The sequence below is a fragment of the Arthrobacter sp. B1I2 genome (genome assembly GCF_030816485.1).
In the GTDB taxonomy this organism is placed as follows: Bacteria; Actinomycetota; Actinomycetes; order Actinomycetales; family Micrococcaceae; genus Arthrobacter.
Genome location: NZ_JAUSYC010000001.1, coordinates 3,120,201 through 3,346,046 on the forward strand (window position 1 = coordinate 3,120,201; position 225,846 = coordinate 3,346,046).

A 225,846-nucleotide genomic window follows, 5' to 3' on the forward strand; every position below is an offset into this window, starting at 1 on the left:
CGGCAGCAGTTCGAGGTGCCCATCCAGGCAGCCATCGGTTCCAGGATCATCGCCCGCGAAAGCATCCGGGCCATCCGCAAGGATGTGCTGGCCAAATGCTACGGCGGTGACATCTCGCGTAAGCGCAAGCTGCTGGAGAAGCAAAAAGAAGGCAAGAAGCGCATGAAGATGGTGGGCACTGTGGAGGTGCCGCAGGAGGCGTTTATCGCCGCCCTCACCACCGACGAATCGAAGGACAAGGCCAAGAAGAAGTGACCACCGCGCAGCGGGGGACCCGCTGATGCCCAGCGTACTTCCCCTCGGTGACCCGGCGCCGTCGGACGGTTTGCTGCCTGCCCAGGCAGTGGACGGTGCGGCGGACCGGGCGTTCGGTTTGTACGTCCATATTCCGTTTTGCGCCGTGCGCTGCGGCTACTGCGACTTCAACACCTACACCGCCACGGAACTGGGCGGCGGAGCGTCGCAGGACGCGTACGCGCAGACCGCGGTATCGGAAGTGTCCCTGGCGGCCACGGTGCTGGAACGTTCCGGTCTGCCGGCGCGTAAGCTCAGCACGGTCTTCTTTGGCGGCGGCACGCCAACTCTGCTGCCCGCGGATGACCTCGCCATGATCCTCCGCGCTGCCATCGGGCAGTGGGGCATTGAGGACGGCGCTGAGGTCACCACCGAAGCCAACCCGGATTCAGTCACCCCCGAGTCCCTGGCCGTCCTCAAAGAGGCCGGCTTCACCAGGGTCTCATTCGGCATGCAGTCCGCGGTTCCGCACGTCCTCAAGGTCCTGGACCGCACCCACACCCCCAGCCGGGTGCCGCAGGTGGTGCAGTGGGCGCGGGAAGCGGGACTGGCTGTCAGCCTGGACCTGATTTACGGGACGCCGGGGGAGTCCCTGGCGGACTGGCGCTTCTCCCTGGAAACCGCGCTCTCCTACGAGCCGGACCACATCAGTGCGTACGCGCTGATCGTTGAGGACGGCACCAAGCTGGCAGCGCAGATGCGCCGTGGCGAGGTCCCGGGAATTGACGACGACGACCACGCCGACAAGTACGAGCTCGCAGACCAGCTGATCACCGAAGCCGGACTTGGCTGGTACGAGGTCAGCAACTGGGCGCGGACTGCCGAACAGGCCTGCCGCCACAACCTCGCCTACTGGCGGGGCGACGACTGGTGGGGGATAGGACCCGGCGCCCACTCGCACATGGGCGGGGTGCGCTGGTGGAACGTCAAGCACCCGTCCGCCTACGCGAACCGGTTGATGCAGGGGCTTTCACCGGCCGCCGGCAGGGAAACCCTGGACGCGGAAACCAGGAACATGGAGCGGGTCATGCTCGAAGCGCGCCTGGAGTCGGGTCTTGAGGTGTCAACGCTTAGTGCCGGGGGACGGCACCAGGTGGCCGGGCTCATTGCGGACGGCCTGGTGGATCCTGCTGCCGCCTTCCGGGGCCGCCTGGTCCTGACCCTCAAAGGCAGGCTCCTGGCAGACGCAGTGGTCCGCCGCATCCTGCCGGACTAGCGCCGGTGGGGCGCTACTTAATCCAGCGCAGGTTGTACTGGTAGCGGTGCGGCTGGCCGCGGTTGACGTGGATCCCTGCTGCCACGGAGAAGCACGTGAGCGCCACCCAGATCAGTGTGGCAATGACCGCGAAGATGTTTCCCACGTAGGGGATGAACACCAGGATGTTGGCCAGAACGGCGGCGATGGTGGGCGGCAGGCTGAAGTTCAGCGCTTCCTTGGATTCCTGGGCGGTGAACGGCCCGCGGTCACGGAAGATCAGATAGATCAGCAGCGAGGGGATGCATCCCAGGATCCCGCCGAAGTGCGCGAGCGTCGCCCACTGGCGGTCTTCGCTGGCAGTCAGCGGCAGGGCGTTGGCGGGGACGCCATGGTACTCGGAACGGCCCTGGCCGTCCCTGTGATCACGTGCGTTTTCTGCCACAGTCTGTTCCTTCGGAGGTGCAAGTGTTGCTGACTTTGAATACCGGCGCGGTGCGCAGTGCCTGCGCTGGACAACTTCCCTGCACAGTGCACTGCAGTACCAAGAATACTGGGTTTTAGGCTGGTGCCCGCCCTCAGGGCACGGTGAGGAAATCGATGACTTCCTCAACCCTGCCCAGCAGCGACGCTTCGAGGTCCGCGTAGGTGCGCACGGCGCCCAGCAGTTTCTGCCACCCCAGCCCGATGTCCTCCTTGGTCGCGTGGGGCCAGCCGAAGGCTTTCAGGATCCCGGTCTTCCAGTCCTGCCCGCGGGGTACGGCAGGCCATCTGTCGATGCCCAGGACGGCCGGCCGGATCGCCTGCCAGACGTCCACATAGGGGTGTCCAACGATCAGGACGTTCCCGGCGGCACCCGGGGAAGCCATGACGGCGTCTGCGATGCGGGACTCCTTGGAATCAGGAACCAAGTGGTCCACCAGTACACCAAGCCGCCTGCCGGGCCCGGGCCTGAACTCCGCAACGGCCGCGGCGAGGTCGTCAATCCCGTGCAGGGGTTCAACGACGATGCCTTCCACCCGCAGGTCGTCTCCCCAGACTTTTTCCACCAGTTCGGCGTCGTGCTTGCCTTCCACCCAGATCCGGCTGGCCTTGGCCACCCGGGCGCGCTGGCCGGCCACCCGCACCGAGCCGGAAGCCGTCCTGCCGGCCGCCGCACCGGCAGCAGACCGTGGCGCGGGGGGCATCAGCCGGATGGGCCGGCCGTCAAGGAGGAAGCCGAACCCAAGCCGGAAGGAACGGGACTTTCCCCGTCGGTCCTCAAGGGCCACCACATGCATGCCGCCGGATTTCTCTACCCGGGTGACGGCACCCACCCAGCCGGACTGCACTTCCTCGAGCACCATGCCGCGCTCCACAGGGACCTCCGGCAGTTCCGTCCGCGCGGGAGCGGATATGCCGCGTGGGCCCCAGTTCTGGTAATCCATGGAATCGATCCGCCTAGCGCTAGCTCCTCAGCCCCGGAATTTCGCCCGGAGCGGTACCAATGCTAACAACGGGCCAAGGCATAATAGACTGTTAGCACTTAGGCATGTCGAGTGCTAACCCTGGGTTGCATCGGGCGGGGCATGCGCCCCGAACCATGGATGGAGGTGGAGAGTGAGCGAGCCACGCAAGCTGGAAGTACTGCGGGCCATCGTTGAGGACTACGTCCACTCCCGCGAGCCGGTCGGGTCGAAGGCCCTGGTGGAGCGGCATCACCTTGGGGTTTCCAGCGCCACCATCCGCAACGACATGGCCGCCCTGGAGGATGAGGGACTGATCACCGCCCCGCATACCAGTGCCGGCCGGATTCCCACGGACAAGGGCTACCGGCTTTTTGTCGACCAGATCTCGGCCGTCAAGCCCCTGTCGGCGGCCGAGCGCCGCGCCATCCAGTCCCTGCTCGAAGGCGCGGACGACCTCGACGACGTGCTGGAGCGCACCGTCCGGCTGCTCTCGCAGCTGACCAACCAGGTGGCCGTGGTCCAGTACCCGCATTTGAGCAGGGCGCTTGTCCGCCACATCGAATTCGTCCTGTTGGCCCCCCGCAAGGTCCTCGTGGTCCTGATCGCGAACAGCGGCAAGGTGGAGCAGCGGGTGTTCGACGTCGGGCAGGACCTAGGCGACGACGCCCTGGCTGAACTGCGCACCCGGTTCCTGGGTTCACTGGGGGGAACGCCGCTGAGCCAGTTGGCCCAGGCGCTTCCCGCCGTCGTGGCCGCAACGCCCCACCCGCAGCGGCAAGCGGCGCACGCGCTGGCGGTCGGACTGGAGGGCTTGGCGCAGAACAGCCGGGAAGACAGGATGGTCATGGCCGGGACCGCAAACCTCGCCAGGTCCAACGTGGACTTTCCGCTCAGTATCGGCCCGGTGCTGGAGGCGCTTGAGGAGCAGGTGGTGATGCTGCGGCTGCTAAGCGAAATGGCCCAGGACCCCCGCGGCGTCGCTGTCAGCATCGGAAGGGAGAACCCGTACGACGGCCTTGCCGAGGCCTCCGTGGTGGCCACCGGTTACGGTCCGGGCAGCGCCGCGAAAGTAGGGATTCTCGGGCCCACCCGGATGGACTATCCCACCACCATGGCCGCCGTCAGGGCCGTGGCCCGTTACCTTTCCAGGATTTTGGGGCCCTGACTCTTCGCCGCCGGAGTTTGTTCCGGCCGGGAAACAAGAGCTGGGCCGCCCAACTGAACGCAGTACAACAAGGAAGAGACACGAACTTTGAGCAGCCACTATGACGTCCTTGGAGTCTCACCCGAAGCTACGGGCGAAGAGATCAAAAAGGCCTACCGCAAACTGGCCCGCACCCTGCACCCGGACGTAAATCCCGGTGCGGACGCCTCAGAACGCTTCAAGGCAGTAACTCACGCCTACGAGGTACTTTCCGATCCCCAAAAACGCCGGATCTATGACACCACCGGCAATGAGAACGGCACCGACAACGGCTTCGGCGGAGCAGGCTACGCGGGCCAGGGGTTTGCGTTCCAGGACATCTTCGACACTTTCTTCGGAGCCGGCGGCACGTCCGGTCCCGCTTCCCGCGTACGCCGCGGCCAGGATGCACTCATCAGCGTCCGGATCGACCTCCGGGATGCCGTGTTCGGCGTGAACAAGAAACTCGAAGTGGACACCGCGGTCGTCTGCCCCACCTGTGACGGATCCTGCTGCCGCCCCGGCACCCACCCCGAACGCTGCGACATCTGCGGCGGCAGCGGCCAGGTCCAGCGCGCTGTGCGCTCCATCCTCGGCCAGGTCATGACGGCAGCCCCCTGCGGCACCTGCGAAGGTTTCGGCACGGTCATCAAGGATCCCTGCAACGAATGCAGCGGCCAGGGCCGCATCCGCAGCCGCCGTTCGCTGACCATCAAGGTTCCCGCCGGTGTTGCCACCGGAACCCGGATCCAGCTCTCCGGACAGGGCGAAGCCGGCCCCGCGGGCGGTCCGGCCGGTGACCTGTACGTGGAAATCCGCGTCAACAACGACGCCACCTACGTGCGGGAAGGCGATGACCTGCACGCCACCCTGCACATCCCCATGACGGCGGCTGCCCTGGGCACGGATGTCAGCCTGGAAACCTTCGACGGCACCCAGGAGATCGACGTCAAGCCCGGAACCCAGTCCGGGGAAATTATCACCTTGCGCGGACTCGGTGTCACCCACCTCAGGGGATACGGCCGCGGTGACCTGAAGGTCCATCTCCAGGTGGATACTCCGGCCAGGCTGGACCCGGCCCAGGAGGACCTCCTGCGCGAACTCGCCAAGCTCCGCGGTGAACAAATCACCGAGGGCAGGCTCGCTGCCAGCGGCGGCATGTTCGCCAAGCTCCGGGACCGGCTCGGTAACCTGTAGCGGTGAGCAACCCCGTCTTCTTCACATCCCCCGGTTCGCTGGGTGGCGTGGCTGCCGGCCAGCTCTTTGTCCTCGAAGGGGCGGAGGCGAGGCATGCGGTCACCGTCAAGCGGCTTTCTCCCGGTGAGGCGGTGGACATTGTCGACGGCGCCGGCACCCGCATGACAGGAAAGGTGGTCTCCGCTGCCCCTTCCGGTCTCGAGGTGGAGTGCGGGAGCCTGACGGTGGAAGACAGGCCGGACGTGCGGCTGGTGCTGGTGCAGGCCCTGGCCAAGGGCGACCGCGACGAGCTGGCCATTGAAACAGCCACCGAACTGGGCATCGATGCTGTCATACCCTGGCAGTCCGAACGGTCCATCGTCCGCTGGAAGGGCGACCGGGCCGCCCGGGCACACGCCAAGTGGGAATCTTCCGTCGCCGCAGCCGCCAAACAGGCGCGGCGGGCCTGGATTCCCGAGGTGCGTCCTGCTGTCGAGACGGCGGGGCTGTCCGCTGCTGTCGAGGCGGCGGACCTTGCTGTCGTCCTGCATGAAGACGCCGTGCGTCCGCTGCGCACTGTCCTTGAAGGATGGCAGGGGAACGCCGGCACCGGGCCCCGTGAGATCCTGCTGATCGTCGGCCCGGAGGGCGGCATCAGTCCGCGCGAGGTAACCAAACTCTGTGATAAAGGCGCCGTGACCGCGCTGTTGGGCCGCCATGTCCTGCGGTCCTCCACGGCCGGGCCGGCCGCCGTCGTGCTTTCCAGCGACGTCCTTGGCCGCTGGGAGCCTAGCGGACCTTAAAAGACCTGGTGTCCTCGTTCCGGTCCGGCTCCCCTCCGGAACCGGCCTGCGCCACCCGCAGCTCGTAGTCGCCCGGCGGCAGGTTAAGGGCCAGGGTGAAGACGCCGGCCTGCCCCTGCTCAGTGCCTGCCGTGGCTTCACCGGACAGGAAGGGAGCTTTGCTGCCGCTGCTTGGAGCCTGCAGGATCTGCCAGCGAAGTTTTGCCCCCGGGGACGTGCTGCGGCCGGTGATCTTCACGCTGCCGCCGGGCACCTCGGCGTTCTCCTGCGGATCAATGATCCAGACCGGCGCCACCAGGCCGGCAGCACGGGTCATCAGCACGCCCAGCTGGACCTTCCCAAACGCGACATAGTCCGTGTGGCCGTCCACGAGGAGCCGGACCCGGATCTGCTGGCCGGTGTCGATCAGGCCCGAGCTGGCGGCAGCAGCGGTTGCCGTATAGATCAGCTGCTGGATGGCACGGGCGGCCATGTCGGCGTCCAGGTTGCTGTTGAAAGCGTCAGCTGAGACGTCCACGGTGATGACATCCTTGCCCGAAATGGAGGTGGCAAGCTTGTCCGGGTTCTGCCAGGGCGTGAAGAAGTCCGGGTCCAGCGGCTTCTCCGACATCATGGCGCGCAGGGCACGGGTGACCGGGTTCTCCTGCTCCGGGACGTCGCGGAATTCCCGGTAAAGGAAAATGTTCCCGCCGCTGCGGCCGATCCAGTAAACCGGCGCCTTGTTGGAGGACTGCGTGGTTTCCAGCGGGGCGCTGGTGGAGGGCGCGTCAGGCATGGTGCCGCCCGTGGCCGGGACGGAGGCGATAGTGCCGGAGGGCGATGGACCGCCCTCGGCCGTACAGCCCGCCAGGACCGGAACCAGCACCAGGATCCCCGCCAGGACGGCGGGGCGCAAGGGCCCCATCGATCGTCCTGCCCTTTTGGGCACAGAGGTTTCCGGCACTGTCCTGCCCTGGTCCTTTCCTGGCGTGGCGGGCCGATCCCCCTGGCGGCCTGGCGTTCCAGCAGATGCTGGATTTCCAGCATTGCACAGGGGCGCAGCGCACCCGGCCTCTCTTTGCCTCCTCCGGGGCAACTGCAACGGGAACGATATGAGGCTGATATGAAGTTGATACCTAAGGGCACGCCAACACCCCCACGGCGGCGACTTGCCACGGCGGCCCGGTATCCGGCCGGGCCCCGTGCTGGCGTAAGATAAAGGGATCGCTGGGGCAAGGAGCACCGTCCAACGGGCGCCGGCATCAGCCAAAGCAAACAAGTGATGTCGATCTTCGAGGGGACCACAGGCCTGCGGGCCAGCACCATGACTGAATCAGCAAATGGTAAGCGCCGGCTCAACACGGGCGAAGGCAGCCCGGGGGAATTCCCGCACTCCCTGCCCGGCACCCGGACCGAAGTAGTCCTCTTTGAGAACACCGACCAGATGGTTCAGTCACTCGGCAGCCATGATGAGGCGCTGCGGTTCATCGAAGAGCAGTTCCCGGACGTCAACTTCCACGCCCGCGGCAATGAACTCTCCATCATCGGCCCCTCCGGTGACGTCCCCCGGATCATGCGGCTCCTCCAGGAGGTCCGCGGCCTGGTGGCCCGCGGCACCGTCATCACGCCTGCTGTGCTGCAGCAGCTGGTGTCCCTCCTGCGCACCCAGTCATTGCAGAACCCAGTGGATGTGCTCACCCACGACATCCTCTCCAGCCGCGGCAGGACCATCCGGCCCAAAACGCTGAACCAGAAGAACTATGTCGACGCGATTGACGCCAACACGGTGATCTTCGGCATCGGCCCCGCCGGCACCGGCAAAACGTATTTGGCCATGGCAAAAGCCGTGCAGGCGCTGCAGCAAAAAGAGGTCAGCCGGATCATCCTGACCCGTCCCGCCGTGGAGGCGGGGGAGCGGCTTGGGTTCCTGCCCGGCACGCTCAGCGACAAGATCGACCCCTACCTTCGGCCGCTGTACGACGCCCTGCACGACATGATGGACCCCGAGTCCATCCCGCGGCTCATGGCGGCCGGCACCATCGAAGTGGCACCCCTGGCCTACATGCGCGGCCGGACCCTCAACGACGCCTTCATCATCCTCGACGAGGCGCAGAACACCACGCCGGAGCAGATGAAAATGTTCCTCACCCGGCTTGGTTTCGGATCGAAGATGGTGGTTACCGGAGACGTCACCCAGGTGGACCTGCCCTTTGGGACGCGCTCCGGGCTGCGGATCGTGGAGGAAATCCTTCAGGGAATCGAAGGCGTGAACTTCTCTGTCCTGGACGCCGCCGACGTGGTGCGGCACCGGCTGGTGGGGGACATCGTCAACGCATACAGCATCTGGGATGAAGTCCAGCGGAACCGGGTCAAGCACTCAGCAAACCGGGAAAAACGGGGGGAACACGCGTGAGCATCGAGGTGAACAACGAGTCCGGAATCCAGGTGGAGGAGTCCGGGCTTGTTGCCCTGTCGCGGTACATCTTTGAGCAGCTTTACATTCATCCGCAGGCCGAACTGTCCATCCTCCTGGTGGATGAGCCGGCCATGGAGAAGCTGCACATCGAACTGATGGATGAACCGGGTGCCACGGATGTGCTCTCGGTCCCCATGGACGAACTGACTCCCGGAACCCCGGACCGGCCTACCCCCCAGGGCATGCTCGGCGATATCGCCATCTGCCCCCAGGTGGCAAAGGTCCAGGCCAGGAACGCCGGCCACTCGCTCCAGGACGAGATGCTGCTGCTGACCACGCACGGCATCCTGCACCTGCTGGGCTACGACCATGCCGAACCCGAGGAGAAGGCGGAGATGTTCGGGCTCCAGCGCGAACTCCTGTCCGGCTTCACCGGCAAAGAAGCACCTGCCGAGACAACCCAGTGACGCAACTGCTCCTGGTCGCGGTGGCATTGGTTTTCCTTGCCGTCGCGGCTCTGCTGACAGCGGCCGAGGCCGCCTTCAGTTTCCTTCCCCGGCACGACGCCGAAGAGGCGCTGCAGAAGAGCCGCGGCACCGCCATGCGCCGCATCCTTGCCGAACCCGTGGCCCACACCCGGGCGCTGCGCTTCTGGCGTGTCTGGTTCGAGATGGCTTCCGCAGTGGCGGTCGCCGTCCTGGTCGCAAGCCTGCTGGACAACGTCTGGCTCGCCGGGCTGGTAGCCACGGGAATCATGGCCCTTCTGGGGTTTGTGATTGTGGGTGTCTCGCCCCGCCAGCTCGGCCGGCTGCATTCCACTGCCGTGGTCCGCTTCACCGCACCGATGGTCCGGTTCCTCACCAGTGTGCTGGGACCGGTTCCCGGCTGGCTGGTGGCGCTGGGAAGTTCGGCGGCTCCCGGAGCGCCCAGCGGTGATGACGCATTCTTCAGTGAACAGGAGTTCCGGGAACTCCTGGACCGGGCCAGCGAGTCCGACATGATCGAGGACACCGAAGCGGAGATGATCCAGTCGGTATTCGACTTCGGTGACACCCTGGTGCGGGCCGTCATGGTGCCCAGGACAGACATCGTCAGCATTGACGCCGGCTCGAGCCTGCACCAGGCCATGTCCCTGTTCCTGCGCTCGGGATACTCCCGGATCCCGGTCATCAATGAGAACACCGACCACATCCTTGGCATCGTCTACCTCAAGGACATTGCCGCGGTAATCCACCAACTGCGTGCGGACCAGGAGCCGCCGCTGGTGGAGTCGCTGGCCCGCGAGGTGCGCTACGTGCCGGAGTCCAAACCCGTCAGCGACCTCCTGCGCGAACTTCAAAAGGAATCCACGCACGTGGCCATCGTGATTGACGAGTACGGCGGCACGGCTGGGCTGGTCACCCTCGAAGACCTGATCGAGGAGATCGTGGGCGAGATCGTCGACGAATACGACACCGAGAGTGCGGAAGCGGTGGCGCTGGGTGACGGTTCGTACCGCGTCAGCGCCCGGATGGGCATCGACGATCTCGGCGAGCTCTTCGACCTTGAGATCGACGACGACGAGGTGGACACCGTGGGTGGCCTCCTGGCCAAGGCACTTGGCCGCGTCCCCATCGTGGGCAGCAGCGTGGAAGTGCAGGGCGTGTTGCTGCGGGCGGAGCGGCTGGAAGGCCGGCGGAACCGCGTCAGCCACATCATTGCGGCGCCCGTACCAAGAGTAGAGACTGACCTTGAGAGCCTCCTGGAAGAGGCCGAAGCAACCCAGCAGGGAGTTCCACGTGAGCAAGAAAAGTAAGGCTGCGGCTACGGACGACTTCGGCGGCTTCCGCGCCGGGTTCTCGGTCCTGGTGGGCAGGCCCAACGCAGGCAAGTCAACCCTGACCAATGCGTTGGTGGGCAAGAAAGTGGCCATCACCTCCGCCAAGCCGCAGACCACGCGGCACACCATCCGGGGCATCGTGCACCGCGAGGACGCCCAGTTGATCCTGGTGGATACGCCCGGCCTGCACCGTCCCCGCACCCTCCTCGGCAAACGCCTGAACGACCTCGTGGCCGACACCCTCGCCGAGGTGGACGCCATCGGTTTCTGCCTGCCGGCCAATGAGAAGATCGGTCCGGGCGACAAGTTCATCGCCGCCCAGCTTGCCGCCGTCGGCCGCATACCGGTGATCGCCATCGTTACCAAGGCGGACCTCGTGGACAGGCAGGCGCTGACCGAACAGCTCCTCGCCGTGGCCGCCCTGGGCCGCGAGGTGCTGGGGGAGGACGGCTGGAAGGATATCGTCCCGGTATCGGCCGCTGACGGTTTCCAGGTGGAAACAGTCGCTGACGTGCTGATCAGCCACATGCCGCCGTCGCCTCCCCTGTACCCGGACGGAGAACTGACGGATGAGCCCGAAGCTGTCATGGTGGCTGAACTGATCCGTGAGGCAGCCCTTGAAGGGGTCCGGGACGAGCTTCCGCATTCCCTTGCCGTAGTGGTCGAGGAAATCGTTCCCCGGGAGGACCGGCCGGAAGACAATCCCCTGCTGGACGTACGCGTCAACCTCTACGTCGAGCGGCCGTCCCAGAAAGCCATCATCATCGGCAAGGGAGGCAGCCGCCTGCGTGAAGTGGGGACCAATGCCCGCAAAGGCATCGAGGCCCTCCTCGGCACGCGTGTCTACCTGGACCTTCACGTCAAGGTGGCCAAGGACTGGCAGCGCGACCCGAAGCAGCTGGTCAAACTGGGTTTCTGATCCACGGAAAGGACGTTCGCAGGAGCCTGGCAGGCAGGTTTTCCAGACTGGACCACTAAGATGGACCGGATTTCGTATTTAGAGGAAGGTTCACCACGTGGGTCGAGGCGGCGACGAACGCGAGAATGGGTCTGACGTGTCAGCCGGCACGGGCCCGGTGTCCCGCCACGGGAACGGCGGTGCCGTGGGTGCTGCCCGGCACCTTGGCCCGCTGCGCGGAATGCCGTTGTGGCTCAAGGCCGTCACCGGCGTGGTGGCACTTGTCCTCGTGGCCGGGATCGCCTTTGCCGGATTCTGGTTTTTCCGGCTCCAAAGCAACATCTCCAAGGCGCCGCTGAATGCCGGCGGTGAAAGCACTGAAACCCCGGGGAACGATGCCACGGGCCGGCTGCAAATCCTGATTCTGGGTTCGGACACGCGCGACGGCAGAAACTCGGATTACGGAAGCGCTGACGATTCCACTGGCTACGGCAAGTCGGACGTGATGATGCTGATGGACATCTCAGAGGACAACAAGCGCGTCAACGTCATCAGTTTTCCCCGCGACCTGCTGGTGGACATTCCCGATTGCAAGGACAGGAAGACCAACAAGGACTATCCGGCCCGCACCGGCGTCATGATCAATGAGGCCATGAGCGAGGCGGGCATCGGCTGCGCTGTGGACACGGTCAACAAGCTCACCGGCATGCAGGTGGACCACTTCATGATGGCCGACTTCAACGCCGTAAAGGAACTTTCCAATGCCGTGGGCGGAGTGGACGTCTGCATCAGCGACGCCGTTTACGATCCCGACTCCCGGTTGCGGCTCCCTGCAGGAACATCTTCCGTGCAGGGAGAAATGGCGCTTGCCTTCCTTCGTACCCGGCACGCCTTTGCCGACGGCGGCGACCTGGGCCGCATCAGGGCCCAGCAGGGTTTCCTCTCGTCGCTGACGCGCAAGATCAAGGACGAGGGAACCTTGTCCGATCCGGCGAAGATGTTGAAGATCGCCGATGTCGTGACCCAGAACCTGACGGTTGATGACGGGCTGGCTTCGGTTCCCTCCTTGCTGACCATCGGCAACCGGCTCAAGGACATCGACATCAGCAAGGTTGCGTTTGTGGCGGTGCCCACCACGCCGGCGCCCCTCGATCCCAACCGGCTGGTCATCGCTGAACCTGCGGGCGCCCAGCTCTTTTCGGCGTTGCGGAAGGACGTGGACCTGACCGACCCCACCGCGCCCACCACGCCGTCACCCGGTGAGACGGCATCGCCGTCTGCGGCCCCCACTGAAACGGCCCCCTCGGTGCCGCCCTACAACAAAGCCGTCCAGCCCGTGACCGTGGCCAACGGGAGCGGGGTCACCGGCCGGGCCCAGGAGATTGTCCAGGCGTTGGTTGCGGGCGGGTTCACCCAGACCGGCCAGTTCCTCGCACAGCCCATCGCCAAGACGGCGGTCTACTACGGCAACGGCTTCGAAGATGTGGCAGCCGATGTCGCCGCGCTGCTGGGGATTCCTGCCACCCTGATGATTCCGGCTCCCGCTGTATCCGGCGTTCAGGTCTATATCGGCAGCGACTTCACCACCGGCACTGTCTACGGTGCAGGGGGCGGGGCTGCTCCGGCTTTGCCCCAGGACATTGTCAACCAGACCGCAGGGGACAAGGTCTGCCAGCAGGCCAATCCCGAACTGATCGTCCGCAAGTAGCATCGTCCGTTGGCAGCGGGTTTCCGTGTTGTGTCGGTTATGACTGCCCACCAAAGGGAATGGGCCCCGCCGGCAACGGCGGGACCCATTCACTATCCGGCTACCAGATGCTCACTCGCTCGGTGGCGGGCATCCACATGCCGTCCTCCTCGCTGACGCCGAACGCGTCATGGAACGAGTCCAGGTTCTTCGCGATGGCGTTGGTCCGGAACTCGTTGGGGGAGTGGGGATCGGTGGCCAGCCGCCGGATGGCCTCTTCCTGCCGGATGACCTGGCGCCAGCCCGCAGCCCAGGAAGCAAAGAAGCGCTGCTGCCCGGTCAGCCCGTCCAGGACCTCCGGTTCCTTGCCGTCCAGGCTGATCTGGTAGGCCTTGTAAGCGATGGTCAGGCCCGCCAGGTCCCCGATGTTTTCGCCCAGCGTGAGGCGGCCGTTGACGTGGTGTCCGGGCGCGGCGTCAGGCGAGAGCGCATCGAACTGGGCCACGAGCCGCGCCGTCAGCGCCTCGAAGGCCTGCCGGTCCTGGTCCGTCCACCAGTTCCGGAGGGTTCCGCCGCCGTCGAACTGTGAACCCTGGTCATCGAAGCCGTGGCCAATCTCGTGGCCGATGACGGCACCGATGCCGCCGTAGTTGACGGCGTCATCTGCATCGGCGGTAAAGAACGGCGGCTGCAGGATGGCCGCGGGAAACACGATCTCGTTCATCATCGGGTGGTAGTAGGCGTTGACCGTCTGCGGCGTCATCAGCCACTTGTTCCGGTCCACCGGCTTGCCCACCTCGTCGAGGTGCCTGTCGACGTCGGCGTTGTGTGCGCGCTCAACGTTGCCCAGGAGATCGTCGGGGTCGATCTCCACGGCTGAGTAGTCAATCCACTCGTCCGGGTAGCCGATTTTGGCCCGGAAGGCCTCAAGCTTCCGGAGCGCCTCCGCTTTGGTGTCCCCTCCCATCCACCCCACGTCATTGATGCTGCGGCGGTAGGCCTCGATCAGGTTGGCCACCAGAGTCTGCATCCGCGCTTTGTGGGATTCGGGGAAGTGGCGTGCCACGTAGATCTGTCCCACAGCTTCGCCGAGGCCGGCCTCCACCACCGCCACGCCGCGCTTCCACCGGTCCTTGTTACGCGGCGTGCCGCTGATGGTGGTGCCGTAGAAGGCAAAGTTGGCGTCCACAAACTCTGAAGACAGGTAAGGCGCGGCCGCGCTGATGACGCGCATGGCCAGCCACTCCTGCCAGGTGGCCACCGGGACCTCGTCCAGGAGCCCGGCCGCGCCGGAAAAGAAGTCAGGGGTGCTTACCACGATTTCCGCACGCTTGTCGGCGTCGATCCCCGCAGCTTCGAACCAGGTGGCCAGGAGGGGGAAGAGCGCGGTGGCCTCATCCGCCGTCTTTAGGTTGTACGTCTTTTGAGGATCCCGGAGGGTGACATTGTCCCAGTGGTGTGACGCGAGCTTTGTCTCCAACTGGACAACCCGCGCGGCGGCATCATGGGGATCGGGTATCCCTGCCAGTTCAAACATCTTTTCCACGTGCGCCGTATAGGCCGCAACAATGGGCGCAAACTTCCCATCCCGGTAGTAGGACTCGTCCGGCAGGCCCAGGCCGCCCTGCCCGGTGTAGAGAAGGACCCGGTCAGGATTCCCCGCATCGGGGGCAGGGTAGATGTAAAAGAGCCCGCCAACGTCCGCACGGAACAACCGCCCCGCCAGTGCAATGAGCTCCGACGCCGAGCCGGTGGCGAAAACTTCGGCGAGCCGCCCGCGGACAGGCTCCAGGCCCTTGCCTTCAACGGCTGCTTCGTCCATGAAGCTGTTGTACAGGCCGCCGATTTTCCGTTCGATCCCGCTGGCGTCCGCGCCTTTGGCCGCAGCCTCCTCGATGATGTCCCGGACAGCGATCTCGGACCCATCGCGAAGAGCGGTGAAGGTTCCCTCCAGTGGCCGGTCGTCGGGAATCTCGGTGGCTTTCAGCCAGGCGCCGTTGACGTGCTGGTAAAGGTCATCCTGCGGCCGGACTGTGTGATCAATGGTGGACAGATCGATCCCCGAAATGGGCACTGCAACTCCTTTTGCCTGGACGCCTGTACCCCGTTAAACACCGGGGGCGTCTGCATGCTGGACTTTACGGACGGTAGTGCCCTTTCATCTTACGCACCCGTGTTAGGCTCAAAGTGTGCGTGCAGAGCTCCTTCTCCTTAGCTGCCGCGGCGAGGCCACAGACGCTATCTAGCGCACGGCCCACCCTCGCTGCGGAGTTTGTGTTGCCCGGCCACCCTTTCACTGAAGATCGATAGAAAAGGCCACGAACGTCATGCGTAACGCACAAAAGCCCTCAGGAATGCCTGCCCACCGGTATACGCCCTTCCAGGACCAGATCAAGGTGGAGCTGCCGGACCGCACCTGGCCGGACAAGGTCATCACCAAGGCCCCGCGGTGGTGCGCGGTTGACCTGCGCGACGGCAACCAGGCCCTGATCGACCCCATGAGCCCGGCCCGCAAGATGAAGATGTTCGACCTGCTGGTCCGGATGGGCTACAAGGAAATCGAGGTTGGGTTTCCGTCCGCCTCCCAAACAGACTTCGACTTCGTCCGCCAGCTCATCGAGGGCAACCACATCCCGGACGACGTCACCATCCAGGTACTGACCCAGGCACGGGAACACCTGATTGAACGGACTTATGAGTCCCTGGTCGGTGCCAAGCAGGCCATCGTCCACCTCTACAACTCCACGTCCGTACTGCAGCGGCGCGTGGTCTTCAACCAGGACGAAGACGGCATCCTGGACATCGCACTGCAGGGCGCCCGCCTGTGCAAAAAGTACGAGGAAACGCTCGCGGACACACATGTGACCTACGAATACTCGCCCGAATCCTTCACGGGTACGGAGCTCGAGTACGCCGTCCGGGTGTGCAACGCCGTTGCCGATGTATTCGAGGCCTCCGCGGACCGCCAGGTGATTATCAACCTCCCCGCCACGGTGGAAATGGCCACACCGAACGTCTACGCCGACTCCATTGAGTGGATGAGCCGGCACCTGCACCCGCGCGAGGGCATCATCCTGTCCCTGCACCCGCACAATGACCGTGGAACCGGCGTGGCCGCCGCCGAGCTGGGCTACATGGCCGGCGCCGACCGCATCGAGGGCTGCCTCTTTGGCAACGGCGAACGTACCGGAAACGTGGACCTGGTCACCCTGGGCCTGAACCTGTTCGTCCAGGGCATCGATCCCATGATCGACTTCTCCAACATCGACGACGTCCGCCGGACCGTCGAGTACTGCAACCAGCTGCCGGTCCCGGAGCGTTCGCCCTACGGCGGCGACCTGGTGTTCACCGCTTTCTCCGGCTCCCACCAGGACGCCATCAAGAAGGGCTTCGAAGCGCTGGAGCGGGATGCTGCCGCGGCCGGGAAGCCGGTGGACGACTTCACCTGGCAGGTGCCGTACCTGCCCGTTGACCCCAAGGACCTGGGCCGCAGCTACGAGGCCGTGATCCGGGTGAACTCCCAGTCCGGCAAGGGCGGCGTGGCCTACCTGTTGAAGAACGAGCACAGCCTGGATCTGCCGCGCCGTGCGCAGATCGAGTTCTCGGGCGTCATCCAGCGCCGCACCGACACCGTGGGCGGGGAGGTCAGCGGGGTGCAGCTCTGGCAGGCCTTCAAGGACGAGTACCTGCCGTCCGGCCAGGCCGATGGGCAGTGGGGGCGCTACTCGCTGGGCGCCGTCAAGACTGAAACAGATGCCGACGGCGGCATGACGCTTCACGCCTCGCTCACCGTCGACGGCGCCCAGGTCAGCCGCACCGGCACCGGCAACGGTCCCATTGCGGCCCTGCTGAACATCCTCCACGAGGACGGCGTGGACGTCCGCGTGCTGGACTACAGCGAGCACGCGCTGTCCGAAGGCGGGAACGCCATGGCTGCAGCCTACGTTGAGTGCGCCGTGGGGGAGCGGGTGCTGTGGGGGGTCGGCATTGATGCCAACACCAGCATGTCGTCCCTCAAAGCCGTAATTTCAGCGGTCAACCGCGCCATCAGGGACGCGCAGGCCTGATACCCGCAGGTGGTGCCTCCGGTTCGATCCGGAGGCACCACCGTGGCCCGGCGGCGTGCTGGCGGCCAGGATGGGAAGATAGAACGTGGTCCAACAGTCTTTCGCCTCCCGGGCGTACCGGGACGACGCCGTGGTGCTCCGTACCCACAAGCTGGGCGAGGCGGACAGGATCATCACCCTCCTGACAAAACACCACGGGCAGGTCCGCGCCGTCGCCAAGGGGGTGCGCCGCACGAGCAGCCGTTTCGGTGCCCGGCTTGAACCCTTCATGGTGGCGGACCTGCAGTTGGTGTCCGGCCGGACGCTGGACATCGTCACGCAGGCCGTCGCGAAGGGTGCATATGGCGGAAGCATCGCCGCCGATTATGGCAGGTACACAGTTGCTGCCGCCATGACCGAGACGGCGGAGAAACTCACGGATGTCGACGGCGAGGCCGGCACTGCGCAGTACAACCTGCTGGTGGGTGCCCTCGCTGCGCTGAGCCGCGACGAACATGCCGCCGGCCTCATTCTGGACTCCTATCTTCTGCGCGCCCTTGCCACCGGCGGGTGGGCTCCCAGTTTCACCGACTGCTCCCGCTGCGGCATGCCGGGACCGCACACGGCGTTCTCCGCACCCCTGGGCGGCATGGTTTGTGCACAGTGCCGGCCGCCCGGGTCCCCTGCCCCGGCGCCGGAAACCGTTACGCTGCTGGCAGCGCTGCTGACCGGGGACTGGACGACGGCGGACGCTTCCTTGGCGCAGCACCGCAAGGAAGCAGCGGGCCTGGTGGCCGCGTACCTGCAGTGGCACCTGGAACGAGTACTGAAATCCCTCAAACATGTGGAGCGTAGCTGACAGTGGCCCTGGGAAAAAAGAACAACGCAACGCGCAGGCGCACCCATCCCGTGGTGGCACCCTACCCGCATCCGTCCGGCGCGGTGGCACCATCCATCCCGGCTGAATTCATTCCCCGGCACGTGGCTATCGTCATGGACGGCAACGGCCGCTGGGCCAACCAGCGTGGCCTCCCGCGGATCGAGGGGCACAAGGCGGGGGAGCCGGCGCTGCTCGATGTCATGGCAGGTGCCATTGAACTGGGAATCGAGTACGTCAGCGTCTACGCGTTCTCCACCGAGAACTGGCGCAGGTCGCCCGAGGAAGTCCGCTTCCTCATGGGATTTAACAAGGATGTGCTGCGAAGGCAGCGGAACCAGCTGGATGATTGGGGAGTGCGGGTCCGCTGGGCTGGGCGCCGCCCCCGGCTGTGGGGATCGGTCATCCGTGAGCTGGAGGAGGCCGAGGAGTTCACGGCGGGCAACAGCACCTGTAATTTGACCATGTGTGTTAATTACGGCGGCCGGGCTGAGATCACGGACGCCGTCTCCGCGATCGCCGCCGATGTTGCGGCAGGCAGGCTCAAGCCCGGCGCCATTACCGAGCGGACCATCCAGAAGTACCTCGATGAGCCCGACCTGCCAGACGTGGACCTCTTCCTGCGCAGCTCAGGCGAGCAGAGGCTGTCCAACTTCCTGCTCTGGCAGTCCGCCTACGCGGAGTTCGTTTTCATGGATACGCTCTGGCCGGACGTGGACCGGCGTACCCTCTGGGCCGCCGTCGAGGAATATGCCCGGCGGGACCGCCGTTACGGCGGCGCCGTGGATGCCGCCGGGGCCGGCTCTCCGGTAGCACCCCAGGCGGACTAGCCTCATCCATACGCCCGCAGCCACCGGGCCAGCCGGACATAGGCGTCGGCCCGGACTGGTTCGGGTGAGAGGAAAACGTCGTGCAGGGCGCCGTCGATCCGCTCCACGGTCACCGTGCGGCCCAGCGTGAGCGCCCGGGCGCTGATGGTATTGACGTCCAGGACCGCATCGGTGCGGCGCATTTCCTCGGACCAGAGAAGCCCGTTCGCGCTGCCCTTGGAGACCAGGACCAAAACGGGCGCCTCGATCTCCAAGCCCCGGGCCACCCTCGCCTGCCCGGCCAGCACGGCCCTCAGCCAGCCTGCCCGCACCGGGAAGGCCAGGCGGGGCCGGTAGCGCTCATCAAGCGGCCACTCGCCGTCGGCAGCACTGCTGATGGTCCGCCAGTAGTGGCCACGCTCCGGCAGCCGGAGCACGGCCTGGGGCCGGATACGGGCCACGGGGCGCACCATGCCGGACGCGGCGCGCCGGACCAGCGAGCTCCCGTGCATTTCCAGCCACGGGCTGTTGAGGATCAGCAGTGAAACAGCCTCGGGATGGCGGCTGGTCCACAGGGCCGCAACCAGGCCGCCGGTGGAGTGGCCCATCAGGGCCAAGGGCCCGGGCGCGCCTTCATCCCGGATGATGCGGCATGCTTCTTCGATTTCGGCGTCGTAGGCGGCGAGGTCGGCCACATATCCACCCGGGGATTCCGGACGCAGGCTCCGGCCGTGGTTGTGCATGTCCAAGGCGTAGAAGTCGTAACCGGCCGAAGCCCAGAACTGCGCCAGGTCCATGTTGAAGAAGTAATCACTCCAGCCGTGCAGGAAGAGCGCGGCCCGGCGGCGGCCGCCTGCAGCATCCGGGTCCGCGGACGGGCGGAGCCGCACCAGGGTTGCGGTCCGTTCGACCCCGTCTGGTCCGGCGGCCGCGAAGGAGTGGGACTCGAAGTCCCCGCCCAGGATGTCCTGCTGCCACTGCATGCCCTCATGCTAAACCGGCAGGCCGGGGCTGCGCCCGTCCGTCGGCTGCGTCCCGGTTTTGGTGTAGCGCCCCGGGAGACGGGAAACTGGAGGCATGCGCGTTTATCCCACTTTCTTCAGGCTGGCCTTTTCATGGATGGACGCCGAGCGCGCCCACAAGATCGGATTCAAGGGGATCCGGCTCGCGCATGCTTCCGGTGCCGGGAGAGTCCTGCGGAAACTGACGGCTCCGGCGCCGTCACTCCAGACCACCGCCTTTGGCGTCACCTTTCCGTCCCCATTCGGCCTGGCTGCCGGCTTCGACAAGGAAGGGCACGGCATCGAGGCCCTCACCGAGCTTGGGTTTGGGCACATCGAAGTAGGCACCATCACCGGCCAGGCGCAGCCCGGCAATGAAAAGCCGCGGCTGTTCCGCCTGGTCCAGGACCGGGCGGTGATCAACCGGATGGGATTCAACAACGACGGCGCGTCCGCCGTCGCGCCCCGGCTGAAGGCAGCGCGCGCCGCACTTCAGCGCCGCTACCCGGCAGTTCGTCCGGTCATCGGCGTCAACATCGGCAAAACCAAGGTGGTGGAGCTGGCCGACGCCGTGGACGACTACCTGGTCAGCGCCCGCAGCCTGGCACCTGCCGCCGACTATTTGGTGGTGAATGTCAGTTCCCCCAACACCCCAGGGCTGCGGCTGCTCCAGGATGTGGAAACCCTGCGCCCGCTCCTGACCGCCGTGGGTCAGGAAGCCGACCGCGCCGCCGGACGGCATGTGCCCCTGCTCGTAAAGATCGCACCGGACCTCAGCGACGAGGACATCGACGACGTCGCACGCCTCGCCCTGGACCTGGAACTCGACGGCATCATTGCCACCAACACCACCATCGCCCGGTCAGGACTGTCCTCCCCGGCAGAAGAGGTGGCCAAATGCGGCGCGGGCGGCCTGTCCGGCGCTCCGCTGAAACAGCGTTCACTCGAGGTGTTGAAGCGGCTCAAGAGCGCAACGGGTGACGCCCTGACCCTGGTGGCAGTTGGCGGCGTGGAATCGGCCCGGGACGTACAGGAAAGGCTCGACGCCGGCGCGACCCTTGTGCAGGGCTACACCGCTTTCCTGTACGAGGGACCGTTCTGGGCGGCACGGATCAACAAGCAGTTGGCAAAAAACCGCCGCTCCTGAGCAGCCGGGCGGGCTTGGAGCCTCCACGACGAGCGGACCTGTTAAACACGGAAACCCCGGCGGTACATCGCCGGGGTTTCCGTGTTTCGGTCAATGCCTGGTCAGGCAGGATACTGTCCGCGCTGGACCTGGGGCTTGGGAAGCCGCAGTTTCCGGAACTGTAGGGACCGCATGGAGCCGTACCAAACAGTGCCGCGCTCCACCTCGCCGAACTTTTCCGCCAGGCGCTTGCGGAGCTTGCGGGAGAGAATGAAGACGTCCACGAAGACTGCCAGGAACATGACCCAGAAGGCTCCCAGGACGTAGATCATCATGTCGCTGGACGCCGGAACCACCAGGGACACCAGCACGAAGACCAGCGCACCGAACATCAGGTACTCGCCAACGTTGAAACGCGCGTCCACGAAGTCGCGGGCAAACCGTTTCTGCGGACCCTTGTCACGCAGCGGCAGGAACTTCTCGTCACCCGTGTCCAGGGCCCGGCGCATCTTCAGCCGCTGGTCCTGGATGGCCTGGCGTTCCGCAGCCTTGGACGCCTTGCGGTCCTCGGGCACCAGCGGGCGCTTGCGGGCAGCTTCCTGGGCCTTCCGGCTGGGGGTCGGCGCGCCCTTGCCCACCGCGCTGTTCTGCCGCGCGGCCGCTTCTGCTGCCTGCTGGTCTATTGTTTGCTGCGCCGAGGGCGCTTCTTTTCTACGTCCGAACACCTGAACAGAATACCTTGCAGCAGGCAGCCCGTTGCCTGCTGCGGCGTCCGGCATGGCCGGGAGCAGAATGTGACGGGGGTAATGTTTTGGCCATGACTTCATCACCGGCGGCCACCCCGCACAGCATCACCAACGCATCAGGACCAGGCCCTGAGGTTACCGGCAGGACGGAAGATCTTCGTTCGGCGGTAGACCGCTCCTTCGACCAGACCCTGGCGCGGCTCAAGGAGCTCGTTGCCATCCCGGGCATCGCGTGGCCCAGCTTTGAGCGCAAGCCGCTTGATCGCAGTGCGGAGGCCGTCGCCGAGCTCCTGCGGGGAGCGGGGCTTAATGAAGTGCAGGTGCTTTCAGTCAACAAGGGTGACGGCACGCCGGGCGGCCCGGCCGTCGTCGCCCGCCGTCCTGCAGCAGAAGGCCAACCAACCGTCCTGCTGTACGCGCACCATGACGTCCAGCCGGTAGGCGACGAGTCCCTGTGGGAAACACAGCCCTTCACCGCCGTCGAAAAAGATGGCCGCCTGTATGGGCGGGGCGCCGCTGATGACAAAGCCGGCATCATGGCGCACGTTGCTGCCTACGCAGCTGTCTCAGAAGTCCTTGCCGGCTCCCTGGGGCTTGGCGTGACCTTCTTCATCGAGGGGGAGGAAGAGGCCGGCTCGCCCACGTTCCGGGCGTTCCTGGAGGCGAACCGCGAATTGCTGCGGGCCGACGTCATAGTTGTCGCCGACTCCAGCAACTGGAAAGTGGGAGTACCTGCCCTGACCACCAGCCTGCGCGGGCTGGTGGACGGCACTATTGAGGTGCAGGTCCTTGACCATGCAGTGCATTCCGGAATGTACGGCGGCCCGGTCCTGGACGCGCCCACCCTTCTGTCGCGCCTGATTGCCACCCTTCACGACGAGGACGGCAACGTGGCCATCCAGGGCCTCGTATCCAGCGATGCGGCCGCGGTGGACATGCCGGAGGCGGATTACCGGGCCGATGCATCCGTGCTTGAGGGCGTCCGCCTGGCCGGTACGGGAAGCATCGCCTCGCGGCTGTGGACCAAACCGGCATTATCGATCATCGGCTTCGATGCCCCCGCCGTGGACGTGGCATCGAACACCCTCCTTCCGCGCGCGCGGGCCAAGTTCAGCTTGCGGCTGGCGCCGGGGCAGGTGCCGGCCGAAGCCATGGAAGCGGTTCGCCGGCACGTCGAGGCCAACGCGCCATTTGGTGCGAAGGTTGTCTTCACCCCGGGGGAGGCAGGCAACCCTTTCCGTACCGACACCTCCTCCGCGGCAGCAACGGTGGCCATGTGGGCCCTGGGGGAGGCCTGGGGAGTTCCTGCCGTGGAAACCGGAATCGGCGGTTCCATCCCTTTCATTGCCGACCTGACGGAGCTGTATCCCCAAGCGCAGATCCTGGTGACGGGCGTGGAGGACCCCGATTCGCGGGCGCACAGCGCCAACGAGTCCCTGCACATCGGTGACTTCCGCAACGCCATCCTGGCCGAGGCCCTCATGCTGGCGAGGCTGAACAGTGAGGGCCTTTCCGCCAAGGAGTGAGGGCCTTCCACCTCGCAGCCCGCACGCCCGGCTTCCAGGGAACAACCGGCGTGCTTTGACGGTTACGCCAGGAGTTAGAGCTACAGGACTGCCGCGCGTAGCATGTAGCTATAGCCCATACCGTATTTGTAGGGGCAGGCGCCGTTACGGCGACGCCGCCAGACCGTCCTAAGAAGGTAGGCCAATGAGCACTGCAACCAACGAAAACAGCACCGCCGCCACCAGCGTGGCAAGCGACGAACTGCCCGTTCACGAGGTCAACCTGACCGATGTCGCTGCAGGCAAGGTACGCAGCCTCCTCGAGCAGGAAGGCCGGACGGACCTGCGCCTGCGCGTAGCCGTGCAGCCAGGTGGATGCTCAGGGCTGATCTACCAGCTCTACTTCGACGAACGGCTCCTTGATGGTGATGCCGTCCGCGACTATGACGGCGTCGAGGTCGTAGTCGACAAGATGAGCGTCCCGTACCTGAGCGGTGCCAGCATCGACTTCGAAGACACTATCTCGAAGCAGGGCTTCACCATCGACAATCCGAACGCCGGCGGCTCCTGCGCCTGCGGCGATTCATTCCACTAAGCCGGTTATTTCGCCTGATGTCCGCGCCGGGCTTCCTGCCGTCCAAAACGGTACGGGGGCTCGGCGCCGACATGTGGGCGAAACGCCCGGCGGAGCGGTAAGCTCTACACCGAGTAGTAAAACTTTTTTGTGCCCGAGCGCCAATGGCTGCCCGGACAACAGCAACAAGTAGGAAGGGCCGTCTGTGAGTTCGCAGAACCGAACCGGCAGCCGACGCAAAACGATCACCACGATCTCAAGCTTGGCTATTGCCGGCGCGTTGGTTTTGACCGGATGTTCGCCAGAGGTAGAGAAAGGGTGGATGCCCACTGAACGTGGCACCACCAGCAACACCGACCGCATCATGGACCTCTGGGTCAACTCATGGATTGCTGCGCTCGTGGTGGGCACCATTACCTGGGGCCTGATCATCTGGTGCCTGGTCGCCTACCGCCGCCGCAAGGGCACCGTCGGCTTCCCGCGGCAGACCAGCTTCAACCTTCCCCTGGAAGTCTTCTACCTCACCATCCCGATCTTCATGGTGCTGGTGTTCTTCTACTTCACCGACCGCGACCAGCAGGCGATCGATGACCGTTCGCAGCCGGCCGACGTCGTAGTGGACGTCCGCGGCAAGCAGTGGGCCTGGGACTTCAACTACAAGTCCGGCGACGTCATCCAGGAAGATGTCCACGAAGCCGGCGTCCAGGCCCACCTCACCGGCAACACCATCGACAAGGAACAGCTTCCCACCCTGTATTTGCCGGTGAACAAGTCTGTTGACCTTGAGCTCAACGCCCGCGATGTCATCCACTCCTTCTGGGTTCCCGCCTTCCTGCAGAAGCGCGACATGATTCCCGGCAAGACCAACTACATCCGGTTCACGCCCACTAAAGAGGGCACCTACGACGGCAAGTGTGCCGAACTCTGCGGCGAGTACCATTCCGAAATGCTGTTCCGCGTCAAGGTGGTGTCGGAATCCGAATTCCAGGCCCACATGGACCAGCTCAAGGCTGAAGGCAACACCGGCCTGCTCGGCGTGGAGTACGACCGCAACCCGAACCTGAACGAAACCAAGTAAGGGGAGACGTGGCTACGTACACCCAATCCGCACCCACGGGAGTCCTGACGGCTCCCGTGGTACCAAAATCCAAGGGGCGCATCGTCGTCAACTGGATCACCTCCACCGACCACAAGACCATCGGGTACATGTACCTGATCGCGTCCTTCGTGTTCTTTTGCCTCGGTGGCGTCATGGCGCTGTTGATCCGCGCCGAGCTGTTCGAGCCCGGCATGCAGATCCTGCAGACGAAAGAGCAGTACAACCAGCTGTTCACCATGCACGGCACCGTCATGCTGCTGATGTTCGCCACCCCGCTGTTCGCCGGGTTCGCCAACGTGATCATGCCGCTGCAGATCGGCGCGCCCGATGTGGCGTTCCCGCGGCTGAACGCGCTGGCGTTCTGGTTCTTCCTGTTCGGCTCCACCATCGCGGTGTCCGGGTTCATCACCCCGCAGGGTGCTGCCTCGTTCGGCTGGTTCGCTTACGCGCCGCTGTCCAACACCACCTTCACCCCGGGCATCGGCGGTGACCTGTGGGTCTTCGGCCTGGCGCTGTCCGGCTTCGGCACCATTCTCGGTGCGGTCAACTTCATCACCACCATCATCTGCATGCGCGCCCCGGGCATGACCATGTGGCGGATGCCCATTTTCACCTGGAACACGCTGATCACCGCCATCCTGGTGCTCATGGCGTTCCCCCCGCTGGCGGCCGCCCTGTTCGCCCTGGGCGCGGACCGGAAGTTCGGTGCGCACATCTTTGATCCGGAGAACGGCGGCGCCGTCCTCTGGCAGCACCTGTTCTGGTTCTTCGGCCACCCCGAGGTGTACATCATCGCGCTGCCGTTCTTCGGCATCGTCTCGGAGATCTTCCCGGTCTTCAGTCGCAAGCCGATCTTCGGCTACAAGGGCCTGGTCTACGCCACCATCGCCATTGCAGCCCTGTCGGTGACGGTGTGGGCGCACCACATGTACGTCACGGGCGCCGTCCTGCTGCCGTTCTTCTCGTTTATGACCATGCTCATCGCGGTGCCCACCGGCGTTAAGTTCTTCAACTGGATCGGCACCATGTGGCGCGGCTCGCTGACCTTCGAGACGCCCATGCTGTGGAGCATCGGCTTCCTGATCACGTTCCTCTTCGGCGGCCTCACCGGCATCATTCTGGCTTCGCCGCCGCTGGACTTCCACGTTTCGGACTCCTACTTCGTGGTGGCTCACTTCCACTACGTGGTATTCGGCACCGTGGTGTTCGCCATGTTCGCGGGCTTCTACTTCTGGTGGCCCAAGTGGACCGGCAAGATGCTCAACGAACGCCTGGGCAAGATCCACTTCTGGCTTCTGTTCCTGGGCTTCCACGGCACCTTCCTGATCCAGCACTGGCTCGGCGTCGAGGGCATGCCCCGCCGCTACGCCGACTACCTGGTGGAGGACAACTTCACCTGGATGAACCAGTTCTCCACCGTGGCCTCGTTCGTGCTCGGTGCCTCCCTGATCCCGTTCTTCTGGAACGTCTACATCACCTGGCGCAATGGTGAAAATGTCCAGGTTGATGATCCGTGGGGCTTTGGTGCTTCGCTGGAGTGGGCCACGTCCTGCCCGCCGCCGCGCCACAACTTCACCTCGTTGCCCCGGATCCGTTCGGAGCGCCCCGCCCTGGACCTGCACCACCCGGAACTCCGCCAGGTCCACACCGCTGAGTCGCCGGCTCCCGCAGCAGGGCTCCTCGGCAACGCCGACCAGAAGGACACCGCACAGTGAAAATCGAATCCTGGATCTTTGGCTCTGGAGTCTTCTTCTTCGTCCCCGTCGCTCTGGTCTACGGTTTCCTGACCAACTGGGGTGAGTGGGTCGGAATCCTGGGCATCCTGCTCGTCGGCGGCCTCGCCGGCATGATCGGCGCCTACCTCGGTTTCACCGGCAAGCGGGTCGGCCTTCGTCCCGAGGACCGCAGCGACGCCGAAATCCACGAAGGTGCCGGCGAACAGGGGCACTTTAGCCCCTGGAGCTGGTGGCCCCTGGTTCTGGGCATCGCCTGCGCCACGGGCTTCCTGGGCCTGGCCGTTGGCATGTGGATCACTTTCATCGCAGGTGGCATCGCTGTCGTAGCCCTTGTGGGTTGGGTGTACGAGTACAGCCGCGGTGATCACGCGCACTAAGCAAGCAAAAGCATAACGACGTCGGGCCCCACCAATCTGGTGGGGCCCGACGTCGTTATGTGCTTTCCTGGGCCCGCCTAGGCGGGTCCCTGCGACTCCAAAAGGTCCCGGAGCTGCCGGAGGGCGTCCTCCGCTTTCTCGCGACCCAAGACGCCTTCCACGGCGTTTTCACTGATGGACAGTTCCACTTCGCAGCCCTGGGGGAAGTCAGCGGTCATTACCTGGAGCAGGGAACGCGCGTCCACCCTGCCGTCGTCGGCCTTGTTGATGCTGACCGGCAGCCCCGTGTCCGTGACGGCCCGGACGAATACCGCGGCAGATCGTGCGTGCAGGCCCGCCGGCGCTGCCACCACGGCCTTCATTGTTGGCAAAAGGGACTCCCTTTTTCGAACGACGGCCCCCTCCGTCAGCTGGCAGATTTCCTGACCAAATATAGCCGCCTGCGGGGGTGCGGCGCGAAAGAGTGCCGCGGTCGGGGAACTGGTCTAGACCGTCCTAAACTTGTCTGGTCACCCAACGGCAGGAGAACGATCATGGCAGCTGGCGCCGCCGCAATCACGGGGGAAATAGACCGCACCAGCGGAACGGCCATCTACGTCCAGTTACGCGAGATCCTCCGCGCGTATATCGCGCAGTCCTGCCCTCCGGGTTCGGCACTGCCGTCGGAACGCGACCTCGCCGAGCGCTTTGGGCTGGCAAGGATGACAGTGCGGCAGGCCATCGACGCCCTGGTGGGGGAGGAGGTCATCGAGCGGGTGGTGGGCCTGGGGACCTTCGTCCGGCGGCCGAAACTCGACCTGCAGGTAAAGCTCACGTCCTACAGCGAGGAGATGCAGCGGCGTGGCATGGTGCCCGCCGCCAAGGTGCTCAGTTTTGAACAGATTGGTGCCAGCGCTTTCCTGGCCCGTGAGTTGCAGCTGGATGAAGGCACCCCGCTGGTCCGCTTCCGCCGGTTGCTCCTGGCGGACGGGGAGCCCATGAGCGTGGACGAGAACTTCATCCCGGCGCACCGGGTCCCGGGCCTGCTCGACGGCGAGCCGCCTACTTCGCTGTACAACGTCCTCAGCGAGCAGTTCGGTCTGGTCATGGAGTGGGGAGAGGACATGATCGAGGCTACGGCGGCCTCTCCTTCCACCGCGCGCCTGCTCAACGTGGAGGTGGGGGCCCCTTTGCTGAAGATCCAGCGGCACGCGTTTGTGGCGCGGGCAATGGTCGACTACTCGGTGTCCTACTACCGCGCCGACCGGTACAAGCTGTGGGTGCCGCTGCAGAGGCCGGGGGCCAGAAGGGCCCGGAACCACTAGGCGCTTCGCTTCCGCGAGTACCGCAGGGACGTAGGAAAGGCCTAGCGCAACAAAACAGGAAAGGCCCGATCCGTAGTGGATCGGGCCTTTCCCGTTCGAAAGTAAAGCCTAGTGCGTCAGGCTCTTGCTTCCCTCTGCCGCTTCAACGGCCTCGTGGCCGTGGCCGTGTGCCGACTCAAGCTCAGCAGGCGTGGCGGGAGCGACGCGGTCCTCGAAGAACCAGCGGGAAAGGAACGCGCGGCGCTTTTCCTTGCGGGTCACGACGCCGTGCTCGTTGGGTACGGCCGGAAGGACCTGGGGCGACTCGAAGCCAACCAGCTTGTAGCGCTTGTACTCATCCAGCGGCGCGTGAACCTCGATGAATTCACCGTGGGGGAGCCGGACGATGCGGCCCGTTTCCCGGCCATGCAGGGCAATCTCGCGGTCCTTGCGCTGCAGTGCAAGGGCGACGCGCTTGGTGACCACGAAGGCGATAACCGGGCCGATGAAGAACAGTGCGCGCAGCCAGTAGGTGACGTCATTCAGGGAGACACCGAAGTGGGTTGCGATGAGGTCGGAACCGGCAGCGGCCCACATGACGCAGTACCAGACGAACCCTGCCATGCCGATGGCGGTCCGGGTGGGGGCGTTCCTCGGGCGGTCCAGGACGTGGTGCTCACGGTCGTCCTTGGTCACCCAACGCTCGATCCACGGGTAGGCAAACATCACGGTGAACAGGATTCCCGCCGGCACCAGGGCCGGCAGCAGGACGTTGAACGTGAAGACGTATCCGAAGAAGACCTGCTCCACGTGCCAGTTGCCGAGCGTGCCCGGCATCAATCGCAGCGCGCCGTCAACAAAGCCGATGTACCAGTCAGGCTGCGTGCCTGCCGACACAGGGGAGGGGTCGTAGGGACCGTAGTTCCAGATCGGGTTGATGGTGAAGAACGCGGCCATCAACGCGATTACGCCGAACACAATGAAGAAGAATCCACCGGCCTTGGCTGCGTAGACAGGACCGAGGGGGTAGCCGACAACGTTGTTGTCGTTGCGTCCCGGGCCGGGGTACTGCGTGTGCTTGTGGACGACGACCATGAACAGGTGCGCCACGATCATCAGCAGGATCAATGCCGGTACCAGCAGGATGTGCAGCATGTACAGGCGGCTGATGATGGCAGTACCGGGGAATTCCCCACCGAACAGGAAGAAGGAGATGTAGGTTCCGACAACCGGGATCGACTTGATGACGCCGTCGATGATGCGCAGGCCGTTACCGGACAGCAGGTCATCGGGTAGCGAGTAGCCGGTGAAGCCGGCAGCCATGGCCAGGATCAGCAGGACGCAGCCCACAACCCAGTTCATTTCACGCGGGCGCCGGAACGCACCGGTGAAGAAGACCCTCAACATGTGGACCGCGATGGAAGCCACGAACAGCAGGGCTGCCCAGTGGTGCACCTGGCGCATGAAGAGTCCGCCGCGGATGTCGAAGGAGATGTTCAGCGAGGAGCTGTACGCCACCGACATCTCCACGCCCTTCAGGGGAACGTAGCCGCCGTCGTAGTGGGTCTCCGCCATGGAGGGATCGAAGAAGAACGTCAGGAAGGTGCCCGAGAGCAGCAGGATGACGAAGGAGTACAGCGCCACTTCACCGAACATGAACGACCAGTGGTCCGGGAAGACCTTGCGGCCGAACTCACGGAGGATCCCCGACCCGCCAACACGTGAGTCGACGAAGTCGGTGATCCTGCCTGTCTTGGTTTTGGCGACGAAAGCCGGCTCAGCTGTTGACGCTGCGCTCATGCGAATCACGCTCCCAGTAACTTGGTCCTACGGGTTCATGGAAGTCGCTGGTAGCGACCAGGTAGCCCTCGTCATCAACTGCGATGGGCAGCTGGGGGAGAGGACGGCTGGCGGGGCCGAAGATCACCTTGCACTCTTGCGTGAGGTCAAAGGTGGACTGATGGCACGGGCACAGCAGGTGGTGCGTCTGCTGCTCGTACAGAGCAACGGGGCAGCCAACGTGGGTGCAGATCTTCGAGTAGGCAACGATGCCGTTGTAGCCCCACTCTTCGCGGCCCTCGGACGGGTTCAGCGACGCAGGATCAAGACGCATGAGCAGCACAACGGCTTTTGCCTTCTCGTTGAGCTTGCCCTCCTCGAGTTCGTTCAGCCCTTCCGGGATGACGTGGAAGGCCGAACCGATGGTGACGTCCGAAGCCTTGATGGGGGTTCCGTCAGGGTCACGGGTCAGGCGCTTGCGCTTGCCGTCCTGCGGGGCCCACATGGTGTGTGCGAGCTTGTCGTCCGGGCGGGGTCCGAGGTCACCGAAGATGGCGACGGCGGGAAGCGGCGCAAGCGCAACGGCACCGAGCAGGGTGTTGCGGATCAGTGGACGGCGCTTGATGCCGGTCTCTTCCACGATGTCGTCGACGATGCGGACAGCAGCCTGCCGGTCCTCTTCGTAACGGATCGCGTGGCGTTCTTCGGAGACTTCGTGATCGGGCATCAAGGCCTTGGCCCAGTGGACGATGCCGGTACCGATACCCAGCATGGCGAAGGCAGTGCCCACGCCGAGCAGGGCGTTCTGGAGCCGGATGGTGGCAATGCTGGAATCATCACCCAGATCAATGGCGAAGTACGCCACCAGGAAAATCAGGGTCCCAACAACAGAAATGCCAAATAGTAAGGCGACCTGCCGTTCTGCCCGCTTTGCGGCCTTCGGGTCCGTGTCAGCCAGGCGCAAACGATGCGGGGGAATTCCAGGATCCTGGAACTTCTCCACCTCATTCTGACCAGCCGTAGCTACGGTGCCCGAGTGGTTCGGACTGCCGTCACTATGGTTGCCCATAATTCGCCTCATCCTTCTCTCGTCCCGGCAGTCGCCGGGTTAGTTTCTAATTTCAAGCTGCTGACTGGGCAGCAGAAGTTGTGCTTCCCGCGTGAACTCAGGACGTCCTGGAGGTCAGCCAGATGGTAAAGGCGATGATGACGCCAAGACCGGCAATCCAAACGAACAGACCTTCAGCGACGGGGCCAAGCGATCCCAGGTCGGCGCCGCCCGGCGAACCGGTGGTCTCGATCTGCTTCAGGAAGGTGATGACGTCCTTCTTGCCTTCGGGAGTGATGTTGGCGTCATTGAATACCGGCATGTTCTGCGGGCCCGTGGCCATGGCTTCGTAGATGTGCTTGCCGGATACGTCGGCCAGGGCGGGTGCGAACTTGCCCCGGGTCAGTGCACCACCGGCAGCGGCAGCGTTGTGGCACATCGCGCAGTTGGTGCGGAAGAGCTCGCCGCCGGCTGCGGCGTCGCCGCCACCGTTTGTCAGGTCTTCTGCAGGAATTGCCGGGCCGGCTCCCAGGGAAGCCACATAGGCTGCAAGCTGGTGGGTCTGTTCGTCATTAAACTGGACGGGCTTTTTGAGGGCCTGGGGGCCGTTCATCTGCATCGGCATGCGCCCGGTGCCCACCTGGAAGTCAACAGCCGCGGCACCGACACCCACCAGCGAGGGGCCGTCCTTGGAACCACTGGCACCCATACCGTGGCAGGTGGCGCAGTTGGCGGCGAAGAGCTTTCCGCCCTCTTCCGCGTCATTCGCACTGAAGGTGGTGGTGGAAGCTTTGGCCTCGTTGACGGTGGTTGCCACGGCGTACAACCCACCCGTGATGAGGAGCCCCATCAGAAGCAGCGCTATTGCTGCGAGTGGGTGACGCCGCTTTTGTGAGAGTGCCTTCACGTGGTGGTTCCTTTATTCGATCCTGCGCCGGCTCCGGGAGCCGCTACCTGAAATTCTGCCTCTTGTAGAAAAAGAATCAAAGCTGGCTACTTGAGTACGTAGATGACCAGGAAGAGGCCGATCCACACAACATCAACGAAGTGCCAGTAGTAAGAGGTGACGATCGCCGACGTTGCTTCAAAGTGTCCGAACTTCTTCGCGGCGAAGGACCGGCCCATGATGAGCAGGAAGGCAATCAGGCCGCCGATGACGTGGAGGCCGTGGAAGCCCGTGGTCATGTAGAAGGCAGAGCCGTAGGCGTTGGAGGAGAGCGAGACATGCTCGGAAACCAGCATCGCGTATTCGGTGGTCTGGCCGGCAACGAAGAACGCACCCATGATGAACGTCAGGGTGAACCATTCGTTCATTCCCCAGCGGGCGAACTGAAGGGCACCGCCGGCTCGCCGGGGCTGCAGCCGCTCTGCAGCGAAGACGCCCATCTGGCAAGTGAAGGAACTGGCCACGAGGACGATCGTGTTGACGAGCGCAAAGGGGAAGTTGAGCTTCGCTGTCTCTTCCGCCCACATCTGGCCACTCGTGGAGCGCAGCGTGAAGTACATGGCAAAGAGACCGGCGAAGAACATCAACTCGCTGGACAGCCACACAACGGTTCCGACAGAAACCATGTTGGGGCGGTTCAGCGTGGGGTGCGCCGGGGTACTGGGGGCATGGGTCGCAGATGTCACATAGACATTATGTCTGTAAAAGTCCGTGCTGCCCAACGCAAACCGCCTTTTCGGAGGACTTTTTCTACAAAGACGCGAAATCGCCCGGAAAAGTTTCCACCACCGTTCACATTGGTCAGTGCCCGCCATCGCTCGATAGCATCAGCAGGTGACTTCACAGGCATCTGCAGCGTCCGGCAACACCTGGCCCCGGCTGATCTCGGCCCTGATCAAGGGCAACGACCTTACGGCGGAGAACACGTCCTGGGCCATGGACGCCATCATGTCCGGCGAAGCCACGCCGGCCCAGATCGCCGGTTTCCTGGTGGCCCTCAGCGCCAAGGGCGAAACCGTGGACGAGCTGTCCGGCCTGGTCGAGGCGATGCTTGCCCACGCCAACCCGGTGTCGATTTCCGGGGAAAAACTCGACATTGTCGGCACCGGTGGTGACCAACTCAACACCGTCAACATCTCCACAATGGCCGCGCTTGTCGCTGCCGGCGCCGGAGCGAAGGTGGTCAAGCACGGCAACCGGGCTGCGTCGTCGTCGTCCGGGTCCGCTGACGTGCTCGAAGCGCTTGGTGTCCGCCTCGACCTGTCCATCGGGCAGGTGGCCCGGAACGCCGAAGAGGCGGGTATCACGTTCTGTTTTGCGCAGGTCTTCCACCCGTCATTCCGACATACGGCCGTGCCCCGCCGCGAACTGGCGATACCCACGGCATTCAACTTCCTGGGACCGCTCACCAACCCGGCCAATGTGCAGGCTTCGGCCGTAGGTGTCGCAAACGCGCGGATGGCGCCGCTCGTTGCGGGCGTCCTGGCCCGGCGGGGGAGCAGGGGGCTGGTGTTCCGGGGCAATGACGGCCTGGACGAGCTCACCACCACCGGCCCTTCCACCGTGTGGGAGATCCGCGACGGCGCCGTCAATGAACTGCTTTTCTCCCCGCAGGACCTGGGCATCAGCCTGGCCACAGTGGAACAGCTTCGCGGCGGCGATGCAGCGGCGAACGCAGGAGTGGTCCGTGACGTGCTTGCCGGCAAGGCGGGCCCTGCCCGGGACGCGGTCCTGGTGAATGCCGCGGCCGGGCTGGTGGCCTTCGACCGTGAAGCAGAGGGCCCGTTCCTGGCCAGGATGCAGCGGGCTTTCGCGCGTGCGGCGCAATCGATCGACTCCGGCGCCGCCGCCGCCGTCCTGGACCGTTGGGTGTCCCTGTCCCGCGCCTAAAAGCCGGCTGGGGCGTTACTGTTCGAAACCCAGGGAAAAGGCAGCGTCCAGATCGTGCTGCGAGTAGGCCCGGAATGCGATGTGGGTGGTCGTATGGACCACCGCGGGAACCTTGGAGAGCCGGTCGGCGATGACGTCCGCCAGGTCCTCGTGCCGGCGCACCCTCGCTACCGCAATCAGATCCCATTCCCCTGTGACGGAGTAGACCTCACTGATGCCTTCGATGGCGGAGATTTCCTCCGCCGTCTCGGGAATGCGCGCGGCGTCAGTCTTGATCAGAACAAATGCGGTGACCACGTTTGTACCCCTTCAATCAGTTCCGCCGCAGCACGGCACGGCAGGTTTTTCTGTCCTGCCAGCCTATTACACGGGGTTCCTTTTCCCGGCCGCCACCCCCACGGCCAGTTCGCTTGTCCCTACCGGCGTCGAAGTCGCACCGCCCCGGCGAGCATCAGCCGGTAGCCCACCAAAAAGAGGGCCAGCGCAAGGGTGGCCACGATGACAAAAGGCAGGACAACCGTCTGCCCGGTCAGCGTCCGCAGGAGCATTCCTCCGACCAGGCTGCCGAGCCAGACCGGGATGCCCGCCCGGCGCACGGACAAGGGGCCGCGCCACACACGGGCGAGGATCCAGCCTGCAGCTGCGCCGGCGAGGAAGGGCCAGGCGGTCAGCAGCACGCCCAGAATGGGCTCCTCGCGGTGGTGCGCATCGCGGCCTATCGCGGCGAACGCGAGAATCAGGACGACGTCGGCCGCTGCGGCCGCCAGGACCGTCCTTCCAGAAGCTGTTGTTGCCACCTTCGGTTTCAAGGAACTCATGGTTTCGAGCTTAGCCGCCGCTACCGTACCCGGTGTCTTTGGGCCGCGCGAGGGGGGCGTCGGCTTGTTACCTAAGGCAATGTCCGTCCGGCCCCGAGGGTGAATGCCTCGATAGGTACCCCGCCTGCCTGACCCACTTTCGGACGCTTGGGGGATAGGGGTGCGGTAATGTCTCAGCAGGAATCGAGGTCAGCCTCTTGCAGTGGAGACGTAGTGAATAAAGCGCTGTGGATATGCAGTCTTGTTGGTGCCGGGCTGGGGATCAGCCTGGGCCTGGCCTTTTTCCAGACGCCGTTTTGGGGTTGTGCATTGGGACTCGGACTCGGCGCCTTGGTCGGTGCATCGATACAACGGCGTCACTAGCTGCCAGCTGCCCAGGAGACGTCCTGATTCTGCATGCACTTTGAGGCATTGCGTGTGGCCTGCAGGAGCACCGGGTGCAGTCAAGTTTCAGCCGGCGGCGGAGGAGGGCCCGGTTTGCATCAAAGGCAGCGAGTTCTCCGTTACTTGACATAATGTAGATTATCGGCGCTTTTGGAGGGTCCTGGATCGGGGTTTCCCCAGGCATGATCCTGGCCCTACGCCATCGCGCAAAAGCGCTGGTCAACGCGGCGCAGCCATTGTCTTTATTCTGGCGCCCGTCAAGAATGAACCAATGACGGTCTACGTGCGCTCACTTGAAACTGCAGTTCCGAAGACAAAGCTGATCCAGTCCGAAGCCCGTGATGTTTTTGCGGCCCAGCCGGGTTTGTCCCGTTTGGGTTCGCGGCTGGTCAACACCTGTTTTGATGGCGCAGCCATCGAGACGCGCTTTACCGCCGTCCAGGAACTCACCAACGCGTCCCGCTCAGAAAACCCGCAGTTCTACGACCAGCAAACCGGACTGTTGCTCAACCCCAGCACCAAGGTCCGCAACGACATCTTCGCCCGCGAGGCCACCAAGTTGTTCGTGGAGGCTTCCCGCGCTGCCCTGCAGGCCGCCCCGGAACTCGACTTACTTGACATAACTCATCTGGTGACAGTGTCCTGCACGGGCTTCTTCAATCCCGGCCCTGACTACAAGGTGGTCCGCGAACTTGGCCTCAACCCAGCGGTCCAGCGCTACCACCTGGGCTTTATGGGCTGCTACGCGGCCTTTCCCGCGCTCCGCGCCGCGAAGCTGTTCTGCGAGGCAGACCCGAACGCCGTCGTCCTGGTTGTCTGTGCCGAACTGTGCTCCCTCCATGTGCGCACGTCCAACGACCCGGACACCATCATGGGGTCGGCGCTGTTCGCCGATGGTGCCGCCGCCGCCGTCGTGACGGCCCGTCCAGGCGCGGAGGAAACCGCTCTGCTGAGGCTGGACCACTTTGAGACGGTCCTGACGCCGGTCGGTGAGGATTCGATGGCATGGAACATCGGCGATCACGGCTTCGAAATGGTTCTGGGCAACTACGTGCCCCATATCATCAATGACCACATCGTCGGGGCCCTGCAGCCCCTTCTCGCCAGGGAACCGGAACTGTCGGCACTCCCCTACACGGCAATCCCCCACTGGGCCATCCATCCTGGCGGCCGCAGCATCCTGGACAAGGTCCAGTCCCGGCTGGGCCTCAGCGACCGGCAACTGGTCCCTGCACGGGACATCCTGCGAAATTACGGCAACATGAGCAGCGCTACCGTGCTCTTTGTCCTCAAGCACATTCTTGAACAACCCCTCGAGGACGGGCACGCCGGGGACGAGCGCATCTGTTCCATGGCGTTTGGCCCCGGCCTGACCGTGGAAACCGGCCTGTTCACCAAGCTGCGGCAGGCCGCGGCAGGCACCCAACGCCGCCAAGGGGACAGCGCGGCGGAGGATGACGTTATGGTGCACCAAATCCAGGCAGCGGCTGAAGCGCCAGTGGCCTGACAGGAGTCACGGGAATGGGGATCCTGCTGCGCCGGCGCGCCACCGCCGAAATCGAACAGATGGACCGGCCGGACTGCGACGCACGGCTTCTGGACAACACCTACCGGCAGTTTGGCGTTATCAACCGGGTCCTGTCCGGCTGGCGCAGGTTGTATGCCAGGGAGCTGCGGACCATTGACCCTCCGGAGGCACGCCCGGTAACCGTGCTGGACATCGGATCCGGCGGCGGTGACCTCGCCGTCATGCTGGCCGGCTGGGCCGCGGGGGACGGCAAAGCCATGCACATCACGGGCATCGATCCTGACCCCCGCGCTGCACGGTTCGCCCAGCAACGCCCGTCCACGCCCGGCGTCGAATTCCGCGAGGCGCACAGTGGCGACCTTGTCCGGGAAGGTGCACGGTTCGACGTCGTCATCTCCAACCACGTGCTGCACCACCTTGCACCGGAGGAGTTCCGGCAACTGCTGGCGGACTCGGAAAACCTGGCAACCGGAAAGGCACTGCACAATGACCTCATCCGCAGCCCCGCCGCCTTTGCCCTCTTCAGCGTCGCCGCCCTGCCGTTCCGGGAGTCCTTCATCCGCGCGGACGGCCTCACCTCCATCCGGCGGAGCTACCGCCCGGCCGAGTTGGCGGCCGCCGCTCCCCCGGGCTGGTCCGTGGAGCGTTCGCCGGTCTTCCATCAGGTCCTCACCTACCGCCGGGGCTGACATGGATGCCGACGTCTTGATCGCCGGCGGCGGTCCCGTGGGCCTGTACCTGGCTGCCGCGCTCCTGCAGGAAGGCGTCACGGTAAAGGTTCTTGAGCAACGCCAGGCACGGAACCTGCATACCCGGGCCATCGGCATCCACCCTCCGGCCGTGGAGGCACTCGCCGGGATCCAGGTTGCTTCCGCCATGGTGCAGGAGGGCATCCGCATCAGGGCCGGCATGGCGGTCAGCGGCGGGAAAACAGTGGCAACCATGGCGTTCAATGCCGTATCGGCGGACTATCCGTTCGTGCTGGCGCTCCCACAGTTCAGGACAGAGGAAATCCTGGAAGACCGGGTCCGCACCCTGGATCCCGGGGCGCTGGTCAGGGGTGCGAAGGTCACCGGGGTAACCGACGACGGCGGCAGGGTCACCGTGGCGTTCCAGTCCGGCCCAGGTGCCTGGATCCACAGCGGCAGCGCCACCGCCTCCCTGCTTGTTGCGGCAGACGGCGCCCGGTCGCAGCTTCGTGACGTGCTGGGGGTGCCGGTGGTCCGGAAGTCATATCCGGACCACTACCTCATGGGCGATTTCGACGACGACAGCGGCTACGGGGACAAAGCGGTCCTGTTCCTCGAACCGGAAGGAATCGTGGAGTCTTTTCCACTGCCGGGCCGGGTGCGCCGCTGGGTGGTGCGGCTGGAACGGCCGGCTGGACCGGAAGCAGGGCCCCACGAACTGGCGGAACTGGTGCGCCGGCGGACCGGGTTGATCCCTGATGCAGCCACGAACTCCATGCTGAGCGCGTTCAGCGTGCGGTCCACGATCGCCCGGCGTGTTGTGACCGGACGGTCCGTACTGCTGGGAGACGCGGCCCACGAGATCAGTCCGATCGGCGGACAGGGCATGAACCTCGGTTGGCTGGATGCCAGGGCCTTGGTTCCCGTGATCTGTGCCGCACTGGCGGGTACCCCTACGGGCAGGCAGCTCAGGGAGTTCGAGAAAAGCCGGCGCCGGGCTGCAGCACTGTCCCGCCGGCAGGCTGAAATCAACATGATGCTGGGCAGGCCCCTGCCCCGGCCGCTCCTTCGCGTCCGCACTGCCGCTATTGGCGCGGCCGCCGCGGTTCCCGCTGTGAACCAGTGGGCTGCCAGGCGCTTCACCATGCACTGGGAGCCGGACCAGCGGTTGCAGGGCTACCGGAAATAGCAGTCGTAGCTGTCCTGGCTCACGATGACACCGTTGCTCACCTCGAATACCGACGACGTCCTGGCGCGGATCGTTTCGCCCCGGTCCCAGTAGCGCAGATCCATCAGCACCGTGGCCGACCAGTCTGCCTCAACCACCACCCGGCCGCCCTCACAGGTGGTCCTCCGGACAATAAACTGCTGGTCCTTCACCACCTCGCGGCTTTGATCCGCGCCGGCAAGTACCCCCGCCAGCGTCCGGGTGGAACCTTCCGGAGCCAAAAGGTGCGGAGCCTCCGTCAACACGAAGGACTCCGAAAGGAACGGCCGGATCTCCCCGGCGCCACCGCCCGCCTCAAGGACCCGGATAAATTCAAGGACGTGCTCCACCGGGGATGTCGGCGGGAAGGATTCATCAGCCATGCAGTAGACCATAGCTGACGGCTCCTGCGCATCATCCGCCAGTAGGCTGTCCCCATGACCCAGAGTGTTCCCCCGACAACCGCCGGCGCCGACGAAATCCGTCAAACTGTCGAGCGCGTCCTGTCCGCCGGGTCCCTCCCGCCCATCGTCCAGGCCGGCCACCCCGCGCTGCGCCAGCGTGCCGCCGTATTCGACGGCCAGCTCTCCGCGGACCAGCTGGCCAGCCTGATCGGGGTCATGCGCCAAGTCATGCATGAGGCTCCGGGGGTGGGCCTTGCCGCCCCGCAGCTGGGCATCCCCCTGCAGCTCGCCGTCCTGGAGGACCAGTTCGACGTCGACCCCGACGCCGCGGCCCTGCGGAACCGGAGCCCGCTGGAGTTCCTGGCCATCCTCAACCCCCGATACACGCCGGTGGGCTCCGGAGTTGCGTCGTTTTATGAGGGGTGCCTTTCTCTCAACGGGCTGCAGGCGGTGGTGGCGCGTCCGGACGCCGTGCTGCTGGAGTATCTGACGCCTGACGGCGCGGCGGCGCGGCGGAAGTTTTCCGGTTGGCAGGCCCGCATCGTCCAGCACGAGACGGACCACCTCAACGGCATCCTTTACATTGACCGCGCCCAGCTTCGGTCCCTGAGCACCAATGCGGAATATGCGGCGCACTGGGCTGAACCCGGCATCAACAAGGCCCGGGAAGGATTGGGTTTCGACGACGGGCCCGCCGGGATATCCCTCGGCTGACCTTGGCCCTCCCCCGATGGCCGGAGGACGGACAGGGATGGGGACAGGAGCCGCCCTAAAATGGTGCCCATGCCTTCCGCGGATCTTCCCCTCCTGTGCCCTGTCTGCTCACATCCGCTGGAACACCTGGAGGCGGAGGGCACGCGCCAACCCCGCCTGGTTTGCCCGAACGGACACAGCTTCGACGCCGCCCGGCAGGGCTACTTCAACCTGCTGGTGGGCAAGGGCACGCCCTTCGAACCGGACAGTGCGGCGATGGTGGCGGCACGCTTTAGTTTCCTGGGGAACGGCCATTACCGGCCGCTGGCCCAGGCTGTGGCCTCCGCCGTCGTGCCCAACCTGCCGGCCGACGGGGGGATGGTTCTGGACTCGGGAACGGGGACCGGGCATTACCTTCGGGAGATCCTCGACGTTGCGGCTGCCAGTGGACGGGAAGCGTCCGCCATTGGCCTGGACATCTCCAAATTCGCCCTTCGGCGTGCTGCCCGGCTCAATCCCGAGGCCGTGAACCTGGTCTGGGACATCTGGCAGCCGCTGCCGGTGGCACCGAACTCGGTGGACGCGGTCACGGTGGTCTTTGCTCCGCGGAACCCGGATGAATTTGCCCGGGTCCTTCGCCCTGCGGGTGTGCTTGTTGTGGTGACACCGCGAAGCGGACACCTTGGGGATATCGCCGCCGTTACCGGGATGCTCGGTATCGAAGAGGGCAAGGACGAGCGCCTGGCTGAGGCGATGGCCCGGCATTTCGAGCCGGACACTTCCCTCGACGTCGACATACCACTGGAGCTGACCCGCGACGCCGCCGCGGACCTGGCGTTCATGGGCCCGGCAGGCCACCACATGGACCGGGGCCAGATCGCCGCGCGGCTCGCGGACTCCCGGGAACCAATGACAGCCGAGGCAAGATTCAGGCTCTTCGTGTTCAGGCCCAGGATCCGCAGGACCCCGTAACGACTTGGCCACTATCCCCCTGCAGCCGGTATGAACCAGCCCACACGGCAAGTCCGCAGACTACGATGAAAAGACAGTTACTGGCGGGCCCGCAGATGCGGCTCCCCCGTGGCGAAGGGGGAACAGGGATGTTCGAGTGGCTTGGGGAAAACTGGTGGGCGTTGTGGCTCACGGCTTTCCTGGCGTTTGCAGTGGTCGAGATGATCACCCTTGACCTGTTTTTCATCATGCTGGGCGGCGGATCACTCGCCGCACTGGTGGCCGACTTCGCCGGCGCGGAACCCTGGCTCCAGGTGGTGATCTTCTGCGTGGTGTCCCTGCTCATGGTTGCTTTTGTCCGGCCCGTGGCCCTTTCGCACCTGAAGAAGGGCCCGGCCGAACAACGGACCAATGTGGACCGGCTGATTGGTGAACCGGCCGTGGTGATGGAGGCCGTGACCTCCGACGGCGGCCTGGTGAAAATCGGCGGCGATATTTGGAGCGCACGCTCCGCGGCGGGAGTCCTTCCCGCAGGCCAGAAGGTGGTCGTGGCGGCCATCGATGGCGCAACAGCAGTGGTATCGGTACCGCCGACGGCGGCCGCCGGTCCAGATACAGCCTGACATTTGGGGAACAAGGAGTTGTATGGAAAACGCAGGCGGAACCGCACTGGCCATTGTGCTGGTGGTTCTGATCGTCTTTGTCATCATAGTTTTGGTCCGGTCCGTCCGGATCATTCCGCAGGCCCGTGCCGGCGTCGTTGAACGGCTCGGCAAGTACCAGCGGACGCTCAACCCCGGGCTGACGATCCTGATCCCGTTCGTTGACCGGCTGCTGCCGCTCCTGGACCTGCGTGAACAGGTGGTGTCCTTTCCGCCGCAGCCAGTCATCACCGAAGACAACCTGGTGGTCTCCATCGACACGGTGGTCTACTTCCAGGTGACGGACCCGCGGGCAGCCACCTATGAGATCGCCAACTACATCCAGGCCGTGGAGCAACTCACCACCACCACCCTGCGCAACGTGGTGGGCGGACTGAACCTTGAGGAAGCCCTCACATCCCGCGACCAGATCAACGGACAGCTTCGCGGTGTCCTCGATGAAGCCACGGGCCGGTGGGGCATCCGCGTCTCGCGGGTGGAACTGAAGGCCATCGATCCGCCCCACTCCATCCAGGATTCCATGGAGAAGCAGATGCGTGCCGAACGAGACCGGCGCGCGGCCATCCTCACGGCTGAGGGAACCAAGCAATCAGCCATCCTCACCGCTGAGGGCCAGCGGCAGGCGTCCATCCTCGCTGCGGAAGGCGAGGCCAAGGCTGCCATCCTCCGTGCGGACGGCGAGTCGCAAGCCATCCAGAAGGTCTTCGACGCCATCCACAAGGGCAACCCGGACCAGAAACTGCTGGCGTACCAGTACCTCCAGACCCTGCCCAAGCTGGCCGAGGGCTCGGCCAACAAGCTCTGGATCATCCCGAGTGAAGTCGGGGAAGCCTTAAAGGGAATCGGCAACGCCCTCGGCGGCACCAGCCAGGAGCCCGCCGCGGGCGGCTTTTTCGAAGATGTGCCCACCGAGCGTACCCAGCCCTGAGCAACCGGAGGACGCAGGAGGGTTCCGCGGGTTGCCGCGGAACCCTCCATTTTTTGGTGGAGACGGGATAACGCGCGTATAATTGGGTATTTGTCCGGCAGGAGAATACCAGCTGGAACAACCAAGCTTCGCAATGCGTTGAATCCTATGATGCAGCACAGTGCACACAGTAGTCCGGCGGTGCCACGTTGCCGCCGGCCAACGCGGAGATTTCATCCGCGTACCGACCAGAGGGAGAAATCATGAGCGATCGCAGCCTGCGGGGCATGCGCCTTGGTGCGCAGAGCATGGAGACCGAGTCCGGAGTTGAGCCGGCTCCCCGCCAGCGGGTCGAATACCGTTGCGCGGATGGCGAGCAGGTCTTCGTCACGTTCTCCTCCGAGGCGGAAATTCCTCCGGTGTGGGTCTCCAAGACCGGCAAGGAAGCGCTCCTCGTTGACGGCGAGAAGCCGGACACCAGCAATGACAAGGCAGTCCGCACCCACTGGGACATGCTGCTGGAACGCCGGTCCCTGCCTGAACTGGAACAGATCCTTGAGGACCGCCTGACCATCCTGCGCGAACGCCGCGGAGAGCGCCGCTCGGCATAGGCCCAGCTGCAAAGGGGGCGGCCCCGCACTTCTGGTGCGGGGCCGCCCCCTTTTCCTATGTCCCCTGGAGGCCGCGGGTGACGGCCAAAGGACGGACTACGCCTGCTTGTTCTTCAGCTTGCCGGTCAACGTGTTCCAGCGGGCCGCCAGTCCCCATCTGGTGACGTTGACCATGGCCTCGATCACGATGTTGCCACTCATTTTTGAGGCACCCAGTTCGCGTTCAACGAACGTGATGGGGCGTTCCTCGATGCGGAGCCCCAGTTTGGCCACCCGCCATGCCAGGTCCACCTGGAAGCCGTAACCCACCGAATCGACCTGGTCCAGGTTGAGCTTCTCAAGGGTGGTCCTGCGGAACGCGCGGTAGCCACCGGTGACGTCCCTGATCTTCAGGCCCAGCATCAGCCGGGCATACGTGCTGCCCACCCGCGAAATTGCCTGGCGGTAGAGCGGCCAGTTGACTACGCTGCCGCCCGGAACCCAGCGCGAGCCCATGGCCAGGTCTGCGCCCTGTTCCAGGGCTTCAAGCAGTTGGGGAAGCTGTTCGGGCTGGTGGGAACCGTCGGCATCCATTTCCACAAGGACGTCGTACCCGGCCTCCAGGCCCCACTTGAAACCGGCAATGTAGGCGGCGCCCAGGCCTTCCTTGCCCTTGCGGTGCAGGACATGGACCTGGGAATCCTCGGCTGCGAAGCCGTCGGCAAGTTGGCCGGTACCGTCCGGACTGTTGTCATCGACCACCAGCACATCCGACGCCGGAACGGCCTTCCGAAGGCGCTGGAGCGTCCTGGGCAGCGATTCCAGTTCGTTGTAGGTGGGAATGATCGTAAGGACGCGCACAAAGGGCCTTTCCTGGTGAAAGTGGTCGGAGCACCTGATGCCGGGCTTGCCGGCGGCGGGCGCAACTCCCCATTATAGGGCGGAGAGTTGCCGGGTCAGGAACGCAGGGCCGGGCTGGCAAACAGTTCGGCACCGTCTTTCACGGTTTGCAGGCATGCCGGGTCGGAGCCCGTGTCCAATGCCGGCAGCAGCGGGGTCCTGGCCCGCGGATCGGTGCTCCACGACTGCACCCTGCCGTCAGCCACCTGGACCATCAGTTCCTCCACCTCCCACACAGCGAAACTGGCCGGCGCCCCGGGCACCAGCTGCCCGGCCATGGGGTTTGCATGCCGGGCGGCCCGCCAGCCGGCGCGCGTGTGGCCCAGGAATGCCGCCCGTGCGGAAATGCGCTGCTCCGGGTTGTGGTGCTCGACGCATGCGCGCACGCTGGACCACGGCTGCAGGGGTGTGACCGGGCTGTCGCTGCCGAAGCAGACGGGAACTCCGGCAGAGTAGAAAGCGGCGAACGGATTCATGGACCGGCTCCGCTCCCCCAGCCTCTGCTCGTAAAGGCCCCCCGGTCCTCCCCAGGTTGCGTCGAAGGACGGTTGGGCGCTGACGGTCACGGAGTAGTGCGCCAGCTTGGCCACAGCCGCGGCGTCAGCCATCTCCACGTGCTCGAAGCGGTGGCCTGCGGCCCGCACCCGCTGCTCCCCCACTTCCTTGGCAGCCAGGTCGAGCGCTTCCAGCGCACTGTCCAGCCCGGCGTCGCCAATCACGTGGAACCCGCCTTGGATCCCGGCGAGGGAACAGGCGGCAAGGTGGGCTGCTGCCTGTTCCACGCTGAGGTAAAGGCTGCCGCGTTCCTGGCCGGCATCGCTGTAACCGGCGCGCAGGGCGGCAGTCCTGGAACCCAGCGATCCGTCGATGTTCAGGTCCCCTGCCAGCCCGCGGAGGCCGGCACCGAACTGCCCAACGAGGGCACGGCCTTGCTCCTCGGACGATACCAGCTCGCCCCAGTACGGGAGGACCTCAGGGAAGCGCTGCGAATCCGGCCCGGAGGCGTTCCAGCCGGCGGCCAGCCTCAAATCGTCGGCGCCCCCAATGTGGGGCGCTCCCATCTCGGCAACGGCGACGTAACCGTTGGCCGCGGCCTTTGCCAGGGCCCGGGCCTGGTGCCGCTGCAGCGAATCCTGCGGCATCTGCCGCGTCGCCAGCCGGGCTGCTTCATGGGCCGCATGCGTGACCCCGGCGCCGCCGTCGTACCCGTCCTTGCCTTGAAGATCGGCGGACTGTGCCAGCGACGTCGAAACCAGCGCCGAGTGCACGTCCACCCGCGAGAGGTAGACCGGCCGGCCCCCGGACGCGCGGTCCAGTTCTTCGGCACTGGGCAGGGCGGAATCCGTCCATCCGGTTTCATCCCAGCCGTGCCCGAGGACGGGTCCTTCCCCACCTGCCCCGGCGACGGCGTCCAGCAGCGCGCGCGCTGACGTGGCCGTCCCCAGCTGCAGCGATTCCAGGGCAATTCCGGTTTCGGTCAGGTGCATGTGCGAGTCGACGAATCCCGGCGCAACCAGGGCGCCGCGGAGATCGATGATTTCCATCGAACTGTCTGCAATGGATGATGCCGCCTGCTCCGATCCAACCCATGCAACGGTGTCACCGTCCACCAGCATGGCCGTTGCGAATGGGTCCGCAGCGGTGTAAACGGATCCGTTGCGGTACAGCACCGGGGAAGGACGGGGTGTTGCAGCGGGGCGGGACGCAGCATCAGGGCGGGGCATGGCGGGCAGGACTCCTGGGGTGTGGGCACGCCGGCGGGGGCCGGCGGTTTCGGTGGAACTAGAGAACGGACGAATAGGCCACGACGCCGCGGCGGATGAGGTTGATCGCTTCGGCACACAGCCGTGCCAGCCGTGGGTCGAGGCCGGGGATCTTGGCAAGCTGATCCAGGAGGTCCACCACCTGCTTGACCCAGCGGACAAAATCGCCGGCGGCAAGATCGGTGCCGCTGAGAACGTCCTGCAAATGGCGCCCGCGGGCCCATTTGTACAGCGGCCAGACAAGTCCCAGCTCCGGCTCGCCCGTCAGGGGAAGCTTGTTTTCCTCTTCCACGTCCTCAAGGGCGGACCACTCCCTGACCACGATGTCCACGGAGGTCTCCAGGGAGACGCTGGGCATGCGCGGGCGCAGGCCCCGGTCTTCGCGTTTGGCCTGGTAGACCAGCACGCTCGCCAGTGCGGCCACTTCGGCGGCGTCGAGGTCATCGAATGCGCCCAGCCGCAGGGACTGGGAGATCAACAGGTCCTTCTCGCCGTAAATCCTGCGGAGCCGCTGGCCATCCGCGCTGATGTTCAGCCGGCCGTCTCCCGCGACTTCAAGGTAGCCGTAGGTAGACAGGACGTCGCAGACCCGGTCGAAGGTCTTGGCGATGGTGTTGGTGCGGCCCTGGATCTGGCGGACCAGGCCGTCCGTTTCACGGCGCAGTTTCCACCAGCGCTCAGACCACCGTGCGTGGTCCTCGCGTTCGCTGCACCCGTGGCAGGGGTGGGCCTTCAGAGCCCGGCGCAGTTCGGCGATCCGCTTTTCCTGGTTGGGCAGTGCCGCGGCGCGGCCGAAATCGTGGTTACGGTTCTGGCCCGGGGCGGGCGGGCGGTTCTCACGGAGCGCGTTCCGCACCGACGATGCAAGGTCCCTGCGCGATTTGGGTACCTTGGCGTTGAAGGACTTGGGGATGCGGATCCTGGTAACGGGCGCGATGGGACCTTCAAGGTCGTCGGTGCCGATCCTTCGCAGCTGGTTGTCCAGCGTCAGCACGGCCGGCCGTGGTTCCCGGCTGGTGTGGTCCGAGCTGAGGACGACGGCGGGCCCCGGGGCGCGCCCGCCGGGCACGTTGACCACATCGCCGGGCAGGAGCCGCGCCAGGGAGTCATCGTTCAGGGATTTCCGGACGCGGGACTTGGTGCGGGAAGTGGCGTTCTCTGCGTCGGACAGCTCCCGGCGCAGCCGGGCGTACTCCGTGAAGTCACCCAGATGGCAGGTCATGGACTTTGCATACCCGGCAAGGGATTCCTCGCGGCTCCGCACCTGCCTGGCCAGGCCCACCACGGAACGGTCCGCCTGGAACTGGGCAAAGGAGGACTCGAGGATCTCGCGCGCCCTGACCCGGCCAAACTGCGCCAGCAGGTTGATGCTCATGTTGTAGGTGGGCCGGAAACTGGAGTTCAGCGGGTAGGTGCGCCGCGATGCCAGCCCGGCCACCGCCGTCGGGTCCGTACCCGGCTGCCAAAGCACGACGGCGTGGCCTTCAACGTCGATCCCGCGCCGCCCTGCGCGGCCGGTCAGCTGGGTGTACTCGCCCGCAGTGATGTCCACATGGGCTTCGCCGTTGAACTTGTCCAGCTTTTCCAGCACTACCGAACGGGCAGGCATGTTCACGCCCAGGGCGAGGGTCTCCGTGGCGAAGACCGCCTTGACCAGGCCATCGGCGAACAGTTTCTCGACGACTTCCTTGAATGTCGGCAGCATGCCGGCGTGGTGGGCGGCAAAGCCTCGAAGCAGTCCGTCACGCCAGGTCCAAAAACCCAGGACATCCAGATCGTCCGGCGGGATGTCGTGCCCCGCCTCGTCAACGCGCTGGGCAATGATCCGCTGCTCTTTCTCGGTGGTGAGCCAGAGGCCGGATGCAACGCACTGGGCGACGGCTGCCTCACAGCCGGCGCGGGAGAAAATGAACGTGATGGCAGGCAGCAGGTCCATCCGGTCGAGGCTGGCGATTACCTGGGGACGGCTGGCGCGCCGCACCCCGGTCGGCTCCACGCCACGGGCGGGGCGGTCGTTTCCGCGGCGGCCACGCTGGCCCCGGCCCCCGGGTCCGGGCCTGCTTCGGAAGCTTTGCCGGATTTCGCTCTGGGCCACTGCCAGCAGGTCCGGGTTGACGTCGAAGCCGCGCCCCTTGGCGCTGTCGCGGGACTTGCCGGACGGGGACGGTTGCTGGCTGTCTTCCTCAACGGGCGGGGCGATTTCATCGAAGGTGGTTTCCCCGGCGAACAGGTCCATGATTTGGCGGCCCACCATGACGTGCTGCCACAGTGGCACCGGCCTGTGCTCGGAAACGATGATGTCGGTGTCGCCGCGGACGGTGTCCAGCCAGGCCCCGAATTCCTCGGCGTTGGAAACGGTTGCACTCAGGGAAGCAACCTGGACCTCGCTGGGGAGGTGGATAATGACTTCTTCCCAGACTGCACCACGGAACCGGTCCGCGAGGTAATGGACCTCGTCCATCACCACGTAGCCGAGGTCGCCCAGCGTGGCCGAATCCGCGTACAGCATGTTCCGCAGGACTTCGGTGGTCATAACCACCACCTGAGCGTCACCGTTGATGCTGGTGTCCCCGGTCAGGAGCCCCACGCTGTCCGCGCCGTACTTTTCGGTGAGTTCGCTGAACTTCTGGTTGCTGAGCGCCTTGATGGGCGTGGTGTAGAAGGCTTTCAAGCCCCGCTGCAGCGCGAGGTAGATAGCGAACTCCCCCACAATGGTCTTGCCGGCACCGGTGGGGGCAGCGACCAGGACTCCCCTGCCTTCCTGCAGGGAACGGCATGCCTGCCGTTGAAAATCATCGAGCTCGAATTCCAGGGTCCGGGTAAACGCCCCGAGATACGTGGCGGCCTCGGCCCGGCGCTCGGCGCTGGCACGGTATCTCTCGGCCGGCGACATTTCTTCAGGATCGATGGGGCCGGCGGAGAAGGGTCCGGTGGTGGAGGACATACCCCAAGCCTAATGGCAGGCTAGAGCTTCTTGAGTTCACTGTTCGGGGTTGCGACGTCCGCGGTGGCCTCGGTTTCCGCGACCTGCCGGGCCTGGCGGCGGTCGCGGCGCTTGTCGTTCATGAGGCAGATGCCGATCGCCGCGAAGAAAAGCACCAGCAGTGGCCCGGCCAGCATGAACATCGAAATCGCGTCCGCACCCGGCGCGGCAATGGCAGCCAGGACGAAGACCAGGAAGACTGTGATGCGCCAGGCCTTGAGGATTGTGCGGCCGGAGATGATCCCGGCCATATTGATGCCTACCAGCACCACGGGGACCAGGAAGGCCAGACCCAGCATGAGCACCATGCGTGTGACGAACTCGATGTACGTCCGGGCGTCGATGACGCTGGAGGAGCCGGCCGGGGTGAACTGGGTCAGCGCGTGGACCACCTGCGGCACCACAAGCCAGCCCACCCAGATTCCTGCGAGGAACAGCGGGACGGCAGCCGCCATGTAGCCCAGCGTGTAGCGCCGTTCCTTGGACGTCAGCCCCGGGGTGATGAAGGCCCAGAGCTGGTAAATCCAGATGGGGCTGGAAATGACCGCCCCGATGAGGAGCGACATCTGGAGCTTGAAGTCGAAGGGTGAGGCGATGGTCCCGAAGTTGATGGCCGCAAGGCCGCCGGTCTCATTGGAAATACGGTTGACCGGTTCGGCCAGGGCCTTCAGCAGCGGATCGTAAAGTATCCAGCCCCCAATGCCGCCAATGACGACGCCGATCGCCGACTTGATCAGCCGGTTCTTCAGCTCCTTGAGGTGCTCCCAAAGCGACATCCGCCCCTCGGGATTGGCTTTACGGGCCCGCGACAGTGCCACGGGAGGTCAGGCGCGCGTCGACGGCGGAACGTCAGTGCCGTCTGTCGGCTCACCGGGCTTCGCCTTGGGGTGGTTCACGATGGTGCCTTCCACCGGACCGGTTGCGTCGGTGGAGTCAGCCTTGCCGTCGTTCTTCATTTCCTTGACCTCGGACTTGATGATCCGCATGGACTGGCCCAGGCTGCGGGCCATGGCCGGAAGCTTGGGGGCGGCGAAGAGAAGCAAAGCAACAACGATGATGATTACGATCGGCCAGGGGCCATCAAAGAGTCTTCCCACGGGAATTCCTTTCCTCTAAGTACATCCTACTTCTATGTGAAGTCGAGATCTCCGAGCGCCTGCGGCTGGTCCCGGTCCTTTTTGCGCTGCACTCGCCGGCGGCGGCGTTCTTCGCGCCGGGCCGATTTGGATGCCTCGTAATCATGTCGCATGACGGCGGGTGAGGCAAAAACGGCTGCGCCTGGCAGGGCCCGTGAAGGATCCGCGGTTTCCTCCGGCATTTCGACGGGGTTCAAGTGCCCCAGCTTCGCCCCGGCGGCGCTGAGGTCCTTCACCGTTGCCATGAACTGGCGGAAGAGACGGATGCCCAGCAGGACATAGAACAGCAGGGCCACTGCGACAAGCGCCACCCATATGAGAATCCAGGACCACCAAGGCATGTTGAGAAGTCTATCGGTCGTAATTGTCCAGCGAGGCCGCAAGCCAGTCCCGCGCGGCGTCAGCCAGCTCCACGGGGACGAGGATCCTGGCTGAACCGCCGTGCTGGGCCACGAACATCGGCAGCCACGCCGTGTTGCCGAACCGGATCTCGGCCACCAGGCCGCCGTCGGGCAACTCCGCGGTGCGCTCCGCGTAATAGTCCTCCGCCAGTCCCCTCCCCTGCCGGGTGAGCTGGACCGTGACGGTCGTGTCGTCGTCGTTCGCGGTGAAAAGCTTGGCCGGGACCCCGCCCTCCGGTGCCACGTGGGGGCCGGCGGGAGCGCCGTTCGGGTGCACGTCCTGTATCCGGTCCAGGCGGAAGTTCCGCAGCCCGTCCACCAGGTGGCACCAGGCTTCGAAGTACCAGGTGTTGTCCAGGGAATACAGCCGCAGCGGGTCCACGTCGCGTTCGGTGACGGCGTCGCGCTGGGGCGACAGGTAGGTCAGGTGGAGCTGCGAGCGGGACTCGATGGCCTGGCGCACCGTGGCATGGGTTGCGGCATCGGCAGGGGCGACCTGCGGCCCGGCGATGGAGGCAGCACGGAGTCCTTCCTCGCCGGCGGCCGCCAGGAGCTTCAAGGTCACCGATTCCAGCGCACCGCCGCCCGGGAGGTCCGGCAGGCCGTTGAGCGTTTCAAGACCGGTCAGAAGTGCACATGCCTCCGCCACGGTAAAGCGGACCGGCTTCTTCAGGTCAAGGTCCTGGGTTATGAAGACGTGGTCGTCCTCCCACTGGATGTCGAGCAGGTCGTCCGGATAACCCTCGGGCAGGCCGGAGCAAATGAGGATCCGCAGGTCGGCCTCAAGCTCTTCCCGGGTGACGCCGAAGTGGTGCGCCACGTCCCGGATGTGCAGGCCCTGGTTGTGGACCAGGAAGGGAACCAGCTGCAGCATGCGTTTGAGCTGGTCCTCGGAGGTCCCCTTCCGGGCCGACCGGGGACGGGCAGCCACGGCGAAAGTGTAGGCGGGGACAGGAGCGTCGCTGAACCCGGCTGCGGCCTGCAGGCGGCGGCGCACGGCCACGGCGAGTTCGGCTGGTTCCACTGCCAGGGCATTGGGCCCATAGGACGCAAGCTCTTCGGCGAGCACCTCCGGGTCCCGGTACTCCAGGATGAGCCGGTCCCAGCCCTCGCCTGGCGCGCCCCGGGCCTGCTCCCCGGTGTCTTGGACGGCACGACGGCGCAGGTCCAGCAGGTGCCCCTTCCTTACGTCCACGACGGCGGTGCGCAGCGGCAGTTCCGGCAGCCTGTCGAGTTCAGCGCGGATGCTGAAGTCCGTGGGCGGCGTGTACTGCTCCCTCGCCAGGGTGGTCACGGCACTGGTGATGCGGGACAGCCGGAAATGCCGGGCTGCCTTCCGCGCCCGGTCGTAGCCCATGAGGTACCACTGGCCGAACCGGCTGCCCAGGCCCCAGGGCTCTACAGTACGTTCTTCCTCTTTGCCGGTACTGCCGGCGAGATACGTGAAGGTGACCGGATGCCGGGCGTGCATGGCGGCCACGATGTCGTCGAAGGCCTGTCCCGCAGGTTTGATCCGTGGCTGGACCCCGGCCGGCAGCTGCACCTCCGTCATCCTTCCGGACGCCTGGAGCTTGCGGAGTGCGCTTTGGGCGGCGGTCCCCAGTGCCGCGCGCTCCCAGAGCTGGGAGGCCAGCAGGAGGACAGTCCATTCCTCGGGTCCCAGCTGGACGTCCGGGAGCCTGTTGGACTCCTTGCCGATGCGGTATCTGGTAGTGGCCGGGTCGTCCTCGCTCCAGCCCATATCCGTCAGCGTCTCAACGTCGAAGCCCATTTCCCGCAGGTCATTCTTGTCCCGCTCGAACATCCGTCCGAAAGCGACGTCGTTGCCGGAGGTGTCGTGGTAGACCTTGTCGCGCAGCTCGCTGCGGTGCAGCCCGTAGCGGGTGTTGAGAAGCGCAATCAGCAGGTTGAGGAGGCGTTCAGTGCGGGATGCGGACACCATGGTTACGTTACTAAACTCCTCCGGTGAAAGCAGAAAGCGCGGCAGTACGGGAGGAATATCCTCCCGTACTGCCGCGCTCCGGGTGCCTTTGGCTGGTCAGCGGACGGCTACGAGGTCCACGACGAAGATCAGTGCCTCGTTGGGGGCAATCGCTCCGCCGGCACCGCGCGAGCCATAGGCCAGCTCGGAGGGGATCTCCAGGCGGCGGCGGCCGCCCACCTTCATGCCCAGCAGGCCCTGGTCCCAGCCCTGGATGACCTGGCCGACGCCGACCCGGAAGTCCAGCGGGGCGCCGCGGCCCCAGGAGGCGTCGAATTCCTCGCCCGTGGACCAGGCGACGCCGACGTAGTGGGTGGAGACGGTGTCCCCTGCCTGGGCTTCCCGGCCGTCACCCTCGATGAGATCGGTGATGACGAGTTCCGTGGGGACGTCGCCTTCCGGAAAATCGATCTCGGGCTTCTGGCGGTCGAATTCCCGCTGTCCAAACGACATGCTTGCTCCTATGCGTGAGTGCTGATGGGTGCCGCGGAGGGCGCGGCGTCCCTGTAAGTCTTGCTACTTGACCCCGAGGATGTCCACTACGAAGACCAGGTCGCCCTTTGCCTCGCCCTGGCCGGCGTCGCCGTAGGCCAGGTCCTTGGGGATGACCAGGAGGACACGCGAGCCGACGGTCTTACCGGTGAGGCCCTGGGTCCAGCCTTTGATGACACCGGAGAGCGGGAAGGTGGCCGGCTGGCCGCGGTCGAAGCTGGAATCGAACTTGGTGCCGCCGTCGAGGTTGACGCCCACGTAGTTGACGGTCAGGGTGTCGGACGCCTTGACAGTGGCGCCGGTACCCTTGATCAGGTCCTGGGACACGAGGGAAGTGGGGGCTGCTGCACCCGCAACGTTGATTTCCGGTACGCCGTCCTTTTCCGTCACGGTGGGCAACCCGGCCGGAGGCGTCACGGTTTCACCCTGGGGCTTGTCCAGCACCGGGGTGGGATCGGAAGCGGAGAGTACCTTGATGATCAGCAGCTCGGCTGGCTGGGACGCCGCTGCACTTGCACTCGGGCTGGCGCTTTCGGAGGGGCTGGTACTTGGGACAGCCGGCTGCCCGGGTATGACCAGTGCGAGAGTGGAGCCTACTTTTGCGCCTACCAAGGCGTTGTAGACAAGCGGATTGCTGGTCTTGAGTGTGTCATCGAGTGAAAAGGACTGGGGTTCCGCAGCAAAGGTGTCCTGGAGGACGGACCCATCGGCGCCGTTGAGATCCAGGAACGCCAGATTGGTCACTTGGTTTGGCTTAAGGACGTCCCCGGAACCCTCATTGATCATCTTGATTGTGGGTTCTGCTACTTCGAGCGGCTTATCGAATTCAACGCCGGGAGCTTTCTTGTCACCGTTGTCGGTGAGCTTGAGGGAGTCGAGCTTCGCAACGTCCCCGGCGGACTGGCTGCTGGGCTCCGGCTGGGAGGTTGTACCTCCGCAGGCGGTCAGGAGCAGCAGGCCGGGAAGGAGGATTGCTAGTAGTCGGCGCACGTAGAAAAACTTTCGTCGGGGCAGGGTGGATACGACATTCCGCATAGCAGCAGAAAGTGCCGTGCAAAGGTCCCGTTAAAAGGACCTTATCCAGAATAGACCCTGAAGCTGGACGTCAGCCCATAGAGTCGAGAAGCGCATCGACGCGCTCATCGACGCTGCGGAAGGGATCCTTGCACAGGATGGTCTGGTGGGCGCGGTCGTTCAGTTTCAGGTGCACCCAGTCCACCGTGTAATCACGCCCCAGTTCCTGTGCGCGGCGGACAAAGTCGCCCCGCAGCTTGGCGCGGGTGGTTTGCGGCGGCGCATCCACTGCTCCCTTGATGACAGTGTCGTCAACGATCCGTCGCACCGCGCTGCGGGACTGCAGCAGGTAGAAAAGCCCCCGGCTGCGGGAAATGTCGTGGTACGTGAGGTCCAGCTGGGCAATGCGCGGCGCGTCCAGGCCCAGGCCGTGGCGTTCGCGGTAGTTGTCCATCAGCTTCTTCTTGATGGCCCAGTCGATTTCAGTGTCAATTCCCCTGAAGTCACCGGATTCGATTGCATGGAGCGTCCGCTCCCACAGATCGAGGATCAGCGGCACGTGCGGGTTGTGGGCTCCGTGCTCCTTGACGAAGGCGGTGACCTTGGTCAGGTATTCCTGCTGGATTTCCAGGGCAGTGAGTTGACGCCCATTGGCCAGGCGGACCAGCGCCCGGCCACTGAGGTCATGGGAGATCTCCCGGATACTGCGGATGGGGTTTTCCATCCGCATGTCGCGCATGATTACGCCCGCCTCGATCATCCGAAGGACCAGGTCCACGGTGCCGATTTTCATCAAAGCGGTCGCTTCGGACATGTTCGAGTCCCCCACGATGACGTGCAACCGGCGGTAGAACTCCGCGTCCGCGTGCGGCTCGTCGCGGGTGTTGATGATGGGCCGTGACCGCGTGGTGGCGGACGAGACGCCCTCCCAGATGTGGTCGGCGCGCTGGGAGAACGCATAGGTGGCCCCATGCGGCGTCTTCAGGATCTTCCCGGCTCCGGCGATGAGCTGGCGGGTGACCAGGAACGGGATCAGGATTTCCGCCAGCCGGGAAAACTCCCCGCGCCGGGGAATGAGGTAGTTCTCGTGGCTGCCGTACGAATTACCCGCGGAGTCGGTGTTGTTCTTGAACAGATACACGGTGCCGTTGAAGCCTTCAGCCGCCAGCCTGGCCTGGGCCTCGTCCACCAGGTCATCAAGGATGAGCTCACCCGCACGGTCATGGGCGATCAGCTGGGCGAGGTCGTCGCATTCGGCGGTGGCGTATTCGGGGTGCGACCCGACGTCGAGGTACAGCCGCGAACCGTTGGTGAGGAACACGTTGGACGAACGACCCCAGCTGACCACCTTCCGGAAGAGGTACCGCGCCACCTCTTCCGGAGCAAGCGGCCTCGAATCGGGGCTTGAGTAAGAGATCCCGAACTCGGTTTCGATGCCGAAGATTCTCTTGTCCATGTGGTCCTCCTAGGCCAGCAGTGCTGTGATGTCCGCGTCGTTCAGCCTGCGGAAGGCACGCCGTGAGCCGCGGGAGCTTTCGGAACGTCTGTCCAGAACTGCAACTTCGAGTGCACCCGGCGGCGACGGTGCTGCAGGCTGGTCCCCCTCCTGGGCGGGCGTAAGTCCCTTCAGTGCCAGCCGGACAGCGTCGGCGAAGCCCAGCGACGCCTGCCATCCCGCCTCGATGGCTGACGAGACTTTGTCTGCCTGGCCGCCCATGACCACAAAACTGTGCTCGTCGGCGATCGAGCCGTCGAAGGTCAGCCGGTACAGGTGGTCTTCTGCCTGGTCGGGGCCCACTTCGGCTACTGCCAGTTCCACCTCGAACGGCTTCTGCTCCGCCGTGAAGACGGCGCCCAGGCTTTGCGCGTAGACACTCGCCAGGCCGCGGGCGGTCACATCCTCACGGTCATAGGAGTATCCCCGGACGTCGGCGTAGCGGACGCCGGCCTGGCGCAGGCTTTCGAATTCGTTGTACTTGCCTACAGCGGCGAACGCGATTTTGTCGTAGATCTCGCCGATTTTATGCAGGGACGGCGAGGGATTCTCGGCCACGAGTGCGATGCCGTCGGCGCAACTGATGACCACCACTGACCTGCCGCGGGCGATGCCTTTCCGTGCGAAATCCGCGCGGTCCTTCATCAGCTGTTCGGGCGAGACATAGAACTGCTGGGTCATGTCAGGCCTCCCGTCCGGCGATGGTGCGCGCTTCGATCACGGCGCGGGAAGCTGCCGCCAGTTCAGCGTCCGGGACCCGGCGGGCTCCCGTTCTGTCCACGGTATAAACCACAGGCCACAGCTGCCGGACGGTATCAGGACCGCCCGTTGCGGAATCGTCGTCAGCGGCGTCGTAAAGGGATTCCACGGCGACGGACAGCGCATCGGCTGCGCTGAGGTTGGGCCGCCACAGTTTTTTCAGCGCTCCGCGTGCGAAGACGGAGCCGGAGCCCACGGTGTGGTGTTCGTGTTCCTCGTACCTGCCCCCGGTGACGTCATAGGAGAACAGCCGGCCCACACCGGCACTGGTGTCGAAGCCTGCGAAGAGGGGCACCACCGCAAGGCCCTGCAGGGCCATCGGAAGGTTGCCCCGGATCATGGCCCCCAGCCGGTTGGCTTTGCCCTCGAGGCTGAGCTGGGTTCCTTCAATTTTTTCGTAGTGCTCGAGTTCAACCTGGAAGAGCCGGGTCAGGTCAATCGCTATGCCGGCTGTTCCTGCAATGCCAAGGACGGAGAAGTGGTCTGCCGGAAAAACCTTTTCAATGTGCCTGCTGGCAATGATGTTTCCCATGGTGGCCCGCCGGTCCCCCGCCATCAGGACACCGCCGCCGTAACTCATGGCAACAATGGTGGTGGCGTGTGGAACCTGCAGCGGGGCAGCCCCGGACGCACCACCCTGGAGGGACCGGCTGAAGGGCAGTAGTTCGGGCCGGTCCCGTTGCAGGTGCTCGGTAAAGGACGAGGTGGCGTTGGCGGCTACCTGGTTGGCGGTTGATTCCTGCACTCATCACTCCTTGAACGTGGTACTTCAACGTCGGTACAGATTCCGGCCGTCCGCGGCTTCCGCCACCCTCCGGGTCCGGGTTACTGGCCGCCCTTTTGGACGAACGCCCGGACGAACTCTTCGGCGTTGGATTCCAGGACACCGTCGATTTCGTCCAGCAGGTCGTCCACGCCTTCGGTCGAAGCCGAAGCCTGGGCCTCGGGCGGTGCCGGGGGTGCCTCGGGAATGTCGTCCTCGACCTGGGTGTCTCGTGACTGCGGCTGCTGCTGCTCCTGGCCTGCCATTGTTATCCCTCCCTGTTACTTCCAGGGGATCCGGCGGATCCCCTGATATGCCCATCCTGCCACGGGACGGGCGTTCCGGCGCGGTTTACGCCGCAGGCGGAGTGCTGTTATGCCCCAGCAGTTCCCCGAGGAATGGTCCCGCTTCCCGGTAGCGCTCGAACAACGCTCCGGTCAGGGCTTTGGTTCCCCTCAGGGGTTCCCTGGTGGGGACCCGCTGAAGCCGTCCGTAGCCCGGCACGTCGAAGATGACGGAATCCCAGCTTGCCCCCACCACATCCTTGCCAAAGCTGCTGATGCACTTTCCACGGAAGAAGGCCCGGGTGTCGGCCGGGGGCTCCGCTACGGCAGCGGCGATGGCGGCATCCTCCACCACCCGCTGCATCCGGTTCCTGGACAGCAGACGGTAGTAGAGACCCTTCTCCGGCCTGATATCGGCCCACTGGAGATCCACCAGGGCCAGCCGGGCATCGCTCCATTCCAGTCCGTCGCGCTGGCGGTAGCCATCAAGCAGGGTGAGTTTCGCCAGCCATTCCACGGAGGTGGCCGCGGCGGCCCTGTCACTGTCCAGTTGGGTGAGAACGGAGGCCCACCGTTCCAGCACTTCATGGGTATGTCCGTCGCCGTCCACGGCATCACCCACGCCGGTGTCCTGGGCGAGTTTGGCGGCGGCCTCGTGGTACATCCACTGAAGGTCCAGGGCCGTGACCCGCCTTCCATCCAGCAGACGCAACTGTGCAGTGAGCGAGGTATCGTGGCTGACCGTCTTGAGCGCCGCGACGGGCTCGTAAACCTCGATTTTGGGGGCCAGGCCAGCCTCGATGAGGCTCAGGACCATCGCCGTGGTACCGAACTTGAGGTAGTTGGACACCTGGCTGAGATTGGCATCACCGATGATCACGTGGAGGCGCCGGTACTTGTCGGCGGTGGAGTGGGGCTCGTCCCGGGTGTTAATTATGGGCCTGCGGATGGTGGTTTCCAGGCCCACTTCGGCTTCGAAGAAGTCGGCCCGCTGGCTGATCTGGAAGCCGGGGGTGGAACTGTCCTGCCCTATGCCCAGCCTGCCGGCTCCGCACACTACCTGGCGGCTGACGAAGAACGGCGTTAGCCCACGCACGATATCCCCAAAAGGGACCGAACGGGGCATGAGGTAGTTCTCGTGCGAACCATACGAAACGGACTTGTTGTCCGTGTTGTTCTTGTAGAGGTTGACTGGCGGGAGGGCCGGGTCTGCGGCCAGCCGGCGCATGGCGGCCAGCCCCACCAGGTCGCCGGCAGCGTCCCAGGCCACCGCGTCCCGCGGGTTGGTGACCTCGGGGCTTGAGTACTCCGGGTGCGCGTGGTCAACGTACAGCCGGGCACCGTTGCCAAGGACCATGTTCATCAGCAGGGTTCCCGACTCGTCCTGGCCGTCCAGTTCGAGTTCCTCGCGGCCGTAGGCCAGCGCCACCGCCTCTGCGTCGAGCACCGGTGGCTGGTCGGTCAGCTGGGTGGGGTGTGCAGCGCCGCGGTCCACGGTCCAGCCCCGGGCATCGTGCAGCGGCTCTTCATCTGTATAGTCCCAGCGGGTCTCGGCCCCGCCGGCTGCCCGCTGCCTGGTGACCTGGGCGTAGGCCTGAACCACCCTGGCGCTCATCATTGTGGCATTGGCCGAGGGGGCGGATGGGGCGTGGATGCCGTATTCGGTTTCCGCGCCCATGACCCGCATCGCTCCGCCGACGGGGAGTGCTTCCCCGGCGGCGGGTCCCTTTGCACCCGTCACAGATACTGTCCCGTGGTGGGCATCGTCTCGATGGACTTGCCCGGTTCCTGGCCGGCCTTGCCCTGGACGATGGTGCGGATATAGGTAATCCGTTCGCCCTTCTTTCCGGAAATGCGTGCCCAGTCGTCAGGGTTGGTGGTGTTCGGCATATCCTCGTGTTCACGGAATTCGTCCACCACGGCGCGGAGCAGGTGCTCGATCCGGAGCCCCTTTTGGTGCGTGGTCAGCAGGTCCTTGATGGCGTACTTCTTGGCCCGGTCCACCACGTTCTGCACCACGGCGCCGGAATTGAAATCTTTGAAGTACAGCATTTCGGTGTCGCCGTTGGCGTAGGTGACCTCAAGGAACTCGTTGGACTTGTCCGTGGAGTACATGGCTTCCACGGTGCGCTGGACCATGGCGTCAACGGTGGCCTGGACGTCACCGTTGTGTTCGGCGAGGTCCGATTCGTGGAACGGCAGGTCCGTCGTGATGTATTTGTTGAAGATGTCTGCGGCGGCTTCCGCGTCGGGCCGCTGGATCTTGACCTTCACGTCCAGCCGGCCGGGCCGGAGGATGGCGGGATCGATCATGTCCTCGCGGTTGGATGCACCGATGACGATGACATTGTCCAGGCGTTCCACGCCGTCGATCTCACTGAGGAGCTGGGGCACGATGGTGGTTTCGACGTCGGACGAGATACCGGTGCCGCGGGTGCGGAACAGCGAATCCATTTCGTCGAAGAACACCACCACCGGGCTGCCGTCAGAGGCCTTTTCGCGGGCGCGGGAGAAAATCAGGCGGATGTGCCGCTCGGTTTCGCCCACGTACTTGTCAAGGAGTTCGGGCCCCTTGATGTTCAGGAAATAGCTCTTCAGGTCCACGTTCCCGGACCGTTCCGCGGCGCGGGCAGCCAGGGAGTTGGCAACGGCCTTGGCGATCAGGGTCTTGCCGCAGCCCGGAGGACCGTACAGCAGGATGCCCTTGGGGGCCTTCAGGCCATGCTCGCGGTACAGGTCAGGGTGCAGGAACGGCAGTTCGACGGCGTCACGGATCTGCTCGATCTGGGGGCCAAGGCCGCCGATGTCCTCGTACGTGATGTCCGGAACTTCTTCGAGGACCAGGTTCTCCACCTCGGAGCGCGGTACTTTCTCCAGCGCGTACCCGGTTCGGGAATCCACGGAGAGCGCGTCGCCAACCCGCAGCTTCTCGGCCTGGAGTGCGCCGGAAAGCCGGACCACGCGTTCCTCGTCGGCCCGGCCAACCACCAGGGCCCGGTCCCGCCCCAGCATCTCCTTCAGGGTGGCAAGCTCGCCTGCGCGCTCATAGCCGAGTCCCGCAACGATCAGGAGGGCCTCATTGAGCAGTACCTCTTGCCCTACCGCGAGTTGGTTGATGTTCACGAGCGGGCTGATGCCCACGCGCATCTTCCGCCCCGCGTTGAAGATGTCCACGGATTCCTCCGTGGCGGCCTGGCCGCTGTTTCCGGGGGAAGGCTGCCGTTTTGGATTGATCTGCAGGATGGTCCCGAAGCTGTACGGTGGCTGCCCCTCCTGGTCCAGGGCGTTTTTCAGCCGGAGGATCTCAGCCTTGGCAGCCTCCAGCATGCTGACCAACTTGGAGTTGTTTTGCGTTGCCGCTGCCAACTGGCGGTCGATATGCCTGAGCTTGTCCCGAAGTATGTTGACCTGGCGGTCAGCAACCGAGAGGTCGTTGGCGGCAGACTGCTCTGCCGGTGTACGTCCGGAGTCCTGGTTTGGTGTCTCCATGATGTATCAGCCCCTTCCTGCGCTTCTCTTAAGACATTAGCCCCAAGACGCCGGGTAGGGATGGAGACTCCCGAAATATGGACTAGTTCGTAACCTCCGGATTGTCCACCACGTTCGTTCCCGCGATGGCGTCCCTGGCCGCGCGCCGCAGCTTCTTGTCTGACACCGCCCGCTCCCCCACAGCGCCAGGGGTCCAGGCATTCACATCCTCTTCGTTGAATTCGGTCTTGGACGGCCGGCGCTTGACTGAGATGCCGGTGACGCCGTCGGCGAGCCGTCGGGTGACCAGCAGGAAACCGGTGTGGGCCACCATGCGGTGGTCCGGCCGGACGGCGAGTCCCTCCAGGTGCCAGCCGCGGACCAGTGATTCCCAGGCATCAGGTTCGGTGAAGCGGCCATCTGCGCGGATCGCCTCCGCCGTCCGGGAGAGCTGGGTGACCGTGGCAACGTAGTTGATCCAGACGCCGCCAGGGGCAAGTACAGTGGCGACGGCATCGAGGCATTCCCAGGGGGCCAGCATGTCCAGGACCACGCGGTCCACGGAGCCGGGCTCCTCAGCCTTGACCACTTCCTCCTGGAAGTCGCCGAGGGAAATCTGCCAGGCGGGATGCGGGCCGCCGAAGATGGTCTCCACATTGCCGCGGGCAATGTCCGCAAACTCTTCGCGCCGCTCAAAGGAGTGCAGGTAGCCGTTGTCCCCCACGGCCCGGAGCAGGGAGATGGACAGGGCACCGGAGCCGACGCCGGCCTCCACCACGCGTGCCCCGGGGAAGATGTCCGCCATGGTGACGATCTGGCCGGCGTCCTTGGGATAGACCACGGCGGCACCGCGGGGCATGGAAAGCACGAAGTCGGAGAGCAGCGGGCGCAGTGTCTGGTACTGCTGGCCGACGTTGTTCACCACAACGGAGCCGTCCACCTTGCCGATGATCTCGTCGTGGTTCAAGAAGCCGCGGTGGGTGTGGAAGGCGCCACCGCGTTCAAGCGTGATGGTGTTCATGCGGCCGCGTTCATCGGTGAGCTGGACACGCTCGCCCTCCCGGAAGGGCCCGCGGCGACGGGCAGCTCCCACCGGCTGCGAGCCGCTGGCGGCAGCACCGGCCTGCGCTGTTCCCCTGGCGTCGTTGACGGCAGTTTCGCTGCTCATGATTTTCCTCGCTCCTGTAAACCTTTTGTGCCGCGGCCAAAGTCCCCAGGGACATTGTGGCTTTTATGGCGGCAATGCACGACCGGCAGGTAACTCTACCGGTTCTGGCCCTGCGGGTACTTATCGTTGCGCTGGCGCTTCCCGGTGATGGCCGCCAGGACAGCGTCCTGGGTCAGCAGTCCGGTGACTGAGCCGTTGTGGTCAACCACGGCGTAGTGGCGTCCCTCAAGCTGGGACAGAAACTGGATCAGCTCCTGCCCTTTGGACCACTCAGGAACGTATGCACCTGCAGCCAGGGGGAACGAAATGGCGGTGACGGGGGTCGTCTCGGCCGCGGCACCGGGTACCGAGGCCAGGGCGTCGGGGTCCACCACGCCCTGGGGCCGGCCGTCAGGTCCGCACACCACCACGGTTCTTGTTCCGGCAGCTGCAAGGCGCAGGGCGTCGCGGACAGTGCCGCTGGCAGGCAACCCCACGGCCGGCGTCGATAATCCCGCTGCGCTGACGAGCGGCAGCCGTCCCCGCAGTGTGCCCTGCTGGATGGAAGCTGAAGCGCCCATCCAAAGGAATCCGCCCACCAGGACGGTGATCATGAGGAGGCTGAAGTCAGGCTGGTCGCCGGCGAGGTACGGCCGAAGGAGGAACCAGTAGGCGATGGCCAGGACGATGATCCGGCCGCCCCAGCCGGCAGCCACGGTTCCTTTCGCCTGGCTGCCCGTGGCTTTCCACACGATGGACTCGACCAACCGGCCCCCATCCAGCGGCAGGCCCGGCAATACGTTGAAGACTCCGATGAGGAAGTTCGCCCACATGAAGATGTTCGTCAGGATCTCGGCGACACTTCCAAGACTGTTGGTGCCAAGCACCAGCCAGGCGCCGCCGGCGAGGACGAAATTGGCGGCAGGCCCGGCCAGCGCCACCAGGACGGATCGGCCGGGGGAAGCTGTGAAGCTCTCGAACTGGGTGTGCCCGCCCCAAAGGTTGAGGACGATCTTTTGGGTGGGCCACCCGTAGATTTTCGCGGTCAGGGCGTGGGCGAGTTCGTGGACAAGCACCGAGATGAGCAACAGGACGGCGTAGGCGAAGGCCACGATATAGGCGCTCATGCCCAGCGCGGGGTTGTTTCGCGCCAACACCGGCCCGTAGGCGATGACGGTGAAGGCGGCGATCACAAACCACGAGTAGGCAAGAACGATGGGAACGCCGGCGATGCGTCCCAGCGGGATGCCTTCCCGGCGGACCCGGGCGCCGGTTTCGGTGCCGCGTTGACTGCCCGGTTCAGCCACGGGAGTCACCAGCGGAAGTGGTGGCCGGCTCCGTTGCATCCGTCCGCAGGAGCAGGGCTTCAAGCTCCGCCATGCTGCGGCCGGACAGTGAGTCCCAGAGCGCGTAGCTGCCGTCGTCCGGCAGAGGAACGATGTGCGGGACAGCCACGGTGGCAACGCCGGAGGCTACGGCCGCAGCTACTCCCGGTACGGAGTCCTCAAGGGCTACGCAGTGGTGGATTCCCAGGTCAGGATCGCTTTCCTGCAGCAGCTCGACGGCGGTCAGGTACGCCTCCGGGTGTGGCTTGCCCCGGGTCACGGTGTCGCCGGTGACCAGGACTTCGAAGTACGGCCGGGGAAGGCTGGAGACGACCTCGCGGGCCAACGGCCCCTCGGACATAGTGACCAGGGCGCACCGCACGCCTGCCAGGTGCAGTTCCTCGAGGAGTTCACGGGCGCCGGGGCGCCAAGGCACCTGCTGCTGGACGCTGCTGATGACCCGGGCCGTCAGGGAATCGATGATCTCGCGGATTTCGAGCTGGACGCCGGCCTGCTGGAGCAGGCCCGCGGAGAACGTCAGTGATTGGCCCACCAGCTGCATTGCCTGGTCGTGGCTCCAGGTGCCGCCATGGGCCTCCACCAAGGCATGTTCGGCGGCAATCCAGTATGGCTCGGTGTCCACGATGGTCCCGTCCATGTCCCAAAGGACGGCTTTGAGCGGGGAACCGGCGGCAGGAGATCGCATGAGGCCAGTCTACGGGGCACGGCTGGGCGGAGGCTGTGGGCTACGCCCTTGGCGAATATGACGCAGGCCGGTGCCCTTTGTGCCGGTTACCGGGGATTTGCGGCGCTTCATTCCATGCACGAGTGCGCACCTTGGACGTAGGGTGAAGAAATGAATAGCTTCGAGGGAGACACCGCCGAACAGGGTGCCGGACCCGAGCGGGAACGCTTCCTGCAGCCGGTGGCTGACGGACAACGCGTAACCGTAATGCTTGCCGCCTTTGAAGGGTGGAACGACGCCGGAGAAGCGGCCAGCGATTCGCTGCGGTACCTGAACAAGTTGTGGGGCGGCAAGAAAGTGGCATCCATCGATGCTGACGAGTATTACGACTTCCAGTTCACGCGCCCCACGGTCCGCAGGAACTCTGCCGGTGAACGCAAGATCAAATGGCCTTCCACGCGGATTTACAAAGCCAGCGCACCGAATTCCAACGTGGATGTCATCTTTGTGCAGGGCACGGAACCGTCCTATAAATGGCGTGCCTACACTGCGGAGCTGCTGGTCCACGCCGAGGCGCTGAACGTGGACTACGTGGTGCTGGTAGGTGCGCTGCTGGCAGACGTTCCACACAGCCGGCCGATTCCGGTGAGCACTTCGTCCGATGACGCTCCACTGCGGGAACGCATGAACCTGGAAGCCTCGCAGTACGAAGGCCCCGTTGGCATCGTGGGCGTCCTGTCAGAGGTGGCACTGCTGGCAGGGATCCCCACCGTGTCCCTGTGGGCCGCCGTGCCGCATTACGTGGCCCAGGCTCCCTCCCCCAAAGCCCAGCTTGCCCTTTTGCACCGCATCGAAGAGCTGCTGCAGGTGCCCCTGGACACCCATGAACTGGCGGAGGAAGCGGACGCCTGGGAACGGGGCGTGGACGAGCTGGCCACCGAGGACCCGGAAATTGCCGCCTACGTCCGGCAGCTGGAGGAAGCAAAGGACACCGCGGACCTGCCTGAAGCCAGCGGCGAGTCGATTGCCCGCGAATTTGAGCGGTACCTGAAGCGGCGGGGGCAGGACCGGCCCTGACATGTACCGGGCGACGCTAGCGGGAAGGGGCCTGGCCTGGAGGAATCCGGGCCAGGCCCCTTTGGTTTGCCTCGTGGAGGCGAAGCGAAAGCCCTGGAGCCGAATGCCTTAGAGCCGAATGCCCAGGAGGGCGTCCACCGCGTCCTTGACCAGGGTGCGGTCACCGGGGCTGGCGGCAGCACCGCCGTCGTTCGCGGACCGTGCCCAGCGCGATACAGCGGCAACGGCCGCCGGCGCATTGAGGTCGGCTGCCAGCGCCTCCCGCATTTCGGCCAGCAGCGCCTGGCCTGAACCTTCGGGCGCGTGGTCGAGGGCCTTCCGCCATGCCGCGAGGTCTGCCTTGGCAGCCGTGAAGCCTTCGTCCGTCCAGGACCAATCCGAACGGTAGTGGTGGGCCAGGATGGCCATGCGGATCGCTGCCGGGTCCTCCCCGGCGGCGCGAAGCTTGGAGACCAGCACCAGGTTGCCCTTGGACTTGCTCATCTTTTCCCCGTCGAGCCCCACCATGCCAGCGTGTGCGTAGTGCCGGGCAAGCGGCACCCCGGCCAAGGAGTACGCGTGGCCGGCACCCATCTCGTGGTGCGGGAAGACCAGGTCCGACCCGCCGCCCTGCACGGTGAAGGGCGACGGCAGGTACTTCTGGGCAATGACGGTGCATTCGATGTGCCAGCCGGGCCTGCCCGCCCCCAGGCTCCCACCAGGCCAGCTGGGTTCGCCCTGCCGTTCCACCCGCCACAGCAACGGGTCAAGAGCCTGCCGCTTCCCGGCGCGGCCGGGGTCCCCGCCACGCTCCGCGAAAAGCTCCAGCATGGCGCTTTCGCCCAGGTGGGAAATGCTTCCCAGGGCCCAGGCGCCGGGTGCCGTCGACTGCTTGCCGGCAGCTTCGACGTCGTAATAGACGTCGCCGTCAGGTTCACCGTTGGTGCCGGCCACCTGGTACGCCAGGCCCATGCTGACCAGCCGCTCCACCTCGGGCACGATCAGGCCGATCGACTCGACAGCGCCAACATAGTGGTCCGGCGCAAGGACGTTCAGCGCTTCCATATCTGTTTGGAAGAGTTCCACCTGCTCCGCGGCGAGGTCGCGCCAGTCGACGCCGGTGGCGGTGGCGCGCTCCAGCAGGGGGTCATCCACGTCCGTAACGTTTTGCACGTAGGACACCTCGCTGCCGGCGTCCCGCCACGCCCGGTTCAGCAGGTCAAAGGCCACATAGCTGGCCGCGTGGCCCATGTGGGTGGCGTCGTACGGGGTGATGCCGCAGACGTACATGGACGGCCGGGCTTCCCGTTCCAGCGCCACTTCGCGGCCTGCCGCGGTATCGAACAGCCGGATGGCGGGAATGTTTCCGGGTAGGGCAGGAACGGGGCGGGAAGTCCAGGATTTCACAAGCCAAGCCTAGTCCTAGGCGCTGATGACGCCGAAACCGAGCAGGAGGTACAGGGCCAGCCCCAGGAAGATCCGGTACCAGACAAAGAGCCGGTAGCTGCGAGTGGATACGAACTTCAGGAACCAGCCGATGATGACGTAGCCCACCACCAGTGCGATCACGGTGGCAAGGGCGGTTTCCGGCAGGCCGAACGGTCCGGAGATGCCGTCCTTGGTGACCACCTTGTAGAGCTGGTACAGCCCGCTGCCGAAGACCGCGGGGATGGCCAGCAGGAACGAGTACCGCGCGGCGGCTTCACGGGTGTAGCCCATTAGCAGGCCTGCCGTAATGGTGCCGCCGGAGCGGGAGACGCCGGGAATCAAGGCCAGGGCCTGTGCCAGGCCGTAGAAGATGCCGTGCTTGTAGGTCAGGTGGGCCAGGTCCCGCTTTTGGGCTCCCACGGCGTCCGCGACAGCGAGGATGAGGCCGAAAACGATCAGCATGGTGGCGACGATCCACATGCTGCGGAGCACTGATTCGATCTGGTCCTGGAAGAGCAGGCCCAAAACGATGATGGGAAGGCTGCCCAGAATCACCAGCCAGCCCATCCGGACGTCAGGATCCTGCCGCGGCACCTTGCCGGTAAGGGAGCCTGCCCAGGCTTTGACGATGCGGACAATGTCGCGCCAGAAAAAGATCAGCACCGCGGTTTCCGTGCCGAGCTGGGTGATGGCGGTAAAGGCCGCCCCCGGGTCCTCCGCGTTGGGGAGGAATTCGCCCACGATCCGCAGGTGTGCACTCGATGAAATAGGTAGAAATTCGGTCAGTCCCTGCACTAGGCCCAGCAGGGCCGCCTCAAACCAGTTCACGCTAAGACCCTACGGCATGGCAGCAGGGCATCTGCCCGTAAGCTTGCTGCTATGCAGCAGCGTTACGTCGGCAACAGTGGATTGCGAGTTTCAGCCCTTTCCCTGGGCACCCGGTCCTGGGGCGGGGAAACTGATGAGCAGGACGCGTCCGAGTTGCTGCGTACCTTCCTTGATGCGGGCGGCCGGCACGTGGATACATCGGCTTCATACGCGGGCGGCGGTTCGGAGGCGATCCTTGGCTCGCTCCTGGGTGATGTGGTGTCCCGCCCCGAGATTTCCATCTCCACTAAAGCGGGGATGACGACGCCGGACGGGCGCCGTGCGGTGGACACGTCACGCAGCGCGATGCTCACCGGACTTGACGCGAGCCTGGCACGGCTGGGCACGGACTATGTGGACCTCTGGTTCGCCGAGGCGTGGGACGGCAACGTTCCCCTCGAGGAAACGCTGGCCGCGCTGGAATTCGCTGTCCGCACCGGGCGGGCGCGGTACGCCGGGATTTCGAACTTCAAGGGCTGGCAGGCGGCGAAGGCCGCGGCCATCAGCAGCGTGCCGCTGGTGGCTGTCCAAGCCGAATATTCATTCCTTAACAGGACAGCGGAGGCGGAACTCCTCCCGGCCATTGAGGATGCAGGGCTTGGCCTGATGGCCTGGGCTCCGCTGGGCCGCGGGGTCCTCACCGGGAAATACCGGGGCAGCATCCCCGCCGGGTCGCGGGGGGCGTCGGCCGGCGAAGCCACTTACGTGGAGCCTTATCTGGAGGAGAAGCCGTCGCGCATCGTGGATGCGGTGTGCATGGCGGCCAACGGGCTGGGCCGGACACCGCAGGACGTCGCACTTTCATGGCTGCTGTCACAGCAGGGAGTTGCCTCGGCCATCGTTGGGGCCCGCACTCCGGTGCAATTGAAGGAAATCCTGGATGGCCAGCAGGCTCCCCTCCCGCCGCAGATTGCACGGGCCCTGGAGGATGTATCCGCAGCCTAAGGCTGCCGGTCGTTGCCGGCTTCCACGGCCGCCGCTATTCCTCGACGATTTCCAGGTCCTCGTCCTCGTCCACGTCGGCTACCTCGTCCTCTTCGTCCTCGTCGTCAAAGACCTGCAGCGGTGTTACTTCGTTGTAGGACTCGTAGAGCGCGTCCTCGTAAACCTCGAAGGCATCGGCTACTGCGAAAAACGCTGCTTCGACGGAAGGGTCACCGTCCCCGCGACGGTTCGATGCTGCTATAAGGTGTTCTTCCAAAGCGGTGGTCAGGGACGAAAGCGCGACACGCGGATCGATGCTCATGACTTCACGTTAGCCGGAAAAAGGACGAAAATGGAGAGCAAATGAAGGAACAATTTCTCACCAGCTCGGTCCAGCGGGAGCGGGATTATCTGCGGCAGTACGAGTACCTCGTGCTGACCGTCAGCCCTGAGGATTCCTTGCCGGAGGCGCGCCGCCGCCTGGTGGAACACTCCGAATACGGCAAGTGGGAACTGGAACGCAGCAAGCTCTACGTGGGCGGCGGCAGGCGCTTTTGGCTGCGGCGCCGGGTGATGCAGGTCCAAAGGACCGTCTGAGCAACAGGGTCCAGAGGACCGTCTAGTTTTCGAGCGGGCCCAGCCAGGCGTTGGCCACCGTGTTGTGTGCTGATTCGTCGTCGGACGGGTGGAACATCCCGGCGAGTACGTCCCGGTAGAGCCTTTCCAGCTCTGATCCCCTGAAGTAGCTGGATCCTCCACTGACACGAATGGCGAGGTCCACCACGCGCCGTGCCGTTTCGGTGGCATTCATTTTCAGGCCCACCAGTTTGGGGAACCACTGGGGTCCGTGATCAACCAGGGCGTCGACGTCGGCAGTGACGGACGTGAGCTGGGGGTACAGGTTGTCCATGGCCATGGCGGCGTCCGCCACCTTCCAGCGGATGTCCGGATCCTGGGCGTAGCTGCGTCCGCCGTTCTTGAGGGAGGTCCGGCGCTTGGCCGCCTCCACGCCCAGGACCAGGGCACGTTGGCCCAAGCCTGTGTAGACGGCGGCCAGGAGGCTTTCGAAGCACGCGAAGATGGCGAAGATCAGGGGGTCGGCGTTGGGACCCACCGGCAGCTTGCGGAATATCCTGTCCGCAGGGACAGCCGCCCCTTCGAGGACCGTGGTGGCGGACTGGCTGGCCCGCATGCCCAGGGTGTCCCAGTCGTCCAGGACCCGGTAGCCGGGTGTTTCCCGCCTGATGAACCCATGGACCAATTCGCCGGCACCGTCCCGGGCCGCGGCATCTTTTCCGAAAATCCCAAGCCGTGTCCAAGCCGGCGAGAGACTCGTGAAGATCTTGGTTCCGGTGAACGAATAGCTTCCGTCCGGCTCCGGTGTGGCCATGGTCCGTGAGTCGAAGAGGACTGAGTCGTTGCCCGCCTCCGAGTTGCCGAACGCGTAGACCTCGCCCTGCGCGGCTTCCTTGAGGACGAAGGCCAGCGAGTGGTCGCCCCGGGCAGCGAGGACGTGCGCGACGCCGGTCCAGACCAGGTGCATGTTGACGGCAAGGGCGGTGGCAGGGGCGGCCGTTGCCAGCCTGCGCTGGCACTGCGCCGCCGCTTCGAGCCCAAGTCCGGCGCCGCCGTCGGACGCTGGAACGAAAAGCTTCAGGTACCGTGCCGCCGCAAGCTCCTGCAGGTCCTCGTGGAAGAAGGCGTTGTCCCGGTCATAGCCGGCTGCGCGGCCGCGGATGCGTTCCAGGAGCTCATCCGGCAGCAGGTCCTCTGGCGTCACGGCAGGTCCCCTCAGTAGTTGGTCAGCAGGGTGTTCAGTACCCGGGCACCGAACTTGAGGGAGTCCGCCGGGACACGTTCGTCAACTCCATGGAACATGCCGGTGAAGTCCAGCTCGTCCGGCAGCATGAGGGGTGCGAAGCCGTAGCCGGTGATGCCCAGCCGGCTGAGGGATTTGTTGTCCGTACCGCCGGAAAGCGTGTAGGGCAGCACCTTCGCACCCGGGTCCTCCTTGTGGAGGGCGTCGATCATCGAGTCCACCAGGTTGCCGGCGAAGGGGACCTCAAGCGAGACGTCATTGTGGACGTAGCTGACGTCCACGCCGTTGCCGGCGAGTTCGCGCACGATCTCAAGGACCTGCTGCTCCTGGCCCGGCAGGGTGCGGCAGTCAACGAGGGCTTCGGCAGACTCGGGGATCACGTTGTGCTTGTAGCCACCCTTGAGGAGGGTGGGGTTGGTGGTGTTCTGCAAGGTGGCCCCGACGAACCGGGCCACGGTGCCAAGCTGGTTGAGCAGGAGGTCCGGGTTGTCGGCGTCGAACTCCACGCCCGTTAGTTCGGTCACACCGTCGAGGAACTGGCGGGTGGTGGGCGTGAGTTCGATCGGCCACTTGTATTCGCCAATACGGGTGACGGCGGCCGCCAGGCGGGTCACGGCGTTGTCCGTGTTGATCTGGGAGCCGTGGCCGGCCCGGCCGTGCGCCACGAGCCTGAGCCAGGAGATGCCCTTCTCCGCCGTCTGCAGCAGGTAGGTCCGCTGCCCGCCGATCGTCGCCGAGAAGCCGCCCACCTCGGAAATGGCCTCGGTGGCGCCTTCGAAAAGTTCCGGGCGGTTGTCCACTGCATAGCGTGCGCCGTACGCGCCGCCGGCTTCCTCGTCGGCAAAGAACGCGAAGATGATGTCCCGTTTGGGTTTCCGGCCTTCGCGGGCGAAGCTGCGCAGGACCGAAAGAATCATGGCGTCCATGTCCTTCATGTCGACGGCGCCGCGGCCCCAGATGAGGCCATCCTTCAGCTCTGCGCCAAACGGGTCCACAGACCACTGGTCGCGCAGGGCGGGGACGACGTCCAGGTGGCCGTGGACCACCAGGGCGCTGGCGGAGGGGTCCTCCCCTGCCATCCTGGTCACGACGTTGGCCCGGCCGGGGGCGGATTCGAAGATCTCCGCCGCCAGCCCCACTTCCTCGATGAGTCCTGCGGCATATTCTGCCGCCGCCCGCTCCCCCGGCCCTGACCCGTCCCCGTAGTTGGAGGTGTCGATCCGGATGAGCTCCTGGCAGATCCGGACAACTTCATCCTCGGGCAGGACGTCAGGCATTGGTGGCTCCTCGATAGGGAATGACTGGTTGGCACGAGCTGAATCGCTGTGCTCAGCCTACCTACTTGGCCCGATTCGTTGTTCCCGGAAAGTCATGTTAGAGTTTTTCTCGCTGCTTCGGAGAGGCGCGAAACGCTGAAAAGCGCAGAGCTTCCCGGAATACCACCTGCGCGGGTGGCGGAATGGCAGACGCGCTAGCTTGAGGTGCTAGTCCTCGAAAGGGGGTGGGGGTTCAAGTCCCCCTCCGCGCACAAGAAAAACCCCGGGAAACCGGGGTTTTTTTGTGTCTTCACCCACGCGAGAAGTGTTTTCAACCACATTAGTACGAATGTGCGACGCCTGTCAGGGGGATCGACGCATAGTAATCGCATGGCTTGCATTGAACCACGACCCCGTAAAGACGGCTCCGTCACCTATTACGCCAGGTGGATCGACCCAGGATCCAGGGCTCGCATGAGTCAAATGATGGACTCTAAGGAGAGCGCCGAACTCTTGCGCACCGTGCTCAACGCCCACGGCAACAATGTTGATGCTGCTCTGAAGACAGCCAAGGATCATTTCAGTGGAATCTATACGGTCACCCGGATGATCGAGGATCACATCGATCTCTCACCGAGCGTGAACGGATACACGATCCCGGTGGGTCTGGGAGTCGGCGCCGCCGTAACTAGCTAACCGGAAACCAGTGTCGCGGACTCGCCGAACGCCTCACTAATTTCCGCCTCTGTCGGGAGTGCTTCCCTGGCGCTGATCTGTCTCCGTTCAGGGGCAGCTGTCGACTTCTCCTGTGTACCGCTTCCCGGGCCCATGGTTCTGGCTGACAGCTGCGCCGCTGCAGCCTGTCATGGACAGGGCCACCGCAGTACAAGCGGCAGCTCCAATAACGCTCAGCAGCGATCGATTCTTCATTTGTAGCCCCAGTTTCGGCCTATTTTCGACACAACACTAAAGTTGCCCTGATTCTAAGGCACCTGTTGTCTGGATTCGGGGAGTTTTCCCGTCCATGCCCCACACATAAGGCCCATGGAACCCTTCCGCATCATCACGAGCATCGACGAGCTGGCCGCACTGCGCATTGATTCGATCGTCTGCCCGCCTCGGCTGCCGTCGTGCGCCTACCGCAAGGCCTGGGCCGCGTTCTCCTCAGACGGCGGCCGTTCCGATCTGTTCGTCACCTTCGAGTCCACCCGGGAAGCGGATCTGAATGAGGTGTGGGCGGTCCTGACCATGCACTGCCCTGAAGGATCGCCGTCGGCCTGGGTCCTCTGGGATTCCGCCGCTGAAGCTCCGGCTCCCCTGAAGCCGAGCTCGTGGACGACGGTCACCCCTTCCGTCGCCACCGACTCGCTCGTCTCCGCCGCATACGGCCTTCGGGCCTTCTACGAAAAGTCAGGTCCCGGCAGGTGGGTTGAATCTGGCAGCGAGGAATACATCCCCACAGCAGCCGTATGGGAACTCCTCACCGGTGCCTACGAGACGATCATCCTCGACGAGGACAGGGAAATCTGGGTACTTATCGATGCCGCCGCACCCGGACCGGTGCGTCCGCCCCGTGGCCCGGACTCCCCCGATTTCCTCACCCGCGCCCATCTGCGCGACCGAAGCACGGAGCGAGTCACCCACGCCACCCTCGACGAGGCCCGCGCCGGGATCAAATCCTTGGTCGCCGGCCGCCCCTCCGCCGGGAACCTGCTCATCTAGTGAGGCCGGACAAGAACCGCCTCGATTTCTACCCGATGGCCTTCATGAACCCCGGCACAGCACTGGAGGCCCTGCCCTGGCGCGGCGGGGAGTAGGAGCGACAGCACCGCACACACATGCCGTATGTCTGAACTGATCCTGAAGCCGGTGACTCCTGGCCGCCTGGTTCCGAATCCGTACGCGCAGCTGGGCCCCTTAACCAAGAGCGAGGACGGCGCCGTCGTCACGGCCCATGTCTACCTCGACGGTGAGCGTATCGGCTTCGTTGTGGGTACCACTGCGCCCGGCAAGACCGTCCGCGAGTGGGCCCGCCAGCCGCGCCGGGGACGGGATCACCCAGCACGGCACGCCCGGTTCAACCCCGTCGACGCCCTCGTTCGCACCCACCTGACGGATCTCCAGCGCCCGATCGCCCACCTGGGCGTAGCCCCAGGGACAAGGCAGACTTCCGAACGGAAGGTGTCCCCGGAACTCGAGGTGCTGTTTGTGCCCCGTCGTGCCATCCAGGAGTCCCCAGCCCGATAGATCGCTGAAGCCCTGAACCCGGACCCAGTGCAGAGGCGGCCATGATCGCAGGCTACCGGCTTGAACCCCTTCCGGACCGCCTCGCCTAAGGGCCGAGGCTGTGTGACTGTCGCGCCATCAATGTAACGGCTTGGTCACGAAGAGCTTCCATCTGCTTGACAGCGCTGTCAGTAGGCGAGTTAGATCACACTCATGAATGACAGCGCTGTCGAACCAGTTGGCAAAGAGGCCGCGAAGCCCCCGCTACCACGTCTCTCGGATGTAGCGGCCCACGCTGGTGTATCCCCCAAAACTGTGTCGCGGGTTGTAAACAACGAAGCGAATGTGCGGCCCCAGGTCCGCGCGCAGGTTCTGCAGTCGGTGGCCGCCTTGGGGTACCGCCCGAATCCCGCGGCACGTGCCTTGGTCACTCAGCGCACGCATCAAATCGGTCTGATCGCCACGGCAAGTTCGCTCTACGGTCCCACCGCCGGTTTGTTCGGCCTGGAGCAAGCGGCGTGGAAAGCCGGTTACTCGCTGACACTCACAACCATCAGGGAGGCCGCCGGGCCGGAACTTGAAGAAGCTCTCCATTACCTGGTGCTGCGGGGCGTGGAGGGCGTGATCGTTTCCGGCGCTGCCGGGATTCTCCATCTGGCACCGTCGGCGCTCGCCGGCATGCCACTTGTCAGCACCTGCCCCCTCACTGACGACTCAGCAAACCACGTGATGGTCGACTCTGACCAGGTGGCTGGTGCAAGGGCTGGCGTACGTCACCTGTATGCCCTGGGGCACCGTCGTATTGCCCACCTCGCCGGCCCGCTGAGCTGGGACTCGGCAGCTCGGCGCCGCGACGGATGGCAGCAAGAGTTGAACGAACTGGGCCTTGACCCCGGGCCGGTCATCGAAGGTGACTGGTCGCCGAAATCCGGATACGAGGCGGCGCTGGCTCTTGACCCCACTGCGGCGACTGCCGTCTTCGTTGCCAATGACCACATGGCAATGGGCGCCATCCGCGCCTTCACAGAGAAGGGCATCCGCATCCCGGATGACATGTCAGTCGTCGGCTTCGACGATGTTCCCGAAGCCGCCTACCAAATGATCCCCCTTACAACGGTGCGCCAGGACTTTTCATCTGTCGCGGAACGCTCCGTCGCCGAGCTAGTACATCTGATCGAGAAACAGGCGGTCGGGAACACCGCCATCCACCTCCCCACCGAGCTCATCGTGCGTAGATCGACCGCACCTGCACCAGAACAGCGCGCGAACTGAAACTCCCCTGACTCCTGTGAGAGGGAACATCGCAGTGTTCCCCGGCGCAGCGGCGTGCCGGCCTCACGGACGATTTGCCGCAAGCACACCAACCCTCCATCGAAAGCAGACGCCATGTCACGAGAAATTTCACGTCGCTCCGTCCTTGCAGCGTTCCCTTTGGCTGCCCTAAGTGTTAGCGCTCTCACTGCTTGCGGTGGTGGAGCGACTCCAGCTTCGGGAGGCCCTGCCTCCCCCATCTCCCAAGCCGACATCGATGCGGCCATGAAAAAGGACACAAAGCTCGCCTTCTGGACCTGGGTGCCGGACATCCAGAAGGAAGTGGATCTGTTCCAGGCGAAGTACCCGTCAGTGAAAGTTGAAGTAGTGAACGTGGGGCAGGGCGGGGCCCACTACCAGAAGCTGCGGGCGGCGATCCAGGCCGGAAAGGGTGCCCCTGACGTCGTGCAGATGGAGTTCGACAAACTGCCGTCATTCACACTTACCGACAGCCTCCTGGACCTCACCCCGTACGGCATCGGAGACCTGAAGTCCGACTACCCGGGCTGGGTGTGGTCCGGGGTGACTCCCGGTGGCAAGGGTATCTATGGCGTTCCTCAGGACACCGGCCCCATGGGGATGCTGTACCGCGAAGACCTGTTTACGGCTGCCGGACTCACGGTCCCCAAGACGTGGGACGATTTCGCCGCGGCAGTTACGACCTACCGCGGTAAGAACCCGTCGAGCATGCTTACGAACTGGGCGCCGAGCTCTGAAGCGAACATGCTGGGCCTCTTCTGGCAGGCCGGGGGCCGCCCCTTTTCCTACGACGGTGCAAAGAGCGTCAAAATCAACCTCACCGGAGACGCCGCCTGCAAGAAAGTCACCGCCTACTGGAACGATCTCTTCAAATCCGGCAACATCGGCAACGAACCCGACTTCAACGACGCCTGGTACCAGGGGCTGAACAGCGGGAAGTACGCGTCCTGGCTCACGGGCGCATGGGGGCCGGTCTTCCTGCAGGGAACCGCGAAGAGCACGGCCGGCAAATGGCGTGCCGCACCGCTGCCGCAGTGGGACACGTCCAAGCCGGCCAGCGGCAACTACGGTGGTTCCACCGACGCCGTCCTGAAGTCCAGCGAGAACCCTATTGCAGCCGCCATGCTTGCCCGATTCGTGAACACGGATGAAAAAGCGGCACTGACCCTGGCCAATGAACAGTTCCTCTTCCCGCCGGCAACGAAAACCCTGAACAATCCGGCCTTCGCTGACGCGACGTCCAGCTTCTACGGGGGCCAGAAAGTCAACAAACAGTTCACCGACATCTCCATGACCGTCCAGGAGGGGTTCCAGTTCCTGCCCTTCAACGACTATGCCGCCTCCAGCTACGACAAAACCATGGGCAAAGCGATCGGCGACCGCGGCGACCTGAATGCAGCATTAGCCGCTTGGCAGGATGACCTGGTGCAGTACGCCAAGGGACAGGGATTCACCGTTGCAAGCTGAGACCGTGACCCAGCCAGCTCAGCCGGCTCTGGAGAAGAAGCCGGTCAACATCGCAAAGCGGCGCCAGTATGTGGCGGCCTACGCCTTGTCCATGCCGTTCATGGTCGTGTTCGCGTTAATGATCGCCGTCCCCTTGTTCTATGCGGGCTACCTCTCGTTCTTCAAAAAGCAGCTCATTGGCGGTGTCTCGTTCGTCGGCATGGACAACTACGCCCGCGCCCTGACCGACCCGTCCTTCCTGGGCGGCGTCGGCCGCATGGCGCTGTTCCTCGTGATCCAGGTTCCGGTCATGCTTGGCCTGTCCCTGCTCTTCGCCCTCATCCTGGACAGCGGAATGCTGCGCCTGCAACGGTTCATCCGGCTCGGCGTCTTTCTGCCCTACGCAATTCCCAGCGTCATCGCGACTTTAATGTGGGGCTACCTGTACGGGAAAGACTTCGGGCCATTCGCGCAACTGGCCAAGTCGCTGGGGCTTCCCGCACCCGACTTTCTTGCCGGCGGCAATGTCCTGTTCTCCATCATGAACATCGTGACCTGGGGATTCGTCGGGTACAACATGATCGTCATGTACGCGGCCCTCAGGTCCATACCCGCCGAACTGTATGAAGCCGCGCGCGTGGACGGTGCCAGAGAATGGAGACTGGCCTGGTCGATCAAGATACCCGCCATCAGGGGTGCGTTGCTGCTGACCACGATCTTCTCGGTCATCGGGTCCTTCCAACTCTTTAACGAACCGAACCTCCTGCGCGTCATCGCCCCAGCGGCCATCGGACAGGACTACACGCCGAACATGTACGCCTTTCAGCTGTCCTTCGTGAATCAGGACTCCAACTACGCGGCCGCTATTGCTTTCCTCTTGGGGATAGTAATCATGGCGGTCAGCTATGGGGTCCAACTGACGGCCAACAGAAAAGAGAAGGCCTCGTGACCGCCACAGACACTGCCCAGGTTGTAACGCGAAACAGCGCGGCGAGCCCGCCACGGCGCAAGCGGTCGGGCAAGAGCACGCTCCTGACCGTCGTCATGCTGTTGTGCCTTGTCTATTTCCTGCTGCCTATCTTCTGGCTTGTCGTTGCCTCAACGAAGGCGAACGATGACCTGTTCACCAGCTTCGGCCTCTGGTTCTCCAACATGAACCTGGCCGAGAACCTGCACAATGTCTTCACCTTCCAGAATGGTGTGTTCGGCCACTGGATGCTCAACAGCCTGATCTACGCGATCGCCAGTGGTTTCGGCGCGTCTGCGCTGGCCACCGCTGCCGGCTACGCCTTCGCGAAGTACAGGTTCCCGGGCGGGAACGCTATGTTCACCATTGTGCTGGGGGCCGTGATGATCCCGATGACGGCGCTGGCCATCCCCACCTACCTGCTCTTTGCCGGCGCGAACCTGACCAACACCGTGTGGGCAGTGATCCTGCCCTCACTCGTGAGCCCTTTTGGCGTGTATCTCATGAGGGTCTACGCCGCCGACGCTGTCCCTGATTCACTCATTGAAGCAGCACGCGTTGACGGTGCCGGGGAAATGCGGATCTTCTTTCAGATCGTCCTGCGGCTCCTCGTGCCCGGCTCCATCACAGTGCTGCTCTTCACACTCGTGGCCAGCTGGAACAACTATTTCCTGCCCCTGATCATGCTCAACAGTCCCGACCTGTTCCCCCTTCCTGTGGGACTGGCCCAATGGCAGGCGGCGTCCGCGGCCGGATCAGGATCCCAGGCCCTCTTCTCCACCGTCATCACCGGCTCCCTTGTCTCGGTACTCCCGCTCATGGCCGCCTTCTTGTTCCTTCAGCGCTACTGGCAGTCCGGCCTCGGCAGCGGTGCCGTCAAAGCCTGACCCCTTCCCTCTCCTCTTCAACGAAAGCAAAAAATTCATGTCTGAACGACCCCGCAAAGTACTCTTCGGCGCAGCCTACTACCACGAATACCAGCCCTCCCCCCGCCTCGAGCAGGATCTGGACCTGATGGCGGCCGCCAATATGACCGTTATCCGCGTCGGTGAATCCACCTGGTCCCAATGGGAGCCCGACGACGGCCGGTTTGATCTGGAATGGATGACCCCGGTCCTTGACGGCGCCCACCAGCGAGGGATCTCGGTCATCTTGGGTACGCCGACCTACGCGATTCCGATGTGGCTCGCGCGCCGGTACCCGGAAATTGCCGCCGAAACCAAGACCGGCCAGCCGCTGGGCTGGGGAGCCCGGCAGGAAGTGGACTACACCCACCCCGCGTTCAAATTCCACGCCGAACGCATCATCCGCAAGATCATCCAACGCTTCGCGAATCACCCTGCCGTGATCGGCTACCAAGTCGATAACGAACCCGGTCTGCTCGCCTTCCACAACCGGGGCGTCTTCCAGCGCTTCACGGACGAACTCCGGCATCAATACGGAACGGTGGAGAACCTCAACAAGGAATGGGGCCTGGCCTACTGGTCCCACCAGCTCTCCACCTGGGCGGACCTCTGGACACCCGACAACAATGCCCAGCCGCAATACGACCTCGCCTGGCGGCGGTTCCAGGCCCGGCTCACCACAGAATTCCTGCAGTGGCAGGCCGCCATCGTCCGCGAATACTCCACACCGGAACAGTTCGTCACCACCTGCATCGCATACGACCGGCCCTCCCAACACGACCAGGACATGACCCTGGATTTCGACATCACAGCAGGCAACCCCTACTACGCCATGCAGGACGCTTTCGCCATTCCCCCGTCGACCACCACACCCCAAGGGTGGGCCACTTCCGGCGCCTGGACGCTCTTCCAAAGCGGAGACCGGATGTACTCATCCAAACAAGCCCCCTTCCTGGTCACCGAAACCAACGCCGGCGCCATCGGCGGATCAGCAATGCAATACCCGGCATTCGACGGACAGTGGCGGCAGGCAGCGTACGCATTCATCTCCCGCGGCGCCGAAATGATCGAATACTGGCACTGGGCAACCAACCACTACGGCACCGAAACCTACTGGATCGGCGTCCTCCCCCACGACCAGAAACCCGGACGGGTCTACCACGAACTCGCCCAAATCGGAGCGGAACTCAAAGCCGCCGACGAAGCATTGGTCGGCCTCACGCCAGATGCCAGCATCGGCATGATCTACTCCAATCACTCCAAATGGGGACTGGCCGCCCAGCCCTGCTTCCTGGCCGAAGCCCCCATGACCGGAGACGAACGCTCCTACCAGAAGATCTTCGAAGCCTTCTACCAAGGAGCCTTCCGGGCAGGGGCCCCCGTCCGTATCCTTCACGACCGACAGATCACCGGCAGCGAAGGCCAGAACCTGGACCCTGCCCAGGTCGCCAAGGACCTGCCCGTCCTGATCGCCGCCGGCCTGTACATCGCCGACGACACACTCCTGGACTGGCTGCGTGCGTACGCTGAAGCCGGCGGACACCTCGTGCTGGGTATTCGCACCGGCTACGCGGACCACGAGGCCCGCGCCCGACTCGAAACCAAACCCTCGCGGTTGGCAAAACAAGCAGGGGTCACTTACCAGGAATTCTCCCAACTGGATACTCCACTCGACCTCGAAGCCGCCGAAGGTCTGGAGCTCTCTCCCGGAAGCCGCGCCACCCGCTGGATCGACTACCTCAAGCAGCAAGAGGGCAGCATCCTTGCCAGTTACTTGCACCCGCAGTTCGGCCGCTACCCCGCCATCACCACCACGAAGGCGGGATCCGGTAGGATCACCACCGTCGGCACCCTGCCAAATACCGACCTGGCCGCAGACATCATCCGATGGCTTGCCCCGGAACGCGACGCAGGCTGGGAAGACCTGCCCGAGGCTGTCACCGTACACTCCGCAACCAACGCAGCCGGCCGCCGGCTGCACTTCCTCCACAACTGGGGTTGGGAACCCGTAACTGTTGCCTCACCGGTCTCCTTGGGCGACCTGCTCGACCCGGATCAGATAAACCTGACCAAGATCGAACTCGCTGCCTGGGACGTGCGGGTCCTCATCGAAACCTCGATACAGCAACGCGACGAAATAGCAGCTTCGAACGCACCGTAGACGGGGCGACCGGAAAGGCCGCCATTGCAATTTCGGTGCGACGGGGAGGGGTCTGGGCATCCCGGACCTCTCCCCCGGCTTAAGCCGCAGCCGCTTCGGGATGAGCTGTCATCCTCGACCAGGCACTGCAGCGGATAAGGGAAGCAGCGGAGTGGGCATGCCCTCATGCGCTGGGGTCATCACTTTCTGTGCGGGGGCCAGAGCAGATCCGCCCGTGGCACTGGCGGGGATCTCTGCTGCCCCGTCTGCACACATGAGATCCATAGACCCTGGCCCCTTCCCTGAGGACCTCATGAGCACCAAAAATCTACAACGGCTTCCGGCTCGCCGAAGGCACCGACCTGGATGCCTTCAAGCAGACCGTCCGATCTGTCATCGACCCGCTCCGGGATCAGGAAGACCTGAAACTGCTGGCATCGATAGCAAAGTACATTGACTCGAAGTGGCTGGAGGGTGAACCCATCGAAGCCGGCGCTGCCGCGGCCGCATACGACCAGTGGATTGAGGCCCAGCGCGGCATGAGCTCCTACAGCTACGACCACGACCTGAACCGGTTCGAGCTCAGCATCGGCACCGACCCGGGGGACCGGCCGCATCATGGTCATCGTCCGCTCCGAAAACCACACCCTCCTGGAGGCCTTCAAAGACCTCCCTGGCGTGGAGGAGTTCGGCTACTGGGACAACACTGACTCCTACCCGTAGGGCGTCACGCGGTCCGACTGGAAGGTCCGCGAAGCCGCCTGAAACAGGATGCTCCCCAGCCTTGGCCGGATCTCGGACACCTGGGTCCTGCGGGACACCGTGGACATCGGCAACGAACTGCGGGACGTCCACCGCATCCTGCCCCACGTCTGGCGCCCGTACCGGGAGCTCCCCTTTCGGGTCAGTCGTTCATATTGAGGCTGACTTCATTGTCGTCTACGCACAGTCGAATGCTGATCCGGTTCTCGTACCCGCCGGCACAGTCCGGCCTGTAGACCGTGCCGATCTCCATTTCGTAGCCGGTGGAGTCCACCAGCTGCTGAAGGTCGACAGGTCCGGGCGCCTCCCAGTTCCTGTACAAGGTGTGGCACGAGTGATCGAACGGGATGCAGGTGATGTCGTGGTGCGGCTCGTCGCTCCAGACGAGCTTCCAGTCCGTAGGCGCAATGCCGTCCGCAACGGAAACCAGCCTGTGGATCTTGGCGGATTCATTGACCGTAGCCGCTACGAACAGGAAGATCAGCGGCAAAATCACGGAACCGGCCGCCAAAAACCACGGCCAGCGCGGCGCCTTCGGGCGCGGCAGCGGCTGTCGCTGCCAATGCATGTACTGCTCCATCTTGTCCCCCAACCCTCAATGTTCGTCTCCAATCCAAACATGCGCAGAGTCGGTCCGGGCGGCCGCCGCGTCTGACCGGCTAGTCCCGGTCGGGCAAGGTGGTCTTCTCTGCGTATCGCGACCTTCCCGCGGCACGCTTTGGCCGCACCGCCTCCTTGGGTGCCGGCGCCCCGTCGTAGGTCTTCTTGTACCGGTAGAGGGTGGCCTTGGACCATCCGACCGTCTTGGCCGCGTGCTCGGCGGTCTTACCCTGGGCCATGAGCTCCCGGGCCGTGTTCACCCGGTCCCTGGCAATGGTCTCATCCATCGGCGCCGGCCCGAACCGGACCCCACGTTTCTGGCCGCTGATCACCCGGCCCGCACCCGCTCATTGATGAGCTCCCGCTCATACTCGGCCAGGGTGGCCGTGATCCCAGTTGCATACGGCCCTGGGCGCTGGTCGGGTCGAGATTGTCCATGATCGAGTGCAGCCGGATGGGCCGGAATGGCGCCGGTCAAGCATGAAACCGGCGCGAGTAAAGCTATGAGGGCTGGCTTGAAGCGCATGTACTTCTCCTTCGAACCGTCCCGGCGCCACTGCCGAGCCTGGGACCATGTTGAAGGAGACCTCTTCCTGCGGGTCACAATCCTCCCCAGTGCCAGAGCTGTCAAGGAGTCACGGGCCCGCGGCCGAAGGTACCCACAACCCCCTGTCACAAGCTGGTTGCTCGTCACCTAGAGCAGTGCGGTCGCTCTATTGATGCCGGTTTCGAGGGCGCCCAGATCGCTGACCTGCCGGCGGCACTGGAACGGTTCCGCTGTCGGCTTCACGAGAGGGGCAGTGCGCTCATGGGCCTCTCAAGTCGTTCGGAATTCGCACCAGAGCGGGTAGTGGTCTGAGATCCGCCAGGAGACCTCGCTGCGGGTCAGGCCCTGGAAGACGTGCGGGATGAAGTCGAACGTTCCGGCCCCGCTGGCCGTAGGCCAGGCCCGTCAGCAGTGAAGTTCCGGCCGGCTTGGAGAACCATGCGATCTGATCGTAGAAGTGCTTGGTCTTGTCTTCTTCGAAGATTGTCCGCGGGACGGCGTTCAGCTCCGTCGGTGCCCACAGGCCCGTGGAGATGAACGCTTCGTAGAGCGGGTCGCCGATTCGGTCCAGGTTGAAGTCGCCGAGCACAATGAGGTTGGAGTTCCAGTCCTTGGGCCGGACAGCCCAGTCGTGCATCCATTCCGCGAGCTCAGTGATCTCGGGCAGCCGCTCCGCGTCGTCCTTGCCCCAGAGGATGTGGACGGAGGCGAGGGTAAACGCCGCCCCGGCACGCGTGAAGCTGGCCGTGTACGGAGTGCTGGGGAACTGACGCTGCGGGTCCTCCCCGATCGGTGGCAGCACGATTTCCCCGACCAGGCCGGCGGGCTGGACCCGGCTGCTGTCGTACAGGAAGGCGAGGCGTTCGCCCTTGCCGGCCGCTCCTTCGGTGACATCGGAGACGACGACCTGCCACTGGTCTCCCAGACTGGCCAAGAGCCGTTTGAGGGCCGTCGGGTTGCGTTGCGGCGGGACTCCCGGACGGGGACGACGTCGAACCGGGAGATGACCGCGGCAAGGCAGGCGATGGCGTGCCAGTCCCTCTTGGTCGAGTCTTTGGGCCCCGCCAGCCACTTGGCTGTCAGGTCGCCCAGGGCGCGGATGTTCCAGGTCCCGACCAGCAGGTTGGAGTTCGTCTCGGCCGGCATCGCGGCGTCGAGGGCTGCCATCAGCCGGCCCACGTCTTCTCTTACTGCTGCCGGTGGCTGCTCCGTCATGACTCCATGCAAGCAGATCTTCACGGAGTTAAACGCAGACACACCCGATGGCCGCGGGCCTCGCGCGTACCCAGTATGTCCACCGCTCAAGAGACGTACTGCCGCGGCTAGGCTTCGACTATGCGTAGAACATTGGCGGTACTGGCCGCCGTCGTTATGGGCCTGACCGGTTGCAGTGCCCAGCCGGTGTCCGGTCCGTCGGCTCCGCCGCCCGTGTCACCGCCGGCGGCGGCCTCACCGGAGAGTGTGGTCCTGGAGAGCTTTGTGGGAGCCAAGCTCGACGACGTCCAGCACGCGCTGGACCAGCTGAAGCTGAAGCACGAAGTGGTTTCCGGGGACGGCAAGAAGGTCCTCGTGGCGTCGAACTGGACGGTGACCGGCCAGGACCCTGCTGCCGGCACCGAGGTGAAAACAGGCAGCACCATACGGTTGACCGTCACCGAGGCAGGGGCCTCCCCCGCCGCCTCCCGGCCGTAGTCAGCCTGCCCGCGGCTACTGGGTGCAGGTCCGGGGACACCGCCTCGCTGCATGGCGTCTCTTAAGTCGTCTTTACAGCCGCACGCAGGTAAGTTGTGGTCTATGACATTGGGGGATGCCACCGCGGTGGCGATAGATCCGCGGGCCCTGGCCTTCGGCTACGCGCAGCGCCGGTCCTGGGTTTTCTTTGCCTGGTGGTACGGGGCAGTAATCGCACTTCCCGGGGCGGTCGACGCGGGGCTCTCCGGGTTGCTCGGCCAGGAACCGGACCGGGGCATCTTCATGATGATCCTTGGTACAGCCATCTCCGTCGTGGGCTGGCTGGTGACCTTGGGCGTGCGGTTCTCGCGCAAGCCCCCCAAACCTGCCTCCGACATCCCGCGCGTGGAACAGGCCATCCGGATCAGCCCGCACGTCATCAAATTCTCGGTGATCGGCGCGGCAGTGATCGCAGCCAGCTTGGTCTTGCTCACGCCCAACGGCAGGTCCCCCGAATTGCTTCCGATCATTGGCCTCATCGCTGCCGCCCAGCTAGCGATAACCGGCGGCATCGGTTACTCGGGCTGGCTCATGAAGAACAGCGGGGAGCTCTACGCGCAGAGGCTGGAACGCCGCTGACCCTGGCCAGCGCTAAGTCGGTGCAGACCCTGGCCGTTCGCCGCGGTCTGCACCGACTAATTAATTACTGGTCGCTTCCGTTACAAATACGGGATGGGCTTGCGTACATATTGCTAAGCATGCTTATTATGATCTCAGTTGGATGGGGATCCGGTTGCGAAGGGGAATCGATAAGGGTGCGCTCAGCGAACGGGGCGCGCCTTTTTCGTGCCCAGGCGCAACTGGGCCAGCTACTGGTCCCTGCTTGTGCAAATTCCGGCTCCGACGCGGAGTTTCGCCCAGGGCCGCCCGCCCTGCAGTCCTAGAGTTTCGCCCATGCACCCCTTAGTGGCGATCAGCCTGGTGTTCCTCACCGGGCTTGCCTGGACGGGCACCATCCTGACCCTGTTGGTATCCCTGGCGAAAGCCCGACGGCGGGCGCGGGCTGGGCGCGTTGAGGGCGCCGCGGAGTCTCGAATACCCGAGGTGAGCGCCACGCCAAGGTAGCCTCTTGCTGCCTGCTCCGACCCCTGGGCCGGGAAGGTTGTGCAGACCATTCTGGGCACCAGAAGGTTGCCGTGCTAACCCGGGCCGTTCGCCTCTCGACGGGGCCACAGCCCAGGCCTAGCCTGTCCCTGCAGTAACCCGACAACAATGACAGAAGGCCCGCAATGGGAGCACAAGAAGATACGGCACTGGTTCGGCGCGGCTACGAAGCCTTCATCGCCGGCGACATGGACACACTCAGGGAACTATTCACCGAGGACGCTGTCTGGCATGTCGGCGGAAGCGGGGGCCTTTCCGGGGACAAGAAGGGCCGGGACGCGATCCTGGCCTATTTTGGTGAGCTGGGCTCTCGCTCCCAAGGGTCACTCAAGCTCACCCTGGAAGACGTGGCCACGGGTGACAGGCACACCATCGGGGTCCAGTCGAACCACGCGGAACGCGACGGTAAGTCCCTGGACCAGCGGGCGGTCATTGTTTTCACCATCTCCGGCGGCAAGGTAACTGAAGCCCTGGAGATCGCAGAGGATACGGGTAAGTTATCCGATTTCTGGTCCTGATTCTGGCCGGCGACGCCAGGCCAAGGGCGACGTGAAGCAGGCTGGCGGAAAGGTCAAGGACGTCTTCAAGGACTGACAGGTTTTACGGGAAGGGCGCGCTCAACGAACGGGGCGCGCCTTTCCCGTGTCCGGGCAGGGCAAGCTTTCCCGCGTCGCCTAGGTTCAACGACTACTTGGGGGTAGCGATGAATCCTGGGCAAGCCTTTGGCATTCTCGGCATCCTGTACGCGGTCTTGACGATTGCGCTGGCCGGCATGGCGGTGTTCGCCTTGGTTCTGGTCATCATTTTCCTGCGGCTTCGCATTGCCGAGATGAAGCGGGCCGCGCGGGCCGGGGACAGCTGATGCGCCGGAAGGACTGAGGTTGCTGCGTACCCGTCCGCCGGCCACGAATGGCCACGGCACAATAAGACCGACGACCAGGAGGAGCGCATCCTGGCGTCTGGCTGCACACCCAGCGCATCGACTATCGGGCCAGGAGGCTCACCGATGCCAAGGAAAAGCAGCTCAAGGAGGTCATCCCGGCTGGTGGCAAGGGGGCCCGCGGCGCGGTGCGAGCAGTCGCTGACCGCTTAGCGGGCGGGCCCGTGTGCGGCAATGCGTGGCTGGGAAACAAAAGGTGGCGGCCAGAAATCAGGCCAGTGGGTTGAAGCTTCCTTGCCATGAGGGTCAGCCGTAAAATTGAGCTGCTGGGACGGCGGTGCCGCCGCAGGTCTGGCCGGATGTGGTGCCGCAGACGGCCAAAACCTGTCACGTCGTCCCGAGCGGACGCAGCAATGAGCACGAAGAACCGCGTTTGGAGGCGGGCGAGCCTCGCCGTCGTCCTCCTTCTGTCCGGCTGTACCTATTCCACCGATGAGCCTGCACCGTCATCAAGCTCACCGAACCCCTTCGCACCCTTGGAAAATCAGGTTCAGCTGTTCCTTGATGAGGGCGCGGTCGCCGCCGTCGTCCAGATCCGCTGGCCCGAGGGCGAGTGGTCAAAGGCCTACGGCGTGAGGGATCTTGAATCCAGAACGCCGGCGCAGCCCACGGACCGGATACAGATCGCCAGCGTCACCAAAACGATGACGGCCGTGGCGGTGTTGAAGCTCGTAGAGGACCACCTCATCGGCCTCGACGATCCCGTCAATGACGTGATACCCGGATTCACGTCGGCACTCAAGCCGCCGGCGCCGATTACCGTCAGGCAGCTGCTCAGCCATACCTCCGGCATGCCCGAGGTCAACGAGGCTGGGCCACAAGATGTTGACTTCCGCCCTGCGATCTCTCAGAAAATGACAATGGAGAGTGGGTTGAAGCTGGCTGGGACTCTCCCCTGGCCCGCAGCCAGCGTCGGGACTTTCAAGTACTCGAATACGAACTACCTAGCCCTCGGCCTCCTGATACAGGAACTGCGGCACAAGCCGTTCAACCAGGTCATGCAGGAGGAGGTGTTTGAACCCCTTGGGTTGAAGAATACGAGCCTGAAACCCGTCGACCTCCACACGCCCGGACTTCTCCACGGCTATGCCACCATCCGGGGTGAACGGGTCGACGTCACAGACAACACCGCCTGGGCGGGTAACCCGGCCGGAGGGGCAACCTCCACTGTCGAAGACGTGAATCTCTTTATGTCCGCCCTCTTCACCGGCCGGGCGGTCTCGTCGGCGTCGCTGAAGGAAATGAAGACCAGCCCCGGATTCGCCCCCTACGGGTTGGGCATGTGGGAGCATCCGGACGGGTGTTCGAAAGAGTCCAGGCACGAGGGCCTAGGCTCGCTTTGGGGCCATCAAACAACAGCCGTCAGCAGCGCTGATGGGCGTTACCAGGCAACGATGACAGTGACGGTGCCACCGCTGCCGACCGGACTCGAGGACCCAGCCAGTGAGGAGAAGCGCAATTTCATGAACGGCCAAATGGAGTCCACCCTCAACGAGGCCCTGGACCGCCTATGCAGGCCCGCTGGCTGAACTTGCCACTAGCTGGTGGGGTGTGGTGCGTGGCCGCCTACCTACTGATCGGTACCTGGGTCTTCGGCCCTGCCGGCAAGCTGCCTTCCCTGCGGCAGGCGGTGGTGTTCCTGCTGCCACTCGTTCCCCTGATCCGGCTGGCTTACCCTGAGTACCGGGCCAGGACCCTGCAGGCAGTCGTGGAGGTTTTCCTGGCCGTTGCCGCCGTCGTAGTTGCCTTCGCCGTTCCCGCCCCGGAAGGGTCCTGGAGCCCGCCGTGGGCGTACGCCTGCGGGGCCGCGACCCCGGGGCTCATGACCGCCTGCTGGGCCTGGCGCCTTCCCCACCGTTGGCGTCTGCAGCATGAGGGACCATCGTCTAGGACCGGGGCTGGAATAGCCTGAATGACCCAGATGACAATTGGAATCCTCCAGGAGGAACAGCCGGCCAACTGGGGGCCATGTAGGGGGCCTGTCCCCCTCGACTGGGCCGTCGCCCGGGCCTAATCTGTCCTCGCAAGCATCCGACACTGGCGACCGAGGGGTCTGAAATGGGAGCACAGGAAGACGTCGTACTGGTCCGGCGCGGCTACGAAGCGTTCATCGCGGGCGACATGGACACGCTCGGGGACCTATTCACCGAGGACGCCGTCTGGCATGTCGGCGGAAGCGGCGCCCTTTCAGGAGACAAGAAGGGTCGGGACGCAATCCTGGCCTATTTCGGTGAACTGGGTTCGCGGTCTAAAGGGTCAATCAGGATCACAGTGGAAGACGTGGCCAGGGGCGACAGGTATACGGTCGGGGTCCATTCGACCTATGCGGAGCGCGACGGCAAGTCCCTGGACCAACGGCAGGCCATTGCATTCAGCATCTCCGGCGGAAAGGTGACCGAGGCCCTGGAGCTGCAGGAAGATACAGCCAAGGCATCCGACTTCTGGTCCTGACTTTCGACCAGCTACATATTGGTGGTGCTTCCGCTGTAAATACCCAGCCGACTTGCGCGCTAATTCCTCAGTATGCTTACTATAGGTGTAGCCGAATGCGAACGGCTGCGAACGGGAGAATCGAAGGGCGCGCTCAGCGAACGGGGCGCGCCTTTCCCATGTCCTCAGAAGCGTCTACACCTCGTCCAGTAGCCCAGGGGCAACGGCCAGGCCGTCCAGCCGAACGACGAACCGCTGCGGTAGTGACCTCCCCTGGCACAACAAAACCGACGACCAGGAAGAGCGCCGCCTGGGCGTGTGGCTGCAGACGCAGCGCATCGACCAACGTGGGGGGCAGGGCGGCTGTTCAGCCTCCCCCCGCCTCCTCCTGCAGGTCCTATGCTGGCGCTGAAGTTGCCGCGCCCTCCGCCGCCGCTGTCGTCATCCTTGCCGCACCGGAGACACCGCTTATACAGGCTGCTGCCGTCCTCAGTGTGTTCGACGTGCCTGGTGGAAGGTGATGGCGTCCACCGGCCGGGTACCCAGAACAGCACGGCAACCTCGCGGGAGTAAACCACGGTGTAGCTTTGTGGGACCGTCCAGCCAGGAGTGGATGTCGGTGAACTCCTCGACGACCGAACTGTCACCGGGCAGTCGCCGGCCTTCGAGCAGGTCGTAGACCAGATTCCAGGCGAGGTCCATCAGTTCATGGGTTGCTGCCTCCACCGATGGGGCCGTCATGACTCCATGGTCCTCCCCGGCACTTACAGGACGAGGGAATCGGCGGGCGTGTGCTGAGCGGACGCGGTTGCTTCGAACGGTGGTCATGGCCACCATGGAAGTGTGGCAATGAAAGGCTTTTTGCGCCGGCTCGCCTTTCCCCTGTGCCTGCTGGTCCCGATAGCCGGAACGGCCGGATGCTCCTATGACTACCCCGATCCAGCGCACGCCCCAGCTCCCGAAACTGACGGTACGGCCACACCTGAACCTTCACTGACAACGGAATCCGCTACACCACCCAGTGACACTCTGGTCCTTGAGCGCGGAGCCAGGAACTATCAGGAACTGGACCGGCTCCTTAAAGCCGTGCCGGGGCCGGTCCTCCTGTTTCAAGAGGGTCCACTGGACGGCCCTGCCAGGGGTTTTGGCATGACGGAACAGGTGCCTGCGGCCGGCCAGTACACCGTCGCTGCTGCCTGCGTTGGTGCACCCAACGCCAGGATCTTCGTCCGTCAGGAGAATCCCAAAGTCACACTCTGGCCCGTCGAGCTCACAGTGGACTGCCCAGGATCCACTTCACAAGTCATCACACTTCAACAGGGCTATGTTTCCGCGCACCTATCCCTGCCCAGCCCCGGAGATACACCCTGGACAGGGGCAGTGGGCGGAGTGCGGGTGACCGGCAGCTAGGCATCCGGCGCGCGAAGGAGTGCGGCAAGCCATATCGCACTGCCCTTCGGCATGCAGTTTCCTGACTCATCGAAGAGCAGCACAGGCGCAATGCAAATGCCGGCCGGGCTCGACGGTCCCGGTTACCAGCCCACGTTGTCTCCAGGACCTGTGGGCGGTATGTCCTTAGTAGTCGATGGCTTTGCGGTCGATGGACTTCAGCGCGGCGAGCCGTGCCTCCACTTCGGTCTGCTCTCCGAGGTCTTCCAAGGAGGCAAACTGGGATTCCAGTGAGGAGGCAGCGAGTTCCTGCTGGCCGCGGACCGTGGCTTCCTGGCGGCGGATATTCTCCTCGTACCGGCCGATCGCAGAAGTCGGATCTCCGGCGTCCAGGGCCTTGAGGGCGTCATGGACCTGGGACTGGGCGGCGGCGACCCTGGCGCGGTTGACGAGCTGGTTGCGCTTGGCGGTCAGCTCCACGAGCTTGCCCCGCATTTGGCCCAGGCCCTGCTTGAGCTGGTCGACGACCTTGTTCTGCGCGGCAAGGTTCGGTTCCTGGGCCTTGGCGGTGGATTCGGCGCTCATCTGCCGTCCGATGGCGACCTTGGCGAGGTTGTCGAACTTGTCGGCGTCCACGCTGTTCCCGGCGGCACGGAACTCGTCGGCTTTGCGGGAAGCGGCGATCGCCTTGCTGGCCCAGGTGTTGGCCTCGGTCACGGCGCGGGCGTGGTCGTCCTCGGCCATGCGGAGGGTGCCGATGGTCTGGGCGACGGCGGCCTCGGCTTCACGGATATTCTCCGAGTAGTCCCGGACCATCTGGTCCAGCATCTTCTGCGGGTCTTCCGCGGAGTCCAGGAGGGCGTTGAGGTTAGCCTTGGCGAGCTGGGCAACGCGGGCGAAAATACTCTGCTTCACGGTGTTCTTTCTATCGGTAGGGCAATTCGTATTTTATGTGTACGGCATCTTCGGGGACCAGTGTCGGAAAGTCGCCTGCATGGTCTCCTGGCCGTCACCGTCGAGAAGTCATCGCTCAAGAGGGGATCTGCAAAATACTGTCAAAATCCGCCCAAGCACTTCCAACGCCGCAAAGCAGTTGGCCCACGGCAGCCCCCGACTAATCAATGGAGCCTTGTTCAGCCCCGCTGCCGGCGTCTGCGTGCCCAGATGACCTCGGTGACCCCGCCCAGAGCAGCGGGAAGGCTACAACGGCCGCGAGGTGGCGCATCAGGTTGTAGGGGTTCACCAGAGCCGCCCAGCCCACGAAAACTGCCGGCAAGGCTACGCAGACGGTCACCCATACAGGGCTGCCGCGGGCGTGTGACCAGCGGCGGCCGCGAGATCCCGTACCCGATCACGACCATCGAGGCGAGGACGACCAGAATCCAGGCGAGGGTCCGAGCCCATTGGCTGGCCCTAACCAACCCTGGACTCGTCCATGGAATTGAGCAGTCCTTCGGTGTCTTCGACATCGTAGAAGGCGACAGTCTGGCCGAGGCCGAGGCTGAAGAAGTCCACCCCGGTATTCTGGTACATGCCAAGAAGCCCTCCCAGGCCCTGATACCCGAACGTCATACCAACGTGCCGGCCCTCTTTGGCCCGATCGACTTTGGTGGGCAGACCGTTGACGGGGCCTCCGAAACGGACCCTGTCCCCTGTGCAGGCGATCGCCCGGCGGTCCGTGAGCCCATAAGCGGTGACCAGCTTCCGCCGCTCCTTCATGATGAACCGGCCGAAGATGAAATAGAGGCCAACCACGACGAAAGGAATGCCCCAAAGCACGAAAAAGGGCTGTTTAGCCGTGGTGACCGCCATGAATTCCCAAAAGATCGCGAAGCCACCCCACAGGATGCTGAACGGCACCAGAAAGGCGTCCGCGCCGGTGACACGAACCCGGGGATCCGGTTGGCCAGCCCACAACAGTCGCTCACCTTGGCGGAGGAGGGGAAGAATTCGCGCCCGGGCATCCCTCATGGCCGAAGTCTTCCACAGGCAGCATCACGACCGGAATGGTCAGGCAGGCACGTCCTACTTTCCGGCGGCCTACAGGACCGACTTTCGGATGCTACGGGATCCTTACGGCAGAGCTGACGCCTGTGGCCGCTGACCCGCTGATGTCGGAACGCGTAGCCATCGCGTGACGTCGGGATGCTGGTAAACGAGGTCCTCACGAGCTTTCCAGCCGTGCGTTTCCGGCCACAGATCATGAAAGGGTAACAGCCCCTACCCCTGCAATTACGGGTCCGTAACCCTTCGGAACCGAGCAGGCCAAAGCCCCGGCGCCGCACCTAAACTTAGCCATGAGCACGACTGCGTCGTTGATCCTGATTTTCTGTGCTGCCTCCGCCTGGATTGGCTTGACGGTATTCGTGCTCGTACGGTTGCGCCGTCGTCGGCGCGGGTCGTCGCTGGTAGCTTCGGCTCCCCCTACCGCTGGCCCCGGCAGCCTCTCCTACAGGCCCTGGCACGACGTCGGTGGAGTAACGGGTAAGATCCCGACACGTCGGCACAGGCTGAGAATCAGGCGGGTTCGCGGCTGAAGCTGGCCACTGCAGGGTGCCCCGGCCTGAGCCCGAAGGCCGCCGAACAGGGTGCCGAACGCGTTGCGCAGCAGTGCGGTGATCGGGGCGGTCAGCGGGAAGTAGTTGAGGACCTGCACGATCAGCGCGCCAGGGGTCGCGATACAAATCGGAAATCTCCAGCCCTAGACGCTGTTGTCCTCTTCGGCCTCGTGCCGGTACTTGTCGGGGAGCTTTTTCAGCGCTCTTGGCGTGATGAACTGCGCGACGTCGCCCATGGCCACAATCCCGGCGCAAACCAGGATCGGGCGTAGACTCCGGAGCAAAAGAACGGGCCCCAGAATACCCACGATGACCATTCCAAGGGGAACACCCACAAGTGCCGTCATCGGTTCCGGCCTGGATCGTTTCTCGCGCGCCCACAGGAAGTGTTAGTCCTCGCGTCAGCTCATCGTGGAGCGCATACTAAGGCATGGCTGACACCGACGACTTCCTGGCTTGGGTGAGGACTTCTCTTTACGAGGCGGAACTAGCCATTCACAACGGCAATAGCGGCCCACGCAGGGCTATTTGGTCCGGCACCGAACCAGTTGGTGTATTGGGCGCTTGGCGTAGCGCTTTCGGGCGGAAGGACCTGGATGAGTTGTTCTCCGGCCTTGCTAAACAATTCTCCAATTGCACGTCGTTCAGGTTTGAATTGCTGGCCTACGATGTCTCTGGCGACATGGCCTACACCGCGGGCCTGGAACACACCTCGGTCTCGGTGGACGGGGAACCACGCAATTACACCCTGCGGGTCACCCAGGTTTACCGCCGCGAAGACGGTGAGTGGAAGGTGGCCCACCGGCACGCAGACACGGTGACATGAGACTGGGATGCACAGCGGTCTCTGGACGGCATGTCTGCCACTTCTGATTCCCTACGGGAAGCGCGCCCAGCGAACGGGGCGCGCCCCTTCCCCTGACTTCAAGGGGCCGGCCAGCCCGAAAATCCCTGCACGCGGCAATTTTCTATGCTTGGCACTTTAGGTTTGGTCTTCGTTGTTGGCGGTCTCCTCGACCCAACCAACGGCTTCATCAGGGAGAAGAGGCCCCTCTGATTCTCCATCTTCACGCCACCACGGATCCCCTGCTGCAGGCCCTCCAGCCCCCACAATCCTGGCAAAGATTTGTGGGGGAATGACGTCGCCGTTATTGTCGATCAACCATTGTTGCGTTGAGGGCTCAAGCCTTGGCCACCACTCCCGGATGCTCATGGTCACAGTCTCCCACCTCCGCACATTTCGAGGTTTACATCTACCGAATTATGCGCAGCGAAAGGCCAAGTCGCCCGGGCAGCTCCTCCGGATTCAAAAGCTTTGTAAGTGGTGGCGCCAAACACCCGAAGGATCAGGTCACGCCAGGCGGGCCCTCACGATCTCGCTGACGGCCTTGCCGTCGAAGCGGCCGGCAATTTTGGGAGTCACCGATTTCATGACGGCGCCCATGGAGCGCATCGTCAGGTCGGCACCGCCGGCCTTCAAACCGGCGATCACCTCGTCGACGATGGCCTCGGCTTCCGCGCGCGTCAGGGCCTTGGGCAGATAGGCCTCTATGATCTCAGCCTCGGCGATCTCAGCCTGGGCCCGGTCATCGTGGCCGGCCGCCGAATAGGTTGCGGCGGTCTCACGGCGCTTGGCGGCCTCTTTTTGCAGCAGGGCAGTGACCTGCAGGTCGTCAAGCTCCACCGGGGTCTTGCCGGACTTCTCCCGCGTTTCGATTTCGCCCAGGACGTTCCGAACCGTGGTCAGGCCCACCTTGTTGCCGGACTTCATATGGACGATGACGTCGCCCTTCAGCTTTTCCTTCAGTGACATGGTTCTGACTCGTTCTTTCGTTGCAGGTGGGAGCTATATGAAACGGCCTTGGACAAGCCTATTCCCGACGCAGCTGCGGCGCGCTGCTTGCTCTTAGGCTTGTTCGGCGCGGTCCCAGCAGAGCGGCAGGTTTATGCGCCGCCGTAGGCTAGTTTGGAATCCGCAGCGGCCTGGTCCCCGGGCCCCGAAAGGAGCGCCGAGTGGACAGCACGGTTGGCAAGTGGTTTTTGAATCGGGGTGAGCGGGGAAACCCTGCGTCGGATGTCCAGGCGGGCGGCGCAGGATCCGGATCCTGGTCAGAAGGCAACCTGGTCCGTCCGCTGGTCCATGGAGCAGCGTACTTTTCCAGGCTGCATGAGGAGCTGTCGGCTTTGCAGCCGGGAGACCGGGTGTGGTTTACCGACTGGCGGGGCGATGCTGACGAGCAGCTGGAACCCGGCGGAACGACAATTGGCGGGTTGCTCGCCCGGTTGGCCGGGTCTGGTGTGGAAGTGCGGGGCCTCGTCTGGAGATCCCATGGGGAACGGATCTCGGCCCCTATCAGCGGCCGCTCCAACGAACTTCTCAGCCGGAAAATCAACGATTCCGGCGGGGAGGCGCTGTTGGATCAGCGGGTGCGCCTCTTCGGCTCCCATCACCAGAAACTGGTGGTCATCCGCCGTCGTGCAGACCCCTCGCTTGATGTGGCGTTTGTGGGCGGGCTGGACTTGTCACACAGCCGTCGTGACGACGCCGGCCACGCGGGTGACCCCCAGGCGGTAACGATGGATTCCCGTTACAGGCAGCGGCCCCCATGGCACGATGCCGCCCTGGAATTGCGCGGCCCCGTGGTTGCAGATGTGCTGGCTGTGTTCGCGGAACGGTGGAACGACCCCCACCCGCTGGACCGGCGGACCCCTTACCGGATGCTCTTGCAGCGCCTGGCCCGGATGCCCAGGCACCCCGAACCGCTCCCGGAGGCCGCTCCGCCCCCACCACCGGCCGGTCCGCACGCCGTGCAGCTGCTGCGCACCTACGGCCTGAAGCATCCGCCATTCCCGTTCGCACCGCACGGGGAGCGGAGCATCGCACGGGCTTACGCCAAGGCTTTCGCCCAGGCGCGTTCGCTCATTTACATCGAGGACCAGTATTTGTGGTCAACCGAGGTCGCAGCGGGAATCGCAGACGCCCTGGAACGCAACCCCCGGCTGAACGTGATCATCGTGGTGCCCAGGTACCCGGACTCTGATGGCCTCCTTGGCGGACCACCCAAGCGCTTGGGGCAGCTGCGCGCCATCAGCATGCTCCGCCGGGCCGCGCCGGACAGGGTGGGCGTGTTCGATCTTGAAAACAGCGAGGGTACGCCGATCTATGTCCACGCCAAGATCTGCATCATCGACGACATCTGGTTCACCTGCGGATCAGACAACTTCAACCGTCGGTCCTGGACCACTGACAGCGAACTCACCTGCGCAGTGATCGACACATCTGCGGGCGACATCCCGCCCGCAGGTACTGGCACCTCCCTGCGCCAGCCGCTCGCCAGGGAGCTGAGGCTCCAGCTCTGGGCCGAGCACCTAGGCCTTGACCAGCAGGACCCCCAGCTCCACGCCGTCGGCGCGGCGGGACTCCAGCTGTGGAATTCCGCAGCCGACGCCCTGGACCAATGGCACCGATCCGGACGCCGTACGCCCCGTCCGGCCGGGCAGGTGCGCCACCATGCCACCGAACCTGTACCGCCCCTCCACCGTCTCTGGGCCGATCCCGTCTACCGGTTCATCGTTGACCCGGACGGCCGCCCCCGCCGGCTCCGTGGTACTGACCGGTTCTAGGGAAGCCGGCCAACATCCCACAGGCTGCCTCCGGTAAGAACGAACGTCGACGGCGGAAGGGGTCACGCACAGGACAGCCGGGTCTCCCTGCCTGCGTCCCGGTGCAGCGCGGGTGTTCGGTAGGTTGGAGCGGTAAGGGATGCGCATCCGGACATGGGAGAAGGCATGAAGGCAATCGTGTACGAAGCAACAGGCCCCTCATCGGTGCTGAAGCTCCAGGACAAGGCATTGACGGAGCCGGGCCCGGACGAGGTCCGGGTCCGGCTGGTGGTGTCCGGCGTGAACCCAACCGATTGGAAGTCACGGTCCGGGAGTGGAAGCAGGAAGCTGGACGCTCCCAAGGTTCCAAACCAGGACGGAGCCGGTGTCATCGACCAACTGGGCTCCGGAGTGACGGGTTTCGACGTCGGCGACCGTGTATGGCTCTGGGATGTCGCCTGGGGCAGCAACGAAGGTACCGCACAGGAATACGTCGTGGTGCCCGCCCACAAAGCCGTGGTACTTCCGGACGCCGAATCCTTCGACACCGGTGCCTCGCTGGGGATTCCCGCCCTGACAGCACACCGGGCCCTGACGTCGAACGAGGACGGCCCCGCCAGGCTCTCCCCCGGTGCCCTTGCGGGTCGAACCGTGCTGGTCACCGGCGGTGCAGGCGCCGTAGGCCACGCAGCCATCCAGCTCGCAAAGTGGGCGGGCGCTGCCGTCCTCACCACCGTCAGCGGAGACCGGAAAGCCGGGCTCGCCCTCCGCGCCGGCGCCGGCAAGGTCATCAACTACCGGAAGGACGACGTCGTCCACGCCGTCCACGAGACGGCCCCCGATGGGGTGGACATCATTGTGGACGTCAACGCCCCGGCGAATATCGAGGCCGACCTGCACGTTCTCAAGCCCGGCGGGACCATCTCGATTTATGCGGCGAACCCGGGAGAATCGCTCACCGTTCCGATCCGCGAGAGCATGACCAGGAACGTCCGCTATCAGTTCGTCCTCACCTACACGGTCACGGACGAGCAGAAACAGAACGCGGTGGCCGCCGTCGCCGAGGCACTCGCCGCCGGTGCGCTCCGCGTGGGCGAAGAACATGGTCTGCCACTGACGCGGTTCGCCCTGGAGGAGACTCCCGCAGCCCATGACGCAGTGGAACAGGGAACAATCGGAAAGGTGCTCATCGACGTCGCATCCGCATCCTGAAGCGGCCCCGCGCCCTGCCGTAAAAGACGTCCAAGGCTGCCTAAGCGCACGACGGCGAGCGCCTGGCCGCGCGCGGGTTCCTTGCCGGTTGCTTCACGCCGAGGCACCCGGCAAGTACCGCCGTCGTCAGTGCGGATGCAGCCCGCGCGCCCGTGGCTGCCGGGTCCGTCCCTGGGGAAGGGAACCCGCAGCGACGGGACGGTAGTCAATCCGCCGCTCCATCCGCATGTTGCGCCGTTGCTGCCGCCGCGCTTTCCTTTCGGGGCGGTCAATGGCGGACAGGATGGCCAGCGCCACAATAATCCAAAGGAACGCCGTCCCCAACACCAAGGCGATTTCCAGCTCAGTGCTCATGCACACAATTTTAGACCCGGGGTGCCCCGGCCGACCCCCTGCTGAACACATCAATGAGGCGCAGAATCCCCAGCGCCTAGAGCACTCCCAGCCCCCTGACAGCAGCCATGACATCGGGCACCTGGACAGCGAGCAGCGCGGGATCCGGCTCGGCTGCGAACGTGTCCCCGCGCCGCAGTTCAGCGCGGGTCAGGACAACATGCGGCCCCGGCGGCGGTCCCCAGATTTCAGGTGGGGCCGGACCAAAAAGCACCACCGAAGGAGTACCGTACGCGGATGCCAGATGGGCGGCCCCCGTGTCGGCAGAGACCACCAGGCGTGCGGCGGCAATCGTGGCCGCGAACTCCCCCAGGCCCAGCACCCCGGCCAGCACGGTGGTGCCGGGGAGTCCTGCGAGGCGGCACACTTCCTCGGCGCGTTCCCGTTCCGACGTGCCGCCGGTGAACACGACCTGGTGCCCGGCATCTGTTAATGCAGCAGCCACCGCCGCGAAGCGGTCGGCGGGCCACAGCCGGCTGCCGTAGGCCGCACCCACATGCAGGACGGTTGCGCCGGGAACGGGGCTGGGAATGTGTGGCGTATTAAGCTGCACATCCATCGGATCTGCCTCTATGCCATGCCATTCGAGGAGCCTGACCCAACGCTCGCGCTCGTGGAGTTCCGGCCGCCACGGGGGACCGTCCCGGTGTGCGCTCCGATGGCCAACGGTCTGGCGGGCCTTCAGCGCCTCAATCCGGCCCTGGCTCTCCGGGCCGCTGCCGTGCAGGTTGACGGCCACGTCCACCACGCCCGGGTCCATTGAAAGCGGCTCGTCCAGGCCGTGGGTGGGCAGCAGCTCGTAGCCGCCCACCAGCCCCAGGGCCTCTGACAGCCACCCCTGCGCCGCATAGCGCAGCCGGTGCTCTGGAAACGCCCGCCGGATGCCCTTCAGTGCCGGTACGGCCACCAGCAGGTCCCCCAGCTTCAAGGCGCGCAGGACAAGGAGCTCCGGTTTCCCATCAGCGGCAATCGGGTCACCGGACAATCCCACAGTCTCCGTGCTCATGCGTCCTGCTTTGCCACTTGCGTAGCCGTGAGGCTGCGGACATCCTCGTACACCTCCGGCACTCCAATGCCCGCCACAACGGAGTCATCATGGACGCAGCGGGGTGCTGTCCAGCCGACCTGAGTCACGTCTATGCCGCACGTGGGGCAGGCCGTAACCCAGGAGGCGTGCACGCGGTGAAGGCTTCTGCCCAGTGCTCCGGCGTTGATCACGTTGCCGGCCCAAAAAACGCCGACCGTGGGCACGCCAAGTGCCTGGGCAAGGTGCCGGGGACCGCTGTCGTTTGCCACCACGACGGCGGCTTCCGCCAGCACCGCCACGAGCCCCGCCATGTCAAGAGCGCCGGCCAGGGAACGGACAGCTGTGGACGCAGCCCGGCGGGCAATCCCCTCGGCGAGGTCCTGCTCACTGCTGTCCCCCACAATGACCACCCGCGATCCGTCGGCCGCGCAGGAGGCCGCAAGTTCGGCGAACTTGTCTGCAGGCCAACGACGGCGGGGGTCGGTGGCGCCGGGATGGATCACCACCAGCGGTTGGCCGGCGTCGCCGTCGCCGGCTTCATGGGGTGCTCCCCCGTCAGCGGGTGACAGCCGCGCTTCAAGATCGACAGGGAAGGCGCCGGCGAACCCAGCCACTTCCAAAGCCCTGAGTGGTTCGTGCTGGTAGTAGAGGTAGGGAATGGTGCGCTCCAGGCTTGCTGCGTCGGCGGTCCGGGTCCCTACGGTGTGGCGGGCGCCGAGCCGCAGCAGGAAGGGATTTGAGTACCGTCCGCCGCCGTGAAGCTGGACAGCCAGGTCGAAGTTGCGGCCGCGCATTTCCGCAAAGAAGCGGTCCAGTTCATCCGGATCCTCTTCACCTGGCCGGACTCCTTCGGCAAAGGGCAGGACCACCACCTCGTCCACCGGGCTTGTCAGCGCCCCAAGGAGTGCCTTGTGGACCGGAGTGCCCAGCAAGGTGATGGTTGAACCCGGATAAGCCGCCTTCAATGAAGCCATTGCCGGGATGGCGAAAATCAGGTCGCCCAAGCCTCCACCGCGCAGGACAACGATCCTGGACACGTCGATGAACTTCTCAAGCACCGGACCGACGCCCACGCCAATTTGTCCTGCGCCGCCGAACTCTGCGGTGAGTTGTTCCACACACTGCCCCTTCCGTCATGCAGAGGGACCAGCACCGCTGTCCCTCTGCTGCCCACGCGGCCGCACGGCGGTTACCAACCTGCGGCCGCTCCCTTGAACCTTTACCCAGCAGGCGGCAGATCTACTCTCCCTGTTGGGGAATACCGGCTTGATGCTGTACGTTTCATACGCGAAAGCCAATCAAAGAAAAGAGAAGCACCCAAAGTGGCAACCGATTACGATGAACTGCGTTCCGACGTCAAGGAATCGCAGGACAACTCACTCGAGCAGCTCCAGTCAGCAAATGCTCCCGACGCCCGCAGTGTTGTGCAGGAGTTGGACGAGGCTGACGGGCTGGACGGCGCCGGCGTCCCTGGCGGCGAATTTGTCGCCGAGGAGCTCGTAGTCCAGGTCATCCCGCAGGCTGAGGACGAGTTCACCTGCTACTCCTGTTTCCTGGTCCGCCACCGGTCGCAGATTGCCCGTCAGAAAGACGGCCACAGCTACTGCACCGAATGTGAAGGCTAGTCAAGAACCTTCCTGCAGGCAGGGACGCCCGGCGTTCCATCCAAAGCCGAAAGGCACGCCACAAACGGCGTGCCTTTCGGCTTTAAGCCATTACCCAGCTGGACTGCGTAGCGTTAGGCAAAATACCTACGACGTCGACCCGCAGCCAGGAGGCTACGTTGGACAGCCCCGCAAGCTTGTGGAACACCTTGGCCTCGGTGTTCACGCAAGCAGATGTTCCCCGCATTACCTGGGTTGAGATGCTGCTGTCCCTGGTTGCCGCCGTCGCATTGTCCATACCCCGCCGCAGCTGGCGCTACTTCGGGCTCCTGGCCACCGCCACCCATGAGCTGGGCCACGCGTTTGCGGCCGTGACCTCGGGGCAGCGGTTGTCCGGAATCCGCCTTCGGCTTGACCATTCCGGAACCACCACCACCTACAGCCGGAGCAGGCTGGCAGCTGCCTGGTCCTGCTTCTGGGGATACCCGGTCCCGGCGATGGTTGGTGCCGCTTTCGTTTGGTGCGGGCTCAGCGGATGGGGCCCTGCAGCCATGGCGGCCAGCGCGCTGGTCCTGGCCGCCTCGCTCCTCTTCCTCCGCAATCTTGCCGGTTTCGTAATCACCACCGCCGCCATCGCCGGTTCGGCTGCCCTTGCGTTCCTTGCACCGGCATCAGTCGCGGGGCACGTGGCCGTCATTTTCGGCCTTGCGCTCCTGGTGGCTGCTGTCCGCGACCTGCTCAAACTCACGAACGTCCACCTCCGCCGTCGCGGGAGTCTTGGCAGCTCCGACGCCTACCTCCTGTACCGCGCCACATCTGTTCCGTCCGGCATCTGGATTGCCCTGTTCACCATCCTGGTCGCCGCCGCGTGGCTGGTTGCCTGGCAGCCCGTCTCGATAATTCTGTTGAACGGCGCCTAGATCAGAGGCCTGGAACAGAACGGTGGCACATAGGCTTGTGCCATGAGCCAGGAAACGGACAGCACCCCAACAACGACCGGCGGCGACGCGCACAGCACCCGTGGAGCCTATGTGACGGGCGGCGCGGAGTTCACCCGGGACACCAACTACATCGAGGACCGGATCACCAGGGACGCCCGCCCGGGCAGCAACGGTGAGCCGGGGTGGCCGGTGGAAGCGGGGCGCTACCGGCTCATCGCCGCCAGGGCCTGCCCGTGGGCGAACCGGACAGTCATTGTCCGCAGGCTTCTGGGGCTGGAAGAAGCCATCTCCCTGGGCCAGCCAGGACCCACCCACGATGCGCGTTCCTGGACGTTCGACCTGGATCCAGGCGGAGTGGATCCGGTCCTTGGAATAGAGCGCCTGCAGGAGGCTTACTTCAAACGTTTCCCCGGCTACCCGCGGGGAATCACTGTGCCTGCCATCGTGGACATACGCAGTGGTGAAGTGGTGACCAACAACTTCCCCCAGATCACCCTGGACTTCTCGACTGAGTGGACCGGGCTGCACCGGTCCGGTGCTCCGCAGCTTTATCCGGAACACCTCCGCGATGAGATCGACCAGGTGAACAAGCGCGTCTTCACCGAGGTCAACAACGGCGTCTACCGCTGCGGTTTCGCCGGTTCCCAGGAAGCCTATGATTCCGCGTACGAACGGTTGTGGACGGCCATGGACTGGCTTGAGGACCGCCTGTCGGGGCAGCGCTACCTGGTGGGCGACACCATCACCGAGGCAGATGTGCGTCTGTTCACCACGCTGGCCAGGTTCGACCCCGTCTACCACGGCCACTTCAAGTGCAACCGGCAGAAGCTAAGCGAGATGCCGAATCTGTGGGGCTATGCGCGGGACCTGTTCCAGACCCCGGGTTTCGGGGACACCACCGACTTCGTGCAGATCAAACGGCACTACTACATCGTGCACGAGGACATCAATCCCACCGGCATCGTTCCGGCCGGCCCCGATCTGGGCAGCTGGCTGGAGGACCATGGCAGGGAGTCCTTGGGTGGCCGGCCATTCGGAGACGGCACGCCGCCGGGGCCGGTCCGGCCAGGCGAGGAGGTTGCGCCGGGACACGGAGCCTCGCGCTGAGCCCAATCCCCTGGGAGGAAACCGCTTTCCTCCTACACTGGAGGGCATGCAGACTTCGCTTGGTTTTGTAGCCCCGGGGTACGAAAACGTCCTCGCCCTGTTTGAGTCCTTCCTGGCCGGGGATTCCCGCTACAGCGCCCAGGTGGCCGCCTACCGCAACGGACTGCCGGTGGTTCGCCTGGCAGGCGGACCGGACATGGCGGCAGACACCCTGACCGGCGCCTATTCCTGCTCCAAAGGCGTTGCCGCGATGGTCATCGCCCTGCTTGTCCAGGATGATGTCCTCGACCTGGACAAAACAGTCGCCCATTACTGGCCGGAGTTCGCTGCGCAGGGAAAGGACAGGCTGCTGGTCAGGGAGGCGCTGTCGCACCAGGCGGGGCTGATGGGCGTTGAGGGCGGCTTCGGCCTGGACGAGTTCACCACACCAGCGGCCGCAGCCCGCCTTGCCGCCGCCGCTCCCGCCTGGGAGCCAGGACGGCAGTTCGGCTACCATGCCCTGACCATTGGGATCCTGATGGAGGAGCTCTGCCGCCGCATCACAGGCGAAGCACTTCAGGATGTTTACGACCGCCGGATCCGGAAGCCTCAGGAGGTGGATTTCTTCCTGGGACTGCCGGAGGACCAGGAGCCACGGTACCGGGATGTCATCTACGCGGAAGATCCCGGCCAGGTTTGGGTTGACCCGCTCAGCCTCGAAGGCCTTAACAGCAACGCGCCCGTCAGCACCATCATGGAACTGCCAAACATCCGCTCGGTGCGGGCAGCCGGGATGTCCGCTGCCGGCGGGGTTGGATCCGCCGATGGCCTGGCACGGTTGTACGCGGCAGCAACCACAGGCGTCGACGGCAGCCAGCCGTTCCTGGCAGCCCGGACGGTCCAGGCAATGACCCGCGAACAGGTGTGGGGTCTGGACCGGTCTTCCGGCCTGGACAATGCGTTTGCCGTCGTCTTCATGAAACCCCATCCGTCACGGAACTTTGGCAGCCACCGGGCCTTCGGCCACGAAGGCGCCAATGCGGCGCTCGGTTTTGCCGACCCGTCCTACGGGCTGGGCTTTGGCTACATCCCCCGCCGCCAGGAAGACGGACGGACACCGGGAAGGGCGCATCGCCTGGCTGCCGAAGTGCGGCGTTCCGCAGCCGGCTTGTTCTGAGGGGCGCCCGGCCCTACTGTGGTCCGGATGGGCAATACTCAAGCACGACCGGATGTACGGTGGGCTCGGGGGACCCAACTTCTCAAACAATCGGTGGCGGGACTCTCCGCTGCCTTCGCGGCGCAGCGGCTGCAGTTGGCTGCCAAAGCCGCGCTGGCCGCGGGTCTGGCATTCGCGATTGCGCCGCTTATGCCGGGCGCCGCCTCCCACTACGCGTACTACGCGCCGCTGGGCGCACTGGTGGCCATGTACCACAACGTGGCCGGATCGGTTCGCCAGGGAACCCAGGCCCTTGCGGGGCTGGCGATGGGAATCGGCCTTGCCTTCGTTCTGGTCAGCATTACCCACCCGTCACCGTTGACGGTGGCCCTGTTCATGGGAATCGGCGTGCTCCTGGGCGGCTTGCCGGGAATCGGATCAGGCAGTGACTGGATTCCGACGGCGGCCCTTCTGGTCCTGCTGGTCGGTGGCAGTAATGCCGAGGATTTTTCGTATGGATACCTGGTGCAAATGGCTGCAGGGGTGGCGGTGGGAATCTCCGTTAATTTCCTGATCTTTCCGCCGCTGCACCTGAACGCAGCCGCTTCCAGCCTGGCCGACCTACGGCTCGCCCTTGGCAGGCAGCTGACGGACATGGGCGCGGCCCTCAAGGAGAAGTGGCCTCCGGAACACGAGGATTGGTCGCGCAGGTCGGACGAACTGGCTGAGGCAGCAAGGTCGGTGCGGCACCTGGTCAAGGAAGCCGACGCGAGCCGCCGGGCCAATCCCCGGCGGAAGCTGCACCCGCGTGACGTGGACCAGGACTACCGTGACCTGCAGGACCTGGAACGCGTCACGTTTCACATCCAGGACATGACGGATGTGCTTTCCGATGTGATCTGGGAAGACGACGTGCCTTATGCCATTCCGCTGCAGGACAACGAACCGCTGGCGGATGCGGTCACCGCAACGGGTGAGTTGCTGTCCGTTCGCTCCGAGGACGACAAGCAGGCGTGGAAAGATGCCTACGGTGCTGCCGAAGCGGCGGTGGAAGCCTGTATGGCCGCCACCGCCGGAAGGCCGGCAGCACAGGGAACGGTCCCTGCATCCGAATCAGTTCTCCTGAGCCTCCACCGGATCCTGCGGGCCGTCCGGCCGAAGGACGAAGCCTGACACCCAGCGCCGCAGGCTAAAGGGCGGAAACCGTCCCGCTGAAATGGCGGCGCCCGGAGCGGGGACTCCAGGCCACAAAGCCGGAGTGCTTCCACGCCCCGGAGGCGCTTTGTTCGGACCCGATTTCCAGTGCAACCCGGGAGGGCAGGAACACCGGGGCGTCGAACTCCACGTCCCACGAGAAAGAGTCGCCGCGGGCAGGGCCAACATCTGCGAGCGCGCGGGAGGCCAGGTACATCCCGTGTGCTATCGATCGCCGCATGCCCAGGGCCTTGGCTGAGAGCACACTCAGGTGGATCGGGTTGAAATCTCCTGATACTGCAGCGTAGGCACGGCCGGTGTCGACGCCAAGATGCCACAGGGCTGTTGGGTCCGGTGCTGTGAAGTCGGGCCTCGGTGGAATGGCGGCGGGTTTGTCGATCCCCGGCAGGAACACTCCCTTGGCGAGGTAGGTGGAGACTCCGCGCCAATGCACATCCTCCGAACCCGCACGGCGAACTTCCGCCACGACGTCTACCTGCGTACCCGCGCGGTGGCCGCGGAGGTTTTCCACCCTGGCGGTCATATCCAAAGCGTCTGTGAAGACCAGCGGAGACCTCTGCTCAACGCTGTTGCGCAGGTGGATCATGCCCAGCAGGGGAAGCGGGAAGTCGTCGCGGTTCAGGATGCTCATGGCCAGCGGGAATGCGATGGCGTGGATGAAACCGGCAGGCAGGACATCACTGGCTGTCTCACCAATCAGGTGCTGGTAGGCCGTGAGATTTTCGACGCCCACCGTCACGCCCCTGACCTCGTGGCTCTCGGCCGGGAGGACCGCGGAGTCATGGGTTCCCAGGAGCCTGCGCCTTGCCGCCTGTGCGGCGGCGTTGACGTAGAGCTTGGACAAAGACGGCATCTCGGCCAGGATCACCGGTTGCAGGGCCGTCATGCCCCCACCAGGTTTTGCCCGCACACCCGCAGCACCTCCCCGTTGATTCCGCCTGCGGCGTCGCTGGCCAGGAAGGCGATGGTCTCGGCGACGTCGGACGGCAGGCCACCCTGCTGCAGCGAGTTCAGCCGCCGTGCCACTTCGCGGACGGCAAAGGGAATGCGGGCTGTCATTTCGGTTTCGATGAACCCGGGGGCGACGGCGTTGATGGTGCCGCCACGGGAGGCGAGCAGCGGGGCGCTTGCACGGACCATTCCCATGACTCCCCCCTTGGACGCCGCATAGTTGGTTTGCCCCCGGTTGCCGGCGATGCCGCTGGTGGAGGCAACAGAGACGATACGCGGCGACGACCGGAAGTGTTCCGAGCCCAGCAGTGCCTCGTTGATCCGGAGCTGGGCGGCGATGTTGATGTTGATGACCTGGTTCCACCGGGCCTGGTCCATGTTGGCCAGCAGCTTGTCCCGCGTGACGCCGGCGTTGTGCACCACGATGTCCAGCCGCCCGTGCCGCTGCACAGCATGGTCGATGATCCGCCGGCCCGCGTCCGGGCTGGTGATGTCCAGCTGCAGGGCCGTGGCCCGCACCTCGTTGGCCACGGTTGCCAGCTGGTCTCCCGCTGCCGGAACGTCCACCAGGATCAGTGTGGCGCCGTCGCGGTGCAGCGTACGGGCAATCTGGGCCCCGATGCCGCGGGCAGCGCCCGTTACTACGGCCACTTTTCCTGCCAGTGGCTGTTCCGGGTCGGCGGGAAGCACGCCGTCCTCCGTCGAGACCGTCAGGAACTGTCCGTCCACGAACGCTGAACGGCCTGAGAGGAAGAACCTGATGGCGCCAAGTGCACTCGGGCTGGTGGACGTGGTGCCCTCAGCAAGGAGTACACCGTTACCCGTTGCTCCGGCCCGAAGCTCCTTGGCCAGGGACCGCAGGAAGCCGTCCACGCCCTGGCGTGCTGCTGCAGCTTCGGGTGAAGACGCCTCCGCAGCCGGGCGGGACAGCGTGATCACGCGGCCGCCGGCCCGCAGGTCGCGGAGGGAACCTGCGGCTGCCAGCACCGGCTTTTCCAGGTCCGCCGGGTGCTCAACGCCGTCGAGGACCAGGATGATGGCGCCCAGCTTTTCGGCCGGAACGGCATGCCTCCTGACGTCAAGGTCCCAGGACAGCAGCTCCGCGGCAAGCTTGTCCGCGCCGGGAGTGTCCCCCAGGACAACGACAGGTCCTGCCACCAGGGGCTGCCCGGGCTTGTAGCGGCGCAGGACAGCAGGCTGCGGAAGGCCGAGCTTCTTTGCGAGGTTGCGGCCCAGGCCGCTGTTGACCAGTTGCGTGTATGTATCTGTCATGCCGTCCCCTACAGAGATTCCAGGATCGCGACGACGCCCTGGCCGCCGGCTGCGCAGACTGAGACCAGGCCGCGGGCGGGACGGCCGGTGGAGGCCGCCTTGGCGTGGAGCATCTTTGCAAGCGTGCCCACGATGCGGCCACCAGTCGCGGCAAACGGATGGCCCGCTGCCAACGAGGACCCGTTGACGTTGAGGCGCGAACGGTCGATGCTGCCAAGGGCACCGTCCAGCCCGAGGCGGGTACGGCCGAACTCGTCATCCTCCCATGCAGCCAGGGTGCTGAGGACGGTGGCTGCGAAGGCTTCGTGGATTTCAAAGTAGTCGAAGTCCGCCAGCGTAAGGTTTTGGCGGGCCAGCAGCCGGGGCACAGCGAACACGGGGGCCATCAGCAGTCCGTCCTTGCCGTGGACAAAATCCACTGCGGCGGCTTCACCGTCCACCACCGCTGCCAGCTTGGGCAGGTCGCGGGCATCTGCCCATTCGTCGGACGCCAGCAACACGGTGGAGGCGCCGTCGGTAAGCGGGGTGGAGTTCCCTGCCGTCATGGTTGCATCGGCATCGAGGTTCCGGCCGAACACCGGCTTCAGGGAAGCGAGTTTCTCGAGAGAGGTATCTGCCCGCAAGTTGGCGTCACGCGTCAATCCGCGGTAGGGGGTCATGAGGTCATCGAAGAATCCGCTCCCGTAGGCGGCAGCAAGGTTGTGGTGGCTTTTCAGTGCCAGTTCGTCCTGCGCTTCCCGGGAGATCTTCCACTGTGCAGTGGTGAGGGCCTGGTGCTCACCCATGGACAGGCCGGTGCGCGGCTCTGCCGTACCGGGTGCCAGGGGCGCAAGATCCTTGGGCCGGAGCCGGCTGAGGACCTGCAGTCGCTGGGGCAGCGTTTTGGCACGGTTGAGGTCCAGAATGACTTCACGGAGGCCTTCGCTGACCACCACGGGTGCATCGGAGGCCGAGTCCACGCCACCGGCAATAGCCGAATCAATCTGCCCGAGTTTGATCTTGTTCGCCAGGCCAACCACTGTCTCGAGACCCGTGGCACAGGCCTGCTGGAGGTCATACACCGGGGTCTCGGCGGAGAGTGCGGATCCCAGGACAGCCTCGCGGGTGAGGTTAAAGTCCCTGGAGTGCTTGAGGACCGCCCCTGCAGCCACCTCGCCGATCCGTTCATCCTGGAGTCCGAAGCGTGCGATCAGGCCGTCCAGGGCGGCTGTCAGCATGTCCTGGTTGGAGGATTTTGCGTAAGCGCCGCCGGCACGGGCGAACGGAATCCTGTTGGCGCCGACGATCACCGCCCTCCGGGTTGCCGGGACCGCGGCCCGGGTCGATTCGCCTGATGATGCGGGGGTTGACTGTCCGTCTATGGACATGGATGGCTCCTCTGGTCACGAGTGGTTACCGATACCCAGCGTACCTGATACGCTGGGTATCGTGAACTTCCAGGACACGAGTCTCCCCCTGACCATCGAGCTGCCGTCGCCCGCCAGCCCTGACGGGCGTTCGGTACGCTGGCAAAGCCACCGGGAGGAACGGCGGCGGGAACTCATCAAGCAGGCCCGGCGTGCCGTGCACGCTCTGGGCAGCGACGCCTCCATGGAGGACATCGCAACGGCCGCGGGAACGTCGAAGTCGGTGTTCTACCGCTATTTCGGGGACAAGGCCGGGCTGCAGCAGGCCGTGGGCGAAGTGGTCCTCAGCCAGATGCAGCACCGTATCCAGGAGGCAGCACAAAGTGCCGTCACCCCGCGGGAAGGTTTGCTGGCAATGGTCTCGGCCTACCTGCAGATGGCGGACACCAGCCCCAACGTCTACGCCTTCGTAACCAGCTATGCCCCGGTTGACCCCGCCAACCCTCCGCACCCAGCTGCGGCCGGCGGCCCGCTGGGCCACTTCTTTGATGCCATTGCGGACATGATTGCCACACCCATGCGCTCGCACCTGGGAGATGTCACAGAAACCGTTATCGGCTACTGGCCCAAGGCAGCAATCGGCCTGGTGCGGAATGCCGGCGAACAGTGGCTCAGCACCCCGGATTCCCCCACCAAGCCAGACCAGGAGACCATGGCCCGCCAGATCACTGCGTGGCTGTGCGTGGGCATCGCCCCCGAGCTCACTCCCGCTTCACCGACCACCAAGTTATCCGCCAAAGAAGGACTGTGACATGACTGATGTAGTGGACCGCCCCGCCCGCAAGGGGACCCGCCCCGCGGCAACCCCTGCAGCCAACCCGGTGGGTGAAAGCCCTGTTCCCGCCGTCGACGTCGAGGCGCTGGGCCGGCAGCTCCTCGGCAAGTGGGCCGGTGTCCGGCTCCAGGCGAGGGACCTGGCCGCCAGGCCGGAACTGCACAAGATCGAAGGCCTGACGCACACAGAGCACCGCGCCCGCGTGTTCGGCCAGCTCAAATACCTCGTGGACAATGAAGCAGTGCACCGTGCCTTCCCGGCGGAACTGGGCGGCTCCGACGACCACGGCGGAAACATCGCGGGGTTCGAAGAACTCGTGGTCGCTGACCCGTCGCTGCAGATCAAAGCCGGCGTCCAGTGGGGACTCTTTGGATCCGCGGTGATGCACCTGGGTACCGCCGAACACCACACAAAGTGGCTGCCTGGAATCATGAACATGGAGATCCCCGGTTGTTTCGCCATGACCGAGACGGGCCATGGCTCGGACGTGGCGAGCATTGCCACCACCGCCACCTATGACGCCGCCGCCGAAGAGTTCATCATCCACACCCCCTTCCACGCCGCCTGGAAGGACTACATCGGGAACGCCGCCAATGACGGCCTGGGCGCCGTGGTGTTCGCGCAGCTGGTCACCCGCGGGGTCAACCACGGGGTACACGCCTTCTACGTAGACCTGCGGGACCCGGAAACAAAGGAATTCCTCCCCGGGATCGGCGGGGAGGACGACGGCATCAAGGGCGGCCTGAACGGCATCGACAACGGCCGGCTGCACTTCACCCACGTCCGCATCCCACGGACAAACCTCCTGAACCGGTACGGCAACGTCGATGCCGACGGAACCTACACCTCACCCATCGCCAGCCCCGGCCGGCGCTTCTTTACGATGCTGGGAACGCTGGTCCAGGGCCGCGTATCACTGGACGGCGCCGCCGTCGCAGCGTCCAAGGTGGCACTCAAGGCAGCCATCCAGTACGCCACCGAGCGCCGCCAGTTCAACGCTTCCTCCCACACTGAGGAAGAAGTCCTGCTCGACTACCAGCGGCACCAGCGGCGCCTCTTCACCAGGCTTGCCACCACCTACGCGGCCGGCTTTGCCCACGAACAGCTCCTGCAGAAGTTCGACGACGTCTTCTCCGGAGCCCACGACACCGACGCGGACCGCCAGGACCTGGAAACCCTGGCAGCGGCGCTGAAGCCGCTGAGCACCTGGCACGCCCTGGACACGCTGCAGGAATGCCGGGAAGCCTGCGGCGGTGCCGGTTTCCTGATCGAGAACCGGTTCGCCTCACTGCGCGCCGACCTGGACGTGTACGCGACCTTCGAGGGTGACAACACGGTGCTGCTCCAGCTCGTGGCCAAGCGCCTGCTGGCTGACTACGCCAAGGAATTCCGCAGCGTGGACTTCGGCGTCCTGGCACGGTACGTGGTGAACCAGGCTGCCGGCGCTGCTGTCCACCGCACCGGGCTGCGCCAGGTGGCCCAGTTCGTGGCTGACACCGGCTCGGTCCAAAAGGCTGCCATCGCGCTCCGGGACGAGGAAAGCCAGCGCGCCCTCCTTACGGACAGGGTGCAAACCATGGTGGCCGAGGCAGGAGCGGCACTGAAGGGCAGCAAGCGGCTTCCACAGGACAAGGGCGCCGCCCTGTTCAACCGGCACCAGAACGAACTCATCGACGCCGCCCAGGCCCACGCGGAACTGCTGCAGTGGGAGGCGTTCACTGACGCCCTGCAGCAGGTGTCAGATCCCGGCACCAGGAAGGTCCTGACCTGGCTGCGCGACCTCTTCGGCCTGTCGCTGATCGAGAAGAACCTGTCCTGGTACCTGATGAACGGCCGCCTCTCCATGCAGCGGGCACGCACCGTTGGCGGGTACATCAACCGGCTGCTGGAGAAGATCCGCCCGCATGCCATGGACCTGGTGGACGCCTTCGGTTACGGCGAGGACCACGTACGGGCGGCCATCGCCACGGGCGCCGAGAAGGCCCGGCAGGACGAAGCCCGGGCACACTTCCGCAGCGAGCGGGCAAGCGGACAGTCCCCCGTGGACGAAAAGGTCCTGATCGCCAGGACGGCGGCGGCCCGGAAGGGCTGACCTGCCGGCAGCGCCTGCAACGTCTGTAAACCACGACGGCGCCGCTCCCCCTTCACAGGGAGCGGCGGCGTCGTTGGTTCTTCTGGCGGGACGAGTGGTACTGGCGGGACGCTCAGCCGGCGGCCGGCAGCACCGAGCGGTACACCTCGAGGGTGGTCTCGGTGATGGACTCCCAGGAGAAGTGCTTTTCGGCCCGTTCGCGGCCGGCCTGTCCCATGGCGCGCGCCCGATCGGGGTCGGAAACCACCTCGGTGAGGGCCGCGGCGAACTCCTTGACGAACTTCTCCGGGTCCAACGGCGTGCCGGTGCCGTCGGTGACCTGCTCCAGGTCCACCAGCAGCCCCGTCCGGCCATGATCCACCACCTCGGGGATGCCGCCGGTGGCACTGGCCACCACAGCCGCCCCGCAGGCCATGGCTTCGAGGTTAACGATGCCAAGGGGTTCGTAGATGGAGGGGCACGCGAAAGCGGTGGCGTGGCTGAGCACCTGGATCAGCTCATGGCGCGGCAGCATCCGTTCGATCAGCACCACACCCGTGCGCTGCTTCTGCAGATCCTCGATCAGGGCCGCGGTTTCGGCTGCCAGTTCCGGGGTGTCCGCCGCGCCCAGGCACAGGACCAACTGGACATCGGCCGGAAGCTTCGCAGCCGCCCGCAGGAGGTACGGGACACCCTTCTGCCTTGTGTTTCTGCCCACAAAGACGACGCTTGGCTTGGCGGGATCGATGCCCAGCGCGCGGACGGCGTCGTCGTTTTCATCACGCTGCCAAAGCTCCACGTCGATGCCGTTGTGGACCACCCGGACCTTTGCCGGGTCCACATCCGGGTAGCTGCGCAGGATGTCCTGGCGCATGCCTTCCGAGACGGCAATGATCGCCGCCGCAGCTTCATAGGCCGTCTTCTCCACCCAGGAGGACAGGGCGTAGCCGCCGCCGAGCTGCTCAGCCTTCCAGGGCCGCAGCGGCTCGAGGCTGTGTGCGCTGAGAACGTGCGGAATTCCGTGCAGGAGGGAGGCCAAATGCCCAGCCATGTTGGCGTACCAGGTATGGGAATGGACCACGTCCGCGCCTTGCACGTCCGGCACAATCCGCAGGTCCACACCCAGGGTCTGCACCGCTGCGTTGGCCCCTCCCAGGTCCTCCGGGACCTGGTACGACGTCACCGTCGCGCCATGGTAATCGGCATCGCGGGGAGCACCGAAAGCACGAACCTGCAGGTCAACGTGCTTACTAAGCACCCTGCTCAATTCGGCCACATGCACCCCGGCGCCACCGTAGATCTCCGGCGGAAACTCTTTAGTCACAATGTCTATTCGCACAAGACCCAAGGTAGTCCTTCACGCATAACTGTTCTAGTGTGAAGGAGTCCGGGCGTACCGGACTGTCTTGGGAGTTACGAAGGCGTACAGGAGCGACCACCATGCCGTTAACCAAAAAAGTCCTGGCCATTGTCCTCGCAGGCGGCGAGGGAAACAGGCTGATGCCACTGACGGCAGACCGGGCCAAGCCCGCCGTGCCCTTCGCCGGCAGCTACCGCCTCATCGACTTCGCGTTGTCCAACCTGGTCAATTCCCGCTACCTCCAGATTGTGGTGCTGACCCAGTACAAGTCGCACAGCCTTGACCGGCACATCTCCGAGACCTGGCGGATGTCCACCCAGCTTGGCAACTACATCGCTTCGGTCCCCGCACAGCAGCGTGTGGGCAAAAGCTGGTTCCTTGGCAGCGCCAATGCCATTTACCAGTCCCTGAACCTGATCCGCGACGCGAACCCGGACATTGTGGTGGTGGTGGGCGCGGACCACGTGTACCGCATGGACTTCGCCCAGATGGTGGCCCAGCACGTGAACAGCGGGGCCAAGGCCACCGTCGCCGCAGTGCGGCAGCCGCTGCACATGGCCGACCAGTTCGGCGTCATCGAAGTGGACCAGAACGATCCCCAGAAGATCGCCGCCTTCGTGGAAAAGCCCGCCAGCACTCCCGGGCTTGCCGCCGATCCTTCACAGTTCCTGGCCTCCATGGGCAACTACGTGTTCGACGCCGACGCCCTGGTGGCCGCGCTGCACGTCGATGCCGAGCGGCTGGACACCAAGCACGACATGGGCGGGGACATCATTCCCTACTTCGTGAACCAGGGCGAGGCCGGCGTCTACGACTTCACGCTCAACGACATCCCCGGCTCCACCGAACGCGACCGCACCTACTGGCGCGACGTGGGCACCATCGACTCCTTTTACGACGCCCACATAGACCTCATCTCCCCGCTGCCGGTCTTCAACCTCTACAACTCCGAGTGGCCCATCTACACGCGGCAAAGCATTTCCCCGCCGGCCAAGTTCGTCCGCGGCAAGAACAACACTGTGGGCACGGCGCTGGATTCGATCGTCTCCAGTGGCGTGGTGATTTCCGGCGGGGTGGTGGAAGGCTCGGTGCTGTCCAACGACGTGTACGTGGCCACCAGCGGCCGGGTCATCGACTCGGTCCTGATGGACAAGGTGCAGGTGGGCGAAGGGGCAGTGATCAACCGAGCCATCCTGGACAAGAACGTCAAGGTCCCTGCCGGTGCCGCCATCGGCCTGGACCCGGACCTGGACCGTGCGCGCGGGTTCAAGGTCACGGACTCCGGCATCACGGTCCTCTCCAAGGGCCAGGAAGTTCCGGAACCCGGTGACAAGGAGCGGCAGCTCGCCGCCAGTCACCTTAGCCTGCTGCCCAGCGCCATCAAGGCCGCCGCGGAGCAGTATCCCGGTGTCCGCGAGGCCGCCGACAAGGTGGCCGGTACGCACGCCGCAGCAGCGGCGGAGGCGGCTCCGGCCGCCAGGGTTTCCTGACCCGGGCACCATATCCCCCAAGGCATATGCAGGCCGGGGCACCGCTGATGGTGCCCCGGCCTGCCGCGTACGCTGTAAAATTTTCCCAATGAGCTCCCCCGATCTGACCCCTGAGGACATCCAGGCCTGCCTCAAGGTCCTGAACACCATCCACGCGTATGACGAGGAGCACCCCGGACTACATCTCGGTGCGCCGCGCCACCGGGAAGATGTTCAAGGCAGTCAAGCGCCACCGCAGGGTCACCAAGCGCGACACAATCGCCGAGGCCGACCGTGCCGTCATTGCCCAGACGGCCACCGCCGCGCCGGACCGGATCGATGACGAGACCCGCGGCAACAAGCTGGCACCCTCGGCCACCGGCGAGATCGCGGGCCACCTCATCCGGTCCCGCCCCTGCTACATCTGCAAGCAGCACTACACCCAGGTGGACGCCTTCTACCACCAGCTCTGCCCCGAATGCGCGGCCTTCAGCCACAGCAAGCGTGACGCGCGGACCGACCTGACCGGCCGGCGGGCCCTGCTCACCGGCGGGCGCGCCAAGATCGGGATGTACATCGCCCTCCGGCTGCTGCGCGACGGGGCCCACACCACCATAACCACCCGCTTCCCCAAGGACGCTGCCCGCCGGTTCGCCGCAATGGAAGACAGCGGCGAATGGCTGCACCGGCTCCGGATCGTCGGCATCGACCTGCGCGACCCTTCCCAGGTCATGGCCCTGACCGACTCACTCAACGAGGCCGGTCCGATGGACATCATCATCAACAATGCCGCCCAGACCGTGCGCCGCTCCGGCAACGCCTACAAGCCCCTGGTAGACGCAGAAGACGAGCCGCTTCCCGCGGCGCTCGAACACGCCAACGGCGGCCCCGAACTGCTGACCTTCGGCCATGCGCACGACAAGCATCCGCTGGCGCTTGCCGGCAGCGTCACCGAACATCCGGTCCTGGCCGGCGACGCCATCACCTCACTGGCACTGTCCACCGGGTCCGCCTCCCTGGAGCGGATCGCCTCCGGGACCGCGATCGACGCCGGCGGCCTGGTCCCCGACCTAGCCACCATCAACAGCTGGACGCAGGTGGTGGACGAAGTGGATCCGCTCGAAATGCTCGAGGTCCAGCTCTGCAACGTGACCGCGCCGTTCCTGCTGGTCAGCCGGCTCCGCCCCGCCATGAAGCGCTCCACCGCGCGGCGGAAGTACATCGTGAACGTCTCCGCCATGGAAGGCCAGTTCTCCCGGGCCTACAAGGGGCCTGGCCATCCGCACACCAACATGGCCAAGGCTGCGCTGAACATGATGACCCGCACCAGCGCCCAGGAGATGCTGGAGACGGACGGCATCCTGATGACCGCCGTGGACACCGGCTGGATCACGGATGAACGTCCCCACTTCACCAAGGTCCGGCTCATGGAGGAAGGCTTCCACGCGCCCCTGGACCTGGTGGACGGCGCGGCCCGTGTTTACGATCCCATCGTCATGGGCGAGAACGGCGAGGACCAGTACGGCGTCTTCCTCAAGGATTACAAGCCCAGCCCCTGGTGAAGGGCGTATGCTCACCGCATGAGCAACGAGTCATCTCCCCAAGTGCAGAACCTCGAACACCACGAATGCTGGGCGTTGCTGCGGACGGTGTCCGTGGGAAGGCTGGCCGTGCTGGTGGACGGGCGGCCGGACATCTTCCCTGTCAACTACACGGTGGACGGCGGCACGCTGGTCTTCCGGACAGGCCAGGGAACCAAATTGTCCGCAGCCTCCGGCGACTCCGCCGTTGCCGTGGAAGCCGATGGTGTGGACCCTGACACGGGCCTGGCCTGGAGTGTGGTGATCAAGGGCACCGCTGCCCTGCTCAAGAGCACCGAGGAAGTGCTGGAGACGTCCCGCCTGTACCTCTTCCCCTGGCAGTCGGGGCGCAAGGACGCGTTCATCCGCATCACCCCGGACTCGGTCACGGGCCGCCGCTTCCAGGTCACGGATCCGATGACCTGGTGGACCCAGATCAGCAGCAGTGCCAGAACGTCTCCGGAATAGAGCCGGCGCCGTCAGGTTCCCGCGGCCACGAAAGCGGGGAACCCGTCGTCTCAGGCGAGCTGGGTGATCTCCACGCTGACATTCAGGGCGGATCCGCCACCGCCGGACAGGATGCCCTTCAGCGGCGTTACATCCCGGTAGTCCCTGCCACGGGCCACCGTGACGTGGAAGTCGCCGGCCGGTTTGTGGTTGGTGGGGTCCCAACTGCGCCAGTCGCCGTCCCACCATTCCAGCCAGGCGTGCGACTGCCCGGCCACGGTCTCGCCGATTCCCGCGCTGGACCGCGGGTGCAGGTAGCCGGAGACGTACCGCGCGGGAATGCCGCAGCTGCGCAGCGCGCCGATGGCCAGATGTGCCAGGTCCTGGCATACGCCCTGGCGCTGCCCCCAGGCCTCCTCCGCGTTGGTGGTGACCGCAGTGGAGCCTGACATGTACGTCATCTCTCCGCGCATCCAGGCAAAGACCGCCATGGCGGCCTCGTGCGGGTTCTTCCCGGCCACGACGTCCGGGATGATGCCCAGCACTTCGTCACCGGGCCCGCTCAGCCGGGACTGCGGCAGCCAGTCACTGAAGGCGTCCAGCGTCTCCGGGGAGGCAAGGATGTCCCAGCCCGCAATGTCCGCTTCCGACGGGATCTTCTCCGCCCGGTGCACCTCCACGGTGATGTTGGAGACCACTTCGAGGTTTTCGTGGGGCATCTGCATGTCAAAGGCGGTGACCCTGGTCCCCCAGTAGTCGCGGTAGGTGCTCACCGCGGCCTGCGACGGGGAAACCTTCACCACCGACTCCAGGACCACCTGCTGCGAATCCGTCAGCGGCGTCATCCGGGCCTCGTTATAGGACAGGGTCACCCGCTTGTTGTACTTGTAGGCCGTTCTGTGGACGATGCTCAACCGGGTCATGACACTTCTCCCACCCAGGCAAGTTCGTCCGCCTGATTGAAGTACTTACGGGAAATGGCGTCCGAGGCCTGGGACACTGCCTTCTGCACCCGCTCCATGTGCTCGGGCAGCTCTGACATGAGGTCGTCTGTCCGGTGGAACTCAAGGAAGGTACGGGCCTGCCCCACGATGCGGCGGGCGTCATTGATGAAGCCCACCCGCTGCGCGGACGGGTCCAGCTTGGCAAGGCACTCATCAGCGTCCCGCAGCGCGTAGACGATGGACCGCGGAAAGAGCCGGTCCAGGAGCAGGAACTCGGCAGCGTGCTGGTCACCGAACGCGGCGCGCCGGGTGCGCAGGAAGGATTCGTAGGCGCCGGCGCAGCGCAGCATGTTGACCCAGGACATTCCGGCCGAGAGCACGTCGCGGGTGGAAAGCATCCTGGCCGTCATGTCCGCGCGTTCCAGGGACCGGCCCAGGACCAGGAAGAGCCAGCTTTCGTCATGGCTCACCGTGGTGTCGGCAAGGCCGCTGACCATGGCCGTGCGCTCCAGGGTCCAGTTGCAGAAACGGTAGGTGCCCACCACGTCCTTGCGGTGCTGGCTCAGCCCGTAATAGGTGGTGTTGAGGCTCTCCCAGAGGCCGGAGGACACGGTTTCGCGGGCACGGCGGGCGTTCTCGCGGGCAGCACCAAGGGAGCCGGCGATGGATGTGGCGCTCGTCTTGTCGTAGGCCAGGGCATGGAGCAGTTCCGGCAGGCCGAAGTCCTCGCTCTGCGGCCGGGCGCCCATGACGGCCAGCAGTTCCTGGGCCACGCTCCTGCGCTCCTCCATGGGGAGGTGGTTCAGGCGCTCCAGGTGTACATCCAGAATGCGGGCGGTACCGTCCGCCCGCTCCACATAGCGGCCGATCCAAAACAGGGACTCGGCAATACGGCTAAGCATTCGCGGCTACCTCCAGCGTGCCAGGAACTTTGTAAGGGGAATGTCCAACGGCGGCGCGGCTCACTGCTGCTGCTCCGACTGGCGGTCGCGCCAGTTGCTTTCCACCGGCCACACGGAGACCCGTTCACGGACCGTGACGGACTGGCGGGGAACGGTTTCCACCGGCACCTGGGGTGAGTCGGCCAGGACCCACGTGTCCTTGGACCCGCCGCCCTGGCTGGAGTTGACGATCAGGGACCCTTCCTTGAGCGCCACGCGGGTCAGTCCGCCCGGGAGCACCCAGACGTTGTCGCCGTCGTTCACGGCAAAGGGCCTCAGGTCCACGTGCCGGGGGCCGAACTTGTCGCCGCCCAGGGTGGGAACGGTTGAAAGCTGCAGCACCGGCTGGGCGATCCAGCCGCGGGGGTCCGCGATGATCCGCTGGCGGAGGGCGTCCAGTTCGTCCCTGGAGGCGTCGGGGCCGATGACAAGGCCCTTGCCGCCGGAACCGTCCACGGGCTTGACCACCAGTTCTGCGAGGTTGTCCAGGGTGTACTCCCTGGCCTCCTTCTCCTCGAGCCGGAAGGTGTCCACGTTGGCGATGATGGGCTCCTCGCTGAGGTAGTAGCGGATCAGGTCAGGGACGTAACTGTAAACCAGTTTGTCGTCCGCGACGCCATTGCCCACGGCGTTGGCGATGGTGACGCCGCCGGCGCGGGCGGCGTTGACCAGGCCGGGGCAGCCAAGCATGGAGTCGGACCGGAACTGCAGCGGGTCCAGGAAGTCGTCGTCGATCCGTTTGTAGATGACGTCCACGCGCTGCTCGCCGGCGGTGGTGCGCATGTAAACGCGGTTTCCGCGGCAGATGAGGTCTCGGCCTTCCACCAGCTCCACGCCCATGAGGCCGGCCAGGAGGGTGTGCTCGAAGTAGGCGCTGTTGAACACGCCCGGCGTCAGGACGACGACGGTGGGGTCGTCCACGCCGGAGGGTGCGGTCTTGCGCAGGGCCGAGAGCAGCCGGCGCGGGTACTCCTCGACGGGCCGGATGAGCTGCTGGCCGAAGGCCTCGGGCAGGCCCTTGGCCATGGCGCGCCGGTTCTCCAGAACGTAGCTGACCCCGGACGGGACGCGGACGTTGTCCTCGAGGACGCGGAAGGTGCCGGCGGCGTCGCGGACGACGTCGATGCCGGAGATGTGGACCCGTACCCCGCCTGCCGGTTCAAAGCCGTGGACCTGCCGGTGGAAGTGGGCGCTGGTGGTCACCAGCTGACGGGGGATCACACCGTCGGACACCACCGTCATCTTGTCGTAGACGTCGTTCAGGAACGCCTCGAGGGCGTGCACGCGCTGGGCGACGCCGCGTTCCAGGACGTCCCACTCGGCTGCGGGGATGACGCGCGGGACGATGTCGAGCGGAAAGGGCCGTTCCTCGCCCGCGTAGTCGAAGGTCACGCCGCGGTCCAGGAAGGTGCGTGCCATGGAGTCGGCGCGTGCGCTGACGTCCGCCAGGGAGAGCTTCCGGAGCGCATCCGCCACCTGCCCGTACGAGTCCCTGGCCTGTTGTCCCGGGGCGAACATCTCGTCGTAGGCTCCGGTACGGCCCGCGGCCTCGGAGTAATCCTGGAATAGGTCTGACATGTCCAATAGCCAACCATCTTTTTGTTTCGAATTCATTACTGCCATCCATTCTGGCGTGTTGGCGCCGAAGGCCCGGTTGGTACTTTACGGGCCCCGTCGGGCACAGTTGGTGAGTGCCAGACAGCAGAAGCCTCCCAGCGCCGGGCCACGGCAGTTCCGGGCACGGGTTTGCCCGGCTGGTTCCGGGGCTTGCCGCAGCCGCAGCCGCTGTTGCAGGGGCGTTCCTGGTACATGGACTGCTGCCGGCACTGCCGGCGATGACCCTCGCTGTGGTCCTGGGCGTTCTTGCCGCCAACCTGCCCGGTGCGGGTGCCTGGACGGGCGGTCAAGCCCGGCCGGGGCTGGACTTCGCGGGCAAGCACCTGATGCGCGGAGGCATCGTGCTCCTGGGCCTGAAGGTCAGCGTCATGGACGTCCTGGGCCTGGGGTGGCTGGCCCTGGTCCTGATTGTGGGCGTCGTGGCGGCCAGTTTCGGCGGCACGTACGCGATCTCGCGCTTGTTCCGCCTGCCGCCGGTGACCTCGCTCCTGGTGGCTACGGGGTTCTCCATCTGTGGCGCCTCCGCCATTGGCGCCATGGCCGCCGTCCGCCGCATCCGGCACTCGGAAACCGTGCTGCCCGTAGCCCTCGTCACCCTCTGCGGGACCCTGGCCATCGGCATCCTGCCCCTCCTCGCCCATCCCTTGGGGCTCGCGGCCGCAGTTTTTGGAGCCTGGACCGGCGCGTCGGTACACGATGTGGGCCAGGTGGTGGCCACGGCGCAAACCGCCGGGACGGGCGCCCTGGCGATCGCCGTCGTCGTCAAGCTCACCCGCGTTCTACTGCTGGCGCCCATTGCCGCCGCGGCAGGTGCGCACCACAGACGGGACGCGAGGGCCCTGGGGGCCGCGAACGGCGTGACAGCGGAAATGCCGCCGCTGGTGCCGCTGTTCGTCGTGGGCTTCGTGGCCATGGTGGCGCTGCGCTCCACGGGCTGGCTGTCCGCTGGCTGGCTCGAATCGGGGGCCGCGGCGCAGGACATCCTGCTGGGCGCGGCCCTGTTTGGTCTCGGCTCCGCGGTGCGGATCCGCACCCTGCTCCACACCGGCGGGCAGGCACTCCTGGCGGCTCTCGCCTCCTGGCTCCTGATTGCCGTGCTGGGCCTGGCGGCCGCCTTCCTGATCGCCGGCTGAGCCATTGAAACAGCCCCGTGATTAGATAGCCGGGTGTCACATGAGAATCTGCTGCGCCGCGAAGCCGCCGAACGTTCAGCCCTGATCAGCACCACCAGCTATGACATCTCCCTGGATGTGCGGCAGGCAGCAGATCCGGCGGTCGCCGGCTACACGAGCCGCAGCGTCATCACCTTCACCGCCGAGCCCGGGGCAAGCACGTTCCTGGATTTCATCGGCAGCGACGTGCACAGCGTGCTCCTCAACGGCAAGGGGCTGCCCGTGGAGGACGTGGTGGACGGCGCGCGGATCCGGCTGGACAGCCTGCGGGCCGAAAACCAGGTCACCGTCACCGGGACGGCGCTGTACAGCCGGTCGGGTGAGGGCATGCACCGGTTCGTGGATCCCGCGGACGGCCAGTGCTACCTGTACACACAGTATGAGCCGGCCGACGCCCGCCGGGTCTTCGCCAACTTCGAGCAGCCCGACCTCAAGGCCACCTACACGTTCCACGTCATGGCTCCTGCAGAGTGGCAGGTGGCCTCCAACGGCGCCGAGGTGAACCGCACCCTGCTGACCAGCGACCCCGCCACCGCGTGCTGGGACTTCGCCACCACCCTGCCCATGTCCACCTACATCACCACCGTCCTGGCCGGGCCCTATTTCAAGGCCGAGGACCGCTGGGAGGCAACGCTCGACGACGGCACCCGCCTTGACGTCCCGCTGGCCCTCTACTGCCGCGCATCCATGGCGGCCTCCTTCGACGCGGAAGAGCTGTTCGGCCTGACCAAAAAGGGCCTGGACTTCTTCAACCGCCTCTTCGACTTCCCCTACCCCTGGGGCAAGTACGACCAGGCATTCGTCCCCGAATACAACCTCGGCGCCATGGAGAACCCGGGCCTGGTCACTTTCACGGAAAGCTACGTATTCACCTCGCGGGCCACGGACGCCCAGTACCAGGGCCGCGCCAACACCCTGATGCACGAGATGGCGCACATGTGGTTCGGCGACCTGGTGACCATGCAGTGGTGGGACGATCTCTGGCTCAAGGAATCGTTCGCGGACTACATGGGCACGCTCGCCGTTGACCGGGCCACGGACTGGGACACGGCATGGGTCAACTTCGCCAACAAACGCAAGGCCTGGGCCTACGTCCAGGACCAGCTCCCCACCACCCATCCGGTCGTGGCGGACATCCCGGACCTGGAAGCGGCAAAACAGAACTTTGACGGCATCACCTATGCCAAGGGGGCGTCGGTCCTCAAGCAGCTGGTGGCGTACGTGGGCTTTGACGCCTTCATTGCGGGCTCGCGGGAGTACTTCCGGAAGCACGCCTACGGGAACACGTCGCTGGCCGACCTCCTTGAAGCCCTGGCTGCGGCCTCGGGCCGGGACCTCTCCGGCTGGGCCCGGCAGTGGCTGCAGACTTCCGGGATTTCCACCCTGTGGCTGGATTTCTCATCCCTTGGCACGGAAGCGGACGACGACGGCGTGCCGGGCGGGGTGGCGATCGTCCAGGAAGCGACGGACCCGGTGACGGGACGGCAAGAGCTGCGTCCGCACCGCCTCCGGGTGGGCTCCTACGATTTCGACCGGGACGGTGCCCTGGTACGGACCGGGAGCATCGAAACCGATGTGGCCGGCGCGCGGACTGAACTCCCCCAGCTTGGCGGCCAGCAGCGGCCGGCGCTCCTGCTGGTCAATGACGAGGACCTGACGTATGCCAAGGTACGGCTGGACCCGGTCTCCGAAGCAACGGTCCGTGCTTCCCTGGACCGGATAGCGGACCCCATGGCGCGTGCCCTCTGCTGGACTGCGCTCTGGAACTCTGCCCGTGACGGCGAAAGCCCGGCGGCCCGCTACGTTGATGCTGTGACCGCTTTCGGGCCGGCTGAAACCGGCATCGGGGTCCTGCTGAACATCCTGGACAACGCAACCACCGCCGTCGAGCGCTACACGCCGGCGGACACCCGGGACAGCGTGCGCGCTACTTTCCTGGCGGCAGCCGCCGCCGAGCTGGACCGGGCCGTCGCGGGCTCCGACGCACAACTTGCCTGGGCCCGCACCCTGGCCACCCTCAGCCGGCAGGACGCCGGGATGCTCCCCCGGCTCCGCGGCCTCCTGGAGGGTACAGCTGCCGTGGACGGCCTGGCCGTGGACGCCGAGCTGCGCTGGCAGCTGTGGCATGCGCTGGCTGCCAATGGGCAGGCCGGCGCTGCCGAACTCGACGCCGAGCTCGAGCGGGACACCACCGCATCCGGCCGCGCCGGACATGCAACAGCCATGGCATCGCGGCCCGCCCCCGAGGTCAAGGCCTCGGCGTGGGAGGCCGCAGTTCGCGGGAACGAGCTTTCCAACCAGCTCCTCACCGCCACCATCAGCGGATTCAACGCTGCGCCGCCGGCGCTGCTGGAGCCGTACGTGGAGCCCTACTTCGACTGCCTGCGGACTGTTTGGGATGAGCGCAGCATCGAAATTGCCAGCCGGATTGTCCGCGGCCTCTATCCCGCGGCGCAGGACCTGGCGGAGGGGAGCCGGCCCGAAGACCACCCCGTGGTCCGGCGGACGGATGACTGGCTGGATGCCCACGCCGACGCGCCGCACGCCCTGCGGCGGATCATCCTGGAGCAGCGCAGCCACCTGCTGCGGGCACTCACGGCACAGGCCGCCGTCGTTCCCCACCGGCCCCCTAACCTCGCTGCGCTCGGCCAGGGCACCCTGCCGGCGTGGGCCCACCACCCATCGATTGCTGAGTAACTGCCGTTTTGGGCTGCCAAAACGGCAGTTACGGAGCAGCGGATGGGCTTAGGGGACCCGGTGGAGCCACTCCTCGGTGCCGAATTTGGCGGCCACCCGTTCCTCGGCTGCCGCCAGCTCGTGTCCTGCCAGCTCTGACGGCCTGGCCCCGTAACGCTCGCTGAAGACCCCGATCATCGCCTCGATGATCGCCGTCCTCGCCAGGCCGGTCTGGCGCCGCAACGGGTCCACCCGCTTCTTGGCGCTGCGGGTGCCCTTGTCGGAGAGCTTCTCCTTGCCGATCCTCAGGACCTCCACCATCTTGTCGGCGTCGATGTCATAGCTCATGGTGACGTGGTGCAGCATGCCGCCGTTGGCCAGGCGCTTCTGCGCGGCACCGCCAATCTTCCCCTGGTCCGTGGCGATGTCGTTCAGCGGGATGTAGAAGGCGTTGATGCCGAGCTTCTCCAGCGCCGCCATGACCCAGGCGTCCAGGAAGGGGTAGGAGTCGGCGAAGCTGAGCCCGTCCACCAGGGTCTGCGGCAGGTAGAGCGAGTACGTGATGCAGTTGCCTGCCTCCATGAACATCGCTCCCCCGCCGCTGATCCGGCGGACCACATTGATGCCGTGCCTGGCCACGCCTTCGGGATCCACTTCGTTCTGCACGGACTGGAAGCTGCCGATGACCACCGACGGCTCCTGCCAGTCCCAGAACCGCAGGGTGGGCGTGCGCGCCCCGGCGCCAACAGCCTCGGTGAGCACTTCGTCAAGGGCCACGTTGATTTCGGTGGGAAGCACGGTGGGCGCGATGACGTTCCACTCGTGGTCTCCCCACGAGGTTGCCTTGGCCAGGGCGCGGCGAACGGTCACGGCTACGGCGTCCGCGGAGAAGCCGAACAGCACGGCTCCGGCCGGCAGGGCGGCGGTGACGGCGGCTGCGAGGTCTGCGGCAGGCGTGGTGTCCGGAAGTCCGGTCAGCGCCCGGTTGATGTCCGCCAGGGCCTCATCCGGTTCCAGGAAGAAGTCGCCGCTGACCGAGACGTCCGCCAGGGCGCCGTCCACCACGGCCAGGTCCACCACCACCAGCTTGCCGCCCGGAACCTTGTACTCGCCGTGCAGGCGCTGGTTGCTGGCGGAGTCGTGGGCTGTAATACGTGGCGCGATCATGCTTTCCATCCTGCCCCAGAAAACAGGCGCGCGGTTAACGCAGAACGCCCGCACCGTTTCGGGTGCGGGCGTTCTGGAACAAGCTTGGCGAAGGAATTACTTCTTGCCGCCGAAGCCCTTGAAGCGAGCGTTGAAGCGCTCGACGCGGCCTGCGGAGTCCATGATGCGCTGCTTGCCCGTGTAGAACGGGTGGGACTCGGAAGAGATTTCGACGTCGATGACCGGGTAGGTGTTGCCGTCTTCCCACTCGATGGTCTTCGAGGAAGACACGGTGGAGCGGGTCAGGAACTTGGTGCCGGAGGCCAGGTCGTTGAAGACAACAGCTTCGTACTTCGGGTGGGTATCAGACTTCATAATGGGACCTTTGTTCGCGCAACTGGATTTTGCCAGCTGCCAGGTATGAATGGGATGGCTGGGATCTGTTGCATCAGCCAAAGCTGAAAAAGCAGGACAACCAGCTATCTATCATAGTCGATGACGGAGGCGCTGGCGAACCAGTTCCGCCAGGGCAACGCCCACCCCTACCGGACTAATGCCGGCGCCTTCGGTGCCAAACACCAGGGCGAGTTTGTCCACGCTGCGGGATGCGACGGCGTCGACAGTAGAACAAACACCGGCGGGGAGACTACGGTGTGAGGGCCTGGCTGCTGGTGAAGGCCAGAATGGCGGCTGTGGTGACGGAGGCGGCGCCGTGCTGCACCATGTGGGGTTTGCCCGGTAGTTCCAGGAAGCGTCCGTTCGGGGCGGTCACGGCGAGTTTTTCGCACCAGGGCCTTGGTGCTACTGGATCGCGTGAGCCGCGGATGACAAGGACGGGTTGGGGCACCAGGGCCAGCTGCGCTCCAAGGTCGTAGGTCATCATGACGGGGAGTTCGGTGAGGTACCAGCGCAGACCGGCACGGGCGTAGTCGGTGAGGACGACGGCGTTTCCCGCCGGGCTTTCCCTCAGCGAATCCAGCCCGAGTGCCAGGGTCTGCTGGCGGACCGTACTTTGTTCGGGATTTACCACCGGGCCCAGGAGCACGACGTGGGAAACCAGGTCCGGGTGCTGAACCGCGAGCTCAGTGGCGAACTGGGCGCCCATGGAGTGGCCTACGAGCACTGCCTGGGTAACACCCATTTTTTCAAGAACTGCTGCTGTGTGGACCGCGTAGTCGGCGATGCTGAGTTGCCGGTTCGGTGTGGGTGTTCCGCCGAAACCGGGCAGGTCAATGGCGAGGGTATCGCCGTGTTCCGCTAGCAGCGCCTGAAGTTTCCGGTAGTAGCGGTGGGACATGCCAATGCCGTGGAGCAGCACGAAAACAAGACCAGGAGAACCCTGAGGGCCTGCCAGGAGGTGCACGTGGGAGGTCAGCGATCCTGAGGTAACGACCCGGGGAACAGCACGTCGGCGCGCCCAACCCAATGGGGTGCGGGATGTTACGGCTCCCGGGGGTTTGCTACTGGCGGCTTGCACTGATTTCCTTTCAAGAGCGGTCATACGGATGCCTTGGCCGTTACCCTAGTGTCGCGAGGGCAGCCGGCGCACATTCGATGCTGACCTCAGTATTGGCTTCGACGGATTTCACTTCTCCGTCGGTTTGGTACGGGATGGGCTTGAGGGTAGTGAACCGGTAGCTGCTGACGCTGGGCTGGTCCCCCAGGCCTTGGGTGGCGGCCCGCAGGGCGGTCAGCAGAACGCGGATTTTTGACCGGTGGGGGAATATCACTACTTCGAATTTGCCGTCGGATGCTGCGTCGTCGGCTTCGGACAGGGTGGCGTACTTAGCCATTTGGGCGATGTTGGCCAGGACCAGGCTGTCGAACTTGCGGCGTTTGCCGTCGGCGTGCCTGATCTCGAAGGGTTTGAATTTCGAAAATGTCCGCATTACGGAGAACATCTCCTTCAATGCACCTTTGCTGCCTTTCTCCAGGTCGATGGCCATGACCGGGGTCAGGCCGAACCCAATGTAGGAGTGGGCGTATTCCACCGGGATGTCTGCGTTGGCGCCTGTTGTCATCTTCAATAGGTCGATCCTTCGCACTTCGCCCCCGGCGATGGCTGCCTCGAGCGGCTGGGTGCGGGTGGTGCGGCGGTGGTCGTTGGCGTTACCTGCTGCCTTCACGGCACAGACCGCGTTTGGGTTGCCCGCCTGCATAACACCGTTCACCACTTCGTTGTAGCCGCCGTCCCCACTGACAGAGACAACCAGTACATCGCGGCCGCTGCTGGCGGCCCCGCGGGCAAGTTCCACGGCATGGCCGGCATGCGCAGTGGGTTGCAGTACGACCTCGGCAGCGTACGGAAGAAGCTCGGCGAGACTTGCCTTGAGCTCCTCAGCGAGTTTAGGCGCATCACCGGTGCTGTTGGGGTTGAAAATAATGACGATTGATTCGAAGGTCCGGGCAGTGCTCATGGTGCGCTCCGTGGGTCAAAAGCCTCAATGCCTGCAGGAGCTTCTTTGTCCTGAACGGTGGTGGCTGGGGTTTCAGTGTGAGGGGTATTCGTCATGGTTGATCCTTTGGTGATACCGCCCTTGCGGCACCAGGGTCGGTCGTGGTTTAGCGGGGAAGTTCCATCTGGAACCCGCACCGGCAGAGGAGGACCTTGGTGGCGAGGTAGCCCGCCAGGCGCCGCTTTAGTGGGCCAGGTCCCCGTGCTGGGCTGCACGGGGAGGAAAAGCAGCGACGTGTTCTGCAGTGGTGTCAAAGACTCTGGATTGGCGACATTGGGAGCAGTGGAGCGCGACGGCCAGGATGCCTGTCTGCCAGTCAGCGACGGCGGGCGATTCAACCGATATATGAATGTCGGTGTCGCATGCAGCGCACCAGGGCTGCTTTCCCCGTGGCTGATGGGTATCACGGGGAATATAGGTGTTCGAGGTTGTGGTCATGGCCGGAGGTTTAGACCACGGCCTGGTAGCTGGAGAGAATATAGTCCGCAGCGGCCGGGCCCTTCATCTTCAGGCACTGCCCGGGACCAACGCGCTGCCTCATCGCGGCCCAAAATACATGCTCCGCTCTAGGAGTTTTGCCCGACAGGTAGCACCAGCTGGTGTAAAGGCCGTATAAGGAGTCGCCGTCAAGAGTCGAGTCGGACTCCAAGTCATGGTAGGTGGCGTCGCTGAGGAACTGGTCGAACTGTGAATGCGCCATGGAGGGCTCTTTTCACTACGGTGCGGATCTGGCCCCGTTCGGCTACAGCGGCCCTAACTCAGGTGCCTTGCACGGGACACTGAGCGTACTGCCGGACCAACCAGGCTTTTGATGCACCGGTAGGTCCTGCAGGTCCTGCATGGGTGAGGCAGATGATCCTGGCGCAGCACCGGTCAGGATGCTGCGCCAGGATCGATCATGTCCCGGTCGTGCCGGGAAGGCGCGGTTTAGGCGTGGTTATTGTGCACGCGGTTGCCGGCTTTGGCCAGGCCGCGCGCGATCATCAGACCGACCGTGAGCCAAGTGATGTACTGCATGGCGTCGTTGGCGTTGAAAACATCAACACCGTTTTCGCCGGCGTCGTCCCCAACAACGGCAGCGGTGATGATCGTGGCGATCACGGCTGCGACGTAGACAGCGAACTCCAGGGTCCGGGTCGAGATCTTGATGTCATTGGCGTTACGGACAGTGCTGGAGTGCTCTTTATGGGTTTGAGTAGTCATGTGGTTCTCCTTGGGTGACGTGAGCAGCCTGGACGGCTATGCAAACTCTGATCCCTGGACTGAAACCATGTCGACAACTTCTCTACACCGTAGACTTTACGCGTAGACTTATTGATAAGCAAGCTTACTCATCCTTTGCATGGGCGGGCCTGACGCGATCAACAGGACGGTTCCTCCATGGCCTCCCCCAGAAACACTTCCGACAGTGCAGTCCCGCGGAAGGCGGGCCTGAGCAGGGAACGTGTCCTTTCCGCTGCGCTGGAACTCGTGGACGCAGAGGGCTTGGATGCTCTCACGATGCGGCGCCTTGGCCAGGAACTAGACCGGGACCCGATGAGTCTCTACCGCTACGCGGCCAACCGGTCAGCCCTGCTCGATGGAGTGTCGGAACTGGTGCTCAACGAACTTGTCATCTTTCCGGATGACCCGGACTGGCAGGCCCAACTGCGCCGGATCGCGCACGACCTCCGGCGCCTGGCCCTGCGGCATCCCAACGTCGTACCGCTACTTGTCACCCGGCCACTGTCCACTCCCCTGGGCATGCGCCCGTTGGGCACCCTGCGCCCGCTGGAACAGATCCTGGCCCTGCTGATCGAGGCCGGCTTCACCCCTGCCGATGCCCTCCACATTTACCGCGCGTATTACGGATTCCTCTACGGGCACCTTCTGAACGAGCTGCAGGAATACATTGTGGACCCGGAAGAAAACGAAGCCTTCCTCCGCCTTGGCCTGCACCGCCTGCCGGCAAACGATTTTCCCCACCTTCGGGCACTGGGTCCGGTCCTGGTGGACTACGACGGCTCCGCCGAACTCGACGAAGGACTCAGCATCCTGCTCACCGGACTTGCAACACAACTCTCCCCACCACAGCGCCGACAACCCTAGCCACGCTCCGAACGCACCAATCATGGGCAAACACGCAGATCGCTTATGCAGCAAGGACGGAAGTCGACTTCCTGTCACTCGTTACCTCGTCGCGTAGAACGCCACAGCCGATGACGCAGCCACGTTCAGCGAATCCACGCCGTTCATCATCGGAATCGTCACGCGCGCGTCGAGCAGCCGATCAGTTTCAGGCTTAAGCCCATCGCCTTCCGTTCCGAAGACCAACACCAGATTCTGATGGTTCTGGGCCACCAGCTCATCAAGAGTGATGGCGCCCTCCCCCAGAGACATGCCGGCCACGAAATAGCCGGCCTCTTTCAGCTGCTCGATACTGGCCGGCCACGGGTCGATCCTTGTCCACGGAACCTGGAAAACGGTGCCCATACTGACCCTGATCGAGCGCCGGTACAACGGGTCGGCACATTGCGGCGTCACCAGCACAGCATTAACACCGATCGCCGCGGCTGACCTAAACACGGCGCCTACATTTGTATGATCGGTCAGGTCCTCCAGAACCGCGATCCTTGATCGTTCCGGTAAACCAAGGCGGCCAGGCTCTTGTACTTTGGAACCACTGACCTTGGTATGGTCTACGATGTCCTCCAGCGCGGCCACACGGCGAGCTCCGGCCAGCAGGTCCGGCAGCGGCACGGGTGCAGGGCGCTGCATTGCTGCCATTGCGCCGCGGTGCAGGTGGAAACCCGTGATTTCCTCCAGCAGTGCTGCCGAGCCGATGAAAGCTGGAACGTCGGGATACGCCTGGAAGACGTCGTCGAGGTCTGCCATCCACTTCTCGGCGAGGAAGAAGGAGCGTGGCTGGTGCCCGGCCGCCAGCGCCCGGCGCAGGACCCGGGACGATTCGGCGATGTACATGCCCTCGGCCGGTTCACGAAGCTTGCGAAGGTGCACGTCGGTCAGGGTGGTGTAGTCGCTGACCCGCGGGTCATCGGCGGATTCGAGGTAGTGGAAGGTCACCGGGAGATTATTTCAGCAGGTTGGCGATCATGACGGCCAGGGCCACGATGCCGAGGCTGAAGATCACGGCCCGGAGGACGCGCGGCGAGAGCCTGCGGCCCACCTTGGAGCCCATCAGGCCGCCGATGGTGGAGCTGACCGCGATCAGCAGCACCACCAGCCAGTTGATCCGGTCGAAAGCGAACAGCAGGTAAGAGATGGCCGCCACCATGTTGACGCCGAGCACCAGGATGTTCTTCATGGCGTTGGCGTTCTGGATGGTCCCGGTGAGGAACACGCCCAGGATGCCGACCAGCAGGATCCCCTGGGCTGCAACGAAGTAGCCGCCGTACACACCGGCCAGGTAAACGAGCACCACCAGGAGGATCCGGTGGCGTTTGTCCCGGATCGCGTGCTCCGGATTGGCCTCGCGGTTGCGCACCCAGTCCTGGAGCCGCGGCTGGAACACCACCATCAGCAGCGCCAGGACCAGCAGGACCGGCGCCACGTAGTGGAAGACCTTTTCGGGCAAGTGCAGCAGCAGCCAGGCACCGGAGACACCACCCAGGACCGACGCCGGCAGCAGGCGCAGCACCTGCCGTCCCCGGCCGGCCAACTCCCGCCGGTAACCGAAGGCACCGGCAGCTGTACCGGCCACCAGGCCCATGGCGTTGCTCATGGAGGCCGCCACCGGGGCCACTCCCAGGGCGATGAGCACGGGGAACGTCACCAGAGTGCCGGAGCCCACCACCGCGTTGATGGTGCCCGCCCACAACCCGGCGATGAACACAATGATGCTGCTGAAGAGTTCCAAGGTGAAGTGCAGGCCTCGTCTAGCGGCGTGCTGTGGCGGTGTAGCGTCCCGCGTTCTCGGTGACCGCAAGCGGCAGGCCGAAGGTGGTGCTCAGGTGCTCTTCGGTCAGCACCTCGGTGATGGGTCCTGCGGCTACCACGCCGCCGTCGCGCAGCAGCATGGCGTGCGTGAATCCCGGCGGGACTTCCTCAAGGTGGTGCGTGACCAGGACCATGGCCGGCGCGGCCTCATCGCTGGCAAGTTCGCCCAGTTTGTGGACCAGCTCTTCGCGGCCGCCGAGGTCCAGTCCTGCACCCGGTTCATCCAGGAGGAGCAGCTCGGGGTCCGTCATGAGGGCCCGGGCGATCTGGACGCGTTTGCGCTCGCCCTCGGACAGCGTGGCGAACGTCCTGTTGAGGAGCGGCCCCATGCCCCAGTCGTTCAGGAGCCGGAACGCGCGCCGTTCGTCGTCGCGTTCGTAGCCTTCCCGCCAGCGGCCGGTGACGCCGTAGGCGGCGGTGACCACGACGTTAAGGACGTTCTCGTGTTCCGGGATCTGGGTGGCGAGGGCTGCAGAGGAAAGGCCGATGCGCGGCCGGAGTTCGAAGACGTCAACGCGGCCCAGGACTTCGTCGAGGATGCCCGCTGTGCCGCTGCTTGGATGAAGCCGGGCGGCCGCGATCTGGAGAAGGGTAGTCTTGCCGGCGCCGTTGGGGCCCAGGATGACCCACCGTTCGCCCTCATTTACCTGCCAGTCAACCTTGTCCAGCAGGGTCTTCTTACCTCGGACAACGCTGACGGAGTCCAGTTCCAGAACATCACTCATAGGAGTAGACACTAGGACAAAAAAGAAGATGACTGATAACCGGTATGAAGGCACCTAAGTTGACCCCGGCGGAGTGTGCGCAATGAATTCCGGCGTGCCCGTTACCGCTGACTAAGATTGCAGGCATGACTTCGAACGTGACTGCGGTCAGCTATGGCCTGAAAGTGACCCCCACCGGGCTGGAGCGGCTGCGTTCCACCCTCGCAACGCATGGCGCGCAGGTGCTGTCGGAGTCGGCCTCCGGCGACGACAGGTACCAGGTCCGTGTCCTTGACCTGGCCCTCCACGACGCAACCGCCGCCGGCCTTGCCGCACTCCGTCACGCCGTCGCGGAAGCGGCGGTTCCTGGCTTTGATACCGCCCTGGTCCCCGCAGCCCTGCGTGCGGCTTCCCGGAAGCTGCTGATCATGGACGTGGATTCCACGCTGATCCAGCAGGAGGTCATCGAGCTCCTGGCCGCATACGCCGGCAAGCGGGAGGAAGTCGCGGCCGTAACGGAAGCTGCCATGCGCGGGGAACTGGATTTCGCTCAGAGCCTGCACGCCCGGGTGGCGGTGCTCGCGGGGCTGCCTGCCGACGTCGTCCATTCGGTCCGCAACGAAGTGAAGCTGAGCCTCGGCGCAGCCGAACTGGTGGCGGCTTTCAAAGCCGCGGGCCACACCGTGGCAGTGGTGTCCGGCGGCTTCAACCAGATCCTTGAACCGATCGCCGCCGACCTGGGCCTGGACTACTGGCAGGCCAACGAACTGGAAATCATTGACGGCGCGCTGACCGGCAAGGTGCTGGGCGCCGTCGTGGACCGGGCCGCCAAGGTAAAGTACCTGCGTGAGTGGGCCGCTGCGGAGGACATCGCCCTTGAGCACACGGTGGCCGTGGGCGACGGCGCCAATGACCTGGACATGCTCGGTGCAGCCGGCATCGGGGTGGCGTTCAACGCCAAACCTGCCGTGCGGGCCGTGGCCGACGCCGCCGTGAATATGCCGCACCTGGACGCCGTCCGCCACATCGCCGGGGTCTGATGGCTTAACCAAAGATGGGCCCCAGCGGGGCCCATCTCGTGGATAAGGAATGGCGTGCCTGGGTTACTGGGCACCCTTGCCGAAGTAGTCCGCACCGCCGGCGTACTCGGTGTGGCCGGACTCGACGTCCGCCGTTGCCATACCGGCCACAACCTCCGCAAACTCTTCGACGGAGTACAGCTTCCCGGCTTCCGCGCGGCGGGCCTCAATGGCGCCCGGGGTTGAGCGGTCCAGGAGCGTGGCGGTGACCGTACCTTCGATCATGTCGCCTGACACCACCACCAGGGAGATGCCCTTCTCCGCCAGGTTGGGGATGAGGTCGCGCAGGGCGTCCTCACCGGCGCGCTTGCTGCGTGCCACCGGCTCGTAGGCAGGCATGGTGGGGACGCTGTTGATGAAGTGGGCCTGGTGGCTGGTGACGAAGACCACGCGCGAGCCCTCCTTCATCAGGGGCACAGCGGCATTGAGCATGTTGACCTGGGCGTCGCGGTTCAGCTTGAGCGCGTAGTCCTCCCCCATGCCGGTCTCCATGCCCCCCGAGGCGTTCAGCACCAGCAGGTCCAGGGATCCGAAGTTCTCCATGGCGGCACTGGCCAGGGCCTGCACGCCCTCCTGGGTGGTGAGGTCGGCGCCGACGGCGACGGCGCGGCCGCCGGCGGCTTCAATTCCCTGGACCACCTTGTTGGCGCGGGGCGCCTTCTGGCGGTAGTTGACGACGACGGCGGCCCCCTCCGAGGCGAGGATCTTGGCTACGTCGGCGCCGATGCCCCGCGATGATCCGGTGACGATGGCCGTCTTGTTGTCCAGCAGTCCCATTCGAGCTTCCTTTGTTCGAAACATCTAAATCGTTGTGGTCTGCAGTCCATCATGCCAGCGGCCGCTGCCGATATCCGTTGTGCGGCTCCGACAAATAAGGACCCCGAGCCTAGTTTCCTGCAGGGGCACAAGCCGAAAAAATCAGTGGCCCATGCCCAGGCCGCCGTCCACCGGGATGACCGCACCGGAGATGTAGGCGGCTTCGTCACTGGCGATCCACCGCACCACGTTGGCCACCTCGGAGGCCTCCGCAAAGCGGCCGGCGGGGATGCTGGACAGGTAATCCTTTTGAGTGGCTTCGGGGAGTTCAGCCGTCATGTCCGTGTTGATGAAGCCGGGAGCCACCACGTTGGCGGTGATGCCGCGCGAACCGAGTTCACGGGTGAGCGACCGGGCGATGCCCACCAGGCCGGCTTTCGACGCGGAGTAGTTGATCTGGCCCGGTGCGCCGTAGAGGCCGGAGACCGAGGAAATCAGGACCACGCGACCTTTGCGCAGCCGGATCATGCCCCTGGATGCGCGCTTGATCACACGGAAGGCTCCGGTGAGGTTGGTATCGATGACGGAGGTGAAGTCATCCTCACTCATGCGCAGGAGCAGGGTGTCCTTGGTGATGCCGGCATTGGCCACCAGGACCTCCACGGGACCGTGGGCAGCTTCCACTTCCTTGAAGGCTGCATCCACGGAAGCCTCATCGGTGACGTCCGCCTTGACCCCGAGTATTCCTTCCGGCAGCTTCGTCTCGCTGCGGTAGGTCACCGCCACCTTGTCACCGTTGGCGAGGAACGCCTGTGCAATCGCCAGGCCAATCCCGCGGTTGCCGCCGGTAACCAGGACGCTGCGGGGTGCGGAAGCTGTTTCAGTCATAGAGGGCTCCGGGATTCTGCGGCAGGCTGTGCCGCGGTAGGGGTGTGGTTTGGGCTGCCTCCGATCTTAGCGGCAGGCCCGCTCCGGGTTTGGGCAGCACTGCCGATGGTGCGAGAATTGAGGGAAGCCTTTGGAGCGTGATTAACCACTGTGACCCTTGAAAACCATGCGGGACATTCCGCGCCCGAAGAACCGGGCCGGTTCTCGGGCGACACCGAGGTCCACAGCATCACGGATGCCGCCGGCGCGCACTCTGAGGACATGCGCCAGAGGATGATCAAGTATGCCGTGGCCATGGGGATCCGCATGGTTTGCCTGATCATGATTTTCGTGGTGGACGGCTGGTTCAAGGTCATCGCGGTGGCCGGCGCGGTCTTCCTGCCATGGATCGCGGTGGTGATAGCCAACGGCAGCGACAAGGCGGAAGCCCACAGTGACCTGTTGCTGGACTCCGCTCCCCTGGCCGAGATTGAAAGCCCGGTAATACCGGATTCGGAAGACGAACCGGGCAGCGCTGTCCTCCAGGGCGAACTGGTGAAGGACGATGACACAGAGCCGGAAGAGGAGCGGCAGACACCATGAGCATCTTCGATTTCGCGGCAGGATCGGATCTCGCACCGGAAACCGGCCCGCTCTGCTCACGGAAGGCGTGCAGGGCCCAGGCGTCCTGGCAGCTCCTGTGGAACAACCCTAAAATCCATGCTCCTGAACGGCGCAAGACCTGGCTGGCCTGCGCCGACCACCGGGAATGGCTGGAGGACTACCTGCAGACCCGCGGCCTGTGGAAGGAGACCCGCCCCCTGGACCATGGCGGGGCGGACTCCCTGGAGCAGGACATCTGAATGTACCGTTTCCTCTTTTCCAGCAAGTGGCTGGGCTATCTCCTGCTGGCCGCCATTTTCGCCACCGCGTGCGTCTTCCTGGGCCGCTGGCAGATGGACCGTCGTGCGGAGACCCTTGCCGAGATCAACCGCGTGGTGACCAACTACTCGGCAACACCCGTCCCTTTCCCGCAGGCACGGGACCAGTTCAACCAGTTGGACCCGGCCAAGGAGTGGACACAGGTTGAGCTGAAGGGAACCTACGATGCCGCCGGCCAGCGGATTGTCCGCAACAGGCCGCTCAACGGCCAGCCCGGATACGAGGTGGTGGTCCCCTTCCGCCTGGCCACCGGCGAGACAGTGATCATCGACCGCGGCTGGCTGCCGATCGGAAACAGGAATCCGGGCAGTCCTGATTCAGTGCCGGCACCGCCCTCCGGTGAGATAACCGCCGTCGTACGCCTGAAGCATGGCGAGCCGGAACTTCAGCGCGGGGCACCCGAAGGCCAGCTGGCGTCCATCGACCTCCCCACCTACGCCGCGCAGCTCGGTTATCCCCTGCTCACCGGCGCCTACGGCCAGCTTGCGTCGGAAACGCCGCCGTCCGCCGACATGCCCGTCGCGTTCCCCAAACCCTCCACGGACGAGGGGACGCACTTGTCCTATTCGCTGCAGTGGTTCGCCTTCGGTGTCCTCATGTTCGTCGGCTTCGGCTACGCGGCGCGGCAGCAGGCCCGCAACGCAGCGATTGATGCCGAGGACGACGAAGAGGCGCTGCCGGACGGCGCCGTCCATTCGGCCGTCCCCGCGGCCCGCCGTCGGCCTGCACCGCCGCGCAAACGCAAGAAGGCCACAGCGGAGGAAGAGGAAGACGCCCTCCTGGACGCGCAGGGGTACTGAGGGATGAAGTACGACGGCGGCCCGGTCGCCATGGTGCGCTCGGCCCTGGTGGACGCGGGGGTTGGCGACACCGTGCGGACTTTCCCTGCAGGGGTACCCACAGCGGCCGCGGCTGCGGAGGCGCTGGAATGCGACCTTGCCGCGATCACCAACAGCCTGGTCTTCGACCTCGGCGGCGAACCGCTGTTGATCCTGGCCAGCGGGGCGGCCCGCGTGGATACCAGCCTGGTGGCGGGGCAGTTGGGCCGCGGCAGGATCCGCCGCGCCTCCCCCGACTTCGTCCTCGAGCACACAGGTCAGAAGGTGGGCGGCGTGGCACCGGTAGGCCACCCAAAGCCAGTCAGAACCGTCCTGGACGTATCCCTCAAGGAACACGAACTCCTCTGGGCCGGAGCGGGAGACCACAACTCAATGTTCAGCGTCACCTACCAGGACCTGCTCCGGATTACCGGGGCTCAGGAACTGAAGGTGCGCTGAACCCAACGGTGGCAGAACCGCAAGCGCCAGCGGTCGGGTGATTTGTGTAGCTTGCGTCAGAGGCGAGGAACGAGCCAGCAAGCGGCAAATCACGCGACCGGGGGCGCGAAGGCAACCAGCGGTCCGAAGACGGGCCTACGCCAGCGTGATCAGGTCCAGGTAGTCCTCGTTCCAGAGGTCTTCGACGCCATCGGGAAGCATGACCACGCGTTCGGGGTTGAGGGCCTCAACCGCGCCTTCGTCGTGGCTGACCAGGACGACGGCGCCGGTGTAGTTGCGCAGGGCGCCCAGGATTTCCGCGCGGCTGGCTGGGTCCAGGTTGTTGGTGGGTTCGTCGAGGAGGAGGACGTTGGCGCTGGAGGCAACGATGGTTGCCAGGGCCAGGCGGGTCTTCTCGCCGCCGGAGAGCACACCGGCCGGCTTGTCCACGTCGTCTCCGGAGAACAGGAACGAGCCCAGGATGCCGCGCACCTCCGCGTCCTTCATGTCGGGCGCGGAGGAGCGCATGTTCTCAAGCACGGTGCGGTCGTGGTCCAGGGTCTCGTGTTCCTGGGCGTAGTAGCCCACCTTCAGACCGTGGCCGGGGATGACCTCGCCGGTGTCGGGGGTGTCCACGCCGGCGAGCATGCGCAGCAGCGTGGTCTTGCCGGCGCCGTTGAGCCCCAGGATGACCACTTTGGAACCGCGGTCGATGGCCAGGTCAACGTCGGTGAAGATCTCCAGCGAGCCATAGGACTTGCTGAGCCCGTCAGCGGTGAGCGGGGTCTTTCCGCAGGGAGACGGGTCCGGGAAACGCAGGGCTGCCACCCTGTCCTGCTCGCGGACTGCTTCCAGGCCGCTGAGCAGCCGCTCGGCACGCTTGGCCATGTTTTGCGCTGCCACGGCCTTCGTGGCTTTGGCGCGCATCTTGTTGGCCTGGTCCATGAGGACCTGCGCCTTCTTTTCGGCGTTGGCCCGTTCCCGCTTGCGGGCGCGCTCATCCGTCTCCCGCTGCAGGAGGTAGCGCTTCCAGTCCATGTTGTAGAAGTCGATCTGGGCGCGGTTGGCGTCCAGCAGGAACACCTTGTTGACGGTTGCTTCCAGCAGATCGGTGTCGTGGCTGATGACGATCAGGCCGCCCTGGTGGTTCTTCAGGAAGTCACGAAGCCAGGCGATGGAATCGGCGTCAAGGTGGTTGGTGGGTTCGTCCAGGAGCATGGTCTCAGCATCCGAGTAAAGGATGCGGGCGAGCTCCACGCGGCGCCGCTGACCGCCGGACAGCGTCTTAAGCGGCTGGTTCAGCAGGCGGTCCGGGAGGGCAAGGTTGGAACAGATCGACGCAGCTTCGGCTTCGGCCGCGTAGCCGCCGGCTGCGAGGAATTCGGATTCCAGCCGGTCGTACCGGTTCATCGCCTTGCGCTGGACGTCGGCGTCCTCGCTGGCCATTTCGTCGTGCGCCTTGCGGAGCTTGCCGACGACGATGTCGAGGCCGCGGGCGGAGAGGATCCGGTCCCGCGCCAGCTGCTCCATGTCAGGGGTGCGTGGGTCCTGGGGCAGGTAGCCGATTTCGCCGCTGCGGGTCACCTTTCCGGCGGCAGGAAGGCCTTCGCCTGCGAGCACACGGGTCAGGGTCGTCTTGCCCGCGCCGTTCCGGCCCACCAGGCCGATCTTGTCCCCTTTGTCGATGCGGAAGCTCACCTGGTCCATCAGGAGCCGGGCACCGGCACGCAGTTCAAGATCCTGGACAGTAATCACAGCAGGTAAGGCCTTTCACAACAGGGAACGCCACGGTCCGCGCACGTAGTACGAAGGGACGCTGGGGCAGAGTGGCCGGAGAACGGCACATTCCAGTCTACCGCCCGGCGGAGCAACGTATTTTCAACGTGGACCATCCTCGGCGGCGGCCCCGCGGCCGACGCCGAGGGCGTAACCGCCCTTCCTCCCCGGAGGGGTCATGGAGAATAAGGTCATGGAATTCGATCGGCTGCTCCAAATCCGGCGGATCTACGCCCAAGCCGCCGCGTTGAAGCTGCCCCGGGGCCAGGAGATCCTGGCACGCTGGCCGGATGCCGACGTCGTGTTGGTGGAAAACCACTGGAACATCCCGGACGTGCATGGTGACGAAACGAACGTGCCGCGCTGGTCACGGATCAAGACCGAGGCGCTGGTGCTCGGCGTCAAAAAGTCGCTTACCGTGAAGCCGAACGGCCGGTCAGCGGACTTCATCGCGCCGTCCAGTGCCAACGGCTGCGCCATGGCTTGCGCCTACTGTTACGTGCCGCGTCACAAGGGCTACAGCAACCCGGTCACGGTGTTCGCCAATATCGGGCAGATCGCCGGGGCGATCGAGCGGCACGCCACCCGCCAGGGGATCAAGCTCGAGCCCAACCAGTGCGACCCGGAGCTCTGGGTCTACGACATCGGCGAAAACAGTGACTGTTCGGTCGATGCGCTGCTCAGCGACAACGTGGAGGAACTTGTCACACTCTTCCGCCAACTGCCCAATGCCAAGCTGTCCTTCGCCACCAAGTTCGTCAACCCGGCCATGCTGGCTTGGGACCACGGGGGCCACACCCGGATCCGCTTTTCGCTGATGCCCGCCGACCTGGCGAAGACAATCGACGTCCGGACATCACCGGTGGCGGAGCGGATGGCCGCCATCAACGAGTTTGTGGCTGCCGGCTACGAGGTGCATGTGAACTTCTCCCCCGTCATCATCACCGAAACCTGGCTCGCGGACTGGGAAAAGCTTCTGCTCCAGCTCGACGCAGCCCTGACGCCTGCGGCCAAGGCGCAGCTTGCCGCCGAGGTTATTTTCCTGACGCACAACGAACAACTGCACGAGGTCAACCTGGGCTGGCATCCGCAGGCTGAGAACGTCCTGTGGCGTCCCGAGCTGCAGGAGTCGAAGGTCTCATCCAACGGATTCAACAACGTCCGCTACCGGTCGCGGGCCAAGGCGGGCTATGTGCGGCAGTTGAGCGCCCTGATCGGGAAGATAGCGCCGTATTGCCGCATTCGCTACGCGTTCTGAACGGTACCGCCCCTGTTGGCGGTTGTCAGCTCTTGTGCTCGTCCGGCCGGTGGCTGTTGGCCGCGGCCTGAATGGAGCCCTCATCGTGACCGCCCTTTGCCTTGCCGACCGGCAGTACCTTCAGCAGCGGGCCCACTACCGCCAGGACGACGAGGCCCCAGGCCAGTCCGAGGACTGCTGAGCAGAGGGTGTTGACGAGCCAGGCCAAAAGACCGCCGACAACCGCTACCCCGGCCACAGGGTGTTCGATAGCGTGGACAAGGTCGTAGGGTGCGTGCCAGCCGAGGTCATGTGCCCCCTGCAGCATGATGTGGCCGCCAACCCACAGCATGGCGATGGTTCCGACGAGGGTAATCGCGGCCAGCACGGCCGGCATGCCCCTCACAAGAAGCCTGCCGAAGCGCTTGGAACGGGCGGAGTCCTTGGCGGCGAGGTGCACACCGATGTCGTCCATCTTGACGATCAGTGCGACGGCGCCGTACACGAGCACCGTGATGGCGAACGCCACCAGGACCAGGATGAACGCCCGTACCCAGATGGACTCGGTAGCTATCTCGTTCATCGAGATGACCATGATCTCGCACGACAGGATGAAGTCGGTGGTGACGGCGCCTTTGACGACTTTGGCTTCTGCCTCGGGCCCGCGCTCCACCGCCGGGGACTCCTCGGCCTCGTGGTGGCCGCCGCGGAGCTTGTGCCAGACCTTCTCTGCACCCTCGTAGCAGAGGTAGGTCCCGCCCAGCATGAGGATGAATGGAATGACCCAAGGAACGAAGGCGCTGATAAGCAGCAGCGCCGGGAGGATTATGAGGAGTTTGTTCCGTATTGAGCCCCAGAAGATCTTCTTGATCATGGGCAGCTCGCGGGACGGGTCGGCCCCTGACACGTACTGCGGGGTCACGGCGGCGTCATCGATCACTACACCTGCGGCCTTCGCCCCCGCCTTCGCGGCGCCGGCCGCGACATCGTCCACCGAGGCCGCCGCAATGCGGGCCAGGGCTGCGACGTCATCCAGCAGGGCAACAAGACCGCCGCTCACCGTTGGCCCCCGCGCAGTTTGCGGTCGGACAGTTGGGTATTGAGGGCTAAGTGCGTGATGGCCATGTTCGGAGTATATTGCAGCAGGCCCGCAGGCTCAGCCCTTCTTCAGTTCCTCGGCGAGCATCACAATGATGCCGCTGGGGCCCCGGACATAAGTGAGCTTGTAGACATCACCATATGTGGCCACGCCCCGCAGCGGGTGGCAGCCGTGCCTCGCCGCAATCTCAAGTGCGGCATCGATATCGTCCACCGAGAAGGCCACGCGGTGCATGCCGATCTCATTGGGCAGAGTAGGCGCAGTCTCGATCGCCTCGGGGTGGATGTACTCGAAAAGCTCCAGGCGACCGTGGCCGTCCGGCGTCTGAAGCATGGCGATTTTGGCGTGGTTGCCGTCGAGGCCGACGGCGGTATCGGCCCACTCCCCACTGACCGTCTGACGCCCCAGGACGGTGAGCCCCAGGTCGGTGAAGAAAGCGATCGCCGCTTCCAGGTCCCGGACGGCGATGCCGACATTTTCCAATTTGATGGGCATGCTGCACACGCTACCAAGTCGATCAGGCCCACGTGGTTGGTCCTCGGCCGCTATCGCCGGACCAGGGACCCTGAGATAGTCAGGGTTGGGGCTACCGCCCTCATTGTGCCCAGCCCCAAGAAGCCGGGTCCTGCTTTAGTAGGACCCCCACAAAATACGCCCCGTTCCGTCCCGGTAGCGTCGGCTGTACATTAGATTCCGCTTGTACAACCCCGACAGGACCGCCATGAGCAGCACCGAAACCCCCCTGAAGAACAACCAGCAGACGAAACGCCGCTGGAACGGCACCGACCTCGGGCTGATCGCCGTTTTCGCCGCCCTGGTGGCAGGAGCCGCCCTGGTGCCGGGACTGGCACTGAACGGCTTCGGCGTCCCCATCACTTTCCAGACGCTTGCCGTCATGCTCACCGGACTGGTGCTGGGCCCCGCCCGCGGATTCGCCGCCGTCGGGCTCTACACACTCCTGGGCCTCGCCGGCCTGCCCATCTTCAGCCAGGGCCGCAGCGGCCTGGGCATCCTGGCCGGGCCCTCGGCCGGCTACATCATCGCCTTCCCCATCGCCGCAGGCGTCGTGGGATGGCTGGCCACTGTGGTGATCAAACGCACCACCAAGGCGCGCGCCCTCTGGTTCTTCCTGGCTGCCACGGCCACGAGCATTGTCTTCGTGCACACGCTGGGCATTGCCGGCATCGCCCTGAACTCCAAGGCCACCCTGGAGCAGGCCTTCCTAAGCGACCTGGTCTTCTACCCGGGGGACATCATCAAGAATGTCCTCGCGGCCGCAATCGCCGTTGCCCTTCACCGGGCCTTCCCCGACGTCCTGGTCCGCCGCGTGCGCCGCCGTGCCCTGGCGCCCAAAAGCGCCTAGGACCCACGCCATGCCCGCAGTGATCTTCGACCAGGTGGCCGTCGCCGTCGAAACGGATAACCCTCCACAACCGAAAGTCCTCCTGGACGCGGTGACCCTCCGGCTGGAGGAGGCACGCGTGGGCGTGATCGGCGCCAACGGATCCGGCAAGTCCACGCTGCTGCGCCTGGTCAACGGGCTCATTCAGCCCACCACCGGCACGGTCACGGTCGACGGCGACGATACAGTCCGTGCCGTGCGGAAAGTCCGGCGGAACGTTGGGTTCGTCTTCACTGACCCCCTGTCCCAGCTGGTGATGCCGACCGGCCGGGAGGATGTGGAACTGTCCCTGCGCCGTTCGGTCAGGAACGGGACCGAGCGGCGCAGCCAGGCCGAAGCGGCACTCGGGCGACTGGGCCTGCTCCACCTGGCGGACCAGAGCATCTACGAGCTCTCCGGCGGCGAACGGCAACTGATGGCGCTCGCCGCCGTCCTTGCCGTCGACCCCAAAGTACTGGTCCTGGATGAACCCTCCACCCTCCTGGACCTGCGCAACCGTGAGCTGCTCCGCAGGACGCTGGGCAACCTGGACCAGCAGATCATCATGTCCACCCATGACCTTGGCCTGGCCCTCGAGATGGACCGCGTCCTGGTCATCGAAGAAGGCCGCGTGGCATTCGACGGCGCCCCCACCGAAGCCGTGGCAACCTACCGTTCCTGGTGCCTGCAGGGGCTGGAACCGGCCGGGCGGGATGCCCCGTGAGGGGCCACGGGTTCCTGCTGGCCAACTATGTGCCCGGCAACTCCCTCCTTCACCGCGCACCGCTGGCGCTGAAGTTCCTCCTGGTCTTTGCCAGCGGACTGGTTTCCTTCGTCGTTGTGGACTGGCGTATCTCGGCGGCCGTGCTGGCCGTCCATGGCGGCCTTTTCCTGGTCACCGGAGCCGGCGCGAAAAGGCTCTGGGGCGCCGTCCGGCCGCTCGCCCCGGTGCTCCTGGTGATTGGACTCTTCCAGTGGTGGCAGCTTGGCGGACCCACAGCGGCGCGGATCGTCCTGAACATCCTCGTCTGCGTCGTGGCGGCATCGCTCCTCACCGCCACCACCCCCCTCCAAAAGCTCCTGGACGGCGTGGTCAAGGCAGCGGCGCCCTTCAAGAGGTTCGGCGCCGATCCGGAACGCTTCGCGCTGACCATCGGCATCATGCTCCGCAGCATCCCGTTCATCGCCGGTACCTTCGCCGACGTCCGCGATTCAGCCAGGGCGAGGGGCCTGGAGCGCAACCCGCGGGCCTTGGTCCTTCCGGTGTTCATCACCTCTGTGGCCTACGCCCGCCAGACCGGTGAAGCGCTGGCCGCCCGCGGCCTGGGCGAGGCCGAGGACTAAGACGGCACCAAGGATCATGCAGCGGCCAGCAACCGGTATTCCAGCAGCGCCGCAGTCCCCATGCCGCCCGCCATGCTGATCATTGCCAGCGCCAGGGTTCCCGGCGTGCCTGCCCTCCGCGCCTGGGCGAGCAGCCGGGTCACCAGGACGGCCCCGGAAGCACCGTAGGCATGTCCCAGCGCCAGCGCACCGCCGTCGAGGTTCACCCGGCCGGCATCAATGCCAAGCTGGTCAAGGCACGCAAGCGTCTGCGAGGCGAACGCCTCATTGAATTCCACCAGTTCCACCTGGCCAGCTGATACTCCGGCCGCGGCCAGCACATCCCGTGCTGCCGGAACAGCACCGATCCCCAGGACCTCCGGAGCCACGCCTGCGGTGCCGGTGCCGCGCACCAACAGGCCGTCCCGTGCCCCCAGTTCGCGTGCACGCTCAAGGGAGGTGATGACGACGGCGGAGGCACCGTCCGCGTCAAAGCAGGAGTTTCCGGCCGTGACAGTTCCTCCTGGCACGAAGGCGGCCGGGAACCGCGCCATGATGGCGGGGGTAAGGCCGGCCCGCGGCCCACCGTCCGAGGCGACAGTCCCCCGGGCGGTGGCCAGCGGCACGATTTCGTCCGCGAAGCGCCCCTCCCGGATCGCCGCAAGCGCCTTCCGGTGGCTGGCCAGCGCAAAGGCATCCTGGCGGCCCCTGCCCACGCCGTATTCCTCCGCCACCGTCTCCGCGGCCACGCCCATGTCCGGGTCGCCATAGCTGGCCGGCACAAACTGGGCGCGGCGGTAGAACTCCGGGCCGCCGTCGTCCCTCGGATGGGCGCGCAGCGGCGCGGTACTGGTGCTCTCCACTCCCCCAGCCAGGTACAGCGGGCTGCCGCCGGCTGCCACGAGCCGGGATGCGAGGACGATGGCGTCCAGGCCCGAACCACACTGCCGGTCCACGGTGATCCCGGGCACGCTGACAGGCAGCCCCGCCTCCAGCAGGGCGAGCCTGGCGACGTTTCCGCCACCGCCTGCGGCGTTGCCCATAACGACGTCGGCAACAGACTCCGGATCCAATGCCAGTTCGGCGACAAGTTCACGCAGGACCGGCGCCAGGAGTTTATGCGCCCGCAGGCTCCGCAGGGCTCCGTTGACCGGGCACACCGGGGTCCGGCGCGCGGCGATGACCACCGGCTGGCGTTCCGGGGGCAGGAGGCCGGACGCCGGGACGTCAGCCAAGGGCCTGGGCCCTCATGTCCCGGGCATTGATCCACTCCAGCAGCAGGCTCCGGCTGACCTTTCCGCGGTCCGTGGTGGGCAGTTCCGGCAGGAGGTAGTACTGCAGGGGGCGTTTGTGCCGGGAGAGGATGTCCTCCAGGCCCGCGCGCAGCTGGGTGGCTGTGAGCCCGCCCTGGGAGGCAACGACGCCGGCCACCACGCGCTGGCCGCGCAGGTCGTCCGGCATGCCGGCGGCAACGGCTGCGGCAACGCCGGGGACCGCGGCCAGGGCCAGTTCCACCTCGTGGGGATACACGTTGCGTCCGGCGGTGAGGATCATGTCGGCGCGCCTACCAAGGATGTGCAGCTCCCCGTCCCTGAGGTAGCCCTGGTCCCCCACGGTGTACCAGTCGCCGAAGGCCCTCAGTGCCTCGCCGTCGTCGCCCCACAGGTAGCCATTGCTCACCATGCCGCTGCGGACGCAGATATTGCCGTACCCGCCGTCCGGGACCACGCCGCCGTCGTCATCCAGGATCCGGACGTCGACGCCGGGAAAGGGCCGGCCAATCCCCGTTCCGCCAGCAGCGGCGCTCTGCCCGGGCGCCAACCCGAGGCCCGAGACAAAGCTCAGCTCGGAGGCGCCGTAGTACTCATAGATGGTGGCGTTGGGAGCCCAGCGCCGGGCGGCCTCCAGGGTCCGGGCATCGAGCTTGGAGCCTGCGCAGATGATGGTGCGGATTCCGGACGCATCGACGCACCCCGTCATCCCGCGCTCGCTGAGCATCCGCAGCATGGTGGGCACCAGGACCAGCCGGGTGACGCGGTCGTGGGTGATGGCAGCATGGACGTCGCCGACGTCGAACGTCCCGAGGGTCTGGAACTCGGACCCGGCGTAGAGGCATTCGGCCAGGGCATAGAGGTTCAAGCTGGCAGCCAGCGGACCCGGAGCAAGGGTGACGTCGTCCTCGCCGAGCCCGAAAAACTCGATCGAGGCGTTGAAGGACTGCTGCCACGACCGCCGGGAGCGGGTGAATGCCTTGGGCACAGACGTGGTGCCGGAGGTGAGGCCAATCAGGAAGCTGGAGCCAGGCGGGCCATCGGCCAGGTCGTCGTCCGGGGAGACCGGGGACGGAACGGCGCACGCCTCCACCCGCCGGACAATGTCCTCCTGCAGGTGGGCGGGCCATGATGGGTCCAGGACCGCGCACTGGCGGCTTCCCGCCACGGCGGCTGCGAACTTAACGGCGAAGTCCACCGAGTTGGATTCGCAGAGGGTAGTGACTGATTTCTGCTCCGCCACGAGTCCGGCGGCGGCGTCCCGCAGCGCCGCCCAGTGCAGCCGCCGCCCTGCAATCACAACGGCGGTGTCATGCGGCCGTTGCTCCGCCCAGCGCTGGATCTTGTCGAGGAAAGGCACGGACCAACTTTACCGGCCGGCACGGATTGAGGCCCCGGCCCGCGGGTATTGTGACGTTATGAGTTTCAATGACAACGTGCAGCTTGATCCCACCCAGGTCCAGGACCGAAGGGGCATGGGTACCGGTGTGAAAGTGGGCGGCGGAATCGGTGGCGGCCTGGTGCTGCTTGTTGCGCTCCTGCTGGGCATCAACCCCAACATGCTTGGGGGGTTAACCGACGGCGGGACTGCGGGACAGTCCCAGGGCACGGCACCGGCCTGCACCACCGGAGCGGACGCCGACGCCCGGCTGGACTGCCGGATCACCGGCACCGTCAACAGCCTCAACGCCTTCTGGCCCGGCTACCTGAAGCAGTACAACGTGCAGTATCCCCGCCCGGAGGCAGTGATCTTCAGCGGCGGCACCAACACCGGGTGCGGGTCCGCCACCTCGGACGTAGGGCCTTTCTACTGCCCCACGGACACCACCGCCTACTTCGATCCCGGCTTCTTCCAGGAACTCGTGGACCGCTTCGGTTCCTCCGGCGGCCCCCTGGCCCAGGAATACGTGGTGGCCCACGAATTCGGCCACCACGTCCAGAACCTGCTGGGTGACCTGCAGCGGGCGCAGCAGGATCCGCAGGGACCCGAGTCCGGCTCCGTCCGGACCGAACTGCAGGCCGACTGCTACGCGGGACTGTGGGCCAAGTACGCCTCCACCACGCCGGACCCCGCCACCGGCCAGCCTTACCTGGAACCGCTTACCCAGCAGGACGTGAACGACGCGCTGTCTGCGGCGGCTTCCGTGGGCGATGACCGGATCCAGAAGGCCGCCACCGGCCGCGTCTCCCCCGAGGGCTGGACCCACGGCTCCAGCGAGGAACGCCAGCGCTGGTTCACCCGCGGCTACCAGTCCGGCGACATCAAGCAGTGCGACACGTTCAGCGCCGCCACCCTCTAAGTCCCCATCGATTGCTCCGTATCGGCCCTTTTGGCACCTCAAAACGGCAGTTACGGAGCAATGGACGAAAAACGGCGGGTCACCTTCCCCAGGGAAGGTGACCCGCCGTCGTCGTACTTTTTTCAGATGTTGAAGCCGAGGGCCCGCATCTGGTCCTTGCCGTCATCGGTGATCCGCTCGGGACCCCATGGCGGCATCCATACCCAGTTCAGGCGCCAGTCGTCCACGACGCCGTCCAGCGCCTGGCCCACCTGCTCCTCGAGCACATCGGTGAGCGGGCAGGCGGCGGTGGTGAGCGTCATGTCGATCAGGAGCGCGCCGTCGTCGTCGGAGTACTTCAGGCCGTACAACAGGCCCAGGTCCACCACGTTGACGCCGAGCTCAGGGTCGATGACGTCCTTGAGCGCCTCTTCGACGTCCTCCAGGGCCGTGCGGCCCGGCTTGATTTCGGTCATGACAAGTCCTTACTAGGCCTGTACTGCGGCCGGAGCCGCGACGGTGGCTGCGCCGGCGCCCTTGGCGTAACGGTCGTAGCCTTCTTCCTCGAGGCGGTCGGCCAGTTCGGGGCCGCCCTCCTCAACAACCTGGCCGTCCACGAACACGTGGACGAAGTCAGGCTTGATATAGCGCAGGATCCGGGTGTAGTGGGTGATGAGGAGCGTACCCATGTTGCCCTCGGAGTGCACACGGTTGACGCCCTCGGACACGATCTTCAGTGCGTCAACGTCGAGGCCGGAGTCAGTTTCGTCAAGGACGGCGAATTTGGGCTTGAAGAGCTCCAGCTGCAGGATCTCCACGCGCTTCTTCTCGCCGCCGGAGAAACCTTCGTTGACGTTGCGCTGGGCGAAGTCAGCGTCGATGCGCAGCTGCTCCATGGCAGCCTTGACGTCCTTGGTCCAGGTGCGCAGCTTGGGGGCCTCACCGTCGATGGCGGTCTTCGCGGTACGCAGGAAGTTGGTCATGCTGACACCGGGGACCTCCACCGGGTACTGCATGGCCAGGAAGACGCCGGCGCGGGCACGCTCGTCCACGCTCATCTCCAGCACGTCCTCGCCGTCCAGGGTGATGGAGCCGCTGGTCACGTTGTAGCGGGGGTGGCCGGCGATGGTGGAGGCCAGGGTCGACTTGCCGGAGCCGTTCGGGCCCATGATGGCGTGGGTTTCACCGGTGCGGATGGTCAGGCTGACGCCCTTCAGGATTTCCTTGGTGCCCTGTTCCGTCTCAATGCTGACGTGCAGGTCCTTGATCTCAAGAGTAGACATATGTCTTGTTCTCCTCTGCGCCGCGCCTGCCGGCTGCGGTGCGCTCTGTGTCTGGAAGTGTGGTTCGTAATTCTGTGGTGCTAGCTGAAGTTCGGAGCTTCGGCGCCGTTGAGGACGTTGCTGACGTCCACGTAGACCTCATCCCCTGCGATCTCGACGGCGAATACCGGTACGGGATCGTAGGCGGGCAGCTGCAGCGGCTGGCCGCTGCGGAGGTCGAACTGCGAGCCATGGCCCCAGCACTCGATGGTGCAGCCATCCACGTCGCCTTCGGATAATGAAATGTCCGCGTGCGAGCAGGTGTCGCCGATCGCGTGGATCTCCCCCATGGAATCCTTGACGATCGCCACAGGGTAGTCGTCGATCAGGATCCGCAGCGCCTGCTTCACCTGGATTTCGTCCACCTTGCAGACAAGCTCGCCTTTTGGCTGGTCAGTCATCTGAAAACCGTGCTCCGTAGCTTCTAGTTGTCCGTCAGTGCGAGTTCGTGCTCGACAGCATCAGTCAGCCGCTCCTCGATGGAGGGGACCTTGATCTGCTGGATGATTTCGTTCAGGAAGCCCCGGACCACCAGGCGGCGGGCAACATCCTCGGGGATGCCGCGGGCCATCAGGTAGAACAGGTGCTCGTCATCCATCCGGCCGGTGGCGCTGGCGTGGCCTGCACCCTCGATCAGCCCGGTCTCGATTTCGAGGTTGGGCACCGAGTCGGCGCGGGCACCGTCGGTGAGCAACAGGTTGCGGTTGGCCTCGTAGGTGTCGGTGCCTTCTGCTTCCTTGCGGATCAGGACGTCACCAACCCAGACAGCGTGCGCGTTGCGGCCTTGCAGGGCACCCTTGTAGAGGACGTTGGATTTGCAGTTGGGCACGGCGTGGTCCACGAAGAGACGCTGCTCAAGGTGCTGGCCGGCGTCGGCGAAGTACAGGCCGAACAGTTCGGCCTCGCCACCGGGGGCAGTGAACCGGGCCGACGGCGTGACGCGGACCAGGTCGCCGCCCAGGCTCACCATGACGTGCTTGAGCTTGGCGTCGCGGCCGATCTTTGCCTGCTGGGAGGAGGCATGGACAGCGTCGTCGTTCCATTCCTGGAGCGAGACAACCGTGAGGTTGGCACCGTCTTCGACGATGATTTCAACGTTTTCCGAGACCACGGCGGAGCCCTTGTGGTTCAGGACCACAACAGCCTTGGAGAACTTTTCGGCGACGATCACCAGGTGCTGCGCGGCAGCCTCAAGGGACGAGCCTTCGATGTCGACGGTGATCTCCGTCAAGGCTTCGAACTCCTCGGGGATGGTCACCACGGTGGCCTGGGCGAAGTTCTCCCAGGCGTTGGCGGAGACGCGGTCCTCTGGGATGCCGGCGGTACCGATCCGCTGGTCGTCGCGGCCGACGCCCTCGACAACGACGCCTTCCGGGCCCTTGACGATCACGGTGGGAGCCGCGCCGGACAGGACCTCCGAGTGAAGGCCGCGGAGGCGCTTCAGCGGGGTGAACCGCCAGTCCTCCTCCATGCCGGTGAGCGGCTTGAAGTCAGCGAGCTTGTAGGACGTCAGCCGGCCGGCGCGTGAGCTGTCCGGCACGCCGACGCCGCCACCGTGGGAGTGGCGCTTGGCTGAAGCGCCCGCAAGCGGGGCCTTGCCGTTGGCGTTGATCGGCGAGAGACTCTCGCCCTCTTCGGTGAAGCCGTCGATGAACGGCTGGGCTGAGGGCGCGCCGATGCGTGCCTTTTCAGTAGTGATTTCAGTCATCGTTATCCGACGGACCCTTCCATCTGCAGTTCAATGAGGCGGTTCAGCTCAAGTGCGTACTCCATGGGGAGCTCACGGGCAATCGGCTCGATGAAGCCGCGCACGATCATCGCCATGGCTTCGTCTTCGCGCATGCCGCGGGACATCAGGTAGAAGAGCTGCTCTTCGCTGACCCGGGAAACAGTTGCCTCATGGCCCATCACAACGTCGTCCTCACGGATGTCTATGTACGGGTAGGTGTCCGAGCGGCTGATCGTGTCAACGAGCAGCGCGTCGCAGCGGACGGTGTTGGCGGAGTGCTTGGCGCCTTCACGGACCTGGACCAGGCCGCGGTATGCTGCGCGTCCGCCGCCGCGGGCCACGGACTTGGAGATGATGGAACTCTTGGTGTTCGGCGCAATGTGCACCATCTTGGAGCCGGTGTCCTGGTGCTGGCCTTCGCCGGCGAACGCGATGGACAGGGTCTCGCCCTTGGCGTGCTCGCCCACCAGGTACACGGCCGGGTACTTCATGGTGACCTTGGAGCCGATGTTGCCGTCGACCCATTCCATGGTGGCGCCTTCTTCGCAGATGGCACGCTTGGTCACCAGGTTGTACACGTTGTTCGACCAGTTCTGGATGGTGGTGTACCGGACCCGGGCGCCCTTCTTCACGATGATCTCCACCACGGCGGAGTGCAGCGAGTCAGAGGTGTAGATCGGCGCGGTGCAGCCCTCGATGTAGTGGACGTAGGAATCCTCGTCCGCGATGATCAGGGTCCGCTCGAACTGGCCCATGTTTTCGGTGTTGATGCGGAAGTATGCCTGCAGGGGGATGTCCACGTGGACGCCCTTGGGAACATAGACAAAGGAGCCGCCGGACCAGACAGAGGTGTTCAGCGAGGCGAACTTGTTGTCGCCCACGGGGATGACGGTGCCGAAGTACTCCTGGAAGATCTCCGGGTGTTCTTTCAACGCCGTGTCGGTGTCCAGGAAGATGACGCCCTGCCGCTCAAGATCCTCACGCAGCTGGTGGTAAACAACCTCGGACTCGTACTGGGCAGCGACACCGGAAACAAGGCGCTGCTTCTCGGCCTCGGGGATGCCCAGCTTGTCGTAGGTGTTCTTGATGTCCTCGGGCAGGTCGTCCCAGGTGGCGGCCTGCTTCTCCGTGGAGCGGACAAAGTACTTGATGTTGTCGAAGTCGATGCCGGAGAGGTCCGCACCCCAGGTGGGCATGGGCTTGCGGTCGAAGTACTTCAAACCCTTGAGGCGCAGGTCAAGCATCCATTCGGGTTCGCTCTTCTTGGCCGAAATGTCCCGGACTACCTCTTCGCTGAGCCCACGGCGGGCATTGGCGCCGGCGTCGTTCTTGTCAGCCCAGCCGTACTCGTAGGTGCCGATGCCGTGGAGCTCGGGATTCTTTTCCAGAATCTCCGAGATCACAGTGTTTTCGGCGACTGCTTTCTCTGATAGTTGGTCCGTCATCACGGCCTTTCTTGCTGATGGTTGTTTACTTCATTCAGGCCGGCGGGGGCTGCCTCCGGCGCGAGGGCCGGTTTGGCAGACAGCCTGCCTGTAGGAATGTGGGTGGTGCAGACGTGGCCGCCGCGCGCCAGGGTGGAGAGCCGGCGTACGTCCACTCCCACCAGCCTTGAGAAGACTTCGGTTTCCACGTCGCAAAACACCGGGAAGCGGGCTGCGAGCTGCTGGATGGGACAGTGGCCCTGGCAGAGCTGCACACTGGAAAGCGCCGCGGGCAACGGAGCCTTTGCCTCGATGGACGCGGCGGAGGCCACAAAGTTGTCGCGGCTCAACGCGGCCGAAAGTGCTGCGGCGCGGTCCCGGATGTCCGGCCCGGCCTGTTCAATTTCAGGGGCATACCGCCGCTCCATATCCGCAAAACGCTCCTCGGCGAAGGCCCGCACCGCGTCCGGGCCGGCCACCTGCTGCAGCTGCTGGAGCGCGAGGGCGGCGATGTCCAGGTAGTCGTTGCCCAGGCTTGACTGGCCCTGGGAACTGAGGACGTAGCGGCGGGCGGGGCGGCCGGCACCTGCTCCGGGCTTCGCAACCCGCTTGACCTCGATGACGCCGGCACGCGAGAGGTGGTCCAGGTGGCGCCTGACAGCGGCAGGGGTGAATCCCAGCATGTCCCCCAGTTCGGCCGCGCTGACGGGGCCGTGTTCCAGGACGGCAGCGAGGACCCGGTCCCGGGTTCGCTCGTCGGCATCAGCCACAGGACTGGATGCGACAGGACCGGGCCCGGCCACGGGCACAGCAGCAGCGTTGGTCATGGAATACACAACACAATCATGTCGTAATTTAGTCCCGCACTCCAGTAAGGGCAGGCTGACCTCGGTCGCTGCAGGGATGCCGTGCCCGGGCGGACCACGGCAAATACTACATCCCGTAGAATACTGTGGTGCGATCCCCCCAGTCCCCTGTCTTGTCCATCCATGGGCTCATCAAGGACGTAGGCCCCCTTTCCAGCCTGGACGGAAAGATGCTCAGGGTTGTCAGCGGTGTTTCACTCGTCGCGGAGCGCGGACAGGTAACCGCCCTCCTTGGCGCGAACGGCGCCGGAAAGACGACCACCCTCGAATGCGCCCAGGGCCTGCAGAAGCGCAGCGGCGGCAGCATCTCGCTGCTGGGCCAGGACCCTGCCGCGGCAGGGGCTGAGCTGCGCTCCCGGGTAGGCGTAATGCTGCAGGACGGTGGCCTCCCGCCGTCGGCCCGTCCCCTCCCGCTGCTGCGGCACATCGCCGGGCTGTACGCACGCCCGTGGCCGCTGGAGGACCTGGTGGGCAGGCTCGGCATCGATACCTTCAGCCGGACCAGCGTGCGGAGATTGTCCGGCGGCCAAAAACAGCGCCTTGCCCTTGCCGCCGCCCTGATCGGCAGGCCCGAAGTCCTGTTCCTGGACGAGCCGAGCGCCGGCCTGGACCCGCAGTCCCGGCAGCTGGTGTTCGACCTGATCGCCGAGTTGCGGGACAGCGGGATGGGCATCATCCTCACCACGCACCTCATGGACGACGCCCAGCGCCTGGCGGACTATGTGTACATCATCGACGGCGGCCGCAACGTTGCCGAGGGGACGGTCCAGGAACTTCTGCAGCGCAGCCCGGCTGCGGAACAGGGCGGCGAGCACGTCCGGACGCTGGTGTTCGAGGCCCCCGCCGGCCTGGACCTTGCCGCGGTACTGCCGGACGACGTCGACGTCTCCGAAGCCCGCGCCGGCAGCTACACCGTCACCGGCGCCCTGATGCCGCGGCATTTATCCGTCCTTGCCCAGTGGTGGGAAGCGAAAGGCATCATGCCCGCATCAATGAGCCTTCAGGCGCGTAGCCTTGAAGACGTCTTTCTGGACATTTCGGGAAAGGACATCCGATGAGCACGGGAGCAATGCAGGAGGCGCAGCAGCCTGCGTCCCTGCTGCGCCGTGTCCTGCTGCAGGGCAAATACGAGGCATTGACCATGCTGCGGAACGGCGAGCAGCTGATCCTCGCGGTGGTGCTGCCGCTGCTGGCACTTGTTGGGCTGACGGTGACCCCCTTCCTGGACGGGATGGGCTCCAGCCGCATCAACGTGGCCGTTCCGGGGATCCTTGCCCTGTGCGCGATGTCCACCGCGTTCACCGGCCAGGGAATCGCCACCGGCTTCGACCGCCGCTATGGGGTCCTCCGCTTCCTGTCCACCACGCCCCTGGGCCGGGGCGGCCTGATCGCCGGGAAAGTCCTTTCGGTCCTGGCAGTCCTGTGCCTCCAGGTAGTGGTGGTGTCCCTGGTTGCCCTGGCGCTGGGATGGCAGCCGACGGCGGCGGGCTGGCTCCCGGGGCTGGCGCTGCTCGCGCTGGGCGCGGCGGCGTTCACCGCACTGGGGCTGCTGGTGGCCGGAACTGTCCGGCCGGAAGCCACCCTGGCCATCACCAACCTGATGTGGATCCTCCTGGGAGCCATGGGCGGCATCGTCATCCCCGCCGAACGGCTGCCGGCCGCGGCGCAGGCCATTGTGCACTTCCTGCCTTCCGGCGCCCTGGGCGAATCGATGCGCGCCGCTTTCCTGGACGGGGCCGTAGACGGCGGCGCCGCCCTCATCCTGCTGCTCTGGACTGTCATTGCCGGGGCAGCAGCCATCCGTTGGTTCAAGTGGAATTGAGATAATCGTGACCACGGCTTCACGCCTCCCCCAGCTCGCCGGCCGCCTGGCGTCGCGGCTCCCACGCACCGTGGACGCGCGCATCCGCGGCCTCGCGGTCGCTTCCCTGATTGGCCAGACCCTTCTGGTGGTCACCGGCGGCGCCGTCCGGCTGACGGCATCCGGACTGGGCTGCCCCACCTGGCCCCGCTGCACCTCGGACTCTCTTGTCAACACCCCGGAGATGGGCATCCACGGCTTCATCGAGTTCGGCAACCGGCTCCTGACGTTCGCACTGGCCGCCGTGGCCGCCCTGATGCTGGTGTACCTGTGGAACCTGCGGAAGGAACGCCGGGACCTCTTCCTGCTGGCCCTCGGCCTGCTGGCCAGCATCCCCGCCCAGGCCGTCATCGGCGGCATCACCGTCCTCACCAACCTCAACCCGTGGGTGGTGGGCCTGCACTTCCTGGTCTCCATGGCCCTGGTGGTCTTCGCCACCCTGCTCGTCAACCGGGCCTTCGGCCGGACCGGCCGCTTCCTTGCCTCACGGCCCGCCGCCCTGCCCGCCGCCCTGCGCCCGGTGACCGCCGCCGTCGCCCTTTTCTCCGCCATCGCCGTGATGCTCGGCGTCGTGGTTACGGGGGCGGGTCCCCACGCCGGCGACGCTGATGCTCCCCGCAACGACCTGGACTGGGACCTGTTCTCCCACATCCACGCGGTGCCCGCATACCTGGTCACTGCCGGCACCGTGGTGGCGCTGGTGCTGGTCATCCGGCGCGGCGTAACCGGCCGCTCCCGGACGGCTGTCCTGGCACTCCTGGGGGTCACCCTGCTCCAGGCCGCCATCGGGTTCACGCAGTATTACAACGGCATTCCGGCGCTGCTGGTGGCGGCCCACATGCTCGGCGCAGCCCTGCTGATGGCCGCCTCAACAAACGCCTGGGACATCGCCCACTCCAGTCCGGTGGACCTGTCCCCCGCCGTGGGACAGTCCAGGGCAGCGGCACAGTCCAGGGCCGCGAAGTAGGCGCACGCCCTTTCCCCTTGAAACGCGTCAGGCGCCCCGGCCCCGTAGGGGACCGGGGCGCCTGGCTGTCTCAGGGCTTTTTGTGCGCAGGGCCCGGGACGCGGGAAGTTACCTGCCTGCGGGGGCGTGGCCCCGGAGCCCGGCCTCGCAGGCAGGGTCAAGGTTCCCGACGCCGTCGGCCGTGATTTGGAGGACCTGCGCCGTGGCAATGTCATAGAACAGGCCCGTGGCCTGCACCTTTCCTTCCGCCAGCACCGGTCCCGCCACCGCATGGTCCTGCAGCTTGGCCAGCTGCACGGCGACGTTGACCATCGCCAGCTGGTCAAGGGTGCTGTAGCCCGCTGCTGCGGCCTGCCTGCCAACCGGATGCCCTGCAAGCAGTTCGGTGTAACTTGGCCGGGCGTGGTCCAGCCATTGCCCGAAGGCCGGTCCAAGGGAAGCGTTGCCGCCGCCGTCCGCTTCTGCCAGCAGCGCCTTCATGGCACCGCAGTTGGAGTGCCCGCAGATCACCAGCGATTGCACCCCCAGGCCGTTGACGGCGAAGGACAGGGCTGAATCGATGGAGGCGTCCTGGCCGTGGCTGCAGACCACGTTGCCGATGTTCCGCAGCGTGAGCAGGTCCCCGGGACCGCTGCTGGTAATCAGGTTCGGATTGACGCGCGAATCGACACAGGCCACGAACAAGCTGTCCGGGTTCTGCCCTTCCGCCAGGTCATGCACCAGCGGGCGGACCTGGTGGGCAAACCGGCGGTGGTACCTGTTGATCCCCAGGAGCAACGACTCCTTCCGTGGCGGAAGAGGCAGCTCGGTGGCATCTTCGCGCCTGGGAGCCTGGTGCCCAGCGTCCTGGAACACCGTGTTGCCGTGCTCCTCAAGATGCACGGTGCCGCCTGCGGCCTGGTGCTGGCGCTGCCACGCGAGCAAAGCTTCCCGGAAGGAATGGTCAACGTAGTCGGCGTTGAGCTCCACCACCACGTCGGCGGCGGCGTGGACGGACTGAAGGACGCCATTGAGTTTCGGCAGCGCGAAGAAGCTGCACGAACCGGCGATGGTCACCCGCCAGGGCGACGACGGCGCGGTGGGACGGTGCGACTGGATGGGGGCGCGCAGGACACGCCACAGCACGCTGGCAGCAGCGAGGGCCAGGCCGATCATGACGCCCTCCAGCAGGTTAAGGAACACCACGCAGATGAGGGTTACTGCATAAATCGGCAGGTCCCCGGTCCGCAGGCTGGTCCGGATATCGGCCACCTTGATCAGGCGCGCGCCGATGACCACGAGCAGTCCGGCCAGGACTGCCAGTGGGATCAGCTGGATCAGTCCGGCAAAGAGGGCAGAGAACGCAAGGACCCAGACACCGTGCAGGACAGCAGATGTCCGGGTGGCCGCACCCGCTTCCACGTTCGTGGCGCTGCGGACAATCACACCCGTCACCGGCAGCCCGCCCAGGGACCCGGAAACGATGTTTGCAGTGCCCTGGCCGATGAGCTCCCTGTTCAGGTTGGTCCGCGGTCCGGTCTGCATCTTGTCCACGGCCACAGCCGACAGGAGGGATTCGATACTGGCGATCAATGCCATGGTCAGGACGGCAAAAGCGAAGGCACGCCAGTTGCCGTCTGGCATCTGCGGCAGGGCGATGGCGTCGAAAATCGAACCGTCCAGGGAGATCCGCTCGACGCCAGGGGCAAAGGCCACGGCAAGTGCGGTGCCCGCCGCCACGGCGGCCAGGGGGCCGGGAACACGCCGGACAGCGGCGGGCAGGAACTTCCAGCACAGGAGGATTGCCACGACGGCCAGGCCAAGCAGGGCCGCGTGCAGTTCCAAATTGGTGATGGCTGCCGGCAGTGCGGCAAGGTTCTCGAGGGCCGCGCCTGCCGGCCGGGAACCGAGGAGCACGTGGACCTGCTGCAGGATGATGGTGATGCCAATGCCGGCGAGCATGGCCTTGACCACTACCGGTGACACGGCCAGGGCAGCCCTGCCCACGCGGCTGATGCCCAGCAGGAGCTGCATGAGGCCGGCGGCCGCGGTGATGGCGCAGGTCACCTGCCACCCGAACTCCTGGACCAGACCGGCCACGACGACGGTCAGGCCGGCCGCCGGTCCGCTCACCTGCAGCGGTGAGCCGCCCAGGCTTCCGGCCACGATTCCGCCTACGGCTGCGGCGATGAGTCCGGCCATGATGGGCGCTCCCGACGCGGCTGCGATGCCGAGCGAGAGCGGGAGGGCCACGAGGAACACCACGAGGGATGCCGGCACGTCGGCACCAAGATAGGCAGCGAACGGCGGGCGGCGGAAGGTGAAGCGGCGGCGGTTTGCCTTTCCTCCCGGCGGGCTGTGGCTGGGAGCGGGGACTGCGGAGGGACGGGCATCCATGAGAATCTCCTTTGGTCGGGCGAGGGGTCCAGCCCACCGTAAGCAGGTTGTCATAATGGATGACAGTTAAAGTGACGGATATGACATTGCTGTCAACTCTGTTCGGCGCCTGCAGATAAAGCAAAAGGCCGCTCCCACCATGAGGTGGAAGCCGCCCTTTTTCTTTTGCTGGAAGCCTGGCCGGTCGCGCTAGCCGGCCATCAGGGCATGCCCAACAAAGGGGTCCACCGCCAGCGCGATGAACAGCAGGGTCAGGTAGCTGATGGAACCGTGGAACACCTTCATGGCGCGCTTGTCCGCGATGTCCTCGCGCTGCGCGCGGGCGTAGAGGGCATGCGATTCATAGAGAAACCATGCGCCCGCCAGTACTGCTGTGACGGTATAGACCCAACCGGCCCCTCCCGCCGGAATCATCAGCAGCGAGCAGGCAACCATTGCCCAGGCGTACAGGACCACCTGGACAGACACCACCTTGGCCCCGGCGATGGCGCCGAGCATGGGGACCTTGGCGTTCCGGTAATCCTCGCCGTAGCGCATGGACAGGGGCCAGTAGTGCGGCGGGGTCCACAGGAAGATCACCATGAACAGGATGACGGCGGGCCACTCAACGGAGTTGGTGACGGCAGCCCACGCGATCAGCACCGGGAAGCAGCCGGCTGCGCCACCCCAGACGATGTTTTGCGCCGTGCGCCGCTTGAGGATCATGGTGTAAATCACCACGTAGAAGAAAATGGCACCCAGCCCAAGCCAGGCAGAAAGCGGATTGGCTCCGAACCAAAGGATCACGATCGCGGCGGCGCCAAGCAGCCAGGAGAAGACCAGGGCTTCGCGCGGCGTGACTTCGCCAGTGACCAGGGGCCTGTTCTCCGTGCGGTGCATCAGTTTGTCGATGTCCCGGTCGATGTAGCAGTTGAACGCCCCGGCACTGCCTGCGGCGAAGGCGCCGCCCACCAGCGTGGCGAGGATCAGCCCGATGGACGGGAACCCCCGCTCCGCGTAGATCATGGTGGGCAGCGTGCTGACCAGGAGCAGTTCGATCACGCGCGGCTTGGTGAGGGCGAGATACGCCTTTGCCTTACGGGCAAACCCGGCGCCTGAGGCCCGGGATGCGTTCAGCGGCGTATCTGTTGTGCTCACGGTGGCAGTCACCCGTTCTGTGTGGCGGTTGAGGCTGGCAGTGCAGCTCCGGTCGTGCGGCCCGGACCCGGGCACGGCGCGAAGAGAGGAAATGCTTCAGGTGCGTGCAACAGCCGGGGCACCCCGGGCGGCGATAGGGATGCACACCCGGCGTTGGCCTCCAATTATCATACCGCGCCGCCGGGCCTTCCCCGGCCCCGCGATATGCGCACTTGATTGCTCGCGGGCCCATTCGAGCAGATTAACTCAACCCTCCGGAATGGTGATTCACAAAAGGGGAAATTGCGTCCAAAACGTGAGATTCAGGCCGCCTGCAGTATGGAGAAGAGCTAAGCTGTCACCAGATCAGCACGCAGCAAGAAAGCGGTGGAAAACGCATTCCCGTTGCTGTCCGTGACTGAATGCAAGGATCAACGTTTCGATGGTGAACGGCTGGTACACACCGCAGCGGGCGCCAACAGCGCGCCCTTGAACGGATCCTGTGTACCACCGCCACCAGCACAGAGAGGGGCCCGGTTTTCGTGCCACATTTGGAAGAGCAAGAACTGTCATGGACCAGCTTGGACCAGCGGGCGGTGGACACCATCCGCGTCCTGGCCGCCGACGCCGTGGAGAAGGTGGGCAACGGCCATCCCGGCACCGCCATGAGCCTGGCCCCGGCCGCCTACCTGCTTTTCCAGAAGCTGATGCGCCACGATCCCCGTGATCCGCAGTGGCTGGGCCGCGACCGCTTCATCCTGTCCCCCGGCCATACCTCCCTCACGCTCTACATCCAGTTGTTCCTTTCCGGCTACGGGCTGGAACTGAAGGACCTGGAGGCACTGCGCACCTGGGGTTCACTCACCCCTGGACACCCTGAGTACAAGCACACCGCCGGCGTGGAGATCACCACCGGCCCGCTGGGCCAGGGCCTCGCGTCTTCGGTGGGCTTCGCCTACTCGCAGCGCCGCCAGCGCGGCCTGTTCGACGCCGACGCTCCCGCTGGCCAGTCGCCGTTCGACCACACCATCTGGGTCATCGCTTCCGACGGCGACCTCCAGGAAGGCGTCACGGCCGAGGCTTCCTCGCTGGCCGGCCACCAGGAACTCGGGAACCTCGTAGTCATCTATGACGAGAACCACATCTCCATCGAGGACGACACCGACATCTCGTTCACCGAGGATGTCCTGAAGCGCTACGAGGCCTACGGCTGGCACACCCAGCGGGTGGACTGGACCCGGACCGGCGAATACAAGGAAGACGTCCAGGAGCTCTACACAGCCCTGCTCGCCGCCAAGGCCGAGACCTCCAAGCCGTCCATCATCTCGCTGCGGACCATCATCGGCTACCCGGCGCCCAAGAAGCAGAACACCGGCAAGATCCATGGCTCCGCCCTCGGCGCCGACGAAGTCGCCGCATTGAAGGAAGTTCTGGGCTTCGATCCCGCCAAGGCCTTTGAGGTGGACCAGGAAGTCCTGAACCACGCCCGCCAGGTGGTGGAGCGCGGCGCCGCCGAGCGCAAGGAATGGGAAGAGTCCTTCAACGCCTGGCAGGCAGCCAACCCCGAGGGCGCGGCGCTCCTGCAGCGTATCGAAGCACAGGAACTTCCCGAAGGCGTGGACGCAGCCCTCCCGGTCTTCCCGGCCGGCAAGGACGTCTCCACCCGCGCGGCATCCGGCAAGGTCCTCAATGCCCTGGGCCCGGTCCTGCCCGAACTGTGGGGCGGCTCCGCCGATCTGGCCGAGTCCAACAACACCACCATTGAGGGCTCGCCGTCCTTCGTGCCGGCCTCCAAGCAGACCGATGCCTGGTCCGGCAACCCGTACGGCCGCGTGCTGCACTTCGGCATCCGCGAGCACGCCGCTGCCTCGATCGTGAACGGCATCAGCCTGGCGGGCAACACCCGCGCATTCTCCGGCACCTTCCTGATCTTCAGCGACTACCAGCGCCCCGCCATCCGCCTCGGTGCTCTGATGGGCGCTCCGTCGCTGTACGTCTGGACGCACGACTCCATCGGCCTGGGCGAGGACGGCCCCACCCACCAGCCGGTGGAGCAACTCGCCTCGCTGCGCGCCATCGTGGGCCTGGACGTGGTACGCCCCGGCGACGCCAACGAGGTGGCAGCCGCCTGGAAGACCATGCTGGAAAACCACGGCAACCCGGCAGGCATCGTCCTGACGCGCCAGAACATCCCTACCTGGGAACGCGGCGTGGGCGACGCGGACGGTGACACCTTCGCGTCCACGGCGGGTGTGGCAAAGGGCGGCTACGTCCTGGCCGAGGCATCGAAAGACGGCGCCACGGTGCCGGCCGACGTGATCCTCATTGCCACCGGTTCCGAGGTCCAGCTGGCCGTCCAGGCCCGCGAAGCCCTCCAGGCCGACGGCATCGCGGCCCGCGTTGTCTCCATGCCGTGTGTTGAGTGGTTCAAGAAGCAGGACGCCGCCTACCGCGAGTCCGTCCTGCCCGCCGCCGTCAAGGCACGCGTCTCGGTGGAAGCCGGGCTGGCCTTGGGCTGGCGTGAATTCGTCGGCGATGCCGGCCGTTCCGTGAGCCTCGAGCACTACGGCGCTTCCGCTGACTACAAGCGCCTCTTCCAGGAGTTCGGCATCACGGCAGAAGCAGTGGCTGCCGCCGCCAAGGACTCCCTCTCCAGCCTCCAGGCCTGAAACCCAAACTTTTAGGAGTTACAGAAATGACGACACCCACCCAGCAGCTCTCCGACGCCGGAGTCTCCATCTGGCTCGACGACCTTTCCCGCGGACGCCTGGAAACCGGCACGCTCCGCAAGCTCATTGAAGAAAAGAACGTGGTTGGCGTGACTACCAACCCCTCCATCTTCCACGCGGCCATCACCTCCGGTACTGACTACGACCACATCATTGCCGGCAAGGCAGCAGAAGGCGCCAGCGTGGAGGACACGATCTTCGAGATCACCACCACCGACGTCGCTGACGCCTGCGACCTGTTCGCACCGGTAGCGGCAGCCAGCAAGGGCATTGACGGCCGGGTTTCCATCGAGGTTGATCCCCGCCTGGCCTGGGACACTGCAGGAACCATCGCGGAGGCCAAGCACCTCTCCCAGCGCGTCAACAAGGACAACGTCCTCATCAAGATCCCGGCAACGATCGAAGGCCTCGGCGCCATCACGGCCACCCTGGCCGAGGGCATCAGCGTCAACGTGACCCTGATCTTCTCGCTGGAGCGTTACCGCGCGGTCATCAACGCCTTCCAGGCCGGCCTGGAGCAGGCCAGGGAAAACGGCCACGACCTCTCGAAGATCCACTCCGTGGCCTCGTTCTTCGTCTCCCGCGTGGACTCCGAAATCGACAAGCGCCTCGACAAGATTGGCACCGACGAGGCCAAGGCCCTCAAGGGCAAGGCAGGCCTTGCCAACGCCCGCCTGGCCTACCAGGTCTACGAAGAGCTCTTCGCCACCGAACGCTGGGCCCTGCTGGCCGACGCCGGTGCGCTCCCCCAGCGTCCCCTGTGGGCTTCCACCGGCGTGAAGGATCCGGCCTACCCGGACACTCTCTACGTCACCGAGCTCGTTGCCCCCGGCGTGGTGAACACCATGCCGGAAAAGACCCTGGATGCCACCTTCGACCACGGCGTGGTGACCGGTGACACCGTCAGGGGCACCTATGACGAGGCGAACGCCACGCTGGATGCCCTGGAAAAGCTGGGGATCTCCTACAACGACGTCGTGGCACTCCTCGAGACCGAAGGCCTGGACAAGTTCGTGGCCAGCTGGAAGGAACTCCTCGCCGACGTCGAAGGCGCCCTCGCCTCTGCACGGAAGGCTTCCTAACACCTATGAGCACTCTCAGCTACGACGCCACCGGCGCAGCCCAGCAGGCACTTGAACAGCACCTGCCCGCCCTCGTCGAGGACCGGATTGCCACCCGGATCTTCGCCAAGGACCACACCCTGTGGGGTCCGGATGCCGAGTCCGAGTCGGCGGTCCGCCTCGGTTGGGTGGAGGCCGCATCCGTCTCACAGCCTTTGGTCAAGGACATCCTGGAACTCCGCGACGCCCTCCGCGCCGAGGGCGTCAGCAGGATCGTGCTCTGCGGCATGGGCGGATCCTCGCTGGCCCCCGAGGTCATCGCAGGCACCGCCGGCGTCGAGCTGACAGTGCTGGACAGCACCGACCCGGACCAGGTCAGGGCTGCCCTCGCGGACCGGCTGGCAGAGACCGCCATCGTGGTCTCATCCAAGTCCGGCTCCACCCTGGAGACCGACTCGCAGCGGCGCATTTTCGAGCAGGCCTTCACGGAGGCCGGCGTGGACGCCAAGAGCCGGATCATCATCGTGACGGACCCGGACTCGCCGCTGGACAAGGCATCCCGCGAAGCCGGCTACCGGGCAGTGTTCAACGCCGACCCCAACGTGGGCGGCCGCTACTCGGCCCTGACGGCATTCGGCCTGGTCCCCTCCGGCCTGGCCGGCGTGGACGTCCAGGCGTTCCTCGACGAGGCAGAGGAAGCTGCCGAGATCCTCAACGACGACGCCCCTGAGAACATCGGGCTGGCCCTGGGCACCGCCCTGGGGGGTACCAGCCCGCTGCGGAACAAGATCGTCATCGCCGAGGACGGCTCCGGCATCGTTGGCTTCGCCGATTGGGCTGAGCAGCTCATCGCCGAATCCACCGGCAAGCTGGGCACCGGCGTCCTTCCCGTCGTCGCCGGCCCGCATGCCGCTGAGGTAACCGCCGGCGCCCCTGACGTCCTGGTGGTGCGGCTCGTGGCCGCGGATGCCGACGTCGAACTCGGTGACAACCAGGTGGCCATCGCAGGCGGCCTCGCCATGCAGATGATGGTGTGGGAGTTCGCCACTGCCGTTGCCGGTCGCCTGCTGGGAATCAACCCGTTCGACCAGCCCGACGTCGAGGCCGCCAAGGTGGCTGCGCGCGGGCTGCTGGACGCCCAGCCGGAACCCACGCCTGCGGCATTCGTTGACGGCGCCATTGAGGTCCGCGGCGGCGATTGGCTCGGGGACGCTGCCACCGCAGAGGGTGCCGTCAAGGCCCTGCTGGGCACCCTGGCTGAGGACAGCTACCTGAGTGTCCAGGCGTACTTCGACCGGCTCGCTTTCGCCGGACTTGAGGGTATCCGGGACGAACTGGCGGCCGCCACGGGCCGCCCGGTGACGTTCGGCTGGGGCCCGCGGTTCCTGCACTCCACCGGCCAGTTCCACAAGGGCGGGCCGGCCATCGGCGTGTTCCTGCAGGTCACTGCCGCGCCCGCCGAGGACCTGGGAATCCCGGACCGGCCCTTCACCTTTGGCGAGCTCATCTCCGCCCAGGCTGCAGGCGACGCCCAGGTGCTGGGTGAGCACGGCCGTCCCGTGCTGCGCCTCCACCTCACCGACCGTGCCGCCGGCGTGGCGCAGCTGCAGGACGTTGTCGCTGCCCTGTCCACCCGCGCATCCGCTACCGAAAGCTAAGGCGCAGAAGCAACCATGCCAGAAACTGAATACGGCAGGAAGGGCGCGGGCCGCGGGCGTAATCCGCTGCGCGATCCGCGTGACCGCCGTTTGAACCGGATTGCCGGTCCGTCGTCCTTGGTGCTCTTTGGGGTAACGGGTGACCTTGCCCGGAAAAAGCTGATGCCGGCTGTGTACGACCTCGCCAACCGTGGGTTGCTGCCGCCGAGTTTCGCGCTGGTAGGGTTCGCCCGCCGGGAGTGGGACAAGGAAGACTTCGCCGCGGAGGTGAAGGCATCGGTGCAGGCCCATGCCCGCACTCCTTTTGATGAGGCGGTATGGAACCAGTTGTCCGAGGGCATCCGTTTTGTCCAGGGCGAGTTCGACGACGACGCCGCGTTCGAGCGGTTGGGCGAGACGATCAAGGAACTCGACGACGTCCGCGGCACCCGCGGGAACCACGCGTTCTACCTGTCCATTCCGCCCAAGGCGTTCGAGCAGGTCTGCCGGCAGCTGTCCAAGCACGGCCTGGCGCAGGCCGAGGGGGACAAGTGGCGGCGTGTGGTGATCGAAAAGCCGTTCGGCCATGACCTGGAGTCGGCCCGGAAGCTGAACGACATCGTGGAGTCGGTATTCCCGCCGGACGCGGTGTTCCGGATCGACCATTATTTGGGCAAGGAAACGGTGCAGAACATCCTGGCGCTGCGCTTCGCCAACCAGTTGTTCGAGCCGTTGTGGAACGCCAACTACGTGGACCACGTCCAGATCACCATGGCCGAGGACATCGGTACCGGCGGCCGGGCAGGGTATTACGACGGCGTGGGCGCGGCCCGCGACGTGATCCAGAACCACCTGCTGCAGCTGCTCGCGCTCACGGCAATGGAAGAACCAATCTCCTTCAACGCCGATGACCTGCGCGCGGAGAAGGAAAAGGTCCTCGCCGCGGTCAAACTCCCGGAGGACCTGTCCACGCACTCCGCGCGCGGGCAGTTCACCGGAGGCTGGCAGGGCGGCGAGCAGGTCCAGGGCTACCTGGAGGAAGAAGGCATCCCGGCCGATTCCACCACCGAGACCTATGCGGCGATCCGCGTGGACATCCACACCCGCCGCTGGTCCGGCGTACCGTTCTACCTGCGCGCGGGCAAGCGGCTCGGCCGGCGGGTGACGGAGATCGCGGTGGTGTTCAAACGCGCACCGAACCTGCTGTTCCGCGACCACGGCGAGGATGACTTCGGCCAGAACGCCGTGGTCATCCGGGTCCAGCCTGACGAGGGCGTAACCATCCGGTTCGGGTCCAAGGTCCCGGGCACCCAGATGGAAGTCCGCGATGTGACCATGGACTTCGGATATGGCCACTCCTTCACCGAATCGAGCCCGGAGGCTTACGAGCGGCTGATCCTGGACGTGCTCCTCGGTGAGCCGCCGCTGTTCCCGCGGCATGAGGAAGTGGAGCTCTCCTGGAAGATCCTTGACCCGTTCGAGGAATACTGGGCCTCCCTGGCCGAACAGCCCGAACCCTACGCCCCCGGCTCCTGGGGCCCGGCCTCTGCTGATGAGCTGCTGGCCCGTGACGGACGAACCTGGAGAAGGCCATGATCGTTAACCTGCCGGACACCACCACCTCGAAGGTGTCCAAGAGACTCATGTCCCTGCGCGAGCAGGGCGGCGTGATTGCCCTGGGCCGGGTGCTGACCCTGGTGGTCGTGACCAAGTCCGGGCTCGAGGAAGAAGCGATCGAGGCCGCCAACGACGCCAGCCGGGAACACCCCTGCCGGATCATAGTGCTCGCCGACGCCGGGAAAGACGCCGAGGACCGGCTCGACGCCCAGATCAGGGTCGGCGGGGACGCTGGTGCGTCCGAGGTGATCGTGCTGCGCGGCTACGGCCAGCTCGCGCACGAATCCGAGTCCCTGGTGGCTGCGCTGCTCCTCCCGGACGCCCCGATCGTGGCCTGGTGGCCGCACGGTGCCCCGGAGAACGCCTGCGAAACCTCCATCGGGGCAATCGCGCACCGCCGGATCACCGACTCCGCGAACGAACCGGACCCGCAGGCCGCGCTGGAACGGATCCACCACACCTACAAGGCCGGTGACACCGACCTCGCCTGGACCCGGCTGACCAACTGGCGCATCCAGCTCGCCGCGGCCCTGGACGGAGTCGATTCCTCCCCGGTGACGGCTGTCGCGGTCGAAGGTGCCTCGGACTCACCCTCGACGATCCTGCTGGCGGCCTGGCTCACCCTGACCCTGGATGCACCCGTCACCATCGTGGCGGACCCCGCCGGGACCGGCATCCGCCGCGTCCGGCTCTCCCGCCCCGGCGGTGACGTCCAGCTCTTCCGTCCCGGACTGTCCGTAGCAGAACTGACCCAGCCGGGCCAGCCCGCCCAGCGGATCTCCCTGCCGCGCCGCAGCCTTCGCGACTGCCTTGCAGAGGAACTCCGCCGCCTCGACCCGGACGAAGTGTTTGGCGAAGTGATTACTATTGGACTGCCACGAACCAATCTAAGGAGCGTCCGACCCAGTGAGCGTTGACCCACGAGTAAGCATCCACCCTGATTCGTCCGTTCTCATGGCCGCCATCGCGGCACGCCTGATCACCAAGCTTGTTGATGTCCAGGACAAGTACGGCGAAGCCACCGTGGTGCTCACCGGGGGAACCGTGGGGATTGGCACGCTGAAGGCTGTTGCGGACTCACCGGCGGCGCCCGCCGTGGACTGGTCGAAGGTCAACTTCTGGTGGGGCGACGAACGCTTTGTGGGGTCTGCGGATCCGGAGCGGAATTCCAGGCAGGCGTTTGACGCGCTGCTTTCCCGCATTCCGGTGGACCCGGAGCGGGTCCACTCCCCGGGTTCCTCCGATGAATTCAGCACTCCCGAGGAAGCAGCTGAGGACTATGCACGCCAGCTGCGGGAGGCCGCAGCAGCGGAGCACGCGGCTGACATGTCCGACGACAGGCCGGAGGAGCCGTCACCGCTCCCCCGGCTCGACGTGGTGCTGCTCGGCGTGGGGCCTGACGCCCATATTGCCTCACTGTTCCCGGAGCAGGCCGGGATCCGTGAAAAGGACCGCACGGTGGTGGGGGTGCGGAACTCCCCCAAGCCGCCGCCGCTGCGGATCTCGCTGACGCTGCCGGCCATCAATACGGCAGCGGAGGTGTGGATGGTTGTGGCCGGTGAGGATAAGGCCGGAGCAGTAGGACTCGCCCTGGCCGGAGCCAATCCGGTGCAGGTGCCCGCGTCCGGCCCGCGGGGAACATCCCGTACGCTGTGGCTGATCGATGAGAACGCCGCTTCACGTGTCCCGCAGCAGCTGGTCCGGAAGGATGCCGCGGGCGCGTAGCTTTTCCAGCGCTCCGGCCAGGACGTCTTCGGCGTCCTGGCCGGAGCGCCGTTCTTTAACGTATTCCAGATGGCTCTTGTAGCCGTCGTCGAACGGATCGTCAGGGGCCGCGGCCTGGCCGTCCCGGGAGGCAGGTCCGCCGCAGCGCCTGCAGTCCCAAATCTGGGGAATCTGGTCCTCGGGCATCTTCAGGAACACGGGCTGCGTCTCGTGCCCCTTGGCGCACCAATAGGACACCCGGATGCGCGGGAGGGGGCGCGAGGACGAGTCGTTCGAATGCAGGCTCGATCCGGACCCTGCCGTAACCCCTGCGCGCGTGCCCCGGAACCCTGATGCTGGATGGACCATAACGACTCCTGCCTCGAAGCGGTCGCCGGGGACCTGCAGCTTAAACGGAACTGTGGCTGCCGGGAAACCGACAGCCACAGTCTAATTCGCAGGCCCGCCAGGCGGCAGGGCCTAAGGAACCTTGTCCAGGATCAGGAATCCCCGGCCCCGCTGAACCGCATGATCAGGCCCAGGGCGATGATCACCACGCCCCACGTGACGCCCAGGATGACGGTGAAGCGGTTGAGGTTTCGTTCTGCCACGCCCGAAGAGCCGAGGCCTGAGCTCATCCCGCCGCCGAACATATCGGACAACCCGCCGCCGCGTCCCTTGTGCAGGAGAATCAGCAGCGTCAGCAGGAGGCTGGTGATGCCCAGGAGGATCTGCAGAATGACATGAAGAACGTCCACGACGGCCTTTCAGAAGTTGGGATTGCGGGAGTATGGGCTGGCTACGGACTAGTCCGTGACCAGGTGGCTCTCGAACCTGACAATATTAGCAAACTCGGCCGGGTCAAGGCTGGCACCGCCCACCAGCAGGCCGTCCACGTCGCGTTCCTGCAGGATGGCGGCGGCGTTGTTGGCCTTGACCGATCCGCCATACAGCAAACGGGTCTTGGCTGCCACGTCGGCGCCGAACAGGGACTCGAGTTCTGCCCGGATGGCGGCGCACATTTCCTGCGCGTCCTCCGGCCCGGCCACCTCACCGGTGCCGATGGCCCAGACGGGCTCGTAGGCAATCACCAGTTCGGCCGCCTGCTCGCTGCTGAGTCCTGCCACGCCGGCGCGGAGCTGCTGCAGCGTGTGGTCAACATGGGTTCCGGCCTGGCGGATCTCCAGGCCTTCCCCTACACAGAGCACGGGTGTGACCCCATGCTTGAAGGCGGCCTTGACCTTGGCGTTGAGAACCTCGTCGGACTCGTTATGGATGGTGCGGCGTTCGCTGTGGCCGACCAGGACGTACTTGCAGCCGAGCTTGTTCAGGAACTGCCCGGAAATGTCGCCGGTGTAGGCGCCCGAGTCGAACTGCGACAGGTCCTGGCCGCCATAGGCGACCTGCAGGTCGTCGCCCTGGACCAGGGTCTGGACACCGCGGAGGTCGGTGAACGGCGGGAAGACGGCCACCTCAACGCGGCTGTAGTCGTGCTTGGCGTCGGAGAGGGTCCAGGCCAGTTTCTGCAGGAGCGTGATGCCCTGCACGTGGTCCATGTTCATTTTCCAGTTGCCCGCGATGAAGGGCTTGCGGTCGAAAGCGCCGTTCGTTGACGTAGTCACGTAATCTCCAAAAAGTTCTTGATATGTGTGCGGCCGGCAGGCTGCCGCGGGCAACCTGCCGGCCGGAGGAATGCGAAGTGGCGTTTGCTGCCGGACAGCAGCGGCGGTTCTACCGGTCCAGGACGCTGAGGCCGGGGAGTTCCTTGCCTTCGAGGTATTCCAGGCTGGCCCCGCCGCCGGTGGAAATGTGCCCGAACTGGTCATCGCTGAATCCCAGGGTGCGCACTGCGGCCGCCGAGTCCCCGCCGCCCACCACGGTGAGCCCGTCGGTCTCGGTCAGGGCCTGGGCGATGGCACGGGTGCCCGCCGAGAATGCCTCGAATTCGAAGACGCCCATGGGGCCGTTCCAGAAGACGGTCCGTGCACCCTTAATCCGCTCGGAGAAGGCAGCCGCGGTATCCGGCCCAATATCCAGGCCGATGCCCTGCGCGCCGAAGCTGCTGTCTTCAATGGCGTCGGCAGCCACGGTTTCGTGCCTGGCGTCGGCAGCGAACTTCTCTGCCACCACGGTGTCCGTGGGAACCACGAACTCCGTCCCGGCGTCGGCTGCCCGCTTCAGGTAGTCCTGGACAACCGGGATCTGGTCCTCCTCAAGGAGGCTGGAGCCAACCTTGCTGCCTGCGGCTGCCAGGAAGGTGAAGAGCATGCCGCCGCCCACCAGGATCGTGTCAGCCTTGCCAAGCAGGTTGTCGATGACCGCAAGCTTGTCCGAGACCTTGGAACCGCCGAGCACCACCACGTAGGGACGCTGGGTGTCAGTGGTCAGCTTCCGGAGGACCTCCACCTCGGTGTGCACCAGGTCGCCCTGGTATGACGGGAGCCGTGTGGCGACGTCGTAGACACTGGCGTGCTTGCGGTGGACGGCACCGAAGGCATCATCCACGTACGCGCCGTTATCCCCGGTCAATGCCACGAGCTCGTCCGCGAAGGCGCCGCGTTCGGCGTCGTCCTTGCTGGTCTCGCGGGCGTCGAACCGGACGTTCTCGAGGACCAGGGCTTCCCCGTCCTGCAGGGACGCCGCAGCTGCCTTGGCGGCATCGCCGACGGTGTCTGCAGCCAGGGTGACCTTGAAGTCCGCCAGTTCGGCGAGACGGTCAACTGCGGGGCGAAGGGAGTACTTTTCCTCCGGGGCGCCCTTGGGGCGTCCGAGGTGGGCTGTTACCAGCACGCGGGCACCGGCGTCCGTGAGCTTTTGCAGCACTGGCAGGGAGGCCTTGATACGGCCATCATCAGTGACTGTAGAGCCGTCGAGCGGCACATTCAGGTCACTTCGAACCAGAATGTACCGCCCGCGGACACCTTCAGCGATCAGTTCGTTGAGGGTGTGGGATGTCATGTGTCTAACCCTAGCCCAGCTTGGCTGCCACAAGCTCCGTGAGGTCCACGAGGCGGTTGGAGTAGCCCCATTCGTTGTCATACCAGGAAACAACCTTGACCTGGTTGCCGATGACCTTGGTCAGGCCCGCGTCGAAGATGGACGAGGCAGGGTCACCGACGATGTCGGAGGAGACGATGGGCTCTTCCGTGTAGGTCAGGAAGCCCTGGAGTTCCTCGGATTCAGCGGCGCGCTTGAGGGCTGCGTTAACTTCCTCGACGGTGGTCTCGCGGGAGACCGTGACAGTGAGGTCGGTGGCGGAGCCAGTGGGCACGGGTACGCGGATGGCGTAGCCGTCCAGCTTGCCCTTGAGCTCCGGCAGGACCAGGCCGATGGCCTTGGCGGCACCGGTGGAAGTGGGAACCATGTTGATGGCGGCGGCGCGTGCCCGGCGCAGGTCCTTGTGCGGGCCGTCCTGGAGGTTCTGGTCGGCGGTGTAGGCGTGGACGGTGGTCATGAGGCCACGTTCGATGCCGAATTCGTCGTTGACCACCTTGGCCAGGGGGCCGAGGCAGTTGGTGGTGCAGGACGCGTTGGAAATGATGTTGTGCTTGGCGTTGTCGTAGAGGTTGTGGTTTACGCCCATCACGATGGTGATGTCCTCGTCCGAGGCCGGGGCGGAGATCAGGACCTTCTTGGCGCCGGCGTCGATGTGCTTCTGCGCGTCGGCTGCCTTGGTGAAGAACCCGGTGGATTCGATGACGATGTCCACACCCAGTTCAGCCCAGGGGAGGTTGGCCGGATCGCGTTCCGCCAGGACCTTGACCACGTTGCCGTTGACGACGATGTTGCCGTCCTTGACCTCGATGGTTTCCTTCAGGCGGCCGCCGACCGAATCGTACTTGAACAGGTGTGCCAGGGCTTCGGGGCTGGTGAGGTCGTTGACTGCAACGATCTCAAGGTCTGCGCCTTGGGCAAGCGCTGCGCGGAAGTAGTTGCGGCCAATACGGCCAAAGCCGTTGATACCAATACGGGTCGTCACTTTTACAGTCTCCTTGGTGCTTTGAGAAGCACTACTAGTTGAGCGGGCGTTCAAGCCAACTAACAGATCCCGCACGCCATTGGGCAGAGATGATTTACACGGAGGGCGACCAGCCTCATTGCTGAAGGCTAACCGCCTTCCGTGACCTATCTTACGTTTAACTGGGTCCGCCCCCGCAAGTGCGGGGGCGGCCGGTCCACATCCCGGCCGGTTTAAGTCAGAATGTGAAGTTTGTTACAGCGATGTATAGCGCCGGTCACTACGGGAGGGTGATGAGTCCCGTGGCGTTGGCGCGTGCTGCCTCGAAGCGCTGGGCGACGTCCGCCCAGTTGACGATGTTCCAGAACGCCTTGACGTAGTCGGCTTTGACGTTGACGTAGTCAAGGTAGAAGGCGTGCTCCCACATGTCCAGCATCAGCAGCGGGGTGGTGCCCAGTGCGGTGTTGCCCTGCTGGTCGTAAAGCTGCTCGATGACCAGGTTTCCGCCGATGGGTTCGTATGCCAGGAAGCCCCAGCCCGATCCCTGCAGGCCAAGGGCTGCGGCGGAGAACTGCGCACGGAAGGCATCGAAGGAGCCGAAGGCGTCATCGATGGCCGCGGCCAGCTCGCCCTCGGGCTTGTCGCCACCGTCCGGGGAGAGGTTCTTCCAGAACACGGAGTGGTTGATATGGCCGCCGGTGTGGAACGCGAGGTCCTTGGAGAGCCGGTTGATGTTGGCGAAGTCGCCCTTTTCACGTGCCTCGGCCAGCTGGGCCAGGGCGTTGTTGGCGCCTGCCACGTAGGTGGCGTGGTGCTTGCTGTGGTGCAGCTCCATGATCCGCGCAGAAATGTGCGGTTCGAGGGCGGCGTAGTCGTAGCTGAGTTCCGGCAATACGTACTCGGTCACAAAATCCTCCAATATCGTGGACCCGCCAGGGCCCGGTTGGTAACTCTCGGATTGTGCATCCGGGCAGCTGGTGCCCGGAATTATTTTCGATTCTATGGGGCGCCTACTCGTCCAGCATTTCAGGCGTCACATTGGCGTCCGTTCCGGGAATGCCCAGGTCAAGCGCGCGTTTGTCCGCCATGGCCAGCAGGCGGCGGATCCTGCCGGCGATTGCATCCTTGGTCATCACGGGGTCGGCCAGGCGGCCCAGTTCATCCAGGCTGGCCTGCTTGTGGGCCACGCGAAGCTCACCTGCGTACTTCAGGTGGTCCGGCACATCATCGCCGAGGATTTCCAGCGCCCGTTCCACCCTTGCCCCGGCCGCAACAGCTGCCTGCGCGGAACGCCGCAGGTTGGCGTCGTCGAAGTTGGCGAGCCGGTTGGCGGTGGCCCTGACTTCCTTGCGCATCCGGCGTTCCTCCCACACCATCAGCGCGTCGTGGGCTCCCATGCGCGTCAGGAGTGCGGCGATGGTGTCGCCGTCGCGGATGACAACGCGGTCCACTCCCCTGACTTCCCGGGCCTTGGCCTGGATGTCCAGGCGGCGGGCTGCGCCCACCAGGGCCAGCGCGGATTCCGGCCCGGGGCAGGTGACCTCCAGCGACGACGACCGGCCGGGCTCGGTGAGCGAGCCGTGGGCCAGGAATGCACCGCGCCATACGGCTTCGGCGTCTGCTGCCGAACCATTGACGACGGCGGACGGCAGGCCGCGCACGGGGCGTCCGCGGCCGTCCAGGAGGCCGGTCTGGCGGGCCAGCGCCTCGCCGTCGCGGACCACGCGGACCACGTACCGGCTGGCGCGCCGGAGTCCCCCGGCGGAAACCACGATGATCTCGCTCTGGTGTCCGTAGACCTCGGCGATGGCGGCACGCAGCCTGCGCGCTGTGGAGGCGAGGTCAACTTCCGCTTCAATGACGATCCGGCCGGAAATGATGTGCAAGCCGCCGGCGAACCGGAGCATGGCGGAGACTTCAGCCTTGCGCACTGATGACTTCTTGATGTCCAGACGGGACAGTTCTTCCTTGACTGATGCTGTCAGTGCCATGGCACCTTCCTAACTGTTCCCAAAAATGTCCTGGTACGCCGTCGCCAGCCGCAGCGGCTCGTGGACAGGGCGGCGTCCCGACGCCCCTACTTTACCCAAGACCACCTCTGCGCCGATCATGCCGGCGGCCTTCTCGAATTCCTGCCGGTCCGGCACGGAGGCGGGATCCGCCAGGACCACGTCCACACTGAACTCCGGGGCGTAGCGCCGCAGGACGTGGAGGTGGTCCGCTGCTGTCATGCCGGTGGTTTCCTTGGTGTCCGTGGCAAGGTTCATGGTCAGGCAGCGCTTGGCGGGGGTGCTGCACAGGGCCTGCCGCATCTCGGGCAGGAGCAGGTGCGGCAGGACCGAGGTGTACCAGGAGCCCGGGCCAAGGACCACCCAGTCCGCCAGTTCGATGGCAGTCAGGGCATCGGTGCAGGCCGGCGCCGCTTTGGGCAGGAGCCGGACTTCCTCGAGCGAGCCGGCCACGGCACAGCGCGCCTGGCCGCGGATGGTCTGCAGTTCGGTCTCCCCGCCGGGGGCGGTCACACGCACGTCGCCTTCGATGGTGAGCGGGACGGTGGACATGGGCAGGACCTGGCCGCGGGCGCCGAGCAGCGCACCGGCCCACTTGAGCCCTGCGACGGTGTCACCCAGCAACTCCCAGAGCGTGACGATCAGCAGGTTTCCCATGGCGTGCTCGTCCAGCGACCCGCCGGGGCCCTTGCCGGGCCGGAACCGGTGCTGCATGACGTCGCGCCAGGTGCGGCCCCAGTCCGTGTCGTCGCAGAGCGCGGAGAGGGCCATGCGGAGATCCCCCGGCGGAAGGACGCCGTACTCCTCGCGCAGACGCCCTGAAGAGCCGCCGTCGTCCGCCACCGTGACCACCGCGGTGAGTTCGGAGGTGAGCAGCCGCAGTGCGGAGAGCGAGGCCGCCAGGCCGTGTCCGCCGCCCAGCGCCACCACGTTGGGGCCCTTGTCCTGCTGGCCCGAACCCTTGCCGGCGGCCGGCGGCACCAGGGGCAGGGCTCCGGTGAACAGGGCCATTATTCGCGGCCCAGATCCCGGTGCGCGGTGGTGACCGTGACCCGGGGGTACTGCGCGAGTTTCTTGGAAAGTTCCACTGCGACCGCAACGGAGCGGTGCTTGCCGCCCGTACAGCCGACGGCGATGGTGGCGTAGTGCTTGTTCTCCCTGCGGTACCCCTCCAGGACGGGTTCCAGTGCCAGGACGTAGCGGTCCACGAAGTTCTTGACCCCTTCGGCCTCCAGCACGTAGTCGCTGACGTCCTTGTCCAGGCCGGTCTGCGGACGCAGCTGCGGCACCCAGTGCGGGTTGGGGATGAACCTGACGTCGGCCACGTAGTTGGCATCCACCGGCAGGCCGTACTTGAAACCAAAGCTCATGACATTGAGCCGCAGGGCAACCGGGCCGGTTTCGCTGAACAGTTCCGTAATGGCGGTGGCCAGGCCGTGAACGTTGTAGTTGGAGGTATCCAGGACGACGTCGGAGCTGTCGCGCAGTTCCTGCAGCAGCTCACGTTCGGCGGCGATGCCGTCAAGGATGCGGCCGCCGCCCTGCAGGGGATGCGGGCGGCGCCCCTGTTCGAACCGCCGGACCAGGACGTTGTCGCTGGCGTCGAGGAACAGGACGCGGAAGGTCACGCCGCTCGCCGCGAGTGCGCCCAGGGCCGAGCGGATGTCCGCGAAGAGGCCCTTGCTGCGTACGTCAATCACCACTGCCAGCCGCGGAATTGACTGCGGGGCGTGTGAAACGAGCTCCGCGAGCGTGCCCAGCATCTGTGGCGGGAGGTTCTCCACGACATACCAGCCGTGGTCCTCCAGCGCGTCTGCGGCGGTGCTCCGCCCGGCGCCGGACATTCCGGTGACCACCAGCAGCTCCGCTTCGAGCGGCTTGACGGGCTCCAGCCCATCGTGGCCCGCTCCGGATTCCGCCGTCGTGTCTGCCATGAAGCCTGCCCCGTTTCCTCGTCGTCTGCCGGGCAGCCGCGTCGGCGCCTGCCCGTCCTTTACCCTAGCTAAGTTTCCGGGGACTCCGCTAAGTTTCAATGATTTCGCCGGTGGCCATGTTGATCGCCGGCACCGTTACGGCCTCGGATCCGTCAGCGGCGAAGTGGTTCACGATGGCGGTGGCCAGTGCCGGTCCAATCCCCTTTGCCTGCGCAAGCTCTTCGGCCGTGGCAGACTTCACGCCCTTGACCGATCCAAAGTGCGCCAGCAGGGCTTTGCGCTTGGAGGCACCGAGGCCCGGAACGGCGTCGAGCGCCGAGACGGTCATGGCCTTCCCACGCTTTTGCCGGTGGAACGTGATGGCGAAGCGGTGTGCCTCGTCACGGATCCGCTGCAGCAGGTACAGCCCCTGCGAGGTGCGGGGCAGGATGACCGGGAAGTCGCTGTCCGGGAGCCATACTTCCTCCAGTCGCTTGGCCAGGCCGACGACGTAGACGTCGTCGATGCCCAGGTCCTTCAGGGCGCGGGCAGCCGCGTTGACCTGCGGCTGACCGCCGTCAACCACCACCAGGTTGGGCGGGTAGGCAAACTTGGCTTTGGGAGCCGCCGTGGTGGTGTCCAGCACGGCCGTGTCCACTGCCGCTTCCTGCCCGTCGGACTGTCGGTCGGACTGTCCGTCGGACGACAGCAAAGACTCGTCCACCTGCGCCGATTTGTCCTGCAGGTAGTGGCGGAACCGCCGTGTCAGCACGTCGTGCATGGCCGCGGTGTCATCGGCCGCCGCCGGGCCGGTGATGGAGAACTTGCGGTAATCGGACTTCTTGGGCAGCCCGTCCTCCACCACCACCATGGACGCCACCACGTTGGTGCCCTGGACATGGGAGACGTCGAAGCATTCAATTCGGAGCAGGGGCACGGGCAGGTCCAGCGCTTCCTGGAGTTCCTGGAGGGCCTGGGACCTGACCGTGATGTCCCCCGCACGCCGCGTCTTGTGGAGCTTCAATGCGTGCTCCGCATTTTCGCGGACAGTGGACATCAGCGCCGCCTTGTCTCCGCGCTGCGGCACCCGGATGTCCACCTTGGCACCACGGATGCCGCCCAGCCATTTGGCGAGGTCCTCGGCGTTGCTGGGCGCTTCCGGCACCAGGACTTCGCGGGGCAGCCGGCCGTGGGTGTCGCCGTCCTCGCCGTAGACCTGCTGCAACAGGTGCTCCACCAGGTCGGGGGTGGTGAAGTCCTCCACCTTTTCCACTACCCAGCCGCGCTGGCCGCGGATCCTGCCGCCGCGGACATGGAACACCTGGACGGCGGCTTCCAGCTCGTCTTCGTGCAGGGCAAAGACGTCGGCGTCGGTGTCCTCGGAGAGCACCACGGCGTTGCGTTCGAAGACCTTGCGCAGGGCCGTAATGTCGTCACGCAGCCGGGCAGCGTGCTCATAGTCGAGTTTTGCCACGGCGTCGGCCATCTGCTTTTCCAGCTTGTTGATGAACCTCTTGGCCTCGCCGCCCATGAAGGCGCAGAAATCGTCGGCCAGCGCCCGGTGGTCTTCAGGCGAGATCCGCCCCACGCAGGGCGCGGAGCACTTGTCAATATATCCCAGCAGGCAGGGCCGCCCGCTGGCCTCCGCGCGCTTGAAGACGCCCGCGCTGCAGCTCCGGACGGGGAAGACTCGGAGCAGGGTGTCCATGGTTTCCCTGATGGCACCTGCGGTGTACGGGCCGAAGTAGCGGGTCCCTTTCCGCTTGTCTCCCCGCATGACCTGGACCCGGGGGTACTTTTCGCCCATGGTCACGGCGAGGTAGGGATAGGTTTTGTCATCCCGGAACACCACGTTGAACCGGGGTTTGAATTCCTTGATCCAGGTGTATTCCAGCTGCAGCGACTCCAGTTCGCTGCCGACGACGGTCCACTCGACGCTGCTGGCCGCGTGGACCATCGCATAGGTCTTCGGCAGCAGCCCTGCCGGGTTGGCGAAATAGGAGTTCAGCCGGGACCGGAGGCTTTTCGCTTTGCCTACATAGATGACCCGGCCGTGCGGATCACGGAACCGGTAGACACCCGGGTTGGTGGGGATTTCACCAGTTTTGGGCCGGTAACTTGCTGGATTTGCCACTTATCAAGTCTACTGAGTCGCGCCGGGTCTCCATGCCGGCCTGCCCGGACGGGCGCTGGCTGGCTGTCCGGGCCACCTGCAGGCTATTCGGCGATCTTGCTCTGGTTGTAGCTGGCGGAGCGTTGCTGGCCGCTGAGTCCGGCGATCGCGTCCATGATCCGGTCCGTGACTTCGCGACGGGCGGGCAGGGAGTGGTCCGGCCCGGTCTTGTCGAAGTACAGCGGCTCCCCCACCTTCATGGTGAAGTGCTGCGGCCTGACCCCCTTTTCGCCGGCACGCTGGAGCTTCTCCGTGCCGATCAGGCCCACGGGAATCACGGGCGCGCCAGTGGTGAGCGCCAGCCAGCCGACCCCGGTGCGTCCCCGGTAGAGGATGCCGTCCCGGGAGCGGGTTCCTTCGGGGTAGATGCCGATGCCGCGGCCGGCCTCCAGGATGTCCATCAGGGTCTTGAGTGCCTGGACACTTGCGGCCTGCTCGCCGCGCTCCACCGGGATGGAGCCCACGGACTCGAAGAAGGCCTTCATGACCTTGCCCTTGACGCCGCCGGTGGTGAAGTACTCGGCCTTGGCAAAGAAGGCGACCGGACGCGGCATCAGTGCCTGCACGATCACGCTGTCGAAGAAGGACAGGTGGTTGGGTGCCACGATAAAGGGCCCGTCGGAGGGGACGTTTTCGAGTCCGACGACGGTGGGCCGGCAGCTGCCGGAGATCAGGTTGCGCGTGGTCCAGCGGACGGCATCAAACATTTCCATCGTTGCTCACCCCGCTCATGGCCGCAGCGTGGACGGCCTCCAGCCGTTCGATGACCGCTACCAGTTCCCCACCGGTGCTGACGACCGTGACAGAGCCGGCTTCTTCCAGCTCCCCGTCCGGAGCGAAGCCCCACGCAACGCCGATGCAGTCCAGCCCGTTGGCGATCGCGCCGGACACGTCCTGGGCGCGGTCCCCCACCATGATGGCGTGCCGTGTGTCCAGGTTCTGCAAGGCGGCGGCGATGATCTGGGTCTTGCCCAGCGGGACACCTTCCACTGCCGTTTCGTCATCGGCGGAGCCGTGGATGCCGTGGAAGAACGTGTCGATGCCGTGGTGCGCCAGCACTTTATGAGCCAGCCGCTGGGGTTTTTGGGTGGCAACAGCCACGGGCCGTCCTGCTGCCGCGAAGGATTCGAGGATTTCGCGGATGCCAGGGTACAGCCGGCTTTGGGCGATTCCCGTGGCCACGTAGTGCTCACGGTAGCGGCGGACCACCTCTTCCAGGCGGTCCGCCGGCACCTTTGCCACATTGAGCAGGGCATCGCCCAGCTTGGGGCCGATCATCGATTCGAGCAGGTCCTGGCCGGGAACCGGGAGCCCCACCCCGCGGAGGGCTGATGCAATGCCCCCGGTTATTCCACCTGCCGGGTCGACAAGAGTGCCGTCCAGGTCAAAGATCACGGGCACTGTTGTTGAAGTCACCGGGTTAGTTTCTCACGACAGCAGGAGTGCCTGAAACTCGCATGCCCAGGGAGGAATATTTCGGCGCGCTTTCCTCCGGTCAGCCAAGTATTTCGGCGAGGAACTTGCCCGTGTAGCTCGTCCCGGACTTGGCCACCTGCTCCGGCGTTCCTGCCGCCACGATCTGGCCGCCGCCTGAACCGCCGTCGGGCCCGAGGTCCACCAGCCAGTCCGCACTCTTGATCACGTCCAGGTTGTGCTCGATAGTGATCACAGTGTTGCCCTTGTCCACCAGCCCCTGCAGGACCATGAGCAGCTTGCGGATGTCCTCGAAATGCAGGCCCGTGGTGGGCTCGTCCAGGACATAGATGCTGCGGCCGTTGGACCGCTTCTGCAGTTCCGCCGCGAGCTTGACGCGCTGGGCCTCACCACCGGAAAGTGTGGTGGCCGGCTGTCCCAGGCGCACATAGCCCAGTCCCACGTCCACCAGGGTGTTCAGGTGCCGCGCGATGGGTGAGAACGCCGCGAAGAACTCGGCGCCCTCTTCGATGGGCATGTTGAGGACATCGGCGATGGTCTTGCCCTTGTAGTGCACCTCGAGGGTCTCCCGGTTGTAGCGGGCACCATGGCACACCTCGCAGGGAACATAGACGTCAGGCAGGAAGTTCATCTCGATCTTCAACGTGCCGTCACCGGAGCACGCCTCGCAGCGGCCGCCCTTGACGTTGAAGGAGAAGCGGCCGGGAAGGTAGCCGCGGACCTTGGCCTCCGTAGTCTCGGCAAAGAGCTTGCGGATGTTGTCGAAGACGCCGGTGTAGGTGGCCGGGTTGGACCGCGGGGTGCGGCCGATGGGGCTTTGGTCCACGTGGACCACCTTGTCCAGGTGCTCCAGGCCCTGGACCGACTTGTGCCGCCCGGCCACCTGCTTGGCGCCGTTGAGCTTGTTCGCAAGCACCTTGTAGAGGATTTCGTTGACGAGTGTGGACTTGCCGGAGCCACTCACGCCGGTCACTGCGGTGAAGAGCCCCAGGGGGAAGGCTGCGTCGACGTTCAGGAGGTTGTTCTCCCGTGCGCCGACCACCTTGATCTCGCGCTTCTTGTCGTACTTCCGGCGCTTTTTGGGCACCTCGATAGCCTTGCGGCCGGACAGGTAATCGCCGGTCAGTGATTCCCGGTTGTCCAGCAGTTCCTTGTAGGTCCCGGAGTGGACCACCTGGCCGCCGTGCTCGCCGGCGCCGGGGCCGATGTCGACAATCCAGTCGGCCACATGGATGGTGTCCTCGTCGTGCTCCACGACGATAAGGGTGTTCCCCATGTCGCGGAGCCGGGTGAGGGTTTCGATGAGGCGGCGGTTGTCGCGCTGGTGCAGGCCAATGGAAGGTTCATCGAGGACGTAGAGGACGCCCACCAGGCCGGAGCCGATCTGGGTGGCAAGCCTGATGCGCTGGGCTTCACCGCCGGAAAGGGTGGCGGACGGACGCTCGAGGTTGAGGTATTCCAGGCCAACATCGAGGAGGAAGGTCAGGCGGGCCTGGATCTCCTTGAGGACCTGGTGGGCGATCTGTGCTTCACGCCCGGTCAGCACCAGGTTGTTCAGGAATTCCGCGCAGTCCCGCATGGGCAGGGCGGCAACCTCGGCGATGGACTTGCCGTTGATCAGGACCGACAGGGATGCCGGATTGAGGCGGGCGCCGTTGCAGGCGGGGCAGGGAACCTGCCGCATGTACTCTTCGTAGCGGTCGCGGGCCCAGTCGGAATCGGTTTCGCCATGCTTGCGGTGGACGTACTGGATGGCGCCTTCGAAGCCGGTGCTGTACTTGCGTTCGCGTCCGAAGCGGTTGCGGTACTGCACCACCACCTTGTGGTCCTTGCCGTGCAGGATGGTTTGGCGCACATCCTTGCCCAGCTTCTCCCACGGCGTGGTCATGGAGAAGCCCACTTCCTTGGCCAGGCCTTCCAGGAGCCGGTTCCAGTACTCGGTGGTGGCGGTGCCCATTGACCAGGGGGCGATGGCGCCCTCGGACAGGGACAGTTCCGGGTTGGGAACGATGAGTTCCTCATCCACCTCGAGACGGGTGCCGATTCCGCTGCAGGCGGCGCAGGCGCCGAAGGGGTTGTTGAACGAGAAGGAGCGGGGCTCGATTTCGTCGATGGCGAGGGGGTGTTCGTTGGGGCAGGCGAGGTTCTCGGAGAACGCCCGGATCCTTCCGGGCGCGTCTTCCTCAACGTCGACGAACTCCGCCAGGACCCGGCCCTCGGCCAGTCCCAGCGCGGTCTCGATGGAGTCCGTGAGCCGCTGGCTGATGCCTTCCTTGACCACCAGGCGGTCCACCACGACTTCGATGGTGTGCTTGAACTGCTTGCCCAGTTTGGGCGGATCGCTCAACTGGACAAGCTTGCCATCCACCCGCGCCCGGGAGTATCCCTTGGCGCTGAGTTCCTTGAAGAGGTCCACGAACTCACCCTTGCGTCCGCGCACCACCGGTGCCAGGACCTGGAAGCGCGTGCCCTCGTCGAGTTCGAGGAGCTGGTCCACAATCTGCTGCGGGGTCTGCTTGGACACCGGTTCACCGCAAACGGGGCAGTGCGGCCTGCCGACGCGGGCCCACAGCAGGCGCATGTAGTCGTAGATCTCGGTAATGGTGCCCACGGTGGACCGCGGGTTCTTGCTGGTGGATTTCTGGTCGATGGAGACCGCCGGGGAGAGGCCTTCGATGAAATCGACGTCGGGCTTGTCCACCTGGCCGAGGAACTGGCGTGCGTAGGCGGACAGTGATTCAACGTAGCGCCGCTGGCCTTCGGCAAAGATCGTGTCGAATGCCAGCGAGGACTTGCCGGATCCCGAGAGGCCGGTGAAGACGATCATGGCGTCGCGCGGGAGGTCGAGGTCCACGTTGCGCAGATTGTGCTCCCGCGCGCCTTTCACCACAAGGCGGGAGAGGTCCGGCCGGTGCGGGGCCGCTGCGGAGGGGACGGCGAAGGACGTGGAGGGGGCAGGGGTTTCTTCAGCTACGGCTTTAGGCACCCAATAATGCTAATCGAAAACTTTTTCGAACACTTACGGTTCAGCCGTCAGGGAACATCGTAGGCGGCGGCCAGGAGCTTCACCGCTTCGGCGAAGCTGGCCCCCTGGGATCTGGCGACGGCGGCGTAGGCGGCGGCCGCGGCGGACAGGTCCCCCAGCCTCTCCTCACGCGCGGAAACCACGGTCCCGTTCCGCCCGCGGGTTGCGACGATGCCGGCAGCCTCCAGCTCCTTGTACGCCCTGGCCACCGTGTGCGGGGCGACGTCGAGCTTCTCTGCAAGGGCCCGCACGGCAGGCAGCCTGGTACCTGGCGCCAGTGCGCCGTTGTCCGCCAGGTGGATGACCTGGAGCCGCAGTTGCTCAAACAGCGCCACGCTGCTGGCCGGGTTGGGCCGCCACGATCCGGGGAAGTCGCCCGCAGTGCTCACAGGCCGCCCTCCAGAACGCCCGCCCTGCCGCCGCGTTCGGCAAACTGCGCGTTGTACAGCCTGGCATAGAAGCTGTTGGCAGCAAGGAGGCTTCCATGCGTGCCCTGCTCGACGATGCGTCCGTGGTCCATGACGAGAATTAGATCAGCGTTCCGGATGGTGGACAAACGGTGGGCGATCACGAAACTGGTCCGTCCCTGGCGCAACCGCTGCATCGCCTCGCGGATGAGCAGCTCCGTCCTGGAATCCACCGAACTGGTGGCCTCATCCAGGACCAGCACGCTGCGCCCGGCAAGCTGCGCCCTGGCGATGGTGATGAGCTGCCGCTGCCCCTGGCTGAGCGGCTCGCCGCCGTTTTCCAGCACCGTGCCGTAGCCGTGCGGCAGCGACCTGATGAAGCGGTCCGCGTAGGTGGCCTCCGCGGCGGCAACAATGGCAGCATCCAGGGCGTCCGGCAGGCCGTAAGCGATGTTCTCGCGGATGGTCCCGGCGAAGAGCCAGGAATCCTGGAGCACCACGCCGAACCGTGCCCGCACCTGGTCCCGGGGAATCCCCGTGATGTCCCTTCCGCCCATGGTGATCCTGCCGGATGAAGGTTCCAGGAACCGCATCAGGAGGTTCACTACGGTGCTCTTGCCCGCGCCGGTGTGTCCCACGATGGCTACCGCCTGTCCCGGTTCCACGGTGAAGGTGAGGTTGCGGACCGCGGGGACGGAACCCGGGTAGCCGAACGTAACGTCGTGGAAGATTATGCGGCCCGCGGCGGGAGCACCGATTGTCCCGTGGGCGGGCTCCGGCGGGTCCTCGCCGGCGTCCAGGAGCACGAATACCCTTGCCGCGGATGCTGCGCAGGACTGCATGACGTTAAGCAGTCCGCCAATCTGTCCCACGGGCTGGGTGAACAAGCGGCTGAACTGGATGAATGCCTGAACTCCACCAATGGTCATGGCGCCTGCGATGACCTGCAGCGCCCCTACGACCGCAACCGCAATGTAGTTAAGGTTGGACATCAACACCATGAGCGGCTGGACCACCCCGGCCGAGTACTGGGCTTTGGCCGCCGCCCGGGCCAGGCGTCCGTTGCTGCGGCTGAAAACCTCGGCGGCCTGAGCCTGGCGGCCGAAGGCCTTGACGACTTCATGGCCGCTGATGAATTCCTCCACGTGCGCGTTGAGTTCGCCGATCTCCTTCCATTGCCGGGCGAAGTGCTCCTGGGACCGTCTGGCCACCAGCACCGTGATCCAGGTGGACACCGGAACACTGGCGACGGCGATGGCTGCGAGCACCGGCGAGATCCACAGCATCATGGCCAGCGAACCGCACAGCATCAGGACGGACACGATGAGCTGGGTCAGGACCTGGTTCAGGGCCTGGGCAATGTTGTCGATGTCATTGGTGGCCCGGCTCAGGACATCACCCCGGGAGCGTTCCCGGAAGTATGTGGACGGGAGGCGGTGCAGCTTGTCCTCAACCGAGCCCCGCAGGCCGTACATGAGTCCCTGCACGGCGCGGGCGGTCAGCGCCCCCTGGATCCAGTTGAAGAGTGAGGCGAAGACATACATCGCGGCCACCGCTGCCAGCAGGACCCCAAAGCGCTGGTCCAGGCTTCCCTGGGAGATGCCCTCCACCACGACGTCAGTGGCGTCACCCAGGTACTTGGGGGCGGCAACGTTGAGGCCGGCGAAGGCGCAGGTTGCCGCCACGGCGCCCACCATCTGCAGCCGGAAGGGCCGCAGGAGGCCAAGGAGCCTGCCGGCCGTCGGCCAGAATCTGTGCGCTGCTTCCCCGGTTTCTTCCTCGGCCGTCACAGCGTGCCATCCAGCGCAAGCTGCGATTCGGCAATTTCCCGGTAGGTGGCGGACGTTTCCAGCAGCTCCTGGTGCGTTCCCTGCGCAACCAGCCGGCCGTCGTCGAGCACCAAAATGAGATCCGCGTCCTCCACGGCGGAAATGCGCTCGGCCACAATGATGACCGTTGCCGCGGCGAGCGCCTGGTCCAGGGCCTGCCGCAGCTTCGTGTCGGTGTCGTAGTCGAGCGCGGAGAAGCTGTCATCAAAGAGGTAGAGGGGTGCCTTGCGCAACAAGGCCCTGGCGATGCACAGCCTTTGACGCTGCCCGCCCGACAGGCTCGCACCACCCTGGCCCACAGGGGTGGCAAGTCCAAGCGGGAGGTCACGCATGAACCTCATGGTCTGGGCCGTCTCCAGGACAGCCCATAATTCCTCGTCCGTGGCGTCAGGGGCCGCCATCCGCAGGTTGTCGGCGATTGTTCCGGTGAACAGGTGCGAGTGCTGGGGCACGATGGCCATGGCAGCGCGGAGCTGGTCCAGGGGCAGGTCCCGGATGTCGTGGCCCGCCCAGGTAATGCGGCCTTTCGTCGCGTCGAGGAAACGCGGGACCAGGTTCAGCAGCGTGGTCTTGCCGCTTCCGGTGGAGCCAACAATTGCGGTGGTGGTCCCGGGAGCCGCGGCAAAACTGACGTCCGCAAGCACCGGCGCTTCTGCGCCCGGATAAGAGAAACCGACACCGTGGAAAGCCAACGCCGCCGGCTGCGCTGATTCCGGCAGGGAGTGCGGCGGCTGTGCTGCACTGCAGACTGACGGCTCGGTGTCCAGGACCGCCTGGATCCGTTCAGCGCAGACTGCCGCACGCGGCGCCGTCATGAGGACATACATGGACATCATGATCGCCAGCAGGATCTGCATGATGTAGGCGATGAACGCCGTGAGCGCCCCAAGGTTCATCAATCCGTCCTGGATCCGCTGCCCGCCGAACCACACGACGGCAACCGAGCTGGTATTGACCACCAGCATGATCATCGGCAGCATTCCCGCCACCAGCAACGCGGACTGCAGGTTGTTGGCGGTCAGGCCGGCGTTGGTCTGCGCGAACCGCCGCACTTCATGGCCCTGGCGCACAAAGGCACGGATCACATCCACACCGATGATCTGCTCGCGCAGAATCCCTCCCGACCGGTCCAGCAGGTCCTGGCCCTCCCGGTACAGCGGAATCAGCCGGCGCACGATCAGGTACATGATCAGCAGGAGCACGGGCACGATGACGATCACCACCACGGACAGCGCCACGTCCTGCTGCACGGCCAGGACGATGCCGCCAATACCCATGGCCGGTCCGGCAAAGAGCATGGTGAAGACAAGGACGGCGAAAGCCTGGATCTGCTGGACATCGTTCGTGGCGCGGGTAGTCAGGCTTTGGGTTCCGAACAGGGCCACGTCCTGGGAGGACAACGACTGGATGCGGGAGAAAACCTCCGCCCGCAGCCCGTGCCCGATCCTCATGGCCACCACCGCGCCAAGATAGCCCGCCGCGATGGCGGACGCTGCCTGCACCACCGCGATGCCGGCCATGAGCACGCCGAGCCGCGAGATCACCTCGGGCCTGCCCGCAACGATGCCGTCATCGATGATGGCGGCGTTCACGGTGGGCAGCAGCAGGTTTGCTGCTGCCTGCAGCAGTTGGAGGACGACAATCGCCCATACGTACGCGTACTGACCGGCGAGCTGCCGCCTCATGAGTCCGACCAGCAAAATACCCCCTGTAAATGCCTGGGCCGACGAGGGGGCCAGCGGCTTGACCCCTAAACCACAGTGGCCATTGTAAGCCAGATCACTTTCCTGCGCTGTCACATGCTGGATTGGCTGGAAAACCGGGCAAGGGGCCTCAGTTGCCCGCTTTGCGGCCCACGGCGAAGATCCGGCGGAACGGGAACACGGTGCCGTGAACGCCGCGCGGGTAGGCATCGCGCAAAGCCGCGGCGTACTCGGTTTCGAAATGCCTGGCGTCGTCGTCACCGAGGGCGGCCATGACCGGCCGAAGCGCCGTGCCCCGGACCCATTCCAGGACGGGGTCCGGTCCCGGCAGGACCTGCTGGTAAATGGTTTCCCATGCATCCGCCGCGCAGCCGGCGTCGAGCAGGACGCCCAGGTAGTCCCCCGGCTCCCCCACAGCTTCCCCGCCGCGCAGCACCCCGCCCAGCTTCCCTTCCCAGCGCACCGACCCCGCAAGCTCCCGCATCAGGACGTGCGAGGGGGCGTTGAAGTTTCCCGGCACCTGCATGGCAAACCAGGCCCCCGGCCGGAGCGCCTCCAGCCACTTCCGCATCATGTCCTGGTGGCCCGGAACCCACTGCAGGGCCGCGTTGCTGACCACAACGTCCGTTTCAGGAGCGGGCATCCAGTCCGCGATATCGGCGTGCTCAAAGTGCAGGGAGGAATTCTCCTCCGCCAGGGGCGCCGCCTTTGCCAGCATGTCCGCGGAGGAATCCAGGCCCAGGACGTGGGCGCCGGGCCAGCGTTCAGCCAGGGTTGCCGTAAGGTTTCCCGGCCCGCAGCCAAGGTCGACCACCTGCAGCGGACCCTCGGCATGGATCCGGGCGGTGAGGTCGAAGAATGGCCGGTTCCGGTGGTCGCCAAACTGGACGTACTTTGCGGGGTCCCATTTCATGAATTTCTCCAGGTTCTGACGCAGACACGGGCAAGGCGTAGCCTAACCCGCCGGGGACGCCGGATCCGCCCGGAACGTGGCACTAAGGTTGAAGTCAATGAAACTCGTTGACCAGCTGAGCGATCTGACCGCACCCACCCCAGCCGACGCCGTCGACCCCGACGTCCTCTACACCCGGTTTGTCGAGTGGACGGAAAGCCGGGGCCTCTCCCTGTACCCCGCCCAGGATGAGGCAATCATGGAGCTGGCAACGGGGGCGAACGTCATCCTGGCCACGCCCACGGGGTCCGGTAAATCGCTGGTGGCAATCGCGGCGCACTTCCAGGCCATGGCGCAGGGCCGGCGAAGCTATTACACGGCGCCCATCAAAGCCCTGGTGTCCGAAAAATTCTTCGCGCTCTGCGACATTTTCGGGGCGGAGAACGTGGGCATGATTACCGGTGACTCCGGGGTGAACCAGGACGCTCCCATCATCTGCTGCACCGCCGAGATCCTGGCCAACATCGCCTTGCGGGAGGGCTCAGCGGCGGAGCTCGGCGCGGTGATCATGGACGAGTTCCACTTCTACTCCGACCCCCAGCGCGGGTGGGCCTGGCAGGTCCCCCTTCTTGAACTTCCGCAGGCGCAGTTCCTGCTGATGTCCGCCACCCTGGGTGATGTCACCCGGTTCGAAGAGGGACTCACGGCGCTGACCGGCCGAGCCACCACCACCGTCAGTTCAGCGGAACGGCCCATTCCGCTGCACTACTACTACCACCAGACACCCGTCCACGAGACGCTGGAGGACTTGCTGTCCACCCGGCAGGTGCCCGTCTACGTGGTGCACTTCAGCCAGCTCGAAGCAATCGACCGCGCCCAGAACCTGATGAGCATCAACGTGTGCACCCGGGAGGAAAAGGACAAGATCGCGGAGCTGATTGCCAACTTCCGGTTTGCCGCCGGATTCGGCAAGACGCTGAACCGGCTGGTGCGCCACGGCATCGGCGTGCACCACGCGGGTATGCTGCCCAAGTACCGCCGGCTGGTGGAGCAGCTGGCCCAGGCGGGGCTGCTGAAGGTCATTTGCGGCACGGACACGCTCGGCGTGGGCATCAACGTTCCCATCCGGACAGTGCTGCTCACGGCTTTGAGCAAGTACGACGGCGTCCGCACCCGCCTGCTCAACTCACGCGAGTTCCACCAGATCGCCGGCCGGGCCGGACGGGCGGGCTACGACACCGCCGGGACAGTGGTGGTGCAGGCGCCCGAACATGTGATCGAGAACGTCAAGGCAATGGCCAAGGCCACCGCGAAGTTCGGGGACGACCAGAAGAAGCTGCGCCAGGTGGTGAAGAAGAAGCCGCCCGAGGGTTTCGTCTCCTGGGGCGAGCCGACGTTCAACCGGCTGGTGGAATCGGTACCGGACCCGCTGACGTCCAGCTTCACGGTGACCCACGCCATGCTGATGAACCTGATGGAGCGGCCCGGCGACCCGTTCATGGCGGCCCGGCGGCTGCTCACCGAAAACCACGAGCCCCGTTCCTCCCAGCTGCGGCTGATGAGGAAGGCGCTGGGCATTTACCGGGAACTGCTGGCCGCCGAGGTCGTCGAGCGGATTCCGCCGGAGGAACAGGGCCGGGACGGACGGACGGTGCGCCTCACCGTCCACCTGCAGCCGAACTTTGCCCTGAACCAGCCGCTCTCCCCCTTCGCTCTTGCCGCCCTGGAGCTCCTTGACCCGGAGTCGCCGTCGTACGCCCTGGACGTGGTGTCCGTGATCGAGGCGACCCTGGAGAAACCCCGGCAGATCCTTTCCGCGCAGCAAAAGAAGGCGCGCGGCGAGGCGGTGGCGGCCATGAAGGCAGACGGCATCGACTACGACCAGCGGATGGCCATGCTGGACGAGGTCACCTACCCCCAGCCGCTGGCGGAGATCCTGGGCGAGGCGTTCGAGGTGTACCGGAAGGCCGCGCCCTGGGTGGGCGACTTTGAGCTGGCGCCCAAGTCGGTGGTCCGCGACATGTACGAGCGGGCCATGAACTTTGGCGAGTTCGTCCAGTTCTACGGCCTGGCGCGGTCCGAGGGGATTGTGCTGCGGTACCTTGCCGATGCCTTCAAGGCGCTGCGCCAGACTGTTCCCCAGGACATGCTGCGCGAGGACCTGGCGGACCTGACCGCCTGGCTGGGCGAGCTGGTGCGCCAGGTGGACTCCAGCCTCCTGGACGAATGGGAGGAACTGGCCGCCGGGGTGGCGCCCACGCCGCACGATGCACCGCCGCCCCCGCCGCCGTCGCTCACCTCCAACATCCGCGCGTTCCGGGTGATGGTGCGCAACGAGATGTTCCGGCGGGTGGAGCTGTTCGCCGATGAGGACGCCACGGCGCTGGGAGAGCTCGACGGCGGTTCCGGGTGGGGTGCCGAGCGCTGGGAAGACGCGCTGGACGACTACTTCGACGAACACGACGACATCGGAACCGGACCGGATGCGCGCGGCCCGGGGCTGCTCATCATCACCGAAGAACGCGGGACCTGGAAGGTGCGCCAGATCCTCGATGACCCGGCAGGCAACCACGACTGGGGCATCTCGGCGGAAGTGGACCTGGCAGAGTCGGACGGGACCGGGACCGCGGTGGTCAGGGTGACGGACGTTAACCGGCTCTGACGCTCGTCCCGGCCCTGGCCCCGGTCCTACGCCGGCCTCCCTGGCGGCGGCGGTAAGCTCGAAGAATGAGTGTAATCCGTCCCGCAACCCGGCACGACGTGCCCGCCATCCTCCGAATGATCCATGAACTGGCCCATTACGAGAAGGAACCAGACGCCGTCCGGAACACCCCGGAACTGCTGGATCAGGTGCTCTTCGGCGCGAACCCACGTGTCTTCGCTGCCATGGCAGAGAATGCGGCCGGCGAAGTGCAGGGCTTCGCGCTTTGGTTCCTGAACTACTCCACCTGGGAAGGTGTCCACGGCATCTACCTGGAAGACCTCTACGTCAGTCCCGAGGCCCGCGGCGAAGGACACGGAAAAGCCCTGCTGCAGCACCTTGCGGCGATCGCCGTGGAGAACGGCTATGCACGGGTGGAATGGAGCGTGCTGGACTGGAACGAGCCCTCCATCAATTTCTACCGCCGCCTTGGTGCCCGCCCCATGGACGGCTGGTCCACCTTCCGGCTCACCGGGGAGGCGCTGGACCAATTCGGCCGGGTCCCGTCCCGCAGCTCCCTTCCCTCTCCTGCCCGTGGCTGACGCGCAACGGGGCGTCACTGCCGTGGGCCATGAGATCAGGGCCAGGCATGAGTTCCGTGGGATGCGCACGGTGGAGCATTACTTTACGGTCCCCCTGGACCATTCCGCGCCCCTGAACGGTTCCGCGGAAACCATCATCGTTTTCGCGCGGGAGTACGTGTCTGCGGCGCACAGTGAGGAGGCGGCCGCGCGGTTGCCCTGGCTCCTCTTCCTGCAGGGCGGCCCCGGCGGCCGCGGCAACCGGTGGGGTTCCCTGGGCGGCTGGAGCAAGGCCGCAGCGCAGGACTTCCGCATCCTGATGCTGGACCAGCGCGGCACCGGACTCTCCACGCCCATTGACCGCAACACCCTGCCAGGACGCGGATCCGCAGCGGAGCAGGCCGCCTACCTGGAGCACTTCCGGGCCGACTCGATCGTGGCGGACGCGGAGTTGATCCGCCACGCACTGGAGTCACCGCCCTGGACCATTTACGGCCAGAGCTACGGCGGCTTCTGTGCCCTGACCTACCTCTCCTTCGCGCCGGAGGGACTGCGCGAAGTGCTGATCACCGGCGGGCTTGCCCCGCTCACCGGCAGCGCCGACGACGTGTACCGGGCCACGTACCAGCGTGTGGCAGCGCGGAACGACGAGTACTTCGCCTGGTATCCCGAGGACCGGGAGGTTGTGGAGCGGATCGCCCGCCACCTGCGCTCCACAACCGAATTCCTGCCCGACGGCGGACCCCTCACGGTGGAGCGGTTCCAGATGGCGGGGGCATTCCTGGGCGGCAACACGCGCGTTGACAGCCTTCATTACCTGCTCGAGGACGCCTTCGTGGACACTGCTGCCGGACCCCGGCTGTCCGACGCGTTCCTGGAGCAGCTCCAAAGCGTGGTTTCCCGCCGCTCCAACCCGCTGTACGCGGTGATGCACGAATCCATCTACGGCCAGGGCCAGGCCACGAACTGGTCAGCCTGGCGGATGCTCGGCGAAAACCCGTGGTTCCGGCCGGACGCCGACCCGCTGCTGCTCACCGGCGAGATGGTGTACCCGTGGTACTTCGAGCAGGACCCTGCCCTCCGGCCGCTGCAGGAAGTGGCGGAGCTGCTGGCCGCCAAGCAGGACTGGACGCCGCTGTTCGACCCGCAGGTGCTGGGCGCCAACACCGTACCCGTGGCCGCAGCGGTGTACTCCGACGATATCTACGTGGACCGGGATCTTTCCCTGCGGACTGCAAAAGCGGTGGGCGGGCTGCAGGTTTGGGAGACTGCGGACTTCCATCACGACGGAATCGCCGACGACGGTGAGCGGATCTTCGCGCGGCTGCTGGGCATGGTGCGGTCAGGCGGCCGCTGACCGCCGGTGTGACGTGCGGGTGACGATGGCGGCGGCCAGGACCGCCGCCCCGATGGCCGCCCCGAGCAAATTCAGGCCGAGGTAGCCGCCAAAGCCAAGGACCAGCCCGGACACCGCACCGCCCACAGCACCCGCGGCGCCCATCAGCATGTCGGAGACACCCTGGACCGCTACCCGGGCTTCCGGCGCCACGCTTTCGGCCAGCAGCGTTGAGCCTGAGATCGTGGCAGCGGACCAGCCCATGCCCAGCAGCACCAGTCCCACCGCCACCGCTGCGGTTGAGGACTGCCCGAACCCGGCGACGGCCACAGCGGCGACCAGCACCGTGAAGCCGATCATGATGGTCTCGATCCTGCCTGCCCTGTCGGTCAACCAGCCCATGACCGGGGAAAGCGCAAACATCCCGGCGATGTGCAAGGAGATGGTGAAGCCGATGATGACCAGGACGTCCCCCTCTGCCACGTGCCCGGCGTGGGAGACCGGGCCCTCCACCAGGTGCTGAAGGTGCAGCGGGGTCATGGACATCACGCCGACCATCACCGCGTGGGCGGCCACGACGCCGGTCACGGCCAGCAGTGCCGTCGGCGAGCTCCTGATGGCACGCAGTCCACGGACAAGTGACCCGCCTGCGGGCGGTGTGGCGGCGTGTGCGCCGGCAGGAGGGGCGGCCGGCACCGGTCCACCGCCAGGGGTGGTTTCCGGGGCGGCGCTGCTGGCGGCGGCGAGTTGGCGGGCCAGCAGCAGCGGGTCAGGTCGAAGGCCAACGTACACGAGCGCGGTGGCGATGAGGAGTCCGGCACCGGAGATCACGAACGGGCCCGCGACGGGCGGCAGGCCCAGCGCGGTCCCCACGGCAGTACCGGGCTGGATAAGGTTGGGCCCGGCCACAGCGCCGACGGTAACCGCCCACACCACCGTGGACAGTGCCCTCCCCCGGTGCTCGGCAACGGCCAGGTCGACGGCGGCGAACCTCGCCTGGAGGCTCGCGGCCGTGCCGACGCCGATGCCTGCCGCCCCCAGGACCAGCAGCACAAAAAGTCCGGACACAACAGCCAGCACCATGAGCACCGCTCCTGCCAGGGCCGCGGAGAGGCCGGCCACCTGGCCGGCCCGGCGTCCACGGCGTTCGGCCAGCGATGCCAGCGGCAGTGCTGCCGCAGCGGCTCCGAGGGTCATCACGGTGGCCACCGCGCCAGCCCACGCGCTTGAGCCCGAGAGTTCCACGGCCAGGATGGAGCCGATCGATACGGTTGCTCCCGTTCCGATCCCACCGAACACCTGGGCCGCGCTCAAGAGCACCAGAGTCCGCCGCTGAACCTGGCGCACGCCTTGTTCCTCCACAAGTGTGCGGGCCATGATCCGAGCATAGTCCCGTCCAGGAACCGCCGGCAGGAGATTCTTAAACGGGTAATCCCGGCCGCTCAGGCAGCCGGGATTACCGTTTTGAAAGGGCAGGTCCGTACTAATCGACGTCGCTGTGGCTCTTCCGGATGTCTTCCTCGAGCCGGGGATCCACCTTGGCAGCCTGTGCCTTGGAGCTGATCAGGCTGGCAACCACGGCGATGATGATGGTGCCCACAATGACGGCAAGCGATACGAAGGTGGGAATCTCAGGCGCCCACTCGATGTGGCGGCCGCCGTTGAGGAAGGGCAGCTCGTTCACGTGCATGGCGTGCAGGACAAGCTTGACGCCGATGAACGCAAGGATGAAGGACAGGGCGTGCTTCAAGTAGATGAGCCGGTTCATCAGGCCGCCGAGCAGGAAGTACAGCTGCCGCAGGCCCATCAGGGCAAACAGGTTGGCGGTGAAGACAATGAAGGGGCTCTGGGTCAGGCCGAAGATGGCGGGAATGGAATCCACTGCAAACAGCAGGTCCGTGAGGCCGATGGTGATGAAGACGATCACCATGGGGGTGAAGACCTTCTTGCCGTTCACCGTGGTGCGCAGCTTGCCGCCGTCGAACTTCTCCGACATGGGAATGACCTTGCGGATCCTGGCGATCAGTGGGTTCTCCCGGTCCTCTTCCTCTTCGCCCTCATCCTGGGCCTGCTTCCAGGCCGTCCAGAGCAGGAACGCGCCGAAGATGTAGAAGACCCAGCTGAACTGTTCAATGACGATGGCGCCGAGCAGGATGAAGATGCCGCGCAGGATGAGGGCGATGATGATACCCACCATCAGCACTTCCTGCTGGTATTTCCGGGGTACGGAGAACCTGGCCATGATGATGATGAACACGAACAGGTTGTCGATGCTGAGGCTGTATTCAGTGACCCAGCCGGCGACGAACTGGCTGCCGAACTCCGGGCCGGTGAAAGCGAACATGGCACCGGCGAACGCCAGGGCCAGGGTGATGTAGAAGGCCACCCACAGACCGGCTTCCTTCATGGACGGTTCGTGCGGTCGCCGAACCACCAGGAGGAGATCGATCAGGAGAATCAGTCCGAGGACGACAAGTGAGCCAACCTCGAACCATACGGGCAAATCGAGCACGGGGAAGCCTTTCGCAGGGTACACAAAATGGTGTAAGTCTCTCCGGCCTGCCTGCGTGCACTTGGTGCTGGTGCGGCGGCCCGCTACGCCCGGCGGGGCAGCTGTGCCCTGCGTGTTGACGATCGTAGCGCTTTGGGATACTCCCCTACGTGCCTTTAACTGTACCCCAGCCGGTGGAGGGCCGCGGCTACCGATGGGGCCGGTGATGCCGTGGATAACGTTTTCCGGCAAACCGTTGACCGGCTGCCATCGGTCTTGTAATAATCAGCCGGGATGAGAAAACGGTTTCCCGTCTGCACCTAGTGTTCCTTCCAGAAAGTCAAGGTTGGTCAATGAAGACTCCTCATCGCACTGGCACTGTGGTCAAGGCCCTCGCCACGGCCGCCACCCTGGCCATGCTCGCCACCGGCTGCTCGTCCTCCCCGGCCGCGGACAGCGGCGGAAACGTCACCGTGCGCTTCACCTGGTGGGGCAACGACCTGCGGAACAAGCAGACGCAACAGGTGATCGATGCCTTCCAGGCCTCGCACCCCAACATCAAAATCCAGGCTGAGCCCGGGGTGTGGAGCAGCTACTGGGACAAACTGGCCACCACCACCGCCGCCAACGATTCGCCCGATGTAATCCAGATGGACCAGGCCTACATCGCCGAATACGGCGGCCGGGGTGCGCTGCTTGACCTGTCCAAGCAAAGCAACATCGACACGTCCAAGATCGACCAGGACGCCCTTAAGTCCGGCGAGGTCAGCGGCAAGCAGTACGGCCTGAGCACCGGCCAGAACGCCAAGGCCGTGATGATCAACACCAAAATGTTCCAGGACTACGGGGTTCCCATCCCGGACGACAAAACCTGGACCTGGGATGACTACACCAGGACCGCGGCCCAGATCGCAGCGGCAGCGGGCAAGGCCGGCAAGACCAACTACGGCAGCTCCTATTCGCTGACCGACTCGGACCTGAACACATGGGCCATGCAGCATGGAGAGTCGCTGTACTCGGCGGACGGCGGCCTCGGCTTCAAGGAGGACACCGCCACTTCCTTCTTCCAGAATCTGCTGAACCTGCGCAACCAGAATGCTGCCCCGCCGGCCAACATTGCCACCGAGGACATCAGCGCCCCGGTGGAACAGACCCTGTTCGCCACCGGCAAGACGGCTATGTCCTGGTGGTGGACCAACCAGGTCAACGCGCTCCAGTCCGCGCTGAAGAGCGATGTGAAGATCCTGCGCGCCCCCAGCTCCACCGGCAGCGCCAAGGACAACGGCATGTCCTACAAGCCGTCCATGTTCTGGTCCGTTTCCTCGCGCAGCAAGCACCCCAAGGAAGCGGCCGAAGTTGTCAATTACATGCTCAACAACCTGGACGCAGCCAAGACCATCCTGACGGAGCGCGGCTTCCCGACCAACTCCGAGGTCCAAACCGGGATCGACCCGCTGCTGACGCCTGCTGACAAGGCCGCTGCGGCATTCCTTAAGGACATCAAGCCGGATCTGAAGAGCGTGCCGCCGGTGCCTCCCACCGGTTCCTCCGGAGTGCAGGCACTGATCCAGCGTTACAGCACTGACGTTCTCTTCGACCGCAAGTCCCCCGCTGATGCAGCGAAGGGCCTGATGCAGGAAGCAAAGGGCATGATCGACTCGGCCAGGAAGTAAGGCAGCCGCACCGCTTCGGCCAGCGCGACGGCGGGCATCCCCTAAGGGGGTGCCCGCCGATCCTTGGCCAGATCCATTGCCTATCTACGAAGCGGTGCCCTAGGCGTGGCCCGCCGCCTGCATCTGGCGCAGCTCCTTTTTCAGTTCGCTGACTTCGTCGCGGATCCGGGCTGCCACCTCGAACTGCAGTTCTGCCGCGGCGCCATGCATTTGTTCCGTAAGCTGCTCGATCAGGCCCACCAGGTCCTCGGCCGGTGCCGCTGCCAGCCCGTCCGCGCGCACCTGGGCTCCGCCCTTGGCACCGGACTTGCTGCGCTTGGCACCCTTGGCCAGCCGGTTGTTGTTGAGCAACTCCTGGGTATCGGCGTCTTCCTTGGCGAGTTGGTCAGTGATGTCCGCGATCTTCTTCCGCAGCGGCTGCGGGTCCACACCGTGCTCGGTGTTGTACGCCACTTGGATGGCGCGGCGCCGGTTGGTTTCGTCGATGGCGTGCGCCATGGAGTCCGTGATGCGGTCCGCGTACATGTGCACCTGCCCCGAGACGTTACGTGCCGCGCGGCCGATGGTCTGGATCAGAGAGGTTGAGGAGCGCAGGAAGCCTTCCTTGTCGGCGTCCAGGATGCTGACAAGGGACACTTCCGGCAGGTCCAGCCCCTCGCGAAGCAGGTTGATGCCCACCAGGACGTCGAACTTGCCCATCCGAAGTTCGCGCAGCAACTCAACGCGCCGCAGGGTGTCCACGTCGGAGTGCAGGTACTCCACCTTGATGCCGTGGCCCAGAAGGTAGTCCGTGAGGTCCTCCGCCATCCGCTTGGTCAGGGTGGTGACAAGGATGCGCTCGTCCTTGGCGGTACGGGTCTTGATCTCCCCCAGCAGGTCATCGATCTGGCCCTTGGTCGGCTTGACCACCACCTCAGGGTCGATAAGCCCTGTGGGCCGGATAATCTGCTGCACGAACCCGTCAGCCTTGCCGAGTTCGTACTTGCCGGGGGTCGCGGAAAGGTAGACGGTCTGGCCGACGCGCTGGAGGAATTCGTCCCATTTCAGCGGCCTGTTGTCCATGGCTGAGGGCAGGCGGAAGCCGAAGTCCACCAGGTTCCGCTTGCGGGACATGTCGCCCTCGTACATCGCGCCGATCTGCGGGATGGTTACGTGGGATTCGTCCACCACCAGCAGGAAGTCGTCCGGGAAGTAGTCGAGGAGGCAGTGCGGAGCTGTTCCGGGGGCGCGGCCGTCAATGTGTGAGGAATAGTTCTCAATGCCGTTGCAGAAGCCCATCTGCTGCATCATTTCGAGGTCATAGTTGGTCCGCATGCGCAGGCGCTGCGCTTCCACCAGTTTGTTCTGGCCCTCCAGCACTTTGAGCCTGTCAGCGAGTTCGTCCTCGATCCGCTTTATGGCGCGGGCCATCCGCTCCGGGCCGGCGACATAGTGCGAGGCAGGGAAGACGTACATCTCCTCTTCTTCCCGGAGCACCTCGCCGGTCAGCGGATGCAGGGTCTGGATGTTCTCAATTTCGTCTCCGAAGAACTCTATCCGGATGGCGAGTTCCTCATACATCGGAATGATTTCCACGGTGTCGCCGCGCACCCTGAAGGTACCGCGGTGGAAGTCCATGTCATTGCGGGCGTACTGCATAAAGACGAACTTCCGGAGGAGGTCGTCCCGGTTCATTTCCGCCCCCTTGCGGAGCGTCACCATTCCGGAGATGTATTCCTCCGGGGTACCCAGGCCGTAAATGCAGGAGACCGTGGCCACCACAATGACGTCGCGGCGGGTCAGCAGGGCATTCGTGGCGGAGTGGCGAAGCCGCTCCACCTCCTCATTGATGGAGGAGTCCTTCTCGATGAAGGTATCCGTCTGGGCGACGTAGGCTTCGGGCTGGTAGTAGTCGTAATAGGAAACGAAGTACTCCACCGCATTGTTGGGCAGGAGTTCGCGGAACTCATTGGCCAGCTGCGCAGCGAGGGTCTTGTTCTGCACCATCACCAGGGTGGGCCGCTGCACCTGCTCGATAAGCCAGGCTGTGGTGGCGCTTTTGCCGGTACCCGTGGCACCCAGCAGCACCACGTCCTTCTCGCCGTTCCTGATCCGCTCCGTCAGTTCGGCAATGGCGGCGGGCTGGTCACCGGCGGGCTTGAATTCGCTGATGACCTCAAAGGGCGCCACAACACGGTTGATTTCCTGCGCAAGGCTCATGAATCTAATCTACAACCGGGCACCGACAGCGAACGGTCCCGTCCGTTACCGGCGAACAGCCGCCCGTCCGCGGGCGTGCTTCAGGAGGCGTACGACGGCGCTTCCCACCCGGTTGCCTCAGCCCAGGCGGACATAGCTGGCCAGGCGACGTCCGTGAACCACAGTTCCTTGGCCTCCGCGTATCCGCTTGTGGTGGCCGAGCCGGCAAAGCATGCTGCGAGCTCCGCTTTGTGCGCCTCATAGAGCCGGTGGGCGGAGGGATCGTTCCGCAGCCAGTCGCGGAACATCAGGGCGTAACGCCACCCGGGCGAGCCGGCAACGCGGACGTGAAGGTTGACCGGACGGCCTGGGTCGGCGTTGGCGTGGAACCGCTTCAGCCAATCCGAGGAATCGGGAGCGTTGGGCTTCGGAGTATCGGATTCGATTGCCCGTACCGCCGGGAAGCCGGCGGCAGCCAGGAGCGGTGCGATCGTGGCTGCTGCCTCCAGCCCGGACACCGCCACCTGCAGGTCAATGACGTCCTTGGCGGCAAGCCCGGGAACAGAGGTGGAGCCAACGTGGTCCACTGCCAAAATGAGTTCCGGGGCGGCCGCGATCAAACGTGCCGCAATCCTGGCCGCCTGCCGCGCCCAGTCCTCCCGGTGCGGCTCCAGGACGGGCCCGCCGTTCCGCGGCGCGCGTTGGCCGGCCGCGAGGTTCCGGGCGAACGGCAGCAGCCGCCCGTCCCAGAGTTTGTCCACCTGGTCAAGCAGGTGCTGCACGGTGCCGGAGTTGTCCAGGACGACGTCGGCCGCGGCCAGCCGGGTCTCGCGGGTGGCCTGGGCGGCCATCCGCGAACGGGCAGCGTCCTCCGTCATGCCCCGCAGCTCCTGCATCCGCTGCAGCCGCACATCGTCCGGGGCGTCCACCACCAGCACCAGGTGGAAGCTGGTCCCCTGCCCCGTCTCCACGAGCAGGGGAATGTCCTGGACCACGACGGCGTCGTCGGACGCCGCTGACGTGATGGCCGCGGCGCGGGCGCGCACCAGGGGGTGCACAATTGCGTTCAGGGCAGCCAGGCGCTCCTGGTTGCCAAACACCGCTTCACCGAGCCGTGCGCGGTCAAGCCGGCCGGCGCCGTCGAGCATGTCCGGACCAAACTCCTCCACAATGCGCTCCAGTCCTTCGGTTCCAGGTTCAACCACCTCCCGGGCCAGCGCATCTGCGTCCACCAACACGGCACCGCGTTCCCTCAGCCGCGCGGCCACCACCGATTTCCCCGAAGCGATCCCGCCCGTCAACCCGATCTTCAGCACCTTCCCACAGTACTGAACCTGCGGCGGCAGGACCCGTCAGGGGCACCGGCGCGGCCCCCAACTAGACTGAACCGATGCGGAGAGTGGAGGAACCAGCAGAGCAAGCGGACAGCCGGGCCACCTCGTACACCACCCTGGCTGCGGTCCCTGACTTCCGGCACGAACTCGAGGTCAGGCACTCCCGGTTCATCACGGTCCTCCGGCGGGCCGGCAGCGAGGACGAGGCCCGGGACCTGGTGGCTGGCCTCCGCCGTGAGTTCCACGATGCCCGCCACCACTGCTCTGCGTTCGTCGTCGGGCCCGACCGGACCATCCAGCGTTCCAGCGACGACGGCGAACCCGCTGGAACCGCGGGCATCCCCATGCTCGAAGCCCTCCTGAAAAGGGAGACGGAGCCCGGGGTGACGGACCTCAGCGACGTCAGTGCCGTCGTCGTGCGCTATTTCGGCGGCGTCCTGCTAGGCGCCGGCGGCCTGGTCCGGGCCTACTCCGAGTCGGTCTCCGCAGCCTTGGACCTGGCGCCCCTGGTCCGCCGCAGCAGGCGGCGAATCTGTTCCGCCGCAGTACCTCACGCGGCAGCGGGGCGGCTCGAGAATGATCTGCGTGCCGCCGGCACAGTTATGGCGGCAACCAGCTACCAGGACCGGCACACGGTGCTGCGGATTGCGGTACCTGACAACGCTGCCGCCATTGCCGCCGCAACGGACCGCGTCCTGCAGCTCACGGCGGGGTCGGCCACGCTTACTCCCGACGGAACGGAATGGGTCAATGAACCCCTCAACTGAGGTGACACTGGTGGACGTCGATGAAGCCGTGGCGGACCAGCTTCTTCAACTGGCCAAACGGGACGCGTCACCGGATGAGGTGGCTCCCCCGATTGGCGGGCCCGGCTGGAACCTCGAGCGCACCACTTGGTTCTACAGCTACCACCATGCTGCAGCCGGCGGACTGGACGGACCTGCCGCGGAAAAGTCATGGGCCATATTCAGCGGCCTGGACATCGCCGGCTCCATACGGCTCAAGCGCGAAAGGGGCGCGGCCACACCGTCGGCGGAAACGGGCATCTGGCTTGGCCGGAGCTTCCGTTCGCGCGGGATCGGCGGCGCCGCGCTGGGCCTGGTCCTGGCGGAGGCCCGCCGGGCGGGCCTGAAGCGCGTCACCGCCCGGACCCTGGCCGGAAACCACAGCGCCCAGCGGTTGCTGAAGGCAGCCGGGGCGGCACTGACGCACGACGGCGACGGGACAGTCCTCGCCGTCGTCGACCTTTAAGCCGCCCGCGGCCAACCCGTCCCAAGGCTGCCGGCTGGCCGGCCTGTTACGTACGGTGTTAAAGCACAACGGGCCCCCGCTTCCGCGGGGGCCCGTTGTGTCAGCCCGGAAAGTCCGGGCCGGCGGCAATTAGTTGCCGGTCAGCTTCTCGCGGAGAGCAGCAAGAGCCTCGTCCGAAGCCAGGGTGCCGGCACCGGTGTCGGTGGCAGCAGGCTCGGAGGAGTAGCTGGTGGTGCCGGAATCGCTGTCACCGGACGTTGCAGCTGCAGCGTCGTCGGCAGCGTGCTGGGCAACCTGCTTCTTGTGTGCTTCCCAGCGGGTCTGGGCGTCAGCGTACTGCTGCTCCCAGGCGGCGCGCTGGGTTTCGTAGCCCTCGAGCCATTCGTTGGACTCGGGGTCGAAGCCCTCGGGGTACTTGTAGTTGCCCTCTTCGTCGTATTCTGCGGCCATGCCGTACAGAGCGGGATCGAATTCGGTGCTGTCGGCGTCGACGCCCTCGTTGGCCTGCTTGAGGGACAGCGAGATGCGGCGGCGTTCCAGGTCGATGTCGATGACCTTGACGAACAGCTCGTCGCCAACGGAGACAACCTGCTCGGCCAGCTCCACGTGGCGGACTGCCAGCTCGGAGATGTGGACCAGGCCTTCGATGCCGTCTTCGACGCGGACGAACGCACCGAACGGAACGAGCTTGGTGACCTTACCCGGAACAACCTGGCCCAGGGCGTGGGTGCGGGCGAAGGTCTGCCACGGGTCTTCCTGCGTAGCCTTGAGCGACAGCGAAACACGCTCGCGGTCCAGGTCCACCTCGAGAACCTCGACGGTGACTTCCTGGCCAACTTCGACAACCTCGGACGGGTGGTCGATGTGCTTCCAGGACAGCTCGGAAACGTGAACCAGGCCGTCTACGCCGCCCAGGTCCACGAAGGCACCGAAGTTGACGATGGAGGAAACAACGCCGGGACGGACCTGGCCCTTTTCCAGCTTGTTGAGGAAGGTGGAGCGGACCTCGGACTGGGTCTGCTCGAGCCATGCACGGCGGGACAGGACCACGTTGTTGCGGTTCTTGTCCAGCTCGATGATCTTGGCTTCGATCTGCTGGCCGATGTACGGAGCCAGGTCGCGCACACGGCGCATCTCGACGAGGGATGCGGGCAGGAAGCCACGCAGGCCGATGTCGAGGATAAGACCACCCTTGACGACCTCGATGACGGTACCGGTGACAACACCGTCTTCTTCCTTGACCTTCTCGATGTCGCCCCAGGCACGCTCGTACTGAGCGCGCTTCTTGGAGAGGATCAGGCGGCCTTCTTTGTCTTCCTTGGTGAGCACCAGGGCTTCGACCTGATCGCCGACGGAGACAACGTCTCCGGGATCAACGTCGTGCTTGATGGAAAGCTCGCGGGAGGGGATGACACCTTCGGTCTTGTAACCGATGTCGAGCAGGACTTCATCGCGGTCGACCTTGACGACGGTACCTTCGACGAGGTCTCCGTCGTTGAAGTACTTGATGGTGGCGTCGACAGCTGCGAGGAAGTCCTCAGCGGTACCGATGTCGTTGATCGCGACTACGGGGGTACCGGGCTTCTCGGTGGAGGTGATGGTCATGTAGTAGGGGCTCCGTTGTGGATAGTTAGTCGGTCAGGCAAACCGGCGCGCCCGCGTTATGGAACGCAGGCGCGATTCGCGGTGAATCCGACGGATCCTCCGGGTCATCCTGATTTTGTGGATTGCTTTCAATGCAGCCCTAACGGGCCGCAAGTTGCGTGCACGTGGTACACGCCCGTTTATTCTAGTCGCTGCCGGCAAGCGGGGTCAAAGCGGCCGTGCAGGGGTGCGGGGGTCTCAGAAGTGGGTGAGGCAGTGCGTTGCCCGTTCAACCGCGAACAGCTGCCGGGCCCTTAAAGCGGCGCCTTCGGTGTGCTCGGTGATCCTTCCGGCGGCGGTGAGGGTCACCGGGCAGACCGCGCCGAGGTAGATGGAGGACAGCGCCGAGACATCCAGTGTCAGGTCGCGCTCCTCCCCGGCGTCAACGCGCCCGACGGCGGCCTCACCACGCCTGATCTCCACTGCGTACGTCCCGGCGGTCAGACCGAGCGGATCGAGCACCTCAAGGACCAGCCTGCCGTCGTCGGGAAAGTAGCGCGCTTCCAAGGCCTTCGCGACGTCGAGGATCCGGAGCCAGAGCATGTCGCGGGGCTCTGAGGCCTCGACGCAGCGGGCGTCCTCAAGTGCCCATGGCAGCGGATCATCAACCGGCGCTTCTTCCCACGTGACACGCTCGACGAGGTCGATGGCGGCAAGGTACTGCCAAAGCTCCAGGTAGGCGGCGCGGGTGGCGGCCACCAGGTCAACCACCTCCATGGTGTACGGAGTGTTGTCCCAGCCGGCGAACTTGTAGGAGACGTAACCGTCCACGTCGCCATCAGGCCCATAGTGCAGCGCCACCTTCACCTTCGGATCCTCGTCCTCGGCACGGCTGATGGACCCGGACGCCAGCTGGCGGTAAAACTCGTGCCGGTCAACCGAACCGGGCGTGACGAGGTGCAGCTGTTCGAACACCTTCGGGGCCAGCTCCAGGAGAACCTTGGGATCGGCCACCTCGACGGAGCCGGTGGCTTCGTGGTTCAGCACGAAGCGCCTGCTGGTATCGACCGTGACCGACTGTTCCCGCGTAGCCACGCCGTACCCGAACCGGCGGTAGATCGAGGCCTCTGAGGCCGTCAGTGCCGCGATGGCCAGGCCTTCCCGGCGTGCCAGCTCAAGCTCCCCGGCCATCATGCGGCGCAGCAGCCCCCTGCGCCGATGTGAGGTCCGCACTGTCACGGCGGTGACAAGGCGGGTGTCGAGCAGCCGCCCAAACCCAACGTTCAGCGTCTTATCGAAGGTACCGAAGGTCGCAACCGGAACGTCCGCCCCCAGGGAATACCCGGCCACCGGCCCTGTTTGATAAGCACCGGTCATCACCCGCCGGTCGGCACGCTGCATCTGGACGCCTCTGTCCACCCGCTCATCGGTGCGGCGCGCATCGTGGAAACCGAAGGCGACAGCCCGCATCCAGGCAACAGTCTGCGGATACGTGGAATCGTCCTTGGCCGCCGGCTCAAACCGCCGGATTTCATAGTTTCCGCTCAGATCACCCATTTACCCGAGCCTAGCCAATGAATCCGGCGTCTGACCAGCACAAACGCCCCGGCGTTGGACCAGGAGGCTCCGCGCGGGGCCTAGTGCCCGGCGTCGTACCAGCTGGGCCCGACGCCGATCTGGACTTCGAGGGGCACGCTGAGGTCCGCGGCTGCCGCCATCTGCTCGGTGACGAGTTTCTCAACGGCGGCCCGCTCCCCTGCCGCGACTTCCAGGACCAGTTCGTCATGGACCTGGAGCAGCATCCGGGATTTCAGCCCCTGCGCCTGCAGCTCGGCGTGGACGCCCAGCATGGCGCGCTTGATGATGTCCGCTGCGGAGCCCTGGATGGGGCTGTTCAGCGCAATGCGTTCTGCGTTCTCGCGCAGCTGGCGGTCGGTGCTGGTGAGGTCCGGCAGGTAGCGTCGGCGGCCCTCAATGGTGGCGGTATAGCCATCCACCCTTGCCTGGTCCACCACTCCCCGCAGGTAGTCGCGGACGGCGCCGAAGCGGTCGAAGTAGTCCTTCATGAGGGTGCGGGCCTCGTCAACGGAAATCTCCAGCTGCTTGGACAGGCCGAAGGAGGTCAGGCCGTAGGCAAGGCCGTAGGACATGGCCTTCACCTTTGAGCGCATGGCACTGGTGACCTGGTCCGTGGGGACGTGGAAAATGTTTGACCCGACGAAGCGGTGCAGGTCCTCACCGTCCTTGTACGCCTGGATCAGCCCAGCGTCCCCGGAGAGGTGCGCCATGATGCGCATCTCGATTTGGGAGTAATCGGCGGACAACAGGCATTCATAGCCATCACTGACCACGAAGATGCCGCGGACGCGCCGGCCTTCCTCGCTGCGGATGGGGATGTTCTGCAGGTTGGGGTTGTTGGACGAGATCCGGCCGGTGGCCGCCACGTTCTGGGCGTAGGTGGTGTGGATCCGGCCGTCCTCCGCCACGGACTTCTTCAACGACTCAAGCATCTGGCGCAGCTTGGCGGCCTCGCGGTGGGCCATGAGCTGCACCAGGAACTCGTGCCCTGTCTTTTCCAGGAGGTTCTTCAGCGATGAGGCGTCGGTGGTGTAGCCGGACTTGATCTTCTTGGTCTTGGGGAGCTGCAGTTCGTCGAACAGGACGTTCTGCAGCTGCTTGGGTGAGCCCAGGTTGACCTCGTGGCCGATGGCCGCGAAGGCCTGTTCCTGTGCCTGGTCGATGACCCGCGCGAGGTCGGCAAGCTGCTCGTCCATCTTGTCCATGTCGATGGCGATGCCGGCGAGTTCCATGTCCGCGAGGACGCGGCTGACCGGAAGTTCCAGGGTGGACAGCAGTTCCTCCGCCCGGCGCTCCTTGAGCTCGTCCTTGAAGTAGCGGCTGAGGGCCAGCACCACCGCGCCGGCCTGGACCAGGGCGTCCGCGGCGGCGGTGTCGTCGCCGTCGAACGACAGTTCCAGCTGCCCGGCCTTGGCGGTGGCGGCCGGGATTCCCACGTTGAGGTGGTGCTGGGCGAGTTCGGCGAGTTCGTAGCTGCGGCGGTCCGGCTGGATGAGGTAGCCCGAGATGGAAGTGTCATCCACCACGCCCTCCAGCTCCAGGCCGCGGGCCGTCAGCGCCTTAAGCGCCGCCTTGAAGCCGTGCATCACCTTGGGCGCTTCGGGGTCACGCAGCCACGCTGCCAAAACGTTCTCGGTCTCGGCGTCCTGGGCGGCAAGGTCGACGTAGACGGCGGCGTCACCGCGCACGATGGCCAGGGCGGCGGCGTCCTCACCGATCCGGCCCGGCACGAGGTCGACGGCGAGGGCGGACCGCTGGCCCGCACCGGCAGCCAGGAAGGCGGCCAGTACGGCGGCGCCGGCAGGGGTGGTGTAATCCGGGGTTTCGATGCTTTCGCGTTCGGCGGCGGGCGTGTCAGCCTCGCCATAGAGGGCAAACAGCCGGCCGCGGATGGCTTTGAACTCAAGCTGGTCGAAGAGATCTTCAATCGCCGCCTGGTCGGGGCGGGGCTGGTAGAGGTCGTCCAGGGTGACGGGGAGGTCAAGGTCGGTGTGGAGCTGGTTCAGCCGGCGGTTCCGCTTGACGGCGTCGACGTTCTCCCGCAGGGCGTCGCCTACCTTGCCGCCGATCGAGTCAAGGTGTTCCAGGACGCCTTCCAGGCCGCCGTACTGGTTGATCCACTTTGCCGCGGTCTTGGGCCCGACGCCGGGCACGCCGGGGAGGTTGTCCGCGGTCTCCCCCACCAGGGCGGCGAGGTCGGAGTAGCGGGACGGGCTGACGAAGTACTTGGCTTCGATGGCGGCGGCGTCCATCCGGGGGATGTCGCTGACGCCCTTCCGCGGGTACAGCACGAAGACGTTGTCCGTGATGAGCTGGAAGGCGTCCCTGTCCCCGGAGACGAGCAGCACCTCGAATCCGGCCTTGTCACCCATGGTTGCGAGGGTGGCCAGGATGTCGTCGGCCTCGTATCCGGGCATCTTGATGGTCTTGATGCCCCAGGCCTCCATGACCTGTCCGATGAGGTCGATCTGGCCGCTCATCTCCCGGGGGGTCTCGTTCCGGCCGCCCTTGTATTCGCTGTACTCGGTCTTCCGGTGGGTGGATTCGTCCGAGACGTCGAAAGCAACCGCGATGTGGGTGGGCTGCTGCTCCTTGATGAGGTTGATCAACATGGAGGTGAAGCCGTGGATGGCGTTGGTGTGCTGGCCGTTGGAGGTTGAGAACTTGTCCGCCGGCAGCGCGAAGAAGGCGCGGAACGCCATGGAGTGGCCGTCAAGGACCAGCAGCCGCGGCTGGCCGGTCATGGGAACGACCGGTGCTTCCGTGGCGGAAACAGACCCACCGGCAGCGGGGGTGGCGGCCTTTGCAGCAGTCCTGCGGGGGGACGACGAAGGCTGCACGGCAGCCTCCTCATCGATGGCCGGAGACGGGAAAGGGGCCGGTTTGGTTGTTTCACTCACAGGTGCCAGCCTAGTTGCCATGACAGACAATTTCACGCCGGGCGCTTTCGCCGAGGAGCTGGCAGCCGCCGGAATTCCCGACCACATGCACGGCTGGCTGGGCAGGTTCGGCGTCGGCGCCCTGGTGGTCAAGATGGGGATCCGTTTCCTGGAAATGAGCCCGGAACTTACCGTTGCCACCATGCCGGTGGAAGGCAACACGCAGGTTGCCGGAATCCTCCATGGCGGCGCACACGTGGTGCTGGCGGAAACCCTGGGCTCGTTCGCCGCCGGCATGCACGCCGGGCCGGGCCGGCACGCTGTGGGCATTGAGGTCAACGCCACGCACCACCGGTCCGTTGCGAAGGGCCTGGTGACGGGCACGTGCACCGCCATTCATTTGGGGCGGACGCTGACCACCCATGAAATCGTCATGACCGACGCCGGCGGACGGCGCCTCTCAACCGCACGGATCACCAACCTGCTCCGGGACGACGCCGTCTGAGGCGGGAGGCGTCAGGCCCCCGCGTCAGGCCTTGCGGGCAGCAGGTAGCGCAGCTCGACGATCCCGCTGCCCAGGGTGCGTGAGGCAGCCAGCTCAAGTGGCGGCGTCGGGCCTTTCATCGGCAACAGCCGCTTCCCGCTGCCGAGCACCACGGGAATGACGGAGAGGATGATCTCGTCCAGCAGCCCGGCGTCCGCGAACTGGGCGGCCAGGTTGCCGCCGCCCACCACCCAGATGTTCCTGTCCCGGGCGGACCGCCGGAAGTCCGCGACGAATTCCAGGATGTCCCCCCGGACGAATGTGATGTCGGCACCGTCCGGGGCGCGGTATTCGTGGTGGGTGAAGACGTAGCTGGGCGTGCCGGTGTACGGCCACCCGCCGGGCTCGTGCTCCATCAGCCAGGCGTAGGTTTCGCCGCCCATGACGATGCAGCCCACACCGGCCATGAAGTCGTTGTAGCTGTCCGCTCCGCCCTCGAAGCCGTCGAACTGCAGCAGCCAGCCCAGATCATCCGTGGATGTGGCGATGAAGCCGTCAAGGGATGCGGCCACAAAGTATTGGATGCGCGCCATGGCCCCAGCCTAGCCAACCGCCCCGGCACGGCCAACTGTCCGGCACGGCCAACTGTCCGGCATGGCCAAATGTCCGGAATGATCAACGTGTCCGCGCTGCCCGGACCGCGGCTTCCGGGAACGTGCTACTTCGAGAAGTACGGAATGATCAGGTACAGCCCCACCATGATCGCCAGGCCGCACAGGCCAAAGCAGAGGTAGGCGAAGGAGCGCTTCATTCCCGGGGACGTTTGCTCTGCGTCAGCGGCGATGGCGGTCAGCCGGACGCCGAGCGAGTAGAGGGTGACCACTGTTGCTGCAGCTATCAGCGTGGTGCCGGCAACAGTCAGGAGTTCCAACCACTTCATCGCCGATTCTCCTTGGGGTTCTTGGCTTTGGCGTCGGCCTTGGCTTTTGCCTTGGCTTCGGCCCGGGCGCGGGCCATGGCCTTCTTCTTGGCGAACCGGACGGCCTGGCCGGCTTCCTCCACCTCGACGGCGTTCTGGTGGCTTACAGAGGACTTGCGTGAGTAGAAGAACATGAAGAGCACTGCGCCGCTGCCGGCGATGGCGGCGATGAGCACACCGACGACGCCGGTCTTTACCAGCAGGGCGGTCAGGGCGCCGACGATACCGGCGGCCGGCAGGGTGAAGAGCCATCCCAGCGCGATCTTGCCCACCATGTTCCAGCGGACGGTGGTCCCGCGGCGTCCCATTCCTGAGCCGATGACGGAACCCGATGCCACCTGTGTGGTGGAGAGGGCGAAGCCAAGGTGGGAAGAGGCGAGGATGGCCGTGGCGGTGCTGGTCTCGGCTGCGAAGCCCTGGGCGGGCTTGACGTCGGTCAGGCCGGAGCCCATGGTCCGGATGATGCGCCAGCCGCCGGAGTAGGTGCCGATGGCGATGGCGAGGGCGCAGGATGTGATCACCCAGAACTGGGGACCGGAGCCGGGCGCCTGGCTTCCGGCGGCGATCAGGACGAGTGTGATAATGCCCATGGTCTTCTGGGCGTCATTGGTTCCGTGCGCCAGGGCCACCAGGCTGGAAGTGAAGATCTGGCCGGTGCGGAAGCCGCCGCGCTTCTGGGTGAGCTTGGTGCCCGTCTCGGGGTCGTGCCGCGAGGTGAGGGCATAGGCCAGGCGCGTGCACACGTAAGCGGCAACGCCGGCAATCAGCGGGGCGAAGACGGCCGGCAGAATGACTTTCTGGAGCAGCGTCTCAAGGTTGACGGAGCTGAACCCTGCGCCGACGATTGCCGCGCCGATCAGTCCGCCGAAAAGGGCGTGGGATGAGCTGGACGGCAAACCCTTCAGCCACGTGATCATGTTCCACAGGACGGCTCCCATCAGCCCGGCGAAGATGATCTCCGGGGTGATCTGGACGCCACCGGACCCCTCGCGGATGATGCCGCCGGACACGGTCTTGGCCACCTCGGTGGACAGGAAGGCGCCCACCAGGTTCAGGACGGCTGCCAGGGCCACGGCTGTCTTGGGCTTGATGGCCCCCGTTGCGATGGGCGTTGCCATGGCGTTCGCGGTGTCGTGGAAGCCGTTCGTGAAGTCGAAAAATAGTGCCAGTGCGATGACCAGCGCCACCATGAAGGTGATATCCACCTGTTGCCCAATCTGCAGAGTCGACGTTCAGCAGTTTCTCTCACCAGGCTGCCTTGCACAGCATAGTTCACCAGCTGTTGGCGTGGAATGACTTGCGGCGACGGCACAAACCGGCGGGAAACCTTATCGATCGTACGCGTCCCTGGCATGAGGTCAAAACAAGGCCTGGGCCAGGAAAGACTGGAGCCGGTCCAGTTCCGCAGGCGTGATTCCCTGCCGCGGATGCGGCGAGACGGTGAGGATGCGCCTGCCGAGGAAACGTGTCCATAGCTGCGCTTCGGCCTCGAACGCCAGTTGGTCGTCCACCCACGCGACGGCGTCAGGCACGGTGTTCTCGACGTCTTCCTGGATGGCCCGGAGCTTCCACCAGCGGGCGCCGCCCGCTGCGCCATCCGCAGCAAGGTAGGGCCAGTTGCTGCCGGCGAGCCCGACGGCGGGACACAGGTATTGCGGCGCCAGCTCCTCCCAGCTGGTCAGCCAGACACAACGCAGCCCCGGCGTCAGGGCGAGGGAGTTGAGCCCGGCCACGAGTTCGGCGGCGAAGGTGACGGGCAACAGTCCAGCGTCGGCGCGCTGCCAGGCGGACCCCCAGCCAGTGGATCCTTCCGGGCCGAACGGGCAGACCACGCCGTCGACGTCCAAGTAGAGTGTTCGCCCCACGCTGCACCTTGCGGGAATCTTAGCCCTGGTGGAACTGCGGTGGCCTTGGGCCGGCATCCAGTTGGGGGGCGATCTTCTCCTCAAGGGCCGCAACAGTAACGTCCGGAAGGACGATGAGTCCGTCCAGTTCGCGTCGGGCCCGCTTGTAGGCAGTCTGCCGTTCGGCCGGGCTAGCCGCCTGGTTCTCCGCGATCATCAGCAGTTTCCGTGCCGTGGCCAGCCGCTGGCGTTCCGGTCCAGTGAACTTCGTGTCCCTGATCCGCCTGGCCTCGCGCTCGGCAACGTCGAGGGCCACCGCGAAGTTGTTGACTGCCTGCCGGTAGGAGTCCAGGGCAGCCACGGATTGCAGGTCTTTGGCGGAGGCCGGGCGCTGGCCGTCGGCTTCCCGCTTTGCGCGCAGGAAGGCCACCGTGAGCGGTTCGCGGACGTCCGTCATAAGGGGGTAATCGATGAGCTTGCCCACGTCGAGCTCGTATTCAAGCCACCGCCGGTTGGTGGCGTCATGGGTTGCCATCAGCGCCTGGACCTCGGCCTCGGACGCCCTGTCGGCTTCGCGCACCTGGTTTTGGAGTTTGTACAGTTCAACCTGACGCCGGTATCGGCGCTCGCCGGCGCGCCGCCAGCCGCCTGCCCAGCGGCCGGCTGTCGCCATCAGCGGAAACACCATCCACCATTTGTCGGACAGGAACTCCATGAGGGTCCTCACGGCTTAATCGTCGCAGCCTGGAGGTCAGGCCTCAAGGCCAGGGGGCAGTTCCGTGCGGGACGGGCCGGCACTCCTGCGCACTGGCCGCCCTGTCAGATATCAAGGCGCCGGCGTGGCCTGGGCGGTGTTGACGTTGACCAGCCAGGCGACACCGAACCGGTCGGTGCACATGCCGAATACGTCACCCCAGGGCGACTTTTCCATGGGGACAGTCACCGCTCCCCCGTCGCCGCTCAGCTTCTGGTAGTAACCGCGAAGCTCCACTTCATCATCGCCGCTGATGGAAATGGAAATGGAGGAACCCGGATGGTACTCCATGCTGTTGGGGGTGTCGGCACCCATGAGCACCAGGCCCTGCGTGGTGGTCAGCATGCCGTGCATGATCTTCTCCGCTTCGGCAGGTTCCTCACTTGCCTGGAAGTCGCCGAAAGTACTGAGTGTCAGCTCGCCGCCGAACACGGACTGGTAGAAGTTCATTGCATCGCGGGCATTGTCCCGGAAGCTCAGGTAGGGATTGAGGATTGTTGGCATGGCAGGTTCTCCTTCACAGGGCCGGAACTGCGTCAGCGGGAACTGGCGGCAGACAACATCCTGCCCCATCCGGCTGCACCCCGGTAGGGGAAGACCCCCCTGTTCACCCGCATACCAGGATATGAACGGGTAGCCCTGTCCGGCTCCATTGGGCAGGTGCCGGATATGCGGAACGGGGTGCGGAGCGGGCCGCGGGAACGTAGGCTCGGGGCATGGCCCGATTCTTTGATGTGCATCCCGATGACCCCCAGCCGCGCGCCATCGCGCAGGCAGTGAACATAATCCGCGACGGCGGCCTGGTGGCTTACCCCACGGATTCCTGCTACGCCCTGGGTGCACAGATGGGCAACCGGGAGGCCCTGGACCGGATCAGGAGCATCCGCCACCTGGACGACAAGCACCACTTCACGCTGGTCTGCCGTGATTTCGCGCAGCTGGGACAGTTCGTGAACATCGGCAATGACGTGTTCCGCAGCATCAAATCCGTCACTCCGGGCAGCTACACCTTCATCCTGCCCGCCACCAGGGAGGTTCCCAAGCGCCTGCTCCATCCCAAGAAGAAGACCGTGGGGGTGCGGATTCCGGACAACCGCGTGGTCCAGGCACTGCTCGCGGAACTGGGCGAGCCGCTGCTGTCCAGCACGCTGCTGCTGCCGGATGAGGAGGAACCGCTGACCGTGGGCTGGGAGATCAAGGAACGGCTGGACAACCAGGTGGACGCCGTGATCGACGCCGGTGACTGCGGCGCCGAGCCCACCACCGTGGTTGATTTCTCCAGCGGGGTGGCCGAGGTGGTCCGCCGCGGTATGGGAGACCCGTCCCGGTTCGAGTAACTCCCCCGGCCCCTCCAGGGCAGGCGGCAGGCAGCCATCCCGGGGCACTTTGCAGCCACCCGTCGTCGTAAATTGCGACGACGCCCGGCGTATCCGTGTCAAAGTGCCCCTCTTTGGGGCGCGCGGGTCAGTCCTGCTTGGGTCAGTCCTGCTTGCGGGCACGGCTGGGCTGGACCCGGGGCGGTTCGCCCGGCATTTTGGGGTAGTCCGGCGGGAAGGGCATCTCCCCCAGGCCGGCTTTGCAGTCGCGGTCCCACCACTCCAGCAGCGTGTCGATCGTGCCGGGGCTGGCGTGGAAATCCGCCCAGGGATCTCCCAGCTTCTTCAGCCGTTCAGGAACCGTGAGGATGGTGAACTTCTTTGGATCCGCGTGCTCCAGTTCCTCCCAGGTGATGGGGCAGGAGACCGGGGCGTGCGGGAGGGCGCGCGGGCTGTAGGCGCCGGCGATGGTGCGGTCGCGGTTGGCCTGGTTGAAGTCCAGGAACACCCTCCGGCCCCGTTCTTCCTTCCACCAGGCCGTGGTCACCTTGTCCGGGATGCGGCGCTCCACTTCCCGGGCAGCGGCGATGACGGCGTGCCGGACGTCCAGGAACTCGCGAGTCGGTTCAATGGGTGCGTAAACATGGAGTCCGCGGTTTCCGGAGGTCTTAATGAAGCAGGTGAGCCCCGCCTCGGCCAGGACGTCCTTCAGCACCAGGGCGGCAGGGACGGCGTCATCGAAGTCTGTTCCGGGCTGTGGGTCAAGATCAATGCGCAGCTGGTCCGGGTTGTCCGTGTTTTCCGCCCGGGATGGCCAGGGATGGAACACCACCGTGTTCATTTGCACGGCCCAGACGGCTGCCGCCGGCTCGTCGAACACCAGTTGCGGGTGCGACCTTGCGCTGGGGTAGACCACCTTGACGGAACGGATGAAATCCGGCGTGCCCTTGGGCGGATTCTTGGAGAAGAACTGTTCGCCGTCGATGTTGCCGGAGAACCGCTGCAGCGCCACGGGCCGGTCCCCGTTGGCGGCGATGAACGCCTCCCCCACGTCGCAGATGTAGTTCACCAGGTCCAGCTTGGTAAGGCCCAGTTCCGGCCAAAGGACTCGGCTGGGACTGGAAATGCGCATCTCGCGCGGCCCGTTGGGGCCCTGAACCGTGATGGTGGTCTGTTCGCTCGCCATGGGGACAACGTACACCCCGCCACCGGCAGGCACTGGCAAGTACCCGGCACGTACCGGCACGCCAGCCAGCCCTCCGGCATGATGGACACATGCCGGCATCCGATCAACAGCTCACCGTCCCCGTAGGCGAGACCTCAATTTCCGCCGTCTACGCCCGCCCCGCAGATCCCACCGCAACTGTAGTGGTGGCGCACGGTGCAGGTGCCGGCATGGATCACCCGTTCCTCCGCGGATTCGCGGACGCCCTCAATGACCTGGGCCTGGCCACCTTTCGCTTCAATTTCCCGTACCGGGAGGCAGGGCGGAAATTCCCGGACCGCCCTCCGGCGGCCATTGCCGCCTGGCAGGCCGCAATGGCCGCCGCCCGCGGGCAGGCTGCCGCCAACGGCGACCGTGGTCCGCTCTGGGCGGCGGGCAAATCATTCGGCGGAAGGATGGCATCCATGGCCGTTGCCGAGGGCATGGAAGCCAGGGGCCTGGTGTACCTTGGCTATCCCCTGCATGCTCCAGGGAAACCCGAAAAACTCCGGGATGGGCACCTGTACGGGATGACCGCGCCCATGCTGTTCCTGCAGGGAACCCGCGACACATTTGCCACGCCCGAAATCCTGTCGGATGTCGTGTCCCGGATCGGGTCCAACGCCGTGCTGCACTGGGTGGAGGGCGGTGACCACTCGTTCGCGGTGGCGGGAAAGAAGCGGCCAGCCGAGGAGGTGGGTGCGTCCCTTGCCGCCCCCGTGGCCGCGTTTATCGCAGCCCACGGCTGAGGACGCTACGCAGCGTCCTCGTGCCACCAGCCCTCCCAGGCAGCGGAGGTGAGCTGGCCCGCGGGGAACGCAACCGGCGCGCCGGCCTCACCGGAGGGCCCGCCGTCGTACCGCCGTGCGTCATCACTGCCGCGTCCGTCGAGCAAGAGATTCATGCTGGTCAAGAGAAACATGTTCAGTCCTTCCTGGGAGTTTGTGGACAACACCGTCCACCTGGGAAGGAGCCTAGCCAGCGCATGTTTCACCAGGAGCACGTGAAGTTTCGGCCGTGTAACTGAGATCTCACGGACCGGCGGACCGCCTCGCAGGCTCCTTGGAATACGGCTACTTGCGCTGCTTGGTGCGTGCGGTGGCCGGGGCTGACCAGGGGTCCTCCGGCCAGGGGTGCTTGGGGTAGCGGCCCCTCATTTCCGCCCGCACCTGGCTGTAGGGGCCGGACCAAAATGAGGTCAGGTCATCCGTCACGGCGAGGGGACGGCGGGCCGGGGACAGCAGGTGGAACAGGACCGGAACGCGGCCGCCCACCAGCCTCGGGGTTTCGGCCAGCCCGAAACACTCCTGCAGTTTCACCGCAACCACGGGCGCGGCACTGTCGTCGCCGGGTTCCGGGTAGTCGATCCGGACCCGCGAGCCGCTGGGGACTTCAAGGCCTTCCGGCGCAAGCTCGTCCAGCCGGGCAGCTTCGGGCCAGGGCAGCAGCCGGCGCAGGGGGTGGGCCAGGTCAATCGAGGTGACCGGTTTCCCTGCGGCGAGGTCTTCCAGCTCGGGCCCCAGCCACTCTTCCAGCCGGCCCAGCAGCGCCTCCTCCGACACGTCGGGCCAAGGCTCTCCCAACTCCCGGTGCAGGAACGCGAGGCGGCGCCGGAAGAAGGCCGCCGCCGTCGACCATGACAGTGCCGCCAGCCCTCCGGACACCAGCGCCGCCGCCACGGCCCTCCTGCCCTCTTCGGCGGTGGGGCGCACCGGTGTTGCGGAGAGCACGATCGACCCCAGCCGCCTGGTCCTCCGCGCGCTGACCCGGCCCCCGCTGAATTCCGCGTCCACGGTGTCTGCCAGCAGGTGTGAGGCAGCGGTTTCGGCGACGCCAAGGGAAATGGGTGCAGCGGCCCGGATCACGGCACCGGTGCCGGCCGCGTCCCTGCCTTCCGCGCGCGAGACTTCGGCCACGGCCAGCCACTCGTGGCCCGACAACGTACTGCCTGCAGGAAGGCCTGCCCGGGTGCCGGACGTCAGCAGGTACTGCCCGGTGCCCCCGCTGCCGGGCACGCGGCGGGCCACGCGGTCGGGAAAAGCGAGCGCGACAACGGCGCCAACAGCTTCACCTCCATCCGAGGGGATGGCGGGAACCAAGGCGGCGCCGGCCTGTTGCCGCCGCGCCAGGGCACCCAGCCGCCTGGACTCCTCGGCCCAGCGCCTTCCCGCCGGGCCTGTGTCGGCACGGAGTTGGGCCAGCAGGCGGGGAAGGTCTCCTCCTGGCGCACGGTGGTCTCCGGAGAGCGCCGCGACTACCCCGGCAGCGAACTGGTGGCCGGTGGAGGTGCCGCCGTCGAGCAATGCCCGTGCCAGCCGCGGGTCAGCAGGTATGCCGGCAAGGGCCCGGCCGGCTGCCGTCACCTGCCCGTCACTGGACACGGCCCCCAACTCCCGGAGCACCTCGACGGCGTCATCCATGGCCTGCCGCGGCGGTGGGTCGGGCAAGGCAATCCCTTTCCCGCCGGGTGCGCCCCAGCAGGCGAGGGTGAGGGCGGCGCCGGTCAGGTCTGACACGTTGATTTCCGGCGTTACGTGGGGCGGAGCCGCACCGTATGCCTGCTGCGAGTAGCAGCGGACCACTTTCCCCGGGCCCTGCCGCGCGGCGCGCCCGGCCCGCTGGTCTGCGGACGCCCGGGAGCAGGAAACAGTGACCAGCCCGGTCATACCCCGGCCTGAGTCCCGCCGCGGTTCCCGGGCCAGCCCCGAGTCGATGACCAGGCGGACGCCGGGCACTGTCAGGGAAGACTCGGCGAGATCCGTGGAGACGATGATGCGCGGAGGATCCCCGGGACCGCGCCCCGAGACCGCCCGGTCCTGCTCCGCTGCGCCCACCTGTCCGTGAAGTTCCAACACGTCCACGTGGCTTCCCAGCCGGCTGCGCAACGCCGCCGCGACGTAGGAGACCTCCCTGGCCCCCGGGAGGAACACCAGTCCGTCCACCGACCGCGTCGGCGCCGGCGGCCCTGGCATGGGCGTCCGCAGCCGACGCGGCGACGTGGTCCAGGAAGGCACGGGTCACTCCCCTGGCGTCCAGCCGCGGGGACGGCGCCGGGAGCCACTGCACGTCCAGCGGATGGTTCACGGAAGGGCAGTCGACGACGGGTGCCGGGCCGCCGCCGTCGGGGTCCCCCAGCAGGGCTGCGAACCGGGGTGCGTCCAGCGTGGCGGACATGGCGACGACGGCGAGGTCGCCGCGGAGCGCACGGACCTCCGCGAGCATGCCGACCAGGAGATCCGTTTCCAGGCCTCGTTCGTGCACCTCATCCAGGACGACGGCGCCAGTGCCGTCAAGCCCGGGGTCTGCCAGCAGGCGGCGCAACAGGATGCCCGGGGTGACAAACTCGATCCGGGTCTCCGCGCCCGCGTGGCGTTCCCCGCGGACCGTGTAGCCGACGCGGCCAGCCGTCCGGCTGCCGTCGAGCGCGGAGAGGCGGCGGGCGGCGGCGCGGGCGGCAACACGCCGCGGCTGGGTGACGACGACGCGGCCGCGCGGGCCGTGGAGGTTTGCCAGCAGCGGCGGGACGAGGGTGGTTTTACCCGTCCCGGGCGGTGCCTGTACTACGGCGGCGCCCGGCGGGCGGCCGTCTTCCAGTGCCTCCTGCAGCGCGGAAAGGGATCCTTCGAAGGCAAGTCCGGCACCGATGGCACCCAGATCGAAAGGGTCGGCGGCGGGGCGGCCGTCAGGAGGAATCATCCGTCCATTCTGCCTCGGCCGGCAAGTTCTTTCCCGCGGTCAGGGCTTCCCTTGGCCCTTGCCCTTGCCTTTGGCTTCCTTGGCGGTGTCCGCACCTTGTGGGCCTGGAGCTTCCGGAGCGGGGGCCGGGGCGGGTGCCGGGGCCACAGCCGGAACGGCCGGCTCTTCGGGGGCGGGTTGGTCCTGCGCGGTGTCAGCCACAGCAGGGTCGGCCAGGACAGGGCCGGGCTCGACGGCGGCGGGCACCGTGGCAGGACCTGCCTCGGCTGACGCCGCGGCCACATGTGTGGCGATGTCGGCCCGGACTGCCGAGAGCGCGTTTTCGATGCCGCGGTACCGCGCCGCCGAAAGACGGCCTGCGGCTGCCGCATCGCCCAGGTCCTTCTCGAGGGCCTGCAGGGCGGCCAGCGCGCCGTCCATCCTGTCTTCCGCGGCGGCCTGGCTGATGCCCAGCACCCGGATCTGGAAGCCCCGCAGGACGCTTTCGTCGGTGCCGCCGGAACGGACGCCTGCCGCACCTGCAACCAGCGCGCCGGTAACAGCAGCACAGCACAGGACGATCAGGGCGCGGTTTCCCCGACGGCGGCGGGGTACGGGGGTGGCGCCGTCAGGCGCCGCGGCGAGGCCAGGTCCGCCTGGTGATTGCACCTCAGGCGGCATGCCTGCCCCGCAACGGGACGACGGACGCGGTCCGTACAGGCAGGACGGTCACAGAGGCGTACTCCCCAATGGAGGCCTTCATGGAGGCCTTCGGTTCCCTCGAGGCTGCCCGGGCAAGGAGGACCCGTACGCCGCAACGCAGCATGGTGGCGATCAGCAAGCCAATGCCCACTCCAAGGAGCACATGCCCGGCCAGATAGTACTGGGCGGCTCCGGGGCCACCTTCTGCGGCCACCACTGCACCGCCAACGGTCAGAATCAGTGACAGGGCCGTCCCGAAAATTGCACCCATGGCTCCTGCTCCCATCAGATTTAATCAGCAAGCTTACTAGTAATGCTCAGCAAGCTTACTACCTGATGGCGCTAAGGCAAGAGTTCCGGGCGCGGAAGCACCGTCGGACGGCAGCGCGCACCGGTCGGGACAGCGATAAGTCAGCTGTCCCAGCAAGGCCCGCAACCACCGTTCAAGGTAAAGGCTGCCGTCCCGGCGCACGGGAATGGCAGCCTTTATTGCCTTTTGCTTCGGCTCAGCCGGCCGCTTCGAGCAGGCGTTCCGCCGGCGTGATCCCGCCGTAGCGGCCCTTGAAGAACAGCAGCGGCTCGCCGTCCTGCCGGGCGCTGAGGTGGCGGACCGCCGCGACCACGATGGTGTGGTCGCCGCCGTCGTACTCCGCATGGAGCTCGCAGTCGATCCAGGCGAGCGCGTCCTCCAGCACGGGATTGCCCAGCGGCGAGGCCGCATGGCTGACGCCCGCAAATTTGTCCGCCCCTGAGCGGGCGAACTGCCCCGCCAGGTGCTGGTGTTCCGCCGGAAGGATGTTGACGGTGAATGAGCCGGCCTTCCGCAGGACCGGCCAGGTGGTTGACGTGCGTGCCGGGCTGAACGTTACCAATGCCGGCTCCAGCGACAGGGAGGCAAAGGACTGGCAGGTGAAACCGGCGGGCCCGTCCGCGGTGGACCCCGTGATGACGGTCAGGCCGCTGGCAAAAGTTCCGAAAATATCGCGAAGCCGGCGTGGAGCAAGATCTGAAGTGACTGTCATGGAAAGGCCTCTCGTCTGGATCGTTACCCCACCAAACCATCAGCAATTCGGCTTATTCAAGCCACCTGAAATGCGCGGACCCGCAGCGCAACGAATTGTCATGTGCGCACTTCCGGCGTCATCAGGTCTTGGCGCCGGGAGCCCGGCATGTCGTTGTTTGACGCAACACAATGGCTTGTCCGGCACCGGCGCCGGCGGTCAGGACGGGTGGGCCGGCTGCTCCTGCAGGTCCAGCGCGGCAAGCAGCCGGCGGACCGAGCCGCCCAGGTTCCATTCGCCGGCCAGCTGTTCCAGTTCCGCGCGCCTGTCACCGGTCACGGGTTGCAGCCGGGCGCCCACCTGGTCGAGGGTGGGCAGCTCCAGGTTCCGCACCAGGCGGACGACGGCGGGGGCTGCTTCCAGGTACGGGGCCGCCGCGGAGAGCTTGGCCCGGACAGGTGCGGATACTGCCGGGCCCGGCTCGTCCGCGGCCGCCAGCAGCCCTTCGAGGGTCCCAAATTTCAGCAGCAGGGACGCTGCCGTCTTCTCGCCGATGCCTGCCACGCCGGGCAGGCCGTCGGAGGCGTCCCCCCGCAGGGTGGCATAGTCGGCGTACTGCTGCGGCAGGACCTTGTATTTGGCCACCACGGTTTCCTCGGTGATGACTTCGAGGTTTCTCATGCCGCGGGCGGTGTAAATCACCCGGACCCCTCGTTCGTTATCGCATACCTGGAACAGGTCGCGGTCCCCCGTGACCACGTCCACCGGGAAGGCGGCATGGCTCGCGTAGGTGCCCACGACGTCGTCGGCTTCATGCTGCGCCGCACCCACAACGGCGATCCCGGCCAGCTCCAGCACCCGGCGGATCATGGGCAGTTGCGCCTGAAGGCCCTCGGGCACCACCTCGACGTCGGTGCCGTCCGGAACCGCTTCGGCCACCCGGTGGGCTTTGTAGGTGGGAAGCAGGTCCACCCGCCACTGCGGCCGCCAGTCATCATCCCAGCAGGCCACCAGGTGGGTGGCGTGGTAGTCGGTACTGAGCCGGGCGATCATGTCCAGCAAGCCGCGGACGGCGTTGACCGGCGTTCCATCCGGGCGGCGGATGGTGTCGGGCAGGCCGTAGAAGGCGCGGAAGTAGAGGGAGGCAGTATCGAGCAGCATGAGGCGCTGAGGCATACCTTGATCCTGACACGGAACTGGCAAACACAGCAGCACGCGCTGCCGTGGCACCTGTGAAGTAACCGTATCGAACTACTGATCGAATACGATCGACTCCCCGCTTTGCCGTTGACCCTTCAGTTCCCGTGCGCAACGATGACGGGATGACTCCCAGCACCGAAAGCAGCAGGCCTATGCCCGGTACGCCGGTCACCATCAACGACAACGGCGCGTGGTGCTGGTTCCAGGACGAGCGGGCCGTGGTGGATCCGGCCAACAACACCCTGCTGGTGGGTTCGGTCGCTGCTCCCGACGGCCCGGACGGTGAGAGCAGGGGTGGCAACATCGAAGTTGCTGTCCTGGATCTGGCCTCAGGGCACAGCAGCGTGCACGTCCTGCACCACAGGCTGGAGCCGGACGACCATGACGCTCCGGCGCTGCTGATCAGGCCGGACGGCCGCTACCTGGCCATGTATGCCAGGCACAAGACGGACAACTACTCCCGCTGGCGGATCTCCGCCCAGCCCCACGATGCCTCTGAATGGGGCCCGGAGGAGCGCTTCGACTGGACGGAACTGGCCGCAGGGCGCGGTGCAACCTACTCCAACCTGCACCGGCTGGACGCGGAGTCCCGGGTGTACAACTTTGTCCGGGCCATCAACGACGATCCCAGCCTGATGGTGTCCGGGGACGACGGCGGCACGTGGCGTTTCGGCGGCAAGCTCTTCACCCGGCCCAAAGTGGGCTATGTCAACGGCTACACCCGCTACTTCGGCAACGGCAGCGACCGCATTGACCTCATCACCACGGACCACCACCCCCGCGATTTCGACAACAGCATCTATCACGGCTACATCCGGGATGACGCCCTCCATGACGCCCAGGGGCAGGTGGTGGCCAAGCCGCTGATCGGCTCGCCCGGCGTGGACCAGGCTTCCCTGACCACCGTTTTCGAGGCAGGTACCGAACTCGGCGGGGACGTCCTCACCCACGGCTGGACGGTCGACCTGCGGGGCCGGGGTGCGCACCTGGCAGCCATCATCAGCTGCAGGGCCAACGACGTCAATGGCGCCCTTGAACGTGAGCAGATGCTCGACGTCGATGACCACCGCCTGCTGTACGCCCGCTTTGACGGGGTGCGCTGGAGGCTGAGCCACCTCGCCGCCGCCGGCCCTGCCCTGCTCCCGCACGAGCAGGACTACACGGGGTTGGGTGCGGTGGACCCCTACGACCTGGACCGCGTGTACATTTCCACCCCGGTGGATCCGCGGACCGGCACCACCACGCCGCACTACGAGATCTATCGCGGCCGCACCCGGGACGAGGGCGCCACGTGGGAGTGGGACGCAGTAACCGCCAATTCCCAGGTGGACAACCTCCGTCCCATCGTTCCGCCAGGGGACCCGTCCGTTCACGCCGTTTGCTGGTTCCGGGGAACCATGCGCTCGTCCCAGGCCTACCGGACGGAAGTGGTTGTGCTCTCTTGACCGCTGCCGGGAGGCGGATGGTCAATCACGCGGGGGATGTACTCGAGCAGTTGGAGGCGCCCGTCGAAGGTCCTGCTGTCCACCATCTCCAGGGCGACGTCAGGGTAGCCGTCGTAGATGCGTTCGCTTCCGGTGCGGCCTGTGATCAAGGGGAAGACAACCAGCCGGAACCGGTCCACGAGGCCTGCTGCCACCAAGGAACGGCAAAGGCTGAGGCTGCCCAGGGTGCTCAAGGGCCGGGAGTGGGTGCGTTTCATCTGCCTCACGGCTTCAACTGCGTCCCCGGCCACCAGCTGGGAGTTCGGCCACCGGAGGGGAGCCGTCAGGCTGGAGGAAAACACCACCTTGGGAACGGCGGCGAGGCCTGTCAGGGAAGCACTCTCGTCCTGCGAGTAACCTGTGCCCCCGGCGGCGGCATCCTCTGACATTCCGGACATGAGGCGGTAGGTGTTGGCCCCCAGCAGGAACGTATAGTCCTTCCCTGCCTCCTGCTGGAGCCACGCAAGGTATTCCGGACCTTCCAAACCCCACCAGCCCGGCCATCCCTCACCTGAGGCGAAGCCGTCCAGGGTAACGATCATGTCCACCATCAGCTGGCTCATGGCGGCCATGCTATTCCCGCCCCGGAAACCCGGCAAGGGACCGGACCCCATGCTCACCGCGGCCGAGGCTGCAAAAGTGGAAGCAGCGTAGAAAAAGTCGCCGGATCAGAACCAGTCGCCGTCGGCGTAGGCGCTGCGGACGTGCGCCCGCAGGTACTCCCCCACCACGGCAGCGCCAAGGTCGCCCACTTCCGGCGCCACCACGCGGCCGTCAACGCGCCGCGCCATGCGCTGGATGAACCGCTCCAGGCCGGGGTCGTTGCCCAGGCGGAAGAATGTGGCAGGGACGCCGGAGCGGCCCAGGCGGTCCAGTTCGGCAACGGTGGCACGGATGGTCTCGGCATCGGGGGGCCAGTTGAACCAGGAGTCCCCGTCCGGCAGCAGGTGGGCTGTGGGCTCACCGTCCGTGACCACCAGGAGGACGGGCTGCATGGACGGGTGCCGGCGGAAGAAGCGGCCCGCCAGCAGCAAACCGTGATGCAGGTTGGTGCCCTGTTCCCGGAGGGCCGGCAGGGCCGTGAGTTCGCCGATGTCCATGGACTGGGCGTAGCGGCCGAACGTGATCAGCTCCAGCCGGTCGCCGCGGAAGCGGGTAGAAACCAGGTGGTGCAGGGCGAGGGCGGTCCGCTTCATCGGAACCCACCGGCCCTCGGCAGCCATGGAGAAGGACACGTCCACCAGCAGGGCAACCGCGGCCTGTGTGCGCGCCTCCGTCTCCGTCACTTCGATGTCACCGATGGCGAGGCGCAGTCCGCGGGCCGGATCGCCGCCGTCGGCCATGGTGCGCCGGATGGCGTTGGTCATAGTGCGGGTGACATCCCACGGCTCAGCGTCCCCGAACTCCCACTGGCGGCTGGAGCCCGTCTGTTCACCGGCTGCTCCTGCCATCCGGGTGCCCCGGTTTCCCTGCCGCCCGGAGAGCTGCCTGGCGGTGTCCCGCAGGAGCGATTTCCCCAGCCGCCGCATGGCCTGGGGGGACAGCCGCAGGTCGCCGTCGGTGCCGCGCCGCAGGTAGCCGCCGTCCTGCATGGCACGTTCGATCTCGGCGAGGGTGCGGGCGCTCACGGCTGCGTTTTCGCCGAGCTGGCGGGCGAGGGCGTCCAGGTCCAGGTCATCGAGCCGGGAGCCGTTGTAGCTCTGTGAGAGCTGCTCGGACAGCTCGTCGAGCTCGGCGATGTCCTGCAGCACACCGGTCCCGTCGCCCAGCCCCAGGCCTTCCTGCCCTTCGAAGCGTTCCGTTCCCGTCCAGTCCTCCCCCGGACGCAGCGCCTGCAGGGTGGCGTCGAGTTCGCTGAGCTGGGCCATCAGCCCGGGAGACCCGAAGGCCTGGGCGGACAGGCGCATCAGCTCATCGCGCTGCTCCGGGGACATTGACTGCAGGAGCCGCTGGGCCGCCGCGGCGCGCTGGGCCAGGGCGTCCACCAGTTCCTCGACCGACTGCGGATTCTCCGGAAAGAACTGGCCGTGCTTGGCCATGAACTCCTGGAAATCGGCATCCGTGTCTTCGCCGCGCCGGTGCTTGCCGAGCAGCCCGTTGAGGTCCCGGAGCATCGCGTTCACGGCTTCCCGGTCCTCGTCAGTGGCACTCTCCAGCGCCTGCTTCATGCCGGCGAACCGCTGTTCGAGGACCTCCCGGCCCAGCAGGTCCTTGATCCGGTCGTAGGCTTCCCTGGCTGCGCTTGACTGCCAGTCGTAGGAGGCAAGCTCATTGACCGCTGCCGCCGTGGAGGGCGGCAGGTTCTGCAGCTGCATCTCGCGGAAGGCACGGTCGGTGTTGTCCATCATGGCGTCCCGGGCCAGCTGCTTGCGCTCCTCCAGCACGGCGGTGTCCAGGAGTTTCTTCACTTCGTCCAGGGTGCCGTCCAACCGGTGGCGGCTGAGCAGATCGCGCCGCCGCTGCTGCACCCGCCGGGCAAGGTCGTCCAGCCCGTCACGGTTCCGGCCCCCGCGCCGCAGGAACTCCTGAAGGGCGTGGCGGGGCGAGTAGCCTGCCATCACGTCTTCGGCGACGGCGTCGAGCGCCTCGGCCAGGTCAACCGGCGGGGCGAGCGGGTCCGGGCCGCCGGTGTACCGGCCGTACCGGGCGGACCGCTTGTGGATGGCCATGGTGCCTCCTGTGCCTAGCCGTAAATGGTTTCCTCGTCGTCGGATTCCTTGGAGATCCGGCGGCCGAGGTACAGGCCTTCCAGCGCCAGTTCGACGGCGGCGGCCCGCTGTCCGTCATTTGTCGCGCCCAGGCGCCGGCCGATTTCGTCGTAGAGGCCCGAGCCGTTCAGGGACGGGAGGTTGTCCAGGAACTCCTGCGCCGTGACCTGTTCCCCGGTGGTGACAGTCCGGTGGCCGTCCAGGGCAGCGACGAGGGGGCCCATGTCCAGGCCCTGGAAGTGCGCCCTGACCGCTTCCGCCGTGGCGGTGCGCAGGAGGTGGTCAAGGACGCCCTGTTCGCGTCCTTCCTCGCCGGATTCGAACTCGATCTTGCCGGTCAGTACTTCCACGGCGGGCTCGAGGTCAATAATGCGGGCCACGGCCTGGTCCTCCCCACGGAGGCTTGCCCGGCGGAGTGCGGCCGCGGCCACCGTCTCTGCCCCGGCAATGGCGAATCGCGCGGATACACCGGAGGTCTGGTTGATGGCAGGTGACTGCCGCAGAGCCCGGGTGTAACGGGCCAGGATCTCCAGGATGAAGGGCGGGACGTCAGCCACCAGGCGGCCCTCCTGGCGAATGACCGAGACTTCGTCCTCCAGTTCGATCGGATAGTGGGTCCGGATTTCCGCGCCGAAACGGTCCTTCAGCGGGGTGATGATCCGGCCGCGGTTGGTGTAGTCCTCCGGGTTGGCGGAGGCGACGACCAGCACGTCAAGCGGCAGCCGCAGCACGTAACCGCGGATCTGGATGTCCCGTTCCTCCATGACGTTGAGCATCGCCACCTGGATGCGCTCGGCAAGGTCCGGGAGCTCGTTGATCGCGATGATGCCGCGGTTGGAGCGCGGAATGAGCCCGTAATGGATGGTCTCCGGGTCACCCAGGCGGCGGCCCTCGGCCACGCGCATGGGATCGACATCGCCGACAAGGTCAGCGACCGAGGTGTCCGGCGTCGCGAGCTTTTCCACGTAGCGCTCCGACCGGTGCCGCCATGCGACCCGCAGCCGGTCCCCCTCGGTAAGGGCACGGGCGCGGGTCTGTTCGGTGATCGGCTCGAAGGGGTGCTCGTTGAGCTCCGAATCCTCGATTACCGGGGACCATTCGTCCAGCAACCCCGAAAGGGTCCGGAGCAGGCGGGTCTTTCCCTGCCCCCGCTCACCCAGCAGGACGATGTCATGTCCGGCGATGAGGGCGCGCTCAAGCTGCGGAATCACGGTCCGGCTGAAGCCGTACAGACCCGGCCAGGGGTCGCGGCCCGCCGCCAGGGCGGCGAGGAGATTGTCGCGGATCTCGTGCCTCAGGTCCTTGTGGACGTACCCTGCCGCACGCAGTTCACCAACGGTATAGATCTCGGGGCGATCAGTCACCCCTCTACGGTAATCCCCACCCTGCGGCTAATCGATAGATTCCTCCAGATTCCTGGATACAGCGTGCCGGGCCAAGGGAGCCGCCCTGCAGCTATTCTTAGACCCAATGACACAGAGCACGCTGATCCTCCTGGTGCGGCACGGTGAAACGCCCACAACCGGTACGGTCCTGCCGGGCAGGGCCCCGGGACTGCATCTTTCCGAGCGTGGGCGCGCCCAGGCGGAGGCCGTTGCCGAACGCCTTTCCGGCCTGCCCGTCGAGGCCATTTACTCCTCGCCCCTGGAGCGCGCCCGGGAGACCGCCCAGCCCACGGCCACCCGCACCGGGCGGCCGGTGACCGAAGAAGCCGGGCTCCTGGAATGCGATTTCGGCGACTGGACCGGCGCCGCGCTCGCCGGCCTCACGGGACTGCCGGAGTGGCAGACCGTGCAGCACAACCCGTCGGCCTTCCGGTTCCCCAATGGAGAGGGCTTTTCCGGGATGCAGGCGAGGATGACCGCCGCGCTGGAGACCCTCCGGGCCGCCCATCCGGGCGGCGTCGTGGTCTGTTTTTCCCACGCCGACCCCATCAAGGCGGCCGTGGCCCACGCCCTGGGCACCCACCTGGACCTTTTCCAGCGGATCATGATCAGCCCGGCGTCGGTCTCTGCGATTTCCTTTCTGGACGGCCAGGCGCCGGCCGTGCTCACGGTGAATTCGATGTCGGAACCCCTGAGCGGGCTGAGGAAGACGTGATGCTTCAGGGATTGACGCGTGATGGATGGCCGCACGATGCGGCGGCACGGGGCGTACGGTGTCCGGGCGCGAACTGACCCTCCTGCACGAGGGCCGCGTGGAGCTTTTGGGCCGCATCATGAGCGGAAGCAATGCCACATTCCTGGTGGAGCTTTCCTGCGGGGATGATTCCGCATGGGCCGTCTACAAGCCGGAAGCCGGGGAGCGGCCGCTCGCAGATTTCGACGCCGGGCTGTACCGCCGGGAGCGCGCCGCCTACCTGCTCAGCGAAGCACTGGGATGGGGAATCGTTCCGCCCACGGTAGTCCGCGTGGACGCGCCGCTGGGTGTGGGATCGCTGCAGTGGTTCGTCGAAGGAGACCTCCAGGAGCATTACTTCACCCTGTACGCCGATTCCCCGGAGACGCACGCCGCGCTGGCCCGGATGGCCCTGTTCGACTGCGTGGCAAACAATACGGACCGGAAAAGCGGGCACGTGCTGCGCGGCGCTGACGGCCGTATCTGGGGCATCGACCACGGCCTGTGCTTCTCCGCCGCGTTCAAGTTGCGCACCGTGATCTGGGACTTCGCCGGCGACCCCATTCCGGACGCCCTGCTCAACGACATCGCTCCCCTGGCCACCACCGTGCCGGACGACATCGCCGGGCTGCTCGACCACGCCGAAACGGCAGCCCTCCAGCGCCGCGTCCAGCGCATGCTTCGGGAAAAAGTACTCCCCGTCGACCATACCGGCATGCGATACCCCTGGCCTTTGGTCTAGGGCAGCTTCACTAGGCGTCCGGACGCCCTTGCGCGGCGGCCACAGGGGCCGCCTGTTCGAGATGGACACCGATGTGCTCCAGCAGGTAGTGCTGCCCCAAAACCGTGGGATGGTCGCCGTCCGGGCCGATGAGATCGTCAAAGTCATCGCTGATCCAGCCCTCGGCAATGGGATCAACGAACTCGCCGCCCGCCTGCCGGGCAGCTGCTTTGAGCTGGTCGCTGATATCTACCAGCGCGGGATCCGGGGTTGCAGAGTACGACGGCGGCCCCACCACGATGATTTTCGCTGCGGGTGCGAGGGCCTCGGCACGGTCCATCGCCGCCAAGGCGGCGTCGCCAACATCTGCGGGGGCATATCCAAGGTCGTTCTCAGAT

General features: G+C 65.5%; 218 protein-coding genes, 1 tRNA gene and 2 pseudogenes (2 of these 221 running past the window's edge). 99 read left to right on the forward strand and 122 right to left on the reverse strand.

Annotated elements, in window-relative coordinates:
- Both lepA and hemW read left to right on the forward strand, forming a co-directional pair.
- Positions 1-255, forward strand: partial view of a translation elongation factor 4 gene (lepA, locus tag QFZ57_RS14545; RefSeq protein ID WP_306900722.1) — the final stretch only. Its footprint begins 1,602 nt before the window's first position; only the last 255 of its 1,857 coding nucleotides appear in the window; the start codon falls outside the window, past its left edge; the stop codon is at positions 253-255.
- 25 nt (positions 256-280) lie between these two features.
- Entirely contained in the window at positions 281-1,510 is a 1,230-nt protein-coding gene (hemW, locus tag QFZ57_RS14550) for a radical SAM family heme chaperone HemW (protein WP_306900723.1), read from the forward strand.
- A gap of 13 nt (positions 1,511-1,523) precedes the next feature.
- On the opposite strand, the gene QFZ57_RS14555 is transcribed toward hemW, so the two are convergent.
- Positions 1,524-1,934 carry a DUF4870 domain-containing protein gene (locus QFZ57_RS14555; protein WP_056336732.1) on the reverse strand — a complete coding sequence of 137 codons (411 nt, stop codon included), beginning with the start codon at positions 1,932-1,934 and terminating at the stop codon, positions 1,524-1,526.
- A gap of 133 nt (positions 1,935-2,067) precedes the next feature.
- Positions 2,068-2,916, reverse strand: a complete 849-nt coding sequence (locus tag QFZ57_RS14560; RefSeq protein WP_306900724.1) for a DUF3097 family protein — start codon at positions 2,914-2,916, stop codon at positions 2,068-2,070.
- 172 nt (positions 2,917-3,088) lie between these two features.
- Here QFZ57_RS14560 and hrcA point away from each other — a divergent pair, with 172 nt between their 5' ends.
- From hrcA to QFZ57_RS14575, 3 genes are all read left to right on the forward strand, one after another.
- Positions 3,089-4,102, forward strand: a complete 1,014-nt coding sequence (gene hrcA / locus QFZ57_RS14565; protein WP_306631069.1) for a heat-inducible transcriptional repressor HrcA — start codon at positions 3,089-3,091, stop codon at positions 4,100-4,102.
- An 87-nt stretch (positions 4,103-4,189) separates the two neighbouring features.
- Positions 4,190-5,317 (forward strand): molecular chaperone DnaJ, encoded by a 1,128-nt coding sequence (gene dnaJ, locus QFZ57_RS14570; RefSeq protein ID WP_306631070.1) that lies wholly within the window; start codon positions 4,190-4,192, stop codon positions 5,315-5,317.
- Between the two features lie 2 nt (positions 5,318-5,319).
- On the forward strand, positions 5,320-6,099 hold the full coding sequence (locus QFZ57_RS14575; protein ID WP_306900725.1) for a 16S rRNA (uracil(1498)-N(3))-methyltransferase: 780 nt from the start codon (positions 5,320-5,322) through the stop codon (positions 6,097-6,099).
- Here the strand turns inward: QFZ57_RS14575 and QFZ57_RS14580 are convergent.
- Positions 6,086-7,003 (reverse strand): GerMN domain-containing protein, encoded by a 918-nt coding sequence (locus QFZ57_RS14580; RefSeq protein WP_306631072.1) that lies wholly within the window; start codon positions 7,001-7,003, stop codon positions 6,086-6,088. The two genes, QFZ57_RS14575 and QFZ57_RS14580, sit on opposite strands and share 14 nt — an antisense overlap.
- 399 nt (positions 7,004-7,402) lie before the next feature.
- Between QFZ57_RS14580 and QFZ57_RS14585 the strand changes: the two genes are divergently transcribed.
- The 5 genes from QFZ57_RS14585 to QFZ57_RS14605 all read left to right on the forward strand — a co-directional run bounded on the left by QFZ57_RS14585 (position 7,403) and on the right by QFZ57_RS14605 (position 12,919).
- A complete protein-coding gene (locus tag QFZ57_RS14585) occupies positions 7,403-8,491 on the forward strand; it encodes a PhoH family protein (protein WP_306631073.1) in 1,089 nt (362 codons plus the stop codon).
- Positions 8,488-8,961, forward strand: coding sequence for an rRNA maturation RNase YbeY (gene ybeY / locus QFZ57_RS14590; RefSeq protein ID WP_306631074.1), 474 nt, complete (start codon positions 8,488-8,490; stop codon positions 8,959-8,961). The genes QFZ57_RS14585 and ybeY overlap by 4 nt, the downstream gene beginning before the upstream one ends.
- On the forward strand, positions 8,958-10,289 hold the full coding sequence (locus QFZ57_RS14595; protein ID WP_306631075.1) for a hemolysin family protein: 1,332 nt from the start codon (positions 8,958-8,960) through the stop codon (positions 10,287-10,289). Before ybeY ends, QFZ57_RS14595 begins: the two co-directional genes overlap by 4 nt.
- On the forward strand, positions 10,273-11,232 hold the full coding sequence (gene era, locus QFZ57_RS14600; protein ID WP_306631076.1) for a GTPase Era: 960 nt from the start codon (positions 10,273-10,275) through the stop codon (positions 11,230-11,232). The genes QFZ57_RS14595 and era overlap by 17 nt, the downstream gene beginning before the upstream one ends.
- 97 nt (positions 11,233-11,329) lie before the next feature.
- Positions 11,330-12,919: an LCP family protein gene (locus tag QFZ57_RS14605; protein ID WP_373461253.1), complete on the forward strand. Its 1,590-nt coding sequence runs from the start codon at positions 11,330-11,332 to the stop codon at positions 12,917-12,919.
- Between the two features lie 100 nt (positions 12,920-13,019).
- On the opposite strand, the gene QFZ57_RS14610 is transcribed toward QFZ57_RS14605, so the two are convergent.
- On the reverse strand, positions 13,020-14,972 hold the full coding sequence (locus QFZ57_RS14610; protein ID WP_306900726.1) for a M13 family metallopeptidase: 1,953 nt from the start codon (positions 14,970-14,972) through the stop codon (positions 13,020-13,022).
- A 253-nt stretch (positions 14,973-15,225) separates the two neighbouring features.
- Between QFZ57_RS14610 and leuA the strand changes: the two genes are divergently transcribed.
- The 3 genes from leuA to QFZ57_RS14625 all read left to right on the forward strand — a co-directional run bounded on the left by leuA (position 15,226) and on the right by QFZ57_RS14625 (position 18,651).
- Positions 15,226-16,965, forward strand: a complete 1,740-nt coding sequence (gene leuA / locus QFZ57_RS14615) for a 2-isopropylmalate synthase (RefSeq protein ID WP_306900727.1) — start codon at positions 15,226-15,228, stop codon at positions 16,963-16,965.
- A gap of 85 nt (positions 16,966-17,050) precedes the next feature.
- On the forward strand, positions 17,051-17,803 hold the full coding sequence (gene recO, locus QFZ57_RS14620; RefSeq protein ID WP_306631080.1) for a DNA repair protein RecO: 753 nt from the start codon (positions 17,051-17,053) through the stop codon (positions 17,801-17,803).
- A 2-nt stretch (positions 17,804-17,805) separates the two neighbouring features.
- Entirely contained in the window at positions 17,806-18,651 is an 846-nt protein-coding gene (locus QFZ57_RS14625) for an isoprenyl transferase (RefSeq protein WP_306900728.1), read from the forward strand.
- Between the two features lie 2 nt (positions 18,652-18,653).
- Here QFZ57_RS14625 and QFZ57_RS14630 read toward each other — a convergent pair whose 3' ends face one another.
- Positions 18,654-19,613 carry an alpha/beta hydrolase gene (locus QFZ57_RS14630; RefSeq protein WP_306631082.1) on the reverse strand — a complete coding sequence of 320 codons (960 nt, stop codon included), beginning with the start codon at positions 19,611-19,613 and terminating at the stop codon, positions 18,654-18,656.
- A 94-nt stretch (positions 19,614-19,707) separates the two neighbouring features.
- Between QFZ57_RS14630 and QFZ57_RS14635 the strand changes: the two genes are divergently transcribed.
- Positions 19,708-20,778 carry a quinone-dependent dihydroorotate dehydrogenase gene (locus QFZ57_RS14635; protein WP_306631083.1) on the forward strand — a complete coding sequence of 357 codons (1,071 nt, stop codon included), beginning with the start codon at positions 19,708-19,710 and terminating at the stop codon, positions 20,776-20,778.
- Between the two features lie 101 nt (positions 20,779-20,879).
- On the opposite strand, the gene QFZ57_RS14640 is transcribed toward QFZ57_RS14635, so the two are convergent.
- Entirely contained in the window at positions 20,880-21,482 is a 603-nt protein-coding gene (locus tag QFZ57_RS14640; protein ID WP_306631084.1) for a DUF3043 domain-containing protein, read from the reverse strand.
- 92 nt (positions 21,483-21,574) lie between these two features.
- On the opposite strand from QFZ57_RS14640, the gene QFZ57_RS14645 reads away from it, so the two are divergent.
- The 5 genes from QFZ57_RS14645 to QFZ57_RS14665 all read left to right on the forward strand — a co-directional run bounded on the left by QFZ57_RS14645 (position 21,575) and on the right by QFZ57_RS14665 (position 26,794).
- Positions 21,575-23,029: a dipeptidase gene (locus QFZ57_RS14645; protein WP_306900729.1), complete on the forward strand. Its 1,455-nt coding sequence runs from the start codon at positions 21,575-21,577 to the stop codon at positions 23,027-23,029.
- 184 nt (positions 23,030-23,213) lie between these two features.
- Complete coding sequence (locus QFZ57_RS14650) at positions 23,214-23,603, forward strand: HesB/IscA family protein (RefSeq protein ID WP_056336786.1); 390 nt, start codon at positions 23,214-23,216, stop codon at positions 23,601-23,603.
- 184 nt (positions 23,604-23,787) lie between these two features.
- Positions 23,788-24,660, forward strand: coding sequence for an aa3-type cytochrome oxidase subunit II (gene ctaC / locus QFZ57_RS14655; RefSeq protein WP_306631086.1), 873 nt, complete (start codon positions 23,788-23,790; stop codon positions 24,658-24,660).
- A gap of 8 nt (positions 24,661-24,668) precedes the next feature.
- The gene (ctaD, locus tag QFZ57_RS14660; RefSeq protein ID WP_306631087.1) at positions 24,669-26,396 is read left to right on the forward strand and encodes an aa3-type cytochrome oxidase subunit I; all 1,728 of its coding nucleotides are present in this window, start codon (positions 24,669-24,671) and stop codon (positions 26,394-26,396) included.
- Positions 26,393-26,794, forward strand: coding sequence for a cytochrome c oxidase subunit 4 (locus QFZ57_RS14665; protein WP_306631088.1), 402 nt, complete (start codon positions 26,393-26,395; stop codon positions 26,792-26,794). Before ctaD ends, QFZ57_RS14665 begins: the two co-directional genes overlap by 4 nt.
- A gap of 77 nt (positions 26,795-26,871) precedes the next feature.
- Here QFZ57_RS14665 and QFZ57_RS14670 read toward each other — a convergent pair whose 3' ends face one another.
- On the reverse strand, positions 26,872-27,165 hold the full coding sequence (locus QFZ57_RS14670; protein WP_306631089.1) for an HPr family phosphocarrier protein: 294 nt from the start codon (positions 27,163-27,165) through the stop codon (positions 26,872-26,874).
- Positions 27,166-27,327: 162 nt separating this feature from the next.
- On the opposite strand from QFZ57_RS14670, the gene QFZ57_RS14675 reads away from it, so the two are divergent.
- Complete coding sequence (locus QFZ57_RS14675; RefSeq protein WP_306631090.1) at positions 27,328-28,098, forward strand: GntR family transcriptional regulator; 771 nt, start codon at positions 27,328-27,330, stop codon at positions 28,096-28,098.
- Between the two features lie 108 nt (positions 28,099-28,206).
- Here QFZ57_RS14675 and qcrB read toward each other — a convergent pair whose 3' ends face one another.
- The 4 genes from qcrB to ctaE form a co-directional block, all read right to left on the reverse strand.
- Entirely contained in the window at positions 28,207-29,877 is a 1,671-nt protein-coding gene (gene qcrB / locus QFZ57_RS14680; RefSeq protein ID WP_306900730.1) for a cytochrome bc1 complex cytochrome b subunit, read from the reverse strand.
- Positions 29,855-30,925, reverse strand: coding sequence for a cytochrome bc1 complex Rieske iron-sulfur subunit (gene qcrA / locus QFZ57_RS14685; RefSeq protein WP_306631092.1), 1,071 nt, complete (start codon positions 30,923-30,925; stop codon positions 29,855-29,857). Before qcrA ends, qcrB begins: the two co-directional genes overlap by 23 nt.
- 97 nt (positions 30,926-31,022) lie before the next feature.
- Positions 31,023-31,811, reverse strand: coding sequence for a cytochrome bc1 complex diheme cytochrome c subunit (gene qcrC, locus QFZ57_RS14690; RefSeq protein WP_306631093.1), 789 nt, complete (start codon positions 31,809-31,811; stop codon positions 31,023-31,025).
- 86 nt (positions 31,812-31,897) lie between these two features.
- Positions 31,898-32,536 (reverse strand): aa3-type cytochrome oxidase subunit III, encoded by a 639-nt coding sequence (gene ctaE, locus QFZ57_RS14695; RefSeq protein ID WP_441296743.1) that lies wholly within the window; start codon positions 32,534-32,536, stop codon positions 31,898-31,900.
- Between the two features lie 148 nt (positions 32,537-32,684).
- Between ctaE and trpD the strand changes: the two genes are divergently transcribed.
- Entirely contained in the window at positions 32,685-33,740 is a 1,056-nt protein-coding gene (gene trpD / locus QFZ57_RS14700; RefSeq protein ID WP_306900731.1) for an anthranilate phosphoribosyltransferase, read from the forward strand.
- 15 nt (positions 33,741-33,755) lie between these two features.
- Here the strand turns inward: trpD and QFZ57_RS14705 are convergent, their stop codons facing one another.
- Together QFZ57_RS14705 and QFZ57_RS14710 are read right to left on the reverse strand one after the other, a co-directional pair.
- Entirely contained in the window at positions 33,756-34,037 is a 282-nt protein-coding gene (locus tag QFZ57_RS14705) for an Lrp/AsnC family transcriptional regulator (RefSeq protein ID WP_141160402.1), read from the reverse strand.
- Between the two features lie 119 nt (positions 34,038-34,156).
- On the reverse strand, positions 34,157-34,558 hold the full coding sequence (locus QFZ57_RS14710) for a DUF3054 domain-containing protein (protein ID WP_306900733.1): 402 nt from the start codon (positions 34,556-34,558) through the stop codon (positions 34,157-34,159).
- Positions 34,559-35,213: 655 nt separating this feature from the next.
- Between QFZ57_RS14710 and QFZ57_RS14715 the strand changes: the two genes are divergently transcribed.
- The 3 genes from QFZ57_RS14715 to QFZ57_RS14725 are packed head-to-tail and all read left to right on the forward strand — an operon-like array spanning position 35,214 to position 38,348.
- Positions 35,214-36,449 (forward strand): type III polyketide synthase, encoded by a 1,236-nt coding sequence (locus tag QFZ57_RS14715; RefSeq protein WP_306900734.1) that lies wholly within the window; start codon positions 35,214-35,216, stop codon positions 36,447-36,449.
- Between the two features lie 14 nt (positions 36,450-36,463).
- The gene (locus QFZ57_RS14720; RefSeq protein WP_306900735.1) at positions 36,464-37,159 is read left to right on the forward strand and encodes a class I SAM-dependent methyltransferase; all 696 of its coding nucleotides are present in this window, start codon (positions 36,464-36,466) and stop codon (positions 37,157-37,159) included.
- Position 37,160: 1 nt separating this feature from the next.
- On the forward strand, positions 37,161-38,348 hold the full coding sequence (locus QFZ57_RS14725; RefSeq protein ID WP_306900736.1) for an FAD-dependent oxidoreductase: 1,188 nt from the start codon (positions 37,161-37,163) through the stop codon (positions 38,346-38,348).
- On the opposite strand, the gene QFZ57_RS14730 is transcribed toward QFZ57_RS14725, so the two are convergent.
- On the reverse strand, positions 38,336-38,749 hold the full coding sequence (locus tag QFZ57_RS14730) for a nuclear transport factor 2 family protein (protein ID WP_306900737.1): 414 nt from the start codon (positions 38,747-38,749) through the stop codon (positions 38,336-38,338). The two genes, QFZ57_RS14725 and QFZ57_RS14730, sit on opposite strands and share 13 nt — an antisense overlap.
- Before the next feature lie 54 nt (positions 38,750-38,803).
- Between QFZ57_RS14730 and QFZ57_RS14735 the strand changes: the two genes are divergently transcribed.
- The 5 genes from QFZ57_RS14735 to QFZ57_RS14755 all read left to right on the forward strand — a co-directional run bounded on the left by QFZ57_RS14735 (position 38,804) and on the right by QFZ57_RS14755 (position 42,594).
- Positions 38,804-39,484 carry a peptide deformylase gene (locus QFZ57_RS14735; RefSeq protein ID WP_306631101.1) on the forward strand — a complete coding sequence of 227 codons (681 nt, stop codon included), beginning with the start codon at positions 38,804-38,806 and terminating at the stop codon, positions 39,482-39,484.
- Positions 39,485-39,553: 69 nt separating this feature from the next.
- On the forward strand, positions 39,554-40,435 hold the full coding sequence (locus tag QFZ57_RS14740) for a putative RNA methyltransferase (RefSeq protein ID WP_306900738.1): 882 nt from the start codon (positions 39,554-39,556) through the stop codon (positions 40,433-40,435).
- 128 nt (positions 40,436-40,563) lie between these two features.
- The gene (locus QFZ57_RS14745) at positions 40,564-41,037 is read left to right on the forward strand and encodes an NfeD family protein (RefSeq protein ID WP_306631103.1); all 474 of its coding nucleotides are present in this window, start codon (positions 40,564-40,566) and stop codon (positions 41,035-41,037) included.
- Between the two features lie 22 nt (positions 41,038-41,059).
- Entirely contained in the window at positions 41,060-42,004 is a 945-nt protein-coding gene (locus QFZ57_RS14750) for an SPFH domain-containing protein (protein WP_306900739.1), read from the forward strand.
- A 242-nt stretch (positions 42,005-42,246) separates the two neighbouring features.
- Positions 42,247-42,594: an RNA polymerase-binding protein RbpA gene (locus QFZ57_RS14755; protein WP_026266052.1), complete on the forward strand. Its 348-nt coding sequence runs from the start codon at positions 42,247-42,249 to the stop codon at positions 42,592-42,594.
- A 96-nt stretch (positions 42,595-42,690) separates the two neighbouring features.
- Here the strand turns inward: QFZ57_RS14755 and QFZ57_RS14760 are convergent, their stop codons facing one another.
- From QFZ57_RS14760 to QFZ57_RS14845, 18 genes are all read right to left on the reverse strand, one after another.
- Entirely contained in the window at positions 42,691-43,434 is a 744-nt protein-coding gene (locus QFZ57_RS14760) for a polyprenol monophosphomannose synthase (protein ID WP_306631105.1), read from the reverse strand.
- 95 nt (positions 43,435-43,529) lie between these two features.
- Positions 43,530-45,197, reverse strand: coding sequence for an amidohydrolase (locus tag QFZ57_RS14765; protein WP_306900744.1), 1,668 nt, complete (start codon positions 45,195-45,197; stop codon positions 43,530-43,532).
- A 58-nt stretch (positions 45,198-45,255) separates the two neighbouring features.
- On the reverse strand, positions 45,256-48,180 hold the full coding sequence (locus tag QFZ57_RS14770) for a DEAD/DEAH box helicase (protein WP_306900745.1): 2,925 nt from the start codon (positions 48,178-48,180) through the stop codon (positions 45,256-45,258).
- Positions 48,181-48,200: 20 nt separating this feature from the next.
- A complete protein-coding gene (gene tatC, locus QFZ57_RS14775; protein ID WP_306632527.1) occupies positions 48,201-48,995 on the reverse strand; it encodes a twin-arginine translocase subunit TatC in 795 nt (264 codons plus the stop codon).
- A 48-nt stretch (positions 48,996-49,043) separates the two neighbouring features.
- Positions 49,044-49,316, reverse strand: coding sequence for a Sec-independent protein translocase subunit TatA (tatA, locus tag QFZ57_RS14780; protein ID WP_306631108.1), 273 nt, complete (start codon positions 49,314-49,316; stop codon positions 49,044-49,046).
- Positions 49,317-49,348: 32 nt separating this feature from the next.
- Positions 49,349-49,696: a hypothetical protein gene (locus QFZ57_RS14785; protein WP_306900746.1), complete on the reverse strand. Its 348-nt coding sequence runs from the start codon at positions 49,694-49,696 to the stop codon at positions 49,349-49,351.
- Positions 49,697-49,706: 10 nt separating this feature from the next.
- The gene (locus tag QFZ57_RS14790; RefSeq protein WP_306901590.1) at positions 49,707-51,695 is read right to left on the reverse strand and encodes a helix-turn-helix transcriptional regulator; all 1,989 of its coding nucleotides are present in this window, start codon (positions 51,693-51,695) and stop codon (positions 49,707-49,709) included.
- A gap of 99 nt (positions 51,696-51,794) precedes the next feature.
- Complete coding sequence (locus QFZ57_RS14795; RefSeq protein WP_142121860.1) at positions 51,795-52,190, reverse strand: FKBP-type peptidyl-prolyl cis-trans isomerase; 396 nt, start codon at positions 52,188-52,190, stop codon at positions 51,795-51,797.
- Between the two features lie 63 nt (positions 52,191-52,253).
- Entirely contained in the window at positions 52,254-53,219 is a 966-nt protein-coding gene (locus tag QFZ57_RS14800) for an FKBP-type peptidyl-prolyl cis-trans isomerase (RefSeq protein ID WP_306900747.1), read from the reverse strand.
- Between the two features lie 115 nt (positions 53,220-53,334).
- A complete protein-coding gene (gene pafA / locus QFZ57_RS14805) occupies positions 53,335-54,699 on the reverse strand; it encodes a Pup--protein ligase (protein WP_306900748.1) in 1,365 nt (454 codons plus the stop codon).
- 9 nt (positions 54,700-54,708) lie between these two features.
- On the reverse strand, positions 54,709-55,419 hold the full coding sequence (gene prcA, locus QFZ57_RS14810) for a proteasome subunit alpha (protein ID WP_306631112.1): 711 nt from the start codon (positions 55,417-55,419) through the stop codon (positions 54,709-54,711).
- Position 55,420: 1 nt separating this feature from the next.
- The gene (prcB, locus tag QFZ57_RS14815; protein WP_306900749.1) at positions 55,421-56,242 is read right to left on the reverse strand and encodes a proteasome subunit beta; all 822 of its coding nucleotides are present in this window, start codon (positions 56,240-56,242) and stop codon (positions 55,421-55,423) included.
- An 80-nt stretch (positions 56,243-56,322) separates the two neighbouring features.
- Positions 56,323-56,526: a ubiquitin-like protein Pup gene (locus tag QFZ57_RS14820; RefSeq protein WP_306900750.1), complete on the reverse strand. Its 204-nt coding sequence runs from the start codon at positions 56,524-56,526 to the stop codon at positions 56,323-56,325.
- 85 nt (positions 56,527-56,611) lie between these two features.
- Positions 56,612-58,231, reverse strand: coding sequence for a depupylase/deamidase Dop (gene dop, locus QFZ57_RS14825; RefSeq protein WP_306632529.1), 1,620 nt, complete (start codon positions 58,229-58,231; stop codon positions 56,612-56,614).
- A 50-nt stretch (positions 58,232-58,281) separates the two neighbouring features.
- Positions 58,282-60,033, reverse strand: coding sequence for a proteasome ATPase (gene arc / locus QFZ57_RS14830; RefSeq protein ID WP_306631115.1), 1,752 nt, complete (start codon positions 60,031-60,033; stop codon positions 58,282-58,284).
- Positions 60,034-60,115: 82 nt separating this feature from the next.
- The gene (locus QFZ57_RS14835; RefSeq protein ID WP_306900751.1) at positions 60,116-61,180 is read right to left on the reverse strand and encodes a tRNA (adenine-N1)-methyltransferase; all 1,065 of its coding nucleotides are present in this window, start codon (positions 61,178-61,180) and stop codon (positions 60,116-60,118) included.
- A 95-nt stretch (positions 61,181-61,275) separates the two neighbouring features.
- Complete coding sequence (locus tag QFZ57_RS14840; RefSeq protein WP_306900752.1) at positions 61,276-62,466, reverse strand: site-2 protease family protein; 1,191 nt, start codon at positions 62,464-62,466, stop codon at positions 61,276-61,278.
- Positions 62,459-63,190 carry an HAD family hydrolase gene (locus QFZ57_RS14845; RefSeq protein WP_306900753.1) on the reverse strand — a complete coding sequence of 244 codons (732 nt, stop codon included), beginning with the start codon at positions 63,188-63,190 and terminating at the stop codon, positions 62,459-62,461. The genes QFZ57_RS14840 and QFZ57_RS14845 overlap by 8 nt, the downstream gene beginning before the upstream one ends.
- A gap of 150 nt (positions 63,191-63,340) precedes the next feature.
- Here QFZ57_RS14845 and QFZ57_RS14850 point away from each other — a divergent pair, with 150 nt between their 5' ends.
- The gene (locus tag QFZ57_RS14850) at positions 63,341-64,246 is read left to right on the forward strand and encodes a PAC2 family protein (protein ID WP_306631118.1); all 906 of its coding nucleotides are present in this window, start codon (positions 63,341-63,343) and stop codon (positions 64,244-64,246) included.
- Positions 64,247-64,354: 108 nt separating this feature from the next.
- Here QFZ57_RS14850 and mshC read toward each other — a convergent pair whose 3' ends face one another.
- Both mshC and QFZ57_RS14860 read right to left on the reverse strand, forming a co-directional pair.
- Positions 64,355-65,632: a cysteine--1-D-myo-inosityl 2-amino-2-deoxy-alpha-D-glucopyranoside ligase gene (gene mshC, locus QFZ57_RS14855; protein WP_306900754.1), complete on the reverse strand. Its 1,278-nt coding sequence runs from the start codon at positions 65,630-65,632 to the stop codon at positions 64,355-64,357.
- Positions 65,633-65,647: 15 nt separating this feature from the next.
- Positions 65,648-66,481 (reverse strand): undecaprenyl-diphosphate phosphatase, encoded by an 834-nt coding sequence (locus tag QFZ57_RS14860; protein ID WP_306631120.1) that lies wholly within the window; start codon positions 66,479-66,481, stop codon positions 65,648-65,650.
- 51 nt (positions 66,482-66,532) lie between these two features.
- Here QFZ57_RS14860 and QFZ57_RS14865 point away from each other — a divergent pair, with 51 nt between their 5' ends.
- The gene (locus tag QFZ57_RS14865) at positions 66,533-67,465 is read left to right on the forward strand and encodes an aldo/keto reductase (protein ID WP_306900755.1); all 933 of its coding nucleotides are present in this window, start codon (positions 66,533-66,535) and stop codon (positions 67,463-67,465) included.
- A gap of 34 nt (positions 67,466-67,499) precedes the next feature.
- Here the strand turns inward: QFZ57_RS14865 and QFZ57_RS14870 are convergent, their stop codons facing one another.
- The gene (locus QFZ57_RS14870) at positions 67,500-67,766 is read right to left on the reverse strand and encodes a hypothetical protein (protein WP_306631122.1); all 267 of its coding nucleotides are present in this window, start codon (positions 67,764-67,766) and stop codon (positions 67,500-67,502) included.
- 41 nt (positions 67,767-67,807) lie between these two features.
- On the opposite strand from QFZ57_RS14870, the gene QFZ57_RS14875 reads away from it, so the two are divergent.
- On the forward strand, positions 67,808-68,041 hold the full coding sequence (locus QFZ57_RS14875) for a DUF5703 family protein (RefSeq protein ID WP_102975559.1): 234 nt from the start codon (positions 67,808-67,810) through the stop codon (positions 68,039-68,041).
- Positions 68,042-68,063: 22 nt separating this feature from the next.
- Here QFZ57_RS14875 and QFZ57_RS14880 read toward each other — a convergent pair whose 3' ends face one another.
- Both QFZ57_RS14880 and QFZ57_RS14885 read right to left on the reverse strand, forming a co-directional pair.
- Positions 68,064-69,224, reverse strand: a complete 1,161-nt coding sequence (locus tag QFZ57_RS14880) for an acyl-CoA dehydrogenase family protein (RefSeq protein ID WP_306900756.1) — start codon at positions 69,222-69,224, stop codon at positions 68,064-68,066.
- A gap of 11 nt (positions 69,225-69,235) precedes the next feature.
- The gene (locus tag QFZ57_RS14885; protein WP_306631124.1) at positions 69,236-70,540 is read right to left on the reverse strand and encodes a M20/M25/M40 family metallo-hydrolase; all 1,305 of its coding nucleotides are present in this window, start codon (positions 70,538-70,540) and stop codon (positions 69,236-69,238) included.
- Positions 70,541-70,708: 168 nt separating this feature from the next.
- On the opposite strand from QFZ57_RS14885, the gene QFZ57_RS14890 reads away from it, so the two are divergent.
- The 9 genes from QFZ57_RS14890 (at position 70,709) to QFZ57_RS14930 (ending at position 79,514) form a co-directional block, all read left to right on the forward strand.
- Positions 70,709-70,791, forward strand: a tRNA-Leu gene (locus QFZ57_RS14890).
- Between the two features lie 202 nt (positions 70,792-70,993).
- Positions 70,994-71,215, forward strand: coding sequence for a hypothetical protein (locus QFZ57_RS14895; RefSeq protein ID WP_306900758.1), 222 nt, complete (start codon positions 70,994-70,996; stop codon positions 71,213-71,215).
- Between the two features lie 348 nt (positions 71,216-71,563).
- Positions 71,564-72,241, forward strand: a complete 678-nt coding sequence (locus QFZ57_RS14900; protein ID WP_306900760.1) for a hypothetical protein — start codon at positions 71,564-71,566, stop codon at positions 72,239-72,241.
- Between the two features lie 123 nt (positions 72,242-72,364).
- Positions 72,365-72,766, forward strand: a complete 402-nt coding sequence (locus tag QFZ57_RS14905; protein ID WP_306900761.1) for a hypothetical protein — start codon at positions 72,365-72,367, stop codon at positions 72,764-72,766.
- Positions 72,767-72,958: 192 nt separating this feature from the next.
- Complete coding sequence (locus tag QFZ57_RS14910) at positions 72,959-74,017, forward strand: LacI family DNA-binding transcriptional regulator (protein WP_306900762.1); 1,059 nt, start codon at positions 72,959-72,961, stop codon at positions 74,015-74,017.
- 264 nt (positions 74,018-74,281) lie between these two features.
- Positions 74,282-75,502: an ABC transporter substrate-binding protein gene (locus QFZ57_RS14915; RefSeq protein WP_306900763.1), complete on the forward strand. Its 1,221-nt coding sequence runs from the start codon at positions 74,282-74,284 to the stop codon at positions 75,500-75,502.
- A 4-nt stretch (positions 75,503-75,506) separates the two neighbouring features.
- Positions 75,507-76,430, forward strand: coding sequence for a carbohydrate ABC transporter permease (locus QFZ57_RS14920; RefSeq protein WP_306900764.1), 924 nt, complete (start codon positions 75,507-75,509; stop codon positions 76,428-76,430).
- Positions 76,427-77,335: a carbohydrate ABC transporter permease gene (locus QFZ57_RS14925; protein WP_306900766.1), complete on the forward strand. Its 909-nt coding sequence runs from the start codon at positions 76,427-76,429 to the stop codon at positions 77,333-77,335. Before QFZ57_RS14920 ends, QFZ57_RS14925 begins: the two co-directional genes overlap by 4 nt.
- A 37-nt stretch (positions 77,336-77,372) precedes the next feature.
- Positions 77,373-79,514 (forward strand): beta-galactosidase, encoded by a 2,142-nt coding sequence (locus QFZ57_RS14930; protein WP_306900768.1) that lies wholly within the window; start codon positions 77,373-77,375, stop codon positions 79,512-79,514.
- Positions 79,515-79,804: 290 nt separating this feature from the next.
- On the opposite strand, the gene QFZ57_RS14935 is transcribed toward QFZ57_RS14930, so the two are convergent.
- Entirely contained in the window at positions 79,805-80,119 is a 315-nt protein-coding gene (locus QFZ57_RS14935; protein WP_306900769.1) for a hypothetical protein, read from the reverse strand.
- A gap of 145 nt (positions 80,120-80,264) precedes the next feature.
- Here QFZ57_RS14935 and QFZ57_RS14940 point away from each other — a divergent pair, with 145 nt between their 5' ends.
- Positions 80,265-80,414, forward strand: coding sequence for a hypothetical protein (locus QFZ57_RS14940; RefSeq protein ID WP_306900770.1), 150 nt, complete (start codon positions 80,265-80,267; stop codon positions 80,412-80,414).
- Here QFZ57_RS14940 and QFZ57_RS14945 read toward each other — a convergent pair.
- From QFZ57_RS14945 to QFZ57_RS14955, 3 genes are all read right to left on the reverse strand, one after another.
- Complete coding sequence (locus tag QFZ57_RS14945; RefSeq protein ID WP_306900771.1) at positions 80,398-80,835, reverse strand: hypothetical protein; 438 nt, start codon at positions 80,833-80,835, stop codon at positions 80,398-80,400. The two genes, QFZ57_RS14940 and QFZ57_RS14945, sit on opposite strands and share 17 nt — an antisense overlap.
- A 79-nt stretch (positions 80,836-80,914) precedes the next feature.
- Positions 80,915-81,142 carry a helix-turn-helix domain-containing protein gene (locus QFZ57_RS14950; protein WP_306900772.1) on the reverse strand — a complete coding sequence of 76 codons (228 nt, stop codon included), beginning with the start codon at positions 81,140-81,142 and terminating at the stop codon, positions 80,915-80,917.
- Positions 81,143-81,661: 519 nt separating this feature from the next.
- Entirely contained in the window at positions 81,662-82,336 is a 675-nt protein-coding gene (locus tag QFZ57_RS14955; protein ID WP_306900773.1) for a hypothetical protein, read from the reverse strand.
- 401 nt (positions 82,337-82,737) lie between these two features.
- Between QFZ57_RS14955 and QFZ57_RS14960 the strand changes: the two genes are divergently transcribed.
- The 8 genes from QFZ57_RS14960 (at position 82,738) to QFZ57_RS14995 (ending at position 87,628) form a co-directional block, all read left to right on the forward strand.
- Positions 82,738-83,094 (forward strand): PASTA domain-containing protein, encoded by a 357-nt coding sequence (locus QFZ57_RS14960; protein ID WP_306900774.1) that lies wholly within the window; start codon positions 82,738-82,740, stop codon positions 83,092-83,094.
- A 102-nt stretch (positions 83,095-83,196) separates the two neighbouring features.
- Positions 83,197-83,712, forward strand: coding sequence for a hypothetical protein (locus QFZ57_RS14965; protein ID WP_306900775.1), 516 nt, complete (start codon positions 83,197-83,199; stop codon positions 83,710-83,712).
- Positions 83,713-84,027: 315 nt separating this feature from the next.
- Positions 84,028-84,198: a hypothetical protein gene (locus QFZ57_RS14970; RefSeq protein WP_306631128.1), complete on the forward strand. Its 171-nt coding sequence runs from the start codon at positions 84,028-84,030 to the stop codon at positions 84,196-84,198.
- A 164-nt stretch (positions 84,199-84,362) separates the two neighbouring features.
- Entirely contained in the window at positions 84,363-84,755 is a 393-nt protein-coding gene (locus QFZ57_RS14975; RefSeq protein WP_306631129.1) for a nuclear transport factor 2 family protein, read from the forward strand.
- 185 nt (positions 84,756-84,940) lie between these two features.
- A complete protein-coding gene (locus tag QFZ57_RS14980; protein WP_306631130.1) occupies positions 84,941-85,099 on the forward strand; it encodes a hypothetical protein in 159 nt (52 codons plus the stop codon).
- 431 nt (positions 85,100-85,530) lie between these two features.
- Positions 85,531-86,706: a serine hydrolase domain-containing protein gene (locus tag QFZ57_RS14985; protein ID WP_306900776.1), complete on the forward strand. Its 1,176-nt coding sequence runs from the start codon at positions 85,531-85,533 to the stop codon at positions 86,704-86,706.
- Positions 86,707-86,735: 29 nt separating this feature from the next.
- A complete protein-coding gene (locus QFZ57_RS14990; protein WP_306900777.1) occupies positions 86,736-87,089 on the forward strand; it encodes a hypothetical protein in 354 nt (117 codons plus the stop codon).
- 146 nt (positions 87,090-87,235) lie between these two features.
- Positions 87,236-87,628, forward strand: coding sequence for a nuclear transport factor 2 family protein (locus tag QFZ57_RS14995; RefSeq protein WP_306631133.1), 393 nt, complete (start codon positions 87,236-87,238; stop codon positions 87,626-87,628).
- A gap of 468 nt (positions 87,629-88,096) precedes the next feature.
- Here the strand turns inward: QFZ57_RS14995 and QFZ57_RS15000 are convergent, their stop codons facing one another.
- Positions 88,097-88,348, reverse strand: a complete 252-nt coding sequence (locus QFZ57_RS15000; protein WP_306900778.1) for a hypothetical protein — start codon at positions 88,346-88,348, stop codon at positions 88,097-88,099.
- 408 nt (positions 88,349-88,756) lie between these two features.
- On the opposite strand from QFZ57_RS15000, the gene QFZ57_RS15005 reads away from it, so the two are divergent.
- Positions 88,757-89,017: a hypothetical protein gene (locus QFZ57_RS15005; RefSeq protein ID WP_306631135.1), complete on the forward strand. Its 261-nt coding sequence runs from the start codon at positions 88,757-88,759 to the stop codon at positions 89,015-89,017.
- A 165-nt stretch (positions 89,018-89,182) separates the two neighbouring features.
- Here QFZ57_RS15005 and QFZ57_RS15010 read toward each other — a convergent pair whose 3' ends face one another.
- The 3 genes from QFZ57_RS15010 to QFZ57_RS15020 form a co-directional block, all read right to left on the reverse strand.
- Positions 89,183-89,911, reverse strand: a complete 729-nt coding sequence (locus tag QFZ57_RS15010; protein ID WP_306631136.1) for a PspA/IM30 family protein — start codon at positions 89,909-89,911, stop codon at positions 89,183-89,185.
- Between the two features lie 498 nt (positions 89,912-90,409).
- Positions 90,410-90,967, reverse strand: a complete 558-nt coding sequence (locus tag QFZ57_RS15015; RefSeq protein ID WP_306900779.1) for a hypothetical protein — start codon at positions 90,965-90,967, stop codon at positions 90,410-90,412.
- Positions 90,968-91,697: 730 nt separating this feature from the next.
- Positions 91,698-91,901, reverse strand: a complete 204-nt coding sequence (locus tag QFZ57_RS15020) for a hypothetical protein (protein ID WP_306900780.1) — start codon at positions 91,899-91,901, stop codon at positions 91,698-91,700.
- Between the two features lie 83 nt (positions 91,902-91,984).
- Here QFZ57_RS15020 and QFZ57_RS15025 point away from each other — a divergent pair, with 83 nt between their 5' ends.
- Complete coding sequence (locus QFZ57_RS15025) at positions 91,985-92,380, forward strand: DUF4440 domain-containing protein (protein ID WP_306900781.1); 396 nt, start codon at positions 91,985-91,987, stop codon at positions 92,378-92,380.
- A gap of 156 nt (positions 92,381-92,536) precedes the next feature.
- On the opposite strand, the gene QFZ57_RS15030 is transcribed toward QFZ57_RS15025, so the two are convergent.
- Both QFZ57_RS15030 and QFZ57_RS15035 read right to left on the reverse strand, forming a co-directional pair.
- A complete protein-coding gene (locus QFZ57_RS15030; protein ID WP_306900782.1) occupies positions 92,537-92,767 on the reverse strand; it encodes a hypothetical protein in 231 nt (76 codons plus the stop codon).
- A gap of 138 nt (positions 92,768-92,905) precedes the next feature.
- Complete coding sequence (locus QFZ57_RS15035; protein ID WP_306631141.1) at positions 92,906-93,367, reverse strand: GatB/YqeY domain-containing protein; 462 nt, start codon at positions 93,365-93,367, stop codon at positions 92,906-92,908.
- 200 nt (positions 93,368-93,567) lie between these two features.
- Here QFZ57_RS15035 and QFZ57_RS15040 point away from each other — a divergent pair, with 200 nt between their 5' ends.
- Positions 93,568-95,178 carry a phospholipase D family protein gene (locus QFZ57_RS15040; RefSeq protein WP_306900783.1) on the forward strand — a complete coding sequence of 537 codons (1,611 nt, stop codon included), beginning with the start codon at positions 93,568-93,570 and terminating at the stop codon, positions 95,176-95,178.
- Positions 95,179-95,343: 165 nt separating this feature from the next.
- Positions 95,344-96,369, forward strand: coding sequence for an NADPH:quinone reductase (locus tag QFZ57_RS15045; RefSeq protein ID WP_306631143.1), 1,026 nt, complete (start codon positions 95,344-95,346; stop codon positions 96,367-96,369).
- 126 nt (positions 96,370-96,495) lie between these two features.
- On the opposite strand, the gene QFZ57_RS15050 is transcribed toward QFZ57_RS15045, so the two are convergent.
- From QFZ57_RS15050 to QFZ57_RS15060, 3 genes are all read right to left on the reverse strand, one after another.
- Positions 96,496-96,723 (reverse strand): hypothetical protein, encoded by a 228-nt coding sequence (locus tag QFZ57_RS15050; protein WP_306900784.1) that lies wholly within the window; start codon positions 96,721-96,723, stop codon positions 96,496-96,498.
- A 76-nt stretch (positions 96,724-96,799) separates the two neighbouring features.
- Positions 96,800-97,768 (reverse strand): glycosyltransferase family 9 protein, encoded by a 969-nt coding sequence (locus QFZ57_RS15055; protein WP_306631145.1) that lies wholly within the window; start codon positions 97,766-97,768, stop codon positions 96,800-96,802.
- A complete protein-coding gene (locus QFZ57_RS15060; protein ID WP_306900785.1) occupies positions 97,765-98,907 on the reverse strand; it encodes a glycosyltransferase family 9 protein in 1,143 nt (380 codons plus the stop codon). The genes QFZ57_RS15055 and QFZ57_RS15060 overlap by 4 nt, the downstream gene beginning before the upstream one ends.
- Before the next feature lie 204 nt (positions 98,908-99,111).
- On the opposite strand from QFZ57_RS15060, the gene QFZ57_RS15065 reads away from it, so the two are divergent.
- The 5 genes from QFZ57_RS15065 to QFZ57_RS15085 all read left to right on the forward strand — a co-directional run bounded on the left by QFZ57_RS15065 (position 99,112) and on the right by QFZ57_RS15085 (position 103,749).
- The gene (locus QFZ57_RS15065) at positions 99,112-99,414 is read left to right on the forward strand and encodes a DUF4193 domain-containing protein (protein ID WP_018761323.1); all 303 of its coding nucleotides are present in this window, start codon (positions 99,112-99,114) and stop codon (positions 99,412-99,414) included.
- A gap of 158 nt (positions 99,415-99,572) precedes the next feature.
- On the forward strand, positions 99,573-100,313 hold the full coding sequence (locus QFZ57_RS15070) for a M50 family metallopeptidase (RefSeq protein WP_306900786.1): 741 nt from the start codon (positions 99,573-99,575) through the stop codon (positions 100,311-100,313).
- A 42-nt stretch (positions 100,314-100,355) separates the two neighbouring features.
- Positions 100,356-101,441, forward strand: coding sequence for a glutathione S-transferase family protein (locus QFZ57_RS15075; protein WP_306900787.1), 1,086 nt, complete (start codon positions 100,356-100,358; stop codon positions 101,439-101,441).
- 46 nt (positions 101,442-101,487) lie between these two features.
- Positions 101,488-102,597, forward strand: coding sequence for a serine hydrolase domain-containing protein (locus QFZ57_RS15080; RefSeq protein ID WP_306900788.1), 1,110 nt, complete (start codon positions 101,488-101,490; stop codon positions 102,595-102,597).
- A gap of 93 nt (positions 102,598-102,690) precedes the next feature.
- Positions 102,691-103,749: an FUSC family protein gene (locus QFZ57_RS15085; protein ID WP_306900789.1), complete on the forward strand. Its 1,059-nt coding sequence runs from the start codon at positions 102,691-102,693 to the stop codon at positions 103,747-103,749.
- A 16-nt stretch (positions 103,750-103,765) separates the two neighbouring features.
- Here QFZ57_RS15085 and QFZ57_RS15090 read toward each other — a convergent pair whose 3' ends face one another.
- From QFZ57_RS15090 to QFZ57_RS15100, 3 genes are read right to left on the reverse strand one after another with little or no spacing between them, the layout of a single operon-like run.
- Positions 103,766-104,677 carry a MaoC family dehydratase gene (locus QFZ57_RS15090; RefSeq protein WP_306900790.1) on the reverse strand — a complete coding sequence of 304 codons (912 nt, stop codon included), beginning with the start codon at positions 104,675-104,677 and terminating at the stop codon, positions 103,766-103,768.
- Positions 104,674-106,014 carry a 3-oxoacyl-ACP reductase gene (locus QFZ57_RS15095; protein WP_306900791.1) on the reverse strand — a complete coding sequence of 447 codons (1,341 nt, stop codon included), beginning with the start codon at positions 106,012-106,014 and terminating at the stop codon, positions 104,674-104,676. Before QFZ57_RS15095 ends, QFZ57_RS15090 begins: the two co-directional genes overlap by 4 nt.
- An 8-nt stretch (positions 106,015-106,022) precedes the next feature.
- Complete coding sequence (locus QFZ57_RS15100) at positions 106,023-107,381, reverse strand: acetyl-CoA C-acetyltransferase (protein ID WP_306900792.1); 1,359 nt, start codon at positions 107,379-107,381, stop codon at positions 106,023-106,025.
- Positions 107,382-107,442: 61 nt separating this feature from the next.
- Here QFZ57_RS15100 and QFZ57_RS15105 point away from each other — a divergent pair, with 61 nt between their 5' ends.
- The gene (locus QFZ57_RS15105; protein WP_306900793.1) at positions 107,443-108,171 is read left to right on the forward strand and encodes a TetR/AcrR family transcriptional regulator; all 729 of its coding nucleotides are present in this window, start codon (positions 107,443-107,445) and stop codon (positions 108,169-108,171) included.
- A 1-nt stretch (position 108,172) separates the two neighbouring features.
- A complete protein-coding gene (locus QFZ57_RS15110) occupies positions 108,173-110,287 on the forward strand; it encodes an acyl-CoA dehydrogenase family protein (protein ID WP_306900794.1) in 2,115 nt (704 codons plus the stop codon).
- Positions 110,288-110,399: 112 nt separating this feature from the next.
- Here the strand turns inward: QFZ57_RS15110 and glgA are convergent, their stop codons facing one another.
- Entirely contained in the window at positions 110,400-111,605 is a 1,206-nt protein-coding gene (gene glgA, locus QFZ57_RS15115) for a glycogen synthase (RefSeq protein ID WP_306631156.1), read from the reverse strand.
- Positions 111,606-111,706: 101 nt separating this feature from the next.
- Between glgA and glgC the strand changes: the two genes are divergently transcribed.
- From glgC to QFZ57_RS15130, 3 genes and pseudogenes are all read left to right on the forward strand, one after another.
- A complete protein-coding gene (glgC, locus tag QFZ57_RS15120) occupies positions 111,707-113,116 on the forward strand; it encodes a glucose-1-phosphate adenylyltransferase (protein ID WP_306631157.1) in 1,410 nt (469 codons plus the stop codon).
- 88 nt (positions 113,117-113,204) lie between these two features.
- Positions 113,205-114,657 (forward strand): annotated as a pseudogene (locus tag QFZ57_RS15125) (SDR family NAD(P)-dependent oxidoreductase).
- An 18-nt stretch (positions 114,658-114,675) separates the two neighbouring features.
- Complete coding sequence (locus tag QFZ57_RS15130; RefSeq protein ID WP_306631159.1) at positions 114,676-115,143, forward strand: pyridoxamine 5'-phosphate oxidase family protein; 468 nt, start codon at positions 114,676-114,678, stop codon at positions 115,141-115,143.
- Positions 115,144-115,193: 50 nt separating this feature from the next.
- Here the strand turns inward: QFZ57_RS15130 and QFZ57_RS15135 are convergent, their stop codons facing one another.
- From QFZ57_RS15135 to QFZ57_RS15145, 3 genes are read right to left on the reverse strand one after another with little or no spacing between them, the layout of a single operon-like run.
- Complete coding sequence (locus tag QFZ57_RS15135; protein ID WP_306631160.1) at positions 115,194-116,045, reverse strand: transglutaminase family protein; 852 nt, start codon at positions 116,043-116,045, stop codon at positions 115,194-115,196.
- Positions 116,042-116,968: an alpha-E domain-containing protein gene (locus tag QFZ57_RS15140; protein WP_018761308.1), complete on the reverse strand. Its 927-nt coding sequence runs from the start codon at positions 116,966-116,968 to the stop codon at positions 116,042-116,044. The genes QFZ57_RS15135 and QFZ57_RS15140 overlap by 4 nt, the downstream gene beginning before the upstream one ends.
- Positions 116,969-117,028: 60 nt before the next feature.
- Positions 117,029-118,585, reverse strand: coding sequence for a circularly permuted type 2 ATP-grasp protein (locus tag QFZ57_RS15145; protein WP_306631161.1), 1,557 nt, complete (start codon positions 118,583-118,585; stop codon positions 117,029-117,031).
- Between the two features lie 113 nt (positions 118,586-118,698).
- Here QFZ57_RS15145 and QFZ57_RS15150 point away from each other — a divergent pair, with 113 nt between their 5' ends.
- Together QFZ57_RS15150 and pepN are read left to right on the forward strand one after the other, a co-directional pair.
- The gene (locus tag QFZ57_RS15150; RefSeq protein ID WP_306900796.1) at positions 118,699-119,757 is read left to right on the forward strand and encodes a YeiH family protein; all 1,059 of its coding nucleotides are present in this window, start codon (positions 118,699-118,701) and stop codon (positions 119,755-119,757) included.
- Between the two features lie 33 nt (positions 119,758-119,790).
- The gene (pepN, locus tag QFZ57_RS15155) at positions 119,791-122,493 is read left to right on the forward strand and encodes an aminopeptidase N (RefSeq protein WP_306900797.1); all 2,703 of its coding nucleotides are present in this window, start codon (positions 119,791-119,793) and stop codon (positions 122,491-122,493) included.
- Between the two features lie 48 nt (positions 122,494-122,541).
- On the opposite strand, the gene QFZ57_RS15160 is transcribed toward pepN, so the two are convergent.
- Entirely contained in the window at positions 122,542-123,639 is a 1,098-nt protein-coding gene (locus QFZ57_RS15160) for a lipoate--protein ligase family protein (protein ID WP_306900798.1), read from the reverse strand.
- 96 nt (positions 123,640-123,735) lie between these two features.
- The gene (locus QFZ57_RS15165; protein ID WP_018761303.1) at positions 123,736-123,993 is read right to left on the reverse strand and encodes a type B 50S ribosomal protein L31; all 258 of its coding nucleotides are present in this window, start codon (positions 123,991-123,993) and stop codon (positions 123,736-123,738) included.
- A 120-nt stretch (positions 123,994-124,113) separates the two neighbouring features.
- Between QFZ57_RS15165 and QFZ57_RS15170 the strand changes: the two genes are divergently transcribed.
- A complete protein-coding gene (locus QFZ57_RS15170; RefSeq protein WP_306900799.1) occupies positions 124,114-124,275 on the forward strand; it encodes a hypothetical protein in 162 nt (53 codons plus the stop codon).
- Here the strand turns inward: QFZ57_RS15170 and QFZ57_RS15175 are convergent.
- The 4 genes from QFZ57_RS15175 to QFZ57_RS15190 all read right to left on the reverse strand — a co-directional run bounded on the left by QFZ57_RS15175 (position 124,265) and on the right by QFZ57_RS15190 (position 127,277).
- Complete coding sequence (locus tag QFZ57_RS15175; RefSeq protein ID WP_306900801.1) at positions 124,265-124,936, reverse strand: alpha/beta fold hydrolase; 672 nt, start codon at positions 124,934-124,936, stop codon at positions 124,265-124,267. The genes QFZ57_RS15170 and QFZ57_RS15175 overlap by 11 nt on opposite strands.
- Positions 124,937-125,135: 199 nt before the next feature.
- Entirely contained in the window at positions 125,136-126,035 is a 900-nt protein-coding gene (locus QFZ57_RS15180; protein ID WP_306632530.1) for a diacylglycerol/lipid kinase family protein, read from the reverse strand.
- A 487-nt stretch (positions 126,036-126,522) separates the two neighbouring features.
- Positions 126,523-126,774 (reverse strand): hypothetical protein, encoded by a 252-nt coding sequence (locus tag QFZ57_RS15185; RefSeq protein ID WP_306631166.1) that lies wholly within the window; start codon positions 126,772-126,774, stop codon positions 126,523-126,525.
- Between the two features lie 227 nt (positions 126,775-127,001).
- On the reverse strand, positions 127,002-127,277 hold the full coding sequence (locus tag QFZ57_RS15190) for a hypothetical protein (RefSeq protein WP_306900802.1): 276 nt from the start codon (positions 127,275-127,277) through the stop codon (positions 127,002-127,004).
- Positions 127,278-127,454: 177 nt separating this feature from the next.
- Between QFZ57_RS15190 and QFZ57_RS15195 the strand changes: the two genes are divergently transcribed.
- Positions 127,455-128,162: a TetR/AcrR family transcriptional regulator C-terminal domain-containing protein gene (locus tag QFZ57_RS15195; protein WP_306900803.1), complete on the forward strand. Its 708-nt coding sequence runs from the start codon at positions 127,455-127,457 to the stop codon at positions 128,160-128,162.
- Positions 128,163-128,243: 81 nt separating this feature from the next.
- Here QFZ57_RS15195 and QFZ57_RS15200 read toward each other — a convergent pair whose 3' ends face one another.
- The 3 genes from QFZ57_RS15200 to QFZ57_RS15210 are packed head-to-tail and all read right to left on the reverse strand — an operon-like array spanning position 128,244 to position 130,735.
- A complete protein-coding gene (locus tag QFZ57_RS15200) occupies positions 128,244-129,137 on the reverse strand; it encodes a TrmH family RNA methyltransferase (protein WP_306631169.1) in 894 nt (297 codons plus the stop codon).
- A gap of 7 nt (positions 129,138-129,144) precedes the next feature.
- Positions 129,145-129,930 (reverse strand): sulfite exporter TauE/SafE family protein, encoded by a 786-nt coding sequence (locus tag QFZ57_RS15205; protein ID WP_306631170.1) that lies wholly within the window; start codon positions 129,928-129,930, stop codon positions 129,145-129,147.
- A 19-nt stretch (positions 129,931-129,949) separates the two neighbouring features.
- Positions 129,950-130,735, reverse strand: coding sequence for an ABC transporter ATP-binding protein (locus QFZ57_RS15210; protein WP_306631171.1), 786 nt, complete (start codon positions 130,733-130,735; stop codon positions 129,950-129,952).
- 125 nt (positions 130,736-130,860) lie between these two features.
- On the opposite strand from QFZ57_RS15210, the gene serB reads away from it, so the two are divergent.
- A complete protein-coding gene (serB, locus tag QFZ57_RS15215; RefSeq protein ID WP_306900805.1) occupies positions 130,861-131,754 on the forward strand; it encodes a phosphoserine phosphatase SerB in 894 nt (297 codons plus the stop codon).
- 63 nt (positions 131,755-131,817) lie between these two features.
- Here serB and QFZ57_RS15220 read toward each other — a convergent pair whose 3' ends face one another.
- Both QFZ57_RS15220 and QFZ57_RS15225 read right to left on the reverse strand, forming a co-directional pair.
- Positions 131,818-132,570, reverse strand: coding sequence for an SDR family oxidoreductase (locus QFZ57_RS15220; RefSeq protein WP_306900807.1), 753 nt, complete (start codon positions 132,568-132,570; stop codon positions 131,818-131,820).
- 141 nt (positions 132,571-132,711) lie between these two features.
- Positions 132,712-133,437, reverse strand: a complete 726-nt coding sequence (locus QFZ57_RS15225) for a beta-ketoacyl-ACP reductase (protein WP_306900809.1) — start codon at positions 133,435-133,437, stop codon at positions 132,712-132,714.
- Positions 133,438-133,587: 150 nt separating this feature from the next.
- On the opposite strand from QFZ57_RS15225, the gene QFZ57_RS15230 reads away from it, so the two are divergent.
- The 4 genes from QFZ57_RS15230 to QFZ57_RS15245 are packed head-to-tail and all read left to right on the forward strand — an operon-like array spanning position 133,588 to position 135,635.
- On the forward strand, positions 133,588-134,019 hold the full coding sequence (locus QFZ57_RS15230) for a DUF3099 domain-containing protein (protein WP_306900810.1): 432 nt from the start codon (positions 133,588-133,590) through the stop codon (positions 134,017-134,019).
- Complete coding sequence (locus QFZ57_RS15235; RefSeq protein WP_306900811.1) at positions 134,016-134,279, forward strand: hypothetical protein; 264 nt, start codon at positions 134,016-134,018, stop codon at positions 134,277-134,279. The genes QFZ57_RS15230 and QFZ57_RS15235 overlap by 4 nt, the downstream gene beginning before the upstream one ends.
- Entirely contained in the window at positions 134,280-135,158 is an 879-nt protein-coding gene (locus QFZ57_RS15240; protein WP_306900813.1) for an SURF1 family cytochrome oxidase biogenesis protein, read from the forward strand.
- Positions 135,159-135,161: 3 nt separating this feature from the next.
- A complete protein-coding gene (locus QFZ57_RS15245) occupies positions 135,162-135,635 on the forward strand; it encodes a YbaK/EbsC family protein (RefSeq protein WP_306900815.1) in 474 nt (157 codons plus the stop codon).
- Positions 135,636-135,770: 135 nt separating this feature from the next.
- On the opposite strand, the gene QFZ57_RS15250 is transcribed toward QFZ57_RS15245, so the two are convergent.
- Positions 135,771-137,369: an ABC-F family ATP-binding cassette domain-containing protein gene (locus QFZ57_RS15250; protein WP_306631179.1), complete on the reverse strand. Its 1,599-nt coding sequence runs from the start codon at positions 137,367-137,369 to the stop codon at positions 135,771-135,773.
- Between the two features lie 214 nt (positions 137,370-137,583).
- Between QFZ57_RS15250 and QFZ57_RS15255 the strand changes: the two genes are divergently transcribed.
- Positions 137,584-138,648 (forward strand): spore photoproduct lyase family protein, encoded by a 1,065-nt coding sequence (locus QFZ57_RS15255; RefSeq protein WP_306900816.1) that lies wholly within the window; start codon positions 137,584-137,586, stop codon positions 138,646-138,648.
- A gap of 25 nt (positions 138,649-138,673) precedes the next feature.
- Here QFZ57_RS15255 and QFZ57_RS15260 read toward each other — a convergent pair whose 3' ends face one another.
- Both QFZ57_RS15260 and QFZ57_RS15265 read right to left on the reverse strand, forming a co-directional pair.
- Positions 138,674-139,687, reverse strand: a complete 1,014-nt coding sequence (locus QFZ57_RS15260) for a DUF808 domain-containing protein (RefSeq protein WP_306900817.1) — start codon at positions 139,685-139,687, stop codon at positions 138,674-138,676.
- A 96-nt stretch (positions 139,688-139,783) separates the two neighbouring features.
- On the reverse strand, positions 139,784-140,221 hold the full coding sequence (locus tag QFZ57_RS15265; RefSeq protein ID WP_306900818.1) for a VOC family protein: 438 nt from the start codon (positions 140,219-140,221) through the stop codon (positions 139,784-139,786).
- Between the two features lie 226 nt (positions 140,222-140,447).
- Between QFZ57_RS15265 and QFZ57_RS15270 the strand changes: the two genes are divergently transcribed.
- The 3 genes from QFZ57_RS15270 to QFZ57_RS15280 are packed head-to-tail and all read left to right on the forward strand — an operon-like array spanning position 140,448 to position 142,451.
- The gene (locus QFZ57_RS15270) at positions 140,448-141,089 is read left to right on the forward strand and encodes a biotin transporter BioY (RefSeq protein ID WP_306631182.1); all 642 of its coding nucleotides are present in this window, start codon (positions 140,448-140,450) and stop codon (positions 141,087-141,089) included.
- 10 nt (positions 141,090-141,099) lie between these two features.
- Positions 141,100-141,831 (forward strand): energy-coupling factor ABC transporter ATP-binding protein, encoded by a 732-nt coding sequence (locus QFZ57_RS15275; protein WP_306900824.1) that lies wholly within the window; start codon positions 141,100-141,102, stop codon positions 141,829-141,831.
- On the forward strand, positions 141,828-142,451 hold the full coding sequence (locus QFZ57_RS15280; RefSeq protein ID WP_306631184.1) for an energy-coupling factor transporter transmembrane component T family protein: 624 nt from the start codon (positions 141,828-141,830) through the stop codon (positions 142,449-142,451). Before QFZ57_RS15275 ends, QFZ57_RS15280 begins: the two co-directional genes overlap by 4 nt.
- Positions 142,452-142,465: 14 nt before the next feature.
- Here the strand turns inward: QFZ57_RS15280 and QFZ57_RS15285 are convergent, their stop codons facing one another.
- Together QFZ57_RS15285 and QFZ57_RS15290 are read right to left on the reverse strand one after the other, a co-directional pair.
- The gene (locus QFZ57_RS15285) at positions 142,466-143,665 is read right to left on the reverse strand and encodes a thiolase family protein (protein WP_306900825.1); all 1,200 of its coding nucleotides are present in this window, start codon (positions 143,663-143,665) and stop codon (positions 142,466-142,468) included.
- A complete protein-coding gene (locus QFZ57_RS15290; protein ID WP_306900827.1) occupies positions 143,658-145,061 on the reverse strand; it encodes a class I adenylate-forming enzyme family protein in 1,404 nt (467 codons plus the stop codon). Before QFZ57_RS15290 ends, QFZ57_RS15285 begins: the two co-directional genes overlap by 8 nt.
- Before the next feature lie 58 nt (positions 145,062-145,119).
- Here QFZ57_RS15290 and ypfJ point away from each other — a divergent pair, with 58 nt between their 5' ends.
- Complete coding sequence (gene ypfJ, locus QFZ57_RS15295) at positions 145,120-146,001, forward strand: KPN_02809 family neutral zinc metallopeptidase (RefSeq protein WP_306631187.1); 882 nt, start codon at positions 145,120-145,122, stop codon at positions 145,999-146,001.
- A gap of 122 nt (positions 146,002-146,123) precedes the next feature.
- On the opposite strand, the gene QFZ57_RS15300 is transcribed toward ypfJ, so the two are convergent.
- From QFZ57_RS15300 to QFZ57_RS15325, 6 genes are all read right to left on the reverse strand, one after another.
- A complete protein-coding gene (locus QFZ57_RS15300) occupies positions 146,124-146,456 on the reverse strand; it encodes a metal-sulfur cluster assembly factor (protein WP_018761278.1) in 333 nt (110 codons plus the stop codon).
- 12 nt (positions 146,457-146,468) lie between these two features.
- Entirely contained in the window at positions 146,469-147,263 is a 795-nt protein-coding gene (sufC, locus tag QFZ57_RS15305; RefSeq protein WP_306631188.1) for a Fe-S cluster assembly ATPase SufC, read from the reverse strand.
- 80 nt (positions 147,264-147,343) lie between these two features.
- Entirely contained in the window at positions 147,344-147,703 is a 360-nt protein-coding gene (locus QFZ57_RS15310; RefSeq protein WP_306631189.1) for a non-heme iron oxygenase ferredoxin subunit, read from the reverse strand.
- A gap of 23 nt (positions 147,704-147,726) precedes the next feature.
- Positions 147,727-149,010 carry a Fe-S cluster assembly protein SufD gene (sufD, locus tag QFZ57_RS15315; protein WP_306631190.1) on the reverse strand — a complete coding sequence of 428 codons (1,284 nt, stop codon included), beginning with the start codon at positions 149,008-149,010 and terminating at the stop codon, positions 147,727-147,729.
- Positions 149,011-149,012: 2 nt separating this feature from the next.
- Positions 149,013-150,476, reverse strand: coding sequence for a Fe-S cluster assembly protein SufB (sufB, locus tag QFZ57_RS15320; RefSeq protein ID WP_306631191.1), 1,464 nt, complete (start codon positions 150,474-150,476; stop codon positions 149,013-149,015).
- A complete protein-coding gene (locus QFZ57_RS15325; RefSeq protein WP_306632531.1) occupies positions 150,476-151,282 on the reverse strand; it encodes a helix-turn-helix transcriptional regulator in 807 nt (268 codons plus the stop codon). The genes sufB and QFZ57_RS15325 overlap by 1 nt, the downstream gene beginning before the upstream one ends.
- 128 nt (positions 151,283-151,410) lie before the next feature.
- Between QFZ57_RS15325 and QFZ57_RS15330 the strand changes: the two genes are divergently transcribed.
- From QFZ57_RS15330 to QFZ57_RS15340, 3 genes are read left to right on the forward strand one after another with little or no spacing between them, the layout of a single operon-like run.
- Positions 151,411-152,379 (forward strand): ABC transporter ATP-binding protein, encoded by a 969-nt coding sequence (locus QFZ57_RS15330; RefSeq protein WP_306900828.1) that lies wholly within the window; start codon positions 151,411-151,413, stop codon positions 152,377-152,379.
- Complete coding sequence (locus QFZ57_RS15335) at positions 152,376-153,143, forward strand: ABC transporter permease (RefSeq protein WP_306631193.1); 768 nt, start codon at positions 152,376-152,378, stop codon at positions 153,141-153,143. The genes QFZ57_RS15330 and QFZ57_RS15335 overlap by 4 nt, the downstream gene beginning before the upstream one ends.
- A 7-nt stretch (positions 153,144-153,150) precedes the next feature.
- Positions 153,151-154,149: a COX15/CtaA family protein gene (locus QFZ57_RS15340; protein ID WP_306900830.1), complete on the forward strand. Its 999-nt coding sequence runs from the start codon at positions 153,151-153,153 to the stop codon at positions 154,147-154,149.
- Between the two features lie 108 nt (positions 154,150-154,257).
- On the opposite strand, the gene QFZ57_RS15345 is transcribed toward QFZ57_RS15340, so the two are convergent.
- Both QFZ57_RS15345 and QFZ57_RS15350 read right to left on the reverse strand, forming a co-directional pair.
- Positions 154,258-156,525: a bifunctional SulP family inorganic anion transporter/carbonic anhydrase gene (locus QFZ57_RS15345; protein ID WP_306900832.1), complete on the reverse strand. Its 2,268-nt coding sequence runs from the start codon at positions 156,523-156,525 to the stop codon at positions 154,258-154,260.
- 189 nt (positions 156,526-156,714) lie between these two features.
- The gene (locus tag QFZ57_RS15350; RefSeq protein WP_306900833.1) at positions 156,715-157,674 is read right to left on the reverse strand and encodes a heme o synthase; all 960 of its coding nucleotides are present in this window, start codon (positions 157,672-157,674) and stop codon (positions 156,715-156,717) included.
- 518 nt (positions 157,675-158,192) lie between these two features.
- On the opposite strand from QFZ57_RS15350, the gene tkt reads away from it, so the two are divergent.
- Genes tkt through pgl form a run of 6 tightly spaced genes read left to right on the forward strand, consistent with a single transcriptional unit; the run spans position 158,193 to position 166,410 of the window.
- Positions 158,193-160,310: a transketolase gene (gene tkt, locus QFZ57_RS15355; protein ID WP_306901592.1), complete on the forward strand. Its 2,118-nt coding sequence runs from the start codon at positions 158,193-158,195 to the stop codon at positions 160,308-160,310.
- A 26-nt stretch (positions 160,311-160,336) separates the two neighbouring features.
- On the forward strand, positions 160,337-161,452 hold the full coding sequence (gene tal / locus QFZ57_RS15360) for a transaldolase (RefSeq protein ID WP_306900834.1): 1,116 nt from the start codon (positions 160,337-160,339) through the stop codon (positions 161,450-161,452).
- Positions 161,453-161,457: 5 nt separating this feature from the next.
- Complete coding sequence (locus QFZ57_RS15365) at positions 161,458-163,089, forward strand: glucose-6-phosphate isomerase (RefSeq protein ID WP_306900835.1); 1,632 nt, start codon at positions 161,458-161,460, stop codon at positions 163,087-163,089.
- Positions 163,090-163,104: 15 nt separating this feature from the next.
- Positions 163,105-164,664 carry a glucose-6-phosphate dehydrogenase gene (gene zwf / locus QFZ57_RS15370; protein ID WP_306631199.1) on the forward strand — a complete coding sequence of 520 codons (1,560 nt, stop codon included), beginning with the start codon at positions 163,105-163,107 and terminating at the stop codon, positions 164,662-164,664.
- Complete coding sequence (locus QFZ57_RS15375; RefSeq protein WP_306631200.1) at positions 164,661-165,602, forward strand: glucose-6-phosphate dehydrogenase assembly protein OpcA; 942 nt, start codon at positions 164,661-164,663, stop codon at positions 165,600-165,602. Before zwf ends, QFZ57_RS15375 begins: the two co-directional genes overlap by 4 nt.
- 37 nt (positions 165,603-165,639) lie before the next feature.
- Positions 165,640-166,410: a 6-phosphogluconolactonase gene (gene pgl, locus QFZ57_RS15380; RefSeq protein ID WP_373461314.1), complete on the forward strand. Its 771-nt coding sequence runs from the start codon at positions 165,640-165,642 to the stop codon at positions 166,408-166,410.
- Here pgl and QFZ57_RS15385 read toward each other — a convergent pair.
- The 17 genes from QFZ57_RS15385 to QFZ57_RS15465 all read right to left on the reverse strand — a co-directional run bounded on the left by QFZ57_RS15385 (position 166,363) and on the right by QFZ57_RS15465 (position 185,753).
- Entirely contained in the window at positions 166,363-166,758 is a 396-nt protein-coding gene (locus QFZ57_RS15385) for an RNA polymerase-binding protein RbpA (protein ID WP_306631202.1), read from the reverse strand. The two genes, pgl and QFZ57_RS15385, sit on opposite strands and share 48 nt — an antisense overlap.
- A gap of 131 nt (positions 166,759-166,889) precedes the next feature.
- Positions 166,890-167,147: a preprotein translocase subunit SecG gene (gene secG / locus QFZ57_RS15390; RefSeq protein ID WP_306631203.1), complete on the reverse strand. Its 258-nt coding sequence runs from the start codon at positions 167,145-167,147 to the stop codon at positions 166,890-166,892.
- A 48-nt stretch (positions 167,148-167,195) separates the two neighbouring features.
- Positions 167,196-168,011 (reverse strand): triose-phosphate isomerase, encoded by an 816-nt coding sequence (tpiA, locus tag QFZ57_RS15395; RefSeq protein WP_306631204.1) that lies wholly within the window; start codon positions 168,009-168,011, stop codon positions 167,196-167,198.
- A gap of 109 nt (positions 168,012-168,120) precedes the next feature.
- Positions 168,121-169,347 carry a phosphoglycerate kinase gene (locus tag QFZ57_RS15400; RefSeq protein WP_306900838.1) on the reverse strand — a complete coding sequence of 409 codons (1,227 nt, stop codon included), beginning with the start codon at positions 169,345-169,347 and terminating at the stop codon, positions 168,121-168,123.
- A gap of 10 nt (positions 169,348-169,357) precedes the next feature.
- Positions 169,358-170,368 (reverse strand): type I glyceraldehyde-3-phosphate dehydrogenase, encoded by a 1,011-nt coding sequence (gene gap, locus QFZ57_RS15405; RefSeq protein WP_306900840.1) that lies wholly within the window; start codon positions 170,366-170,368, stop codon positions 169,358-169,360.
- A gap of 259 nt (positions 170,369-170,627) precedes the next feature.
- Positions 170,628-171,254, reverse strand: coding sequence for a superoxide dismutase (locus QFZ57_RS15410; RefSeq protein ID WP_306631207.1), 627 nt, complete (start codon positions 171,252-171,254; stop codon positions 170,628-170,630).
- 103 nt (positions 171,255-171,357) lie between these two features.
- Positions 171,358-172,338, reverse strand: coding sequence for a DNA-binding protein WhiA (gene whiA / locus QFZ57_RS15415; RefSeq protein WP_043454785.1), 981 nt, complete (start codon positions 172,336-172,338; stop codon positions 171,358-171,360).
- Positions 172,339-172,347: 9 nt separating this feature from the next.
- Positions 172,348-173,367 carry a gluconeogenesis factor YvcK family protein gene (locus QFZ57_RS15420; RefSeq protein WP_306631208.1) on the reverse strand — a complete coding sequence of 340 codons (1,020 nt, stop codon included), beginning with the start codon at positions 173,365-173,367 and terminating at the stop codon, positions 172,348-172,350.
- Positions 173,367-174,290, reverse strand: coding sequence for an RNase adapter RapZ (gene rapZ / locus QFZ57_RS15425; protein WP_306900842.1), 924 nt, complete (start codon positions 174,288-174,290; stop codon positions 173,367-173,369). Before rapZ ends, QFZ57_RS15420 begins: the two co-directional genes overlap by 1 nt.
- A gap of 88 nt (positions 174,291-174,378) precedes the next feature.
- Positions 174,379-176,403, reverse strand: a complete 2,025-nt coding sequence (uvrC, locus tag QFZ57_RS15430) for an excinuclease ABC subunit UvrC (protein WP_306900844.1) — start codon at positions 176,401-176,403, stop codon at positions 174,379-174,381.
- Between the two features lie 83 nt (positions 176,404-176,486).
- Positions 176,487-177,155 (reverse strand): lysophospholipid acyltransferase family protein, encoded by a 669-nt coding sequence (locus QFZ57_RS15435; RefSeq protein WP_306631211.1) that lies wholly within the window; start codon positions 177,153-177,155, stop codon positions 176,487-176,489.
- Positions 177,142-177,858, reverse strand: a complete 717-nt coding sequence (locus tag QFZ57_RS15440) for an HAD hydrolase-like protein (RefSeq protein WP_306631212.1) — start codon at positions 177,856-177,858, stop codon at positions 177,142-177,144. Before QFZ57_RS15440 ends, QFZ57_RS15435 begins: the two co-directional genes overlap by 14 nt.
- A gap of 79 nt (positions 177,859-177,937) precedes the next feature.
- The gene (gene uvrA / locus QFZ57_RS15445) at positions 177,938-180,862 is read right to left on the reverse strand and encodes an excinuclease ABC subunit UvrA (protein ID WP_306900846.1); all 2,925 of its coding nucleotides are present in this window, start codon (positions 180,860-180,862) and stop codon (positions 177,938-177,940) included.
- A 47-nt stretch (positions 180,863-180,909) separates the two neighbouring features.
- Complete coding sequence (locus tag QFZ57_RS15450) at positions 180,910-181,290, reverse strand: GntR family transcriptional regulator (protein ID WP_306900847.1); 381 nt, start codon at positions 181,288-181,290, stop codon at positions 180,910-180,912.
- On the reverse strand, positions 181,287-183,098 hold the full coding sequence (locus QFZ57_RS15455; RefSeq protein WP_306900848.1) for an ABC transporter ATP-binding protein: 1,812 nt from the start codon (positions 183,096-183,098) through the stop codon (positions 181,287-181,289). Before QFZ57_RS15455 ends, QFZ57_RS15450 begins: the two co-directional genes overlap by 4 nt.
- A complete protein-coding gene (locus QFZ57_RS15460) occupies positions 183,095-184,822 on the reverse strand; it encodes an ABC transporter ATP-binding protein (protein WP_306631216.1) in 1,728 nt (575 codons plus the stop codon). Before QFZ57_RS15460 ends, QFZ57_RS15455 begins: the two co-directional genes overlap by 4 nt.
- Positions 184,823-184,970: 148 nt before the next feature.
- The gene (locus tag QFZ57_RS15465; protein ID WP_306900849.1) at positions 184,971-185,753 is read right to left on the reverse strand and encodes a trans-aconitate 2-methyltransferase; all 783 of its coding nucleotides are present in this window, start codon (positions 185,751-185,753) and stop codon (positions 184,971-184,973) included.
- 97 nt (positions 185,754-185,850) lie between these two features.
- On the opposite strand from QFZ57_RS15465, the gene QFZ57_RS15470 reads away from it, so the two are divergent.
- From QFZ57_RS15470 to QFZ57_RS15480, 3 genes are all read left to right on the forward strand, one after another.
- A complete protein-coding gene (locus QFZ57_RS15470; protein ID WP_306900850.1) occupies positions 185,851-188,394 on the forward strand; it encodes a DEAD/DEAH box helicase in 2,544 nt (847 codons plus the stop codon).
- A 65-nt stretch (positions 188,395-188,459) separates the two neighbouring features.
- A complete protein-coding gene (locus tag QFZ57_RS15475) occupies positions 188,460-188,975 on the forward strand; it encodes a GNAT family N-acetyltransferase (RefSeq protein ID WP_306900851.1) in 516 nt (171 codons plus the stop codon).
- 61 nt (positions 188,976-189,036) lie between these two features.
- Complete coding sequence (locus tag QFZ57_RS15480; protein ID WP_306901593.1) at positions 189,037-190,311, forward strand: alpha/beta fold hydrolase; 1,275 nt, start codon at positions 189,037-189,039, stop codon at positions 190,309-190,311.
- Here QFZ57_RS15480 and QFZ57_RS15485 read toward each other — a convergent pair.
- Positions 190,297-191,667 carry an MFS transporter gene (locus QFZ57_RS15485; RefSeq protein ID WP_306900852.1) on the reverse strand — a complete coding sequence of 457 codons (1,371 nt, stop codon included), beginning with the start codon at positions 191,665-191,667 and terminating at the stop codon, positions 190,297-190,299. The genes QFZ57_RS15480 and QFZ57_RS15485 overlap by 15 nt on opposite strands.
- A 106-nt stretch (positions 191,668-191,773) precedes the next feature.
- Positions 191,774-192,802, reverse strand: a complete 1,029-nt coding sequence (locus QFZ57_RS15490; RefSeq protein WP_306631221.1) for a TerC family protein — start codon at positions 192,800-192,802, stop codon at positions 191,774-191,776.
- 332 nt (positions 192,803-193,134) lie between these two features.
- Here QFZ57_RS15490 and QFZ57_RS15495 point away from each other — a divergent pair, with 332 nt between their 5' ends.
- Positions 193,135-194,454, forward strand: coding sequence for an ABC transporter substrate-binding protein (locus QFZ57_RS15495; protein ID WP_306631222.1), 1,320 nt, complete (start codon positions 193,135-193,137; stop codon positions 194,452-194,454).
- Between the two features lie 99 nt (positions 194,455-194,553).
- Here the strand turns inward: QFZ57_RS15495 and uvrB are convergent, their stop codons facing one another.
- Together uvrB and coaE are read right to left on the reverse strand one after the other, a co-directional pair.
- The gene (uvrB, locus tag QFZ57_RS15500) at positions 194,554-196,653 is read right to left on the reverse strand and encodes an excinuclease ABC subunit UvrB (RefSeq protein ID WP_306631223.1); all 2,100 of its coding nucleotides are present in this window, start codon (positions 196,651-196,653) and stop codon (positions 194,554-194,556) included.
- An 80-nt stretch (positions 196,654-196,733) separates the two neighbouring features.
- Positions 196,734-197,948, reverse strand: coding sequence for a dephospho-CoA kinase (coaE, locus tag QFZ57_RS15505; protein ID WP_306900853.1), 1,215 nt, complete (start codon positions 197,946-197,948; stop codon positions 196,734-196,736).
- Positions 197,949-198,022: 74 nt separating this feature from the next.
- Here coaE and QFZ57_RS15510 point away from each other — a divergent pair, with 74 nt between their 5' ends.
- Both QFZ57_RS15510 and QFZ57_RS15515 read left to right on the forward strand, forming a co-directional pair.
- Positions 198,023-198,733 (forward strand): IMPACT family protein, encoded by a 711-nt coding sequence (locus QFZ57_RS15510; protein ID WP_306900854.1) that lies wholly within the window; start codon positions 198,023-198,025, stop codon positions 198,731-198,733.
- Positions 198,717-199,217 (forward strand): GNAT family N-acetyltransferase, encoded by a 501-nt coding sequence (locus QFZ57_RS15515; RefSeq protein WP_306900855.1) that lies wholly within the window; start codon positions 198,717-198,719, stop codon positions 199,215-199,217. Before QFZ57_RS15510 ends, QFZ57_RS15515 begins: the two co-directional genes overlap by 17 nt.
- Before the next feature lie 129 nt (positions 199,218-199,346).
- Here QFZ57_RS15515 and rpsA read toward each other — a convergent pair whose 3' ends face one another.
- The 3 genes from rpsA to polA form a co-directional block, all read right to left on the reverse strand.
- Positions 199,347-200,822, reverse strand: a complete 1,476-nt coding sequence (gene rpsA, locus QFZ57_RS15520) for a 30S ribosomal protein S1 (protein ID WP_306631227.1) — start codon at positions 200,820-200,822, stop codon at positions 199,347-199,349.
- Between the two features lie 237 nt (positions 200,823-201,059).
- On the reverse strand, positions 201,060-202,358 hold the full coding sequence (locus QFZ57_RS15525; RefSeq protein ID WP_306900856.1) for a GNAT family N-acetyltransferase: 1,299 nt from the start codon (positions 202,356-202,358) through the stop codon (positions 201,060-201,062).
- An 80-nt stretch (positions 202,359-202,438) separates the two neighbouring features.
- Positions 202,439-205,081 carry a DNA polymerase I gene (gene polA, locus QFZ57_RS15530; RefSeq protein ID WP_306901594.1) on the reverse strand — a complete coding sequence of 881 codons (2,643 nt, stop codon included), beginning with the start codon at positions 205,079-205,081 and terminating at the stop codon, positions 202,439-202,441.
- Positions 205,082-205,298: 217 nt separating this feature from the next.
- On the opposite strand from polA, the gene QFZ57_RS15535 reads away from it, so the two are divergent.
- Positions 205,299-205,763, forward strand: coding sequence for a hotdog fold thioesterase (locus QFZ57_RS15535; protein WP_306900857.1), 465 nt, complete (start codon positions 205,299-205,301; stop codon positions 205,761-205,763).
- An 11-nt stretch (positions 205,764-205,774) separates the two neighbouring features.
- On the opposite strand, the gene QFZ57_RS15540 is transcribed toward QFZ57_RS15535, so the two are convergent.
- The 6 genes from QFZ57_RS15540 to QFZ57_RS15565 all read right to left on the reverse strand — a co-directional run bounded on the left by QFZ57_RS15540 (position 205,775) and on the right by QFZ57_RS15565 (position 209,823).
- Positions 205,775-206,335 carry a dihydrofolate reductase family protein gene (locus QFZ57_RS15540; protein WP_306900858.1) on the reverse strand — a complete coding sequence of 187 codons (561 nt, stop codon included), beginning with the start codon at positions 206,333-206,335 and terminating at the stop codon, positions 205,775-205,777.
- Between the two features lie 125 nt (positions 206,336-206,460).
- Complete coding sequence (locus QFZ57_RS15545) at positions 206,461-206,682, reverse strand: hypothetical protein (RefSeq protein ID WP_306631231.1); 222 nt, start codon at positions 206,680-206,682, stop codon at positions 206,461-206,463.
- Positions 206,679-207,926 (reverse strand): inorganic phosphate transporter, encoded by a 1,248-nt coding sequence (locus tag QFZ57_RS15550; protein ID WP_306631232.1) that lies wholly within the window; start codon positions 207,924-207,926, stop codon positions 206,679-206,681. Before QFZ57_RS15550 ends, QFZ57_RS15545 begins: the two co-directional genes overlap by 4 nt.
- Before the next feature lie 153 nt (positions 207,927-208,079).
- Positions 208,080-208,586 (reverse strand): HAD domain-containing protein, encoded by a 507-nt coding sequence (locus tag QFZ57_RS15555; protein WP_306900859.1) that lies wholly within the window; start codon positions 208,584-208,586, stop codon positions 208,080-208,082.
- 19 nt (positions 208,587-208,605) lie between these two features.
- Positions 208,606-209,280 carry a hypothetical protein gene (locus tag QFZ57_RS15560; RefSeq protein WP_373461315.1) on the reverse strand — a complete coding sequence of 225 codons (675 nt, stop codon included), beginning with the start codon at positions 209,278-209,280 and terminating at the stop codon, positions 208,606-208,608.
- A gap of 111 nt (positions 209,281-209,391) precedes the next feature.
- Positions 209,392-209,823 (reverse strand): VOC family protein, encoded by a 432-nt coding sequence (locus tag QFZ57_RS15565; RefSeq protein ID WP_306631235.1) that lies wholly within the window; start codon positions 209,821-209,823, stop codon positions 209,392-209,394.
- A gap of 212 nt (positions 209,824-210,035) precedes the next feature.
- On the opposite strand from QFZ57_RS15565, the gene QFZ57_RS15570 reads away from it, so the two are divergent.
- The gene (locus QFZ57_RS15570) at positions 210,036-210,656 is read left to right on the forward strand and encodes an L-threonylcarbamoyladenylate synthase (RefSeq protein WP_306900861.1); all 621 of its coding nucleotides are present in this window, start codon (positions 210,036-210,038) and stop codon (positions 210,654-210,656) included.
- A 142-nt stretch (positions 210,657-210,798) separates the two neighbouring features.
- Here QFZ57_RS15570 and ligD read toward each other — a convergent pair whose 3' ends face one another.
- Positions 210,799-211,821: a non-homologous end-joining DNA ligase gene (gene ligD, locus QFZ57_RS15575; protein ID WP_306631237.1), complete on the reverse strand. Its 1,023-nt coding sequence runs from the start codon at positions 211,819-211,821 to the stop codon at positions 210,799-210,801.
- An 89-nt stretch (positions 211,822-211,910) separates the two neighbouring features.
- On the opposite strand from ligD, the gene QFZ57_RS15580 reads away from it, so the two are divergent.
- A complete protein-coding gene (locus QFZ57_RS15580; RefSeq protein ID WP_306631238.1) occupies positions 211,911-212,588 on the forward strand; it encodes an alpha/beta hydrolase family protein in 678 nt (225 codons plus the stop codon).
- A 5-nt stretch (positions 212,589-212,593) separates the two neighbouring features.
- Here the strand turns inward: QFZ57_RS15580 and QFZ57_RS15585 are convergent, their stop codons facing one another.
- The 6 genes and pseudogenes from QFZ57_RS15585 to QFZ57_RS15610 form a co-directional block, all read right to left on the reverse strand.
- On the reverse strand, positions 212,594-212,761 hold the full coding sequence (locus tag QFZ57_RS15585; protein WP_306631239.1) for a hypothetical protein: 168 nt from the start codon (positions 212,759-212,761) through the stop codon (positions 212,594-212,596).
- Between the two features lie 151 nt (positions 212,762-212,912).
- A pseudogene (gene hrpB, locus QFZ57_RS15590) lies at positions 212,913-215,535 on the reverse strand (ATP-dependent helicase HrpB).
- Between the two features lie 39 nt (positions 215,536-215,574).
- Positions 215,575-216,183 (reverse strand): hypothetical protein, encoded by a 609-nt coding sequence (locus QFZ57_RS15595; RefSeq protein WP_306900862.1) that lies wholly within the window; start codon positions 216,181-216,183, stop codon positions 215,575-215,577.
- 1 nt (position 216,184) lies between these two features.
- The gene (locus QFZ57_RS15600) at positions 216,185-216,487 is read right to left on the reverse strand and encodes a hypothetical protein (RefSeq protein WP_306900863.1); all 303 of its coding nucleotides are present in this window, start codon (positions 216,485-216,487) and stop codon (positions 216,185-216,187) included.
- 235 nt (positions 216,488-216,722) lie between these two features.
- Complete coding sequence (locus QFZ57_RS15605; protein ID WP_306631243.1) at positions 216,723-217,238, reverse strand: flavin reductase family protein; 516 nt, start codon at positions 217,236-217,238, stop codon at positions 216,723-216,725.
- Between the two features lie 198 nt (positions 217,239-217,436).
- The gene (locus QFZ57_RS15610) at positions 217,437-218,393 is read right to left on the reverse strand and encodes a 5'-3' exonuclease (protein ID WP_306900864.1); all 957 of its coding nucleotides are present in this window, start codon (positions 218,391-218,393) and stop codon (positions 217,437-217,439) included.
- 146 nt (positions 218,394-218,539) lie between these two features.
- Between QFZ57_RS15610 and QFZ57_RS15615 the strand changes: the two genes are divergently transcribed.
- Entirely contained in the window at positions 218,540-219,862 is a 1,323-nt protein-coding gene (locus QFZ57_RS15615; protein ID WP_306900865.1) for a BNR-4 repeat-containing protein, read from the forward strand.
- On the opposite strand, the gene QFZ57_RS15620 is transcribed toward QFZ57_RS15615, so the two are convergent.
- The 3 genes from QFZ57_RS15620 to QFZ57_RS15630 form a co-directional block, all read right to left on the reverse strand.
- Complete coding sequence (locus QFZ57_RS15620; RefSeq protein WP_373461256.1) at positions 219,832-220,473, reverse strand: dihydrofolate reductase family protein; 642 nt, start codon at positions 220,471-220,473, stop codon at positions 219,832-219,834. The genes QFZ57_RS15615 and QFZ57_RS15620 overlap by 31 nt on opposite strands.
- A gap of 96 nt (positions 220,474-220,569) precedes the next feature.
- On the reverse strand, positions 220,570-222,570 hold the full coding sequence (locus tag QFZ57_RS15625) for a vWA domain-containing protein (RefSeq protein ID WP_306900867.1): 2,001 nt from the start codon (positions 222,568-222,570) through the stop codon (positions 220,570-220,572).
- 14 nt (positions 222,571-222,584) lie between these two features.
- Complete coding sequence (locus QFZ57_RS15630) at positions 222,585-223,973, reverse strand: sigma 54-interacting transcriptional regulator (RefSeq protein ID WP_306900868.1); 1,389 nt, start codon at positions 223,971-223,973, stop codon at positions 222,585-222,587.
- 106 nt (positions 223,974-224,079) lie between these two features.
- Here QFZ57_RS15630 and QFZ57_RS15635 point away from each other — a divergent pair, with 106 nt between their 5' ends.
- Entirely contained in the window at positions 224,080-224,709 is a 630-nt protein-coding gene (locus tag QFZ57_RS15635; RefSeq protein WP_306900869.1) for an MSMEG_4193 family putative phosphomutase, read from the forward strand.
- A gap of 58 nt (positions 224,710-224,767) precedes the next feature.
- Complete coding sequence (locus QFZ57_RS15640) at positions 224,768-225,469, forward strand: SCO1664 family protein (RefSeq protein WP_373461316.1); 702 nt, start codon at positions 224,768-224,770, stop codon at positions 225,467-225,469.
- A gap of 10 nt (positions 225,470-225,479) precedes the next feature.
- Here QFZ57_RS15640 and QFZ57_RS15645 read toward each other — a convergent pair whose 3' ends face one another.
- Positions 225,480-225,846, reverse strand: the 3' portion of a protein-coding gene (locus tag QFZ57_RS15645) for an SGNH/GDSL hydrolase family protein (protein ID WP_306900871.1). Its footprint extends 356 nt past the window's final position; 367 of the gene's 723 nt are visible here — the last part of the coding sequence; its start codon lies off the right edge, out of view; the stop codon is at positions 225,480-225,482.

Excerpts from the sequence above, each read along its gene's own strand:
- hemW (WP_306900723.1), top strand. The coding sequence starts at position 281 with ATGCCCAGCGTACTTCCCCTCGGTGACCCGGCGCCGTCGGACGGTTTG.
- QFZ57_RS14560 (WP_306900724.1), bottom strand. The coding sequence starts at position 2,916 with ATGGATTACCAGAACTGGGGCCCACGCGGCATATCCGCTCCCGCGCGG.
- QFZ57_RS14580 (WP_306631072.1), bottom strand. The coding sequence starts at position 7,003 with ATGGGGCCCTTGCGCCCCGCCGTCCTGGCGGGGATCCTGGTGCTGGTT.
- QFZ57_RS14585 (WP_306631073.1), top strand. The coding sequence starts at position 7,403 with ATGACTGAATCAGCAAATGGTAAGCGCCGGCTCAACACGGGCGAAGGC.
- leuA (WP_306900727.1), top strand. The coding sequence starts at position 15,226 with ATGCGTAACGCACAAAAGCCCTCAGGAATGCCTGCCCACCGGTATACG.
- QFZ57_RS14630 (WP_306631082.1), bottom strand. The coding sequence starts at position 19,613 with ATGCAGTGGCAGCAGGACATCCTGGGCGGGGACTTCGAGTCCCACTCC.
- QFZ57_RS14635 (WP_306631083.1), top strand. The coding sequence starts at position 19,708 with ATGCGCGTTTATCCCACTTTCTTCAGGCTGGCCTTTTCATGGATGGAC.
- QFZ57_RS14645 (WP_306900729.1), top strand. The coding sequence starts at position 21,575 with ATGACTTCATCACCGGCGGCCACCCCGCACAGCATCACCAACGCATCA.
- QFZ57_RS14650 (WP_056336786.1), top strand. The coding sequence starts at position 23,214 with ATGAGCACTGCAACCAACGAAAACAGCACCGCCGCCACCAGCGTGGCA.
- QFZ57_RS14675 (WP_306631090.1), top strand. The coding sequence starts at position 27,328 with ATGGCAGCTGGCGCCGCCGCAATCACGGGGGAAATAGACCGCACCAGC.
- qcrB (WP_306900730.1), bottom strand. The coding sequence starts at position 29,877 with ATGAGCGCAGCGTCAACAGCTGAGCCGGCTTTCGTCGCCAAAACCAAG.
- qcrA (WP_306631092.1), bottom strand. The coding sequence starts at position 30,925 with ATGGGCAACCATAGTGACGGCAGTCCGAACCACTCGGGCACCGTAGCT.
- QFZ57_RS14710 (WP_306900733.1), bottom strand. The coding sequence starts at position 34,558 with ATGAGTTCCTTGAAACCGAAGGTGGCAACAACAGCTTCTGGAAGGACG.
- QFZ57_RS14715 (WP_306900734.1), top strand. The coding sequence starts at position 35,214 with ATGACGGTCTACGTGCGCTCACTTGAAACTGCAGTTCCGAAGACAAAG.
- QFZ57_RS14720 (WP_306900735.1), top strand. The coding sequence starts at position 36,464 with ATGGGGATCCTGCTGCGCCGGCGCGCCACCGCCGAAATCGAACAGATG.
- QFZ57_RS14725 (WP_306900736.1), top strand. The coding sequence starts at position 37,161 with ATGGATGCCGACGTCTTGATCGCCGGCGGCGGTCCCGTGGGCCTGTAC.
- QFZ57_RS14730 (WP_306900737.1), bottom strand. The coding sequence starts at position 38,749 with ATGGCTGATGAATCCTTCCCGCCGACATCCCCGGTGGAGCACGTCCTT.
- QFZ57_RS14735 (WP_306631101.1), top strand. The coding sequence starts at position 38,804 with ATGACCCAGAGTGTTCCCCCGACAACCGCCGGCGCCGACGAAATCCGT.
- QFZ57_RS14740 (WP_306900738.1), top strand. The coding sequence starts at position 39,554 with ATGCCTTCCGCGGATCTTCCCCTCCTGTGCCCTGTCTGCTCACATCCG.
- QFZ57_RS14745 (WP_306631103.1), top strand. The coding sequence starts at position 40,564 with ATGTTCGAGTGGCTTGGGGAAAACTGGTGGGCGTTGTGGCTCACGGCT.
- QFZ57_RS14750 (WP_306900739.1), top strand. The coding sequence starts at position 41,060 with ATGGAAAACGCAGGCGGAACCGCACTGGCCATTGTGCTGGTGGTTCTG.
- QFZ57_RS14755 (WP_026266052.1), top strand. The coding sequence starts at position 42,247 with ATGAGCGATCGCAGCCTGCGGGGCATGCGCCTTGGTGCGCAGAGCATG.
- QFZ57_RS14765 (WP_306900744.1), bottom strand. The coding sequence starts at position 45,197 with ATGCCCCGCCCTGATGCTGCGTCCCGCCCCGCTGCAACACCCCGTCCT.
- QFZ57_RS14770 (WP_306900745.1), bottom strand. The coding sequence starts at position 48,180 with ATGTCCTCCACCACCGGACCCTTCTCCGCCGGCCCCATCGATCCTGAA.
- tatC (WP_306632527.1), bottom strand. The coding sequence starts at position 48,995 with ATGTCGCTTTGGGAGCACCTCAAGGAGCTGAAGAACCGGCTGATCAAG.
- QFZ57_RS14785 (WP_306900746.1), bottom strand. The coding sequence starts at position 49,696 with ATGCCTTGGTGGTCCTGGATTCTCATATGGGTGGCGCTTGTCGCAGTG.
- QFZ57_RS14795 (WP_142121860.1), bottom strand. The coding sequence starts at position 52,190 with ATGTCGTTTGGACAGCGGGAATTCGACCGCCAGAAGCCCGAGATCGAT.
- pafA (WP_306900748.1), bottom strand. The coding sequence starts at position 54,699 with ATGGACAAGAGAATCTTCGGCATCGAAACCGAGTTCGGGATCTCTTAC.
- prcA (WP_306631112.1), bottom strand. The coding sequence starts at position 55,419 with ATGACCCAGCAGTTCTATGTCTCGCCCGAACAGCTGATGAAGGACCGC.
- QFZ57_RS14820 (WP_306900750.1), bottom strand. The coding sequence starts at position 56,526 with ATGGCAGGCCAGGAGCAGCAGCAGCCGCAGTCACGAGACACCCAGGTC.
- dop (WP_306632529.1), bottom strand. The coding sequence starts at position 58,231 with ATGCGGGTCATGGGCGCGGAAACCGAATACGGCATCCACGCCCCATCC.
- arc (WP_306631115.1), bottom strand. The coding sequence starts at position 60,033 with ATGGAGACACCAAACCAGGACTCCGGACGTACACCGGCAGAGCAGTCT.
- QFZ57_RS14835 (WP_306900751.1), bottom strand. The coding sequence starts at position 61,180 with ATGAGCAGCGAAACTGCCGTCAACGACGCCAGGGGAACAGCGCAGGCC.
- QFZ57_RS14845 (WP_306900753.1), bottom strand. The coding sequence starts at position 63,190 with ATGCGATCTCCTGCCGCCGGTTCCCCGCTCAAAGCCGTCCTTTGGGAC.
- QFZ57_RS14850 (WP_306631118.1), top strand. The coding sequence starts at position 63,341 with ATGAATAGCTTCGAGGGAGACACCGCCGAACAGGGTGCCGGACCCGAG.
- QFZ57_RS14865 (WP_306900755.1), top strand. The coding sequence starts at position 66,533 with ATGCAGCAGCGTTACGTCGGCAACAGTGGATTGCGAGTTTCAGCCCTT.
- QFZ57_RS14870 (WP_306631122.1), bottom strand. The coding sequence starts at position 67,766 with ATGAGCATCGATCCGCGTGTCGCGCTTTCGTCCCTGACCACCGCTTTG.
- QFZ57_RS14875 (WP_102975559.1), top strand. The coding sequence starts at position 67,808 with ATGAAGGAACAATTTCTCACCAGCTCGGTCCAGCGGGAGCGGGATTAT.
- QFZ57_RS14885 (WP_306631124.1), bottom strand. The coding sequence starts at position 70,540 with ATGCCTGACGTCCTGCCCGAGGATGAAGTTGTCCGGATCTGCCAGGAG.
- QFZ57_RS14895 (WP_306900758.1), top strand. The coding sequence starts at position 70,994 with ATGAGTCAAATGATGGACTCTAAGGAGAGCGCCGAACTCTTGCGCACC.
- QFZ57_RS14900 (WP_306900760.1), top strand. The coding sequence starts at position 71,564 with ATGGAACCCTTCCGCATCATCACGAGCATCGACGAGCTGGCCGCACTG.
- QFZ57_RS14905 (WP_306900761.1), top strand. The coding sequence starts at position 72,365 with ATGTCTGAACTGATCCTGAAGCCGGTGACTCCTGGCCGCCTGGTTCCG.
- QFZ57_RS14910 (WP_306900762.1), top strand. The coding sequence starts at position 72,959 with ATGAATGACAGCGCTGTCGAACCAGTTGGCAAAGAGGCCGCGAAGCCC.
- QFZ57_RS14915 (WP_306900763.1), top strand. The coding sequence starts at position 74,282 with ATGAAAAAGGACACAAAGCTCGCCTTCTGGACCTGGGTGCCGGACATC.
- QFZ57_RS14930 (WP_306900768.1), top strand. The coding sequence starts at position 77,373 with ATGTCTGAACGACCCCGCAAAGTACTCTTCGGCGCAGCCTACTACCAC.
- QFZ57_RS14935 (WP_306900769.1), bottom strand. The coding sequence starts at position 80,119 with ATGACCATGATGCGGCCGGTCCCCCGGGTCGGTGCCGATGCTGAGCTC.
- QFZ57_RS14940 (WP_306900770.1), top strand. The coding sequence starts at position 80,265 with ATGCTCCCCAGCCTTGGCCGGATCTCGGACACCTGGGTCCTGCGGGAC.
- QFZ57_RS14945 (WP_306900771.1), bottom strand. The coding sequence starts at position 80,835 with ATGGAGCAGTACATGCATTGGCAGCGACAGCCGCTGCCGCGCCCGAAG.
- QFZ57_RS14950 (WP_306900772.1), bottom strand. The coding sequence starts at position 81,142 with ATGGATGAGACCATTGCCAGGGACCGGGTGAACACGGCCCGGGAGCTC.
- QFZ57_RS14960 (WP_306900774.1), top strand. The coding sequence starts at position 82,738 with ATGCGTAGAACATTGGCGGTACTGGCCGCCGTCGTTATGGGCCTGACC.
- QFZ57_RS14965 (WP_306900775.1), top strand. The coding sequence starts at position 83,197 with ATGACATTGGGGGATGCCACCGCGGTGGCGATAGATCCGCGGGCCCTG.
- QFZ57_RS14970 (WP_306631128.1), top strand. The coding sequence starts at position 84,028 with ATGCACCCCTTAGTGGCGATCAGCCTGGTGTTCCTCACCGGGCTTGCC.
- QFZ57_RS14975 (WP_306631129.1), top strand. The coding sequence starts at position 84,363 with ATGGGAGCACAAGAAGATACGGCACTGGTTCGGCGCGGCTACGAAGCC.
- QFZ57_RS14980 (WP_306631130.1), top strand. The coding sequence starts at position 84,941 with ATGAATCCTGGGCAAGCCTTTGGCATTCTCGGCATCCTGTACGCGGTC.
- QFZ57_RS14985 (WP_306900776.1), top strand. The coding sequence starts at position 85,531 with ATGAGCACGAAGAACCGCGTTTGGAGGCGGGCGAGCCTCGCCGTCGTC.
- QFZ57_RS14995 (WP_306631133.1), top strand. The coding sequence starts at position 87,236 with ATGGGAGCACAGGAAGACGTCGTACTGGTCCGGCGCGGCTACGAAGCG.
- QFZ57_RS15000 (WP_306900778.1), bottom strand. The coding sequence starts at position 88,348 with ATGACGGCCCCATCGGTGGAGGCAGCAACCCATGAACTGATGGACCTC.
- QFZ57_RS15005 (WP_306631135.1), top strand. The coding sequence starts at position 88,757 with ATGACGGAACAGGTGCCTGCGGCCGGCCAGTACACCGTCGCTGCTGCC.
- QFZ57_RS15015 (WP_306900779.1), bottom strand. The coding sequence starts at position 90,967 with ATGAGGGATGCCCGGGCGCGAATTCTTCCCCTCCTCCGCCAAGGTGAG.
- QFZ57_RS15020 (WP_306900780.1), bottom strand. The coding sequence starts at position 91,901 with ATGACGGCACTTGTGGGTGTTCCCCTTGGAATGGTCATCGTGGGTATT.
- QFZ57_RS15025 (WP_306900781.1), top strand. The coding sequence starts at position 91,985 with ATGGCTGACACCGACGACTTCCTGGCTTGGGTGAGGACTTCTCTTTAC.
- QFZ57_RS15030 (WP_306900782.1), bottom strand. The coding sequence starts at position 92,767 with ATGAGCATCCGGGAGTGGTGGCCAAGGCTTGAGCCCTCAACGCAACAA.
- QFZ57_RS15035 (WP_306631141.1), bottom strand. The coding sequence starts at position 93,367 with ATGTCACTGAAGGAAAAGCTGAAGGGCGACGTCATCGTCCATATGAAG.
- QFZ57_RS15045 (WP_306631143.1), top strand. The coding sequence starts at position 95,344 with ATGAAGGCAATCGTGTACGAAGCAACAGGCCCCTCATCGGTGCTGAAG.
- QFZ57_RS15050 (WP_306900784.1), bottom strand. The coding sequence starts at position 96,723 with ATGAGCACTGAGCTGGAAATCGCCTTGGTGTTGGGGACGGCGTTCCTT.
- QFZ57_RS15055 (WP_306631145.1), bottom strand. The coding sequence starts at position 97,768 with ATGAGCACGGAGACTGTGGGATTGTCCGGTGACCCGATTGCCGCTGAT.
- QFZ57_RS15075 (WP_306900787.1), top strand. The coding sequence starts at position 100,356 with ATGAGCCAGGAAACGGACAGCACCCCAACAACGACCGGCGGCGACGCG.
- QFZ57_RS15080 (WP_306900788.1), top strand. The coding sequence starts at position 101,488 with ATGCAGACTTCGCTTGGTTTTGTAGCCCCGGGGTACGAAAACGTCCTC.
- QFZ57_RS15090 (WP_306900790.1), bottom strand. The coding sequence starts at position 104,677 with ATGACGGCCCTGCAACCGGTGATCCTGGCCGAGATGCCGTCTTTGTCC.
- QFZ57_RS15095 (WP_306900791.1), bottom strand. The coding sequence starts at position 106,014 with ATGACAGATACATACACGCAACTGGTCAACAGCGGCCTGGGCCGCAAC.
- QFZ57_RS15100 (WP_306900792.1), bottom strand. The coding sequence starts at position 107,381 with ATGTCCATAGACGGACAGTCAACCCCCGCATCATCAGGCGAATCGACC.
- QFZ57_RS15110 (WP_306900794.1), top strand. The coding sequence starts at position 108,173 with ATGACTGATGTAGTGGACCGCCCCGCCCGCAAGGGGACCCGCCCCGCG.
- glgC (WP_306631157.1), top strand. The coding sequence starts at position 111,707 with ATGCCGTTAACCAAAAAAGTCCTGGCCATTGTCCTCGCAGGCGGCGAG.
- QFZ57_RS15130 (WP_306631159.1), top strand. The coding sequence starts at position 114,676 with ATGAGCAACGAGTCATCTCCCCAAGTGCAGAACCTCGAACACCACGAA.
- QFZ57_RS15135 (WP_306631160.1), bottom strand. The coding sequence starts at position 116,045 with ATGACCCGGTTGAGCATCGTCCACAGAACGGCCTACAAGTACAACAAG.
- QFZ57_RS15140 (WP_018761308.1), bottom strand. The coding sequence starts at position 116,968 with ATGCTTAGCCGTATTGCCGAGTCCCTGTTTTGGATCGGCCGCTATGTG.
- QFZ57_RS15145 (WP_306631161.1), bottom strand. The coding sequence starts at position 118,585 with ATGTCAGACCTATTCCAGGATTACTCCGAGGCCGCGGGCCGTACCGGA.
- QFZ57_RS15160 (WP_306900798.1), bottom strand. The coding sequence starts at position 123,639 with ATGATCGCGCCACGTATTACAGCCCACGACTCCGCCAGCAACCAGCGC.
- QFZ57_RS15165 (WP_018761303.1), bottom strand. The coding sequence starts at position 123,993 with ATGAAGTCTGATACCCACCCGAAGTACGAAGCTGTTGTCTTCAACGAC.
- QFZ57_RS15170 (WP_306900799.1), top strand. The coding sequence starts at position 124,114 with ATGACGGAGGCGCTGGCGAACCAGTTCCGCCAGGGCAACGCCCACCCC.
- QFZ57_RS15180 (WP_306632530.1), bottom strand. The coding sequence starts at position 126,035 with ATGAGCACTGCCCGGACCTTCGAATCAATCGTCATTATTTTCAACCCC.
- QFZ57_RS15185 (WP_306631166.1), bottom strand. The coding sequence starts at position 126,774 with ATGGCGCATTCACAGTTCGACCAGTTCCTCAGCGACGCCACCTACCAT.
- QFZ57_RS15190 (WP_306900802.1), bottom strand. The coding sequence starts at position 127,277 with ATGACTACTCAAACCCATAAAGAGCACTCCAGCACTGTCCGTAACGCC.
- QFZ57_RS15195 (WP_306900803.1), top strand. The coding sequence starts at position 127,455 with ATGGCCTCCCCCAGAAACACTTCCGACAGTGCAGTCCCGCGGAAGGCG.
- QFZ57_RS15210 (WP_306631171.1), bottom strand. The coding sequence starts at position 130,735 with ATGAGTGATGTTCTGGAACTGGACTCCGTCAGCGTTGTCCGAGGTAAG.
- serB (WP_306900805.1), top strand. The coding sequence starts at position 130,861 with ATGACTTCGAACGTGACTGCGGTCAGCTATGGCCTGAAAGTGACCCCC.
- QFZ57_RS15220 (WP_306900807.1), bottom strand. The coding sequence starts at position 132,570 with ATGGGACTGCTGGACAACAAGACGGCCATCGTCACCGGATCATCGCGG.
- QFZ57_RS15225 (WP_306900809.1), bottom strand. The coding sequence starts at position 133,437 with ATGACTGAAACAGCTTCCGCACCCCGCAGCGTCCTGGTTACCGGCGGC.
- QFZ57_RS15235 (WP_306900811.1), top strand. The coding sequence starts at position 134,016 with ATGAGCATCTTCGATTTCGCGGCAGGATCGGATCTCGCACCGGAAACC.
- QFZ57_RS15240 (WP_306900813.1), top strand. The coding sequence starts at position 134,280 with ATGTACCGTTTCCTCTTTTCCAGCAAGTGGCTGGGCTATCTCCTGCTG.
- QFZ57_RS15245 (WP_306900815.1), top strand. The coding sequence starts at position 135,162 with ATGAAGTACGACGGCGGCCCGGTCGCCATGGTGCGCTCGGCCCTGGTG.
- QFZ57_RS15255 (WP_306900816.1), top strand. The coding sequence starts at position 137,584 with ATGGAATTCGATCGGCTGCTCCAAATCCGGCGGATCTACGCCCAAGCC.
- QFZ57_RS15265 (WP_306900818.1), bottom strand. The coding sequence starts at position 140,221 with ATGCCCATCAAATTGGAAAATGTCGGCATCGCCGTCCGGGACCTGGAA.
- QFZ57_RS15270 (WP_306631182.1), top strand. The coding sequence starts at position 140,448 with ATGAGCAGCACCGAAACCCCCCTGAAGAACAACCAGCAGACGAAACGC.
- QFZ57_RS15275 (WP_306900824.1), top strand. The coding sequence starts at position 141,100 with ATGCCCGCAGTGATCTTCGACCAGGTGGCCGTCGCCGTCGAAACGGAT.
- ypfJ (WP_306631187.1), top strand. The coding sequence starts at position 145,120 with ATGAGTTTCAATGACAACGTGCAGCTTGATCCCACCCAGGTCCAGGAC.
- QFZ57_RS15300 (WP_018761278.1), bottom strand. The coding sequence starts at position 146,456 with ATGACCGAAATCAAGCCGGGCCGCACGGCCCTGGAGGACGTCGAAGAG.
- sufC (WP_306631188.1), bottom strand. The coding sequence starts at position 147,263 with ATGTCTACTCTTGAGATCAAGGACCTGCACGTCAGCATTGAGACGGAA.
- QFZ57_RS15310 (WP_306631189.1), bottom strand. The coding sequence starts at position 147,703 with ATGACTGACCAGCCAAAAGGCGAGCTTGTCTGCAAGGTGGACGAAATC.
- sufD (WP_306631190.1), bottom strand. The coding sequence starts at position 149,010 with ATGACTGAAATCACTACTGAAAAGGCACGCATCGGCGCGCCCTCAGCC.
- sufB (WP_306631191.1), bottom strand. The coding sequence starts at position 150,476 with ATGACGGACCAACTATCAGAGAAAGCAGTCGCCGAAAACACTGTGATC.
- QFZ57_RS15325 (WP_306632531.1), bottom strand. The coding sequence starts at position 151,282 with ATGACCAACGCTGCTGCTGTGCCCGTGGCCGGGCCCGGTCCTGTCGCA.
- QFZ57_RS15335 (WP_306631193.1), top strand. The coding sequence starts at position 152,376 with ATGAGCACGGGAGCAATGCAGGAGGCGCAGCAGCCTGCGTCCCTGCTG.
- QFZ57_RS15345 (WP_306900832.1), bottom strand. The coding sequence starts at position 156,525 with ATGGATGCCCGTCCCTCCGCAGTCCCCGCTCCCAGCCACAGCCCGCCG.
- tal (WP_306900834.1), top strand. The coding sequence starts at position 160,337 with ATGACGACACCCACCCAGCAGCTCTCCGACGCCGGAGTCTCCATCTGG.
- QFZ57_RS15365 (WP_306900835.1), top strand. The coding sequence starts at position 161,458 with ATGAGCACTCTCAGCTACGACGCCACCGGCGCAGCCCAGCAGGCACTT.
- zwf (WP_306631199.1), top strand. The coding sequence starts at position 163,105 with ATGCCAGAAACTGAATACGGCAGGAAGGGCGCGGGCCGCGGGCGTAAT.
- QFZ57_RS15375 (WP_306631200.1), top strand. The coding sequence starts at position 164,661 with ATGATCGTTAACCTGCCGGACACCACCACCTCGAAGGTGTCCAAGAGA.
- pgl (WP_373461314.1), top strand. The coding sequence starts at position 165,640 with ATGGCCGCCATCGCGGCACGCCTGATCACCAAGCTTGTTGATGTCCAG.
- QFZ57_RS15385 (WP_306631202.1), bottom strand. The coding sequence starts at position 166,758 with ATGGTCCATCCAGCATCAGGGTTCCGGGGCACGCGCGCAGGGGTTACG.
- QFZ57_RS15400 (WP_306900838.1), bottom strand. The coding sequence starts at position 169,347 with ATGACATCCCACACCCTCAACGAACTGATCGCTGAAGGTGTCCGCGGG.
- whiA (WP_043454785.1), bottom strand. The coding sequence starts at position 172,338 with ATGGCACTGACAGCATCAGTCAAGGAAGAACTGTCCCGTCTGGACATC.
- QFZ57_RS15420 (WP_306631208.1), bottom strand. The coding sequence starts at position 173,367 with ATGGCCCTGTTCACCGGAGCCCTGCCCCTGGTGCCGCCGGCCGCCGGC.
- rapZ (WP_306900842.1), bottom strand. The coding sequence starts at position 174,290 with ATGGCAGACACGACGGCGGAATCCGGAGCGGGCCACGATGGGCTGGAG.
- QFZ57_RS15435 (WP_306631211.1), bottom strand. The coding sequence starts at position 177,155 with ATGGAAATGTTTGATGCCGTCCGCTGGACCACGCGCAACCTGATCTCC.
- QFZ57_RS15460 (WP_306631216.1), bottom strand. The coding sequence starts at position 184,822 with ATGAGGCGGCAGCTCGCCGGTCAGTACGCGTACGTATGGGCGATTGTC.
- QFZ57_RS15465 (WP_306900849.1), bottom strand. The coding sequence starts at position 185,753 with ATGAAATGGGACCCCGCAAAGTACGTCCAGTTTGGCGACCACCGGAAC.
- QFZ57_RS15470 (WP_306900850.1), top strand. The coding sequence starts at position 185,851 with ATGAAACTCGTTGACCAGCTGAGCGATCTGACCGCACCCACCCCAGCC.
- QFZ57_RS15475 (WP_306900851.1), top strand. The coding sequence starts at position 188,460 with ATGAGTGTAATCCGTCCCGCAACCCGGCACGACGTGCCCGCCATCCTC.
- QFZ57_RS15480 (WP_306901593.1), top strand. The coding sequence starts at position 189,037 with ATGCGCACGGTGGAGCATTACTTTACGGTCCCCCTGGACCATTCCGCG.
- QFZ57_RS15485 (WP_306900852.1), bottom strand. The coding sequence starts at position 191,667 with ATGGCCCGCACACTTGTGGAGGAACAAGGCGTGCGCCAGGTTCAGCGG.
- QFZ57_RS15495 (WP_306631222.1), top strand. The coding sequence starts at position 193,135 with ATGAAGACTCCTCATCGCACTGGCACTGTGGTCAAGGCCCTCGCCACG.
- uvrB (WP_306631223.1), bottom strand. The coding sequence starts at position 196,653 with ATGAGCCTTGCGCAGGAAATCAACCGTGTTGTGGCGCCCTTTGAGGTC.
- QFZ57_RS15510 (WP_306900854.1), top strand. The coding sequence starts at position 198,023 with ATGCGGAGAGTGGAGGAACCAGCAGAGCAAGCGGACAGCCGGGCCACC.
- QFZ57_RS15515 (WP_306900855.1), top strand. The coding sequence starts at position 198,717 with ATGAACCCCTCAACTGAGGTGACACTGGTGGACGTCGATGAAGCCGTG.
- rpsA (WP_306631227.1), bottom strand. The coding sequence starts at position 200,822 with ATGACCATCACCTCCACCGAGAAGCCCGGTACCCCCGTAGTCGCGATC.
- QFZ57_RS15525 (WP_306900856.1), bottom strand. The coding sequence starts at position 202,358 with ATGGGTGATCTGAGCGGAAACTATGAAATCCGGCGGTTTGAGCCGGCG.
- polA (WP_306901594.1), bottom strand. The coding sequence starts at position 205,081 with ATGGCGTTCCGCGCCTTCTTCGCGCTGCCGGCGGACAAGTTCTCAACC.
- QFZ57_RS15535 (WP_306900857.1), top strand. The coding sequence starts at position 205,299 with ATGACAGACAATTTCACGCCGGGCGCTTTCGCCGAGGAGCTGGCAGCC.
- QFZ57_RS15540 (WP_306900858.1), bottom strand. The coding sequence starts at position 206,335 with ATGGCGCGCATCCAATACTTTGTGGCCGCATCCCTTGACGGCTTCATC.
- QFZ57_RS15545 (WP_306631231.1), bottom strand. The coding sequence starts at position 206,682 with ATGAAGTGGTTGGAACTCCTGACTGTTGCCGGCACCACGCTGATAGCT.
- QFZ57_RS15560 (WP_373461315.1), bottom strand. The coding sequence starts at position 209,280 with ATGGAGTTCCTGTCCGACAAATGGTGGATGGTGTTTCCGCTGATGGCG.
- QFZ57_RS15565 (WP_306631235.1), bottom strand. The coding sequence starts at position 209,823 with ATGCCAACAATCCTCAATCCCTACCTGAGCTTCCGGGACAATGCCCGC.
- QFZ57_RS15570 (WP_306900861.1), top strand. The coding sequence starts at position 210,036 with ATGGCCCGATTCTTTGATGTGCATCCCGATGACCCCCAGCCGCGCGCC.
- ligD (WP_306631237.1), bottom strand. The coding sequence starts at position 211,821 with ATGGCGAGCGAACAGACCACCATCACGGTTCAGGGCCCCAACGGGCCG.
- QFZ57_RS15580 (WP_306631238.1), top strand. The coding sequence starts at position 211,911 with ATGCCGGCATCCGATCAACAGCTCACCGTCCCCGTAGGCGAGACCTCA.
- QFZ57_RS15585 (WP_306631239.1), bottom strand. The coding sequence starts at position 212,761 with ATGTTTCTCTTGACCAGCATGAATCTCTTGCTCGACGGACGCGGCAGT.
- QFZ57_RS15600 (WP_306900863.1), bottom strand. The coding sequence starts at position 216,487 with ATGGGTGCAATTTTCGGGACGGCCCTGTCACTGATTCTGACCGTTGGC.
- QFZ57_RS15605 (WP_306631243.1), bottom strand. The coding sequence starts at position 217,238 with ATGACAGTCACTTCAGATCTTGCTCCACGCCGGCTTCGCGATATTTTC.
- QFZ57_RS15610 (WP_306900864.1), bottom strand. The coding sequence starts at position 218,393 with ATGCCTCAGCGCCTCATGCTGCTCGATACTGCCTCCCTCTACTTCCGC.
- QFZ57_RS15615 (WP_306900865.1), top strand. The coding sequence starts at position 218,540 with ATGACTCCCAGCACCGAAAGCAGCAGGCCTATGCCCGGTACGCCGGTC.
- QFZ57_RS15620 (WP_373461256.1), bottom strand. The coding sequence starts at position 220,473 with ATGGCCGCCATGAGCCAGCTGATGGTGGACATGATCGTTACCCTGGAC.
- QFZ57_RS15625 (WP_306900867.1), bottom strand. The coding sequence starts at position 222,570 with ATGGCCATCCACAAGCGGTCCGCCCGGTACGGCCGGTACACCGGCGGC.
- QFZ57_RS15635 (WP_306900869.1), top strand. The coding sequence starts at position 224,080 with ATGACACAGAGCACGCTGATCCTCCTGGTGCGGCACGGTGAAACGCCC.